Origin of the sequence: Metasolibacillus sp. FSL H7-0170, from assembly GCF_038593115.1 — a bacterium.
Classification (GTDB): Bacteria; Bacillota; Bacilli; order Bacillales_A; family Planococcaceae; genus Metasolibacillus; species Metasolibacillus fluoroglycofenilyticus.
On the sequence record NZ_CP151964.1, the window covers coordinates 173015 to 403700 of the forward strand.

General features: G+C 38.2%; 226 protein-coding genes, 2 other RNA genes, 2 pseudogenes, 1 CRISPR repeat array and 4 other annotated features (2 of these 235 cut by a window edge). Of the genes and pseudogenes, 182 read left to right on the forward strand and 48 right to left on the reverse strand.

Going from position 1 to position 230686, the window contains the following annotated elements; all coding sequences use genetic code 11:
* Window positions 1-81: a binding site (T-box leader), on the forward strand (it extends 186 nt beyond the left edge of the window).
* A 115-nt stretch (window positions 82-196) separates the two neighbouring features.
* From MHH70_RS00770 to MHH70_RS00880, 23 genes and pseudogenes are all read left to right on the forward strand, one after another.
* Entirely contained in the window at window positions 197-2842 is a 2646-nt protein-coding gene (locus MHH70_RS00770) for a valine--tRNA ligase (RefSeq protein ID WP_342472270.1), read from the forward strand.
* Between the two features lie 78 nt (window positions 2843-2920).
* Window positions 2921-4189: a folylpolyglutamate synthase/dihydrofolate synthase family protein gene (locus tag MHH70_RS00775; protein ID WP_342472271.1), complete on the forward strand. Its 1269-nt coding sequence runs from the start codon at window positions 2921-2923 to the stop codon at window positions 4187-4189.
* Entirely contained in the window at window positions 4186-5421 is a 1236-nt protein-coding gene (locus MHH70_RS00780; protein WP_342472272.1) for a folylpolyglutamate synthase/dihydrofolate synthase family protein, read from the forward strand. Before MHH70_RS00775 ends, MHH70_RS00780 begins: the two co-directional genes overlap by 4 nt.
* A gap of 101 nt (window positions 5422-5522) precedes the next feature.
* Entirely contained in the window at window positions 5523-6110 is a 588-nt protein-coding gene (locus MHH70_RS00785) for a hypothetical protein (RefSeq protein ID WP_342472273.1), read from the forward strand.
* Window positions 6111-6208: 98 nt separating this feature from the next.
* On the forward strand, window positions 6209-6796 hold the full coding sequence (locus tag MHH70_RS00790) for a Maf family protein (RefSeq protein ID WP_342472274.1): 588 nt from the start codon (window positions 6209-6211) through the stop codon (window positions 6794-6796).
* 23 nt (window positions 6797-6819) lie between these two features.
* A pseudogene (gene radC / locus MHH70_RS00795) lies at window positions 6820-7371 on the forward strand (DNA repair protein RadC); the annotation flags it as partial.
* Window positions 7372-7944: 573 nt separating this feature from the next.
* The gene (locus MHH70_RS00800) at window positions 7945-9828 is read left to right on the forward strand and encodes a reverse transcriptase domain-containing protein (protein WP_342472275.1); all 1884 of its coding nucleotides are present in this window, start codon (window positions 7945-7947) and stop codon (window positions 9826-9828) included.
* Between the two features lie 85 nt (window positions 9829-9913).
* A pseudogene (locus MHH70_RS00805) lies at window positions 9914-10048 on the forward strand (JAB domain-containing protein); the annotation flags it as partial.
* Between the two features lie 523 nt (window positions 10049-10571).
* Window positions 10572-11591 carry a rod shape-determining protein gene (locus MHH70_RS00810; protein ID WP_066162417.1) on the forward strand — a complete coding sequence of 340 codons (1020 nt, stop codon included), beginning with the start codon at window positions 10572-10574 and terminating at the stop codon, window positions 11589-11591.
* A gap of 12 nt (window positions 11592-11603) precedes the next feature.
* The gene (gene mreC, locus MHH70_RS00815) at window positions 11604-12512 is read left to right on the forward strand and encodes a rod shape-determining protein MreC (protein ID WP_066162420.1); all 909 of its coding nucleotides are present in this window, start codon (window positions 11604-11606) and stop codon (window positions 12510-12512) included.
* On the forward strand, window positions 12513-13040 hold the full coding sequence (gene mreD / locus MHH70_RS00820; protein WP_066162423.1) for a rod shape-determining protein MreD: 528 nt from the start codon (window positions 12513-12515) through the stop codon (window positions 13038-13040).
* 187 nt (window positions 13041-13227) lie between these two features.
* Window positions 13228-13896 (forward strand): septum site-determining protein MinC, encoded by a 669-nt coding sequence (locus MHH70_RS00825; RefSeq protein ID WP_107942894.1) that lies wholly within the window; start codon window positions 13228-13230, stop codon window positions 13894-13896.
* Window position 13897: 1 nt separating this feature from the next.
* Entirely contained in the window at window positions 13898-14695 is a 798-nt protein-coding gene (minD, locus tag MHH70_RS00830) for a septum site-determining protein MinD (protein WP_066162428.1), read from the forward strand.
* Window positions 14696-15006: 311 nt separating this feature from the next.
* A complete protein-coding gene (locus tag MHH70_RS00835; RefSeq protein ID WP_342472276.1) occupies window positions 15007-15543 on the forward strand; it encodes a hypothetical protein in 537 nt (178 codons plus the stop codon).
* A gap of 1 nt (window position 15544) precedes the next feature.
* A complete protein-coding gene (locus tag MHH70_RS00840) occupies window positions 15545-16153 on the forward strand; it encodes a site-2 protease family protein (protein WP_235616025.1) in 609 nt (202 codons plus the stop codon).
* Between the two features lie 40 nt (window positions 16154-16193).
* Window positions 16194-16280, forward strand: a sequence feature (ribosomal protein L21 leader region).
* 15 nt (window positions 16281-16295) lie between these two features.
* Window positions 16296-16604 (forward strand): 50S ribosomal protein L21, encoded by a 309-nt coding sequence (rplU, locus tag MHH70_RS00845; RefSeq protein ID WP_042475035.1) that lies wholly within the window; start codon window positions 16296-16298, stop codon window positions 16602-16604.
* A gap of 17 nt (window positions 16605-16621) precedes the next feature.
* Window positions 16622-16960, forward strand: a complete 339-nt coding sequence (locus tag MHH70_RS00850; RefSeq protein ID WP_066162437.1) for a ribosomal-processing cysteine protease Prp — start codon at window positions 16622-16624, stop codon at window positions 16958-16960.
* 13 nt (window positions 16961-16973) lie between these two features.
* Entirely contained in the window at window positions 16974-17273 is a 300-nt protein-coding gene (rpmA, locus tag MHH70_RS00855) for a 50S ribosomal protein L27 (protein ID WP_066162440.1), read from the forward strand.
* A 178-nt stretch (window positions 17274-17451) separates the two neighbouring features.
* Window positions 17452-17979, forward strand: coding sequence for a Spo0B domain-containing protein (locus tag MHH70_RS00860; RefSeq protein ID WP_342472277.1), 528 nt, complete (start codon window positions 17452-17454; stop codon window positions 17977-17979).
* A gap of 5 nt (window positions 17980-17984) precedes the next feature.
* Complete coding sequence (gene obgE, locus MHH70_RS00865; protein ID WP_107942892.1) at window positions 17985-19274, forward strand: GTPase ObgE; 1290 nt, start codon at window positions 17985-17987, stop codon at window positions 19272-19274.
* A gap of 17 nt (window positions 19275-19291) precedes the next feature.
* Complete coding sequence (locus MHH70_RS00870; protein WP_066162449.1) at window positions 19292-19747, forward strand: ACT domain-containing protein; 456 nt, start codon at window positions 19292-19294, stop codon at window positions 19745-19747.
* A 280-nt stretch (window positions 19748-20027) separates the two neighbouring features.
* Complete coding sequence (gene pheA / locus MHH70_RS00875) at window positions 20028-20897, forward strand: prephenate dehydratase (RefSeq protein ID WP_066162452.1); 870 nt, start codon at window positions 20028-20030, stop codon at window positions 20895-20897.
* 10 nt (window positions 20898-20907) lie between these two features.
* Window positions 20908-21294 carry a thiol-disulfide oxidoreductase DCC family protein gene (locus MHH70_RS00880; RefSeq protein ID WP_342472278.1) on the forward strand — a complete coding sequence of 129 codons (387 nt, stop codon included), beginning with the start codon at window positions 20908-20910 and terminating at the stop codon, window positions 21292-21294.
* 382 nt (window positions 21295-21676) lie between these two features.
* On the opposite strand, the gene MHH70_RS00885 is transcribed toward MHH70_RS00880, so the two are convergent.
* From MHH70_RS00885 to MHH70_RS00900, 4 genes are all read right to left on the reverse strand, one after another.
* Window positions 21677-22771, reverse strand: coding sequence for an ABC transporter permease subunit (locus MHH70_RS00885; RefSeq protein WP_342472279.1), 1095 nt, complete (start codon window positions 22769-22771; stop codon window positions 21677-21679).
* Window positions 22768-23649 carry an ABC transporter ATP-binding protein gene (locus tag MHH70_RS00890; protein ID WP_342472280.1) on the reverse strand — a complete coding sequence of 294 codons (882 nt, stop codon included), beginning with the start codon at window positions 23647-23649 and terminating at the stop codon, window positions 22768-22770. The genes MHH70_RS00885 and MHH70_RS00890 overlap by 4 nt, the downstream gene beginning before the upstream one ends.
* Window positions 23646-24908, reverse strand: a complete 1263-nt coding sequence (locus MHH70_RS00895; protein WP_342472281.1) for a hypothetical protein — start codon at window positions 24906-24908, stop codon at window positions 23646-23648. The genes MHH70_RS00890 and MHH70_RS00895 overlap by 4 nt, the downstream gene beginning before the upstream one ends.
* A gap of 438 nt (window positions 24909-25346) precedes the next feature.
* Window positions 25347-25673 carry a hypothetical protein gene (locus tag MHH70_RS00900; protein WP_107942887.1) on the reverse strand — a complete coding sequence of 109 codons (327 nt, stop codon included), beginning with the start codon at window positions 25671-25673 and terminating at the stop codon, window positions 25347-25349.
* 314 nt (window positions 25674-25987) lie between these two features.
* Between MHH70_RS00900 and MHH70_RS00905 the strand changes: the two genes are divergently transcribed.
* Window positions 25988-26533 carry a hypothetical protein gene (locus tag MHH70_RS00905; RefSeq protein ID WP_107942886.1) on the forward strand — a complete coding sequence of 182 codons (546 nt, stop codon included), beginning with the start codon at window positions 25988-25990 and terminating at the stop codon, window positions 26531-26533.
* Between the two features lie 108 nt (window positions 26534-26641).
* Here the strand turns inward: MHH70_RS00905 and MHH70_RS00910 are convergent, their stop codons facing one another.
* Window positions 26642-27802, reverse strand: a complete 1161-nt coding sequence (locus MHH70_RS00910) for a GGDEF domain-containing protein (protein ID WP_342472282.1) — start codon at window positions 27800-27802, stop codon at window positions 26642-26644.
* Window positions 27803-27898: 96 nt separating this feature from the next.
* Here MHH70_RS00910 and MHH70_RS00915 point away from each other — a divergent pair, with 96 nt between their 5' ends.
* On the forward strand, window positions 27899-29830 hold the full coding sequence (locus MHH70_RS00915; protein ID WP_342472283.1) for a translation factor GTPase family protein: 1932 nt from the start codon (window positions 27899-27901) through the stop codon (window positions 29828-29830).
* Between the two features lie 77 nt (window positions 29831-29907).
* On the opposite strand, the gene MHH70_RS00920 is transcribed toward MHH70_RS00915, so the two are convergent.
* From MHH70_RS00920 to MHH70_RS00930, 3 genes are all read right to left on the reverse strand, one after another.
* Entirely contained in the window at window positions 29908-30774 is an 867-nt protein-coding gene (locus MHH70_RS00920; protein WP_107942883.1) for a hypothetical protein, read from the reverse strand.
* 1 nt (window position 30775) lies between these two features.
* Entirely contained in the window at window positions 30776-31312 is a 537-nt protein-coding gene (locus MHH70_RS00925; RefSeq protein ID WP_066162479.1) for a sigma-70 family RNA polymerase sigma factor, read from the reverse strand.
* A 157-nt stretch (window positions 31313-31469) separates the two neighbouring features.
* The gene (locus MHH70_RS00930) at window positions 31470-31997 is read right to left on the reverse strand and encodes a transcription repressor NadR (RefSeq protein ID WP_107942882.1); all 528 of its coding nucleotides are present in this window, start codon (window positions 31995-31997) and stop codon (window positions 31470-31472) included.
* 235 nt (window positions 31998-32232) lie between these two features.
* Here MHH70_RS00930 and MHH70_RS00935 point away from each other — a divergent pair, with 235 nt between their 5' ends.
* From MHH70_RS00935 to MHH70_RS00970, 8 genes are all read left to right on the forward strand, one after another.
* The gene (locus MHH70_RS00935) at window positions 32233-33027 is read left to right on the forward strand and encodes a LysM domain-containing protein (protein ID WP_107942881.1); all 795 of its coding nucleotides are present in this window, start codon (window positions 32233-32235) and stop codon (window positions 33025-33027) included.
* Window position 33028: 1 nt separating this feature from the next.
* On the forward strand, window positions 33029-33856 hold the full coding sequence (locus MHH70_RS00940; RefSeq protein ID WP_107942880.1) for a phosphotransferase: 828 nt from the start codon (window positions 33029-33031) through the stop codon (window positions 33854-33856).
* Between the two features lie 234 nt (window positions 33857-34090).
* A complete protein-coding gene (gene ruvA / locus MHH70_RS00945; protein ID WP_107942879.1) occupies window positions 34091-34711 on the forward strand; it encodes a Holliday junction branch migration protein RuvA in 621 nt (206 codons plus the stop codon).
* Window positions 34712-34723: 12 nt separating this feature from the next.
* On the forward strand, window positions 34724-35725 hold the full coding sequence (gene ruvB / locus MHH70_RS00950; RefSeq protein WP_066162490.1) for a Holliday junction branch migration DNA helicase RuvB: 1002 nt from the start codon (window positions 34724-34726) through the stop codon (window positions 35723-35725).
* 16 nt (window positions 35726-35741) lie between these two features.
* Window positions 35742-36785 carry a tRNA preQ1(34) S-adenosylmethionine ribosyltransferase-isomerase QueA gene (queA, locus tag MHH70_RS00955; protein ID WP_342472284.1) on the forward strand — a complete coding sequence of 348 codons (1044 nt, stop codon included), beginning with the start codon at window positions 35742-35744 and terminating at the stop codon, window positions 36783-36785.
* 139 nt (window positions 36786-36924) lie between these two features.
* Entirely contained in the window at window positions 36925-38070 is a 1146-nt protein-coding gene (tgt, locus tag MHH70_RS00960; RefSeq protein ID WP_066162495.1) for a tRNA guanosine(34) transglycosylase Tgt, read from the forward strand.
* Window positions 38071-38402: 332 nt separating this feature from the next.
* On the forward strand, window positions 38403-38663 hold the full coding sequence (gene yajC, locus MHH70_RS00965) for a preprotein translocase subunit YajC (protein WP_066162498.1): 261 nt from the start codon (window positions 38403-38405) through the stop codon (window positions 38661-38663).
* 241 nt (window positions 38664-38904) lie between these two features.
* Window positions 38905-39552 carry a DUF421 domain-containing protein gene (locus MHH70_RS00970; RefSeq protein WP_066162501.1) on the forward strand — a complete coding sequence of 216 codons (648 nt, stop codon included), beginning with the start codon at window positions 38905-38907 and terminating at the stop codon, window positions 39550-39552.
* Here MHH70_RS00970 and MHH70_RS00975 read toward each other — a convergent pair.
* Window positions 39526-41019, reverse strand: a complete 1494-nt coding sequence (locus tag MHH70_RS00975) for an oligosaccharide flippase family protein (protein ID WP_066162505.1) — start codon at window positions 41017-41019, stop codon at window positions 39526-39528. The two genes, MHH70_RS00970 and MHH70_RS00975, sit on opposite strands and share 27 nt — an antisense overlap.
* Window positions 41020-41349: 330 nt before the next feature.
* Here MHH70_RS00975 and MHH70_RS00980 point away from each other — a divergent pair, with 330 nt between their 5' ends.
* The 7 genes from MHH70_RS00980 (at window position 41350) to dtd (ending at window position 50555) form a co-directional block, all read left to right on the forward strand.
* Complete coding sequence (locus MHH70_RS00980) at window positions 41350-41661, forward strand: post-transcriptional regulator (RefSeq protein WP_066162507.1); 312 nt, start codon at window positions 41350-41352, stop codon at window positions 41659-41661.
* Window positions 41662-41990: 329 nt separating this feature from the next.
* Window positions 41991-44255 (forward strand): protein translocase subunit SecDF, encoded by a 2265-nt coding sequence (gene secDF / locus MHH70_RS00985; protein WP_342472285.1) that lies wholly within the window; start codon window positions 41991-41993, stop codon window positions 44253-44255.
* A 145-nt stretch (window positions 44256-44400) separates the two neighbouring features.
* Window positions 44401-44757, forward strand: a complete 357-nt coding sequence (locus MHH70_RS00990; RefSeq protein WP_066162512.1) for a lipopolysaccharide assembly protein LapA domain-containing protein — start codon at window positions 44401-44403, stop codon at window positions 44755-44757.
* A gap of 109 nt (window positions 44758-44866) precedes the next feature.
* On the forward strand, window positions 44867-47191 hold the full coding sequence (gene recJ / locus MHH70_RS00995; protein WP_342472286.1) for a single-stranded-DNA-specific exonuclease RecJ: 2325 nt from the start codon (window positions 44867-44869) through the stop codon (window positions 47189-47191).
* Between the two features lie 13 nt (window positions 47192-47204).
* Window positions 47205-47717 carry an adenine phosphoribosyltransferase gene (locus MHH70_RS01000; RefSeq protein WP_066162520.1) on the forward strand — a complete coding sequence of 171 codons (513 nt, stop codon included), beginning with the start codon at window positions 47205-47207 and terminating at the stop codon, window positions 47715-47717.
* 183 nt (window positions 47718-47900) lie between these two features.
* Window positions 47901-50093 (forward strand): bifunctional (p)ppGpp synthetase/guanosine-3',5'-bis(diphosphate) 3'-pyrophosphohydrolase, encoded by a 2193-nt coding sequence (locus tag MHH70_RS01005; protein ID WP_066162522.1) that lies wholly within the window; start codon window positions 47901-47903, stop codon window positions 50091-50093.
* A gap of 21 nt (window positions 50094-50114) precedes the next feature.
* A complete protein-coding gene (dtd, locus tag MHH70_RS01010; protein ID WP_066162525.1) occupies window positions 50115-50555 on the forward strand; it encodes a D-aminoacyl-tRNA deacylase in 441 nt (146 codons plus the stop codon).
* 117 nt (window positions 50556-50672) lie between these two features.
* Here dtd and MHH70_RS01015 read toward each other — a convergent pair whose 3' ends face one another.
* Entirely contained in the window at window positions 50673-52226 is a 1554-nt protein-coding gene (locus MHH70_RS01015) for an N-acetylmuramoyl-L-alanine amidase (protein WP_342472287.1), read from the reverse strand.
* 206 nt (window positions 52227-52432) lie between these two features.
* Window positions 52433-52674, forward strand: a binding site (T-box leader).
* An 83-nt stretch (window positions 52675-52757) separates the two neighbouring features.
* On the opposite strand from MHH70_RS01015, the gene hisS reads away from it, so the two are divergent.
* The 19 genes from hisS to MHH70_RS01110 all read left to right on the forward strand — a co-directional run bounded on the left by hisS (window position 52758) and on the right by MHH70_RS01110 (window position 73778).
* The gene (hisS, locus tag MHH70_RS01020; protein ID WP_342472288.1) at window positions 52758-54026 is read left to right on the forward strand and encodes a histidine--tRNA ligase; all 1269 of its coding nucleotides are present in this window, start codon (window positions 52758-52760) and stop codon (window positions 54024-54026) included.
* A 17-nt stretch (window positions 54027-54043) separates the two neighbouring features.
* Complete coding sequence (gene aspS / locus MHH70_RS01025) at window positions 54044-55819, forward strand: aspartate--tRNA ligase (protein WP_342472289.1); 1776 nt, start codon at window positions 54044-54046, stop codon at window positions 55817-55819.
* A gap of 349 nt (window positions 55820-56168) precedes the next feature.
* A non-coding RNA gene (ssrS, locus tag MHH70_RS01030) (6S RNA) lies at window positions 56169-56364 on the forward strand.
* Window positions 56365-56488: 124 nt separating this feature from the next.
* Complete coding sequence (nagE, locus tag MHH70_RS01035; protein WP_107942874.1) at window positions 56489-58387, forward strand: N-acetylglucosamine-specific PTS transporter subunit IIBC; 1899 nt, start codon at window positions 56489-56491, stop codon at window positions 58385-58387.
* A 12-nt stretch (window positions 58388-58399) separates the two neighbouring features.
* Window positions 58400-59554, forward strand: a complete 1155-nt coding sequence (nagA, locus tag MHH70_RS01040) for an N-acetylglucosamine-6-phosphate deacetylase (RefSeq protein ID WP_342472290.1) — start codon at window positions 58400-58402, stop codon at window positions 59552-59554.
* Window positions 59555-59632: 78 nt separating this feature from the next.
* Window positions 59633-60349 (forward strand): sugar isomerase domain-containing protein, encoded by a 717-nt coding sequence (locus tag MHH70_RS01045; RefSeq protein WP_107942872.1) that lies wholly within the window; start codon window positions 59633-59635, stop codon window positions 60347-60349.
* A 12-nt stretch (window positions 60350-60361) separates the two neighbouring features.
* The gene (locus MHH70_RS01050) at window positions 60362-60625 is read left to right on the forward strand and encodes an HPr family phosphocarrier protein (protein WP_153061600.1); all 264 of its coding nucleotides are present in this window, start codon (window positions 60362-60364) and stop codon (window positions 60623-60625) included.
* On the forward strand, window positions 60622-62331 hold the full coding sequence (gene ptsP, locus MHH70_RS01055; RefSeq protein ID WP_342472291.1) for a phosphoenolpyruvate--protein phosphotransferase: 1710 nt from the start codon (window positions 60622-60624) through the stop codon (window positions 62329-62331). The genes MHH70_RS01050 and ptsP overlap by 4 nt, the downstream gene beginning before the upstream one ends.
* Before the next feature lie 14 nt (window positions 62332-62345).
* Window positions 62346-63050, forward strand: a complete 705-nt coding sequence (locus MHH70_RS01060; RefSeq protein ID WP_107942870.1) for a glucosamine-6-phosphate deaminase — start codon at window positions 62346-62348, stop codon at window positions 63048-63050.
* Window positions 63051-63423: 373 nt separating this feature from the next.
* On the forward strand, window positions 63424-64185 hold the full coding sequence (locus MHH70_RS01065; RefSeq protein ID WP_066162554.1) for a tRNA threonylcarbamoyladenosine dehydratase: 762 nt from the start codon (window positions 63424-63426) through the stop codon (window positions 64183-64185).
* 360 nt (window positions 64186-64545) lie between these two features.
* Window positions 64546-65721 carry an amidohydrolase gene (locus MHH70_RS01070; RefSeq protein WP_107942868.1) on the forward strand — a complete coding sequence of 392 codons (1176 nt, stop codon included), beginning with the start codon at window positions 64546-64548 and terminating at the stop codon, window positions 65719-65721.
* Between the two features lie 187 nt (window positions 65722-65908).
* On the forward strand, window positions 65909-68692 hold the full coding sequence (gene dinG / locus MHH70_RS01075) for an ATP-dependent DNA helicase DinG (RefSeq protein WP_342472292.1): 2784 nt from the start codon (window positions 65909-65911) through the stop codon (window positions 68690-68692).
* A 19-nt stretch (window positions 68693-68711) separates the two neighbouring features.
* On the forward strand, window positions 68712-68882 hold the full coding sequence (locus MHH70_RS01080; RefSeq protein WP_066162562.1) for a YpmA family protein: 171 nt from the start codon (window positions 68712-68714) through the stop codon (window positions 68880-68882).
* Window positions 68883-68891: 9 nt separating this feature from the next.
* The gene (locus MHH70_RS01085) at window positions 68892-69374 is read left to right on the forward strand and encodes a DUF5590 domain-containing protein (RefSeq protein ID WP_066162564.1); all 483 of its coding nucleotides are present in this window, start codon (window positions 68892-68894) and stop codon (window positions 69372-69374) included.
* Between the two features lie 15 nt (window positions 69375-69389).
* A complete protein-coding gene (locus MHH70_RS01090; protein ID WP_342472293.1) occupies window positions 69390-70580 on the forward strand; it encodes a pyridoxal phosphate-dependent aminotransferase in 1191 nt (396 codons plus the stop codon).
* 28 nt (window positions 70581-70608) lie between these two features.
* On the forward strand, window positions 70609-71904 hold the full coding sequence (gene asnS, locus MHH70_RS01095) for an asparagine--tRNA ligase (protein WP_066162571.1): 1296 nt from the start codon (window positions 70609-70611) through the stop codon (window positions 71902-71904).
* 153 nt (window positions 71905-72057) lie between these two features.
* Window positions 72058-72765, forward strand: a complete 708-nt coding sequence (locus MHH70_RS01100) for a DnaD domain-containing protein (protein ID WP_107942865.1) — start codon at window positions 72058-72060, stop codon at window positions 72763-72765.
* 12 nt (window positions 72766-72777) lie between these two features.
* Window positions 72778-73437 (forward strand): endonuclease III, encoded by a 660-nt coding sequence (gene nth / locus MHH70_RS01105; RefSeq protein ID WP_342472294.1) that lies wholly within the window; start codon window positions 72778-72780, stop codon window positions 73435-73437.
* Window positions 73434-73778, forward strand: a complete 345-nt coding sequence (locus MHH70_RS01110) for a YpoC family protein (protein WP_342472295.1) — start codon at window positions 73434-73436, stop codon at window positions 73776-73778. The genes nth and MHH70_RS01110 overlap by 4 nt, the downstream gene beginning before the upstream one ends.
* Before the next feature lie 359 nt (window positions 73779-74137).
* On the opposite strand, the gene MHH70_RS01115 is transcribed toward MHH70_RS01110, so the two are convergent.
* A complete protein-coding gene (locus tag MHH70_RS01115; RefSeq protein WP_342472296.1) occupies window positions 74138-74998 on the reverse strand; it encodes a hypothetical protein in 861 nt (286 codons plus the stop codon).
* Between the two features lie 1013 nt (window positions 74999-76011).
* On the opposite strand from MHH70_RS01115, the gene MHH70_RS01120 reads away from it, so the two are divergent.
* The 7 genes from MHH70_RS01120 to MHH70_RS01150 all read left to right on the forward strand — a co-directional run bounded on the left by MHH70_RS01120 (window position 76012) and on the right by MHH70_RS01150 (window position 82867).
* On the forward strand, window positions 76012-76734 hold the full coding sequence (locus tag MHH70_RS01120; protein ID WP_107942861.1) for a GntR family transcriptional regulator: 723 nt from the start codon (window positions 76012-76014) through the stop codon (window positions 76732-76734).
* Between the two features lie 17 nt (window positions 76735-76751).
* Window positions 76752-77930: a GNAT family N-acetyltransferase gene (locus tag MHH70_RS01125; RefSeq protein WP_342472297.1), complete on the forward strand. Its 1179-nt coding sequence runs from the start codon at window positions 76752-76754 to the stop codon at window positions 77928-77930.
* Window positions 77931-78223: 293 nt separating this feature from the next.
* Window positions 78224-78535, forward strand: a complete 312-nt coding sequence (locus MHH70_RS01130; RefSeq protein WP_342472298.1) for a PTS sugar transporter subunit IIB — start codon at window positions 78224-78226, stop codon at window positions 78533-78535.
* A 12-nt stretch (window positions 78536-78547) separates the two neighbouring features.
* Window positions 78548-78868: a PTS lactose/cellobiose transporter subunit IIA gene (locus tag MHH70_RS01135; RefSeq protein WP_066162595.1), complete on the forward strand. Its 321-nt coding sequence runs from the start codon at window positions 78548-78550 to the stop codon at window positions 78866-78868.
* Window positions 78869-79109: 241 nt separating this feature from the next.
* Window positions 79110-80387 carry a PTS sugar transporter subunit IIC gene (locus MHH70_RS01140; RefSeq protein WP_107942858.1) on the forward strand — a complete coding sequence of 426 codons (1278 nt, stop codon included), beginning with the start codon at window positions 79110-79112 and terminating at the stop codon, window positions 80385-80387.
* Window positions 80388-80408: 21 nt separating this feature from the next.
* Window positions 80409-81491: a MupG family TIM beta-alpha barrel fold protein gene (locus tag MHH70_RS01145; RefSeq protein WP_066162603.1), complete on the forward strand. Its 1083-nt coding sequence runs from the start codon at window positions 80409-80411 to the stop codon at window positions 81489-81491.
* A gap of 401 nt (window positions 81492-81892) precedes the next feature.
* On the forward strand, window positions 81893-82867 hold the full coding sequence (locus tag MHH70_RS01150) for a BadF/BadG/BcrA/BcrD ATPase family protein (RefSeq protein ID WP_342472299.1): 975 nt from the start codon (window positions 81893-81895) through the stop codon (window positions 82865-82867).
* A 94-nt stretch (window positions 82868-82961) separates the two neighbouring features.
* Here MHH70_RS01150 and MHH70_RS01155 read toward each other — a convergent pair whose 3' ends face one another.
* Window positions 82962-85586, reverse strand: a complete 2625-nt coding sequence (locus tag MHH70_RS01155; RefSeq protein ID WP_342472300.1) for a PBP1A family penicillin-binding protein — start codon at window positions 85584-85586, stop codon at window positions 82962-82964.
* Window positions 85587-85667: 81 nt separating this feature from the next.
* Complete coding sequence (recU, locus tag MHH70_RS01160; protein WP_342473141.1) at window positions 85668-86285, reverse strand: Holliday junction resolvase RecU; 618 nt, start codon at window positions 86283-86285, stop codon at window positions 85668-85670.
* A 126-nt stretch (window positions 86286-86411) separates the two neighbouring features.
* Between recU and MHH70_RS01165 the strand changes: the two genes are divergently transcribed.
* The 12 genes from MHH70_RS01165 to MHH70_RS01220 all read left to right on the forward strand — a co-directional run bounded on the left by MHH70_RS01165 (window position 86412) and on the right by MHH70_RS01220 (window position 99413).
* Window positions 86412-86612 (forward strand): hypothetical protein, encoded by a 201-nt coding sequence (locus MHH70_RS01165; RefSeq protein WP_154098149.1) that lies wholly within the window; start codon window positions 86412-86414, stop codon window positions 86610-86612.
* A gap of 366 nt (window positions 86613-86978) precedes the next feature.
* Window positions 86979-87365 (forward strand): YppE family protein, encoded by a 387-nt coding sequence (locus MHH70_RS01170; protein WP_342472301.1) that lies wholly within the window; start codon window positions 86979-86981, stop codon window positions 87363-87365.
* Window positions 87337-89613: a DEAD/DEAH box helicase gene (locus MHH70_RS01175; RefSeq protein WP_066162618.1), complete on the forward strand. Its 2277-nt coding sequence runs from the start codon at window positions 87337-87339 to the stop codon at window positions 89611-89613. Before MHH70_RS01170 ends, MHH70_RS01175 begins: the two co-directional genes overlap by 29 nt.
* 6 nt (window positions 89614-89619) lie before the next feature.
* The gene (locus MHH70_RS01180) at window positions 89620-90858 is read left to right on the forward strand and encodes a ribonuclease H-like domain-containing protein (RefSeq protein ID WP_342472302.1); all 1239 of its coding nucleotides are present in this window, start codon (window positions 89620-89622) and stop codon (window positions 90856-90858) included.
* Window positions 90859-91241: 383 nt separating this feature from the next.
* Window positions 91242-91535 carry a cell division regulator GpsB gene (gpsB, locus tag MHH70_RS01185; RefSeq protein WP_342472303.1) on the forward strand — a complete coding sequence of 98 codons (294 nt, stop codon included), beginning with the start codon at window positions 91242-91244 and terminating at the stop codon, window positions 91533-91535.
* Between the two features lie 54 nt (window positions 91536-91589).
* Window positions 91590-91969: RNase P RNA component class B (gene rnpB, locus MHH70_RS01190), an RNA gene on the forward strand.
* 450 nt (window positions 91970-92419) lie between these two features.
* A complete protein-coding gene (locus MHH70_RS01195) occupies window positions 92420-94156 on the forward strand; it encodes a GGDEF domain-containing phosphodiesterase (protein ID WP_066162626.1) in 1737 nt (578 codons plus the stop codon).
* 13 nt (window positions 94157-94169) lie between these two features.
* Window positions 94170-95306: a class I SAM-dependent RNA methyltransferase gene (locus tag MHH70_RS01200; RefSeq protein ID WP_066162629.1), complete on the forward strand. Its 1137-nt coding sequence runs from the start codon at window positions 94170-94172 to the stop codon at window positions 95304-95306.
* 145 nt (window positions 95307-95451) lie between these two features.
* The gene (locus tag MHH70_RS01205; RefSeq protein ID WP_342472304.1) at window positions 95452-97359 is read left to right on the forward strand and encodes an ATP-dependent DNA helicase; all 1908 of its coding nucleotides are present in this window, start codon (window positions 95452-95454) and stop codon (window positions 97357-97359) included.
* A gap of 299 nt (window positions 97360-97658) precedes the next feature.
* Complete coding sequence (locus tag MHH70_RS01210) at window positions 97659-98381, forward strand: AAA family ATPase (protein ID WP_342472305.1); 723 nt, start codon at window positions 97659-97661, stop codon at window positions 98379-98381.
* 18 nt (window positions 98382-98399) lie between these two features.
* Complete coding sequence (locus tag MHH70_RS01215) at window positions 98400-98786, forward strand: hypothetical protein (RefSeq protein ID WP_066162638.1); 387 nt, start codon at window positions 98400-98402, stop codon at window positions 98784-98786.
* A gap of 24 nt (window positions 98787-98810) precedes the next feature.
* Window positions 98811-99413, forward strand: a complete 603-nt coding sequence (locus MHH70_RS01220) for a LysE family transporter (RefSeq protein WP_342472306.1) — start codon at window positions 98811-98813, stop codon at window positions 99411-99413.
* Window positions 99414-99677: 264 nt separating this feature from the next.
* Here MHH70_RS01220 and MHH70_RS01225 read toward each other — a convergent pair whose 3' ends face one another.
* From MHH70_RS01225 to MHH70_RS01240, 4 genes are all read right to left on the reverse strand, one after another.
* Entirely contained in the window at window positions 99678-100439 is a 762-nt protein-coding gene (locus MHH70_RS01225) for an ABC transporter ATP-binding protein (protein WP_066162644.1), read from the reverse strand.
* Window positions 100439-102790 (reverse strand): ABC transporter permease, encoded by a 2352-nt coding sequence (locus tag MHH70_RS01230; protein WP_342472307.1) that lies wholly within the window; start codon window positions 102788-102790, stop codon window positions 100439-100441. Before MHH70_RS01230 ends, MHH70_RS01225 begins: the two co-directional genes overlap by 1 nt.
* Window positions 102787-104031, reverse strand: coding sequence for an MFS transporter (locus MHH70_RS01235; RefSeq protein WP_342472308.1), 1245 nt, complete (start codon window positions 104029-104031; stop codon window positions 102787-102789). Before MHH70_RS01235 ends, MHH70_RS01230 begins: the two co-directional genes overlap by 4 nt.
* Before the next feature lie 98 nt (window positions 104032-104129).
* A complete protein-coding gene (locus tag MHH70_RS01240; protein WP_342472309.1) occupies window positions 104130-104765 on the reverse strand; it encodes a TetR/AcrR family transcriptional regulator in 636 nt (211 codons plus the stop codon).
* A 602-nt stretch (window positions 104766-105367) separates the two neighbouring features.
* On the opposite strand from MHH70_RS01240, the gene MHH70_RS01245 reads away from it, so the two are divergent.
* Window positions 105368-105655 (forward strand): DMT family transporter, encoded by a 288-nt coding sequence (locus tag MHH70_RS01245; protein WP_342472310.1) that lies wholly within the window; start codon window positions 105368-105370, stop codon window positions 105653-105655.
* Here MHH70_RS01245 and MHH70_RS01250 read toward each other — a convergent pair.
* Complete coding sequence (locus tag MHH70_RS01250) at window positions 105652-106683, reverse strand: AbrB family transcriptional regulator (protein WP_342472311.1); 1032 nt, start codon at window positions 106681-106683, stop codon at window positions 105652-105654. The two genes, MHH70_RS01245 and MHH70_RS01250, sit on opposite strands and share 4 nt — an antisense overlap.
* A gap of 107 nt (window positions 106684-106790) precedes the next feature.
* Here MHH70_RS01250 and MHH70_RS01255 point away from each other — a divergent pair, with 107 nt between their 5' ends.
* The 4 genes from MHH70_RS01255 to MHH70_RS01270 all read left to right on the forward strand — a co-directional run bounded on the left by MHH70_RS01255 (window position 106791) and on the right by MHH70_RS01270 (window position 110622).
* Complete coding sequence (locus MHH70_RS01255; protein ID WP_201261902.1) at window positions 106791-107369, forward strand: GNAT family protein; 579 nt, start codon at window positions 106791-106793, stop codon at window positions 107367-107369.
* A gap of 290 nt (window positions 107370-107659) precedes the next feature.
* Window positions 107660-108442 (forward strand): ABC transporter ATP-binding protein, encoded by a 783-nt coding sequence (locus tag MHH70_RS01260; protein ID WP_342472312.1) that lies wholly within the window; start codon window positions 107660-107662, stop codon window positions 108440-108442.
* 457 nt (window positions 108443-108899) lie between these two features.
* Window positions 108900-109844 (forward strand): ABC transporter substrate-binding protein, encoded by a 945-nt coding sequence (locus tag MHH70_RS01265; protein ID WP_342472313.1) that lies wholly within the window; start codon window positions 108900-108902, stop codon window positions 109842-109844.
* Between the two features lie 10 nt (window positions 109845-109854).
* Window positions 109855-110622, forward strand: a complete 768-nt coding sequence (locus MHH70_RS01270; protein ID WP_342472314.1) for an ABC transporter permease — start codon at window positions 109855-109857, stop codon at window positions 110620-110622.
* 62 nt (window positions 110623-110684) lie between these two features.
* On the opposite strand, the gene MHH70_RS01275 is transcribed toward MHH70_RS01270, so the two are convergent.
* Entirely contained in the window at window positions 110685-111113 is a 429-nt protein-coding gene (locus MHH70_RS01275) for a helix-turn-helix domain-containing protein (protein ID WP_066162672.1), read from the reverse strand.
* 89 nt (window positions 111114-111202) lie between these two features.
* Between MHH70_RS01275 and MHH70_RS01280 the strand changes: the two genes are divergently transcribed.
* Both MHH70_RS01280 and MHH70_RS01285 read left to right on the forward strand, forming a co-directional pair.
* Complete coding sequence (locus MHH70_RS01280; protein WP_342472315.1) at window positions 111203-111718, forward strand: DUF4242 domain-containing protein; 516 nt, start codon at window positions 111203-111205, stop codon at window positions 111716-111718.
* Window positions 111719-111737: 19 nt separating this feature from the next.
* Window positions 111738-112781: an acyl-CoA dehydrogenase family protein gene (locus MHH70_RS01285; RefSeq protein ID WP_342472316.1), complete on the forward strand. Its 1044-nt coding sequence runs from the start codon at window positions 111738-111740 to the stop codon at window positions 112779-112781.
* A gap of 114 nt (window positions 112782-112895) precedes the next feature.
* Here MHH70_RS01285 and MHH70_RS01290 read toward each other — a convergent pair whose 3' ends face one another.
* Together MHH70_RS01290 and MHH70_RS01295 are read right to left on the reverse strand one after the other, a co-directional pair.
* Window positions 112896-114533 carry a hypothetical protein gene (locus tag MHH70_RS01290; RefSeq protein WP_342472317.1) on the reverse strand — a complete coding sequence of 546 codons (1638 nt, stop codon included), beginning with the start codon at window positions 114531-114533 and terminating at the stop codon, window positions 112896-112898.
* Complete coding sequence (locus MHH70_RS01295; RefSeq protein WP_066162687.1) at window positions 114530-115318, reverse strand: ABC transporter ATP-binding protein; 789 nt, start codon at window positions 115316-115318, stop codon at window positions 114530-114532. Before MHH70_RS01295 ends, MHH70_RS01290 begins: the two co-directional genes overlap by 4 nt.
* Before the next feature lie 160 nt (window positions 115319-115478).
* Between MHH70_RS01295 and MHH70_RS01300 the strand changes: the two genes are divergently transcribed.
* From MHH70_RS01300 to MHH70_RS01310, 3 genes are read left to right on the forward strand one after another with little or no spacing between them, the layout of a single operon-like run.
* Window positions 115479-115916 (forward strand): helix-turn-helix domain-containing protein, encoded by a 438-nt coding sequence (locus MHH70_RS01300; protein WP_342472318.1) that lies wholly within the window; start codon window positions 115479-115481, stop codon window positions 115914-115916.
* Entirely contained in the window at window positions 115916-116644 is a 729-nt protein-coding gene (locus MHH70_RS01305) for an ABC transporter ATP-binding protein (RefSeq protein WP_342473142.1), read from the forward strand. Before MHH70_RS01300 ends, MHH70_RS01305 begins: the two co-directional genes overlap by 1 nt.
* On the forward strand, window positions 116641-117372 hold the full coding sequence (locus tag MHH70_RS01310; RefSeq protein WP_342472319.1) for an ABC transporter permease: 732 nt from the start codon (window positions 116641-116643) through the stop codon (window positions 117370-117372). The genes MHH70_RS01305 and MHH70_RS01310 overlap by 4 nt, the downstream gene beginning before the upstream one ends.
* A 44-nt stretch (window positions 117373-117416) precedes the next feature.
* Here MHH70_RS01310 and yhfH read toward each other — a convergent pair whose 3' ends face one another.
* Window positions 117417-117542, reverse strand: coding sequence for a protein YhfH (gene yhfH, locus MHH70_RS01315; protein WP_082798910.1), 126 nt, complete (start codon window positions 117540-117542; stop codon window positions 117417-117419).
* A 196-nt stretch (window positions 117543-117738) separates the two neighbouring features.
* On the reverse strand, window positions 117739-118035 hold the full coding sequence (locus MHH70_RS01320; RefSeq protein ID WP_342472320.1) for a hypothetical protein: 297 nt from the start codon (window positions 118033-118035) through the stop codon (window positions 117739-117741).
* 141 nt (window positions 118036-118176) lie between these two features.
* Between MHH70_RS01320 and MHH70_RS01325 the strand changes: the two genes are divergently transcribed.
* The gene (locus tag MHH70_RS01325) at window positions 118177-118440 is read left to right on the forward strand and encodes a hypothetical protein (RefSeq protein ID WP_342472321.1); all 264 of its coding nucleotides are present in this window, start codon (window positions 118177-118179) and stop codon (window positions 118438-118440) included.
* A gap of 415 nt (window positions 118441-118855) precedes the next feature.
* Here the strand turns inward: MHH70_RS01325 and MHH70_RS01330 are convergent, their stop codons facing one another.
* Window positions 118856-119479, reverse strand: a complete 624-nt coding sequence (locus MHH70_RS01330) for a hypothetical protein (protein WP_342472322.1) — start codon at window positions 119477-119479, stop codon at window positions 118856-118858.
* Window positions 119480-119691: 212 nt separating this feature from the next.
* On the opposite strand from MHH70_RS01330, the gene nusB reads away from it, so the two are divergent.
* The 13 genes from nusB to MHH70_RS01395 all read left to right on the forward strand — a co-directional run bounded on the left by nusB (window position 119692) and on the right by MHH70_RS01395 (window position 134124).
* The gene (nusB, locus tag MHH70_RS01335) at window positions 119692-120078 is read left to right on the forward strand and encodes a transcription antitermination factor NusB (RefSeq protein ID WP_066162702.1); all 387 of its coding nucleotides are present in this window, start codon (window positions 119692-119694) and stop codon (window positions 120076-120078) included.
* Window positions 120079-120099: 21 nt separating this feature from the next.
* Entirely contained in the window at window positions 120100-120948 is an 849-nt protein-coding gene (folD, locus tag MHH70_RS01340; RefSeq protein WP_342472323.1) for a bifunctional methylenetetrahydrofolate dehydrogenase/methenyltetrahydrofolate cyclohydrolase FolD, read from the forward strand.
* A gap of 246 nt (window positions 120949-121194) precedes the next feature.
* Window positions 121195-122556 carry an exodeoxyribonuclease VII large subunit gene (gene xseA / locus MHH70_RS01345; protein WP_066162708.1) on the forward strand — a complete coding sequence of 454 codons (1362 nt, stop codon included), beginning with the start codon at window positions 121195-121197 and terminating at the stop codon, window positions 122554-122556.
* Window positions 122549-122776 carry an exodeoxyribonuclease VII small subunit gene (gene xseB, locus MHH70_RS01350; RefSeq protein WP_066162712.1) on the forward strand — a complete coding sequence of 76 codons (228 nt, stop codon included), beginning with the start codon at window positions 122549-122551 and terminating at the stop codon, window positions 122774-122776. Before xseA ends, xseB begins: the two co-directional genes overlap by 8 nt.
* 3 nt (window positions 122777-122779) lie before the next feature.
* Complete coding sequence (locus tag MHH70_RS01355) at window positions 122780-123655, forward strand: polyprenyl synthetase family protein (RefSeq protein ID WP_342473143.1); 876 nt, start codon at window positions 122780-122782, stop codon at window positions 123653-123655.
* A 342-nt stretch (window positions 123656-123997) separates the two neighbouring features.
* A complete protein-coding gene (gene dxs, locus MHH70_RS01360; protein WP_066162715.1) occupies window positions 123998-125899 on the forward strand; it encodes a 1-deoxy-D-xylulose-5-phosphate synthase in 1902 nt (633 codons plus the stop codon).
* Window positions 125896-126720, forward strand: a complete 825-nt coding sequence (locus MHH70_RS01365; protein WP_066162716.1) for a TlyA family RNA methyltransferase — start codon at window positions 125896-125898, stop codon at window positions 126718-126720. The genes dxs and MHH70_RS01365 overlap by 4 nt, the downstream gene beginning before the upstream one ends.
* Window positions 126721-126889: 169 nt before the next feature.
* A complete protein-coding gene (argR, locus tag MHH70_RS01370; protein ID WP_066162719.1) occupies window positions 126890-127339 on the forward strand; it encodes a transcriptional regulator ArgR in 450 nt (149 codons plus the stop codon).
* 13 nt (window positions 127340-127352) lie between these two features.
* Entirely contained in the window at window positions 127353-129044 is a 1692-nt protein-coding gene (gene recN / locus MHH70_RS01375; RefSeq protein ID WP_342472324.1) for a DNA repair protein RecN, read from the forward strand.
* Window positions 129045-129321: 277 nt separating this feature from the next.
* Entirely contained in the window at window positions 129322-130248 is a 927-nt protein-coding gene (locus MHH70_RS01380) for a SpoIVB peptidase S55 domain-containing protein (RefSeq protein WP_066162724.1), read from the forward strand.
* Between the two features lie 316 nt (window positions 130249-130564).
* A complete protein-coding gene (gene spo0A / locus MHH70_RS01385) occupies window positions 130565-131362 on the forward strand; it encodes a sporulation transcription factor Spo0A (protein WP_066162726.1) in 798 nt (265 codons plus the stop codon).
* A 479-nt stretch (window positions 131363-131841) separates the two neighbouring features.
* A complete protein-coding gene (locus tag MHH70_RS01390; protein ID WP_107942832.1) occupies window positions 131842-133413 on the forward strand; it encodes a FapA family protein in 1572 nt (523 codons plus the stop codon).
* Window positions 133414-134124 carry a glycerophosphodiester phosphodiesterase family protein gene (locus tag MHH70_RS01395; RefSeq protein ID WP_066162732.1) on the forward strand — a complete coding sequence of 237 codons (711 nt, stop codon included), beginning with the start codon at window positions 133414-133416 and terminating at the stop codon, window positions 134122-134124.
* A 163-nt stretch (window positions 134125-134287) separates the two neighbouring features.
* Here MHH70_RS01395 and MHH70_RS01400 read toward each other — a convergent pair whose 3' ends face one another.
* Window positions 134288-134521 (reverse strand): DUF2627 domain-containing protein, encoded by a 234-nt coding sequence (locus MHH70_RS01400; protein WP_066162735.1) that lies wholly within the window; start codon window positions 134519-134521, stop codon window positions 134288-134290.
* A 292-nt stretch (window positions 134522-134813) separates the two neighbouring features.
* On the opposite strand from MHH70_RS01400, the gene MHH70_RS01405 reads away from it, so the two are divergent.
* The 10 genes from MHH70_RS01405 (at window position 134814) to MHH70_RS01450 (ending at window position 147612) form a co-directional block, all read left to right on the forward strand.
* Window positions 134814-135908, forward strand: coding sequence for a Glu/Leu/Phe/Val dehydrogenase (locus tag MHH70_RS01405; protein ID WP_066162737.1), 1095 nt, complete (start codon window positions 134814-134816; stop codon window positions 135906-135908).
* Window positions 135909-135977: 69 nt separating this feature from the next.
* Entirely contained in the window at window positions 135978-137399 is a 1422-nt protein-coding gene (gene lpdA / locus MHH70_RS01410) for a dihydrolipoyl dehydrogenase (RefSeq protein ID WP_107942830.1), read from the forward strand.
* Between the two features lie 106 nt (window positions 137400-137505).
* Window positions 137506-138504 (forward strand): thiamine pyrophosphate-dependent dehydrogenase E1 component subunit alpha, encoded by a 999-nt coding sequence (locus MHH70_RS01415; protein ID WP_066164366.1) that lies wholly within the window; start codon window positions 137506-137508, stop codon window positions 138502-138504.
* On the forward strand, window positions 138504-139487 hold the full coding sequence (locus tag MHH70_RS01420) for an alpha-ketoacid dehydrogenase subunit beta (RefSeq protein WP_066162743.1): 984 nt from the start codon (window positions 138504-138506) through the stop codon (window positions 139485-139487). The genes MHH70_RS01415 and MHH70_RS01420 overlap by 1 nt, the downstream gene beginning before the upstream one ends.
* 12 nt (window positions 139488-139499) lie before the next feature.
* On the forward strand, window positions 139500-140822 hold the full coding sequence (locus MHH70_RS01425) for a dihydrolipoamide acetyltransferase family protein (protein WP_342472325.1): 1323 nt from the start codon (window positions 139500-139502) through the stop codon (window positions 140820-140822).
* Between the two features lie 119 nt (window positions 140823-140941).
* Window positions 140942-142630 carry a methylmalonyl-CoA mutase family protein gene (locus MHH70_RS01430; protein WP_342472326.1) on the forward strand — a complete coding sequence of 563 codons (1689 nt, stop codon included), beginning with the start codon at window positions 140942-140944 and terminating at the stop codon, window positions 142628-142630.
* Window positions 142627-144774: a methylmalonyl-CoA mutase gene (scpA, locus tag MHH70_RS01435; RefSeq protein WP_066162753.1), complete on the forward strand. Its 2148-nt coding sequence runs from the start codon at window positions 142627-142629 to the stop codon at window positions 144772-144774. Before MHH70_RS01430 ends, scpA begins: the two co-directional genes overlap by 4 nt.
* Window positions 144774-145853: a methylmalonyl Co-A mutase-associated GTPase MeaB gene (gene meaB / locus MHH70_RS01440; RefSeq protein WP_066162756.1), complete on the forward strand. Its 1080-nt coding sequence runs from the start codon at window positions 144774-144776 to the stop codon at window positions 145851-145853. Before scpA ends, meaB begins: the two co-directional genes overlap by 1 nt.
* A gap of 82 nt (window positions 145854-145935) precedes the next feature.
* Window positions 145936-146376: a BrxA/BrxB family bacilliredoxin gene (locus MHH70_RS01445; RefSeq protein ID WP_066164369.1), complete on the forward strand. Its 441-nt coding sequence runs from the start codon at window positions 145936-145938 to the stop codon at window positions 146374-146376.
* A gap of 276 nt (window positions 146377-146652) precedes the next feature.
* Window positions 146653-147612 (forward strand): aromatic acid exporter family protein, encoded by a 960-nt coding sequence (locus MHH70_RS01450; RefSeq protein ID WP_342472327.1) that lies wholly within the window; start codon window positions 146653-146655, stop codon window positions 147610-147612.
* A gap of 27 nt (window positions 147613-147639) precedes the next feature.
* Here MHH70_RS01450 and prli42 read toward each other — a convergent pair whose 3' ends face one another.
* The gene (gene prli42, locus MHH70_RS01455; protein ID WP_153061598.1) at window positions 147640-147735 is read right to left on the reverse strand and encodes a stressosome-associated protein Prli42; all 96 of its coding nucleotides are present in this window, start codon (window positions 147733-147735) and stop codon (window positions 147640-147642) included.
* A gap of 90 nt (window positions 147736-147825) precedes the next feature.
* Here prli42 and mce point away from each other — a divergent pair, with 90 nt between their 5' ends.
* The 11 genes from mce to MHH70_RS01510 all read left to right on the forward strand — a co-directional run bounded on the left by mce (window position 147826) and on the right by MHH70_RS01510 (window position 157867).
* A complete protein-coding gene (gene mce / locus MHH70_RS01460) occupies window positions 147826-148236 on the forward strand; it encodes a methylmalonyl-CoA epimerase (protein WP_342472328.1) in 411 nt (136 codons plus the stop codon).
* A gap of 5 nt (window positions 148237-148241) precedes the next feature.
* Complete coding sequence (locus tag MHH70_RS01465; RefSeq protein WP_201261901.1) at window positions 148242-149801, forward strand: acyl-CoA carboxylase subunit beta; 1560 nt, start codon at window positions 148242-148244, stop codon at window positions 149799-149801.
* Window positions 149802-149989: 188 nt separating this feature from the next.
* The gene (locus MHH70_RS01470) at window positions 149990-150964 is read left to right on the forward strand and encodes a hypothetical protein (RefSeq protein WP_066162765.1); all 975 of its coding nucleotides are present in this window, start codon (window positions 149990-149992) and stop codon (window positions 150962-150964) included.
* 69 nt (window positions 150965-151033) lie between these two features.
* Complete coding sequence (locus MHH70_RS01475; RefSeq protein WP_342472329.1) at window positions 151034-152146, forward strand: M20/M25/M40 family metallo-hydrolase; 1113 nt, start codon at window positions 151034-151036, stop codon at window positions 152144-152146.
* 13 nt (window positions 152147-152159) lie between these two features.
* A complete protein-coding gene (locus MHH70_RS01480; protein ID WP_066162771.1) occupies window positions 152160-152639 on the forward strand; it encodes a chemotaxis protein CheW in 480 nt (159 codons plus the stop codon).
* Between the two features lie 182 nt (window positions 152640-152821).
* Window positions 152822-153328, forward strand: coding sequence for a DUF1648 domain-containing protein (locus MHH70_RS01485; RefSeq protein ID WP_342472330.1), 507 nt, complete (start codon window positions 152822-152824; stop codon window positions 153326-153328).
* A 365-nt stretch (window positions 153329-153693) separates the two neighbouring features.
* Complete coding sequence (locus MHH70_RS01490) at window positions 153694-154203, forward strand: cupin domain-containing protein (RefSeq protein WP_342472331.1); 510 nt, start codon at window positions 153694-153696, stop codon at window positions 154201-154203.
* A gap of 51 nt (window positions 154204-154254) precedes the next feature.
* Window positions 154255-155208 (forward strand): DUF4003 family protein, encoded by a 954-nt coding sequence (locus MHH70_RS01495; protein WP_342472332.1) that lies wholly within the window; start codon window positions 154255-154257, stop codon window positions 155206-155208.
* Between the two features lie 175 nt (window positions 155209-155383).
* Complete coding sequence (locus MHH70_RS01500) at window positions 155384-156652, forward strand: DNA polymerase IV (RefSeq protein ID WP_066162780.1); 1269 nt, start codon at window positions 155384-155386, stop codon at window positions 156650-156652.
* Window positions 156653-156680: 28 nt separating this feature from the next.
* The gene (gene rnz / locus MHH70_RS01505) at window positions 156681-157613 is read left to right on the forward strand and encodes a ribonuclease Z (RefSeq protein WP_342472333.1); all 933 of its coding nucleotides are present in this window, start codon (window positions 156681-156683) and stop codon (window positions 157611-157613) included.
* A 23-nt stretch (window positions 157614-157636) separates the two neighbouring features.
* Complete coding sequence (locus MHH70_RS01510; RefSeq protein ID WP_066162786.1) at window positions 157637-157867, forward strand: acyl-phosphate glycerol 3-phosphate acyltransferase; 231 nt, start codon at window positions 157637-157639, stop codon at window positions 157865-157867.
* A 145-nt stretch (window positions 157868-158012) separates the two neighbouring features.
* Here the strand turns inward: MHH70_RS01510 and MHH70_RS01515 are convergent, their stop codons facing one another.
* The 3 genes from MHH70_RS01515 to proC are packed head-to-tail and all read right to left on the reverse strand — an operon-like array spanning window position 158013 to window position 160725.
* Window positions 158013-158900 carry a transglutaminase-like domain-containing protein gene (locus MHH70_RS01515; RefSeq protein WP_342472334.1) on the reverse strand — a complete coding sequence of 296 codons (888 nt, stop codon included), beginning with the start codon at window positions 158898-158900 and terminating at the stop codon, window positions 158013-158015.
* The gene (gene namA, locus MHH70_RS01520) at window positions 158894-159907 is read right to left on the reverse strand and encodes an NADPH dehydrogenase NamA (protein ID WP_107942817.1); all 1014 of its coding nucleotides are present in this window, start codon (window positions 159905-159907) and stop codon (window positions 158894-158896) included. The genes MHH70_RS01515 and namA overlap by 7 nt, the downstream gene beginning before the upstream one ends.
* Before the next feature lie 11 nt (window positions 159908-159918).
* A complete protein-coding gene (gene proC, locus MHH70_RS01525) occupies window positions 159919-160725 on the reverse strand; it encodes a pyrroline-5-carboxylate reductase (RefSeq protein WP_066162795.1) in 807 nt (268 codons plus the stop codon).
* A 59-nt stretch (window positions 160726-160784) separates the two neighbouring features.
* Window positions 160785-160998, reverse strand: a binding site (T-box leader).
* A gap of 118 nt (window positions 160999-161116) precedes the next feature.
* On the opposite strand from proC, the gene MHH70_RS01530 reads away from it, so the two are divergent.
* Window positions 161117-162058 carry an MBL fold metallo-hydrolase gene (locus tag MHH70_RS01530; RefSeq protein WP_342472335.1) on the forward strand — a complete coding sequence of 314 codons (942 nt, stop codon included), beginning with the start codon at window positions 161117-161119 and terminating at the stop codon, window positions 162056-162058.
* A gap of 234 nt (window positions 162059-162292) precedes the next feature.
* Here the strand turns inward: MHH70_RS01530 and hmpA are convergent, their stop codons facing one another.
* Complete coding sequence (hmpA, locus tag MHH70_RS01535) at window positions 162293-163435, reverse strand: NO-inducible flavohemoprotein (RefSeq protein WP_066162798.1); 1143 nt, start codon at window positions 163433-163435, stop codon at window positions 162293-162295.
* Between the two features lie 191 nt (window positions 163436-163626).
* On the opposite strand from hmpA, the gene MHH70_RS01540 reads away from it, so the two are divergent.
* The 4 genes from MHH70_RS01540 to argH all read left to right on the forward strand — a co-directional run bounded on the left by MHH70_RS01540 (window position 163627) and on the right by argH (window position 167743).
* The gene (locus tag MHH70_RS01540; protein ID WP_107943099.1) at window positions 163627-164073 is read left to right on the forward strand and encodes an Rrf2 family transcriptional regulator; all 447 of its coding nucleotides are present in this window, start codon (window positions 163627-163629) and stop codon (window positions 164071-164073) included.
* A gap of 100 nt (window positions 164074-164173) precedes the next feature.
* Entirely contained in the window at window positions 164174-164923 is a 750-nt protein-coding gene (locus MHH70_RS01545; protein ID WP_107942815.1) for an SDR family NAD(P)-dependent oxidoreductase, read from the forward strand.
* Between the two features lie 108 nt (window positions 164924-165031).
* Entirely contained in the window at window positions 165032-166225 is a 1194-nt protein-coding gene (locus tag MHH70_RS01550; RefSeq protein ID WP_342472336.1) for an argininosuccinate synthase, read from the forward strand.
* A gap of 144 nt (window positions 166226-166369) precedes the next feature.
* Entirely contained in the window at window positions 166370-167743 is a 1374-nt protein-coding gene (gene argH / locus MHH70_RS01555; protein ID WP_342472337.1) for an argininosuccinate lyase, read from the forward strand.
* Between the two features lie 114 nt (window positions 167744-167857).
* On the opposite strand, the gene MHH70_RS01560 is transcribed toward argH, so the two are convergent.
* The gene (locus MHH70_RS01560) at window positions 167858-168784 is read right to left on the reverse strand and encodes a nuclease-related domain-containing protein (protein WP_342472338.1); all 927 of its coding nucleotides are present in this window, start codon (window positions 168782-168784) and stop codon (window positions 167858-167860) included.
* 598 nt (window positions 168785-169382) lie between these two features.
* Here MHH70_RS01560 and MHH70_RS01565 point away from each other — a divergent pair.
* The 4 genes from MHH70_RS01565 to MHH70_RS01580 all read left to right on the forward strand — a co-directional run bounded on the left by MHH70_RS01565 (window position 169383) and on the right by MHH70_RS01580 (window position 172604).
* The gene (locus MHH70_RS01565) at window positions 169383-169862 is read left to right on the forward strand and encodes a DUF2975 domain-containing protein (RefSeq protein WP_342472339.1); all 480 of its coding nucleotides are present in this window, start codon (window positions 169383-169385) and stop codon (window positions 169860-169862) included.
* A gap of 11 nt (window positions 169863-169873) precedes the next feature.
* Entirely contained in the window at window positions 169874-170095 is a 222-nt protein-coding gene (locus MHH70_RS01570; protein WP_066162820.1) for a helix-turn-helix transcriptional regulator, read from the forward strand.
* Window positions 170085-170852 carry a DUF817 domain-containing protein gene (locus MHH70_RS01575; protein WP_342472340.1) on the forward strand — a complete coding sequence of 256 codons (768 nt, stop codon included), beginning with the start codon at window positions 170085-170087 and terminating at the stop codon, window positions 170850-170852. The genes MHH70_RS01570 and MHH70_RS01575 overlap by 11 nt, the downstream gene beginning before the upstream one ends.
* Before the next feature lie 363 nt (window positions 170853-171215).
* A CRISPR array of direct repeats spans window positions 171216-171977; the repeat unit is 33 nt; unit sequence GTCTCTTTCTGTATTGAAAGAGTGGATTGAAAT.
* Between the two features lie 204 nt (window positions 171978-172181).
* Window positions 172182-172604: a DUF4362 domain-containing protein gene (locus tag MHH70_RS01580; RefSeq protein ID WP_066162825.1), complete on the forward strand. Its 423-nt coding sequence runs from the start codon at window positions 172182-172184 to the stop codon at window positions 172602-172604.
* Between the two features lie 92 nt (window positions 172605-172696).
* On the opposite strand, the gene MHH70_RS01585 is transcribed toward MHH70_RS01580, so the two are convergent.
* Both MHH70_RS01585 and MHH70_RS01590 read right to left on the reverse strand, forming a co-directional pair.
* A protein-coding gene (locus MHH70_RS01585) for an IS3 family transposase (RefSeq protein WP_342472341.1) occupies window positions 172697-174051 on the reverse strand; the annotation gives its coding sequence in 2 pieces (ribosomal slippage) (window positions 172697-173598 and window positions 173598-174051; 1356 coding nt in all).
* Window positions 174052-174286: 235 nt separating this feature from the next.
* Window positions 174287-175321: a beta-carotene 15,15'-monooxygenase gene (locus MHH70_RS01590; protein ID WP_342472342.1), complete on the reverse strand. Its 1035-nt coding sequence runs from the start codon at window positions 175319-175321 to the stop codon at window positions 174287-174289.
* 173 nt (window positions 175322-175494) lie between these two features.
* Between MHH70_RS01590 and MHH70_RS01595 the strand changes: the two genes are divergently transcribed.
* Window positions 175495-176127 (forward strand): NAD(P)-dependent oxidoreductase, encoded by a 633-nt coding sequence (locus tag MHH70_RS01595; RefSeq protein ID WP_342472343.1) that lies wholly within the window; start codon window positions 175495-175497, stop codon window positions 176125-176127.
* A 234-nt stretch (window positions 176128-176361) separates the two neighbouring features.
* Here the strand turns inward: MHH70_RS01595 and MHH70_RS01600 are convergent, their stop codons facing one another.
* Genes MHH70_RS01600 through MHH70_RS01610 form a run of 3 tightly spaced genes read right to left on the reverse strand, consistent with a single transcriptional unit; the run spans window position 176362 to window position 178172 of the window.
* On the reverse strand, window positions 176362-176712 hold the full coding sequence (locus tag MHH70_RS01600; protein WP_066162834.1) for a hypothetical protein: 351 nt from the start codon (window positions 176710-176712) through the stop codon (window positions 176362-176364).
* A 13-nt stretch (window positions 176713-176725) separates the two neighbouring features.
* Window positions 176726-177679 carry a hypothetical protein gene (locus MHH70_RS01605; protein WP_342472344.1) on the reverse strand — a complete coding sequence of 318 codons (954 nt, stop codon included), beginning with the start codon at window positions 177677-177679 and terminating at the stop codon, window positions 176726-176728.
* Window positions 177657-178172: a sigma-70 family RNA polymerase sigma factor gene (locus MHH70_RS01610; protein WP_342472345.1), complete on the reverse strand. Its 516-nt coding sequence runs from the start codon at window positions 178170-178172 to the stop codon at window positions 177657-177659. The genes MHH70_RS01605 and MHH70_RS01610 overlap by 23 nt, the downstream gene beginning before the upstream one ends.
* Window positions 178173-178406: 234 nt before the next feature.
* On the opposite strand from MHH70_RS01610, the gene MHH70_RS01615 reads away from it, so the two are divergent.
* Window positions 178407-178874 (forward strand): sigma-70 family RNA polymerase sigma factor, encoded by a 468-nt coding sequence (locus MHH70_RS01615; RefSeq protein WP_066162844.1) that lies wholly within the window; start codon window positions 178407-178409, stop codon window positions 178872-178874.
* Window positions 178871-180166: a DUF4179 domain-containing protein gene (locus MHH70_RS01620; RefSeq protein WP_342472346.1), complete on the forward strand. Its 1296-nt coding sequence runs from the start codon at window positions 178871-178873 to the stop codon at window positions 180164-180166. Before MHH70_RS01615 ends, MHH70_RS01620 begins: the two co-directional genes overlap by 4 nt.
* A gap of 106 nt (window positions 180167-180272) precedes the next feature.
* Here the strand turns inward: MHH70_RS01620 and MHH70_RS01625 are convergent, their stop codons facing one another.
* Window positions 180273-180776: a ferritin gene (locus MHH70_RS01625; protein ID WP_342472347.1), complete on the reverse strand. Its 504-nt coding sequence runs from the start codon at window positions 180774-180776 to the stop codon at window positions 180273-180275.
* A 195-nt stretch (window positions 180777-180971) separates the two neighbouring features.
* Between MHH70_RS01625 and MHH70_RS01630 the strand changes: the two genes are divergently transcribed.
* Window positions 180972-182042 (forward strand): mechanosensitive ion channel family protein, encoded by a 1071-nt coding sequence (locus MHH70_RS01630; protein WP_342472348.1) that lies wholly within the window; start codon window positions 180972-180974, stop codon window positions 182040-182042.
* A gap of 234 nt (window positions 182043-182276) precedes the next feature.
* Here MHH70_RS01630 and MHH70_RS01635 read toward each other — a convergent pair whose 3' ends face one another.
* From MHH70_RS01635 to MHH70_RS01655, 5 genes are all read right to left on the reverse strand, one after another.
* Window positions 182277-183149 carry a glycine betaine ABC transporter substrate-binding protein gene (locus tag MHH70_RS01635; RefSeq protein ID WP_342472349.1) on the reverse strand — a complete coding sequence of 291 codons (873 nt, stop codon included), beginning with the start codon at window positions 183147-183149 and terminating at the stop codon, window positions 182277-182279.
* 14 nt (window positions 183150-183163) lie between these two features.
* Complete coding sequence (locus MHH70_RS01640) at window positions 183164-184012, reverse strand: proline/glycine betaine ABC transporter permease (protein ID WP_066162854.1); 849 nt, start codon at window positions 184010-184012, stop codon at window positions 183164-183166.
* The gene (locus MHH70_RS01645; protein WP_066164389.1) at window positions 184005-185204 is read right to left on the reverse strand and encodes a glycine betaine/L-proline ABC transporter ATP-binding protein; all 1200 of its coding nucleotides are present in this window, start codon (window positions 185202-185204) and stop codon (window positions 184005-184007) included. Before MHH70_RS01645 ends, MHH70_RS01640 begins: the two co-directional genes overlap by 8 nt.
* Window positions 185205-185448: 244 nt before the next feature.
* Window positions 185449-186078, reverse strand: a complete 630-nt coding sequence (locus MHH70_RS01650; RefSeq protein ID WP_066162857.1) for a GntR family transcriptional regulator — start codon at window positions 186076-186078, stop codon at window positions 185449-185451.
* A gap of 121 nt (window positions 186079-186199) precedes the next feature.
* On the reverse strand, window positions 186200-187375 hold the full coding sequence (locus MHH70_RS01655) for a site-specific integrase (protein ID WP_342472350.1): 1176 nt from the start codon (window positions 187373-187375) through the stop codon (window positions 186200-186202).
* Between the two features lie 290 nt (window positions 187376-187665).
* Here MHH70_RS01655 and MHH70_RS01660 point away from each other — a divergent pair, with 290 nt between their 5' ends.
* Window positions 187666-188547, forward strand: coding sequence for an aminoglycoside phosphotransferase family protein (locus MHH70_RS01660; RefSeq protein WP_342472351.1), 882 nt, complete (start codon window positions 187666-187668; stop codon window positions 188545-188547).
* Between the two features lie 230 nt (window positions 188548-188777).
* On the opposite strand, the gene MHH70_RS01665 is transcribed toward MHH70_RS01660, so the two are convergent.
* Genes MHH70_RS01665 through MHH70_RS01675 form a run of 3 tightly spaced genes read right to left on the reverse strand, consistent with a single transcriptional unit; the run spans window position 188778 to window position 190715 of the window.
* Window positions 188778-189119: an aconitate hydratase gene (locus MHH70_RS01665; protein ID WP_066163449.1), complete on the reverse strand. Its 342-nt coding sequence runs from the start codon at window positions 189117-189119 to the stop codon at window positions 188778-188780.
* A complete protein-coding gene (locus tag MHH70_RS01670) occupies window positions 189112-189444 on the reverse strand; it encodes a YolD-like family protein (RefSeq protein ID WP_342472352.1) in 333 nt (110 codons plus the stop codon). The genes MHH70_RS01665 and MHH70_RS01670 overlap by 8 nt, the downstream gene beginning before the upstream one ends.
* Before the next feature lie 11 nt (window positions 189445-189455).
* The gene (locus tag MHH70_RS01675; protein ID WP_342472353.1) at window positions 189456-190715 is read right to left on the reverse strand and encodes a UV damage repair protein UvrX; all 1260 of its coding nucleotides are present in this window, start codon (window positions 190713-190715) and stop codon (window positions 189456-189458) included.
* Between the two features lie 516 nt (window positions 190716-191231).
* Between MHH70_RS01675 and MHH70_RS01680 the strand changes: the two genes are divergently transcribed.
* The 5 genes from MHH70_RS01680 (at window position 191232) to MHH70_RS01700 (ending at window position 198001) form a co-directional block, all read left to right on the forward strand.
* A complete protein-coding gene (locus MHH70_RS01680; RefSeq protein WP_342472354.1) occupies window positions 191232-191435 on the forward strand; it encodes a helix-turn-helix transcriptional regulator in 204 nt (67 codons plus the stop codon).
* 154 nt (window positions 191436-191589) lie between these two features.
* Entirely contained in the window at window positions 191590-192837 is a 1248-nt protein-coding gene (locus MHH70_RS01685; RefSeq protein ID WP_342472355.1) for a modification methylase, read from the forward strand.
* A gap of 8 nt (window positions 192838-192845) precedes the next feature.
* Window positions 192846-194939, forward strand: coding sequence for an ATP-binding protein (locus MHH70_RS01690; RefSeq protein ID WP_342472356.1), 2094 nt, complete (start codon window positions 192846-192848; stop codon window positions 194937-194939).
* Between the two features lie 390 nt (window positions 194940-195329).
* The gene (locus MHH70_RS01695) at window positions 195330-196445 is read left to right on the forward strand and encodes a hypothetical protein (protein WP_342472357.1); all 1116 of its coding nucleotides are present in this window, start codon (window positions 195330-195332) and stop codon (window positions 196443-196445) included.
* An 827-nt stretch (window positions 196446-197272) separates the two neighbouring features.
* Complete coding sequence (locus MHH70_RS01700) at window positions 197273-198001, forward strand: hypothetical protein (protein WP_342472358.1); 729 nt, start codon at window positions 197273-197275, stop codon at window positions 197999-198001.
* A 14-nt stretch (window positions 198002-198015) separates the two neighbouring features.
* Here MHH70_RS01700 and MHH70_RS01705 read toward each other — a convergent pair whose 3' ends face one another.
* Both MHH70_RS01705 and MHH70_RS01710 read right to left on the reverse strand, forming a co-directional pair.
* A complete protein-coding gene (locus MHH70_RS01705; protein ID WP_342472359.1) occupies window positions 198016-198681 on the reverse strand; it encodes a hypothetical protein in 666 nt (221 codons plus the stop codon).
* 133 nt (window positions 198682-198814) lie between these two features.
* Complete coding sequence (locus tag MHH70_RS01710; protein WP_342472360.1) at window positions 198815-199168, reverse strand: helix-turn-helix transcriptional regulator; 354 nt, start codon at window positions 199166-199168, stop codon at window positions 198815-198817.
* A 152-nt stretch (window positions 199169-199320) separates the two neighbouring features.
* Between MHH70_RS01710 and MHH70_RS01715 the strand changes: the two genes are divergently transcribed.
* The 3 genes from MHH70_RS01715 (at window position 199321) to MHH70_RS01725 (ending at window position 200423) form a co-directional block, all read left to right on the forward strand.
* Window positions 199321-199533 carry a helix-turn-helix domain-containing protein gene (locus tag MHH70_RS01715; protein WP_066163429.1) on the forward strand — a complete coding sequence of 71 codons (213 nt, stop codon included), beginning with the start codon at window positions 199321-199323 and terminating at the stop codon, window positions 199531-199533.
* Window positions 199534-199901: 368 nt separating this feature from the next.
* Entirely contained in the window at window positions 199902-200087 is a 186-nt protein-coding gene (locus tag MHH70_RS01720; RefSeq protein WP_342472361.1) for a hypothetical protein, read from the forward strand.
* A gap of 24 nt (window positions 200088-200111) precedes the next feature.
* Window positions 200112-200423, forward strand: coding sequence for a hypothetical protein (locus tag MHH70_RS01725; protein ID WP_066163426.1), 312 nt, complete (start codon window positions 200112-200114; stop codon window positions 200421-200423).
* 37 nt (window positions 200424-200460) lie between these two features.
* On the opposite strand, the gene MHH70_RS01730 is transcribed toward MHH70_RS01725, so the two are convergent.
* Complete coding sequence (locus MHH70_RS01730; RefSeq protein WP_342472362.1) at window positions 200461-201057, reverse strand: hypothetical protein; 597 nt, start codon at window positions 201055-201057, stop codon at window positions 200461-200463.
* A gap of 114 nt (window positions 201058-201171) precedes the next feature.
* Between MHH70_RS01730 and MHH70_RS01735 the strand changes: the two genes are divergently transcribed.
* The 37 genes from MHH70_RS01735 to MHH70_RS01915 all read left to right on the forward strand — a co-directional run.
* Window positions 201172-201375: a helix-turn-helix transcriptional regulator gene (locus tag MHH70_RS01735; RefSeq protein WP_342472363.1), complete on the forward strand. Its 204-nt coding sequence runs from the start codon at window positions 201172-201174 to the stop codon at window positions 201373-201375.
* A gap of 140 nt (window positions 201376-201515) precedes the next feature.
* The gene (locus MHH70_RS01740) at window positions 201516-201803 is read left to right on the forward strand and encodes a hypothetical protein (RefSeq protein WP_342472364.1); all 288 of its coding nucleotides are present in this window, start codon (window positions 201516-201518) and stop codon (window positions 201801-201803) included.
* A gap of 101 nt (window positions 201804-201904) precedes the next feature.
* Window positions 201905-202132, forward strand: a complete 228-nt coding sequence (locus tag MHH70_RS01745) for a hypothetical protein (RefSeq protein ID WP_342472365.1) — start codon at window positions 201905-201907, stop codon at window positions 202130-202132.
* Window positions 202105-202461: a hypothetical protein gene (locus MHH70_RS01750; RefSeq protein WP_342472366.1), complete on the forward strand. Its 357-nt coding sequence runs from the start codon at window positions 202105-202107 to the stop codon at window positions 202459-202461. Before MHH70_RS01745 ends, MHH70_RS01750 begins: the two co-directional genes overlap by 28 nt.
* Before the next feature lie 187 nt (window positions 202462-202648).
* Window positions 202649-203047, forward strand: a complete 399-nt coding sequence (locus tag MHH70_RS01755) for a hypothetical protein (RefSeq protein WP_342472367.1) — start codon at window positions 202649-202651, stop codon at window positions 203045-203047.
* A gap of 21 nt (window positions 203048-203068) precedes the next feature.
* Complete coding sequence (locus tag MHH70_RS01760) at window positions 203069-203656, forward strand: Rha family transcriptional regulator (RefSeq protein WP_342472368.1); 588 nt, start codon at window positions 203069-203071, stop codon at window positions 203654-203656.
* Window positions 203657-203680: 24 nt separating this feature from the next.
* Window positions 203681-203911, forward strand: coding sequence for an ORF6C domain-containing protein (locus tag MHH70_RS01765; RefSeq protein WP_342472369.1), 231 nt, complete (start codon window positions 203681-203683; stop codon window positions 203909-203911).
* Window positions 203912-203934: 23 nt separating this feature from the next.
* A complete protein-coding gene (locus MHH70_RS01770; RefSeq protein WP_342472370.1) occupies window positions 203935-204474 on the forward strand; it encodes an ArpU family phage packaging/lysis transcriptional regulator in 540 nt (179 codons plus the stop codon).
* Window positions 204474-204839 carry a hypothetical protein gene (locus MHH70_RS01775; protein ID WP_342472371.1) on the forward strand — a complete coding sequence of 122 codons (366 nt, stop codon included), beginning with the start codon at window positions 204474-204476 and terminating at the stop codon, window positions 204837-204839. Before MHH70_RS01770 ends, MHH70_RS01775 begins: the two co-directional genes overlap by 1 nt.
* Window positions 204840-204871: 32 nt before the next feature.
* On the forward strand, window positions 204872-205294 hold the full coding sequence (locus tag MHH70_RS01780; RefSeq protein WP_342472372.1) for a hypothetical protein: 423 nt from the start codon (window positions 204872-204874) through the stop codon (window positions 205292-205294).
* A gap of 191 nt (window positions 205295-205485) precedes the next feature.
* Window positions 205486-205764 (forward strand): hypothetical protein, encoded by a 279-nt coding sequence (locus MHH70_RS01785; protein ID WP_107942644.1) that lies wholly within the window; start codon window positions 205486-205488, stop codon window positions 205762-205764.
* An 85-nt stretch (window positions 205765-205849) separates the two neighbouring features.
* Window positions 205850-206044 carry a hypothetical protein gene (locus MHH70_RS01790; RefSeq protein ID WP_342472373.1) on the forward strand — a complete coding sequence of 65 codons (195 nt, stop codon included), beginning with the start codon at window positions 205850-205852 and terminating at the stop codon, window positions 206042-206044.
* Between the two features lie 89 nt (window positions 206045-206133).
* Complete coding sequence (locus MHH70_RS01795; protein WP_342472374.1) at window positions 206134-206424, forward strand: DUF2786 domain-containing protein; 291 nt, start codon at window positions 206134-206136, stop codon at window positions 206422-206424.
* Between the two features lie 20 nt (window positions 206425-206444).
* Window positions 206445-206807, forward strand: coding sequence for a hypothetical protein (locus MHH70_RS01800; RefSeq protein ID WP_342472375.1), 363 nt, complete (start codon window positions 206445-206447; stop codon window positions 206805-206807).
* A gap of 226 nt (window positions 206808-207033) precedes the next feature.
* Window positions 207034-207738, forward strand: coding sequence for a hypothetical protein (locus MHH70_RS01805; RefSeq protein ID WP_342472376.1), 705 nt, complete (start codon window positions 207034-207036; stop codon window positions 207736-207738).
* Window positions 207739-207775: 37 nt separating this feature from the next.
* Window positions 207776-208102 carry a hypothetical protein gene (locus MHH70_RS01810; RefSeq protein WP_342472377.1) on the forward strand — a complete coding sequence of 109 codons (327 nt, stop codon included), beginning with the start codon at window positions 207776-207778 and terminating at the stop codon, window positions 208100-208102.
* 65 nt (window positions 208103-208167) lie between these two features.
* Window positions 208168-208416: a hypothetical protein gene (locus MHH70_RS01815; protein ID WP_342472378.1), complete on the forward strand. Its 249-nt coding sequence runs from the start codon at window positions 208168-208170 to the stop codon at window positions 208414-208416.
* 43 nt (window positions 208417-208459) lie between these two features.
* Entirely contained in the window at window positions 208460-209458 is a 999-nt protein-coding gene (locus tag MHH70_RS01820; protein WP_342472379.1) for a DNA cytosine methyltransferase, read from the forward strand.
* Window positions 209459-209629: 171 nt separating this feature from the next.
* The gene (locus tag MHH70_RS01825) at window positions 209630-210763 is read left to right on the forward strand and encodes a hypothetical protein (protein ID WP_342472380.1); all 1134 of its coding nucleotides are present in this window, start codon (window positions 209630-209632) and stop codon (window positions 210761-210763) included.
* 1374 nt (window positions 210764-212137) lie between these two features.
* Window positions 212138-213637, forward strand: a complete 1500-nt coding sequence (locus MHH70_RS01830) for a reverse transcriptase domain-containing protein (protein WP_342472381.1) — start codon at window positions 212138-212140, stop codon at window positions 213635-213637.
* Window positions 213638-214024: 387 nt separating this feature from the next.
* Window positions 214025-214489, forward strand: a complete 465-nt coding sequence (locus MHH70_RS01835) for a transposase family protein (RefSeq protein ID WP_342471477.1) — start codon at window positions 214025-214027, stop codon at window positions 214487-214489.
* Window positions 214490-214529: 40 nt separating this feature from the next.
* Window positions 214530-215552: a transposase gene (locus tag MHH70_RS01840; protein ID WP_342473145.1), complete on the forward strand. Its 1023-nt coding sequence runs from the start codon at window positions 214530-214532 to the stop codon at window positions 215550-215552.
* Window positions 215553-216152: 600 nt separating this feature from the next.
* Window positions 216153-216704, forward strand: coding sequence for a hypothetical protein (locus MHH70_RS01845; RefSeq protein WP_342472382.1), 552 nt, complete (start codon window positions 216153-216155; stop codon window positions 216702-216704).
* Window positions 216705-216915: 211 nt separating this feature from the next.
* Window positions 216916-217080: a hypothetical protein gene (locus MHH70_RS01850; protein ID WP_161956388.1), complete on the forward strand. Its 165-nt coding sequence runs from the start codon at window positions 216916-216918 to the stop codon at window positions 217078-217080.
* A gap of 59 nt (window positions 217081-217139) precedes the next feature.
* Window positions 217140-217406 carry a hypothetical protein gene (locus MHH70_RS01855; protein ID WP_342472383.1) on the forward strand — a complete coding sequence of 89 codons (267 nt, stop codon included), beginning with the start codon at window positions 217140-217142 and terminating at the stop codon, window positions 217404-217406.
* Window positions 217407-217408: 2 nt separating this feature from the next.
* Window positions 217409-217642: a pilin gene (locus tag MHH70_RS01860; RefSeq protein WP_066163388.1), complete on the forward strand. Its 234-nt coding sequence runs from the start codon at window positions 217409-217411 to the stop codon at window positions 217640-217642.
* Between the two features lie 12 nt (window positions 217643-217654).
* Window positions 217655-218644 carry a hypothetical protein gene (locus MHH70_RS01865; protein ID WP_342472384.1) on the forward strand — a complete coding sequence of 330 codons (990 nt, stop codon included), beginning with the start codon at window positions 217655-217657 and terminating at the stop codon, window positions 218642-218644.
* The gene (locus MHH70_RS01870; RefSeq protein ID WP_342472385.1) at window positions 218610-220004 is read left to right on the forward strand and encodes a toprim domain-containing protein; all 1395 of its coding nucleotides are present in this window, start codon (window positions 218610-218612) and stop codon (window positions 220002-220004) included. Before MHH70_RS01865 ends, MHH70_RS01870 begins: the two co-directional genes overlap by 35 nt.
* 14 nt (window positions 220005-220018) lie before the next feature.
* Window positions 220019-220447 carry a hypothetical protein gene (locus tag MHH70_RS01875; RefSeq protein ID WP_066163384.1) on the forward strand — a complete coding sequence of 143 codons (429 nt, stop codon included), beginning with the start codon at window positions 220019-220021 and terminating at the stop codon, window positions 220445-220447.
* 63 nt (window positions 220448-220510) lie between these two features.
* Window positions 220511-220855, forward strand: a complete 345-nt coding sequence (locus MHH70_RS01880; RefSeq protein WP_342472386.1) for a hypothetical protein — start codon at window positions 220511-220513, stop codon at window positions 220853-220855.
* A gap of 15 nt (window positions 220856-220870) precedes the next feature.
* On the forward strand, window positions 220871-223081 hold the full coding sequence (locus MHH70_RS01885; RefSeq protein WP_342472387.1) for a type IV secretory system conjugative DNA transfer family protein: 2211 nt from the start codon (window positions 220871-220873) through the stop codon (window positions 223079-223081).
* A 3-nt stretch (window positions 223082-223084) separates the two neighbouring features.
* Window positions 223085-223801: a hypothetical protein gene (locus MHH70_RS01890; protein WP_342472388.1), complete on the forward strand. Its 717-nt coding sequence runs from the start codon at window positions 223085-223087 to the stop codon at window positions 223799-223801.
* Window positions 223802-223803: 2 nt separating this feature from the next.
* Window positions 223804-224043, forward strand: a complete 240-nt coding sequence (locus MHH70_RS01895; protein WP_066163375.1) for a PC4/YdbC family ssDNA-binding protein — start codon at window positions 223804-223806, stop codon at window positions 224041-224043.
* Window positions 224044-224092: 49 nt separating this feature from the next.
* Window positions 224093-225163 (forward strand): ATPase, T2SS/T4P/T4SS family, encoded by a 1071-nt coding sequence (locus MHH70_RS01900; protein ID WP_342472389.1) that lies wholly within the window; start codon window positions 224093-224095, stop codon window positions 225161-225163.
* A 5-nt stretch (window positions 225164-225168) separates the two neighbouring features.
* On the forward strand, window positions 225169-225900 hold the full coding sequence (locus MHH70_RS01905) for a hypothetical protein (RefSeq protein ID WP_342472390.1): 732 nt from the start codon (window positions 225169-225171) through the stop codon (window positions 225898-225900).
* A 352-nt stretch (window positions 225901-226252) separates the two neighbouring features.
* Window positions 226253-227443, forward strand: coding sequence for an S-layer homology domain-containing protein (locus MHH70_RS01910; protein ID WP_342472391.1), 1191 nt, complete (start codon window positions 226253-226255; stop codon window positions 227441-227443).
* Window positions 227444-227601: 158 nt separating this feature from the next.
* Window positions 227602-230686: the start of a PKD domain-containing protein gene (locus tag MHH70_RS01915; RefSeq protein ID WP_342472392.1), read on the forward strand. The gene runs 3479 nt beyond the window's last position; 3085 of the gene's 6564 nt are visible here — the first part of the coding sequence; it begins with the start codon at window positions 227602-227604; the stop codon falls past the right edge of the window.

Here is a 230686-nt window from a genome sequence, read left to right on the forward strand (position 1 = left end):
CTGAATTGAGAGCCAATCGTTTTTTGATTGGAATTAAAGGTGGTACCGCGAACAAAATACATGCACTCCTTCGTCCTTTTACAGACGAAAGGAGTGTTTTTTATTTTGATTTAGCAAAACTCATGCAGGTGGACGAACATTTGCTAAATCAAAATCCCAAAGTGTCATTGATTTTCATTATTAGGAGGAATGCAGCATGACTGAACAGTTAACGATGTCAACAAAGTATGAGCCAAATGCGATTGAAGCAGGTCGCTATGAATGGTGGCTCAAAGGAAAATTTTTCGAGGCCCAGCCAGAAAGTGGGAAAGAGCCTTACTCCATTGTTATTCCACCACCGAACGTAACAGGAAAACTGCATTTAGGGCATGCATGGGATACGACTTTACAAGATATTGTTATTCGTATGAAGCGCATGCAGGGCTATGATGCACTTTGGTTGCCGGGTATGGACCATGCTGGAATTGCGACACAAGCAAAGGTAGAGCAAAAATTACGTGAACAAGGCGTGACACGCTATGACTTAGGGCGTGAAAAATTCCTAGAAAAAACTTGGGAATGGAAAGAAGAGTATGCAGGTCATATTCGTGAGCAATGGGCTAAATTAGGTTTAGCACTAGATTATTCACGTGAGCGCTTCACATTAGATGAAGGTTTGTCTGATGCTGTAAAGGAAGTATTCGTTCAATTATATGATAAAGGCTTAATTTATCGTGGTGAGCGCATTATTAACTGGGACCCAGCGGCAAAAACAGCGATATCGGATATTGAAGTAATCTATAAAGATGTGCAAGGCGCATTTTACCATATGAAATATCCGTTAGCGGACGGTTCAGGGCATGTAGAAGTTGCGACAACTCGACCAGAAACGATGCTGGGTGACTCAGGTGTAGCAGTGCATCCAGATGATGAGCGCTACAAGCATTTAATTGGCAAAACAGTTATTTTACCAATTGTAGGACGTGAAATACCAATCGTAGCAGATGATTACGTAGATAAAGATTTTGGAACAGGCGTTGTAAAAATGACACCTGCGCATGATCCGAATGATTTTGAAGTAGGAAATCGCCATAATCTAGAGCGTATTTTAGTAATGCATGAAGACGGTACAATGAATGAGCTAGCTGGGAAATACCAAGGTATGGACCGTTTTGAATGCCGAAAACAAATTGTAGCTGATTTACAGGATGCTGGCGTTCTCTTCAAAATTGAAGAGCATATGCACTCTGTAGGCCACTCTGAACGTTCAGGTGCAGTTGTAGAGCCTTATTTATCTGCACAATGGTTTGTTAAAATGCAGCCGCTTGCTGATGCATCATTAGAGCTACAAAAAGATGAGGCAGGAAAAGTAAATTTTGTGCCAGCACGCTTTGAAAATACGTATTCACGTTGGATGGAAAATATTCGTGACTGGTGTATTTCTCGCCAATTGTGGTGGGGTCACCAAATTCCAGCATGGTATCATAACGAAACAGGCGAAATTTATGTTGGGAAAGAAGCACCAGCAGATAGTGAAAATTGGACACAGGATGAAGATGTATTAGATACTTGGTTCTCATCTGCTTTATGGCCATTTTCAACAATGGGCTGGCCAGATACGACTAATGAAGAATTTAAACGTTATTACCCAACAGGAACACTCGTAACGGGCTATGATATTATTTTCTTCTGGGTTTCCCGCATGATTTTCCAAGGTCTTGAATTTACAGGTGAGCGTCCGTTCAAAGATGTACTCATTCATGGTCTAGTACGTGATGAAGAAGGGCGAAAAATGTCAAAATCACTTGGCAACGGGGTTGACCCGATGGATGTGATTGACAAGTACGGTGCAGATTCCTTGCGTTATTTCTTAGCAACAGGGTCATCACCGGGGCAAGATTTGCGTTATTCAACAGAAAAAGTAGAGGCAACTTGGAATTTTGCTAATAAAATTTGGAATGCTTCCCGCTTTGCATTAATGAATATGGAAGGCTTAACATATGATGAAATTGACTTAACTGGCAATTTATCAGTGGCGGATAAATGGATTTTATCTCGCTTAAATAACACAATTGAACATGTAACGACATTATCAAATAAGTATGAATTTGGTGAAGTAGGTCGCGAATTGTACAATTTTATTTGGGATGATTTCTGTTCTTGGTATATTGAAATGGCGAAGTTACCACTTTACGGAGAGGATGAGGCAGCGAAAAAGACAACTCGCTCCGTATTAGCGCATGTATTAGACCAAACTATGCGTCTATTACATCCTTTCATGCCATTTATTACTGAAGAGATTTGGCAGCATCTACCACATGAAGGTGATTCGATTACAGTAGCAGCATGGCCAACTGTTAACAAAGCATTTAACTTCGAGCAAGATGAGCAAAGCATGAAGCTGCTCATGGATATTATACGTTCGGTACGTAATATCCGTGCTGAGGTAAATACACCAATGAGTAAGAAAGTAGCACTTTATGTATCAGCGAAAGATACTGCAACAGCAGAGGTGCTTGAAGCGAATAAAGCATATATTGAAAAATTCTGTAACCCAGAGCCACTTGTTATTGGTCAAAATGTGGAAATACCGGCGCAAACAATGTCCGCTGTAGTGACAGGGGCAGAAGTATTTTTACCGCTAGCTGGTTTAATCAATGTAGAAGAAGAAATTGCACGCTTAGAGAAAGAGCTAGAGAAATGGTCGAAAGAAGTGAAGCTTGTGACTGGTAAGCTATCGAACGAGAAATTTGTATCGAAGGCTCCAGAAGCACTTGTGCAAGCGGAGCGTGAAAAATTAGCAGACTACGAAGAAAAGCATGCAACAGTTGAAAAGCGTTTAGCAGAACTGAAAAATATGTAAAATGAATGGGCGACTAGTTAGTATTGGTCGCCCTTTTTCTAGAAATATGGAATAAATTTGATAGATGGAGTGTAGGCGATGTTTCAAACGATGCAGCAATGTACGGATTTTATTTTTCAATTAAAGGCAAGCAGCTATAAAGGGGCACCGCTAGAATCAGCACAAAAGATTTTGTCAGCACTCGGGCATCCAGAGCACAAAACGAAGTTTGTTCATTTTGCAGGCTCGAATGGCAAAGGCTCTACATTAAATGCCACGAGGGAAATTTTAATGGCGCATGGACTCAAAGTAGGCGCTTTTACTTCGCCACATTTAGAGCGTGCAAACGAGCGCATTACAATTAACCAGCAGGAAATTTCGGATAAGCAGTTTTTACACTATGCGAATGCAGTCGTGCAAGCAGTCCAAGACCATCTAAATGGGCAATTCCCGAGTTTTTTTGAAATTGTGACATTGATTGCCTTGCAGCATTTTGCACATGAAAAAATAGATATTGCACTGCTTGAAACAGGAATTGGTGGCCGACTGGATGCAACAAATGTGATTACACCTGAAGTAAGTGTGATTACGACAATCTCACTGGAACATACAGATATGTTAGGGGATACATATGCGCTCATTGCAGCGGAAAAGGCTGGTATTATAAAAAAGGGCAAGCCCGTTGTTGTAGGCGTAGAAAATCAAGAGGCGCTAAAAGTGATTCGACAAACAGCATTGCAACAGGGAGCGCCACTGTATCTTTTGCATGAGGCTTTTCATATTGAGCGTTTACAAAATGGAATCTTCCATTATAAAGAAGATAGTGTCATCACACATATTCAGCCTGCGATGGAGGGGGCACATCAGCAAAATAATGCAGCACTTGCCATAAAGGCGAGTCAGCTTATACTAGGTCATTTGCAAGAGGACACTGTGCGCACAGCATTACAGCGTGCTAAATGGCAAGGGCGTTTTGAACGATTTGGGCAGCAGTTAATTTTAGATGGAGCGCATAATTCAGAGGGCACTGCTGCATTAATTCAAACATTACAGCAAGTGGAGCCAACAAAAAAATATCATTTCCTATATGCCGCATTGCAGGATAAAGACCACAGTGTTAGTATCCAGATGATGGAACGAATTGCAACGGCTCTTTATTTCACAACCATTCCGATGCCACGCGCAGCTTCAGCTCAAGTGCTAGCTGACCAAAGTGAGCATTTCAATAAGCAAGTTGTGGAAGATTGGGCGCATTTTTTAACCGAGAAGCTACCGCAGTTGGCACAGGATGAAGTACTAATTGTGACAGGCTCCTTGTATTTCATAGGTGAGGTGCGAACTTTTTTGAAGGAGCGAGGTATGCGATGATTCCAAAACTCGATGATTATAAAAGACGCTGGCAATTGCCGAGTGATGATGTAATTAAGCCAGGGCTTACGCGTATATTGCAAGCATTACAGCAGCTTGGACAGCCTGAGCAGTCACTACAAGTGGTACATTTTGCTGGAACAAATGGCAAAGGCTCAACATTAACATTTGTTGAGCACATTGCACGGGCTTATGGTTTGACAGTTGGTAAATTTATGTCGCCATGCATTGTTGATGTACATGATCAAATTTCAATAGATGGGCAGCCAATTTCTCGCAGGCAAATGGATGCGGTGTTTCAGCAAATGGCTGAGGCGAAGCTACATCATTTATTAACTGACTTTGAGCTTTTAACATGTGCGGCCTTGCTGCATTTTCAAAACGAACAAGTAGATTTAGTATTACTTGAAGCTGGCATGGGGGGGAGAGAGGATAGCACGAATGTTGCTATACCTATCGTCTCAGTAATTCCGAGCATCGCACTAGAGCATACGAATTTTTTAGGAACGACTCTTGAGCAAATTGCAGGACATAAAGCGGGCATTATAAAGCAAAATAAGCCTACTGTAATTGGTCGTTTGCCAAAGGAGGCTTATGAAGTTGTAAAAGCCGAGGCAAAGCAGCAAAATTCGTCACTTTCTATTCTTGGTGAAGAGTTTGAAGTAGATGGAACAACTTATCGACATTTAGTACGTCAAATCGAAATCAATCATCTAGAGCGAAGACTGCTTGGCATGCATCAAGGAGAGAATATGGCAGTTGCGATTACGGCCTTTTTAGAAGTAGCTTCCGCACTGTCGTTAAAGTTAGATACGGCTGCCATCCAACAGGGAGTATACAATGCACAAGTGGCAGGACGTTTTGAGCTAGTTTCAGAAAATGTCTATTTTGATGGTGCTCATAACCCCGCAAGCATTGCAGCGCTTGTACAGACAATTCAGCAGCAGTTTCCAAATGAACAAGTGGAAATTATTATTGGCATGTTAGCAGATAAAGACGTTGTTAAGGCAATACAGTTATTAGAGCCTATTGCAAGTAAATTTATTTTTGTTGATTTTATGAACCTACGTGCAATGAAAGCACAGCATATGTTAGAAATACCATCAACTGTTGGTGGTACTATAATGACACTGGAGGAAGTCGCTCATTATTTAAAGCGTGGTCATTCGACAAAAATCGTGACGGGCTCCTTATATTTATTAAGCGAACTAAGAGAGGTTTGCTCATTATAAAATTTGTAGAAAAATAGGGAAAACTTTTTTGGCGAGACTGACAAAAGTCTCGTCTTTTTTCATGGCAAATTTGCTACGGTACTAATAAGGTGGTGAAAAGCATGCGAAAAAACGAATGGATTCGAGCTGCGTTATTAGGTATCGCTTCAGGGCTTATTGGAGTTGCTCTCTTTGTAATGATATTAAATTTTGTGAGTAGTGAAAAGGTAAATGAGGAGAAGGAAGACGTTTTACCTGTGCAGCAGGAAGTTGTTGAAGAGGTAAATGCTTCTTTTTATGCGAGCCAACATGGCCTTTTTTCAAGCAAGGAAGGCGCGGAGCAGTTTATTGCGGCAAATCCCCTTTTGAATAAAGCGGCAATTATTGAAATGGACAATCAGTTTTTCATTTGGTCAGCATTATCAACAAATAAAGAAGTTGCGACACTGGCGCCATCTGCCTTCTTTAAGCAATTGTCAATTGTTGCTGCGTGTAGCGAGCCAACAATGCAAAGATTACCTGAAATTCTAATGGATGAAAAGTATCTAAAAAATTATTTTGGACAAGAGCAAAAAGAGGGAGAGGTTCCGGCTGACTGGGGGGAGATACTCGCAGCAGTAACAAGCCTTTCCAATGATATAAATGTGATGCGTTTACATATTTTTACGCATTATTATGGTGAAAATGATTGCTTGAAAATTGAATTTTGAGCAGTCAATTGAGTAGCAAATATTAAATTTGGACATTTGCTGTAATTGTTCAAAAATACTTTTCTCCGCTATGATAGAAAAAGTAGGAGGAGATTGAAATGAATATTATAACACAAACAAAATTTGTACTTGCTTCAGCATCGCCAAGACGTAAGGAGCTACTAGCACAGCTTCACATTCCGTTTGAGGTAATTACGAGCAATGTAGAGGAAACGAGCGTGCAAGCACAATCAGTTGAGCAGTATGTACAGGAGGTCGCTCGTTTAAAAACACGTGATGTCGCGGCGAAGTGTCATGGGAAAACGGTTATTGGTGCTGATACAATCGTTGTTTTTCAAAATCGTTTACTACATAAGCCAAAAAGCCGCGCTGAAGCTGTCCAGCATTTGCAAGCACTATCAAATAATCACCATCGTGTATTAACGGCTGTAGTAATTATTCAACCAGATGGAGAAGAAACGGTTTTCGTTGAAGAAACAATCGTAATTTTTAAAAAGCTGTCAGCTAAGCTAATTGAAGCATATGTTGATTCTGGTGACCCGTTTGATAAGGCGGGAGGCTATGGTATTCAAACACATGGTGCTCTTTTTGTCGAGCGAATTGAAGGAGATTATAATAACGTAGTAGGATTCCCGCTAGCTTCAGTATTTGAGCAACTCATTCATCTACGCCTACTAACAATTTAATGGGAAGGTTGTGAAGCCGTATCATGACAATGTTTCAAGCATTGAAAATACGTGATGTTCATGAAGCAGATCGTCCAAGAGAACGCTTAATACGCCAAGGTGCGCAAAGTTTATCCAATCAAGAATTACTAGCTATTTTGTTGCGCACAGGTACAAAAGAAGCATCAGTACTCGCCCTCGCTAATCGAGTACTGATGGATTTTGAAAAGCTCCACGCATTAAAGCATGCTACATTTGAAGAAATAACCTCGATTAAAGGAATTGGTGAAGCTAAAGCTGTCCAGCTTCTCGCAGCTATTGAGCTTGGTAGAAGGCTCGCGCAAAAAGAAATTGACTCCCGTTACACGATACGTTCCCCTGAAGATGCAGCCGCATATTTAATGCCTGAAATGGAATCTTTAACTCAAGAAAATTTCGTCGCCCTCTTTTTAAACACTAAAAACCAAATTATCCATAAGCAAACGATTTTTATTGGCTCGCTTAATGCTAGCATAGTTCACCCGAGAGAGCTGTTTCGTGAAGCAATAAAGCGCTCTGCGGCTTCCATAATTTGTGCGCATAACCATCCGTCAGGTGTGCGCCTGCAAGGTGCGTAAATTTAGTGATTTCGAATGAAATCTAGAACTTCTTACAATGTTCTATGGTCAGCATCTTACCTTGAGAGGAAACTCATAGAGGGAACATAGCATGATGTGAAAAGGAGAAAAGACGACAAAGCTATCAGCGTCGAGTCAGTTCTTCAGACCAAGTGATGTATGGTAAAAGCTATACTGCCTGAATCCTAGACGAATGAGCGATGGGTGCGCCATTACTTACGATAGCTAACAAGTAATGAGGATAAAATGGGAGACGTATTGCCTGAACGTCTGTTGGAAATTTCCGCTTTCCTGTCCATAGTAAGATTTATCCTTCAATCTTCCACTAGAAGAAACCGTCGAAAGGGATACCTAACCATCACGTTTCTAAATTTATGTCATAATGCAGGGATTATCTAAGTGCGAGTGCCTAAAATGGCTATTAGACAAAGGTCTATGAAAATCACATATGATAACGGAGTTTTTATAGTACCCAACGTTTGCTTGTAATGAGTTTAGCATGGGGAAGAAAAACAGGTTGATGTTAACGTTAACGAGAAAGGAGTCATGAATATGGCAACGAATCCATTTCGGCAGTTAGACGTTATAAGGAATGTTTCTTTACATGGTCGCAAGGTAACGGATTGTTATCGTTTAATGTATAACAAAGAGTTGTGGATTAAGGCTTATGCTAAATTATATCCGAACGCAGGGAATCTTACGAAGGGAACTACCGAAGAAACAATTGATGGATTTAGCTTACAAAAAATTGATGAAATCATCGAGCAACTGAAGGCTGGTACATTTCGTTTCTCACCTGTAAGAAGAGTCTATATTCCAAAGTCTAATGGTAAGAAACGACCATTAGGAGTGCCGAATTTCAAGGATAAGCTTATTCAAGAAGTGATGAGGATGATTGTGGACAATATTTATGAACCAGTCTTCTCAAGTAACTCACATGGGTTTAGAGGGGGAAGAAGTTGTCACACGGCTCTATCGCAAATCAAAAACACTTGGAAAGGGCTGACTTGGTGCATTGAAGGCGATATCAAAGGTTTCTTTGATAACATCAATCATCAAATCCTCATTAAGTTAATTTCCAAGAAAATTGAGGATAAAAGGTTTCTGCTTCTCATACACAACGCACTCACATGCGGTGTAATGGAAGATTGGCAGTATAACAAAACGTATAGTGGAACGCCACAAGGAGGAATTATTTCTCCGATACTGGCGAACATCTATCTTCATGAGTTTGACTTGTTTATGGAAGAACAAATGAAGAAATTCGATAGCGGAAAACTTCGGGAAAGAAGTAACGAGAGTAAGGATTTGAAATCAAGCATCTACACTATCAGAAAGAAAATCCAAAGGGTGGACGATAAATTCGGTCATAGACTTTGGGAAGGGCGCTCGATGTTGGTTGAACAAATTCGAAACCTAAAGAGGAAAAGCCTGACAGTCCCGTCTGTTGATCCAATGGACGGAAACTATCGAAGAATGAAATATGTACGTTATGCTGACGATTTTGTTATTGGAATTGCAGGCAATAAAGAGCATGCAATGAAGATAAAAGAGATAGCAGGAAGATTTCTTGAAGAGGAATTGGCGCTTGAACTAAGTGAAGAAAAGACACTTGTTACACATCTAGAAAATCCGGTCCCTTTCTTAGGGTATGAATTCCGAACATGGCAAGAAGTGAAAATAAAACGTGTAAAATATAAAAATCACGGACAGCCAATTAAGAAAAGAACTTTATCGGGTGCGATTAAGCTAGAAATCCCTTCGAAGAAAATAAAAGATTTCGCGTTAAAATACAACTATGGAAATTTAGACGATTTCAAGATTACGCATAGAACAAGGCTCATTAACAATTCAGAGCTAGAAATAGTCATGACTTACAATGCGGAACTGCGGGGCATCGCAAACTATTACAAGCTAGCAAATAACTATCATCACTTGGATAGGTTATTCTACTTAGCAGAAAGTAGTTTTATCAAGACGATGGCTAATAAACGACGAAGTACCTCGGCAAAAGTAGCAAATAGTATGAGAAAGCATAAGCAAGGTGTGCTATGTCTTGTACGCTATGATAAAAAGGGCAATGAAATTCTTCATCAATTTGTAAGATTGAAGGATATGCCAAAAGCAAAAGGTGCTATAAAAGCAGATTCAACACAATCCGATATTATCTCCAATGTATACAAATATTCGGGCAGGACAGAGTTTGAAAAACGTTTATTAGCAAACCAATGTGAAGCATGTGGAACGACTGAAGGTCAAATGGAAGTCCATCATATACGGAAATTAAAAGACTTGAAGAAAAAGAAAAACCTTAAGTATTTAGAACGTATTATGATTGAACGAAACCGAAAAACCTTAGTTCTATGCTACGACTGTCACCATAAACACCATGAAAAGCAAATTCCGATTAATCAACTGGAGAGCCGTATACGCTGAAAGGTGTACGTACGGTTCGGAGGGGGGAATTGTGAAACCTATTATGGAAACATAATAAGGCGCATGATTCCTACCCTACAATGCCACGCCAAGTCCAGAGGATATTGATGTTACACAGCGCTTGCAGGAGGCTGGGATAATTATTGGCATTGAGCTACTCGATCATGTAATTATTGGAAATCATCAATATATTAGTATGAAAGAGAAGGGGCTTATGTAGTCACAATAAATTGTCACTGTCCTTGCCGCAGAAAACATGTGCTCCTGCGATTACTCGTCGCAGAAAACATTGTTGATTGAAATTTAGCTTCCAGCAGATGTTAGGGATTTTGAAAGGAATAAATTGTGCAAGCACTATTCAAAGCCTCGATGCAGTTACGTCAAGGTGTAATTGATAAGAAGTCCATTTTATTAAGATAAAATTAAGAAGCGTGGGGAAATTTCGTGGATGAACGAACCTTTCTCACGCTTTTTCGTCATAATTCTGCAATGAAACTGTAAAAATAGTGGGCGATTTTTCATTTGTTTCATGTCAGTAGAAAGAATACAATAGAAAAGTGGGTAAAAGAAATCGTTATTTATCGGATTTTGCAATATATCACACTATAATTTTTAGCTTTTATCCGCTATAATTAAGCGTATCGTTTAGATAGGCAACATGCTGTAAATAATATTGCTATATATTAAGCAGCTTATTTACAAAAAATAAAAAACACGGTTTATTAAGAAAGGAAGTACAGACATTGTTTGGAATTGGAAATAAGGATGTCGGGATTGATCTCGGCACAGCAAATACACTAGTTTTTGTTAAAGGAAAAGGAATTGTTTTACGCGAGCCTTCAGTAGTGGCGAAAAATATCAAAACAGGTGATATCGTCGCTGTAGGAAATGACGCGAAAAATATGATTGGACGTACACCAGGCTCAATTGTGGCGATTCGTCCAATGAAAGATGGCGTCATCGCAGATTTTGATATTACAACAGCGATGATTCAATATTATTTGAAGGAAGCTTTAAAAAATTCAGGTTCAAACTGGAAAAAGCCGAATGTAATGATTTGCGTACCATTCGGTATTACGTCAGTAGAGCAGCGTGCAGTAATTGATGCATCGCGCCAAGCAGGGGCGAAGGATGCATTTACAATTGAGGAGCCGTTTGCAGCAGCAATCGGTGCGAATTTGCCAGTATGGGACCCAACTGGTTCGATGGTAGTAGATATCGGTGGTGGTACAACTGAAGTAGCTGTTATTTCACTGGGGGGTGTTGTAACGAGCGAATCTGTTCGTATTGGTGGCGATGCAATGGACCAAGCAATCATTGCTTATATTCGTAAAACATATAATTTAACAATTGGTGAGCGTACAGCAGAAGCAATTAAAATGGAAATTGGTAGTGCGCGTGCAGATGACAATAATGCAATGATGGATATTCGAGGACGCGATCTTGTGACAGGTTTACCAAAAACAATTGAAATTACTGCACAAGAGATTTCAGAGTCTTTACGTGAATCAGTGACAGCAATTATCGATGGGGTGAAGCGCACGTTAGAGCAAACACCGCCCGAGTTATCTGCTGACGTAATGGAGCGAGGTATCGTTTTAACTGGTGGTGGCGCTTTATTACAAAACTTAGATAAAGTTATTAGCTCTGAAACAAATATGCCTGTCTTTATTGCGGAGGATCCATTGGATTGTGTAGCGATTGGAACAGGAAAGGCGTTAGACAATATCGACTTAATTCGCGCACAGCAATTAAAAGGATAAGGTGATGAAACAATGCCACATTTTTCAAATAAAAAAATTATCGTGTTATTAGTTAGCACAGTTTTTCTAGTGGCATTGATTGGCTTCTCGTTAAGCAACCGTCATAATGCAACATTACCAGAGCAAATTATTAAAGATACTGTCGGCTTTGCACAATCACTTGTTGCAAAGCCAGCAAGTTACATAACAGGTATTTATGGTAACATCGAAGCCTTGCTAAATACGTATGATGAAAACAAACGTTTAAAAAGTCGACTAGAAGATTTTGTCGTTTTACAATCCGAAGTCGACGGATTAAAATCAGAAAATAAAAAGCTTCGTGAGTTAATTGACAAGGAAGAAAGCTTGCGAGAATATCAGCCGATTCATGCAACTGTAATTGCACGAAATCCTGATCAATGGGAAGAGAAACTTATTTTAAACAAAGGTCAAGTTCATGGAATTGAAAAAAATATGGCCGTTATGACAGCGCAAGGATTAATCGGCAAAATTATCGCGGTAACGCCATTTACATCGGAAGTCGAATTACTCTACACAAACAATGCCAATTACCGAGTTTCAGCACTTGTACAAGGTGAGAAAGAAGATATTGCAGGTTTAATTGAAGGATATGACGGGGAGCGTAACGAATTAATTTTAAAGCGCATCGATTCCAATAAGGAAATTGAAGTTGGAAAGCATGTTGTTACTTCAGGTTTAGGTGGTATTTTCCCCAAAGGTATTTTAATTGGCGAAGTAACAGAAGTAACGACAGAAGACTTTGGACTAACGAAGATGGCATTTGTTAAGCCATCGTCGGATTTTGCTATGCTTGAAAATGTTATTATTGCGAAGCGTGAAGTGACTTCTGTTGATGGCTCAGATGGAAGTGGCACAAATGTTAATTTGACAGACCCGCCAGAGGAAGAGGGAGAGGAATAAATGTTTATCCGTTTACTCATCCCAACAGTTGCAGTATTATTGTTTTTATTAGAGCCATTATTTGCGAAGTTCTCGCCGATTGTTATAGGTGAACAGCTCGTTTTTTTGGTGCCTCGCTTTTTAATATTGTATTTAATTTTTATTGCGATTTATTATAATCGCAAACGCGCAGTGTATTATGGTCTGTTTTTTGGGCTATTGTACGATGTGTTTTACATTGATATTATTGGATTGTACACATTTTTATACCCGTTGCTATGCTTTATTGCCGGCTGGAGTGTGAAATATATTCATCAGCATTTAGCCATTACAACAATTTTGGCAGTCATGCTTGTTGCATCAATGGAAGTCGTTCTATACGAATTTTTCTTTTTAATAAATTTCACGCCAATGACATTACAAACATTTTTTAATAGCCGCTTAATACCGACAATTTTGGCTAACCTATTATTTCTAGCGCTGCTCGGCTGGGTGTTTAAATATTTAATCAACAAGCGGGTATTACAGCGTGCACGCAATGGGGCTTAAACCTCCTGTGGGGGAAGGGCAAATTTAGCAGGAAAATAAATTTCAGCTGATGAAAGAGAAACTCAATTTAGAACGCCGTGTCCGATAGCATATCGGTCTAAGCTTAGACTTGAAATGCTTTCTTGTGTAAGCGTCAAAGAGATGGACAAGGCATAATTGATAATGGAGTGTGGGGTGGCATATTATCATGAAAAAACAGCTCGTCCATATTAAAGGAACGAAGGACGGTTTAATACTTCGGCTTGATGATCAATGTGCCTATGCAGAGCTTTTAGAAGAGCTAGCACAGAAAGCTTCTGAAGGTGGAATTGAAGGGAAGTTAGACGTGCAGCTGCATTTAGGAACCCGTTATTGCACAGCTGCACAAAAAAAAGAGCTTATTTCAATTGTCCAGCAGCAGGGAAACTTAATTGTTTCAAAAGTACAGAGCGATGTATTAACAATCGAAGAAAGCAATCAAAAAATGCTACAAAAAAAGTGCGATACATATGTTGGGATTGTACGTTCAGGTCAAGTGCTAAGAGCAACAGGTGATATTATCGTGCTAGGAGATGTCAATCCAAACGGGCGCATTGAAGCTGGAGGCAATATTTATGTTCTTGGTAAACTAAAAGGTATTGCACATGCGGGTGTAGAAGGTAATGAGGAGGCTGTAATTAGCGCCTCTCATTTTGAACCGACACATGTGCTCATAGCAGATTGCGTTGAAGTGATGTCGAATGAGCAGCAAATTGTCAAAGAAAATACCGATCAGCTATGTGCGTATATTAATGAAAGTGGTACAATTTCTTATGATCGTATTCAAAAAGTAAAGGAATTCCGTCCATCTTTTACAACATTTAAAGGGGGAAGCTAATGTGGGAGAAGCAATAGTAATCACTTCGGGAAAAGGTGGCGTAGGTAAAACAACTACAAGCGCCAACCTCGGTACTGCATTGGCTCTTCAAGGAAAAAAAGTATGCTTAGTAGATACAGATATTGGTCTGCGTAATTTAGATGTTGTGTTAGGTTTAGAAAATCGTATTATTTATGATTTAGTTGATGTCGTGGAAGGTCGCTGTAAAGTGCATCAGGCACTTGTAAAGGATAAACGAGTCGATGATAAACTTTTTTTACTACCTGCAGCTCAAACAACAGATAAAAACGCTGTGACACCTGAGCAAATGAAGAGCTTAGTTAACGAATTAAAAAGTGACTTTGATTATGTGTTAATCGATTGTCCAGCAGGTATCGAGCAAGGCTATCGCAATGCGGTAGCTGGAGCGGACCGCGCAATTGTCGTGACGACACCTGAAATTTCCGCTGTGCGCGATGCAGATCGAATTATCGGCTTATTGGAGCAAGAAGAGATTGAGGCACCGAAATTAATTATTAACCGCGTTCGTCATCATTTAATGGCCTCTGGTGATACGATGGACATTACCGAGGTGACAACGCATTTATCTATTGATTTATTAGGAATTATTATAGATAGTGAGGACGTGATTAGCTCGTCAAACAAAGGTGAGCCAATCGTGATGAATCCAGATAATAAAGCCTCCTTAGGCTATCGCAATATTGCACGTCGTATTTTAGGTGAATCTGTGCCATTAATGTCAATCGAACCAGAGCCAAAGGGCATGTTCGCTAAAATCAAGTCATTGTTTACAAAATAGGGTAGGTAGGGCGTTCAACAAGCAGTGCAGTTGCCTGCTTGTTGAACGCTTTCGTTTGTGTTTTATTAAAATTGCGACTGTTTGAAAAGTTGGATAGCCTGTTTTAAAGTTGTAAACATTGAGTCTAGTTGATGTTTCTTTGCATTTCAAATGAATAAAAAAGTAGGTTATTTATCGTTTTGCTTTCGATATAAGCTTCTGCGCTAATACTATTATCTTTGTCGTATATGGCGTGTCTCAAAATCACTTTTCAGGTACGCTCTTTTTTCTTTGCTTCGGCATATACTGTTAAAAACGAATAGGATGGTGGCATGAAAAGATGGCAGTGGGGCATTGCCTTTATATTATGTGTTATTGTGTGGGGAACGACGCAATTGCCAGAAACGAAAACGACGAGCTTTATTAAACGCGTTGTTTATAGTCAAGATGATTTAACATTTATGCGCAATACACTACGCAGTATTTCGATTTTCGAAGGGGAAAAGGTTGAAGTAGCTGATTACCCTGAAATGAGAGAAATGCTAAACTTTACAGCAATTCAGCCAAGTAATAAAGGCTATTTAATGACGTATGAGGAGACGGTAAGTCTTTTTGCATTGCAAAATGGCATCGTTGTCTTTACCGGCTATACGAAAGAAACAGGACAAACTATTTCAATTTTTTACGAGGACAATACAACTGTGACATATGGCTTTATTGATCATTTTTCATTGCTGCCCTATACAACGATTGCTGTCAATGAGCTTGTTGCGACAAAACAAGCAGGCGATTTATATATTCGCATAGAGAAGGACAATCAGGTGCTTGATTTGGAAAAAACATTAGCTTGGCTAAATGAGCAGATGTAGCATGTTGCGAATAACGATACACCCTTTACTGTTGCTTGTTCTGTTGATGATGGTCTTCACTGGTAATATCGCACTTTATAGTATTATTTTATGCTCTTTAATTGTACATGAAATGGGGCATTTATTAGCAGCGAAGGCTGTCAATTTACAGTTAAAAAGCTGTGTGATTATGCCCTATGGTGGAGAAATTAAGCTGCGGCAGGAAGGCACGTATTTACAAAGGCTTATCATCGCGCTCGGTGGACCTTGTGCAACACTTATTGGGATGGCAAGCTGTATGCTGTTACCGCCGCTGCTTGCTGCTCCCTTTTTTAAAGTGCAATTTTATTTACTCTGTTTAAATTTATTGCCCTTTTTACCGCTCGATGGTGGGAAAATCATATGTTATTTGCTGCTCACCCTATTTCCAAAAGCAAAAATATATGAGCTTTTTTTATCGCTTTCGTTGTGCTTTTTTACTATAATTGCAATATTAGCATTTATCATGCTACCAAAATCTATTCCTGTTCTATTGCTAAGCATTTTATTATGGATTAATTTAGTAGGGGAATGGAAGTACCGAAAATACCGCATCGCTTATGAGAAAATTGTTTTGAATAGGTTGACGTAAGTTTTTTCTTATGGTAGTATTTTAATGTTATTGTTTGTAGCACCCGCTACAACCGCACTGGCAAGGTGCCTAAGAGTAGCTAGTTTAGCTAACACCTTGATAGTAACAGGCGAGTCTTAGTCTAAAGAGGAGGTGCATTTTAATGTACGCAATTATTGAAACTGGTGGTAAACAAATCAAAGTTGAAGCAGGTCAAGAAATCTATGTTGAAAAGCTAGGTGTGGCTGCTGACGAAATCGTAACTTTCGATAAAGTTTTATTCGTAGGTGGAGAAACAGTTAAAGTTGGTGCTCCAACTGTTGAAGGTGCAACTGTTACAGCAAAGGTTGTAAAAGAAGGTCGCGCTAAAAAAATTACTGTTTTCAAAATGAAAGCGAAGAAAAACTACCGTCGTAAGCAAGGTCACCGTCAACCATACACAAAATTAGTTGTTGAAGCAATCAACGCTTAATTTCGAGGTGAACTCACGTGATCACGGTAACTATTTATAGTGATGAAAATCGCAAATCGTATGGATTTGAAATATCAGGTCATGCACTCTCTGACGTTTATGGACGTGATTTAGTATGTGCGGGAGCATCTGCCATCGCCTTTGGTGCTGTCAATGCGATACCACAGCTTACAGGAATCACACCTGAAATCGAGCAGGGAGATGAGGGAGGCTACTTAAAGGTAACAATCCCAAATGACTTAGAACGTGAAACAGACGATAAGCTTCAAATGATACTGAATACTATGGTGACACAATTTTACACGATGACAGCTAGTTATTCAGACTTTATTGAATTGAAATATAAAATGGTCTAGGAGGTGCATCGCAATGAACTTATTATTAACATTAGACTTACAATTTTTCGCATCTAAAAAAGGTGTAGGTTCTACGAAAAACGGACGTGACTCTGAATCAAAACGCCTTGGCGCTAAACGTGCTGATGGTCAATTCGTAACTGGTGGTTCGATTCTTTACCGTCAACGCGGTACGAAAATCTACCCAGGTACAAACGTAGGCCGTGGTGGAGATGATACTTTATTCGCTAAAGTTGACGGCGTTGTTAAATTCGAACGCTTAGGTCGCGACAAGAAAAAAGTATCTGTATACCCAGTAGCTCAAGAAGCATAATGGTTATAACGAAGGGCTGACGCGTAAAGCTATCATTTACGTGTCAGCCTTTTTTCTATCAATGGATGACTGGAATTTTCTTAAGTATTGATACACTGGAACTTTTCTATGTAGTTTTAAGGGAAAAAAACTGCAAAACTTGCTATACTAATAACGATAACTGATTGGAGTGTAGAACATGACGACAAAGCTGTTAACGGTAAATGAGGTATTGCGTTTTGCCAATCATGATTTTTTAAATCAACTGAATTTAATTTCAATGAATTTAGATTTACAGCGTATTGAGGAAGCGAAGCAAATTATTAAAAATATTTCAGACAATAGTAAAAAGCTATCGAATATGAATAAATTGCAGCTACCACAAACTTTAGAATGGCTTCAAACATTCACATGGCGCTTTCCAGCAATTGATTTAAAGCTCCATAGCGATGTGCAGCAAGCAGTAAATCAACCACAGCTTGATGAAAAGCTAGCGCAATACTTGGAAAACACAGTCATCCATATTTATGATGGGCTTGATGCATATGCTGAGCATCAGCTTCAAATTACAACAAAGTCAGATGCATCACAATTTCAGTTGATTTTTCATTTAACTGGTAATTGGTCTGAGATGCCGATAGTAAAAGAAACCGAACATATGTGCATTGATATGATAGAAGTGACAAACCATTCGTTACACTATGTATTAAGCGCAGGACTGGAGTGAAAACAATGTTTGTCGATCACGTGAAAATTTATGTAAAAGGTGGAGACGGCGGAGATGGTATGGTTGCTTTCCGTCGCGAAAAATATGTGCCAAATGGTGGTCCAGCTGGTGGAGATGGTGGTCATGGTGGAAATGTCGTGTTCCAAGTTGATGAGGGGTTACGTACATTAATGGATTTCCGCTACAAACGTCATTTCAAGGCAGAGCGTGGCGAGCATGGAATGAGCAAAGGGATGCATGGACGTAAGTCAGAGGATTTAACTATTAAAGTGCCGCCCGGGACTGTTGTTATTAATGCAGAAACGCAGGCTGTCATTGCGGACTTAGTAGAAGACGGTCAAAAAGCAATTATTGCGAAGGCTGGTCGTGGTGGTCGAGGCAACTGCCGTTTTGCGACACCAGCAAATCCTGCCCCTGAACTCGCTGAAAAAGGGGAGCCTGGGCAAGAGCTAGAAGTTATTTTAGAATTAAAAGTATTGGCTGATGTCGGCTTAGTAGGGTTTCCATCTGTTGGGAAATCAACTTTATTATCCGTTGTATCTGCTGCAAAGCCAAAAATTGGTGCATATCACTTTACAACAATTGTACCAAATTTAGGGATGGTAGAAACGGAAGATGGTCGCTCGTTTGCAATGGCCGATTTACCAGGATTAATTGAAGGTGCACATCAAGGCATTGGTCTAGGAATGCAATTTTTACGTCATATAGAACGCACACGCGTTATCGTTCATGTAGTTGATATGAGTGGGATGGAAGGTCGCGATCCATACGAGGATTATGTAACAATTAATGAGGAGCTAAAGCAGTATGATTTACGCTTAACAGAGCGCCCACAAATTGTTGTTGCAAATAAAATGGACATGCCTGAAGCAGAGGAAAATTTACAAAACTTCCTTGAAAAGGTGGGGGACAGTGTGAAAGTATTCCCTGTATCAGCTGTATCACGTCAAGGCTTGAAAGCCGTACTCTTTGAAATTGCTGACTTACTTGAAGTAACACCACAATTTGAACTGCATGAAATTAGTGCTGAAGAATCCGATGCAACAGTGCTTTATAAATATGAAAAACAGAATGAGGATTTTGAAATTACACGGGATGATGACGGTGCATTTGTCTTATCAGGTTATTCAATTGAACGATTATTTAAAATGACAGACTTTAGCCGTGAAGATGGTGTAAGACGCTTCGCTCGTCAATTACGTGCAATGGGGATTGATGATGCCCTACGTGAGCGTGGTGCAGAAAATGGCGATACAGTTCGCTTAATGGAATTTGAATTTGAATTTGTAGATTGATGCGCGGGGGTAGAAATATGAAAAACGTAGCAAATCAACGCTATTATTTAGTGCGTGAGGATGTTTTGACGGATGCAATGCAAAAAACATTAGAGGCAAAGGCCTTATTACAAAAGGGTGCTGTCGCCTCTATTTGGGACGCCGTCAAGGAAGTGGATTTATCACGCAGTGCATTTTATAAATATCGCGATGCTGTTTTTCCTTTTCACTCCATCGTTCAAGAACGTATTTTAACATTATTTTTACAGTTGCAAGACCGTAAAGGCTCGCTAGCAAAATTACTTGAAACGATTTCAGAGGCACATTGCAATGTATTAACGATTCATCAAACGATACCCATTCAAGGGAGAGCAAATGTTACCTTATCGCTTGATGTAACGAATATGAATGTGGACTTAAATGAATTGATTCAAATTTTAAAGCGTCTTGATTTTATTGAATCAGCAGAGGTTATTAGCTCAGGCGCATTGTAGGGGATGTTCCGAAAGCAGTGCATTGCCTGCTTTCGGAACACTATCAATGATGTTACGTTAAAAGTATCTCGATAAAATAGAAAAGGGATTCTTTGAAAATGACATAAACACTAGGTTTAGCAGTGCTATTTTTTGTAGAAGAGCCGGAATGGAAAATTTGCTTTTAAGTGTTCTCTGTAAAATAAAGGATAATCAAGACACTTAAAACTTAAAATAGGTATAAAGCTTACTTTTCGCTTTATAAAAGACTGAAAATTTAGAAATAAAGGGAGGACATAAAATGTCAACACAAAATTGGGAAAAGCGCATCGCATACTTAGGTCCAGAAGCATCATTTACATATTTAGCGACAAAGGGCCTATTCCCAAATGATTGGCTAATGCCACAAGCCTCGATTCCAGAATGTATCGAGGCAGTTGCTGAAGGAAGAGTGGACTTAGCAGTAGTGCCATTAGAAAATGCATTAGAAGGCTCTGTCCCTTTAACGATTGATTATTTATTCCATGAAGCGAATCTTTTCGTTGTAGGAGAAATTACATCAAAAATTCAGCAGCACTTAATGGTACATCCAGAGCAAATGAAGAATTGGCAAAACATTGAAGCAGTTTATTCGCATCCACATGCATTAGCACAATGCCATAAATATTTATTTTACCGCTTTAGCGGTGTGCCGTTGCATCAATATTCGTCAACTGCTGCGGCGGCAAAGCTTGTAGCGGATTCACCAGAACGATGCATTGCGGCAATTGCTAATAGCGCTGCTGCTGAAAAATATGGGCTGACGATTGTTGAAAACAATATTCATGATTTCCATTTTAACCATACGCGCTTCTTTGTTTTAGCAAGGGAAAATATACGCCTACCACAAGCTGAAAATGATATATTAAAGACAACGTTTATGATTACATTGCCAACAGATGTATCAGGGGCACTTCATCAAGTATTATCCGTATTTGCATGGCGCAAGCTGAACTTAAGTAAAATCGAATCACGCCCATTGAAAACAGGCTTAGGTGATTATTTCTTTATCGTAGATGTATTGGCAGATGAGGAAGAAACAATGATGAGAGGGGCAGTTGAGGAATTGCATGCATTGGGCTGTACAGTGAAATCGCTCGGTACATATTATAGTTACACAACACCAGAATGAGGTGAAGGAAATGGCGATTGTCTTATTTGACGGAGAATGTCATTTTTGTGATGCAAGTGTACAATTTATTATTAAGCGTGATCCAAAGGGCTATTTTCAGTTTGCCTCATTGCAAAGTGAGGTAGGGAGGGGGCTATTAGAACGCTATCAAGTGCCGAAAGCTGATAGCATCGTGCTTATAGAAAATGGACGCTATTTCTTACAGTCAACCGCTGCACTGAAAATTGCGCGGCGACTGCAAGGGTTTTGGCGTTTTGCTTATGTATTTATTGCAGTACCTACTGGTGTTCGCAATTTCGCATACAATAAACTCGCAAAAAATCGTTATAAATGGTTTGGGAAAAAAGAACTGTGCGAATTACCCTCACAGGATATTCGCCAACGATTTTTATCATGAAAAGCGTCCAAACGGCTGTTTAACCGCAGCTTTTTGGACGCTTTCCTAATCAATTACACCTCGGCATAATTGCGTCCAGATTTTTTCGAAAGTTAACTTAAAACCGTCAGGTCCTGTGACAACGGTTAACTGACCTGTATTACGCAGACCTCCATCAAAATCTGTGACATCCGAAGCTTGGGCCAACACGATGTTGGTTACTCAATCGTTGCGCTCCTATACTGAGCTCCTCTTTCGCGGCAGAGAATTTGGACTCCCTTTAACTTGAAATGCTTTTTTGCATTTATAGAAGTGGGGGAATTCTGTACCTGTCGCCTTGCTATCGGTGCAAATAAGAATTGTCGCTATGCTTTCTGTGCAAAAGTAATTTGCTGAACCAAGTTTAAACTTCACGCATCCGCTGAATACGTAGTAGGGCAAGAATATAAATAATTATCGCTAATAGTAATGTAATTGGAATACTTTGATACCAGCTTGTGCCAACTTGTTGAATGGACAAACCCGCGAAAACGTATAAAAATGGATTAAGCCAATTGACAACACCTATTTGCATGGTGAAAAAGCCGATTAATAATATACTAATTGTTATAAGTAATGTGACAATCGAATTTTTAATAAATAAGCTTAGCAAGAAAAGTATAGAGATAGCCAACAAAATCACAATTGTTGTGCTAAGCAATCCCCATATTATATAGTCGCGAATCGTAATAAAAGATATTATGCCATCTACCTCAACGAAAATTGGATAGGCAAACGAGCCTACTTGACCGAATAGATAGCCTACGCCCCATGTTATACCGAATAATCCTAGCGTTAAAAGTAAATAAGTGACAACAGTTGTTGCCCATTTTGCGTGCAAAATAGCTGTTTTACGAATGGGCTGGGTATAAAGTAAACGAATACTGCCCTGCTCAAATTCCAGCGTTAATAAATCACCTACTACTAATAGCAGTAAAACAATTGCTCCTATATTAATATAAAGCGTCGCCACTTGCTTTATATAGTTTGGCAAATTCGTACTATAGTTTTCAAATGTTGGCTCAATCCCTTGTGATAACAGTTGTTCATTGAAAAGAATCGTCGGTTCAATAGCGCTATTTTGAATAGAAAAATCACCACCTGCTTCCTTATACAAGGTAAGCGTTTGTAAAAAGTCGTTTTCTATTTGTAAACGCTTTTCCCAATTAGTTGATTTTACTAGAGGAGCCCATTCGTATAATAAATTTAACGCCTTTGCTAAGTGCTGTATTTGTTCATCTGTCTGCCCACTTTCAGGTGACTTTTGCAGCACACGTAATATGCTTTGCGCTTCTTGTGTATAAGCAGTGACACGTTTTACTTCTTCTTCTAATGCTAAATCTTGCATGGCGAAATTTCGGAAAAACAAGCCTACTCCTACAAATAGTAAAATGGCAAAAGTATAGAGGAAACGGCGACTAAAGAGAATTTTCTTTACTTCAAAAATAAATAGTCTCATTTTCTCAGCTCGCTTTCAAATAGCTCCATATAGCGTTTTTCAGCCCCAATCTTTTTATTTTCAATATGGCGTATTTTCACATCATTCTCATTAAGTGTATCAATGACTTGCTGTAATGCTAGGTCCGCCTCACTAAATATAAAGTGGTCCGCCTCCATTGTGACAGGGAGCTTGTTTGTCGTAAAAATATCACGTGCCCTTTCGCTATTGGAAACATAAATTGAATAGTGTGCGATATTTAATTTTTCTAAAGATTCCTCTAAAATTTCGCCATCTTTCATGAAATAAATCGTATTTGTCATTTTATCAATTTCCTCAAGATTATGAGAGGAAATAATGATTGTTGAACCTTTTGCATGCAAATCCATTAAAATATGACGCATATGGATGGCACTTGTCGGGTCAAGTCCGTTAATTGGTTCATCAAGTAAAATTAATTTAGGCTCATTTAAAATGGCCATTGCTAACAATAGATGCTGTTTCATACCAAGTGAATAGCTACGCACTCTTTTTTTTGCATATTTATCCATACCGACATATGCAGCTACTTCTTTTGCTTTTCGAGCAGGTAATTTTTGTGCATGGCAAATAAAATTCAAATGATCAGCACCTGTTAAATCTCCGTATAATACACGATTATCCTGTAAATAAGATACCTCATAAAATAGGCTAGGGTCTGTATGCTTTTTTCCGAGAATAGTAATTTCGCCCTCTTGAAATGGCAGTAAATTCATTAAACAATTCATCATTGTTGTTTTACCAGAGCCGTTTGGTCCAATAAGTGCAATGATTTGTGGTTCTTCCACTTGGAACGTAATATTTTTTAACACCAGTTGCTTTTTATAGCTTTTTTTCAGCCCTTGTACATTAATAATCATGACATAACCCCTTTACGTAGCTTTATACTGCAAAATGTAACAATAAGTACGATTAATGTGCTTATTGCTAATGATAATAAGCCTTGTTGATAGGTGAACAATGTATTGTTATGAATAATCGTATATTCCCCATTTAAAATCGGATATACAGTAAGGTAATGGAAAGGAATCCATTGCGTCCAACTTAATAAAAATGTTTGCTCTGTTAATGCTTGACCAAGCACTAACACAATAATCGTTAGCCCAATCGCTAAAATAGCGCGATTTGTCAAAACAGAAAATAAAAATAGCAAGCTAAAGCCAAATGCTAAAACAAGTACAAATAATCCCCCCGCCTTGCTTAAAAACTGAGCAATTGACAAAAAGGAATACGTTCGTTCTGGACCATAAATTAAAATAGGGTATTGCCAATCTCCAAGTCGATTAAAAAGTGTACCAAGACCGACACCAATAATTGCTGTTAAGCTAACGATAAGAAGGGAGCCAGCCATAACTGTAAACGCTTTCGACAACCAAAATGAAGAGCGGCGAATCGGCATAGTGCGGAGTAAATGAATTGGTCCATTGCGTCCAAAGCCTTCTTTCGTCAAAATATCCGAGAATAAAAAGAGTAAAAAGATGAGTCCAACCAAGCTAAAGCCATATTGGAACAGATGAAACAGAAAATATGTGCCAGTGGAGGAATGAAAAGATGATAGACTTTGAGCTAGTTGTTGTACAAGTGGCTCAGAGAAATCTTGGTCATATAGCGTAGTGCCTTGATTTTCTAAGCCTGACGCAAGGGGCTGAACCGACTTTTCCTCCATCCAGCGCATTTTATCCATATGTACTAGGACAGTAAAAGGTGTTGGATAAAGATAGCTGTTTTTATATATTTCTAAATCCTTCAATGCTCTTTCTTCAAAACTAATAAAATTTAAAATTTCTCCCTGCCAATAAAGAGGCCAATTTTTCCTTTCTAGTCCCTCCTGCATCATCTGAAATCCTTCGTGCTGCCTCTTGGTATTTTCTAAAAAACTTTCTCTATACTCTTTTTCAGTCCCAGTTAAGCTTTTTAATTCTTCTTCTGTCGCCACAATACTATCCTGATAGTACATAATATTTTCTGCGACAAAAGCTTCAATTTCATCCTGCTTCATTGTTTTTTTATCAATGTAAAAAAAATAACTACTCACTATAATTAATAAAAGTCCAATTAAAAAATAACTAAATTTGGCACGCTTCATCTTTGTCCATTCGAGTCGCAATAATTGAAGCATATAAGCCCTCCTTTTTTGAATAAATAAAACGGAATTATTTACTTCTGTATCTATTACTAGAAATGGTAATACAATATAAATTGTAATCTACCAAAACCAAGATGTAAATACATTATTTGTATTTGAATTTGAGACATTATAATAATATGTAGGGTAAGATAGGAAATATGTTAAAATAATGGATGTGAAATACAAAATAGGTGCTGGCATCATATTAATTACTTGCCAACGAAAGAAGAGGGAAAAGTGATATATTGACATTGGTATGATAATAAAAAATAAAAGGTATTTTTCTTAACAGAAAGTAATAAGAGAAAAATAGACCGTATGAAGTCTAAGTTTTGAAATGGACTCCATACGGTTCTATTTAGATGGTTATACTAAAAAGAATGGGAAATGATGATTTACAAGGAAATCATCATTCCCCGTAAACTAAATTCATTGCTCTTCGTTTTCAAGTGGTGCAGACAATACACAAGGACCTGAACATGTAACGGTACCAGTATAAATAACAAGTATATGGTCGCCTGTATCGGCAGTTTCTCCTTTATAAAGAGTGCCAGTCCAGCCACCCAAGCTATAATAAATAGAAGACGGGATACTTTGGTTTTTCGAATAAACCCTTGTTTCAGTAACCGTTTTAGAGTAGCTCATGGCCTCTACTACGGGAGAAGAATCATTTGAAGCTCCAACTTGAAGTGGTGAGCCATAAAAAGCACCAAAAATTAAACCAACTGATAAAGCACTAGCTGCGATTTTTTTCATATTTATCCTCCATCCTATTTTTGTATTATTATATTTCTAGAATGAAACTAATTTTAAATGAATAAGAATTGTTGTTACTAGTTTTTATCCGCGCGCAGAGTTAGGAATATATCCCTCGGAATCCATTATATTGTATTTTGTGATATATGTAAATATTTTTCATTCGACACTTTTTTTCGGGTTAATTCGAGGTAATTCGCTATCGTGAAAATAGAGAAATTATAAAATTTATTTTACTACATTTATTTATATAGTAATTGTTTGATTTTTACCCATTTTTTGATATTATCATAGCAAAGAAAGGTGGGGTTTTTATGAAAATAATAGTAGCTTTAATGTTTAGCTTTCTATTGTTAGCTGGATGTCAAAGTGAACAAGTGAAGCAAGAAAAACTAGAGGGGCAAGAAGAATTTACATTTTATGAGCGCAATGTTAAGCCCAGAATGCTTGAGGTAGTAGCTGTAGAGGGAAGCAACGGAACAGCCTATACTCCTTTATTGTCATATTGCTGGAATCCGGATTTAACACAATGTCCATCTGAATTAAATAATGAGCCTCCGAGTCAAGATGTTTTTGAGAATTCACCTGCAATGAAAATTAAACCAAATGAGAAATTGCAATTACAAATAGTAAAGACACCGGATGATTTCAATGAAAATGTCAAAGAAAAATTGCCCTTTCCAACAAAAATTGAAGCATTTAAAGTTATTAGTAACCAATATGAGCCCGTAGAGTTAAAGGATGATTATTTGACAATGCCTGCTGAAGAAGGAAGATATATTTATCTATTTAGAGTAACCTATGATGAGGAATTCAAAGGTATTGCTTATTATGCTTGGCAAGGTAAGGTAGAACAATAATAGAGGAAGCTGTTAGCAAGAGGGCACTGAAAAAGTCTAAGAAATAACTAAAGCGATTACGTAAAAAGAAATCCATTTACGCAATCGCTTTTCTGTCTATTTACTATATTAAAAGGTTACAGCATAAACTTGATTACGACCATTTTCCTTTGCATGATATAAAGCTTTATCAGCGTTTGTATAAAATGCATCTAAGGAGATGGCTGTCTGAACTTCTGTTGTAGCGGAGCCTAAGCTTAATGTACATTGTGTTGAAATATACTGGAATGAATATTGGGAAATGGTAGTCCGCAATGCTTCTGCTAGCTTAGTTGCTCTGTCGATTTGGCAGTTTGGTATTAAAATAACAAACTCATCTCCGCCATAGCGCCCAAAAATAGCCTCTTTCGGAAGTGCATTTGCAATTACTTTGGCAATCTCTCTCAGTACATAATCCCCAGCATCATGTCCGTATGTATCATTAATCCCCTTAAAGCGGTCAACATCAAAAATAATAAAGGAAACCATGCTTTTTTTCTTTAGCGCTGAGGCAATCAGAGCATCTGCGCGCTGAATAAAGGCGTGTCTATTATAAATATTTGTTAACTCATCCATCATAGCCATACGTGTCAATTCAATATCTGTTTGCTCTTTTACGAGTAAAATAAAACCAATGCTACCGACGAGCATTTCAATAAATCTCGTCAAGAAGGCAAGTGTTTGATATTCATTTTCTGCAAAGAGCGTTACGTCGGTTGAAACAAATAGTGCATTATATGTACGCAAGACAAGTGACAGTGCAATGGCACTATATAAAATAAGCATGATGCGTTTCAAAATAGATGCTTTACAAGTAAGATAAAATGCTCGGATTGGGAATCCAATCAGTACAGTAACGGTTATAGATATAATAGCAATGCGCACATTGTCAAAATTATAAAACAAAATAGCTGCATAAAAGCTAAGTAAACCAAATAATGATACAATAACGATAGCTTTTCTCGCAGTAGCTGTGAGATATTTTAGCAACAAAAGTAGTGCAATACATTCAATCATTGTACCGATAAGCAACAGTGTATTACTTAAAAAAATGGAAACGATGAATGGCAATATTTCGCGAAATAGTATAATAGTATATGCAATAATTTGTAGGAGCTTTCCTATTACAAATGTCCAAATAGTACGGTTATTATACTGGTAGCTGTATGCTGAAATAAGCATGATAACGCAGTAATGTCCAATAACAAGCAAAAGAATAACCGTCTTTATATCAAGTAATAAAAGTGACATATATCTGTACCCCTAACTACATCAAAGAAATTGTTATTATTATACACAAAATAATGTTTAAAGTCGATTGGAATTATAGTGAAAAAAGGTGAAGTGATGTTTAAAACAATTGGAATTTTAGCCCATGTAGATGCAGGGAAAACGACTTTTTCCGAGCAGCTACTTTATCATATGGAAGGCATTAAAGAAAAGGGGCGTGTTGATAATAAAAATGCTCATTTAGATTTTCATGCATTAGAAAGGGCACGCGGAATTACAATTTTCGCAGAGCAAGGGCGCTTTCAATATGAAGGTGATACATATACATTAATTGATACGCCGGGGCATGTTGACTTTTCTCCTGAAATGGAGCGCGCGATTCGCGTAATGGATTATGCGATTGTTATTGTGAGTGCAGTGGAGGGAATTCAGGGGCATACCGAAACCGTATGGCAGTTACTGCAAAAATATAATGTGCCAACATTTTTATTTATAAATAAAATCGATCGTGAGGGTGCAAATAAGGAGCAAGTACTTGCAGCGCTTCATCAAGAGCTGTCAGAGGAAATTTTATTTATAGAAAATGATACGAGTGAGGAGAGCGTTAAGGAATGGCTAGCTGAGCGTGATGAACAAATGCTCGAATTGTTTTTAGAGGGCAAGCTAGAAAATACGATTGTTATGACACAACTGCAAAAGCAAATTGCAGCGCGTAAGCTTTTCGTTTGCATGGCAGGAGCGGCACTAAAGGATGAAGGGGTATTACCATTTTTTCAGCAGCTTGCTAAGCTCACAATAGCGTGCTTTGATACTACAGCGCCATTTCAGGCTGAAGTATTTAAAATACGGCATGACTCTACTGGACAGCGACTTACTTTTATGAAGGCATTGCAGGGACGCTTACAAGTACGCGATGCGTTTACATTTGGTGATACAACAGAAAAAGTAACGGAAATCCGCTATTATAATGGAGCGAAGTTTGAAACAACGACAGTTGTGGAGGCGGGTGAAATATTTGCAGTAAAGGGCTTAAACCAAGTGGCGATTGGTAGTGTTATTGGGGGTATACCAAATGAAAGCACATTGAAATTAGTGCCAACATTACAGGCCAAGGTTGTCTATCATGGTGATTTGCATATGAAGGAAGTGTGGCAGCAGTTCCGTTTATTAAATGAGGAAGAGCCTTCATTGCGTGCAATTTGGCAGGAGGAATTACAGGAAATCCATGTTCATGTCATGGGGGTGATTCAGCTAGAGGTACTAACTGAGATTGCGAGGGAGCGCTTTCATCTTGCGATTACATTCGCTAATCCGCAAATCATTTATAAAGAAACGATTGCTACAACTGTAACAGGATATGGGCATTTTGAACCGCTAAAGCATTATGCGGAAGTGCATTTACTTATGGAGCCAGTAGCGCGTGGTACAGGTATTTTGTTTCACAGTGTTTGTCATGCAGACGATTTATCAGTGGGACATGTTCGCTTAGTGGAACAGCATTTATTTGAAAGAGCACATAACGGCTTATTGACAGGCGCTGCGTTAACGGATATTAAGTTCACACTGCTGACAGGGCGCGCTCATGTTGAATATACGTCAGGCGGTGATTTTCGAGAGGCCACTTTGCGCGCGCTGCGCCAAGGTTTAGAGCAGGCTGAAAATGTGCTTTTAGAGCCTTATTATCATTTTAAAATGAAGGCAGCCAATGATTTTTTAGGGCGTATGATGCACGATGTACAACAAGCGCATGGTGAATTTGAAGCACCCACTATGACAGAAAAGAGCGCTATATTAATAGGAAAAGTACCCGTTGCTACATTTATGAACTATAGCACGACATTTGCAGCCTATACAAATGGCAGGGGCGTGCTAAGCTTGCAATTTGCTGGCTATGATGTCTGTCATAATCGCGAGGAAGTCATCGCGCAAAAAAACTATGATAAAAATGCAGATCCACTTTATACGTCATCTAGTATTTTTTGCAAAAAGGGCAAAGGTGAAATTATTCCATGGGATAAAGCGAAAGCTGCAATGCATTGTTTGAAATGAACGTGGAATAAATCTAGAATGAGAGAAAATGACTGGCTAGAAAATGGATTAAGACGCTATTCTCTAGCCAGCTTTTTTTACTCGGCAGTTTGTAATGTAAGTGTTAATGCATCATAGGAATCTCCATTAATGACAAGCGTGTAGTAATCGCTGTAAGAGTTATCTAATGAGAATGGCTGAGCAATTTTTCCACGCTGCTTATTCCCCTCGCTATCTTTGTAATCAAATGAGACATCCAATGCAATTGTTTTATGGAATGTATTATGACTACGGGGAATGTTGAATGAAAGGGAATTGCCATGAGAAAGACTATTTTTTGGTATTGTGTAGCTTTCATCATTGATTGCTAGTTCTAGATTAGATAAGTCGATGGACGACTGATTTACAAATTGTAGTTCGTATTCCTTGCTTAAATAAAGACTAGTACTATAACGATTTCCATTCTTGTCGACCACGATTCGCGGGGCAATTTTTTCGAATGTTACAATAAGCTCGTTATTGCTATAAACAAAATACGAAGTGCCCTCTGTTTTGACAGATATATTTGGATAAATCTTTTTATTTAATCGCTCTTCTGCACGAATAGATTCATCGACTTCCTCTGGGGCTAAAATGAGTGGATTTTGAGGAATGACTCCCATTTCACCATCATAAAAATAAAAAGTAGAATGATGTTCCCCAGCCCGTTCACTTTGGAAGAACTGTCCATCCAAATCGTTTTCGGTAATACGATAGTTGGCTGTGTGTTCGTCTTGTGAAAAAGTGGTGCTAAGTATTATTAAAATAAGTACGGAGAGAGAAAAGGCGATTCGTGGCATCCAACTTCCTTGCTTTTTTTGTTGTGTTTTCGCATGAATTGCAATTCGTTCTTTTTGGGTAAACTGTGCATTTTGAAAAACATTTTGTTCCATTGTATTGCGCAAATTTTTTAATCTTTTTTCCACATTAATCCCTTCCTTCTAATAAAGTTTTTAAATTTCCTCTAGCACGCCTTAATCTGGTCTTTACAGTATTTTCATTGCAGCGCAAAATGGTTGCGACCTCATGGATGGATAGTTCCTCATAGTAATAAAGCAAAATGACTTCTCGATATTTGATAGGTAAGGTGAGTACAGCATGAGCTAATGCTTCATTTGTTTCTTGCTGGATTAAAAAACTTTCCGGAGGCGGCTGGGCTGGTAGCTGTTGATCGTAGCCGCTATCTTTCACAATAATGCGCTTAAACCAAGCAGTGCGGTAATAGTCCTTTGCGCGATTAATTGTAATGCGGTAAATCCATGCTTTGTATGATTGAATAGCGTGTTTTTTATCGTATTGTTCATAACAAGTAAGAAATACATCCTGTACGATTTCCTGTGCTTTGCCCCAATCTTGCACATAGCTATAGGCAAGCTTTGTTAAGGCAAGCCCGTATGTATCCATCAAAGCATCAAGCCAAACTTCTGGCGTAGTTTCTAATATAATTTGCTCTACCTCTATCATCCCCTCACATCCTTTCCTTGCCCCTAAGACGACCTAAAATCCTATTGCGTTTCAAAAGAATGAAAAAAGATTGCAGCAAATTGCTACAATCTTTACTTTAAGCTAATTTTACCATATTTAGTTAGATGTAGCATTGGTTTTAAACAAAGGATAGCACCTAGTTTTCAACTAAATAGCCTTTGTCACGCAACCGTTCTTCTGCTAAATTCAGTAAGTCTTCAGCAGGTGCGCTAATCATATGCATATGTGTTCCATCTGTTAAAATGGATAAATAATTAGCTTTTGTATCCTTAACACGCTTAACGAAGGCATCTACTTCAGGGCGATTAGATACCATGATGGAGGCGGTAATTTCACCATATACAGCATGCTCAACAATCACATTGTTAATCGTCACGCCACAATCGACTATTGTGTACATTTCATCTAATGCATTTTCGGCGCTATGCGTACAAACAATTTTTCGTTCAATATGTGCTGCTTTTTCTAAAGGCATATATAAATAACCTTGGCTCGTCGCAATAATTGGCTCATTGCGTGCTTTTAATAAATTCATATCATTAACAATCACTTGACGTGATACATTCGCATGCTTTGCTAAATCCGTACCAGTAATTGGTTTCCCAGCTACCTTTAATAATGATAACAGCTCATAGCGACGTTCTTCACCTAACATTTTTTTCATGCAATCACCTCCAATAATTTAATCATTCTTCAGCGAAATTTAATAGAGGAACTGACAATGTACGCGTGTAAAACAGTACTTGTTTTTTGGTCGGCTTGAAAAACCGAGGTGTAATAGATGTATATAAACAATTTGTCCTAACATAGTGTAACACGAGAGCATCTAGATGTGCCTAAAAGATTTGTGTCCATTTTTTTATTTCCACATATGATAAAGCGAGAAAAGGAGGATGCCCATGCGAGTTCATATTGTCCAAAAAGGCGATACACTATGGAAAATTGCCAAACAATATAGTATCGGCTTTGAGGAGCTAAAACGCTTAAATGCTCATTTAGCAAATCCAGATTACATCGTACCGGGAATGGAAATTTACTTACCAGACGGTCATCACGTAAAGGAAAAGCCGAAAGAGCAGATAAAGGAAAGGGTGGAGAGTCCGCGACAAAATATGCCGTTACCAACACCAGCACCACCAAAAATTGAACAGCCAATGATGCCGCCGATACAGTGGCAGCCACAACAGCCTGTATGGCCAGAGTTTAATTTATATATGCCGTGGCATATAGATATGACACAAATGCAATCAATGCCGCCGCAGCTACAACAACCGATGATGCCAATGCCAGAAATGCAACAGCCTATCATGCCACCACCACAAGCTCAACCGCCGATGATGCCGATGCCAGAAGCTCAGCAACCGATGATGCCACCGCAACAAATGCATCCACAAATGATGCCACAACCGATGCCATTTCCACCAATGTGCATGCCACCAATGCCGATGATGTGCTGCTGTCCGATGCCTACGCCATATGACATGATGATGTATCCGCAGATGCAGTCATTCCCGAATATGCCGCAGCAACAACTTGCTGCTGAAATGGAACAGCAAGCTTCCCCGATGATGGAACAAGAAATGCGCAATGAAAACTTTTATGAACAAATGAACCAGCCTTGCCCATGTACACAGCAACCACAAATGATGCCTTTACCATGTCAGCCAATGCCTTGTCCACCATGGCACTATTAATATGTATATTAAGCACAATTGCTGGAAATGGCAAACGGCATCCGGCACATTCTTTGTCAAAAAATATGAGGATAGCTTAATCGAAAAAAAAGTAAAAAATATTCATCATAAATTAACAGCAATTGCTTTTCCATATCATATTCCGGTTGTTAATACCAATGACGGGGTTGTCATTCAAAAATGGCATGAAGGCCGTAGCGCACGCTTTGACCAGAAGGAAGAGCGGTTAGCGGCAGTTGACTGCTTGCAAGCTCTTCATGAAACAAAAAATGATATTAATTGGCAGCTTGAACCTCTCCCGCGTCAGCAGCTACAACGCAAATGGCGAGCAAGATTTGAACGATTTTTAATGAATGAAAAAGAGCTTTCGTATTATTTAGATAAAGATTACAACAGCATTGCCCACACGGCATATAAAGGCTTAAGTAATATGTCTGCAGTGCCTTTACAAACAGAAGGGGCAACTTTGCTACATGGGGATGTTGTGCACCATAATTTTTTGAAAACAGCTAAAGGAATTGTATTAATTGATTTTGATTTAGCTGTGTTAGGCTCGCCTATTGATGAAATGGTTTTATGGCTACATCGTGCATTACCGAATGTCGACTATGATTTATCGTTGCTTCTACAAGAGCATCCTTATACAGCAATTTGTATGCCGCAACTATCACATATATATTATCCAAATGAATTGCTGCGTGAATGGCTGTATATTTTACAATTAGAAGAGAAGGAGCGCGAGCCTTTTCTAGATTATTTAATTCCCTTTACTAGAAAAGCATTACAGCATTGGCCGAGGCTAATCAAACAAATTGAGTACCATTCATAAAGTGTGTGGGGCGTCTAAAAAGGCTGTGGGGGCTTTGGGACAGTTTCATTTAAAAGTAGCTGAATTCAATGTTTCCAACTATATTAAAATAAGCTATCAATCTTTTTAAATAACTGTTATTTTAATAAAACCCGAACAAAACGTCCGAAAAGCAGTGCTCCGCACGCTTTTTGGACGCCTCTCTCTCTAGCTCACTTTGTGCTATAATGAATGCATGATTGTGAGGGATGAAAGATGTACGATTATTTAAAAGGTCAGGTGACGCGTATTACACCTGAATATATCGTCGTAGAGCAGCAAGGAATAGGCTGGCGATTATTTACACCAAATCCATATGCCTTTCAAAAAACGACAGTAGAACAACAGATTTTTTTACATATGCATGTACGTGAGGATGCACAGCTCCTTTATGGATTTACGAGCTTAGATCAGCGTGAGCTCTTTCGGAAATTAATTCAAGTATCAGGAATCGGACCAAAAGGTGCGCTAGCGATTTTAGCGACTGGGAATCCAGCGCAAGTTATTCAAGCGATTGAAATGGAGGACGAGTCTTTTTTAATCAAATTCCCGGGGGTTGGCAAAAAAACAGCACGCCAAATGATTTTAGATTTAAAGGGCAAGCTGGGTGCATTATTAGAGCAAGTCGAGCTGCCAAGTGCAGAGGAGGAGCTACCGTTATTTGGCGTCAATCCGTATAAGCATGAGTTAGAAGAGGCATTATTAGCTTTAACAGCGCTCGGTTATGCGGAACGTGAGTTAGCTAAGGTACAACCGCAGCTTGAAGCAGATGAAACATTAACGACGACGGATGCTTATATGAAGCAAGCGTTAAAGCTGCTATTGAAATTAAAATAGGAGGACGAGGGCATGTCAGATCGAGTGATTTCGAGCGAAGCGAATGCGGCAGAGGAACAACTCGAGTATTCTTTACGTCCACAGTCGCTTGCGCAATATATTGGGCAACATCAAGTAAAGGATAACTTGAAAATTTTCATAGAAGCAGCGAAGCAGCGTCAGGAATGCTTAGACCATGTGCTTCTATATGGTCCTCCAGGGCTGGGTAAAACGACGTTAGCAACTGTTATAGCGAATGAAATGGGTGTACAAGTCCGTATGACGAGTGGACCAGCTATTGAACGACCGGGGGATTTAGCGGCTATTGTTAGCAGCTTAGAGCCTGGAGATGTATTATTTATAGATGAAATTCATCGTCTGCCACGCGCAATTGAGGAAGTACTCTATCCCGCAATGGAGGATTTTTGTTTGGATATCGTTGTAGGCAAAGGGCCAGAAGCCCGCTCTATTCGTCTAGAATTGCCACCATTTACGTTAGTAGGTGCAACAACGCGGGCTGGAGCATTATCCGCACCGTTGCGAGACCGCTTTGGGGTGCTACTGCGCCTAGAGTTTTATGATGAGGAATCATTAGCAAAAATCGTGATACGAAGCGGGCAATTGTTTGGGGTAGAGATGGATGAAACAGCAGCATATGAAATAGCTCGTCGCTCAAGAGGTACACCGCGTATCGCCAATCGCCTATTAAAACGTGTGCGCGATTATGCACAGGTTATAGGGAACGGACAAATTTCATTAGTACTTGCACAGCAAGCACTTGAGCTATTGCAAGTAGACCCACTTGGCTTAGATCATATCGACCATAAATTATTAATGGCGATGCTAGAGCGCTTTCGCGGAGGTCCAGTCGGCTTAGATACACTAGCGGCATCGATTGGTGAGGAGCGTGTGACGATAGAGGACGTTTATGAACCATATTTATTGCAAATCGGCTTCGTGCAGCGCACACCTAGAGGGCGTATTGCCACAGCATTAGCATACGAGCATTTTGGCATAACGCCACAACAATCTTAAGTAAAGGGACGTTTTTATGAAAGTAGAAGATTTTGATTTTTATTTACCAGAGCAATTAATCGCCCAAACGCCATTATTAGACCGTACAGCGAGTCGTCTGTTAGTTGTTAATCCCCATTCAAAAGAGCTTGAGCATCACCAATTTGCTCATATTTTAGAAGAGCTCCAAGCAGGTGATTGCCTTGTGTTAAATGATACCCGTGTATTACCTGCTCGTTTAATTGGTGTAAAAGAAGATACGGGTGCTAATATTGAAATACTATTATTAAAGCAAACAAATAAGGATGAATGGGAGACGTTAGTTAAGCCTGCCAAGCGTGTGAAAATTGGTACTGTCATTACATTTGGTGAAGGTTTATTGCGCGCGGAATGTGTTGCCGAGCTAGAGCACGGTGGACGCCTATTTCAATTCCAATATGAAGGCATTTTTTACGAAATTTTGGATCGTTTAGGAGAAATGCCTTTGCCGCCATATATTCGTGAAAAGCTCGATAATCAAGAGCGCTATCAAACAGTCTACGCAAAGGAGCGTGGTTCGGCAGCTGCTCCGACAGCAGGACTGCATTTTACAGAGCAATTGTTAGAGGCAATACGTGCGAAAGGAGTAGAAATTGCCTTCGTTACATTGCATGTAGGCTTGGGGACATTTAGACCAGTAAGTGTGGAATCGATTGAAGACCACGATATGCATGCAGAGTTCTACAGTATATCAGAGCAAACAGCCAGCATCATTAATCGCACAAAAGCAAATGGCGGAAATATCATTGCAGTAGGCACAACCTCTACACGTACTTTAGAAACTGTCGCTTCTAAAAATAATGGGAAAATTATCGCTGAGCAAGGCTGGACGTCCATTTTCATTTATCCAGGCTATGAATTTAAAGCAGTGGACGGGCTTATTACGAATTTTCATTTACCGAAATCTACACTTGTTATGCTTGTTAGTGCTTTAGCGAGTAAAGATAGCATTTTACATGCATATAAAGAGGCGGTAGAAGAAAATTACCGCTTCTTTAGCTTCGGTGATGCAATGTTTATTCGACCAAAAGTGAAACCATAGTAGTAAGGAAGAGCTTAGCGTTTTGTAAAATTGCTATTTACTTAATAGCACGTTACAATAATTTGTTGTGCGTAATACTTTTCGCATAGATGAATTCGAGGTACTGTTTATACCTTTAGAAATGAGAGGGATTTTGTTCATGACACAACCAGCTATACGCTATGAATTAATTAAAACATGTAAGCAAACAGGAGCGCGCTTAGGTATCGTGCATACACCACACGGCTCATTTGAAACGCCTACATTTATGCCAGTTGGGACACAAGCGACTGTAAAAGCAATGTCGCCGGAAGAGTTAAAAGAAATGAATGCAGGCATTATTTTATCTAACACTTATCATTTATGGCTTCGACCAGGTCATGATATTGTAAAAGAAGCAGGTGGACTTCATAAATTTATGAACTGGGATCGCCCAATATTAACAGATTCAGGTGGCTTCCAAGTATTCTCTTTAAGCAAATTCCGTAAAATTGAAGAGGAAGGCGTTTATTTCCGTAATCATTTGAATGGGGATAAGCTTTTTTTAAGCCCTGAAAAAGCGATGGAAATTCAAAATGATTTAGGTTCAGATATTATGATGGCTTTCGATGAGTGTCCACCATATCCAGCAACATATGATTATATGCTAAAATCTGTAGACCGTACTACGCGTTGGGCAAAACGCTGTAAGGAGGCACATCAGCGTCCTGAGGAGCAAGGTTTATTCGGCATCATCCAAGGTGGTGAATATGAGGAATTGCGTCGTCGCTCAGCGGAAGCTTTAGTAGAGCTAGATTTCCCAGGCTATGCAATCGGTGGTTTGTCGGTAGGGGAGCCTAAAGAAGTGATGAACCGCGTATTAGACTTTACCGCACCCTTAATGCCTGAAAATAAACCTCGCTATTTAATGGGGGTTGGCTCACCAGATTCGCTCATTGATGGAGCGATTCGTGGTATTGATATGTTTGACTGTGTATTGCCAACAAGAATTGCGCGTAATGGTACATTAATGACATCAGAAGGTCGCATGGTCATTAAAAATGCCAAATTCGCTCGTGACTTCCGCCCGATTGATGAAAATTGTGATTGCTATACATGTAAAAATTATACACGTGCTTATGTGCGTCATTTATTGCGTACAGAGGAGACATTTGGCTTACGTTTAACTTCATATCATAATTTACGCTTTTTAATTAAATTAATGGAAGATGTTCGCCAAGCCATTCGCGAAGACCGCTTAGGAGACTTTAAAGAAGAATTTTTTGAAAAATATGGCTATAATTTGCCGGATGCTAAAAACTTTTAACATCTTCCAGCAATGTTTTGTACCGAAAGCTTAGCGGCAGGTACAAAAATCTCACATCTATATTGGTGGCGAGATGAATGTGAGTATAAGACCAATTTCAATGGTTGTCGAAACACTCGCTGAATCATAGGAACTCAGTCTAAGAATATCGCATCCAGCAGGTATCAGGGATGCTTGCACAATTCAAAATCCCCACGCAATTACGCTAAGGCATAATTGATTTAGCTAGAAAAATAGTTGAAAATTTAAGAAAAAAAGCGTTTTCTAATCGCTTTTTTATAGTAATGTATAATATACTTAAGAAGTGAGATTTTGAAAGGGGGATAAGCCTAATGGAAACACTATATTCTTTTGCACCAATTATTATTATGTTCGTTGCAATGTGGTTTATTTTAATCCGTCCAGCACAAAAAAGACAAAAAGCGACGGCGGAAATGCAAAACAATATTAAACGCGGTGACCGTGTAGTAACGATTGGCGGCTTACATGGTGAAGTAGACGCGATTGAAGATACAGCAGTATATTTACTCATTGCGGATAATGTACGTGTGAAATTTGAAAGACAAGCAATTGGTCGTGTTCTAGTAGACTAAATGTGTAAAAGAGATTAGGAAAGTAGATGAATGCTACTTCTGCCTAATCTCTTTTTGTTTGATTAAGCGGATATCAATATTTTGCGGGCAAATCAAAGCTTTTGAACTAGGAAATGGGTATTTGAAAAGTATATACGTATTTGAGGTATATCAAAAGTGAACTAACTGCTTTCATTTTACAAAAACATTTTGTATGAAAAACCCTCATTTTGCTCACAATGAACAAAAAGAGGGGCTACGTATGGAAGAGTACTTATTAATTATAGCGCGGACGTTTTTTCTATATTTTCTTGTACTGTTCGTCTTTCGAGTAATGGGCAAGCGTGAACTAGGTGAGTTAAGCATTTTAGATGTTGCCGTTTACGTCTTAATTGCTGAAGTAGCTGCTTTAGCATTAGAAGATGTCGAAAAACCCTTTCTAAAATCGGTTTTACCAATACTATTGCTTTTTGCAATTCAATATATTAATGCTATTTTTATTTTAAAAAATAAACGTTTGCGCGATGTGATTGACGGAGACCCTACAATTGTTGTAAGAGATGGTGTTATTTTAGAAAACGCGATGGTCAAGCAACGCTATAATTTAGATGATTTATTTCAGCAAATGCGTGAACAGGGCATTAGCTCCGTACAATCGATTTCTTTTGCATTTTTAGAGCAGTCAGGTAAGCTGTCAATTTATATGAAAGATGGTCCTGCTTTTGTTTTACCCATTATTGTCGATGGTTATTTAGATGGAAAGCATCTACGTTTAATTGGTAAAACAGAAGAATGGCTAGAAGATGAGTTGCGTGCACAAGGAATCTACTCGGTCAAGCGTGTTTTTTATGCCTGCTATGAAGATGGTAAATTACATGTACAGCTAAAGTCTCGAAAAAATAGCTCGTAAATAGCGTAAATCCTGCCAGCGAATTTGATTTGTGATAATAAGTAATAACGTAATAAATACTAATGTGATAGCATTATCAATCCAAAAATGACCTGTGAAATGAACGAATGATTGCACAAGGCATACGATGATAAATGTCACATAAGGTACGACAAAAATTTGAAAGCCTACACCGATTCGTGGATGCTGTCGCAATGTTGCGATATGTAAAAATGATGTAATAAGTACACCAAAGCCAATCGCAATGATTGCTCCTTTTTCCTGAATAAATGGCTGCGAGGCAAGGGCAAATAAAATAAAGAGCTTTGCCAAGCCACCATAGACCGAGTTCATCATGGCTGCACGCGCCTCGTCAACAGCTTGTAAAATAGAATGAAGTGGGCTTTGCACATAATAAAAATAAAAAATGGGTGCTAATATTTTCATAAAACCGCGATTTTCCTCTAAATGAAACAGCTTCATTGCAAGCTCATCTCCGTAAATAAAAAAGTAAGTGGCGGCAAAGCAGCCAATAATGGATGAGAGCCGCAGCGATACTTCAACCCGCTCGGATAATACTTTTGTATTATTGCGAGCCATCGCATCGCTAACAGCTGGAATTAGTACAATTGCTAAAGCATTAGGGATGAATGAAGGAAATAGCAATAATGGAATATGCACACCTGAAATAACTCCGTACAAAGTTGTTGCTGCGGATGCGGCAAGTCCAGAAACGGTTAAAGCCTTTAAAAAAATAATCGGCTCCAAAAACCATGTAAATGTGCCGAACATTTTACTTCCTGCTGAAGGCAAAGCAATGCGAAATAGCGGTGCGGCAGGATAGCTTGTAGCCTTTGTGTTGTATTTTTGCTTAGTATAGTGGAATGCTAAAAATAATAATGAAAAAATTTCTCCAAGCAATGTAATAAACATTGCACCAGCAGCGGTAATACTTGCGTCAGCCGTGACGAAATACGGCAATAGTAACATGACGAGCGCTATGCGCAAAACTTGCTCTAATAGCTGAGCCCAAGCAGTTGGTGTGATTTTGGCTAAACCTTGCAAGTATGCTTTAATTAAACTTGCATAAACGACGATGGGAACAGTAATTAGCGACACCTTTAAAGTAAGGGCGATTGCTTCGTTTTGTAATAATGTGCGTGCGAGCCATGGCAGTGATAAATAAAGAGGTGGTAATAATAATAAAATGGCAATCGTAGAAATAAAAATGGCCTTTGCCATAACAGCTTGTACATCTTCAGTGCGCTTTTTTGCACGAAGCTCCGCCGTCAGTTTAGCGACAGCAATTGGCAAGCCGAGCTGAGCAATCGCAATAAAAAAAATAAATGTCGGATAAGCGGTCATATAAATACCGACAGCTTCTTCTCCAGCAATACGCATAAATTGCATTCGATAAATGAAGCCTAAGCATTTTGAAAGAAAAATGACAAATATTAAAAACATCGTACCTTTTATAAATGATGCCACTGCGCCAATCCCTTCTCATCTTATCTTTTTTGATATACACTATTTGTATGCATGAGCAGTAGTGATTACAACTTTAACTTCTATCAGCTAGTGTCCAGCCAGCCGCTAATAGAGAGGAACTCAGTCTAAGAGCGCCACCACACGCGCAACGACTGGGTGACCAACAGCCTGTTGGGGGATGTCACAGATTTTGAAAAAAGGCCTGCGCGATGCAGGTAGTTAACCGTTATTACGCGATGTGACGGTTTTAGGTTAACTTCCACCACCGAGCTCGAAATAATCTGGACGAGAGTTAGCCGAGGCGAAATTGATAACAGGGGTGAGCAGATTATGGCGATTCGTTATAAACAGCTTTTTGACCATGTGTACGTTGTATTACAAAGTAAAGTAGAAGAGTTTCATTTTCTTCAATATCAAGCGCTGTCAGAGGAAGAGCTTTGGAATTATTGTGTTGACCGAAAATGGCGTAAAAAAGAGATTGAAAGCCTATCAATTTCTGAAGTTGTTGCAACCGTTTTTGATTTAACGCCGTCAGAAGTATTAAATTATCATCGTTTTGTGTCCCACCAAGCACTAGATTTACAAAGTGAGCTAGCTGCTGTGCTATTTAATGTGGAAAATGTGAATACAAAAATAGAATAAAATAACACTTCTATTACTTCTTTATTTTTGCTGCAAAAGAATGCTAGCTAGGCAATCTGCTATTCAATTCATTTTTGAACGCATTCAATTTGATGCTTTGTTTTTAAATAGAGGTCTGCTGTGCCTGTGAATAAAGGGGAAAATCCTCTATTCAATATTTGACAGCTAGCTAATCGTGTTTCATAATAAGCATATTGTGTGTATTCGTTTTTTAGAATGGGTTTTGTTGGCCGCTTAAGTGGGCCGCTACATAAGTGAACGGAGAATATAGCGCATAAGCGCTTTTTCTCATGCACAAATTCGTGCGTCAAGTTAGAGGAGGATTTACAATGAAATTAGTAAACCGTATTATTACCTTTACGCTGATTGTTCTATTACTATTTACAGGTATGGGTACGACGGTTCAAGGAGTTTTAGACAAAGTAAAACTCGGCTTGGATTTACAAGGTGGTTTTGAAGTATTATACGAGGTTGAAACATTAGACGGTTCGAAGGTGACGCCAAGTGTTTTAGCGGATACAAACGCGGCATTAAACCGACGTGTAAACGCATTTGGTGTAAGTGAGCCTTCCATTGCAATTGAGGGAGAAAATCGTATTCGTGTGCAGCTAGCAGGTTTAGACGACCAATCATCGGCTCGAGAGCTACTATCAAGCACGGCGAATTTAACATTCCGTGACGTAGACGATAATCTACTGCTCGATGGAACGGATTTAAAAGAGGGTGGGGCAAATGCCACTTTTGATGACCGAAATCAACCGATTGTTACATTAACATTAAAGGACGCGACAAAATTTGCCGAGGCAACACAGCATGTTTTAGACATGGGGCCTGGGAAAAACCTACTTGTCGTATGGTTAGATTTTGAAGAAGGTGTGGACTCTTACGCTGCTGAAGCTGGTAAAGAGGAGCCGAAATTTGCTTCTGCTGCCTCAGTAAGTCAAGTGTTAAATACAACAAATGTAATGATTCAGGGAAGTTTCACAGTAGAGGAAACAAAGTCTCTTGCCTCTGTATTGAATTCAGGTTCTTTGCCTGTTAAATTAACTGAAATTTATTCGACTTCAGTTGGTGCGCAATTCGGTGAGCAAGCACTAACGAGCACTGTATTTGCTGGCGTTATAGGGGTACTGATTATTTTTGTATTCATGCTACTATACTACCGCCTACCAGGAATTATTGCCATAATTACATTAACAGTGTTTACGTACTTAGTTCTTGTTGTTTTCAACGGCATTAATGCGGTACTGACATTACCCGGTATTGCAGCGGTCGTATTAGGAATCGGTATGGCAGTCGATGCGAATATTTTAACAGCCGAGCGCATTCGTGAGGAATTGCGTGTAGGTCATAGTGCAAAAGAAGCGTTTAAGCTTGGTTCAAAGCAATCTTTATCGGCTATTGTCGATGCGCAATTAACAACATTGCTTGTGGCGATTGTATTATTCTATTTTGGTACAAGCTCTGTAAAAGGTTTTGCGACAACATTAATTATTACAATTTTACTAAGCTTCGTAACGGCTGTTTGGGGCTCGCGTATGCTACTTGGTTTACTTGTCAACAGCGGTTATTTCGATAATCCTGTTTGGTATGGTATTGCAAAATCGAAGCAACATAAATTAGAGGAAGGCTTAAAGGCGCTTGATTTAACGACGAAATTCGATCGTTTAGATTTTGTAGGTCATCGCCGTAAATTCTATGCTTTCTCCTTGATTATTTTAGTTGTTGGAGTAGTCATCATCGGCATTTTCCGCTTAAATTTAGGTATTGATTTTTCAAGTGGTACACGTGTGGAAATTTTAGCAGACCGTGAACTTGTACAAGAGGAAATGATAGACTATTTAGAGGGAATGGGCTTCACAAGTGAAGATGTAATTATTTCTGGTGAAGAGAAGAACATCGCTGTTGCACGTTATAAAGATGAATTTTCTCAGCAGGAAATTTTAGATTTAAAGGCACAGGTAAAGGCAGACTTTAATCATGAGCCTAGCGTGAGTGCCGTTTCTTCAACGGTAGGGGAGGAACTGGTGAAAAACGCGATTAAGGCACTAGTTATTTCAGCGATTGGTATTATTATTTATGTAGCCATTCGCTTTGAATGGCGTATGGGTGTCGGCACAATCATTTCATTATTGCATGATGTATTCTTTATTGTGGCGATTTTCAGTTTACTGCGATTAGAAGTTGAAATTACATTCGTCGCTGCAGTATTAACAATCGTTGGTTATTCGATTAACGATACGATTGTTACGTTTGACCGTATTCGTGAAAACGTTAATCATCAGGAGAAAATTACTACAAAAGAAGAACTTGCGAATATTGTAAATAAATCATTGCGTCAAACGATGGGACGCTCTGTGAATACAGTATTAACGGTTATTATCGTAGTTGTTGCCCTTATTTTCTTAGGTGCACCATCTATTCAAAACTTCTCAATCGCGCTATTAATTGGTCTTGTTACAGGTATGTATTCGTCCATTTGTATCGCTGCACAAATTTGGTATTCATTAAAAGTACGTGAAATGTCGAAAACTGGTGGCGGTGTCATGAAAAAAGAGAAAAAACAATGGGGTACAGACGAACCAGTTGTTTAAATTAAAATGAGGCTGCCTAACTAGGTAGCCTCATTTTGCATATGCAATGAAGGCTCCATTTTCGTTTCTCTTTTTCTTTGATTTACTCAAGCTCAAATACACGATAAAATATAGCTAGACATAAAAAATAGGGAGGCGTTTATTGATGAAAACACAATGGACATTATTAATCGGCTTAGTTTTTGCTATTATTATCGCAATATTTGCTGTTGTAAACGTAGACCAAGTACCAGTGAATTATATTTTCGGTGAAGCCCATTGGCCACTTATATTAGTTATTTTAGGCTCAGCTTTTATTGGTGCGGTTAGTTCAATATCTTTCATTGCCTTTAATTTATTTCGTATGAATCGTCAAATTAAGCATTTAGCGAAAGATTTACAGCAAAGAGATGAAAAAATCGGGCAATTAGAGCAGGAGTTAACTACTAAAAACGAACAATTAGTCGTACAGCAAACGAAGTTGCTAAATAACACACAAGAAAGCTTGCAAGAGGAAAAGTGATAAATGTAAAAGGAAAGGCTGTTTGAAAAGTGGTGCGCTAGCCTGCTTTCTAAACAGCCTTTTTTTCTTGAATACTGTTATAATAATATCGTTAAAGGAAGTGAATGACATGATAAGTATGAATAAAAAATGGATTATCCAGCACCCTAATGAGCAAAGTGTGCAACATTTGCAGCAACAATTAAAGCTTTCGCCAATCGCAGCCAAAATTTTAGTAGCACGGGGCTGTCAAACGGTTGAGCAGGCACAAAAAATATTAACAATGGATGAACAAGCACTACATGACCCGTTTTTATTACATAATATGGACAAAGCAGTGAAGCGGATTGAGCAAGCTCTTGAAGCAGGAGAAAAAGTGTTAATTTATGGAGATTATGATGCGGACGGCATTACGAGCACAGCCATTATGCTCCATACTTTATTAGACTTAGGGGCAGATGTGGATTTTGTTATCCCCAACCGCTTTACGCATGGCTATGGTCCGCACGAGCAATTATTTCGCGATGCATATGAACAAGGGGTTCAATTAATTATTACGGTGGATAATGGCATTGGTGGGATAGGACCGATACGTCTTGCCAAGGAGCTTGGGATGGATGTAATTGTTACCGACCACCACGAGGCAGGGGAGGAGCTACCGCCAGCAGATATTATTATTCATCCACGTGTACCAGAAGGGCATTATCCTTTTGGAGAGCTTGCAGGTGCTGGAGTGGCATTTAAAATAGCACATGCATTATACGGTGAGATACCAACGCATTTATATGAGCTTGTTGCGATAGGGACGATTGCGGATTTAGTGCCTCTGGTAGATGAAAACCGTTATATTGTACAGCAGGGTATCAAATATTTACGTCAGTCTCAAAGTCCATGGGTGCAAGCTTTTTGTAAAGTAGCAAGCGCGACGCAGTCGGAAATTAATGAGGAAACAATTGGCTTTTACTTCGGCCCTCGTTTAAATGCCATTGGTCGCTTAGGAGATGCAATGCCGGGGGTGCATTTTATAATGAGCGAGGATAGTTCAACGGCAAAGGAATTAGCCGAGCTACTGAATGCTAAAAATGCTGAGCGTAAAAATATTGTTGCAATGATTACGGAGCAAGCGGAAGCAATGATTGAGGCTGATGATGAATTAAAAAATGCCCATGTTTTAGTCGTTGCACATGAAGGTTGGAATCCCGGTGTTGTTGGAATTGTTGCCTCTAGGCTCGTAGAAAAATATTACCGCCCGACAATAGTTTTATCACTTGATGCAGCAAATGGAGTGGCAAAAGGCTCAGCGCGCAGTATTGAAGGCTTCCATTTGTTCAATGAACTCGCGAAAAATAGAGATATATTGCCGCATTTTGGTGGACATCCGATGGCAGCAGGGATGACGCTAGCTATAGAACATGTTGGACAATTGCAGGAGCGCCTAAATAAGCAGGCACAAAGCTGTTTAACTGCTGAGCAACTCATACCTCAGCTAACGATAGATGTTCCTGTTGAATTAAGTGAAGTGACTGTTGAGGCGATTGAGGAAATTCAGCAGCTAGGTCCTTTCGGTGTCGATTTTGCGAAGCCTGTTTTTGCACTTGAACAAGTGAAAGTAAGTGCTATGCGGAAAATTGGAGCGAATGAAAATCATTTAAAATTAGAACTAGACGATGGTTATTGTACAATCGATGCCATTGGTTTTAATAAAGGCTATTTATTTAATGATATATCCTACGGTGTTGCACTATCCTTTGTCGGTGATTTGCAAATTAATGAATGGCAAAATCGTAAAAAGCCACAGTTTATGGTACAGGATGTGCAATCAAATGAATGGCAATTATTTGATTTGCGTGGTAAAAAGCAGGCGGCGAGTTGGGTGTCAACCATTCCGAAAGAAGATACGCTATTTGTTGTTTTCGACGAGCAGCTTGTGCCGCATTTTGAACAGCAGCTACAATTGCCTGTAACGCTTGCAGAGCACGTAGAAAAGAGTGATAAGCGCTATGTTGCGGTGCTTGATTTACCTCCTAGTGAAGTGCATTTTACAAAAATGCTGCAAAGGGTGCAGCCACAGCGCATCTATGCTCATTTTTATACAGCCACCTCACATTATTTTAGCGGCATGCCGACACGTCAGCATTTTAGCTGGTATTATAGCTTTTTAAAGAAACGCCCAAGCTTTTCTTTGCAGCAGCATATCGAGCCACTAGCGCAGCATATTGGGTTAAATGTGGATGTAATTAATTTTATGACAAAGGTGTTTTTTGAGCTAGGATTTGTTACAATAGAGGGTGGTCTGACGACAGTTGTAGAAAATGCGCCAAAACAGGCGTTAGAAGAGGCTCCGTCATACAAGGTACGTTCAGCACAAATACAGTTAGAGCAAAAGCTACTATACGCTACTTATAGTGAGCTGAAGCAGTGGTTAGATAAGCAAATGATGCAAGTGGATTCCTAAGGAGGAGTAATAAATGGATTTAAAGCAATACGTAACAACGGTAGAGAATTGGCCGAAGGAAGGAATTAGTTTTAAAGATATTACAACAATTATGGACAACGGTCAAGCCTACAAATATGCAACAGATCAAATTGTTACATATGCGAAAGAGCTCGGCGCAGAAATTATTGTAGGTCCAGAAGCGCGCGGCTTTATTATTGGCTGCCCAGTAGCCTATGCGCTAGAAATTGGCTTTGCCCCTGTTCGTAAGCCAGGTAAATTACCACGTGAAGTAGTGAGCGTTGATTATGGCTTAGAATATGGCAAAGATACGTTAACAATGCACCGCGATGCGATTAAACCAGGACAAAAAGTAATGATTTGTGATGATTTATTAGCAACCGGTGGAACGATAGAGGCGACAATTCGCTTAGTCAAAGAACTAGGTGGAATTGTAGTCGGATGCGCATTTTTAATTGAGCTGTCTGACTTGAATGGACGCGACAAAATCGGTAACTACCCAATTAAAACATTAATTCAATATTAAGAATAAGGCTGTGTGAAAGGTAGGCGAATGCGTCACTTTTCACACAGTCATTGTTGTTTTTTGAAACATTTAACCACTTTTACGACAACTAAATGATAACGTGTCTTTACAACATATACATATTTTTTATAAAATTGAGTTTATACATGAATCGTGAAAATATAGGGACAAGGTGGATATGCAATGGCGAAAGAACAAATTTTAGCGCCCGAAGATGTTTTCGAGCTCGTTAAATCATATATGAATAATGAACACGTTGACTTTGTAAAGAAGGCGTATGAGGTTGCGAAGGAAGCGCATAAAGAGCAGTTTCGTAGCTCAGGTGAACCATACATTATTCACCCTGTACAAGTAGCAGGAATATTAGCTGAGCTACAAATGGACCCGGCGACGGTAGCGGCAGGCTTTTTGCACGATGTCGTAGAAGATACTGCATTGACTCGTGAGGATATAGTGCGTGAATTTAATGAGGAAGTAGCAATGCTTGTAGATGGTGTAACAAAGCTAGGAAAAATTAAATATATGTCGAAGGAAGAGCAGCAGGCTGAAAATCATCGTAAAATGTTTGTCGCGATGGCACAGGATATTCGCGTTATTTTAATTAAACTAGCAGACCGCCTACATAATATGCGCACATTAAAGCATTTACCTTCGGAAAAGCAACGACGTATTTCAAATGAAACGCTTGAAATTTTTGCACCTCTCGCTCATCGTTTAGGAATTTCGACAGTGAAGTGGGAGTTAGAGGATACGGCGTTACGCTATTTGAACCCACAGCAGTATTATCGCATCGTTAGCTTAATGAAGAGGAAGCGCGATGAGCGCGAAGCATATTTGGATAATGTAATGGATGAAATTAAATCACAGCTTGATGAGATAGAAATCGATGCGGATATTTATGGACGACCAAAGCATATTTACAGCATTTATCGTAAAATGGCAATGCAAAAAAAGCAATTTAATGAGATTTATGATTTATTGGCTGTTCGTATTATGGTAGATAGCATTAAAGACTGTTATGCGGTGCTTGGCATTGTTCATACACTTTGGAAGCCGATGCCAGGTCGCTTTAAAGACTATATTGCAATGCCAAAGCAAAACCTATATCAATCCTTGCATACGACTGTTATCGGGCCATATGGCGACCCTTTAGAAGTGCAGATTCGTACGAAAGATATGCATAAAATTGCTGAATACGGGATTGCGGCGCACTGGGCCTATAAAGAAGGGAAGGCAGTGGAACGCAGCAAGGAAAGCATCGACCAAAAACTGAGCTGGTTCCGTGAAATTTTAGAATTCCAAAATGAATCATCCAACGCTGAGGAGTTTATGGAATCATTAAAATTTGATTTATTTTCGGATATGGTTTATGTCTTTACACCAAAGGGCGATGTAATTGAATTGCCAGCGGGCTCTGTGCCTATAGATTTTGCTTACCGTGTGCACTCAGAAGTCGGCAATAAAACAATTGGGGCTAAAGTCAATGGTAAGATGGTTCCGCTCGATACACCGCTAAAAACGGGGGATATTATTGAGGTGCTGACATCTAAGCAATCATTTGGACCTAGCCGTGACTGGATTAAAATTGCTCAAAGTTCGCAGGCGAAAAACAAAATTAAACAATATTTTAAGAAAAATCTGCGTGAAGATAGCGTAATTAAAGGGAAAGAGCTAATTGAAAAAGAAATTAAGGCGCAAGAATTTGAGGCTAAAGAGGTTTTAACTCAGGAAAACATTAAGCGCGTAATTGAAAAATTCAACTATACGCATGAGGAAGACTTGTATGCGGCTATCGGTGTAGGAGGAATAACCGCACAGCAAGTAGTAAATCGCCTAGCGGAAAAAATGCGCAAAGAGCGTGAGCAAGAGGAAGCGCTCGAAAAAATTGTGAAGGAAATGCAAAAGCCTAAGCCAAAGCGCACAACAGAATCGGGTGTCGCTGTAAAAGGCATTGATAATTTACTTATTCGTCTATCACGCTGCTGTACACCTGTCCCGGGCGATGAGATTGTCGGCTTCATTACGAAAGGGCGCGGTGTTTCTGTGCATAGAGCAGACTGTCCAAATATTCAAGATGACGACAAAGAGCGTTTAATCGCTGTTGAATGGGAAGTAGGAACAGCAACAGAGCGCAAACAATATCCTGTTGATATTGAAATTTCAGCATATGACCGTCATGGTATTTTAAATGATGTTATGCAAGTGGTGAGCGAATCTAAAACGAATATTTTAGCAGTTGCTGGACGCGCGGATAGAGAAAAAATGGCAACCTTGCAGCTAACAATTGCGATTACAAATATCGGAGAATTAACTAAAGTAGTCGAAAAAATTAAGCAATTACCTGATGTTTATTCGGTGCAACGTGTTATTAACTAAAGTAGTAAAAGAGGTAATCCTATGAAAGTCGTGCTCCAACGAGCGAAAAATGCTTCCGTTACAGTGAATGGTACGATAACGGGAGCAATTGATAAAGGCTATGTCTTACTAGTCGGTATTACACATGCAGATACGCTAGAAGATGTTCAATACGTAGCGAAAAAAGTGGCGGAATTACGTCTTTATGAAGATGAAAACGGCAAAATGAACCATTCGATTTTAGAAGTTGGTGGAGCTATTTTATCCATTTCACAATTTACCTTGTATGCCGACGTGAAAAGGGGACGCCGTCCAAGCTTTACAGATGCGGCACGTCCTGATTTTGCGCAAACGCTCTGGCAAGCATTTAACAAAGAGCTAGGCACATATGGTCTACAAGTAGAAACAGGTATTTTTGGGGCAATGATGGATGTTTCCTTAATTAATGATGGACCTGTGACGATTATTGTGGAATCGAAGTGAGGAAAGGGACTTTCTAAAAAGTAACTTTTAAAAGAACATGGATTTTTTCTAAATCATAAATACCTTCATAAAAATGCAAAAAACTAGTAAGGAGAGCATGCTCTCCTTACTAGTTTTTTATTGATTGAAATAATTTAATAAGCCTTGGTAAATACCGAGTGTTGCTTGTTCACGGTAATAGTCAGTTGTAATAACCGCTTCTTCAGCAGCATTGCTTAAATAGCCAAGCTCAATTAATATCGCATTTTGACGATTTTCTCGTAGCACGAGGAAGTTGCCAAATTGTGCACCACGACTGCGCAAGTTAACCGTCCCTTCAAGTCCTTGCTGAATAGCCTCGGCAAGCCCTTTATTCGTGTCGCCGTAATAATAGGTAGTAAAGCCTGTAACAGAGCTTATTTCATTTGCATCGTAGTGAAGGCTAATAAAGGCATCGGCATTTGCTTGATGACCAACAGCTATACGTTTACGTAAATCAACGAAAACATCTGCCTCACGAGTGAGTTCAACATTTGCCCCTGCTGCTCGTAATTTTGATTTTAGCAGCTCAGCCGTTTGCAATGTTAATCCTTTTTCATATGTGCCACGAACGCCTGTCGTTCCGGGATCGTTGCCGCCATGTCCAGGGTCGATGACGATTGTCAGCCCCTGCAATGTTCCGTTTTTGCGATTTTTTTGACTTGCAGTAGTAATTGCTTCACTTTGAGAGGCAGAGACTACCCAATTGGCCACATAGGCCTCTTTTTCACCAACCGCAATTTTATACCATTCCCCTTCCTTAGCGATAATGCTATATTGTTGTCCCGCGTCTGCACGCTGAACAACAGCTGAAGAGGTGGAGGCTTGCTCTCGTAAGTTAGTTCCATTATAAATAATTGTGACATTTTCTGTAACAGGTTTTAGCGGATCAGTAGGCGCATCTTGCTGGACAGTAAATGTCCCATAAAAACTATAAATCCAACCTGATTTTTTCTTTGAGTATTGGATTTCCACCCAATTATTTTTTCTACTTAATACTTTGTATTGCTGGTCTTTTGTTGCCACACCTAATATTTTGGATGTTGTGCTAGCTTTTTTTCGGACATTGACTGTATCCACTACAATTGTAAATGTATTCGGGTCATTTTCTAATGTTTCGATAGATGTTTCTTCTTGTTGTTCCTCCGCTACGGTAGCTTGCTGTTTTTCATTGACTGTAATATACAATGTGGAAACCCAGCCGATAACATTTCCATATTGGATTTGTACCCATTCCTCCTGCTGTTGAAGTAGCTGTGTCTCAGCACCTAAGGGAAGCTGGGTTAGCACTGTTGAGGATAAGGAGGGCTCTGCGCGTACATTCAGCTTGTCCACTTGTGAAATAACAATTTGCTGCTCTGACTTGTCCTGTTCAGTCGCTGTTGTTTGTTTGATGAGCCACTTAGCTACCCAGCCTTCTTTATTATTGACTTTTACATGCATCCAATCACCTTGCTGTCGAGTGGAAGAAAGTAACTGACCCTCTTTTAGTGTTTCTAAAATAGGATAGGAAAGGCCGGGACCTTCGCGTAAATATAAAATTTCAGCATTCACTATGTAATCGTCTTGCGCTGCTTTTGCGCTGTGCACCGTGGGCAGCATCGTTAAAATGAGCATGGCACAAATCGTCCATATGCTAAATGTTTTTTTCATTATTTTACTCCTTTCAAAACTGTTTATCCTGTCTGAATTGATAATCGTATGCATCTAGTTTTAACATATATATTGGTCATATAACTAGTGGTGAGCACCACATTATTAATATTGTAAAAGCATTACGATATGAAAATCTATAGTTTTTTTGAAAATAGTTGACAAGACCTGTATACATCATTATGATAAAGTATAAATTCAAAAACAAATCGCCATCGACCAAGCAAGTAGCAATAACTAGGGCTGACACAGAGAAGGAAAAACATCGGCTGCAATTTTTCCTACAGTACGTTCATTGCGAATAACACTTGAGAGGCTTTTTCTCGAAATGCTTATGCATAGTAGGGAAAAACGGAATCGGCCGTTATCCGAATTTCGAGAGGGTGTAATCTAATTATGCCAACTAGGGTGGAACCGCGGAACTGATGAATCAGCTTTCGTCCCTTGCAAAATATGCAGGGGACGAGGGCTTTTTTTATTTTGATTCAAGTAAAACAGCGTGCAAGAAGTAAGAGGAAAGGGGAGCTTATCATGAGCTTTAAAGTACCTAGAGGAACGCAAGATATTTTGCCAGAACAATCGGAGAAATGGCAGCTAATTGAAGAAAAAATTCGCGAATTATGTCGTGTTTATCGGTATAACGAAATTCGCACACCAATGTTTGAGTCAACTGAGTTATTCCAACGCGGTGTCGGTGATACGACAGATATTGTACAAAAAGAAATGTATACATTTGATGATCGTGGAGGGCGCTCTTTAACACTTCGACCTGAAGGGACGGCTTCGGCAGTACGTGCCTATGTTGAGCATAAAATGTTTGGACAGCCAGACCAACCCGTGAAACTATCCTATATGGGGCCGATGTTCCGCTATGAACGTCAGCAAGCAGGGCGCTATCGTCAATTCGTACAATTTGGTGTAGAGGCAATCGGTTCAGCAGACCCAGCAATTGATGCAGAGGTTATTGCATTAGCGATGGACGTCTATAGCACACTTGGCCTAAAGGATTTAAAGCTTGTTTTGAACTCGCTAGGTGATAAAGAAACGCGCGATGCACACCGTGCGGCATTAATTGGACACTTCGAGCCAAGCATTGGAGAGTTTTGCTCAGACTGTCAAAAACGCTTAGAAAAAAATCCGCTTCGCATTTTAGATTGTAAAGTTGACGCAGGGCATCCGTTAATGGTATCAGCACCAGCATTAACAGATTATTTAACAGAAGATTCAGCAGTCTATTTTGCCAAATTGAAAATGTATTTAGATACGCTAGGAATTGCGTATGAAATTGATCCAAATTTAGTGCGCGGGCTTGATTATTATAATCACACAGCATTTGAAATTATGTCGACAGCATCTGGCTTTGGTGCTATTACAACACTTTGCGGTGGCGGGCGCTATAACGGTTTAGTGGAGGATATCGGTGGACCAGATATGCCAGGCATTGGCTTTGCACTTTCGATTGAGCGTTTATTATTAGCGCTTGAAGCAGAGGGTATTGAGCTAAACGTGAATAATAAGCTAGATGTATTTGTTGTTGCTATTGATGCTGAGGCAAAGGTCAAGGCAGCAGAATTAATTAGCTCTTTCCGCGCAAAAGGTATCTCGGCAGATATGGATTACATTGATCGCAAGATGAAGGCACAAATGAAGGCAGCAGACCGTTTAGGTGCAAAGTATGTGCTTGTTTTAGGAGAGATGGAGCTTGCGGAGGCAGCGGTGAATGTCAAAACGATGGAAACAGGCGACCAGCAAAAAGTTGCATTCCATGATTTAGTGAACTATCTTTTAGAGCAAAAATAATGTTGGAGGAATAAATAATGGCACAAAGAACACATGCTTGTGGTGAGGTATATGAGCAGCACCACGGTCAAGAAATAGTATTAAAAGGGTGGGTACAAAAAAGACGCGACCTAGGTGGGTTGATTTTCGTTGATATGCGTGACCGCACAGGGATTGTCCAAGTTGTATTTGGCGATGAGGCTCCCGAAGCACTTGCAATTGCAGAAAAGATTCGTAGCGAATTTGTGATTGAGATAACAGGAAAAGTTGTACTTCGCCAGGAGGGACAAATTAATCAAAATATTAAAACAGGTAAAATTGAAGTGATTGCTTCTTCCTTAACAATTATTAATGAAGCAAAAACACCTCCTTTTGCAATTGATGATAAAACGGAAATTTCAGAGGACTTACGCTTAAAATATCGCTATTTAGATTTACGCCGACCTGTAATGTTCGATACATTTAAAATGCGCTCAGATGTAACGCGTACAATTCGTAACTTTTTACAAAATGAAGGCTTTTTAGAAGTAGAAACGCCGATTTTAACAAAATCTACACCAGAAGGCGCACGTGACTATTTAGTTCCTTCTCGCGTGCACGAAGGTGAATTTTATGCGTTACCACAGTCGCCACAATTATTTAAACAATTATTAATGGTGTCGGGGTTTGAGAAGTACTTCCAAATTGCGCGTTGCTTCCGTGATGAAGATTTACGTGCGGACCGTCAACCAGAATTTACGCAAGTCGATATTGAAACATCCTTCATGACGATGGATGAAATTATTGCCATGAACGAGCGCTTAATTCAGCAAGTAATGCGTGATGTAAAAGGAATTGAAGTGGAAGCACCGTTCCAGCGTATGAGCTATCAGGAGGCAATGGCACGTTACGGCTCAGATAAGCCGGATGTTCGCTTCGGTCTAGAGCTACAGCAATTATCAGAGATTGTAAAAGATTCTGCTTTCGGCGTATTTGCTAATGCAGTGAAGGCTGGCGGAGAAGTAAAAGCAATTAATGTAAAAGGTGCCGCTGATAACTATTCACGCAAAGATATTGATGCATTAGGTGAATTTGCTGGGCGTTACGGCGCGAAAGGTCTTGCATGGTTAAAAGTAACGACAGAAGGCTTGAACGGACCAATTGCGAAGTTCTTTGAAGGAGCTGCAGCAACAGCGATTATAGAGGCGACGAAAGCGGAGGCGGGTGACTTATTATTATTTGTAGCCGATAAAGCTTCAGTTGTAGCCGATGCGCTTGGTGCATTGCGATTAAAATTAGGCAAGGAGCTAAATTTAATCGATGAGTCAACATTCGCATTTTTATGGGTTGTTGATTGGCCATTATTCGAATATGACGAAGAGGAAGGGCGTTATTATGCAGCACATCACCCATTCACACGTCCATTTGATGAAGATATCGCTTTAATGGAAACGAATCCTCAAGCGGTTCGTGCACAAGCCTATGACATAGTATTAAATGGCTATGAGCTAGGTGGTGGTTCATTGCGTATTTATGAGCGGGAACTCCAAGAAAAAATGTTTGCATTACTTGGTTTTACACAAGAGGAAGCGTATGAGCAGTTTGGTTTCTTATTAGAAGCCTTTGAATATGGAGTACCTCCACATGGTGGCTTAGCATTTGGTCTTGACCGTTTAGTGATGCTATTAGCTGGTCGCACGAACTTACGCGACACGATAGCCTTCCCAAAAACGGCATCTGCAAGCTGCTTATTAACAGACGCACCTGCACAAGTGGCTGATGCACAACTAACAGAGCTACATTTAGCAGTAACAGCTCGCAAAGAAAAAGAATAAAATATAAGTTTGGGAACACTCTTAACCTATAAAAAAGCCGAGGCTGTCTGAAAAGTACATTCTGTTTTGAAGACGCATTGAAATAAAAGTTTTCATCTCCTCTCTTTTACTGAAGGTTAACACTGCTAAAGCTAGTGTTCGTCACACTTTCAAAAGAAACTTTCTCTATTTATATGAGTCAACACTTTTGTAAAATGTTGTCGCTACTGTCCAAAATGCCGGCTATGCACGGCTTTTTGGACAGACCCATTTTTTTATAGCTTTTAAAAGAGAGAAAGCAAAATTAGGTGAAAAGCAATATACCATTAACTTGAATATTCAGATTATTCGTGCTACAATATAATCAATACGAATCCTGAAGTGTTTGTTTTTTAGTTGTTAATCTATGTTTTGACCGAACATTAAATGAATGGGAGCCTTTATTTCACTTACGGCAAACATGCCCCCCTAACCGTAGCGGGACGTTTAATGTAGTGAAGCGGGCACCCACCTGCTAGAGAGCGGGTTCAAAACTTTAACAATATAACGGCATATTCGGGATTCGTTCTTTCTATGTCTAGTTATCTTTTTCGAAATTTATAACTTCTTTTAAAATAATCTAGAAAAGCGTTTTCATTTTATGTATACTTGTATAGACAACTAGTCCAAAGATTAAAGGGGGATTATTCAATGTTAGCTTTTTTACAGAAGATTGGTAAATCATTAATGTTTCCAATTGCCACCTTACCAGCAGCAGCATTGCTCGTTCGTTTTGGGCAAGAGGATATGCTGAATTTACCTATCATTGCAGCAGCTGGTGACGGTATTTTAGGCAATCTACCACTTATATTTGCTATCGGAATTGCGATGGGGTTAGCCTTTGATACGAGCGGAGGAGCTGCGCTTGCAGGTGCAATCGCCTATCTAGTATTAACTAGTGGCTTAAAAGCATACGATGAAGCGATTAATATGAGTGTGTTTGGCGGTATTATTTCAGGTATTATTGCAGGGTTATTATACAATAAGTTTTATAACGTGAAATTTCCAGAATGGTTATCCTTCTTTGGTGGTAGGCGCTTCGTACCGATTATTACATCGATTACAATGACCGTATTAGTATTTGTTTTCGGTGTCATTTGGCCACCTATTCAATCCGTAATTGATAGTGGGGCAGGATGGATTTTAGGTGCAGGTGGTTTAGGTGTAGGCTTATATGGCTTCTTTAACCGTTTATTAATTCCAGTCGGTCTTCACCACGTTATGAATACGATTGTTTGGTTCGATTTCGGCTCATTTACGAATGCAGCTGGGAATGTTGTGAAAGGTGATATTAACCGTTTCTTAGCTGGAGACCCAACAGCAGGAACGTTTTTAGCAGGCTTTTTCCCGATTATGATGTTCGGTTTGCCAGCGGCATGTTTAGCAATGTATTTTGCCGCGAAAAAGGAAAAGCGTGCTGCGGTAGGTGGGATGTTCCTATCCATCGCTTTAACCGCATTTTTAACTGGGGTAACAGAGCCAATTGAATTTACTTTTATGTTCTTATCACCAGTATTATACTTTGTGCATGCTGTATTAACGGGTGTATCATTATATATTACAGAAGCACTAGGTGTATTACACGGCTTTGGTTTCTCGGCGGGTTTAAGTGACTATTTACTAAATTTTGGTATAGCGACGAGGCCAGCATTAATTATTTTAATAGGCTTAGTATTCGGTGCAATTTACTTCATTGTATTCTACTTCTTAATTAAAATATTGGATTTAAAAACACCTGGACGTGAGGATGATGAGGAAGAGGCAGAGCTTGTAGGTTCAGCAGATGAAGTGTTAGATACAAAAGCTTTTTATATGATTGAAGGGCTTGGCGGTCCAGCGAATATAAGTGAAGTTGATTATTGTGCAACACGTTTACGTATGTCATTAAAGGATGTGACAGCAATCGATGAAGCCTTATTAAAACGCTACGGAGCAAGAGGCGTTATGCGCATGAGCAAAACAGCAGCACAAGTTGTAATCGGACCATCCGTTGAGTTTTTAGGTGATGCGATGAAAACGAGATTAAAGCAAGGGCATCCACCATTAAAAAATGAAGCTATCATGCCAAATGAAGAGCAGCAAAAGCCAGCAGTAAATGCCGTAATGGATGTAGCGATGCCTGCAACAGGTGAGCTATTACCATTAACAGCTGTGCCCGACCAAGTATTCGGAACAGGTATGATGGGACCGGGCTTTGCGGTAAACCCTACTGATGGCATATTCGTTTCACCGGTAGATGGTGAGGTTGCAATGATATTCCCAACGCAGCATGCGATTGGCTTACTAACGGCAGACGGTACAGAAATTTTAATTCATGTAGGTTTAGACACTGTAAAATTAAATGGCGAAGGCTTTGAAACATTCGTTAAGCAAGGTCAAACGGTGAAAAAAGGTGACCCGCTATTGAAAGTTGATTTACCTTTAGTCAGCGCAGCAGCACCATCAATTGTCACTCCTGTCGTATTTACTAATTTACAAGGTAAGGAAATTAAAGTGAAAGAAAGCGGCAAACTACAAAGTGGAGAAGCAATTCATATTGAAATTAATTAAGGACTGATAGTTATGACGAAGCCACTCATTTTAGAAAATGTTACAGTTGTGAATCATGATTGTTTAACAGAGCATTGTAGTGTGAAAATTGAAGGAACACAAATTGCGGCTATAACAAAAACGAATGAAAATGCTATAGGAATAGATTGTACAGGATATTATTGCTTACCTGGCTTTATTGATATGCATATTCATGGGGCGAATGGTGTTGATACGATGGATGCGACAATTACGTCGCTCCATCAATTTGCTACTGCACTTGTAGCAGAGGGAACAACAAGCTTTTTAGCGACGACGATGACGCAAAGTGAAGCGATAATTGAAGCAGCATTGCAAAATGTAGCGAGATTCCAGCAAGGAATGGGAGAAGCCAATTTATTAGGCATTCATTTAGAGGGTCCCTTTATATCGCCTCATTGCGCAGGTGCACAGCCAATTGAGTATATACAATTGCCTTCAATTGAGAAATATCGACGTTGGCATGAATTAAGTGGCAACGCAATTAAACAAATGACTATTGCGCCAGAACAAGGAATGGAGCTTGTCAACTATGCACAGCAGTTAGGGGTTGTCGTTTCAATTGGTCACTCTAATGCTACAGCAAGGGAAACAAAAGAAGCTATTGCACAGGGCGTCACACAAGGAACGCATTTGTATAATCAAATGAGGGCAATGCATCATAGAGAGCCAGGCGTTGTAGGGACTGTTTTATTAGAAAAGGATGTATATGTCGAAATGATTGTTGACTTTATTCATATACATCCAGAAATGGTTGATTTAGCATACCGTTTGAAAGGTTCAGAAAAAATCATTTTAATTACAGATGCGATGCGGGCAAAAGGGTTGGCTTATGGAGAATATGATTTAGGCGGGCAGGAAGTCCATGTGACAAAATCGGGGGCTCATTTAGCAAACGGTGCACTTGCCGGTAGCGTTTTGAAAATGAATGATGCACTTCGGAATATGCAGCAGGCAACCGGTGCATCTTGGCAGGAACTTGCTCAAATGTCTTCATTCAACGCCGCAAAACAGCTAGGTTTATCACAAAAAGGCTATATTGAGGTTGGAAAAGATGCGGATTTAGTAATTATCGATGAAAATTTCCAAGTACAATATACGATTGTTAATGGTCAAATCGTTTACTCTGCATCAACAGACAGACATTAAACTTCTTTAAAAAGTTTTATTTTAACGATAAAACACAGTAAAATAATAAATAATTACTTAGGATTGCGGGGTGAGTAAATGCATCAATATTTTAAAAATATTCAGCAATTGCTGAATAAGGTGGGGCAACAAGAAGAACAATTAAAAGAAGTTGCCGAAATGACGGCTAAGAAGATTGGAAAAGGCGGTATTATACAGCTATTCGGTGCAGGGCATTCCTTCCTGCTAGCTGAGGAACTATTTTATCGTGCTGGTGGACTCGTGCCAGTTAAAGCGATTTATATTGAGCCATTAATGCTTGCTGCAGGACCTACTACATCTTCGCGTAATGAGCGAAAAGAAGGGGTTGTGCTCGCACATCGCCATTTGTTTGATATTCGACCAGAAGATATAGTCATTATTATTTCGACTTCAGGTCGCAATGCCGCACCAATTGAAATGGCATTTGAAGCGAAGGAACGAGGGGCATTTGTTATTTCTTTGCAATCATTATGCTATACTGAACAGGAAAGCACACATAGTAGTGGCATGCGTTTAGAGCAAATTGTGGACGCCGTTTTTAATACGTCAGTGCCTATTGGAGATGGGGTTTTACAAAGCGGTGACTATCAATATGGAGCAAGCTCTACAGTTGTTGGTGCAGCATTGCTCAACGCATTCGTTAGTATGGTTATTGAACAGCTATTAGCAGTACAGCAAGAAGCACCTGTGTTTGTTAGTAATAATATTAACCAGTCTACTTCTCAAAACGATAAATACTGCAGGCAGTTTGAAAACAGAATTACATTCAATTAGGAGGAATTTATCATGGAAAAAACTTTCACAATTACAGCAGCAGAAGGATTACACGCTCGCCCATGTACATTATTAGTGCAAGGAGTTGCTCCATTTCAATCAAATGTAACAATTGCTTACAATGGTCGTGAAGCCAATTTAAAATCAATTATGGGTGTTATGGCGCTTGCTATTCCATCTGGCGGTGCTATTACGGTAAGAGCTGAAGGCGATGATGCGGCTGCTGCACTTGCAAAGGTGGAGGAAGTAATCAAAACACAAGGAATTGGTCAATGATGAGACAATTGCAAGGCATTGCGGTTTCGGAGGGCGTAGCTGTTGCAAAAGCGTATCGCTTAGCAGAGCCTGACTTATCGATTACCGAGCGAGACACGATTGAGCCATCTGCGGAAAAGCAACGCTTTCATCTGGCGGTTGCGAATGCAAAAACGCAGCTTGAGAAAATTCGTGATTATGCGATTTTGATGGTCGGTGAGGAGGAGGCAGAAATTTTTTCTGCCCACTTACTTGTGTTACAAGACCCTGATTTCCATGCGGCCATTGAAGGGGAAATCGACCAGCATGTGCAAGCAGAAAAAGCTTTGCAAAAAATAGCACAGCAATTTATCGATTTATTCAGCCAAATGGATAATGAATATATGCGTCAGCGTGCAGCAGATATTGAGGATGTTGCGCGCCGTATTTTAGCCTCTTTACTTGGTAAAGTGCTACCTGATGTATCTCAAATTGACGAGGAAGTTGTATTAATTGCTTACGATTTATCGCCATCTGTAACAGCTCAATTAAATAAGCAATTTGTGAAGGGCTTTATTACGACAATAGGTGGACGTACATCACATACAGCGATTCTAGCAAGAACATTGCAAATTCCAGCTGTTGTAGGTGTAAAGGAAGCGGAAACAATTGCACATGATGAGCTTGTGTTGTTGGACGGTGTATCTGGACAATTAACAATCAATCCATCAGAAGGCATTCGACAAGCAGCGGAGCAGCGTATGGCAGTGCAAGCACAGCGAGAAATACAGTTACAGCAATTCGCGAATAAAGAAAGCGTGACAGAAGACGGTGTGCATGTTGAGCTCGTAGCGAATATTGGTAGCGTTCAAGATGTAGAAGCCGTTTTAAAAGTAGGTGCTGACGGTGTCGGTTTATTCCGTACAGAGTTTTTATATATGGATAGCACTTCATTACCTACAGAGGAGCAACAGTTTGAACTCTATAAAGCAGTACTTGAAAAAATGAATAATAAGCCAGTCGTTGTGCGTACACTTGATATAGGTGGTGACAAGCATTTAGAATATTGGCAGTTACCGAAAGAGGAAAATCCTTTTTTAGGTCAGCGTGCTATTCGGCTTTCTTTAGCAAATGAAGACATATTCGTTACACAGCTTCGCGCATTATTACGCGCAAGCAAATACGGTAATTTGAAAATTATGTTCCCAATGATTGCAACAATTCAGGAGCTACGTCAGGCGAAAAGTATTTTACAAATACAGCATGATGCTTTAGTAAATGAAGGTGTAACTATCGGTGAATATGAAATAGGCATTATGATTGAAGTGCCGTCAGCAGCAATTTTTGCAGATGTTTTAGCACGTGAGGTTGATTTCTTCTCAATCGGTACAAACGATTTAATTCAGTATACATTTGCAGCCGACCGCATGAATGAGTCGATTGCTTATTTATATGAGCCATTCCATCCAGCAATTATTCGCTTAATTGCGCAAGTGGCTTCAAGTGCTCGTAAGCATGGTATTTGGACCGGAATGTGCGGTGAAATGGCTGGCGAACCACTTGCATTACCTGTACTTTTAGCATTAGGATTGGATGAATTGTCGATGAGTGCAAGCGCCGTATTACCTGCGCGGGAAAATTTATTGAAGTTAAATAAACAAGCTTTACAACAGCAAGCAGATAAACTTTTGGCATGCGAATCAGCTGAGCAAATCAAAGACTGGGCTAATCGAGTGTACAATCATTAAGGGGGAAAATATTTATGGCAATACAATTGAAATCTTTTGAAAATATCGATGAGCTTTATGACTTTGCCGCACAATTTTTACAGCAAAAAGTAAAGGATGGTGCAAAGACATTTGGTTTAGCTACTGGTGGAACGATGCAACCCCTCTATAAAAATTTACGTCAAAGCGATGTAGACTTTTCAAATTGTACGAGCTTTAATTTAGATGAATATATTGGCTTGCCTGACACGCATCCAGAAAGTTACTTTACATACATGCAAAAGGAGCTTTTTGAGCAAAAGCCATTTAAAAAAAGCTATCTTCCTAATGGTTTAGCGGAGGATATAGAGCGAGAAGTACAGCATTACAATGATTTACTTGAACAGCACCCAATTGATGTTCAGCTTTTAGGAGTAGGGGAAAATGGACATATCGGCTTCAATGAGCCTGGCACATCATTTTCTAAAAAAACGCATGCTGTTACATTAACTGAATCAACACGTCAGGCAAATGCCCGCTATTTCAATTCGATTGATGAAGTACCTGTAAAAGCAATTACGATGGGAATTGCTAATATTTTGCAATCAAAAGAAGTGCTACTAATTGCTGTTGGAGAGAAAAAGCGAGCAGCTTTGGAATCTTTATTCCAAGACGCACAAACTGTAGATTCACCAGTTACAGCATTACAGCAACATGCGAATGTATTAGTATTAACAGACTTAAATATTTCACTTGCCTAATTGCGATTTTTTGTATATATTTTTCAAGTATAATAAAGAGGCTGTCTGAAAAGTAGGCTAACATGCCATTTTTCAGACAGCCATTGCTATTTTTGAGGTAGAAAAGTGAGAATGATTTTTGAAAGGTTAAAAACACGGACTTGAAAGTCTTTCCGCTAAAATTTAAAATAAAAAAGTATAACTAATTTTTTGGATGAATGGAAGGAATCTAGATTTTTGACCAGTTTGTATACATTTTTATCAAAGTACTAGTAATTCAATAAAAGGTGGCTTTATCAGCGTGAGAAACACTCTATAAAAATGTAAGAAATGCACTTGTGTAAATCTTTTTGGTAGCCATGCAAAATAATTTTGAAAGATGGAGAGAGAATTTATGTTACATCAATTTTCGCGCAATGAGCTTGCAATAGGAAGTGAAGGATTAGCGCTTTTAAAAAATACGACAGTTGCTATTTTAGGGGTAGGTGGCGTAGGTTCCTTTGCAGCCGAAGCGTGCGCACGTAGTGGTATCGGACGTATTATTTTAGTGGATAAGGACAATGTGGATATTACAAATGTTAATCGTCAATTAGTTGCTTATTTATCAACCGTCGGTAAATCCAAATCAGCAGTGATGAAGGAGCGCATTGCAGATATAAACCCTGAATGTGAAGTTATCGATATGCATATGTTTTATACCGAAGAAACATATGAGCAATTTTTTGCACAGGGCATCGACTATGTAATTGATGCAAGTGATACAGTTATGTATAAAATTCATTTAATGAAGGAATGCCTAAAACGTAATATTCCGATTATTTCAAGCATGGGTGCAGCTAATAAAATGGACCCTACACGTTTCCAAATCGCGGATATTTCAAAAACGCATACAGATCCTCTAGCAAAGATTATTCGTACGAAGCTACGCAAAGAGGGCATTAAAAAAGGCGTTATGGTCGTCTTTTCAGACGAATCCCCTGTCGTTGTGCGTGAAGACGTTGTACAGCATGTAGGTAAGCCTGATGCTACAATCCGCAAAGCAAAAATGCCACCGGCTTCCAATGCTTTCGTACCATCTGTAGCAGGTTTAATCGCAGCGAGCTGGGTTGTCAATACAATTGTTAAGGATATTCATATTGCTCGTGTGAATGATTAATAGTTATAAAATTAAATGGTTGTCAGAAAATGCTGCACTCGCATGTTTTTCTGACAACCATTTACTGTTTTTTAACTTCTTTTAACCCGTTGCTGAAGAGAAACTCAGCCTATGAAGATTGCGTAGTAAGATGATGACTGAATGACCCGCATAAAACCTCCGGCGGTTATCAAAGAAAGGTTTGCATGATGCGGGTCAATTAACCGTTGGTGATTTCAAGTTAACTCGAAGGAATCGGAATATAGTTAGCTGTGACATAATTGCTTAAATGTCTATAATTATTAATTACCCTCGTGACTTGCTATTAATATTTTGCTACTATTAAAAATAGTCAGAAAAATAGTTTTGGAGGGAAGAAAAATGAATGATTTATATGAGCTTTTAGAACAGTATTTTGAGGAAATGGTCGAAATTCGTAGATATTTACATGAAAATCCAGAGCTATCTCATGAGGAAGTAGAAACACCAAAGTATATAGCTGAGTACCATCGTGCATTAGGACATGACGTAAGAGAATTTGTTGGCGGGCGGGGTGTCGTGGCAAAATTACATGGTACAAAACCCGGGAAAACTGTAGCACTACGCGCGGATTTCGATGCTTTGGCTATTCAGGAACAAAATACATTTTCCTATAAGTCCAAAATCGATGGGAAAATGCACGCATGTGGCCATGATGGACATACCGCAACCTTAATGGTTTTAGCGAAAGCGTTAAATAAAATGCGTGAGCATATTGCAGGGACAATTGTCTTTATTCATCAATTTGGTGAAGAGGTGACTCCGGGTGGGGCGTTGCCAATGATTGAGGATGGCTGTTTAGATGGTGTAGATGTTATTTATGGCACACATTTATCTGCTGGCGTTCCTTTAGGGGCTATTTCAGTAAAGGAAGGACCTTTGATGGCTGCTGCGGATGGATTTGAAATTACTATTCATGGAAAGGGAGGGCACGGTGCATCCCCTCATGATACGAAGGATGCTGTAATGATTGGCTCGCAGTTCGTTGTGTCAGCACAGCAAGTAGTCGGTCGACGTGTTAATCCTGTTCGACCAGCCGTCGTATCTGTATGTCATTTTGAAGCTGTAAATCCATTCAATGTAATCGCAGACTCGGCTGTTTTAAAAGGAACTGTTCGAACATTTGATGCCAACGTACGCGACCAAATTGAAAAAGAGCTTGAAGAAGTATTGAAATCAGCTTGTTTACTTTACGGGGCTGATTACACGTATAACTATAGTCGAGGCTACGCTCCTGTTATAAACGATGCGGAAACGACGCGTCGCTTTATGGAAGAAGTAACAAAAGTGCCGAAAGTAGAGGAGCTTGTCGTAGCTGACTTAGCAATGGGCGCAGAAGACTTTGCTTATTATTTAGAAAAAGTGCCTGGTACATTTTATTTCACAGGAGCGAAAAATCCAGAATGGGAAATCGCTTACCCCCACCATCATCCCAAATTCGATATTGATGAAAGAGCGTTATTAATTGCTGCTAACACGCTTGGGCATGCAACATTATCTTATTTACAGCAGTCATAAATTACTGAAAAAGTGAAGCCAACTTTGGTTTCACTTTTTTATGTAATAGGTCAAAAGAATAACTCGCTCATAAAACAAAATAATTCTAGTGAAAGACCATATTTCGCTCTTTCGGTAGAGCAGTCACATGACCAACAAGCCTTTCTATGATAAAATTTGTCTATTCGAAATGAACAGTGAGTTGATAATGATGGAAAGTCAAAAATATGCAATAGTGGATTTGGAAACGACAGGTCATTCGTATATAAATGGTGATCGCATTATTCAAATTGCCATTGTTATTATGAAGGAGTGGCATATTGAAAAGACATTTACAACTTTTATAAATCCACAGCAGCCAATTCCTTTATTTATTCAAGACTTAACTAATATTACAGATACGGATGTAGCGAAGGCGGGGGCATTTGAAGCATACGGCCAAACGATTTATGATTTATTACAGGATGCTATCTTTGTGGCCCACAATACGGATTTCGATTTAGCATTTTTACAGGCAGAGCTAAGTCGGGCTGGCTTCCCAACGTGGCGAGGGAAAAAGCTGGACACTGTAGAGCTTTCTAAAATCGTTTTTCCGACTGCATTAAGCTATAAATTAGGTGACCTAGCTCAGGAGTTAAATATTCCACTAAAGCAAGCGCATCGTGCTGATGATGATGCGAAGGCGACGGCAAAATTGCTAAAAGCTTGCTGGAACGAGCTATTATCATTGCCGCAAACAACAATTGAACAGCTACATAAACGCTCGTTTCGGTTGAAATCTGATATTTCACATCTATTATTTGCAGCACTTCATATAAAGCGTAGCAAAGTGGTGGCAGAGGAAGGTTATCTTTATGCTTACGAGCTAGCTATTAAGCGACCACCTATGAATAAACAAAAAACAGCAGCAGAAAATGAATATCCAAAAACACGTAAAGAGAAGCTTGCCTTACTTCAAAAAGCACTTCCATCCTTCGAGGAGCGACCACAGCAATTTCAAATGATGGATATTGTTTGGCATAGCTTACAAGACCAACAAGAAACAATAATTGAAGCATCTACAGGCATCGGCAAAACCTTATCCTATTTGTTGCCGTCTTTTTACTATGCAAAGCAAAGTGGAAGAAAAATAGGCATTAGCACATATACATCTAATTTGCTAGAGCAATTAGTATATGAGGAGTTTGTTAAGCTAGAGCAAATAACTGGTGAGCGTGTGCATATTGCTTTATTAAAAGGGATGCAAAATTATATTGATATTGGACGCTTTGCTCAAATTTTAAAAGTAGATGATGAATCATATGATGAGGCTTTGGCGATTGCACAAGTCATTACATGGTTAGCAAAAACCGAAACAGGTGATTTAAGCGAGTTGAATATGTCAGGTGGCGGACAGCTTTTTTTAGAAAAAATCCGCAAATTACAGTGGACGGCGGCGCAGCAATTTGATTTTTACAGCTACGCAATTGAACAAAGCAGACATGCGGATATTATTATGACAAATCATGCGATGCTTTTAGCTGATTTAGTGCGCCAAGAGCAATTATTCGATACGATTGGCGGATGGATTATTGATGAAGCCCATCAATTTATTCAAGCAGCCGTGCAGCAGGATGAGAAAATCTTCTCCTATACTGCATGGAAATATATATTTGGACAAATTGGTTTGCCAGGGGAAGGGCAGCTTTTTGATAAACTGCAGCAAGTCGCTTTAATAACAGGGCGTGTACCAAAACGACTATTCAAGCAGGCAGAGCAAAGCTTTCATCGCTTAGTTGTCATGTTTGATGATGTGATGCAAGCCTTTACCTCACAGCTACAGCGCATAATACGCCAAGCTCACCGACAGGAGATGAAGCAAAGCGTAATGCTGTCAGAGCTCTCCATCGATGTACAGCACTGTGCACAAGTATCAAATTTAATGCAAAATTGGATTGATAGTGCGGAGCATATTTTACAGATGTTTTACGAGCATCGTGAGGAGATTACGCGCACAGAGCAATATATTTTAGATGAATGGCAATATTGGATACACGAATTTAAAATCAAGGTCGCAGAATGGGACGAGTTATTTGTCATGAGGCAGGCGGATTATTTTGCATGGTTTGAGTTGGACCGGCGCAGCATACCGGGCAGCATTCAATTATTGAAGAAGCCGCTCCATGTCACATCTAGCATCGAGCAATTATTTGCATCTATCCGAGAACGAACAGCAATTATTTGGACATCAGGTACTTTAACAGTGCCAAATAATGAGCGCTTTATAGCAGACCAGCTTGGCATTACGCAAGATGTCCCGATTCATCAATTACAAGCAGCCTCAAGCTATTATCAAGGGGCACGCTGCTTTATCGTCACAGATATGCCAGATATTCAAACTGTGTCACAGCATGAATATATTGAAGAAATGGCTTATGCGATAACGAGGATTGTGCGCACAACTGAGGGACGCTGCTTCGTGCTGTTTACTTCTCAGGATATGCTGCGAAAAACAGTACTGTTAATTCAAGAAAGCAAATTGTTAGATGATTATATGCTATTTGCGCAAGGGATTACTGCGGGGAGTCGCATGCGTTTATTAAAATCATTCCAAAAGTTTAGTCATTCCGTTTTATTTGGTACAAATAGTTTTTGGGAGGGGGTCGATGTGCCGGGGGATGGGCTAGCTGCGGTCATCGTTGTACGCCTACCATTTTCCGCGCCAAATGAGCCAGCCTTTAAAGCGAAATCTCAAATGCTGCAAGCGAAAGGGCATAATGCTTTTACACAGCTAGCTTTACCTGAGGCGGTGTTACGATTTAAGCAGGGCTTTGGGCGTTTAATCAGGTCCTCACAGGATAGTGGTGCATTTATTATTTTAGACCGTCGAATTGACGCTAAATCATATGGGAAGGAATTTCTTTCAGCATTGCCACCGATTTCTATTCAAAAACTATCTCTCGAACATATGGTACAAGCGCTTGGAAATTGGTATAATAACAGACATGAGTAAAGAAAGCAGGTTGACAATAATGGAAAGTAAAGTCGAAGTATTATCAGTTGTGAAAATAAACTACCAATCTGATCTATATAAAATTGTCGACACGCTAAATCGAACATTAAAGGAGCAAAATTTAATGTTTGGTTTAGCGCTCGACCCTGAAGATCAAGAGAAAGCAGTTTTCACAATTTATCGCACTTAAGGTGATTCAATGAAAAAGTGGATAATTTTTAGTACAGTCTTTCTCGTCTCTTTGTCACTTGTTATCTCCATTTTAGTACTCTGGAAAGCCAATGCGCCATTTAATAAAATGGAGAAGCAGGCTGAGCAATTAGCGCTCGTCACAAAATCGCTCGCGATTGTTTCGGAATCTTATGCCTATAATGGGAATAAGCCGTATATTACTGTGTTCGGGGTAGACGAATATGGTAAGGAAAAAGCAATTTTTGTTCCAATCACTTTAGAAGAAGATGCGATTCAGGAAGTGTTTTTGCAGGACGGAATTACGAAAGAACAAGCGCTGGCAGTGTTGCATGATGAGGCGACAGTAAAAAAGATACTTCATACAAAATTAGGCTTTGAAGAGCAAGGTGCTGTGTGGGAAATTACATATTTGAACAATACAGACCAACTCAATTATGTGTATATTTTGTTTGAAGACGGTCAATGGTGGAAACGTATTTTGAACTTGTAGAGGAGTAGATTTCATTTGAAACAACTGTTAGCAAACCGTGTAAAAACTTTAACGCCATCCTCGACTCTTGCAATTACTGCAAAGGCGAAGGAATTGAAGGAACAAGGTATTGATGTTATTGGATTAGGCGCAGGTGAGCCTGATTTTAATACGCCACAAAATATTTTAGATGCAGCAGCGAAATCAATGCAGCAAGGTTTAACAAAATATACGCCAGCAGGTGGCTTACCAGCATTAAAGCAAGCAATAATTGCGAAGCTACAGCGCGATAATGCGCTCACTTATAAGGCAAACGAAATTATTGTCGGTGTTGGGGCGAAGCATGTGCTTTACACATTGTTCCAAGTTATTTTAAATGAAGGTGATGAGGTCATCATTCCAATCCCGTACTGGGTATCCTATCCCGAGCAAGTGAAGCTAGCAGGTGGGGTACCAGTATACATCGAGGGAACAAGCGAGCAGCAATATAAAATAACAGCACAGCAATTGGCTGCTGCCATCACAGAAAAAACGAAAGCTGTTATTATTAACTCGCCATCTAATCCTTCGGGAATGGTGTATAGCCGAGAAGAGCTAGAGGCATTAGCAGAAGTCGCTGAAAAGCATGATATTTTAATCGTCTCAGATGAAATTTATGAAAAGCTTTTATACAATGGAAATAAGCATTTTTCAATCGCACAAATTTCACCAGCGATTAAAGCGCGCACAATTGTTATTAATGGCTTAGCAAAATCGCATTCGATGACAGGCTGGCGCATCGGCTATGCAGCGGGTGATGCAGAAATTATTAATGCGATGACAGACTTAGCATCTCACTCTACTTCAAATGCTACGACGACTGCCCAATATGCAGCAATCGAAGCTTACAATGGTCCACAAGACGCTGTAGAAGAAATGCGACATGCATTTGCATCGCGCTTGGAAAAAATTTATCCGCAAATTGCGGCGATTCCGGGCTTTAAATTATTAAAGCCAGAAGGAGCTTTTTACTTACTACCAGATGTAGCCGAAGCAATGGAGAAAACAGGTTATGATAATGTCGATGCATTTGCGGAAAGTCTATTAACAGAGGCAAATGTAGCTGTAATACCGGGCTCAGGCTTCGGTACAAATACGACAATTCGTTTATCCTATGCCCTTTCTTATGAATTATTAGAAGAGGCGGTTCGTCGTATAGACAAATTTGTAAAATCAAAATGGCAATAAGCATTGCTTTTTGTAGTTGGAGGATATTATGAAGAAAATTATGATTAAAGATATGCCACAGCATATCGGGGAGACAGTTAAATTAGGCGCATGGCTTGCAAATAAGCGTTCAAGCGGCAAAATTGCCTTTTTACAATTACGTGATGGCACAGGCTTCGTTCAAGGTGTTGTCGTAAAGGAAGAAGTTGGCGAGGAGCTGTTCGCAAAGGCAAAAGGCTTAACGCAAGAAACATCTATGTACATTATCGGTGAAGTGAAGGCCGATGAGCGTTCAACGTTTGGCTGTGAAATGAATGTAACAGGCATTGAAGTACTTCATGAGGCAGTTGATTTCCCAATTACGCCAAAAGAGCATGGTACAGAATTTTTAATGGATAATCGTCATTTATGGCTACGTTCACGCAGACAACATGCGATTATGAATATTCGTAACGAAGTGATTCGTTCGACTTACGAGTTTTTCAATAATAACGGTTTTACGAAAATGGACCCACCTATTTTAACTGGCTCTGCACCAGAAGGAACATCCGAACTATTCGCTACGAAATATTTTGATGAAGATGCCTATCTTTCACAATCAGGTCAGCTCTATATGGAGGCTGCAGCAATGGCATTAGGACGCGTATTTTCATTCGGTCCGACATTCCGAGCTGAAAAATCAAAAACGCGTCGTCATTTAATTGAGTTTTGGATGATTGAGCCGGAGATGGCATTCGTTGAGCATGACGAAAGCTTGGAGGTTCAGGAGCAGTATGTTGAGCATATCGTCCAATCTGTATTAGCAAATTGTAAGCTTGATTTAGAGCGCTTAGGTCGTGATACATCGAAGCTTGAAACTATTAAAGCACCATTCCCGCGTATTTCATACGATGATGCAATTAAATTTTTACATGAGCAAGGCTTTGATGATATTGAGTGGGGCGATGATTTCGGTGCACCGCACGAAACAGCAATTGCTAACCATTACGATAAGCCTGTATTTATTACATGCTATCCGACGGGCATTAAGCCATTCTATATGCAGCCACACCCAGAGCGTGACGATGTCGTGCTTTGCGCAGACTTAATTGCACCAGAGGGCTACGGTGAAATTATCGGTGGTTCTGAGCGTATTTATGATTATGAATTATTAAAATCTCGCCTTGAAGAGCATGACTTAGATATGGCTGCATACGCTTGGTATTTAGAATTATGTAAATACGGTGCAGTACCGCACTCAGGCTTTGGCTTAGGCTTAGAGCGTACAGTTGCTTGGATTTCGGGAACAGAGCATATTCGTGAGACAATTCCATTCCCACGTTTATTAAACCGTTTATATCCTTAATAAGGTCCGTCTGAAAAGCAGTGCTTGGCATGCTTGTTGGACGCATCTTCATAAATGAATAAGTAAAATTTGATTTTGGGCTGCTTGAAAGTAAACTTTACTTTCTCGACAGCCTTCTCTTATGAATAAGCTAGGAAAGGATTCATACCAATTATGACAAGCAATGAGCAACTTCGCATTTGGGTAGGACAAAAAAATATCACAATCCCACAGCTATTTTTTCAACATTATAAAGAGCTTCATATTCGTGATGATGATGCTATGTTGCTTCTCCATTTGCTAGCATTTTACGAAGAAGGTAATGACTTTCCAACACCAGATGATTTGATGGCAAGAACCTTCTTTGCTGCAAATGAAATTTCAATTAAAATACAGCGATTTTTGCAAAAAGGTTTTATCGAAATTACACATGATGTTGATTCAGATGGGAAGATTTATGAAAAATATTCTTTGTATCCATTGTGGAAACGTATCATCACACTATTAGAAGCAAAAACAATTACTACAAATAACGAGCAGCAGAAAAAAGAGGAAGGGGCTATTTTTTCGGTGTTTGAGCAGGAATTTGGTCGTCTGTTATCACCGATGGAGCTTGAAAACATTAATGCATGGCTAGATGTGGATAAGCACTCCCCTGAGTTAATACGGGCTGCATTGAAGGAAGCTGTATTGGCAGGAAAGCTTTCGTTGCGCTATATTGACCGTATTTTATTTGAATGGAAAAAGAAAAATTTTACGACAGTGAAGCAAGTGGAGCAACATGCGGAGCAATTCCGTAAACGCACAATTACCCAGCCACAAGCGCAGGCTGAAAAAAAACCGAAGCGAGCATTTTATAATTGGCTTGAAGAGAATGAATAAGGGGGCGGCGAGATGCTAACGAAAAAGCAGTGGATGCATTTTTTAGACGAGATGGATAAAATGTTTCCAGATGCGCATTGTGAGCTCGTGCATGACAATCCTTTTGAGCTAACAATTGCGACACTATTATCCGCACAGTGTACAGATGTGCTTGTTAATAAAGTGACAAAAGATTTATTTCAAAAATATAAAACACCAGAAGACTATTTAGCTGTATCTATTGAGGAATTGCAAAATGATATACGCTCCATTGGACTGTATCGTAATAAAGCGAAAAACATTCAATTATTATGTCAGCGTCTACTTACAGAATATGGTGGTGAAGTGCCTGCTAGTCGCGAGGAGCTTGTCACATTACCGGGTGTCGGGCGCAAAACTGCGAATGTTGTATTATCGGTAGCCTTTGATATACCGGCAATGGCAGTCGATACACATGTCGAGCGGATTACAAAGCGTCTAGGTCTTTGTCGCTGGAAAGATAATGTGCTTGAAGTAGAGCAAACAATTATGAAAAAAACGCCCATTGAAAAATGGTCGAAAGCACATCATCAAATGATTTTCTTTGGGCGCTATCATTGCAAGGCACAAAACCCTAGCTGTCACACTTGCCCTTTATTAGATGATTGCAGGGAAGGGCAAAAGCGTCTAAAGAAAGGGCTTGTTAAACAATGATTGCTGTCAATAAACAACTAATTTCACAGCAGGCTGTTGACGAGTGGTATGTGAATTGGAACGAGCTGCGTGAACAAATACACGCTGCCCATGAAGCGAGAAATGGGCAAGCAGAGCCCTTTATGCATCAGGGGATTGAGCACTTTTTGCAATTTTTAATGATTGCTTCAGAGGTGGAGGGCTACGACACGCAAGCAAGCTATGAGCTACTGCCGCTAAACGGAGGGGAGCGCTTAGCTTTTATTAGAGCTAACCCAGCCCAATATGCAAGCTACCGTCAGTTAGACGAGCTTTATAAGGAAACAAAAAAGCGTTGTGCAAGATTGCGACTGCAAATTTAGGAGGGCAATCAATGTGATTTTCACTTCATCGAGAGATTATATCAAAAATCGAGCTTCTCTTCAGTGTAGTGAAAAATTCGCTTTACATTTATCCCGTATTAACAGGCTGTAAGACCCCCACTTCAAAACAGCAGGTAAAACCAAGATGTTGAAGTGGGGGATCAAACAGCCTGTAAAAACCCGACTGGCGAAACTACCAATCAGTGGGGGATGTACGAAAACCCCCACTGATTGAAGGTTCACTTTATTTTAAATTTGGAAGCAAGCCGATAAGCCTAACATTTTCTCCTCTATTTATTTAGTTATTTCTTTGATGAAACATCATTAAAAGCGTCCTAAAAGCAGGTCATGCACTGCTTTTAGGACGCTCTCATTCGTTTTGTTGTTTTAACAATTCGCAACGAATAGTCAGTATGCAATGGCTCTGAAGGTGCGGCAACCATTATGAGCCGAGCGCTATTCATTAAATGATAGGCTTGAAAGTTAAGGGGGACTACTACTTTCGAGCTTGGTTCAACAATTATTTGCTGCAATTCAAAAGCTTCATATTCGGAAATCAGCTTTAAATGTGCCTTTAATTCGAAATCATATTGATTTTCTATCGTTAAAAAATACTCATCCTTACGATTTAGCAATTCAGCTTCCTTTATTAAGTTAGAATCTTCATACATTTGCATGATGACAGAAGTTTCATTTTTTAAATCCTCTATTTTTTGCGCTGTCATATAAGAGCTTGAAATTGTAGCTGTTTCTGAATGCTCATTATTCACTTTTACAGAAAGAAAGTTTCTAGCAACAGTTCTCTGTGTATCATATATTTCCATAGGGTCCTGCACGCTGTGATTAAGCACTTTTTCCCCTATTATATAGAGCGTATGTTCACCTTGTGGTAGATTGGTTATAGTGAACGATACCTTTTTACCTCCTTCTTTCGGTATATTAATTATATGATAGGGAGCAGTAGACTTATTTATTTCTATATTTACAGGTGTAGCATCATTTTCTAAAAAGGCATAAACAGCAAGTTGATTTTCTTTTGTTGTTGAATATTTATACCAAATAAATCCTTCTAAAGTTCCTTTTTCATCTGTTTGAAATGAATTTAAATCCCTGTCAATAATATATTCAGGATTTAGGTGAATTTCAGTTGTTCGACTTTCAGTTGTTTTTTTTATAGTATGTTGACTTGACTTTTCATGATGTGTATTTAAGTCGCTCATAGAAGCCCTCTCCTTCTCATTAATCAAACGGAAAAAGAATAATACAAACATAATAACAAATAGGAAGATTAGCTTTTTTAAGTTAATAAATTTACAGTCCTTTCGGAATATATTTGTGTAACGGTATAGAGACCGCTTAAGAAATCAATTCAAGTTGGTCCCATGCACTTATTTAATATTCTAAAGTTCTACTTCTTCCACAGTATTATAATCGCTTATGACCCAGCCTAAATTTACAAAATGATAACTTTTTGCTATCATTGTATCCCCCAACTACTCCGGTATTTCCAAATGTTTGTACTAAAACAATTCCATCATTTTCCGCATAAATTGTATCGCTATCTTGAGCTAGCAAGATTAGAGATGTACTTTCTCAGGCGTGTTGATTATGTAAATAATGTATATTAATTAACGTATTTTATAGGGGAAATGCTTTTTTAATAGGCATACATTCGTTGATTGGAGTGGAGGGGGCGACTCCATCGGGATCAGTGCGAGCTGAAAATCCATTTATTTCGGCGAATGCCGAAATAAATTAGTTGAAGCCGCACCCCGAGGAAAGCGTCCCCCGCAACGGAAATCAACGAATTTCTAGGTTTTCTTTGTAAAATAAAGGCTAATAAACACGCCTGGTACTTTCTTTTGCTTTTTTAATAATTCGCCGATAACACTAAATGGAAATATTAATTTCCCGTTTGTAACAGATGTATAATGTGATTCATACTATGTCATTTCATCTTGGTTCCAAAATGTATCATCTTGAGCAAAGGCTACTGTCCCAGGGGCATATGTTGAAATTTCATTTGAGTTTGTTAAATCAAAAGTTATTTTCAATTATAAACTATTTTATATCAATTATGCCTTATTCAAGGGAAAATTTAAGTAGAATATGTTTGAAAACTCGATTTAGATTCACAGCTTTATATTTTGAATATTTTCATTTATAATTAGTCTATACCACTATACCTATAAAATGGATTTGTGTTATACAAACAAAGTTAGGGGGGAGAAAATTGTTAGATAAAAATTCATATATACCGATTTATATACAAATCGAGGAGATTATTAAACAACGAATACTTGCAGAGGAATATAAAATTGGTGATGCAATCCCATCTGAAAGAGAGCTTTCGGTACAATTTGATGTGAGTAGAATGACAGTTAGGCAATCCATTACAAACTTAGTAAATGACGGTCTACTTTACCGCGAAAAAGGTAGGGGCACTTTTGTAGCAAATCCGAAATTAGAGCAGCCTCTACAAGGGCTAACTAGCTTTACGGAGGATATGCGAGCAAGAAATATGGTTCCGAGTAGCAAGGTAGTACGCTTCGAAAAAATTATCCCATCAGTTGAAGTAGCAAAAGATTTGCAGCTAGAGCTAGGAGAGGAAGTGTTTTTCGTTATACGTATTCGCAATGCAGACGGAATACCTATGGCAATCGAACGGACGTACATTCCAGTAAAAATTTATCCTATGCTAGATGCAAGTAAATTAGAAGGCTCTTTGTACACATTAATTGAAACCGCTTTCCAACAAAGAATCGGCAATGCGATTCAACAAATGGAAGCCGCAATCGTATCAAAAGAGGATAGTAAATTTTTGCAAATAAATCAAGCTGCACCTGTTCTTATTATAAAGCGCACGAGCTATTTAACAAATGATACACCTTTTGAGCTTGTACGCAGTGTTTATCGAGCAGATCGTTATAAATTTATTAGCCAAATTTCAAGATAAATAATAGGGGTGAAAAAGTGGTACACATTCAAAAAGTACAAGAAAATGACTATTGGCAAATTCACCGTTTAAGAGATTATTGTTTTCCTAATAAATATACAGAAGCGCGTAAGGAAGATTTTCATTATTGGGTTCAGCATAGTACAACTTTAGGGGCATATGATGGTAATAAAGTTGTTGGTCAAGTGCTTGTTTTACCACTTAACATAACAATTTACAACAAAAACTATAAAATGGGTGGGATTGCCTTTGTTGCCTCCTACCCTGAATATCGCCAACAAGGCATTGTAAAAAAGCTTATGATTGAATCATTAAATCAAATGAAAGCTAATGGGCAAACGATTTCTGTTTTAGCGCCTTTTTCAGTATCTTTTTATCGCTATTTTGGTTGGGAGCTTTTTTTCGAAAAGTTAAATTATGTGATTCCATCCGACAAATTTCCTGCTTTAGGAAAGCAATTAGACGTAATAAAGCGCACGAGCTTTGAATGGCTTGATGAAGAATTATTTCAGCAGGTAAAAGCATTTTATAATGAAAGAGCTTCTGTAACAAATGGAGTTATGTTAAGGGATGATGCATGGTGGAATCGCTTAGCTAAAAGGCAACAAAATAGCCATTTTGCATTGTATTACAAGGATAATAAGGTGGCTGCGTATATTCGTTATGAAATAGTAAACACAACATTTTTCATTTATGATTTCATTGCCGAGGATATTTTAGCAGAGCAAGCCATTTGGCGTTACGTGACGGCACATGCTGCAAGCATCACTGAAATAAAAGGGGTAACAGCGAATCATGCTTCTTTCGGCTATTACTTTCCAGAGCCTCAATTTGAACGTGAAGTTGTGCAAGATGTGATGGTACGAATCGTTGATGTGCAGTCCTTTATGCAGCAATATAAATGGGGAATTATTACAAGAAGCTTATATGTTCGTCTGGAAGATTCGTTTTGCCCATGGAATGAGCAGTTATTTGAAATTAGCAGTGAGAGGAAAATCACAGCCCTAGAGGAAGATTCTATTGATGATAATGAAATTCTTGCATTGCCTATTAATTTATTTTCGGCGATGATGGTTGGTTATTTATCTGTTCAAGATGCAGTAATGTATGCACAGCGTTCCTTGAAACAAGAAATTATTGGGAGTTGGCAGCAGGCATTGCCAGCAGGAAAACCTGTATTCTATGAGTATTTTTAATCGCTGAATTATAATGGCACACTTCCCTAAGTGTAATTTTCAAGCTAACAATTAAATAAAACATGTGTTAAACAAAAAAATTTTCAGTTTTTTTCTGGACTATACCAGTATAAGGGATGTTAGGTTACAGCTATAAATTGCATATAGTCCAGTTTCTTTTATTATTTTTAGAAGATAGAAAATTCAAAAAACGCTATTGTGGTATATACCAATTGATGATATTCTTCTTTTAAGAAAACGATTTCAATGATGAAATAAATAAAAAATACTTATTTTAGAGAGGGAGAATTACTATGAAAAATATTATGTTAGTTTGTGTTGCAGGAATGAGTACTAGTTTACTAGTTTCGAAAATGCAGGAAGCAGCAAAAAGCCAAAATTTAGAGGCGGATATTTTTGCAATTGCAGAAGGGGAGGTTGATAAAGTATTAGGTGAAAAGTCGATAGATGTGCTTTTACTAGGACCACAAGTTCGTTATTTAAAAGGGGCATTCGAAGCTAAATATAAGGATAAAAATATTCCAATTGATGTAATCAAAATGACGGATTACGGCATGATGAATGGTGCGAATGTTTTAAAACATGCACTTACTTTAATTGGATAAGAGGTGTAGAAGATGGAACAAGAGGCTTTATTACAAGCTGTTATGGGATTAATTTTGCATAGCGGCAATGCCAAAAGTGAGTGTATGGAGGCAATTCAATTTGCAAAAACAGGAGACTTTGATGCAGCAAAAGACAAAATGATGCTAGCAAATGAAGCTATTATTGAAGCGCATCATGCACAAACAGGGTTATTACAGCAAGAGGCGCAAGGTCAAAATGTAGAGGTTTCATTATTATTAATTCATGCTCAGGATCATTTAATGAATGCCATTACATTTCGTGATTTAGCGCAAGAATTAGTAGAAATACATGAACGGATAAAGGGGGAGTAGTTCTGCGGAAAATTATTATCTCTTTATGAAATAAGGGGAATATTTCATCGTTTCGTTTTTCGTGAATTTTCTTGTAGTTGCTGTAAAAAGGGGAAAGTGATGTTATTTAACGTCTTTCAGCAATGGTTATTGCGCCGAGTAACCGCAGGAGCACATGTTTTTTGTACCGGATTAACTTAAAAAAACCGGACTAAAGTTAGCCAAGGCGTAATTGATAAACACAAAAGGGGAGTGTATAAAAATGTTCAAATTTTTAGAGGAGAAATTTGTTCCTGTCGCATCAAGAATAGGAAATCAACGGCATCTAGTAGCAATTCGAGATGGCTTCATTGCGATTATGCCATTAATGATTGTTGGGTCATTAGCTGTTTTAGTAAATAATTTACCAATTGAGGCATACAAAGATTTTATGAATTCAGTTTTTGGAGAGGGAATTTGGACACAGTGGGGTGGTAATGTATGGGGTGCTACATTTGCCATTGTGTCGCTGCTAATTTCGTTTACAATCGCTTACAATTTGACGAAAAGCTATAGTAAAGATGCGTTAGCAGGTGGGGCGATTGGTCTTGCAAGTTATATGACATTCGCAACTTATGGAGATGGTGGTTTAACGGGTTTAACAACTGGAACAGGCGGTATCTTCTTAGCAATTATTTTAAGTCTTGTATCCGCAGAAATGTTTTCTCGTTTATCTGGCAATCCAAGATTATTAATTAAAATGCCGGCTGGTGTGCCAGATGCCGTAGCAAAATCATTTGCTTCATTATTTCCAGCGATTATTACTGTAGGTCTTTTAGCGTTAATCCGTACATTAATTTCAATCTTGTTCGATGCTCCAGACGTTATTGGTCAGTTCTATACATTAGTTCAAGAGCCGTTTATGGGTCTAACGAATACGTGGGTGGCGGCACTTATTTTAGCATTTGTACCAGCATTTGTTTGGACATTCGGTATTCATGGAGCAAACATCATTGACCCATTCATGCAAACAATTAATTTAGACGCAATTGCCAAAAACGTAGAAGCGCTTGAAGCAGGTCAAGTAGCGCCGTATATTATTAACAAACCATTCTTCGATGCATTCGTTAATATGGGCGGCTCAGGTACAACAATCGCTTTAATTATTGCCATTTTCATTGTTTCACGTAAAAATAAACAATACAGCACGGTCGGTAAATTATCCGCTGCACCAGGTTTGTTCAATATTAACGAGCCACTACTATTCGGATTACCAATCGTTTTAAATCCAATTTTATTCTTCCCGTTCATCTTAACGCCGATGGTTAACGTATCAATTGCTTATTTTGCAACTAAATGGGGTCTAGTACCAGCAGCAACAGTTGCAGCACCATGGACGACACCACCAATTATTAATGGCTGGTTAGTTACACAATCACCTTCAGGTGCAATTCTAAGCATTGTGTTAATTGCCGTAGCTGTTCTTATCTATACACCGTTTTTACTAGCGGCAAATCGTGCAGCAGCGAAGCAAGTTGAGCAACAAAATTCATCACAATAATTAATAGTGGGGGTATGAAGATTGAGAAGGCTAGGTATTTCACTATATCCGGGTCATAGCACGCTGGAGGAAATGCAGCAATATGTACAGTTAGCTCATGACAATGGTTTTGATCGAATATTTACTTGCTTGATGTCTTTAAATAATGAGCAAGAACGCAAAAAACTTCAGCAAATTAATGCTTTTGCAAAAGGCCTAGGCTTCGATATTTCAGCCGATATTGCACCGAATGTATTTGAAGAGTTAGGCTTAACGTACAGGGATATTGCTTATTTAAAAGAACAGTATCATATAGCTGCCCTGCGACTAGATATGGGCTTTTCAGGACAAGAAGAGGCATTTATGTCGCTAGACACTAGCAATCTAAAAATAGAATTAAATATGAGTAACGGGACAAAGTATGCAGATAATATTTTGTCCTATCAGCCAAATAAAGAAAATATTATCGGCTGCCATAACTTCTATCCGAGACGTTATACAGGCTTATCACGTCAGCATTTTTTGAAGGTGTCACAGCAATTTAAAGACAATCACATTCGCACAGCCGCAATGATTTCATCGCAGCATGGCAAATTCGGTCCGTGGGAGCAAACTGAATATGGGCTACCAACCTTAGAAGAACATAGATTTTTACCAATTACCGTTCAAGCAAAAGATATGTGGAATACAGGTCTTATCGATGATTGTATTATTGGTAATATGTATGCATCGGAGGAAGAGTTACGTGCATTAGGGCAATTAAATCGCTACAAGCTAGAATTGCAGGTGGAAATATTACCTGAAACAACTGCTTTGGAGGAGAAAATTGTATTAGAGGAGCCTCATTTTAATCGCGGTGATGTTTCAGATTATGTCATACGCAGTACACAATCTCGTGTAAAATACAAGGCAGAGGATTTTCCAAAGCACAATACGGAGCCTTTAGCTTTAGGTGATATTACCATTGATAATAATCTTGATGTCCGCTATAAAGGTGAGCTACAAATCGTATTGCAAAATATAGTAAATGAAGGTTCAAGCAATATAGTAGCACGTGTAAGAGAAGAGGAGCGCTTTTTATTAAAACAAATAAAACCTTGGGCATCATTCAGTTTTACTAAGTAAAAAATCAGGAGGGGCGTCCAAAAAGTCGTGCATAACCGGCATTTTGGACGCTGTTGGTCAAAGAGCTCACTCATTAAAATAACAAAAGAGTTCTTTGGAAAAAGGGGGAACTTTGCGTTTAGCGGATTTTTCCCTCAATGAAGGTAAATAAGTGTAAACTGTATTTTCATTGCAGCGTAAGAAGTAGCCACCTTTTCGAACAGCCCGTTTCAATGATATTTCATCAAAAGAATAACTCTTTAAAATAAGCAAGGAATTTTGGGGGAATGGAATAAATAAAGAAATCAGCGACTTTTTCACTGGATTAAAGTGTATAAGGAAAAATCAAATTTGCTTGTACTTGCGAACCGAGGCTGCCTTTAGGGCTAGTTCCTCTTTTCATATGAAGGAAGGGTAAAGTGATGTATGTTTTAGCAATCGATGGAGGCGGTACAAAAACATCTGCGGTTATTTGTGATAAGATGGGGCAGATTTATGCAAAGGTAATTACAACACGTAGCAATCCAACTGCTATGAGTGCCAAGTTTTTTGAATTAACATTGCATGAATTAATGCAGCAATTGCGAAAGCAAAATGCACAAATATTTCAGAATGTGAGCAGTTGCTTCGTTGGAATAGCTGGTGTAAAGGAGTTACATGCGGAATCTATCGTAGAAAAAATTATTCGTCAATATGTGCAACAAACAGCTTTAATTACAATCGAAAATGATGCACTAGTCGCTCTATATGCAGGCACATTTGGACAGCCAGGGATTGTACAAATTGCAGGTACAGGTGCAATTACGATGGGGTATGATGAAAATGCACAGTTGCATCGAGTGGGTGGCTGGGGCTATTTATTTGATGATAAGGGCAGTGGCTATTACATAGGTAAGAAAGCCTTGGAAGCAGTATTTCAAAGCTATGATGGGCGTATACAGAAAACCTCTTTGACAGAACAGATACTGAGGCATTTTTGCGTAGAAGATGTGGAGAAGCTAATTGCCTGCATCTATAATGCTGAGCACCCCCGAACGAATATTGCACCATTGAGTAAATATGTGATGCAAGAAGGCATGAGAGGAGACATGGTTGCGATACGCATTATGAATGGGGTTTGTATAGATTTTTATGAGGCAATTAAAGCCTGTTTTAATAAAATGACTTGGAGCAAACAGTCCATACCAGTAGTACTAGCAGGGGGCGTTTTCACGAACCCAGCCTATTTTATTAATATTATGAATGAGCTCATAGACAATGAATTAGTAATTTTTGAATTTAAAAAACCTGCCCTAGAGCCAATTGGTGGTGCTGTAGTAGGGGCGTTCAAACAGAAGGGGATTCAGCTAGATAAAGAGTTCACACAAATTTTTAATAAATATTGGAGAAAGTTTTAGAAAGCGTTTAATTGTCAATAAGCTATTTCAAAGCTTCATAGAAAAAAGCTGTAGGAAGTATAGGCATCTACCTATCTTCCTTACAGCTTTTTCTTTATTCACCGTTTTGAACTTCCTCGTCATCTGTACCGGGGTCCGTTGGCTCTGTTGGGTTTGTCGGAGGAGTGACTTGCCCGTTTCCGTTTCCATTTCCATTATTGTTGTTGTTCCCATTATTATCTGTGCCTGTTTCAGGATTGGTTGGTTCCTCAGGCTCTGTCGGTTCATCAATTTCGCCATTGTTCCAATCCTGCCAATCATCTTCCTCAGGCTCATCTGGTAAGCCTTCAATATAAAGTGAAACGGAAGCTGACTCACTGCGTACTTCATCGGAAATAGCTGTTACAGTAAATGCATAATTATGCCCAATGACTACTGATGGGATTGCTACATAATTTGCTGATGATGAAGAAATGACAGTAGGCTCTGCGCCATCAATTGACATTGTTACTTCAAAGGAAATTGGTACAGCATTTGGATCGAAATCCTCTTCCAGTGCACCAGGTGCTTGATGCTCCCAAGTTAAATCAATTATATTGGCCAATTCGTTGTAGCTAGCCTGTAAATTAAACGGAGGGTCTAATTCAAGTTGTTCAAAGGCATCTGATACTTCTTTTGGCTCTGTACCTTTAACAAATAGCTCTGTCATACGTAAATTATCAGGTGTAAATTCGCTCGCTAACTTTAATGGTGAAGTACCGACTTCAACCGTTGCGGATACGACTGAGTTTGGCTGTTTAAAGCGAGCTGTTTCAATAGATGATGACAGCTGTGACATGATGGACTTAAATAAAGTTTGGGGTAAACGTCGTTCATCCCAAGTTGTAATTGCGTCAGAGCGTTGCTCGTAGCCGCTCCAAATAGCAATCGAATAATTTGTTGTATAGCCAGCAAACCATGAATCTGGCACAGCAGAGCTTGGCAAATTATATTTTGCAAATTCATCTGCTGAATAGTTAGTTGTTCCTGTTTTACCAGCAAGATCAAGACCTGATACATTGGCAGCAGTACCTGATGCGTTAGGCTTGTTACCGACAACATCGCGCAGCATATCTGTTACCATATAGGCTGTATAATCACTCATTGCAATGACTTCTTCTGATTTATATTCTCTTGAAGAGGAGCCATCTCGATAAACAATTTTTGTGATGGAGTGCGGTGCAGTATATACACCGTTATTACCAAATGCGGCATAAGCGCCTGCCATTGAGATAGGTGAGATATTAATACGCCCACCTCCGATAGCATCGGATTCAACAACATAGTCAACATCAATGCCTAAACGTGAGACGAAATTTTTCGCTTTGTCTGTTCCAACTGCTTGTAAAGTTTTAACGGCAGGTATGTTACGTGATGTATAAAGCGCTTGGCGAGCCGTCATTGTTCCTAAATATTTATTATCCCAGTTGGTAATTGTTTGGTTCGTACCAGAGTATTTCATAGGCTCATCGACCAATGTTTCACCAGTTGACCATTTTAAATATTCAATAGCAGGTGCATAATCAATTATTGGCTTCATTGTTGAGCCGGGAGCACGTGTTACTAAATCATAGGCGAAATTAAAGCCTCGCTCAGCCCCATAATGACGCCCACCACCAATGGCACGAATTTCACCTGTCTTTGTATCAACGACTGCAACACCTGATTGAATTTTTTCTGTCATAAAATTAGCGTCGTTGTTCATGACAGATTCAACAATTTTTTGTGCATTTGGGTCAAGTGTCGTATAAACCTTTATGCCTTCTGCTAATGCATCGTTGTCGCCATTGCGCTCTAGCTCCGATAAGACAACATCCAAAAATGCAGGGTAGTTTGTCACTGTTGCAGGCTTACGTTCATCTTCAGGTAGGACGCTCTCTGCAACCGTTATTTTTTTTGCTTCAGTTGCTTGTGCCTCTGTAATTTTTTTGTGTTGTACCATTAAGCTTAGTACAATATTGCGTCGCTTCTCAGAAAGGTCTGGATTTTTAAATGGATTATAGTTATTTGGGCTTTGCGGCATACCAGCAAGCGTAGCCATTTGGCCTAATGTTAATTCATTTAATGGTTTGCCATAAAAATATTCCGATGCTTGCCCGAAGCCATAAACTCGACCAGACATTAAAATTTTATTAAAGTACATTTCAAAAATTTCTTCTTTAGAGTATTGGCGTTCCAACTGTATAGCGAGCCAAGCCTCCTGTGCTTTACGCTTTAACTTCTTGTCATTATACAAGAAGGAGTTTTTGACAACCTGCTGTGTGATAGTACTACCACCTTGTGAGCCAAAGCCATCTCTAAAGTTTGCAATGACTGCTCCTCCAAGACGCCATAAATCAATACCAAAATGGTCAAAGAAGCGAACATCCTCCGTTGCTAAAATAGCAGCAACCATATCATCAGGAATATCCTCAAATTGTACATATTTCCGACTTTCTTGCCCAATCGTTGCAAATAATTCTCCATTAATATCGTAAAATTCCGATGAAACAGGATATTTTAATAGTTCTTCATCTAACTCGGGTGCACTACTTGCATAATATGCAAATAGTCCAGCTCCTCCTAAAAAGCCAAGCACTCCAATGAAAACAATTGTTAAAATGATGCGCTTTAGCCAAACTTTAAATGGCGTTTGCTTTTTTTTCTTTTGTTGTTGACGCTGCTTTTTTATATCTTCGCGTGTAAGTTTACGTTCAGTCACGTTCTATCTCCTCACTTTGAGTGTTTTCCGTAAAATGAAGCTTTGCAGCTTTCATTCATCGGGCACTGAAAAAAATACCTATCAATGCGAAACCAATTGCTGTACCGCCTGCAAATAATCAATACGAGGCTGATAACTCGGTTTAATTTCAATTGCCTTTTCTTCAAATTGTTTAAGTGGTATCGATTTGCGCCCACCACGCTCCATTTGCTGCCATGCGTTTTCAATAACAGAAAATGGTGTAATAAAATAGCGGTCTAATGATGAAAAACGTATGATGAAAAAGGCAATTCCTTTTTGTACGATAACATTTTTCATATGCTCTATTTGATGTGCGTGAATATTTTTTAAAGGAAAGGCTGTTTTATTTTCTGTCTCCTTTGCTTCAAAATCTAAATAATAACCATTCCATACACCGTTATAATCTGTTGTGGAAGGCGTGCGAAAATACGCCTCGCGAATAACAGCGGCACTTCTTGATGGGTACTCTACTTTGACGATTTGAATAGGAACAGGTTTCTTATGAATATTTGCGACCTGTCTTTGCAAATAATAAGCATTTGTTTCGTTTAAATCATCCTCTAAAGTTTTACCACGATTGCCAAAGTTAATCTCTTTAAGTGCTTTCTGCTTTTTAGGTTTTGGTACTTCTTCTATGTTCGTTTTATAAGGTTTCCCATTTGGATAGCGAATCATTATTTTCACCCTTTCGAAATGCACCTTTTGCAGTTTCCCACAATTTTTAGCGTATACTGTCTAGTTTTGCGATTGACAAGGATTTTCTTCGCCGCTCTTGAATGTATCCATAATAATGAGAGGAGGCAAATGATGACAAGACTTCAATCACTTATTTCAAATATTGAGCAGGTAACGCAATTATTAGATGCCACATTAGAGCAGCAACGTGCAATGCTCACTCTTCAATTTTCACAAAAAATCACAGTAGCCTATCAAAAAGTAAGCTTAGCAGAAAAACGAATGCAAGTAAAGAATACACGTTCCCATGGAGGGGGAGCCAACAAGTAAGCTAGCGCACCGCTTGTTGGCTCCCAGTTGCTTTTGAAAGAAGGTGTTTCTCTTTCTGAAAAATGAGTGTACTTTTCTAGTATGTTGAGAGTGCTGTCCGAAAAGTCTATTTTAATTTGACGCCGCATTGAAATAGTAATTTTCATCGCTGCACCTTTACTAAAGAGAAATACTGCTAAAGCCATTGTTCACCAATTTTTATAAAGAGGCGTTTTCTATCTAGATGGGCACACATTTTGTAAAACATTATTCATGACTGTCCAAAATGTCGGTTACTGCACGGCTTTTTGGACAACTCCTTTAAAAATGAAAGTAGTCAAGAGATTTGGTACACTATAAGTAATAAAGTAAAACTTGAGGTGTACAATGCAATTAGTCGAACTAACAACCTATTTAATAGCGCAATGTGAAGATGCGCAAAATCGTTTCTTTCACATGCGCGAATTTGATTTAAAGCCTGATTTCTTTACAGAAGTAAAACCGTATGCAGATACAGTACATGAGCAGTTAAAATTATGGCGGCAGCTAGCAAAAGAATGGCGGGCAAGCTATCAGCCGAAATATATGCATAATCAACAAATCGACCAAGTAGTAGAGGCAATGGAGCAATTTACCGTACAATCCTTTTACAAAGAAACGAGTAAAAAAAGATTTTTGCAATCGATTCATTCGGTTCACTATACACTATCTACAATCCTGCGCTATTTAGAGGAGGGAGAAGCGTATGAACAGCAAAAAGATGACGATTTCTGAGCTGTTACAGGCATGGCAATATGATGAGGAGCTAAAGCAAAATATTAGGCATTGGCATACGCTAGAGGCACAGCCTGCACAATATGCTGATTTTCCAGACAACCTTCATCCTTCCATAAAAAAGGCATTGCATGCAAGAGGAATCAATCAGCTTTATACACATCAGCGAGAAGCTTTTGATTTCGCCATGCAAGGGCAGTCTTTCACCGCGATTACACCGACTGCCTCAGGCAAATCATATTGCTACCACCTCCCTGTACTGCAAACGATTTTACATAATAAATCAGCAAGGGCCATTTATTTATTTCCGACAAAAGCTTTGGCACAAGACCAAAAATCCGATTTGAATGAGCTTATAGAGCTAATGGAGGAGGATATTTTAAGCTATACGTATGACGGGGATACAGCACCTGGTATTCGCCAAAAAATTCGGAAGGCAGGGCATATCGTTATGACGAATCCCGATATGTTGCATTCGGGCATCTTACCGCATCATACGAAGTGGGTCGCGCTTTTCGAAAACTTACAATATATTATTATTGATGAATTGCATACATATAAGGGTGTGTTTGGTAGTCACGTAGCACACGTACTGCGCAGATTGCAAAGAATTTGTGCTTTTTATGGGAGCAATCCTGTTATAATATGCACATCTGCAACGATTCGCAATCCGCGTGAGCTAGCGGAAAACTTAACGAATACAAAGCATGCACTGATTAAAAAATCGGGTGCACCTGTCGGTAAAAAAACATTTATTTTTTATAATCCACCGATTATTCATCCGACATTCGGGGTGCGTCGAAGCGCTGTATTAGAAGTGCGTGATTTATCAACTCGTTTGTTTGAAGCAGGTATTCAAACAATTATATTTGCTAAATCAAGGGTACGTGTAGAAATGCTCGTTACCTATTTAAAGTCATTGACAGCGAAAAAAATTGCTGACCATTCAATCCAAGGTTACCGAGGTGGCTATTTACCGAGCGAGCGTCGCCAAATTGAAAAAGGCTTGCGCGATGGTTCAATTCAAATGGTCGTAAGTACAAATGCGCTGGAGCTCGGTGTTGACATCGGGCAGCTACAGGCATGTATTATGACGGGCTATCCTGGTAATATCGCGAGTGCATGGCAGCAAGCTGGGCGCGCAGGGAGAAGGCAGGATGAAGCATTGATTATTTACGTAGCACAGTCGACCGCGCTTGACCAATATGTTGTAAATCATCCTACTTATTTATTGGGCAGTGAGCCTGAGCAAGCGAATATTAATCCTGAAAACATTTTAATATTAATGTCCCATTTGAAATGCGCGGCATTTGAGCTACCATTTTCGACAGACGATACATATGGTGAATTTGAGGTGCAAGATTTATTAGCTTATTTAGCGGAGGAAGGCGTACTCGTTCAAACGACAACGGCATGGCATTGGATGAGCGACCGCTTCCCAGCACATGATATTAGCTTGCGTTCAGCAGCACAGGAAAATGTCGTCATTATTGATAAAACAATAGCGACAAAAACGCGCGTAATTGGTGAAATGGATACGTATAGCGCGATGACATTATTGCATGAGGAAGCCATCTACATCCATCAAGGCACACAGTTTCAAGTGGAGGAGCTTGATTGGGAGGAGAAAAAGGCGTACGTCACAGAGGTGGATGTCGACTATTTTACAGATGCTAATTTAGCGGTGGAACTGAAGGTGTTAGAGGAAGATAAAGTGGCAGACTTGGGGGAAGTAACAGTAAGCTATGGCGATGTAAGTTTACTTGCTATTCCGACGATATTTAAAAAAATTCGTTTCGGTACACATGACAATATTGGTTCTGGCCCTATCACACTACCTCCTATGGAAATGCATACGAATGCAACATGGATTTCCTTTAATTTACCTGAAGGTTGGTCTGAGGAAATGATGACAGATGCATTAAATGGAGTTGCATATGCGATGCATTCCTTTATCTCACTCTTTATTCAATGTGACCGCAGTGACGTATCGGTCGTACCACAGGTCAAAGCAGTGCATAACGAGCGACCAACATTATTTATTTATGATAGTTACCCAGGTGGAATAGGGCTAAGTGAAAAGGTTTATGATTTAATTTTGCCCCTCCTTGAACGCACTATAGAGCATGTGAAAAGTTGTCCATGCAAGGCGGGCTGTCCGTCCTGTATTGGGGCACAGGATAACTTAAATGATGGCAAGAAGCGTGTGTTAAAAGTATTGGGAATTTTATGTGCGGAAATGATGTGATAAAAAATGTCCTACGAAAATAAAATATTACAAATGAAAAAAATGCTAGGCAAAAAAACAACAGAGCGCGTTGAACAGCCAAAATTTACGAAGCCTGCACCACCGCTTTATAAAGAGCGGTGGCAACAGGCAGGATTAGCGGTTGTCGATAATGATTTTGGCATCTTGTTTAAGCGTGAGGTTCGCTATCCTTTCGATTATAAGCATGGGCATTATACGCTAGGGGAGTTAGTAGCGGCACTTGAAATATGGGAAAATGCTGATATCGAGCACCCTTATGCATTACATACAAAAGAGCGCATTGTATTTTGGGATACTGAAACAACAGGCTTAAAAGGCACTGGTACGCATATTTTTTTGCTCGGCTTTTTACAGCAGGATGAGGACGAATTTGTACTCACACAATATGTGTTAGCAGACCCAGCAAACGAGGTGGCAATGCTATTTGAATCAAAACTTTGGCAGCGAAGTACCACGCTCGTTTCCTATAATGGAAAAAGCTTCGATTGGCCGCAGTTAGAAACACGTTGGACATTGAATCGCCAAACTTTGCCACCATTAAAAGAGCAAAAACATATTGATTTATTGCATAGCTCAAAGCGTTTATGGAAAAATGATTTAGAGAAGATGAAGCTTGTACAGGTCGAGGAGGAAAAGCTTGGCTTTAAAAGACAAGGGGATATACCGGGGCATTTAGCACCTATCATTTATTTTGATGCGGTGAAAAGTGGGCAGGCTGAAGTTTTAATGAAAGTGTTACTCCATAATGAATGGGATTTATTATCACTTATTACATTGTATATTCATCAAACAAAGCTATTGTTTTCTGGCGAGCAGGAATCAGCCGTTACTTATACAAATGTTGGGAAATGGTATAGCGATTTAAAGCAGCAAGTGGCGAGCGAATATGTGTTAACGAATGTCACAGAAAATTACCGCGAGAGCGAGACTGCATTAGCCCATTTTTATTTAGCTTTTCAGCATAAGCGTCAGGGCCGTTATCATGAGGCGATTAAAGCTTTTGAAACATCCATAATAGGCATTTCAAATCGTCAAAAAATACAGGCATATGAGCAGTTATCAATGTTGCATGAGCATCAAATCAAAGCGTATGATACCGCGCTGCTTTATGCGGAAAAAGGGTTTAAGCTTATCCAGCATAGTGACCTGTCATTTGAGCAAAAAGAAAAGCAATTAGTGAAATGGAAAAAACGTTATGAACGTATTCAAAATAAACAACAATAGCCGATGATATTCGTATAGATAGCGTTTCATATGCTATAATGAACATGGCGAATTATCGCCTCTATTTGAATGCAGTGGGAAGTTTGACTTCTCGAAAGTTTGCTTCGTTTTTTTGTGTGGCGAAGTTGCTGGCATATGACAATAAAAATAACTGTTTATACCCCGCATTAACGGGCTGAAAACCACCCACTTCAAGCCTTCAGTGAAAGGACGTTGAGGATAAGTGAGAGATTAACTGCCCGTATATGCCAGATTGATTCAACTAACAATCAGTGGAGGTTTTCCTCCACTGATTGAAGTTTCACTTTATAAGCAATATCGTTAGGAAGGAGAACGCCACTAGAAAACAGGTTAAAGGATGTTTTCAAGGGCGGAAGATGCGAATGATAAAATTAAACTCAAAAATTATTTTAGAAAAAGAATTTAAAAAGAGTATGAAGGGCTATAGCATAGACCAAGTGGACCAATTTTTAGATCAAATTATGGAGGATTATGATGTTTTTGAAAAGCAGCTAAATGAGCTGCGTTTAGAAAATGAGCGTTTAAAAGCGGAGTTAGAAAATAGTGCGCGTAGACAGCCAACTGTTCAAACGACTACACCAAATACAAACTTTGATATTTTAAAACGCTTGTCTAATTTAGAAAAACATGTTTTCGGTAGTAAACTATCTGAATAGATGATATTGTTGCTTTTCTGATATGTGTCAAGTATAATATAGTTCGACATCAAGAAATTCGAGTAATCGCTGCATCTTAGATGATGTAGAGGAAAGTCCATGCTCACACGGCTCTGAGATGACCGTAGTGTTCGTGCTTACCGAAAAAATAAGGTAAGGCAAGCATTTGCTTGACGGCGAAAGGAATACCTAAGTCTTTTTGATATGGTAGAAACTTTCTGAAGGTGCCACAGTGACGAAGCTTGCTTGGAAACATGCAAGGTGGAACGAGGTAAACCCCGCGAGTGAGAAACCCAAATTATGGTAGGGGCACTCTCCAAAAGGAAATGAACGGATGGAGGGACAGGCAAATGCCTGTAGATAGATGATTACTACCTGACAGTACGAGGCTATTAGCTGTTTGAGTACACAGGAACAAAACATGGCTTACGGAATACTATTGATGCATTTTTTAAGTTTTTGCTGCACTAAATTTATGCGGCAGCATAATATTTCAAATACTCTACATCATGAGGCGTTCGGTTTTATCGTTGTACCTTTCGATGCAGATGGAGCTGTCACAATTTTTTGTTGGACGGCTCCTTTTCTTTGACATCAATTACGCCTTGGCGTAATTGCGTCCAGATTTTTTTCGAGCGAGCTCGAAAAATTTCCCTTCAAAAATCTGTGACATCCGCCGGGGGCATTTATCTTGATTCAGTGAGTGGTTGTGAACCCGCTGAATCAGAGAAAACAAAATAGACATTCATCTCACCGCCTTTAGAGGTGAGAATTTTGTGTATTTGTTGCCTCGCTTTTGATGCAAAAGCAAATTGCTCCTGCGATTATACATTGCAGTAAAACACTACTGAATCAAGATAAATATTATTAAGGATGGAATAACAATGAGTAGTAAAGATTTTACTCACAACAATATGGATATTGAACATTCTTCCGTTTACAAAACTAGCTTAGTAAAAGTTATTTTTGAAAATGTAGAGGAAGGTATTATGATTACGAACGAGAAAAAATGTATTATAGCAGTTAATCCTGCGTTTGAGTTTGTAACAGGCTATTCACTTAGTGAAGTGATTGGAAATACACCAGCGATTTTACAATCAGGTATGCATGATTCCTCGTTTTATAAAAAAATGTGGGCAAAAATTGAAAAAGATGGCATGTGGCAAGGAGAAATTTGGAACCGCCGTAAAACCGGAGATATTTACCCAGAGTGGCTAACGATTATCGCTGTGAAAGATGGCGATAATAATATTATGAACTATTGTGGGATATTTACAGATTTATCCGAGCGTAAAAGCGTTGAAAGCGAGCTGAAGAAACGCACACTAACAGATTTATTAACAAAGGTAAACAATCGTTTTGCTTATTTAGAGCGAATGAAAGCCCTGTTGTTAACAAGTGCTACAGCGACAACACCGATGCGACATGCAATATATTTTTTAGATATAGACAGATTCAAGCAAGTGAATGAAGTGTTTGGGCATGCGGTTGGTGATAAGTTGCTAATTGCAGTAGCTAAGCGCATTCGAAGACTGTTAAAAAATAAAGATATTTTAGCGCGCTATGGCGATGATGAATTTGCAATTACATTAACAAATATTGTTCATCCAAGGGAAGCTGCGAAATTTGCCCAGCAAGTACTACATGCAATGGAGCAACCTTTTATAATAGATGGGCAAGAAATTTTTATTTCCGTAAGTATTGGCATTAGCTTATATCCGTTAGATGGAGCGACAACGGATGAATTAGTGCATCGTGCAGATAAAGCAATGTATTTTTCCAGACAAACGGGCCCCGGCAATTTTGCCTTTTTTATCGAAGATTTAGAAATTGATACGAAGCGAGTTTCATTGCTGGATACAGAGCTTCGAAAAGCGATAGAAAACAATGATTTCCAACTATATTTCCAGCCAAAGGTTTCCTTAAAAACGAAGCAGGTGATTGGTGTAGAAGCGTTAGTACGTTGGACAAACGATAAGCTCGGTCAAGTATCACCAGGCGAATTCATTCCATATTCTGAGGAAACAGGTTTAATTATTCCGCTAAGTGAAATGATTATAGAAATGGCGTGCAGCGCATTTCATGTATTGAGAGCAAATGGGTATGCCAATGTGCCAATTGCCTTAAACATTTCAAGCATTCATTTCCAGCAGCAAAATTTCTTAGAAACAATTCAAAAAATATTAGAAAAAAACAATACTTCGGCGCATAATTTTGAAATTGAAGTAACAGAGCGGACAGTTTTGGATAACTCCTCGGAGGCAATTAGCAAATTCGACCGATTAAAGCAGCTTGGTTTTACGCTATCTATCGATGACTTTGGGACAGGCTACTCATCATTAAGCTATTTAATACGTTTCCCATTTGATGTATTAAAAATAGATCGTAGCTTTGTGCAGCATATATGCTCCTCAGAGGAAAAACAAGGTGTGGTGGATGCAATAATTCAAATGGCGCATCGCTTAAATATGCAAGTTGTAGCAGAGGGCGTTGAAAGCAAGCAGCAAGTACAGTTATTACAAGAAATCGACTGTGATTTCGCACAGGGCTTCCATTATAGTAAGCCGATGCCATTAGGTGAATTGCTACAGTTTTTAGCCTATTGGGAGCACATACAGTGAGGAAGGTAAAAGCATGACAAAATTTCAATTAGTTGCAACGGCAGCGATGGGCTTAGAGGCAATCGTTGCACAGGAAGTACAAGACTTAGGATACGAAACACGTGTTGATAATGGCAAAGTGTATTTTGAAGGAGACGAGACAGCTATTGCACGTTGTAATCTATGGCTACGTGTAGCGGATCGTGTAAAAATTGTTGTAGGTCAATTTCCAGCGCATACATTTGATCAACTATTCGAATCTACAAAGGCGCTTGATTGGGCGCGTTATTTACCTGTAGATGCGGCGTTTCCTGTATCGGGAAAGTCAGTAAAATCAAAGCTATTTAGTGTGCCAGATTGCCAAGCGATTGTGAAAAAAGCAATTGTAGAGCATATGAAATCACATTACAAACGTCTAGGCTTTTTAGATGAATCAGGCGCAACTTATAAAATTGAAGTAGCTATTTTAAAGGATGTAGCAACATTAACAATTGATACATCAGGCGCAGGGCTTCACAAGCGAGGTTACCGCCAAGTACAGGGAGAAGCTCCTTTAAAGGAAACATTAGCAGCTGCATTAGTGAAAATTTCAAAGTGGAATCCTAATCGACCTTTTGTTGACTTGTTTTGTGGCTCAGGAACAATCCCTTTAGAGGCAGCGATGATTGGGCAAAATATTGCACCGGGCTATAACCGTGAATTTATTTCAGAGGATTGGGCTTGGATGAAAGCGAAAATCTGGGATGAAGCACGTAATGAGGCTGATGCTCTTGCGAATTACGACCAACCATTACAAATAATTGGCTCGGATATTGACCACCGCATGATAAGCATTGCACAGGAAAATGCTCTAGAGGCAGGCTTTGGTGAGCTTTTAACATTTAAACAAATGCAAGCAACAGACTTTACAACACGATTAACAGATGGTGTTATAATTTCGAACCCACCATACGGGGAGCGTATTGGTGATAAGGAAGCAATTGAGGCTGTTGTAAAAACACTCGGACAAGTGATGAAAAATTATCCAACCTGGTCTGTTTATATGTTGTCCTCCATGGAAAACTTTGAGCAATGTTACGGTCGTCAAGCAACGAAAAAACGCAAGCTATTTAATGGCTTTATTCGTACAGACCTTTATCAATATTGGGGTCAAAAATCAAAGCGTGATTAATAGTAGACGCCAAGCTAAATCTATATTGAAATGCTTTGAAATCTGATAAAAAAGCTATTGGGCTGTAGGAATATCGGATGAAAATCCAATATTGCTGACAGCCCCTTCATTGTCTACATACTTATATATTTAGGGGAGAATTCATATGAGACAATCATTACCGTTTGAATTATCAAAAGAAAAATCCTTCTTTGATTCGCTTGGCGATTGGATGGGAGACGTTTTATACGACGAGCTACCAGAAAAAGGCTTTGAATGTCGGGATGAACAAATTTTCATGGCTTACCAAATTGAGCAGGCATTAAAAGAGAAAAACGTACTATTCGCAGAGGCGGGTGTTGGTACAGGAAAAACTATAGCTTATTTACTGCCGGCGGTTTCGTACGCTCGTTATACAGGCAAGCCTGCCCTCATTGCTTGTGCTGATGAAACATTAATCGACCAGCTTGTGAAAGAGGGCGGTGATGTGCATAAGCTACGTGATCATTTAGGCTTAAATATTGATGTGCGCCTTGCAAAATCACGTGATCAATATTTATGTATTAAACGCTTTGAAGAGGCAGACAGACAACTGGAGGCAGACTGGATTGAAGAAATTGCTGATTCGATTCCAGATGGGGTCTATGCACACGGCTCAATGGTGGCATTACAGCCGTACGGTGAACGAAGTGATTATCCAATGGTGAGCGATGATGAATGGCAAATGGTCAACTATAATGCGTTGATGCAATGTGCAGTATGTGATGTGCGCAATCGTTGTGGGCAAACATTGCACCGAGCATATTATCGTAAATCAACGGATTTAATTATTTGCTCGCAAGACTTTTTAATGGAGCATTTAGCTACAAAGAAATCACGTGAGCGCGAAGGACAGCTTCCTTTACTACCTGAGGTGTCGATGATGGTGCTGGATGAAGGACATTTATTAGAATATGCCGCACAAAAGGCAATGACCTATAAAGTACAGGCAAATACAATCGTTGGCTTGTTAGAGCGTTTAATGGTTGATGGTGTTCGTGAGCGCACATTATATGGGATGGAAAGATTGCAGGACGATCATGAGCTATTTTTTGACCAGCTACGCGATGATTTAGTGCCTTCAGAGGAAGATCGGAAGCGCATTGAAAAGTCAGAGCGTTTATTAGCGATTGGCAAGCGCTTATTAGTAGATGTAGAGCAGCTACTAGAAGAATTTGTGTTTGAGTCAGAGCTTTATATGATTCCAGAATATGAGCTTAATATGGCAGAGGAATTTCTCGAGCATTACGCAGCAGCATTACGCATTTTTGTTGCACAGGGCGATGCGGTCGATTGGTTAGAGGAAACAGACGGTGAAGAAACGCTCGTGATTATGCCTCGTTTAATTACCGAAGTATTAGAAGAAAAGCTCTTTTCTAAAAAAACACCTATCGTCTTTTCGTCAGCAACATTATCAGTGAAAAAGGACTTTTCCTATATTGCTACAAGCTTAGGTATTACTAAATATCAATCTTTTAGCGTACCATCTCCGTTTGATTATGAGGATGTTATGAAAATTTATGTGCATGAACTTGCGCAAAATGACAAGGCAGCAAAAGTAGAAGAATTGCTACGTGACGGCGAGAAAACGCTCATTTTATTTCAATCAAAGCAGGCAATGAATGCTTTTAAATCGAAGCTTGGAGTGATGGCTCGTTTAACGATAGCCTTTGAAGGAGACAGAGAGCTATCTGCAATTGTCCGGGATTTCCAAGAGGGTAAAGTTCGAACATTTTGTTCCTATCATTTGTGGGAGGGACTTGATTTACCTCAGGAAGCATTGACACGCGTCATTATTTTCGACTTACCATTCCCGCCATATGACCCGTTATTCGATGCAAAACGTGCCTTTGCTAAAGATGCATTCGCAGAGGTAGAGCTACCATTTATGCTACTACGCTTACAGCAAGGAATGGGACGACTTATCCGCACATCGAATGACTACGGCGACATTCATTTACTCGTGAACGAAAAAGAAAGCCAAATGAAAAAACATTTCGAGGATATTCTAGCAGTAGAGCCAATTATTGAATAATAGAAGTTAGAGAGGTTGCCCGAAAAGCTCGCATTAGCATGCTTTCTGGCAACCTTTTCGATGATTTTGTCCTCCCTAAACAGCCTCGAGTAAGACCAAAAACTGTGAAGGGGCTAAAGACGATTATGAGAGAGCGCCGATAATTTATGAAATTCATAGATAATCTATGAAAAAAAGGATATTTATAAAATCAAGTGCACAGACCCAAGGTAGAAAAGCTACTATATCTAGTGTACATGCTGACGGCTATTTTGCTATTTTTTTCGCAATTCGTTACAATAAAATGAGGGGGAGATGCCATGTACTTAAAGACAGTGCGCTATTTGCAGGAGCAGGTAATAGAGAAGCAGCAATATCCATTTAATATTGCGGCATTGCAGCATTTAGAGGAGCTTCATTTACCGACGAATATTACGTTTTTTGTTGGAGAAAATGGTTCAGGCAAATCGACATTGCTGGAGGCGATTGCCTATGAATGTGGCTTCCATACGGCTGGAGGTAGTCGCAATCATTTGTACGATGTGCATGAATCGCACTCTGCACTTGGAGAGCACATACGATTAAGTTGGTCGCGAAAGGTGGCGCGCGGCTTTTTTCTACGTGCCGAAACATTTTATCAATTTGCAAGTCATCTTGATTTAATGTTTGACCCATCTGGACGGAAGTACGATGCGTATGGTGGAAAGTCCTTACATCAGCAATCGCATGGTGAATCTTTTTTATCCCTGTTTAAAAATGCATTCGGACATAAGGCGATTTATTTATTGGATGAGCCAGAAGCTGCACTTTCTCCAACTAGACAACTTAGCTTAATGCGCATTATAAAAGAACTGGAACATGATGCACAATTTATTATTGCAACGCATTCACCGATTTTGTTAGGCTATCCAAATGCCACAATATATGATTTTGACCAACAAATAAGCAAAGTTCGCTATGAGGAGACGTTGCATTATATTTTAACGAAGCGCTTTTTAGATGCGAAAGAGAAAGTATTAGAGGAGTTATTTTTGGATTTATAATAGAAAAGAGGGAGCAATATGGCGTCATCTTACTTATATGAGATTAGAATTCATGAGAAACAGCGCGAGGATATAACAAGCTATTCCATGACCTTTCATGGTGAGAAAAGAATGCTGCAAAAAATGATTGAACTAGCTACAAAAGATACAGCCTTTCTTGTTTATAAAGAAGCAACGAAATGGAAAAAGCTTTTATTTCGCCACAATTATTTATTTTCTATACAGGATGTTCCTGCAAAGGATAGCCCGTATCCTTACTGGAGCTTGGCAGAAATATTAAAGGGGCAAGAAGTAGTAGAGCTGCCAGCAAAGTTAAACATGGAATATACAGCAAAGGCATTGCAAGAGGAATTAATGGGCTATGCTGCTAAAATCGCATCGAGACAAGGAAATTTATTTAGATAGATAAAACAGAATAGGGGAAAATCAATGCAGGGAATTATTCATGGAATTATTTTGGCCTTTGGGCTTATTTTGCCTTTAGGGGTACAAAATGTTTTTGTTTTTTCACAAGGGGCGATGCAGCCATCTAAATTTAAAGCTTTACCGGCGGTTTTTACAGCTGCGCTATGCGATACACTGCTCATTTTACTTGCAGTGCTTGGTTTATCAGTTATCGTTTATCAGTTTGAATGGTTGCGACTTGGCTTAATTAGTGGTGGTATTTTATTTTTAATTTATATGGGAAGGGTGCTCTGGACAGCGAAGGCTGAAGCCACACAGCAAGGAGAGGCACTGCCAGCAAAAAAACAAATATTGTTTGCCCTATCCGTTTCATTATTAAATCCACATGCTATTTTAGATACAGTTGGCGTTATTGGAACGAGCGCACTAAATTATATTGGCACAGAAAAAATGCTTTTCACTATAACATGTATTATCGTCTCATGGCTATGGTTTATTGCTTTAATGTTCGCTGGCTCAATGCTAAAAAAAGTGGATGCCTCAGGCAAGGTGATGTACATATTTAATAAATGTTCCGCTGTTTTTATTTGGGGAACAGCCGTTTACTTATTAATTGGGTTATTTTAATCAGTTGTTTTTCAAAATGGAATTTTGGCAAGAAAATGGGGTTGTCCGAAAAGTCTATTTTGTTTTGCCACCGCATTGAAATCAATGTTTTCATCGCTTCCCTTTTATTGAAGGATAACACTGCTAAAGCCAATGTTCATCCCATTTTTAAAAGAGGCGTTTGCTGTTTATAGGAATCAATATTTTGTGAAACATCATCGCGACTGTCCAAAATGCCGGCTATGTACGGCTTTTTGGACAGTCCCATTTTTTTGCGTATTTAGATTAAAAGCCTAGCTGTGTCAGCCAATGATGAAGCCGCTGCTCTCGCTCTGCTAAATCATTGCTTGCAGGGTTATATTTCCCTAAAGTTGTGTTTGCGATGATTTCCCCATCGAGCATAAATAGTATACGCTCGGTTTTGGCAGCGACTTTGGCATCATGGGTAGCGAGCAAAATAGTTGTGCCTTGCATATTAATTGATGTTAATACATCCATTACTTCTGCGGTTGCAGTTGTATTTAATGCCCCTGTTGGTTCATCGCCAAATAAGATGGTTGGCTTATTAATTAGTGCGCGGCAAATGGCGATTCTTTGCAATTGCCCGCCAGAGGCTTGTGTTATGTCATGCTTTGCTAATTCAGAAATCCCCATTTTCATCATTAATTGTGTAGCACGCGTATTGATTTTTTGACGGCTTTCTTTTTTAGCTAAGTAAGCAGACAGGATGATATTATCAAATAAGTTTAAGTTTTTTAATAGATGATGTTGTTGAAAAATAAAGCCCATTGTTTCGAGTCTTAATTTTGCTAATTGTGGCTCCGTCAGTGTGGCTATATTTTGCTGTAAAAAGGTGACATGACCTGACGAAGCTTTATCCATGCCGCTCACTGTATAAAGTAAAGTTGATTTACCACAGCCTGATGGTCCCATGATAGAGACAAATTCCCCATCTTTAATTGTAAGTTGAATATCTTTCAAAACATGCTGCTCTGTATTGCCAGTTACGTATGTTTTGTGTAAATGCCTTACTTCTAAAATTGTCATTAGCTGTTTCCTCCTAATTTTGAGATAGGGGACTGTTCACGAAGTTTTGTCGTCGTTAGTAAAACAGTCCATGTAACTGCACAAACCAGTAATAATGGATAGAAGAAATATGCCTGCAATGGATGGCTAGTAAAGGTAATATGGGATGCGCCGATAAATGTTGCAAGCTGATTGATAAAATATTCACCGAGTGTATTCGCTAAAATAGTCCCGATAATGACGGAGATAAATAAAACTGTTAATACGCGTGAAATATATTGTCTACGGATTGCCTTTTTGGAAAAACCCAAGCTTTGTAAAATAGCAATTTGCCTTGCATCCTTTGCAAGTAGCATTTGCATAAACATTCCAGCAATACAGATTGCGATAGATAGTGATAGCAGAAGGGCAAGCAATGTTACTTGCTTAAGTTGTACAATATTTGAGCCTAGTGTTTGAGTAATATAATGGGCCATATTTGTAATTTTAGCTGTTGCAAAAATTTCCCGATAAGCGTCGATTTTTTGCTGAATATCGATATTATCTATAACATCTACATTGATTACATGCCAAAGAATAGGCGTTGTCGAGCCGGGTGTAAGCTGTGCTTTTGCCGTCTTACCACCATTTGTAATATCTTGATAAATACCTGTGATTATTAGTTGCTTTGGTTGATGATCAACAATAATCTTTAGTGAATCACCTACCTCTACAGCGAGTTCACGTGCCTGTAAAATGGAAAGGGCAATTGTATTGTTTTGTATAGGTGCTGTACCAGCAACATAACGTACGGGAAAGATTGTGAAATCACCCATTTCAACCTGTAAGCTATCAAACTGTTTCTCACCTGTTTCTACCATAAATTTTGCCGTCGTCAATAGCGCATATTTTTCCACTTCTCTATCCTGAGAAAGGGTAGATTGAATGTTTTGAAAATGCTCGTTGGCATTAACGTTATATGGAAGGTCGATGCGTATATCACTTTTACCAGCCCCCATATACGTAATAAAGTCGGGGGATTTTATCGTTTGCAATAAATTTAATGGGACGAGCATCATAAAGCAGGCAATGATGAAAACGGCGCCAATAAGTCGGTACATAGAAGAGCGAGCGCCAATATCCTTTATAGCTAGTAGCAGATTAATTGAGGGCCATTTACTGCTAGCAATCGTCATTTGCCCTTTGTTTCGTCTCTCCGGGATAGCCCCTTGTCGTAAAGCCTCTACAACAGAAATGCGCTCACATCTTTTTAAAGTAAAATAACAATATAAAATAATTGTTAAACAAACTACTCCGACACTAGCAAGAGATACTACATAATGAGCTAATGTCAGTTGAACTTTTCCCATATAGTGTGCCATATTAGCTGTGAAGTGCCGTGTAATAGACAATGATAGCAAATAGCCGCAAAGAGCTGCTAACATAGCAAGCGCGATATATTTCATCACGTAAAGTTGACGGATTTGCCTGTGAGCAATACCTATCCCTTTCATAACAGCAATTTCGCGTATGTCTTCCTCTAATGTTGTCAAAACTGTTAAACGAATACAGAGTAAAGCAATGCCCATTAATAAAACGCTAATAAAGAGCAATATAAGTATATTTAGTCCATCTGTTAGCATATTCAACATTTTAAATAGTGGATACGTAATTGTAGGACCTTGCTGCGGTAAATGAGATGCTTCATATAATTGCTCCAACTGCTGTGTTTGTTTTTGCTCCTTCACTAAAAATTCGATTAAATATTCATGCTGAACTATCGACTGTGCTAGAGTATCCCAATCTTTCTGATGGACAACAAAACGCTTGGAGCTAACAATTGTTGGATTCATTTGCACATCACGTATAAAGTTTGAAATGGTAAATTCCATCTCGATTTGTCCATTAGCAAACCAAATCCGATCTCCAAGCTGTAACTGATATTTCTCCATATAATACATTGGTATAGCAATTTCACCTTCCGCAACTTGCAATGGGCGATTTGTTTCGTCTAATAAAAAGTCAAATAACGGATTTTGTGTGACAAAGCTCATATCCATCACGCTACCATTGCTTGCCTCGCTTACTTTGCGATTTTCAATGAAAAGCTGTGTTTGGTCGATTGTTAGCATATCGACCGTTTGTTGCGCTTCGATAAATGGGTGCTGCATGACAAATGCCTCGATTTGCTGCTGATTGATTGGTCCAGCATGCATTTGAACAAAATGAGGCGCCTTTGCTTGCTGAAAAAACTGCTCTACAGATATAAATAAGTGAACAATCATTGTTGAAGCATTTGCCATTAAGACAGATGAAAATAAAATAAAAACTGCTAAAGTCAGTGTCATCATAGGATTGCGTGCAATATCTCGTTGTATCATCCGAAAATTCATAGTGCTTCCTCACTTCCTGTTTGTTGCCACATTTTTTTCGCTATAAAGGCTAATAGCAATACAGATATACTCATTAACAGCACAGACCAATACATCGCATGCTGTGTTGCTTCAAAGACAATACCATATAAAATTTGACCAAAAGGAGCAGTACATTGGGCACTTGCTGTAATAATGGCCATTACTTTGCCAAGATGCTCATTCGGTGTTTGCTTTTGAACAGCGGTAATGACAAAGATAGAGAGAACAGTAATAAGCATAGCAATCGCAATACTACAGCCTGTAAAAACGAGAAATGACAAGGCAAAACTTTGCTGTAGTGCAAAAGGTGTCACGGTAAAGGCAATTGGTATAGCACATAGGGCAATAAGAAGTAACCATTTATACAGACGATTCATCCGCAAATGCTTCGCAAATAAGCCGATAGACAATGCACCAATAATTGTCGCGAAATCAATGGTCCCCATTGTAATTCCATAAAGAATATCACTTGTTTGCATTGCTATTCGTAAAATAATTGGTACACCGATAATAAAGAATGGCGTTAATATAAAATTTAAACTTGCTGCGAGAACAATACATTTTAAAATAAAAGTATGCTTTCCAACATACCGAAAGCCTACTTGCAAATCTTTTAAAATAGACTGCTGTGTATGCTTCGTAAAAGGAATTGTTATAAACATTTCCAATATACTTGAACAGAAAAAGAAAATAGCACTGACAATAACGAGTATTTTTAAAGGAAGCATACTATACAGTAGCCCCCCTAAAACAGGAGCTGCTATTTGCGATAATGCTTGAATGCCTTGCACAATCCCATTTGCTTGCTCTAGCTTATTATTTGTTACAAGCAGTGGAATACTGGCGAGTACCGCCGGTGTGTACATAGCACTAATGAATGTTAATAAAGTCATTACAGTGCCAATCACAATAATAGAAGGCTCCTTCACTGATAAGGATAAAAATAAACAGCAAATAATTACGCCGCTAATCATATCAAATAGCACCATCAAATTGCGCTTGTTAAAGCGGTCTGCAAGTGCTCCTCCTATAGGGGAGAACAGAAGAGGAATGCTAGATATAGCGAGCAGCCCTGCGAATAAATCCGCTCTGCCAGTTAAATCTAATACATACAGTGATAAAGCAAAACGCAATAGAGCTGCTCCTAAAATGGAAATAATTTGACCTAGAACAGCGAATAAAAAATCCTTTGAAAAAGCAGGTTGTTGGATAGAAACCATTATTGTCCCCCTGTTTTAGACCGACTGTCGGTCTATATATTTGAAAAATAGAAAGCGAATCATAATAGGAATCGCTTTACGTCTAAAATTTACTACAGTTATGATTGCTTTAATAAGATGGTTAGCATTTTTTTAAAGCTACCATTCTTCGCACCTAATGCTCGCTCCATTAACTGAACAAAGGCAACTGCTCTTTGTTGCATTTCTTCAGGTTGCCATTGAAAAAAGCCATCATCAAACATAACCTGCGCAGAAACGAGTAAAAACTCTACAGTTTCCTGCGGATAATCTGTATTGAAAATCTTTTCTTTAATCCCTTGCTGAATAACCTCTGTTAAAACAGGTGACAAATGAATTACTGCTTGCACTAAGCTCTTTTGATGCATTTCTGCATTATCAGGCTGATGAAAATGTTCAATAAGTTGCTCTTTTTCGTCGCCTTGCTGTGGTGCTTGTGCTAGTAAAATAGCGAATAATTTATCGACTGCTGATAGTGCTGGGTTTGCGGCAATATGCTGTGCCTTCACGACATCTGCCTGTATAATGCGCTCGATAATAGCATCCAGCACCTCTTCTTTGGATTTAAAATAATGATAAAAAGTGCCTTTCGCAATGCCAATTGCCTGTAAAATATCGTTGATTGTTGTTTTCGTAAAGCCCTTTGTAACAAAAAGAGCCTGTGCTATATTTAATATTTCATTGCGACGTTCTTCGTGCTCTTTAACAATTCTCATTATAGATGCCTCCTGATACGACCGACCACCGGTCTAATTTATTATATGCACAACTTTTTTAAAAATGCAAGAGAATATTCGTCATAGTTACTAAAAAAATAGGGGGGCTGTCCAAAAAGCCGTGCATAGCTGGCATTTTGGACAGTCGCGATGATGTTTCGCAAAATGTTGATTCATATAAACAGAGAACGCCTCTTTTAAAAATGGGATGAACATTGGCTTTAACAGTGTTATCCTTCAGTAAAAGGGAAGCGATGAAAACATTGATTTCAATGCGGTGTCAAAACAAAATGGACTTTTCGGAAAACTCCTTCGTTTACGACGGAGATAGTGACAATTTATTGTGACTACGGAAGGAGAAAGTCTTTTTAGTGAATATTTGCTATAAACTTAACACTTTTCGTTTCTAAAGGGTAAGTACTGTAAAAAAACATTGCGTTGCAAGCGATAAGAATTGCTGATTTCTCATAGCAATTCCAATATGACGAAAGGCAGGAATTTCAAGCTCTTTCGCAATAATATTATAAGGAATTCGCTGTAAAATTAGCTCTGGTAATATGCTAATGCCTAGACCGTTTTCACCATAGATATAATTTGTTGTTGTGAAGCAAGGATTTATCGTTCAAATAGCGGCTGGAGATTTGCTGCCTATATTGATACTTGGTCTTGTAAACACAGGTGTCGGCTGTTATTTTTATTTTTCTTCCATCGACCGTTTACCTGTTCAATCCGTTTCCATACTCGGTTATTTAGAGCCTCTTTCAGCTTTAATTTTTTCGGTCATTATTTTAGCGGAACGATTAAGCATCATACAAATGGTTGGTGCTATATTCATTTTAGGTGGGGCGGCATATGCAGAGTTATTTCGACCAAGGGGGCTTAAGCATTAATGCTTAAGCCGGACACTATATTTCTTCAATAATGGAATAATAACAAAGGATAAAAATAGCATGCGTGCGAGCTGAAAAACGGTGACAATGTCTGCCTCTGCATAGATAGAGGTAGCAATTAATGCCATTTGGTCCATGCCACCAGGTGCAGTGCTTAAAAAACTTGTCGCAAATGTATAATTAAGCATGGTCATCACAAGTCTTGCGCATAAAAAACTAACAAACATAAGTAAAACAACATTCATTAAGCCGAATAATAGTGTACGTTTTGGAAGGCGTAGTGCACCAGGTGTTAACAGTAAACCAATATGTGCACCAACTGCAATTTGTGCAAGATGCAAAACGTTCGCTGAAATAGTTGGGATATCAATTTGCACAACATTAAGCAATATACCAAAAAGGACAGGGCCTAAAAAGAAAGGTGTTGGCATATGAAGTTTACTCGCGATGAGCGCGAAAGCAAAGCTTGCTGCAATTAAAATAATTCCAGCCCATAGTGGCGAGGTGATGCTAGCAACATTTTGTTGCACAATATGCCCAGAAACTAAAAATGGTATAACGCTAACAACAGCTAGTACACGAATTAAATGAAAATAAGTCACAGCAGCAAGGTCAACATCCTTTTGTTCAGATGAAAAAACGATAATTTGTCCAAGTGCACCGGGGACGCTTGCTAAAATTGCGGTATGTAGTGACATATTTGTATATTTAGCTGTGATAAATGCGAGCAGCAAGCATAGTAAAATAAAAATAATATTAATTGCTAACATATACCAAAACATTGTTCCCATTGTTTGTAAAATAGTTAAAGAAAAATTTTCACCAATCGTAATGCCAATAATAACAAGCCCGATGTTGCGAAAAAATGCAGGCCATTTAAGTGGTCTGCGAATGAAAAACTGTGCAAGAAGTACAGTAAATAGCGGTCCAATCATCCATGGAATTGGCAATGATAAAAGTGAGAATAGCCATCCTCCAATGCATGCAATAATGGCTACATATAGTATTGGTAGTGCATGCTCCCTCATAAAAAAACCTTCTTTCTATCTTTCCACTATGTCTATCGTAGCAAAAAAAATTGGATTTGTTTACTAATATTCCGTTTTCACTTCTGTATAATAAAGAAAACGGAGGGATGAAAATGGAAACTTTGCAAAATGAAATTGTGCGTTTAGTGCATATTGAGCGTGCACATATTGATGGGATATATGAGGCAGCCCATGATGAGCGAATATGGGCGCATACATCGTTACATCTTATGACAAAGACAGCTGTGGAAAATTACGTTGAAACAGCAATAAAGCAACGTGAGGCGAGTACGGTAATTACCTTTGTTATTATTAATCAAGCAACAGAAAAAATTGTCGGTGCTACATCGTTATTTGATTTTGATAATGCACATAAGCGATTAGAAATTGGCTATACATGGCTAACGCCTGCATGCTGGGGAACGGCGATTAATACGAATTGTAAATATATTTTACTAGCATATTGCTTTGAGCGGCTTGCAATGAACCGTGTACAGCTTAAAACAGATAATGAGAATAAACGCTCTCAGCAAGCAATCGAACGTATCGGTGCTAAAAAAGAGGGGATTTTACGCAATCATATGGTGCGTAAAAATGGAACGCTGCGCGATACACATTTATACAGTATTACGAAGGAAGAATGGCCACAAGTAAAGCAGTATTTTGAACAAACTTTATTGAAATAAATCAAACAGCTTTGAACACAGTGCTCATACTTGCTATCTAGTAGTAAACATTCATGCGAAAATACAGCGTAGCCCCACAGGCTACGCTTTTTTAAGGAATACAAATATATCCAAAAAATAGGTCATTTTATAAACGAGGAGAACTTTGCTTTCGTATCCAAAATCGCTTTTAAGCAGTAAATAAAAATTTTTTTGAAAAATGAGTTGTTTTTTTGAAGTGAGTATAATAAAATAACTTAAAACATATTAAACCTAGTAATATTATAAGATTAAGAGGTGGTGAAATACATATGCTAGCACCGATTGTATCAATACAGCAAGTTTCCAAACGATTTTCTTCCCAGAAAAAACAAGAAACGGTTTTAGAGCAAATATCCTTTGATGTCCATAAAGGTGAAATCATCGTGATTTTAGGGAAAAGTGGATGTGGGAAAAGTACATTGCTTAACTTAGTGGGGGGTTTTGAGCAAGCGTCTAGTGGCTCCATTCTATTAGACGGGGAAGAAATTAAAAAGCCAAGTAAGCGCTGTATAATGCTAATGCAAAACTATGCTCTATTACCGTGGCGCTCTGTTGAAAAAAACGTAGCATTAGCACTCGAAGGAGAAAAATTAACGAAAGACGAAATGACTGAAAGGGTAGTGCACTATTTAGGTATGGTAGGTCTGCTTGATAAGCGTAAAGCATTACCACATGAGCTATCTGGAGGGATGCAGCAGCGAGTTGCGATTGCACGCGCGTTAGCCATTCAGCCAGAGGTGATTTTAATGGATGAGCCGTTTGCAGCACTCGATACATTTACCCGCTATTATTTACAGGATGAATTGATTTCAATTCAGCAGCGAGAGCAAATGACAATTATGCTTGTCACACATGATATTGATGAGGCAATTTACTTAGCGGACCGCATATTCATTATGGGTGCAAATCCTGGTCGGATTTATAAAGAAATATCGATTAAAGGTGCTAAGCCTAGAAATCGTGCAGATGCAGATTTTCAGCATTATCGTGAGCTGATTTTTAACGAATTTCAATTTACGAGCAATAAACAGCAAATCGAATACAATATTTAACTTCTTTCAGCAATGTTTTTTGCGACGAGTAATCGCAGGAGCACATGTTTTTTGCGACGAGTAACCGCAGGAGCACATATTTTTTGCGACGAGTAATCGCACGGACTAAATTTTTTTGTACCAATAGCGAGGCAGGAGTTACAGAAGTGTCCCACCTGTATAGGTGCGAAATGAATGCAAGTATTAGACCAATGTCAGCGGGTGTTCAAACACTCGTTGACTAAGAGGAATTCAGTCTAAAAAACATCGCAACTTGCGATAATGATTGAGTGAACTACCAACATCGTGTTGGCCGAAAGCCTCCGGCGAATGTCACAGATTTTGAAGAGGGGCTTGCGTGATACAGGTCAGTTAATCGCTGTCATAGGACGTGACGGTTTTAGGTTAACCTCCGCCAATTAGCTTGAAAAATCTGGACGAGGGTTAACCGAGGCGTAATTGATAGGAGGAGAGCTACTTGAAAAAGGGGATTTATATTTTAGTAGGGGCTATTGTTTTGCTTCTTCTAAGTGCATGTGGCAGCAATGAGCAATCTTCAGCTAAAGAAAGCGAGGGAAAGCCAACAGTTAAAATAGGCTATTTACCGATTACTCATGCTGTACCGTTATATATGCAGCAGGATGCAGAGCAGACAAATTACAGGCTAGAGCTTGTGAAGTTCGGGTCATGGCCTGAGTTAATGGATGCCTTAAATACGGGGAAAATTGATGGGGCTTCTGTACTCATTCAGCTTGCGATGAACGCGAAGGAAAAGGGCATTGATTTAAAGGCAGTTGCCTTGGGGCATCGTGATGGTAATGTGCTTGTTGTAGCTCCAAACATTGCGAGTGCTAAAGATTTAAAAGGGCAATCTTTTGCCATCCCAAACCGTTTTTCAACGCATAATATTTTGCTTTATGAAATGTTGAAAAAAGAAGGATTATCCTACGAGGATATAAATGTAGTAGAGCTGCCACCCGCAGAAATGCCAGCGGCGCTCGCGCAAGGTCAAATTGCTGGCTATGTTGTAGCAGAGCCATTCGGTGCTATATCAGTAGCTCTTGAAAAAGGAAAGGTGCTTTACCAATCTGAGGACATTTGGCCAAATTCAATCGATTGTGGTTTAGTGTTGCGCAATGAGTTCATTCAATCACAGCAGCAAACAGCAAAAAGCTTCGTTCAAGATTATGTAGCGGCAGGTGAGCAAGCACAGCATAAAGACACACATATGCAGGAAGTTGTCGGACAATTTATGAGTGTGGAGCAAAATGTATTGGACTTATCCTTGCAATGGATTTCCTATGACAACCTAGCAATTGAAGAAGAAGCTTATGCTATTTTACGAGACGCATTGATTGAAATGAAGCTATCAGAAAATCCACCAGCATATGAGGATTTCGTTGATACATCATTATGGCAGTAGGAGGGGTGAAATGATTTTAAAAAATATAAAGGCAATGCTAGTTGGCTTCGGTTTGCTCTTGCTTATTTGGCAGTTAGTGAGCACATTTGGTGGATATAATCAGGCATTGTTCCCGCCACCGCTTTTAGTAGTAGAGGCACTCTTTGAAATGATTCGAAACGGCTCGATTATAACGCATATAGAAATTAGCTTCTTTCGATTTTTTAGCGGTTATTTTTTAGCGGTGACAATTGCCATTCTACTTGGTTTACTTGTCGGGCAATTGCCAGCAGTATGGCGGGTGCTTGACCCGGTTGTGCAAGTATTACGACCTGTATCGCCAATTGCTTGGTCGCCGTTCATTGTACTATGGTTTGGTATCGGCAATATGCCTGCGATTATCATCATTTTTATCGCCGCTTTTTTCCCTGTTTTACTGTCAACAGTGTCTGCGGTAAAAAAGGTAGATGCGATGTATTTACGTGTGGCAGCTAATTTTGAAATGACACATAGCGAGCGCATGTGGAAGATTATTTTTCCAGCCGCTTTTCCGATGATTGCTAACGGCTTGCATATGGCTTTAGGGAGCGCTTGGATTTTCCTTGTTGCAGGAGAAATGGTTGGTGCACAGTCAGGCTTAGGGTTTTTAATCGTCGATGCAAGAAATGCATTAAGTCTTGATGTTGTGATGGCAAGCATTATTATTATCGGGCTTCTTGGTCTGCTATTAGACCAAGCGATTCGTTTATTTGAAGGGTGGGTTGCACGCATATGGGGTGGGCAAATAGCAATTAAATAATAATTGGAAACGAAACGACTCAAAAGCAGGCGAAGCACTGCTTTTGGGACGCCACCAATTCATTATGATTGGATTGGTTGAACGCGAATATGCTCAACACGTTGGCCTGTTTCTTTTGAAAAATAACCAATTTCTACAGGCGAATTCGTCTTAGGGTCTACAATTTCTTTATAACAGGGCTTTAAATGCGCAGAGCCCCATAAAATAAGAGCATTAAAAATATGCTCTAAATCCTTCCCACTATCCGTCAAACTATAGGCGTAGCGCGGAGGGTGTGCAGAGTATAATGTAGCGACTACGAGCCCAGCTTCTTCAAGTGATTTTAATCTTGTTGAGAGAAGGTTGGCTGATAGGCCGGGAAGCTTTGCTTTAATATCGTTAAAATTCGTTTCACCTATTAATAGCTCATGTAAAATGAGCATTGTCCATCTATCACCAATAATATTTAATGTTTGTGCGATGTTACAAGGTAAGTCATAGCGTGTTTTCATTTGTCTACCTCCTTGTAACAAATTTTAGCACAGGAAAGTTAAAAAAGTAAATTTAGTAATATAAAATAACTTAATTGGAGGAATAAAAAATGACTTTATTTTTAGTAGAAGCAAATGTGAAAGGTATTTCAAACAAGGAGCAATTTTCACAGCTTGTTGAGCAAGTGCATGGGGCAGAAGGAGTGCAGGTGATTGAAGTACAAGTGGCAAAAAATTATAGCCGTGCGTATTTCATAATCGAAACAACAAATGAATCATTAGCAAAGGCAACATTGGAAAAGCAACAAGTAGAAATCGTCTTAGTGAAGGAAGTACGCCTAATTGGTCAGGACTTAGAAAATGTAAAAAAGAATAATGAGCATGTCAATTATTTAGTGGAATGGGAAATTCCTGCTGAAATTACGATGGAGCAGTATTTAGAGCGTAAAAAGAAAAATTCTGTGAAATATGAGGAAGTACCGGATGTGAAATTTTCCCGTACTTACGTATGTGAGGATATGACAAAATGCTTATGCTTCTATGATGCACCGGATGAAGCGGCGGTAAAGCGGGCACGTGAGGCTGTATCTACGCCGATTACGTCATTAACTGAATTAGCAGATTAACAATAGGGGAGGGGAGAAAATGGTCATCAGCACGCTACGATTACAAAAGATAATAGATGAGCTATTAAAGCCTCTTGTAAAAAAGATTGATGAGGAAGCTTTTTATGCAGAGGATTATCTCACGGCATTAGGTAAAGAAGGCTTTTTTCAATCAAGTGGCAAGAAGCTAGAAAGCATTTTATTGGATGAATTAACGGTTGTGCAAGAAACAGCAAAGGTATGTATGACGACTGCATTTTGTGTATGGTGTCATTTAGCTGCCTTAACTTATGTGCGCAATAGTAAAAATATTTATTTGCAAAAAAATATTTTGCCACAGCTAGAAGCTGGCGAGCTATTAGGTGCTACAGCCTTATCTAATCCAATGAAATATTATGCGGGCCTAGAGAAGCTTCAATTATCTGCGCAGCAAGTGGAGGGCGGCTATATTGTTAACGGTGTTTTGCCTGCTGTTTCTAATTTAGGTGATAAACATTTATTTGGCGCTATCGCCGCCGTTGGTGAGCATGAAATCATGTTCCTTGTATCAACCAAGCAGGAAAATTTGCAGCTTCAACCAAAAACGCATTTTATCGGTGTAAATGGCAGTGCAACATATTCCTGCCGCTTTAGCAATGTGTTTATTCCACAGCAACAAGTTATTTCGGAGGATGCGAGAAGTTTTTGTCATCTCATTCGACCGACCTTCATTTTTTATCAAGTAGCATTAGGGCTAGGTGTTATGGAAGCAGTCGCAGAAGGAATCGAAAAAGTAAAGGCAAAACAAAATGGCTGCAATGAATTTTTACAGGTGCAAGCAGCACAAGTGAAAAGTAAGCAGGAGTTACTATCAGCCAAATTACAAAAGCTTGTGTCGGAAAATTGTTTAACATTAGAGGAAATAGTATCTATTCGTTTAACAACTGTTTATGACACATTAAGCGCGGTACAGGCAAATATGATTCATCACGGTGCACAAGGCTATGTTGTAGGCAGTGTTCCTTCTCGCAAATTACGCGAGGCTTATTTCTTTGCCAATTTAACACCGACAGTACGACAATTAGAAAAAATGAAAGCACAATGAGAGCTGTCCCAAATGCCGTGCCGTTGCTGGCATTTGGGACGCTTCATTTCTTTTACGAGCGAATTTAGGTGTTTAATGAGCGGATTCGTATCGTTAATGTGCGAATTTACCTGTCTAATGAGCGAATTGTGACTTTTCTCCTAAAAACACTTTCCAAACGGCAATATTACTAATACACAACACCGCTAAATAAATGAATAGCCACAGGCTGCCTGCTTTCAAAAGAGCAAAATGGACAATGACAAATGGAATTAACGGTAATAGTAGCCCAAGCATCTTCCAGCTTTGTGATTCGTTCAATTGGGTGGAAGGCTCTGAAAACGGAATTGGCGGCTTTGATGCGATATAGCAAATGACGCTATAAAGGCAGCTTACTGCAAACACGACAAGTAAATCTGGCACAACTCGCAAGCCGTAAATAAAGCAAAAAATGATGCTTATCATTAAATAAAGCGGTGTATACAATTGCACGAGAAAGGCTTTCAGCACCCCTTTTTTATATGCAGCAAAGCTTGTTATAGGTACAGCTTTGAAAACCCAAGCGCCTTTATAGTTACTTGAAAATTGCAGCATAAGTAAAGCAGTTGGAATGATAAGCATGGAAAAATAAATCGTTAAATAGCTATTGCTTGTCGCAAAATTCATTGTTTCATCGCGCATTGTGTTAAAAATAAAAATAAATGGGATGACAATCGAAAAGCCGAGAGAAGGGTATACCTTCAATTTAAAGTCGCGCTCCTTTTTCATCATTAAAGAAGCGAAGCGATAAAAGGCTCTTTCCTCATTTGTCGGGCAAAGTAGACTGAGTAAGAAAGCTTTTATACGACTCGTTTTTACCTTTTTCGATTTGCTTGTCGCTAAAAGCTTTTGTAAATTGCGCTCAAAAGCCGGAATCAATTGAATGTACAGCCACAAAGAAAAGAGTGGCATCGCGACTGCCAGCATACTCATTGTCACGGTGAAAAAGTTGATTGTGCCGTTTAAGAACAATTCATATGGGGCAGCAAACCACATGGGAATAAGGAAAACGCTCCACCAATCTAGTTCGACGACTATTTTTAAATTGGCAAATTCAAAGGAGAGCACAACAAATTGATAGCCGACCATCATCGCAAGTGTTAAGCCAATTTGCACATAATTAATCATATCCTTCAACTTTTCGCCGTCGAAAAATCGTAAAACTGCAATATACAAAATCGCTGTTAAAACGACAATTAAAATATTGCTCAACACTAGCTCTACCACTGTAATGGCAAAAAACAGCACGCCTTGTGTAAATAGAGAAACAATCAGTGGAATCGCCATGAAAGCAATCGTTAAATAGCTTAAATAAATGACAATATGAACGATTTTTGCCGCATTAATTGTTCTAGCAGAAATCGGCTTCGTACCGAGAATATTGCGGTCACGCAAATCGAGCAACACAGAGGAAAAATCCGAAATCATCGACGTCATAATAACGAAAAGAATCATTGAATAGGCGATGCTCATTTGAAATAAAAATTGCGTACCGAAAGCGAGAAACGGAATGAGCATAAGCCCCATTAATGTATAAATCCATAATGATTTAAGATAGCTATTTTTCGTATTTTCTTTTTTCTTCGCTGATTGATTGAATAAGGTTGGCACTTTGCGTTCATCCATCGTCAGCTTTATTTGTAAAATTTTGCGCATCATCTGATAGTCAACACCGATTTTATTGAATAGAAAGCGCAATTTATCAAGTAATCGGAGAATTTTGAAATCTGTCATCGCGTACCTCCGCCAACAACGGCTACGAATTGCTCACCGATTTCTTGATGGCGGTCAAAGCCTGTCAATTGGTTGAAAATACGCTCTAAAGTACCTTCAGTGTTTGTTGCTTGCAATTCTTCAAACGTGCCATCAGCAGCCACTTTGCCATCATGTAGCAACACAATACGGCTACTAATTTTTTCGACGACATCCATAATATGCGATGAATAAAAAATTGTTTTTCCCTGAGCGGCTAATTGCGTTAAAATTTCCTTAAAAATCATTACGCTATTGGCATCTAAGCCGTTAATTGGTTCATCTAAAAATAAAATATCTGGATTATGTAAAACGCTTGAAATAATTAATAGCTTTTGCCGCATTCCTTTTGAATAGGAAGAAATACGGGAATGATATGCTTCGCCAACACCGAATAACTCCATTAACGCTTCTGATTTACGAGCAGCCTCCTCTAATGATAATCCGTAAAGCTCCCCGATAAATGTTAAATATTCGTAGCCTGTTAAATTATCATAAACATCAGCAATTTCAGGCACATAGCCAATTCTCCGTTTGTAGTCCAATGCCCCATTTTTTATATTTTCACCAAACAAACGAATTTCGCCTTCATAATTTTCCTCAATGCCTAAAATCAGCTTTACTGTTGTGCTTTTACCAGCACCATTCGGTCCGATATAACCGATAATTTCTCCTTGGTAGACATATAAATCTACCCCCTTTAAAACTTCTTTACTGCCATAGCCTTTCGTTAAATTGGTCATTGATAAAATTTCTTGCGGTTCCATTTTTGTCACTCCTTTCCTACTATTATATACGGAAAATAGTTCAGAAAGTTTCGTGAATAAAGAAAAACACGAAGGTAACTAGTATTAACATTCATGTTACTGTTAGTTGATAGACGATGCTGTAATAATCGGAAATAATAAAAAAGAGGAGATGAAAAATATGATAAGTGTGAATTTGAAGCAATTGCGAAAGAAGCATCAATATACACAAGAAGAGGTAGCAGAAAAAATTAATGTTTCACGTCAGGCTGTAGCAAAATGGGAAAAGGGTGAATCAATTCCTGATATGACAAGTTGTATAGAGCTAGCAAAATTATATGATGTGACACTGGATGACTTAGTGAATCATCAAGACGAAATTTGGCTAGGGATTGCACCAAAGGGCAAGCATTTATTTGGCGTCGCAGTCGTCGGAGAAAGAGGACAAATTGTTATTCCGAAAAGGGCGAGAGATTTGTTCAAAATAGAGGTGGGCGATGCACTTGTGATTGTTGGAGATGAGGAACGTGGGTTGGCAATTATACCAGAAAGCTATACGCAAAAGTTTTTCAGCGAGGCGCTTCGAATGAATAAATTGGAAAGAGAGGAAAGCGAATGATTGTTGCCATTGATGTCCGTGGCTTGGGTAAAAAATATGGAACTAAAACAGCAGTTCATCCATTATCATTCACCATTCAGCAAGGAGAAATTTTTGCCTTGCTCGGCGTGAATGGGGCTGGAAAAACAACGCTTATTAATATGTTATCTTGCTTAATCAAGCCAACAGAAGGCGAAGCGTTTTTGTTAGGAAATAGCATTATTACAGGCAAGCAAAAGCTTAAGGAGTTAATCGCCGTTTCACCACAGGAAACAGCGATTGCACCAAATCTATCTGTAAGAGAAAATTTGCGGCTTATGGCAGGCGTTCATGGTTTTCATAAAACGTTAGCGGAACGCAAAGTAGAGGAAATGCTGACATTATTTTCTCTGCATCCTGTTGAAAAGCAGCGTAGTAAAATATTGTCGGGCGGCTGGAAACGTAGGCTAAGCATCGCGGTGGCATTAATTAGCGAACCTGAAATTTTATTTCTCGATGAGCCGACATTAGGCTTAGATATTTTGGCAAGACGTGAGCTATGGGCGGTCATTCAAAACTTAAAGGGAAAGGTGACCTTGATTTTAACGACACATTATTTGGAAGAGGCAGAAGCTTTAGCAGACCATATATGCATTATGAAAGATGGTCATATAGAAGCGCTTGGGACAGCACAGGAATTAATACAGCAAACAGCAACAGAGCGCTTTGAGGATGCCTTTATCCGTATTGTAGGAGGAGTGATTGGATGAGGGCGCTTGCATTCGCGGGGCGCACAGCAAAGGAAATTTTACGTGACCCTCTTACATTAATATTTGGCATTGGCTTGCCTATCGTTATTTTATTACTACTAACAGCTATTGGGAAAAATATTCCAAATGATTTATTTCAAATTGAGCAATTAACACCGGGGATTGCTGTATTCAGCCTGTCCTTTATGTCGCTCTTTTCAGCGCAATTAATTGCCAATGATAGAGCAAGCTCAATGCTCTCAAGGCTATTTACAACACCGATGACAGCGGTTGATTATATTATTGGCTACACGCTACCGTTAATTCCAATGGCACTCGTACAAGGAAGTATTTGCTACGGTGTCGCGATATTACTAGGTATGAACGCATCTATAGAAATTATTATGGCATGGCTAATGCTACTACCTACCTCGATTATATTTATTGGCATTGGTTTATTATGCGGTAGTATTTTCAATGAAAAAGCAGTTGCAGGCATTTGTGGTGGTTTATTGACAAATATAGTCGCATGGCTATCAGGCACATGGTTTAGCCTAGAGCTTGTAGGAAATACTTTTAAAACGGTCGCTTATAAATTACCATTTGTACATGCTGTGGATATGGGGAAAGCCATTATAAGTGGTATGAGAAGTGGCATTACTACTAATTTGAGTTGGGTATTAGGTTACGGCATATTGCTTTTAATAGTTGCCATTTTAGTGTTTAAAAGAAAGATGCAAGTAGATTAATTATGTAAAAAGACCATCAATTTGAATGTTGATGGTCTTTTCGTTTATAGAGAACTGCAATTTTCGCAGCTATGGCTGTAGCATTCACTTTGCTCTTCCATTTTGTTGCCGCATTGCACGCAAGTTTTCTCCGGTAAATTTCTGAAAAATTCTACTACGTTTTCTAACATTGTATATTCCTCCTTATGGATAACTGTTATATATAATTTTATTTATATTTGTATTGTATTATAACAGGATGAAATGGTCAACAGAATAGTTAGAAAATTTAGTTATTTATTATGTCAATTTTGTGACATAGAAAAAAACTGTTAGGAAATAGCTTGTACATGCATTCCCCAACAGCATCGATTTTTTTGAAAATAATTACACGGATTTTGAAGTTGATGCTTCTAAGCGTTCCCCAACGCGCTGTAAATATAATGTATATTTAACAAGTACAATAGGAATGGCAGTGAAGATACATGTCATAAGAAGGATGGGTATTGTGAAGTAAGCTGCGTCGTATAAGCGTGTATAGCCGAAGCTAATTAGAGCAAAAAGCACAATGAAAATGAACGACGGAATACGAGGGAGTAGAAAGCTTAAAAGCCCTCCAAGTATCATTAAAATCATTACTAAAATAAAAAAGATCCAATGGTTAATTAAAAAGAGCAATAACATAAATGACAATCCTCCTTTTACTATTATTTAGTATATTCGTAAAAAGAGGAGGTCATACGTAGAAAAAAAGCACTTGTTTTCACTAATCATGTCACATTTCATTCCAGTGAATTGTCTTATTAAGTAGAAAGGTGGGGGCGTATGTATTCGAAAACGATAATGTATCGTGGAGAAGACGAAGCAGTGAATGCAAAGGAACAAATTCTCCAACAATATTATGCGAAAATTTTCTGCTATTGCTATGGCATCTTAAGAAATAAGCAAGATGCTGAAGATGCGACACAGGAAAAGCTAATGTTCGTGCATAACAATATGTTTATAACAATTAGCCAAGTAAAAGTAACAGAGGATAAAATAGCATTGGAAAAATTATTAGCTATTGCTAATGAACTTGTTGCGGAGTAGAATTTTATTTCTATTCAACCATGTTTTGTTAGGATGAGTACTATAGGCGCAATATTATATACCGAAAATGAAGCAACAGATACAGAGCCACGATTTCGTAAAGCAGTAGGGCGTTTATATGCGAAATCGAAGAAAAGCAAATCGAGCTATTCAGAAAAAAGTTCTATCTGAACGGCTCGATTTTATTTATTCGCATTGTTAGGATACCTGCTAGAAGTGTTTCATTTATCATTTTACATCTCGCTTGCACCTAAATTCACCACATACTATACATAAGGTTTAATGAAAAGGTATAAATAAAGATTGTGGAAATAAGGGTTTTGTTGCATTTGAAACGAAAAAGAAATAGTGAAGCTAATATATTAAATATTCGCCTCTATGATTACGCGTCAAAAGAAGCAGTCTGAAATCAATTTCAGACCGCTTCGTTTTGTTGTTCCAAATCTCGCAAGAAATATGTATTTATATAGCGTTGAATCCCACGTGACAGGCTAATTGCTTGCATCTTTTTGTCCTCATAATTCGCCGCTTGCTCATTGTGGGCGATAATGGTTTCAACGAGAGCTTTCTGCCAAGGATGTTTTAGAGGGATTTGTAATGCTTGCTCGTGCTTGCCTTGCAAGGCATAAATCATTGCGATGCAATATTGACCAAGAGATTTTTCAGTGATTGGCTGAATTTCCTGCATGGCAAGTGTGTAATCTCGCTCTAATAGTGCTCTATTCATTTTATATGTAGCCTGCATCATCTGTGATGGGTATTTTTTTAATATGGCATCTATTATCCTTCTCTGTTCAGCGACAGAGCCGTTACCAATTGCTAAAACATACTCATAAACAAGCTGCTTTTTATTTTTTTCTAAAAATGCATGGATTGTTTTCGTATTTTGGGAAAGCTGAACGATATAGTAGATATAGCCAATTCGAATAAGACTTAATCCAAAAATAGCTGCAATAATTAGCCAAAACGGCAAGTTAAAAATCCCACCTAGCAATCCTAAAACAACTGCAAACAATATAAGAAAAACTGTATATGACATGCTGCTCCTCCTTCGTTACGATACTATTTTAACAAATAAAGCCAAACATTAACAGCATTGAAAAGTAATCGACAAAATGAAAGCGTTTTAATTTTTTAAAATTTACAACAAGCTGTGCTATGACAGGGAAATTATGCTATGATAAGACGGAATGTTATCTTGATACAAGTGGGTTAGCAGAGATGTAATTGATTAATGAAGGAGTTTTTATCATGAAGCGACATGATGCACGTCAAAAAGCATTGCAGGTGCTATTTCAGTTAGATAGTACGGAGCTGCCAATTGAAGAAGCGATCGGGCATGTTCTAGAAGAACAGTCATCCAATGCTTTTTTTGAGCAATTGGTGCGTGGGACTGCGGAGCAAAAAGAAAAAATTGATGCAGCGCTTAGCGACAAACTAGAAAATTGGACATTAAATCGTCTACCGAAAATTGAACGAACAGTATTACGCTTAGCCGTTTATGAATTGTTATTTATGCCAGATACACCAAACCGAGTTGTACTAAATGAAGCGATTGAATTGTGTAAAGTATTTGGCGATGATAAATCAAGCAAATTTGTAAATGGCGTGCTTTCGAAATTTACAGAACAAGCATAGTGAATTGGGAGGAACTGTAGTATGTCAAGTGCAATTATAAATGGAAAAGAAATTGGTCAAGAAATTAGAAGCTCTGTAGCAAAACAAGTGGAGGAACTAAAAGCAAAAGGTATCACACCTGGTTTAGCTGTTGTATTGGTTGGAGATAATCCTGCTTCTAAAACATATGTAGCAAATAAACAAAAATCTTGTGAAGCAATCGGTATGTATTCAGAGCTAATTGCTTTGCCAGAATCAATCTCAGAGCAAGAGTTACTTGAACATATTCGCCAATTAAACGAGCGCAATGATATTCATGGCATTCTTGTGCAGCTACCATTACCAAAGCACATTAATGAAGATTCAGTTATTGCGACAATTTCTCCTAATAAAGATGTTGATGGCTTTGCGCCAGTTAGCGTAGGAAAAATGATGCTTGGGCAAGAAACTTATTTACCTTGTACGCCTTATGGAGTAATGAAACTATTGGAATTTAGCGGAATCGATGTGGCGGGTAAGCATGCCGTTATCGTAGGACGTAGCCATATTGTAGGAAAGCCAATGGGGCAACTGTTACTACAAAAGGATGCAACTGTTACGTATACACATTCTAAAACACCAGATTTAGCATCATTCACAAAGCAGGCTGATATTCTAATCGCTGCAGTAGGGCGTGCCAACTTTATTACTGCAGAGCATGTGAAGGAGGGCGCGGTTGTTATTGATGTAGGTATTAATCGTGATGAGGACAATCATTTATGCGGCGATGTTGATTTTGCTGCAGTAGATGGTATAGCCTCACATATTACACCAGTACCTGGTGGTGTTGGCCCTATGACAATTACGATGCTTTTAGCAAACACAGTACAAGCAGCAGCAAAAACATTGTAAAGTTAAATTTAAAATCTTCAATGAAGAATGAGAAGGAGTTGTCTAACAGCATTTGAGACAGCTCCTTTGCGCCGCGAATAGTAGCAATTTATATAACTTTAGAGGAAACCCTTGCTATTCGAATATGTAATCTACAAGCTTTGGCTGGCTAGAAAGCGGGCTCCTTTCTAGACAGCCCCATTTTTTGCATGTTTCGCGATTAACTACACAAGGTAAATGAATAAATAAGAAAGGGGAGATGTAAGTTTGGGCAACTCTTCTTATTTAACTGTTAAAGCATTGACTAAATATATTAAAAGAAAATTTGATGCAGACCCCCATTTACGTGAAGTATATGTAAAGGGGGAACTATCGAATGTGAAAGTTCATAGCTCTGGCCATATTTATTTTACATTGAAAGACGATGCGGCACGCATTCAAGCAACAATGTTTCGCGCTGCAGCAACAAAGCTAGCCTTTAAGCCCGAGGAAGGGATGATGGTTTATATTCGTGGTGATGTTAACGTCTATGAAACAGCGGGTGTTTACCAGCTCTATGTACAAACAATGGAACCAGACGGTGTTGGCGGTTTATTTATTGCGTTCCAACAACTGAAAGATACCTTGCAAAAAGAGGGCTTGTTTAATCCAAATTTTAAACAGCCTTTACCGCCCTTCCCAAAAACCGTTGGGGTTGTGACAGCAACAACTGGTGCAGCAATTCGCGATATTTGTACGACGCTCGGACGACGTTATCCACAGGCGGAAATTTGTATTTACCCAACCCTTGTGCAAGGTGCTGGTGCGGCCGCAAGTATTGCCAGCAATATTAGATTGGCAAATAAACTAGCGCAATGTGATATTTTAATTGTTGGGCGGGGTGGTGGCTCGATTGAGGATTTGTGGGCTTTTAATGAAGAAATTGTAGCGCGGGCTATTTTCGAAAGCCGAATTCCCATTATTAGCGCTGTTGGACATGAAACAGACACAACGATTGCGGATTTTGTAGCAGATTTACGTGCGCCGACACCAACGGCAGCAGCTGAGCTTGCTGTACCGAACCAACATGAGCTTAAGGAACGCATTGTAGCGAATGTAGCTAGACTGCAACATATGGTGACAGCGCAACTTCGTTTTGAAAGAAATCGTCTACAGAAATATCAGCAATCATATCCGCTTGCAACACCTGAAAAATTGTATCGACCTTTTATTGAGCGTTTGACACATAACGATATGAAGCTACAGCAAGCAATGCATGTATATATGTTGAAAAAACGCAATGAGGCAGAGAAAGTTTTTACTAAAATGCAGCTTTCTTCACCACAAAATGCCCTACAAATAGAGCAGCAGAAATTAGTGCAACTGAAAGTGGAGCTTAGTCGCACAATGCAGCTCAGATTAAGTAATGAAAAATCAAAATTGCATGCGGCGATTCGAACACTTGCAGCGTTAAATCCTTTAGCCATTATGGAAAAAGGCTTTAATGTGACGTATCGGGAGGCGCAATTTATTCAGCATGCAGCCCAATTAACAGTTGATGATATGATTGAAATTCATTACCAAGATGGGATTGTGCATGCGAAGGTGACAAACGTCGAACTAGAAAAAGGGGGAATGACGGATGGATAATTTAACATTTGCACAAGCAATGACTGAATTGGAAGAAATTGTACGAAAATTGGAGCAAGGCGAAGTGCCCCTTGAGGAAGCCATTGATTTATATAAAAAGGGTATGGAATATTCCAAGTTTTGTAATGATAAATTGCAGCATGCAGAACAACAGCTAATATCAATCGTTGATGAAAATGGCAATAAACAGCCATTTCAAACGGGAAATGGAGAGAATTAATTGATGCCATTAACAACATTTATTGAAACGCATACACCAGCTATTGAGAACAGAATGTATGATTTAGTTGGGGAAATTGTTGCACCTGCACAATTAAAGGAATCGATGCTTTATTCATTAAAAGCGGGTGGAAAAAGAATTCGTCCATTATTTGTTGCTGCGGTTTGCGATTATTTTAAAACAGACTTTGTCCCTGCTTATACAGTCGGCTCATGTGTTGAAATGATTCATACATATTCGCTCATTCATGATGATTTACCGTGTATGGATGATGATGATATGCGCAGAGGCAAACCAACGAACCATATCGTTTATGGGGAAGCATTAGCAACGCTTGCTGGCGATGCATTGAATACTTTAAGCTTCGGAATTTTAGCACGCATGCCAGTTGCAAATGACGTGAAAGTTGAACTAATCGATTTACTAAGTGTGGCTGCAGGAGCAGAAGGCATGGTTGGCGGTCAAGTGTTGGATATGGATGGCGAAAAACGTCAATTAAATTTACAAGAGCTTGAGCAAGTGCATATGAATAAAACGGGTGCACTACTGCGCTTTAGCATTGAATCGGGAGCTGTTTTATCAGGTGCTACAGCAGAAGAACGCGCAGCGCTAGTAGAGTACGCACATCACATTGGCTTAGCATTCCAAATTCAGGATGATATTTTAGATATTGAAGGTACGACAGAGCAGCTTGGCAAAACAGCAGGAAAAGATATTGCAAGCGAGAAAAGCACGTACCCAGCATTGCTTACTTTAGAAGGAGCAAAGGAAAAATTAAACGACCATTTTGTTTTGGCGCTTGCCGCATTAAATCGTTTATCTGGAGACAGCAGTGTACTGCGAGATTTGGCTACCTATATTGTGAAACGTAATAAATAGTACAATGAAGCTTTAACTTGATACAGCAAATTATTTAGTACCGGTAGCAATGCGACAGGTATAGAAGTTCCCCACTTCTATAAATGGCGGGATGAAGATACGAAAAGTAATTGATGTAGAGGAAATATTGAAACAGAGAACATATTTTCAATATTAGTTAGCATTCATTGACAGATACTAGCTGTTTTTCTAGTTTTCAAGGAAACAACTGCTTATTGTATTATGACAGAAAGAGTTGTTTCATAGGAAAAACAGCATATTTTATGACATGGACAGAGGACGCTGTTATAATAGAGAAATCACAATACGGTGAATATATAAATGTAAAGGTGTGTGAATGAGGTGGATTTAACTAAAATAACTAATCCATCCTTTTTGAAAAAATTAAATCAGCAGCAGCTTGAGGCATTAGCTTCAGATATTCGCTCATTTTTAATAGAAAAATGCTCCGTAACAGGAGGGCATATTGGGCCGAATTTAGGTGTTGTAGAACTAACAATTGCGTTGCATAAAACGTTTAATAGCCCGAAAGATAAATTTTTATGGGATGTGGGGCATCAAGCTTACGTTCATAAAATATTAACAGGACGTGCTGGAGAGTTTGATACATTACGCCAATTTAAAGGTTTATGTGGATTCCCAAAACGTGTTGAAAGCGAACATGATGAGTGGGAAACAGGGCATAGTTCAACATCTTTATCAGCCGCGATGGGTATGGCTGCTGCGCGAGATATTAAAAAGGATAATAACTATGTCATTCCAATTATTGGTGATGGTGCTTTAACAGGTGGTATGGCACTAGAGGCGTTGAATCATATCGGTCATGAAAAAACGAATATGATTGTTATTTTAAATGATAATGAAATGTCGATTGCTCCAAATGTTGGTGCACTGCATAATGTGTTAGGTCGATTACGTACAGCGAAGGAATATTCAAAAGCAAAAGAAGAGCTAGAGACTTTAATGAATAAAATTCCAGTTGTCGGTGGCAAGCTAGCACAAACTGCAGAAAAAGTGAAAGATAGCTTAAAATACTTAGTAGTGTCAGGCGTCTTTTTCGAGGAGCTAGGCTTTAAGTATTTAGGGCCGATTGATGGGCATGATTTTGAGGCACTTGAAAAAACATTAGATTATGCGAAAAAAGTAAATGGCCCTGTATTAGTGCATGTTATTACGAAAAAGGGTAAAGGCTATAAGCCGGCAGAAGATGATACCGTTGGTACATGGCATGGAACAGGTCCATATAAAATGGAAACAGGGGCTTTTGTAAAATCTACTACAACAGGTCCTGCATGGAGTAGCTTAATTGCGGAATCTGTGCGCAAATGTATGAAGGAAGATGAACGTATTGTAACGATTACGCCGGCGATGCCTGTTGGCTCCAAATTAGAAGGTATTCAACGTGATTTCCCGCAACGCTTCTTTGATGTAGGGATTGCTGAACAGCATGCAGCAACGATGGCAGCAGGCCTTGCAACGCAAGAAATGAAGCCGTTTTTAGCTATTTACTCAACGTTTTTACAGCGCGCCTATGACCAAGTGTTGCATGATATTGCAAGGCCAAACTTAAATGTCTTTATAGGCATTGACCGTGCTGGTTTAGTTGGAGCAGATGGTGAAACGCATCAAGGTGTCTTTGATATTGCCTTTTTACGTCATATCCCGAACATCGTACTAATGATGCCGAAGGATGAAAATGAAGGGCAACATATGGTAAAAACGGCGCTTGAATATAATGATGGTCCAATTGCGCTACGTTATCCACGTGGCAATGGCATTGGTGTAGTGCTCGATGAGGAAATGGTAGCGATTCCAATTGGCACATGGGAAGTGCTACGTGAAGGAACGGATGCAGCAATTTTAACATTCGGTACAACAATCCCAATGGCGTTTGAAGCGGCAGAGGCGATGCAGCAAAAAGGAATTAGCGTGAAAATTATCAATGCACGTTTTATTAAGCCATTGGATACGGCGATTTTGCATAAGTTAATGCAAGAAAATATGCCAATATTAACAATTGAGGAAGCTGTATTGCAAGGTGGCTTCGGTAGCGCTGTTTTAGAATTTGCTGCTGAGCATCAGTACAATACATTTATTGACCGCATCGGTATACCTGATGAATTTATTGAGCATGGCAATGTAGATGAATTATTAGCTGAAATACATGTGACAGCAGAGGAAGCGGTTCGTCGTTTGCAAAAGCTTGTTCAATTAAAGCAGCAAGAGGATTTAAAAACGGTATGACGAAGCAACCGAAAGAGCGTGTAGATATTTTATTAGTGGAGCGTGGGCTTTGTGAAACACGTGAAAAAGCAAAGCGCTCCATTATGGCAGGACTTGTTTATTCAAACGAGGAACGCATTGATAAAGCAGGAGAAAAAATTGCTACTGATGCGCCGCTACAAGTGAAAGGCTCACAGCTAAAATATGTGAGTAGAGGTGGTTTGAAGCTTGAAAAAGCCCTCGAAATATTTGAAATGTCAGTTGAAGGCAAATTAATGCTGGATATCGGCTCATCCACAGGTGGCTTTACGGACTGTGCGCTGCAAAACGGCGCACGTCATTGCTATGCTCTAGATGTAGGTTCAAACCAATTAGCGTGGAAAATCCGTTCTGATGAGCGTGTAACAGTAATGGAAAAAACCAATTTTCGCTATACAAAGCCGGAAGATTTAACCGAAGGATTACCTGATTTTGCGACAATAGATGTATCCTTTATTTCCTTGTCACTTATTTTGCCTGTACTGAAAACGGTATTATTACCTGGTGGTGATGTAATGGCATTAGTCAAGCCTCAATTTGAGGCTGGGAAAGAAAATGTCGGTAAAAAGGGCATTGTACGTGATCCGAAAATTCATTTAGAGGTGCTTCAAAACACCGCTATTATGGCAACGGAACTCGGTTTTGTTGTGAAGGATGCGTCCTATTCACCAATAACAGGTGGCGAAGGGAATATTGAATTTTTATTCCATCTCGCTAATCCGAAAGAGGGGGAAACGATTGCTCCATTTGTTCATTTTGAGCAAATTGTGGAGCAAGCGCATCGCGAATTAAAGGTTAAATAAAAGCATCACATTTTCATCTTGCTAATAGGGGTTAAAATTTAAAATAGGTAAAGGTGCCAATATGCTCACGCATAATTGATTTGCCAATGCCTATTTTTCTTGTGCTTTTATGAATGAAATGGTAGTGTTATTAATACAAATACATAATTATTCATAAGAGGTGAGGGAATTGAATAAAGGTCAACGCCATATTCGAATTCGTGACATTATTACAAATAATGAAATAGAAACACAGGATGATTTAGTATTGCATTTGAAAAATGCAGGTTATAATGTCACTCAGGCAACTGTGTCGCGCGATATTAAAGAGCTTCATTTAGTAAAAGTGCCAATGCAAGATGGTCGTTATAAATATAGCCTGCCCGCAGATCAGCGCTTTAATCCAATTCAAAAGCTGCGTCGTGCGTTAGCAGATGCTTTTGTTAGCATTGATGGTGCGTCACATTTTCTAGTTGTTAAAGCATTGCCGGGAAATGCAAATGCAATCGCTTCCTTACTTGATCATTTAGATTGGGATGAGCTATTAGGAACTATTTCGGGTGATGATACAATTTTACTAATTTGTCGTACAGAGGCAGACCGAGAAGTGATTAAAGAACGTTTATTAGACATGCTATAAGAGGTGGGTTTTCTTGTTAAGAGAGCTAAGTATTCGAAACTTTGCGATTATAGATGATTTAACAGTGAGCTTTGCGGATGGGTTAACGGTTTTAACTGGTGAAACGGGTGCAGGAAAGTCCATTATCATTGATGCTGTTCATTTGCTAGCCGGTGGGCGTGGTTCCCATGAATTTATTCGCCACGGTGCTAGAAAAGCGGAGCTAGGTGGCTTATTTCATATCATGGATGACCATCACCCTGTCTTTGCAAAATTAGACGAAGCCGGAATTGAATATGAGGACGGCACAATTATTTTGCGTCGTGATATTAATGATAATGGCAAAAGCGTTTGTCGCATCAATGGCAAGCTTGTACCAACTAACGTGTTACGGGAGATTGGTGGTAGCCTTATTGATATACATGGCCAGCATGAAAATCAAGAATTAATGGATGAAAAGCAGCATATCAACTTACTGGATCATTTCGCTTATGAAGAGCTTTCGTCATTTTTAGCGGCATATAATGAGAAGTATGAGGCTTACCGTAGCTTAAAGCGTGAAGTGGCTGAGCTTAGTTTAGATGAGCAAAGAATGGCACAGCGCATTGATTTATATCAATTTCAAATGAATGAGCTAGAGGAAGCTGCATTAAAGCTCAGGGAAGAAGATGCGCTAATGGAGGAACGTTTGCGATTAATGAACTTCCATAAAATCTTTGAACGTGCAAGTATTGCCTATGAGGCGATTTCTGGAGAGCAGCATGGCTTAGATTATATAGGGAATGCGATGTCAGCGCTGGAGGATATCGTTTCATTAGATGAGCATTTTAAAGAGGCTACTGAGGCAGTGACAACGAGCTTTTATGCATTGCAGGATGCAAGCTATCAAATTAAAAATGTGCTGGACGAATTGGAATTTGATGCGGGACGTTTAAACGAAGTTGAGCAACGTTTAGCGCAATATCAAACAATGAAGCGCAAATATGGTACAACCGTTGAAGAAATTTTAGCATATTATGATAAAATAGCGGCTGAGCTAATGCAATTGATGAATCGCGATGAAACAATACAAAAAAATGAATTGCGCTTAAGTCAAATGGAGGAAGAACTTACACAGCTAGCCTCCACATTAACTGAAATACGTAAAAAGCAAGCTTTATTACTAAGTGAAGCAATTATGGAACAGTTGCGTGTATTACATATGGAAAAGGCAGAGTTTATTGTCAAATTCGAATCCCTTGAAGGATTTGATGCATATGGTAAGGATTATGTGGCATTTTACATTGCGACAAATGTTGGTGAACCACCTAAATCATTACCGAAAATTGCATCTGGTGGTGAATTGTCACGTATGATGCTTGCATTAAAGACTATTTTCTCCTCAACAAATGGTATTACATCCATTATTTTTGATGAGGTAGATACAGGTGTCAGTGGGCGTGTTGCGCAAGCAATTGCTGAAAAAATCGCAGCGATTTCCATCCATTCACAGGTGCTCTGCATTTCTCATTTACCGCAAGTGGCTGCGATGGCAGATCAGCATTATTTAATTAAAAAGCAAGTAGAGCATGACAGAACATTTACTACGGTTACAGAAATTAAAGAGCGTGCACGCATTGAGGAAGTAAGTCGTATGATGAGCGGTGCAGAAATTACCGATTTAACATTGCAGCATGCTCAAGAGCTTGTAGAAATAGCGGACGCAAGAAAACAGGCAATGCAATAACAAGTGAATTGTTTGAATAGAGGTTGTATGAAAGCAGGCTAGCGCATTTGCTTTCATACAACCTTCTCCTTTTTACCCAAGTATTAGCTTCTCCCGAATGGATAAATAAAGCAGAATTTTTATTATTTTTTAGCCCAATTTTATATAAAAGGCACAGTCAGAGGCATAGATAAGAGGCGCAATTTTTTTATCACCTAAACGACAAATATTTACCGTTCATAACTAATTAAAAGTCCGCACATAGTATCGGTAAGATAAGAAAGGAGGTGACATAAAAATGTGCCATTTGCGTAATCTTTTGTTAGTTGTTTTTTTTATTTTAATACCTATACAAGTATCAGCAAAAGAGCTAATACCTATGGGGCAATCAATTGGTATTCAGTTAAAATTACCATTTGTTTATGTATCACATGATATACTTTTACCAAATGGCGAATGGCTTAAACAAGGTGATAAGGTGCTCGCGATTGATGGAAAAGAAATCAATCAGCTTGGTCAACTTACTGAGGTTAAGGAGCAAGCAGAGCTACGTATCGAACGTGCCAATAAAGAAAAAGTTTTACAATTATCAAGTGAAGAAATAAACAATATGATGCCCTTTTTAAAAGATGAAACAGATGGCATTGGAACACTCACATTTCTTGATCCTACAACGAATGAATACGGAGCACTTGGACATCAAATTGTAGATAGTGCTCTTACAATGCCACCTCCATTTACTACTGGTGCCATTTTTTTAGCCTCCATTACCCAAGTGAAAAAAAGTGAGCCTGGTCAACCTGGCTATAAAATTTCCATTGTCAACAAAGAACAGAAGCGTTTAGGAAATGTTTTATTTAACAATGTCTACGGTGTATTTGGTGAATGGGAGCAAGGTTTACAAAAAAGTTTGCGACAACCGATTGAAATTATGCATGAATCGGAAATAAAACGTGGTGAGGCACAATTGTTAACAGCAATTGAGGGAGAAAAAGTTGAAGCTTTCACCATTACAATTGATAAAATTGATGGAGCGAATATTGTGTTTCGTGTGACAGATCCTAAATTGCTGCGCAAAACAGGTGGTATTTTGCAAGGGATGAGCGGCAGTCCAATTATTCAAAATGACCGTTTTGTAGGAGCGGTAACGCATATGTTTGTCGAACATCCTGCAAAAGGAGCAGCTTTGTCGATTGGTGAAATGCTAAAAAAATCTCCGAAATAAGGACTAAAAGACTATACCTATGCTTCGGGTATAGTCTTTTACGAATATTTCGGTTAAAATAGAAAAAGATGGCTAGAATAATTTGTGGAAAAAAGTAGCTTTTTGTCAATGCATAAGGAATATCTATAACCTCATACTTATTTTTAATACATAATAAAGGATTTTAATTAGTTATGTCGAAAACTCAAAAGCGGTGCTCCATAATCCAATCAACATGATAGTAGCAACTTTCGAGTAGAAATTAGCGAATTGATCATCTATGGGGTGAAATTATAGGGGAAACTGTGGAAATAAATTATTTAAGGGGGCTTTATGGATGTCAAAAGTAAAAATAGCAATTGCAGATGACAATCGAGATTTGTTGAAAGCGATGGAAACATATTTCACAAATCATCCTAATATCGAATTAATTGCGACTGCACAAAATGGTAAAGTATGTATTAAAATGCTAGAAGAGGAGCAACCAGATGTATTGCTGCTCGATATAATTATGCCTCATCTTGATGGCTTAGCTGTGCTAGAGACACTGTATAATGATGAGCGTTTAGCTGATATGCAAGTAATTATGCTGACTGCCTTTGGGCAAGAAGATGTGATGAAGCAAGCTGTTAATTATGGTGCTTCCTACTTTATGCTAAAGCCTTTTGAATTCGAGCAACTAGAACAAAAAATCCTGCAATGCGCGAAGCACATACCTGAGCCGACAAAGCAGCAACGCACAAGTGTATTACAGCCTAAAGAGGCAAAAAAAGTAGACCAGCGTCAGCTTGATACGACAATTACTGCAATTATTAAGGAAATTGGTGTACCTGCACATATTAAAGGCTATGTATATTTACGTGAAGCCATTCAAATGGTTTATTACGATATTGAGCTCCTAAGCTCTGTAACTAAAATTTTGTATCCAGATATCGCACAAAAATTCAATACAACGCCTTCGCGCGTAGAGCGTGCCATTCGCCATGCGATTGAAGTGGCGTGGAACAGAGGCAATTACGAATCGATTTCCGAAATGTTTGGCTACACGGTTCACCATCTAAAATCAAAGCCAACAAACTCGGAATTTATTGCAATGATTGCTGATAAAATTCGTATTGAAATTGTGGCGAGTTAAAAGTAGCGTACTAATTCTAGACCAATAAATAGTAAGTCATTAACAAAACAATAGTCGAGCATTTCAAATTAATTTTAAAATAGGTGTGGAAAAGTTTTATCTTTTCTCGCACCTTTTTTGCACTTTATTTTAACTTCTTATCTGAATATGCAAGTGGGAAAATTACTGGGGTCATGCTCGCGAAAAAGATGCTATTCTTTATGAAATTAGAATATTTCATAAAATTGCTTTTTAATATCGGATTATTTTAATAAAAGGCTAAATGTGTACTAAAGATAGAATAAAACAGTTCTAAAGACCTAACCTATTTTTTGTATTAATTTAGAGTAATTTGAGTATTTTATTTGTTTATTTTGTAGTGAAAAGCGAATAAATGCAATAAAATTAACAAAATTCTACTGAATTGAGCATTTTGGAAAACAAACTAAACAAATGCCTGTTTATTGTATATACTAAATAAGAGGGAAAGGGGGAATTTTGTGACTATTTTTACGAATGACTTTTTTGAAATGACAGAGCAAAATGGCAAGGTATTTATTCGAACGATAAAATCTGGTTTTCCTTTAAAGGACTTTGATACTATTCTAAGATCGCTACCACGTGTCAAGCTTACTAATTTTGCTGTATTGAAAAATGTATTAAGCACAGAAAATAATAATGCTATTGAAATTGGCATATGGTTACCTAGCATTGAAATTGAGGTTGCACGTGACAACATGTCTGCCTCGCTTTTTATTTATGAGACAGTGGATACGCTACGTCAAAATAGGGAACAGTTTGTAGCAGAAATTGAAAGACTTTTACAGGAAAAAAGGATTATTCATGGTATTCAACCGATTCTAATAGATGAAATAGTTCCAGCAAAAGCATATTTAATTGCACAAGGTACACCAGCAATTAAAGGTGAGGATGCGAAAACTACATATTTAGAAATACCTGAGCGCAAACCAGTTATTCGAGAAGATGGAAAAGCCGATTACTATGAGATGAACTTTATTTTTGAAATACATGAGGATAGCTGGTTAGGTGAAAAGATACCAGCACAACCGGGGATTGACGGAAAAACAATTTATGGCGAAGTAATAGCAGCAGCACCTGGGAAAGATGCCTCTTTGCGCTATGACCGCAAAGCCGCATATGAGGTGGAAGAGGACGGAAAAACAGTTCTGCGCTCTAAATATGCAGGGGCACTCGGTCAGGTGCAAGGTCAGCTAACGATTAATCACCATTTATCAGTTAATAATGATGTTGGTGTTGAAACAGGCAATATAGACTTCCAAGGCTCCTTAACAATTCGGGGGACGGTGCAAAGCGGCTTTTCCGTTATAGCGAAAGGTGATATTTCGATTGAGTCATCGGAAGGTCTATCTGGTGCAAAGCTGATTCGTTCATTAGAGGGTGATATATATATTCGCGGTGGTGTTTTTGGCTTGGGAGAAACAGAAATAGAGGCAGCAGGAAATATATATATTAAGCATGTGAACGAAGCGAATTTAAGGGCAAATGGTGATATTCATATTGGATTTTATGCATTAGGCTCAAATTTAACTGCAAATTCAATTTTATTAGATGAGCGTAAGGGAAAAATTATAGGTGGCACAGCGATAGCGAAAGATGTTATTATATCCGCTATTTCTGGCAATCACTTGGAGCGCCGCACAGAACTCATTATTAATACATTTAATAAAAAAGAGCTACAAGCGATAATTCAGGAAAAAGCGAAGTTATTAAAAAATGAGCAAGATGAAATAGTGAAGTATGAAACGCAATTACAAAGAATTTTATCAACGCAAAGTACATTAAACAGTCAGCAAGCCGCTGTTGTAGAGCAAGTTAAACAGAAAATTGCGGCATTAAAGAAATATGTATCTAACTTAGATTATGAAATAAAGGTCAATATTAATAATTTACACAATGCTGGAAAAGAAGAAATTAAAATTACGAAAGAAGCATACCCAGGTACCTATATTCAAATTGGTAAAAAATCTTCACTTTTAACAAAAATGACGAATGGTACATTTTTATTGGAATCAGGGGAGTTGAACGTATAGATGGGCATGCCAATCTACGCGCATAGAGGGGCTTCTGCGTATGAGCTTGAGAATACGATGGAGGCATTCCGAAAAGCGTTAAAGCTTGGGGCGAATGGGATTGAATTGGATGTGCAATGCTCAAAAGATGGGCAATTAATAGTTTTTCACGATAATAATATAAAGCGTTTAACAGGTATTAATCGTCTTGTGCAAGACTGTACCCTAGCAGAATTACAAAATTACCGCTTAGGTAAGCGTTTTTCACGTATTTTTTCAGCGAAACGAATGCCATTATTACAAGATGTTATTAAATGGGCACTTATTGAAAGAGTTGCCCTTAATATTGAGCTTAAAGAGTCGTTAACGAGTAATTATGATGCGCTAATTGCCTTGCTAAAAACAATTGAACTTCCTAAAAATAGTCATTTTTCATCGTTTCATGAGCAGTTACTTATTATGGTGAAAAAATATCGACCTGATATTGAAACGGCACTTTTAGTAACGAAAAAATTCGATTGGGGAAAGCTAGATAGCTTACCGCATATTGATGCCATTCATGCCCATAAAAAGTATTATAGGCGCAGTTATTTAAAAGCATGTGAATATGCAGGCAAAAGTATGCGCTTTTATAGTATAACGGGCAAGGAATCTTTTATCACGCAGCCACACCCTGTCGTTGTAGGTTGGATTACGGATTATCCGGATATTGTAAGTGAAAAAGGGGGTTAAATAAGGTGTGAAAAAGCAAATAAAAACTCGCTTTCTCACACCTTTTAAGGATTGCTAGGTATTGTACCTATGAATAGTCTAGAAAAAACCACTATTGATATATAGAATTTAGGGCTAGTTAAAAAGAATTTTTAGCTAGCCCTAAATTTATGAAAGTTCCATTTTACTTTTGCCAGCGCTCAGATACTTTTCCTTTTTTACGGTCACGGTGTAGTAAGAAGCCTGCAAAAAAGCCGAAGCCTATTAAAAATAAAGCAACGCCAATAACAAATTGAAGCCAAATCCAAGGAATTGGAGATATTAACACACCAAATAATGTATCGCGCATCAATTTTATTCCAGCAGCTGCCATTAATCCAGGAATTAGTAGCACAATAAATGCAGCCATTCGAGCCATTTTCCTACCTCCCAACTCTATCCTTCTAATTGTACAACCACCTATGAGATTGTCAAGAAAACAGGCGGAATTGTACTGTTTTCGCCATGTTCTAGCACTATTAGAATAGTTAGAAAATTCTTAATTATTATGGATTGCATAATAATTGTTGCTTAAAAGTGAATTTGAACGTATTGTAAAAATAAGCAGTGAAAATAAATGTATTTTTCATGGCGAATTTGTGAACTAATTAGAAAAAAATACATTATACGAGAAAGTAAACGCTTTCTTTTAGTTGAAAGGGGAATATGCAATGGAAATCTTTAAGTACATGGAAAAGTATGATTATGAACAACTCGTTTTTTGTCAAGACAAGGAGTCGGGCTTAAAGGCAATTATTGCAATCCATGATACGACGTTAGGACCAGCACTCGGTGGATCACGTATGTGGACGTATGCATCTGAAGAGGATGCAATTGAGGATGCGCTGCGACTAGCGCGTGGTATGACTTACAAAAATGCAGCAGCAGGCTTAAATTTAGGTGGAGGAAAAACGGTTATTATCGGCGACCCATTTAAAGATAAAAATGAGGAGATGTTCCGTGCATTAGGTCGCTTTATCCAAGGCTTAAACGGTCGTTATATTACAGCGGAAGATGTTGGGACGACAGTAACTGACATGGATTTAATTCATGAAGAAACAAATTATGTAACAGGTATTTCACCTGCATTTGGTTCATCAGGTAACCCATCTCCTGTCACTGCATATGGCGTCTACTTAGGGATTAAAGCAGCCGCGAAGGAAGCGTTTGGGGTTGATGCGCTTGAAGGGCGTACAATTGCGGTACAAGGGTTAGGAAACGTGGCGTACAAACTATGTGAGTATTTACATAAAGATGGCGCAAAATTAGTTGTTACAGATATTAATAAAGCTGCTGTTGAGCGCGTTGTAGAAGCGTTCGGTGCAACCGCAGTTGACCCAGCAGATATTTATAAACAAGATGTAGATATTTTCTCACCATGTGCATTAGGTGCTATTATTAATGATGAAACGATTCCACAACTAAAAGCAAAAGTGATTGCTGGCTCAGCGAACAATCAGCTTCAAGAGTCACGACATGGTCAAATTTTACATGAAAAAGGCATTATTTACGCACCTGATTATGTAATCAATGCTGGCGGGGTAATCAACGTAGCGGATGAACTGTACGGCTATAACCGTGAGCGTGCAATGAAGCGTGTGGAAACAATTTATGATAGCATTTCAAAAATATTAACAATTTCAAAAGAACAAGATGTACCGACATACCTAGCTGCTAATAAACTTGCAGAAGATCGTATTGCGCGTGTTGCGAAATCTCGTAGTCAGTTTTTACGCAATGAAAAAAACATTTTAAATGGTCGTTAAGCATTAAAGGCGAAAAAAGGAGGTAAAGACAATCTTTGCTTCCTTTTTTGTAAAAAGGGGGATGTTTTCATGGCACAGGAGTATGATGTTGTCATTTTAGGTGGAGGAACTGGTGGCTATGTTGCTGCAATTCGTGCAGCACAGCTCGGTTTAAAAACAGCGATTGTTGAGCAGGCAAAGCTGGGTGGTACGTGCCTACATAAAGGCTGTATCCCAAGTAAGGCATTATTAAGAAGCGCTGAAGTTTATCGTACGGCAAAGGATAGCGAATCCTTTGGTATCGAGGTTGAGGGCGTAAAGCTACAATTTGATAAAGTACAAAATCGAAAAAATACGATTATTAAAACATTGCAATCGGGTATTGAAGGCTTAATGAAAAAAGGAAAAATAGATGTTTATTATGGCACAGGTCGCATATTAGGCCCATCTATATTTTCTCCGATGCCTGGAACGATTTCTGTTGAGCTAGCTGACGGTGGCGAAAACGAAATGCTCGTACCAACAAATGTGATTATCGCAACCGGCTCAAAGCCAGCAATGTTGGAAGGGATTCCTGTTGACGGAGAGCGTATATTAAATTCTGACCATGCGCTAGAGCTTGAGGCACTGCCTTCTTCTATATTAATTGTCGGTGGTGGCGTAATAGGTATCGAATGGGCATCAATGCTTTGTGATTTCGGTGTCGATGTAACTGTTTTAGAGTACGGGGAACGAATTTTACCAACAGAGGATGCTGATATTGCCAAAGAAATGACGAAGGCGCTGACAAAGCGAGGCGTTCAAATCGTTGTCAATGCCCGCATGCAGACAGATACATTATCGGTAGGTGAGCAAGTGTCAATTGCAGCAACTTCAGGTGATAAGACAGAGACGTACAGCGCTGAAAAAATGCTAGTAAGTGTAGGGCGTACAGCGAATAGTGAAGGAATTGGCTTAGAAAACACAGAAATCGTAACAGAGCGCTCTTATATACAAGTAAATGACAACTACCAAACGAAGGAAAGTCATATTTATGCAATTGGCGATGTGATTGGTGGAATGCAGCTTGCACATGTTGCATCACACGAAGGCATCATTGCGGTAGAGCATATTGCAAGACATAAGACGACTGCAATCCATTATCCAAATGTTGCGCGTTGCATTTACTCTTACCCTGAAGCGTCAAGTGTTGGTTTAACAGAGGCACAGGCGAAGGAGCAGGGCTTTGAAGTAAAAGTGGCAAAATTCCCATTCAAAGCAATTGGCAAAGCACTTGTGCACGGGGATGCTGAAGGCTTTGTAAAAATGATTGCGGATAGCAAAACAAATGATTTATTAGGTGTCCATATGATTGGCCCACATGTGACGGATATGATTTCAGAATCTGCGCTTGCTTTATTGCTTGATGCAAGCCCTTGGGAAATCTCCCAAACGATTCACCCGCATCCGTCATTAAGTGAGATTATCGGTGAAGCTGCATTAGCAGTGGAAGGGAAAGCCATTCATTTCTAAACTAGCATGTATGCAAAAATCATAGGATATAATAATGCTATAAATCGAGATGCTTTTTTAGTTGCAAAAGCATATTGAAAATGAAGCGACGAAAGGGGATGTTCGTATGTTAAAACACGAAGACCTTGGATTAACAAATGAAGATGTACTTAAAATGTATGAGACAATGCTTTTGGCAAGACGTATTGATGAGCGTATGTGGCTATTAAACCGCGCAGGGAAAATACCTTTTGTTATCTCCTGTCAAGGACAAGAGGCAGCTCAAGTTGGAGCAGCATTTGCTTTAGATAATACAAAAGATTATATTGCGCCGTATTATCGTGATATGGGTGTTGTATTACATTTTGGAATGACGGCAAAGGATTTAATGCTCTCAGCATTTGCTAAGGCGGAAGACCCAAACTCTGGCGGTCGCCAAATGCCGGGGCATTTCGGCCAAAAGAAAAATCGTATTTTAACAGGTTCTTCCCCTGTAACGACACAGGTGCCGCACGCGGTAGGTGTAGCGCTTGCAGGGAAAATTCAAGAGAAAGACTTCATCACATTCGTTACGCTAGGAGAAGGCTCATCCAACCAGGGTGACTTCCATGAAGGAGCTAACTTTGCAGGCGTGCATAAGCTACCAGTTATTATTATGGTAGAAAATAACCAATATGCGATTTCAGTACCTGTTGAGCGCCAACTTGGCTGTGCCAAAGTGTCTGATCGCGGTATCGGCTATGGTATGCCGGGTGTTACAGTTGACGGAAAAAATCCACTTGAAGTTTATAAGGTTATTAAAGAGGCGGCAGACCGTGCAAGACGTGGGGAAGGCCCAAGCTTAATTGAAGCGGTGACATATCGCTTAACAGCACACTCCTCGGATGATGATGACCGCCAATATCGAACGGCAGAAGATATTGCAGAAGGCAAGGCAAACGACCCGTTACTACTATTTGAAAACTATTTACTTGAAATGGGTGTGGCGACAACTGAAACATTTGAGGAATTAAACGCCAAAGTAGCGGTAATTGTGAATGAAGCAACAGATTACGCGGAGGCGGCACCGTATGCGAAGCCAGAGCACGCATTGAAATATGTTTATGCTGAGGAGGGTGGCGAATAATGGCTGTTATTTCTTATATTGATGCAATCAATTTAGCAATGAAGGAAGAAATGGAACGCGACGAGCGTGTTTTCGTTCTAGGGGAAGACGTTGGACGAAAGGGTGGCGTATTTAAAGCAACAACAGGGCTTTACAATCAATTTGGGGAGTACCGTGTTTTAGATACACCTTTAGCAGAAAGTGCCATTGCTGGTGTAGCAATTGGAGCAGCAATGTATGGGATGCGTCCAATCGCAGAAATGCAATTTGCTGATTTCATTATGCCTGCTGTGAACCAAATTGTTTCCGAGGCAGCCAAAATTCGTTATCGCTCAAACAACGATTGGTCATGCCCACTCGTTGTGCGTGCACCATTTGGTGGCGGCATACACGGAGCACTTTATCATTCTCAGTCGGTAGAAGCGATGTTCGCCAATACACCAGGCTTAAAAATCGTTATCCCATCTACACCTTACGATGCGAAAGGTTTATTAAAGGCTGCGATTCGCGATGAGGATCCTGTGCTATTTTTCGAGCATAAGCGTGCTTATCGTTTAATTAAAGGGGAAGTGCCGACAGATGATTATACATTACCTATCGGAAAAGCTGATGTGAAGCGCGAAGGTGACGATATCACAGTAATCACTTACGGCTTAGCTGTTCATTTTGCATTGCAGGCGGCAGAGCGCTTGGCAGCAGACGGTATCGAAGCGCATATTTTAGATTTGCGCACGGTCTATCCATTAGACAAGGAAGCGATTATTGAAGCGGCAAGTAAAACAGGTAAAGTATTGCTTGTAACAGAAGATAATATGGAAGGCAGCATTATGAGTGAGGTATCAGCAATTATTGCGGAGCATTGCTTATTTGAGCTAGACGCACCGATTAAGCGCCTTGCGGGACCAGACGTTCCAGCAATGCCTTACGCGCCGACAATGGAGAAGTTTTTCATGATTAATCCTGATAAAGTTGAGCAAGCAATGCGCGAGCTTGCTGCATTTTAAGGAGGGGTAACAATGGCTATTCAAAATATCATAATGCCTCAGTTAGGTGAAAGTGTAACGGAGGGAACAATCGAGCGCTGGCTTGTAAAGCCTGGTGATAAAGTGAATAAGTACGATCCATTAGCAGAAGTGAATACTGACAAAGTAAATGCAGAAATTCCATCCTCATTTGCTGGTATCGTCGGCGAGTTAATTGCCAATGAGGGAGAAACATTACCTGTTGGTGCAATTGTTTGTACAATTGAAGTCGAAGGTGAGGTGGCTGCCCCACCAGCAGAAAAAGCATCGAATGTTAGCTCGGCTATTTTAAATGCCGGTGTGCAGCATAAGGAGGAGCCACAAGCGCAAGCAAAGCCTGCCGCACAGCAGGAGGAAAAGGCACCGCGTGATAAAGCACGCTATTCACCTGCCGTATTAACATTAGCGGCGGAGCATAATATTGATTTATCATTAGTGACAGGCAGCGGTGTAGGCGGACGCATTACACGTAAAGATTTACAGGCAATTATTGCGTCAGGTCAAATTCCAACTGCGCCAGCGCAAACGGAAGTAGCATCAGCACCATCAGCGGAGCAAGCACCTGCCCAGCAACAAGTACAAGCCTCAGCAGCACCAGCGGTTCCAACGGCTGCTGGCGATGTAGAAATTCCTGTGACGGCAGTGCGTCGTGCTATTGCAAACAATATGCTACGTAGTAAGCACGAAGCACCACACGCTTGGATGATGATGGAGGTGGACGTGACAAATTTAGTTGCGTACCGTGATTCTATTAAAAATGAATTCAAGCGCAATGAGGGCTTTAATTTAACGTATTTTGCCTTCTTTATGAAAGCAGTGAGCCAAGCGTTGAAGGAATTCCCGATGATGAATTCAATGTGGGCTGGCGATAAAATCATCCAGAAAAAAGATATCAATTTATCAATTGCTGTTGCAACAGAGGATGCTTTATTCGTACCGGTTATTAAAAATGTCGATGAAAAGTCGGTTAAAGGAATCGCGCGTGAAATTCACGAATTGTCTCAGCTAGTGCGTACAGGTAAGCTGCGCTCTGAGCATATGCAAGGCGGTACATTTACAGTTAATAACACAGGCTCATTCGGCTCAGTTCAATCAATGGGGATTATTAATTATCCGCAGGCAGCGATTTTGCAAGTGGAAGCAATTGTCAAGCGCCCTGTGATTATGGATGGAAATATGTTCGCTGCTCGTGATATGGTGAATTTATGTTTATCATTAGATCACCGAGTTTTAGATGGGCTTGTTTGCGGAAAATTTCTGAATAGAGTAAAAGAAATACTCGAAAATGTTAATAAAGAGACGATGTCAGTCTACTGACATCTGCTAGAAAGCCCGCCAGAGCGGGCTTTCTTTGATTTTTCCTCTTTCTTGTCAGGTATTTCTCATGTAATATATAAAGTAGTAAAAGATAAAGGGGGAAGCTGATAAGCGATCATATGACAATAAATATGAAAGATATTCAGTTTGCATCAGCTAGCTATGAACAATGGCAGGAGCAGGCAATAAAGGCGCTGAAGGGCAAGCCGTTTGAATCTTTATTCACTAAAACAGTGGAAGGCATTACACTGGAGCCAATTTATACAGGGGCAACATTAATTGAAAAATTAGGGGACCAGCTAGAAAAACAAGTTGCTACAATTCGCACAATGAAGGTCGCTGATACATTTGAAATTGCCCAACAAATATATGGGGATACGCCGGAGCAATTTTTAGCGAACTTACAAGAAAGCTTAGCGCGAGGAAATGAAGTACTAACAATTGATAGTCGTGTATCCTTCTCATGGGATGATGCCATTTTAGCGAGCTTAGCAGATTTTATTACAGAATATACTTTTAAGTTCATCGTACAAAACAGCAATGACCCATTATTAAATGTATTCAAAAAAATTGCGGAAGAGAAAAAGCAAAATGTAACAGGCTTTATTATTTCGGAGGAAGCGTTTGCATTACCTAATTTTCCAAATATCCGCACAATGCATAGCAATACAGTGAAATATCATAATGAAGGAGCAAATGCTGTACAGGAGCTAGCTATTGCACTTGCCGAGGCAAGTCATTTGGCAAAGCAGGTAGATAGCTATGAGGCATTTGCACAGAAGTTCTTTGTTAGCTTTGCGATTGACACGCAGTTCTTTATGGAAATTGCAAAAATCCGGGCATTTAAAGTGCTTTGGAAAGCGTTTTCCAAGGGGGTAGGTCATGAGGCAGTTGCAGTGCCAATCATTGCTGAAACTTCTGTTCGTAGCTTTTCGAAACTGGATGTTTACGTCAACTTACTGCGCGCAGGCAATGAGGCATTTGCTGGTATAATCGGCGGTGTGGACGTCTTCACAGTACATCCACACGACGTTTTAACAAAGCCAACGGAGCAATCGATTCGCATAGCGCGTAATATACTTCTTGTAGCCGCTGAAGAGTCGCATGTTTTAAATGTGGTCGATCCGTCAGGTGGCTCATACTTTATTGAAGCATTAACAGCCGATTTAGTGAAAGAAGCGTGGCAGCTATTTTTACAAATTGAAGAAGCTGGAGGGCTAGATGCATATCCAATCGAAAAGCAGATTGAGGAAGTGTATAAGACGCGTATTCAGCAAATAGAAACGCGTAAGGTGTCTTTAATTGGGACAAATATTTATGCTAATCCTGCTGATGAAGTCGGTACTGAGGATAATGAGCAATTTGCACATGTAAAGCGACTAGCGATTCCATTTGAAAAAGTACGTGCAAACTATGCGCAATGTAATGCAAAAATGGCGGTTTTAACATTTGGTGAATTGAAAAACTTTAAAGCGCGAGCGGATTTTGTCGCAGGCTTTTTAGCAACTGCGGGTGTGACGATGGCACAGTCGGATGCGATTGCGACAATTGAAGAAGCGAAGCGCTGGCTAGCCACTGCTGATTATGACTATATCGTTGTAGCAGCAACAGATGAGGATACATTACAATTAGTGCCCGCTTTATTACAAGTAAAGCAGGACAAGCAGCTACTAGATGTTGCAGGTAAATTTAAAGAGCAAGAGCAGGAATGGCTAGCTGCTGGATTAAATGGCTTTATTTTTGCTGGTCAAAACATTACGGAAAAGCTAAATGCAGTGATGGCAAGCTTAAAGGAGGTACAAAGATGAATGCGAACTTTCAGGGGATTGTCATCGAGGATGTACTAGCTGGAGAAGGGCTACAAGCTACAAGTACATTTATGACAAATGAAGGCATCGAAGTGAAAAATGTTTATACGAAAAAAGATGTTGAAGACGCTAAGCATTTACAAGATGTAGCAGGCATCGCCCCGAATACAAGGGGACCATATCCGACAATGTATGTTGCGCGTCCATGGACAGTACGTCAATATGCGGGTTTCTCAACAGCGGAAGAATCAAATGCTTTTTACCGACGCAATTTAGCGATGGGGCAAAAAGGGCTATCAGTTGCCTTCGATTTAGCAACACATCGCGGCTACGATTCTGACCATCCCCGCGTAACAGGTGATGTTGGAAAAGCGGGTGTAGCTATTGACTCTGTAGAGGACGCCAAAATTTTATTTGACGGCATTCCACTAGACCAAATGTCGGTATCGATGACGATGAACGGAGCGGTGTTACCTGTATTAGCGTTTTATATCGTGGCAGCGGAGGAGCAGGGCGTTAAGCCGGAGCAGCTTGCAGGGACGATTCAGAATGATATTTTAAAGGAATATATGGTGCGTAATACGTATATTTACCCGCCAGCAATGTCAATGAAAATTATCGCTGATATTTTTGAATACACGGCGAAATTTATGCCGAAATTCAATTCGATTTCCATTTCGGGCTACCATATTCAAGAAGCTGGAGCAACAAATGATATCGAGCTTGCTTACACTTTGGCTGATGGCTTGGAATATGTGCGCACAGGCTTAAAGGCAGGAATTGATATTGACGCCTTTGCCCCGCGCCTCTCCTTCTTCTGGGCGATTGGCATGAACTATTATATGGAAATTGCAAAAATGCGTGCAGCACGTCGAATTTGGGCACAAATGATGTCAACATTTAATCCGAAAAATGAGAAATCATTAGCATTAAGAACGCATTCACAAACATCTGGCTGGTCATTAACAGAGCAAGACCCATTCAACAATGTGACGCGTACTTTAATCGAAGCAAACGCAGCAGCTATGGGACATACACAATCATTGCACACCAATGCACTAGATGAGGCCATTGCTTTACCGACTGATTTTTCGGCACGTATCGCGCGTAATACACAGCTATTTTTACAGGAAGAAACGGGTATGACAAAAGTGATTGACCCATGGGGTGGCTCATACTATGTAGAGAAGCTAACAGAAGAATTGACAGAAAAAGCATGGGCTTTAATTGAGGAAATTGAAGAGCTTGGAGGTATGGCGAAAGCAATCGACACAGGCTTACCAAAAATGAAGGTAGAGGAGGCTGCTGCAAAGCGTCAAGCGAAAATCGATTCGAAAACAGAAACGATTGTCGGTGTAAATAAATATCGTTTAGCAGAGGAAGAGCCAATCGATATTTTAGATATTGATAACGCTGTCGTGCGCGAGCAGCAAATTGAACGTTTAGAAAAAATGAAAGCTAATCGCAATGAAGAGGAAGTTCAAAAGCATTTAGCACGTCTGACAAAGGCGGCACAAACTGGTGAGGAAAACTTGCTAGCAGTAGCTGTGGACGCGGCGCGTGCGCGTGCATCGCTAGGTGAAATTTCAGATGCCATTGAGAAGGTATCAGGTCGTCATAAAGCGATTATCCGCTCAATCTCAGGCGTTTACTCTTCCAACTTCTCAGATGAAGAGCAAATTAATGAAGTGAAGCAAATGACGGAAGAATTCCTTGAAAACGAAGGACGCCGCCCGCGTATTTTAGTTGCAAAAATGGGGCAGGACGGACATGACCGTGGTGCAAAAGTTATCGCAACGGGCTATGCAGACTTAGGCTTTGACGTAGATATTTCACCATTATTTATGACGCCAGAAGAAACGGCTCAAATGGCTGTGGAAAACGATGTTCATTGCGTAGGTGTATCCTCGTTAGCGGCAGGTCATAAAACGCTCGTACCAGAGCTAGTAGGTGAACTGAAAAAGCTTGGACGTGAAGATATCATTGTTATTTGTGGCGGGGTTATTCCAGCACAGGATTACGAATTTTTATATGAAGCAGGTGCGGTTGCGATTTTTGGTCCAGGTACAGTAATTCCTGTTTCCGCACAAAAGATTATTGAGGAAATTTATAAACAATTAGGCTACGAGGAAGTGGCAGAGTAATGGAAAAACGCTCGGAGCAACAAAGTGCGCTATTTGTAATGGACGGTGTGAAAGGTGGTCATGACGGTATGAATTATGGCACGCCGAGAAAATTCCGTAAAAAACAACAAGATACACTTGATGTTGTTACACTGGCCGAGGAGGTGCGGGCAGGTAACCGCATTTCCCTGTCAAAAGCGATTACCCTTATTGAAAGTTCGAATGCCACACATAAACAGCAGGCGCAAAATTTATTGCAGGAGCTGCTACCATATACAGGAAGGAGCATCCGTATCGGTATTACAGGCGTCCCCGGTGCGGGGAAAAGCTCCTTTATCGAAGCTTTTGGCTCCATGCTTTGCGATATGGGGAAAAAGGTAGCTGTTTTAGCAATTGACCCAAGCTCCTCCATTTCAGGAGGCAGTATTTTAGGGGATAAAACGAGAATGGAGGAGCTTGTGCGTAAGCCAAACGCCTACGTTCGCCCGTCCCCGAGCGCTGGTACATTAGGTGGTGTTCATAAAAAAACACGAGAAACGATGCTTGTTTGTGAGGCAGCAGGCTATGACATCATTTTAATTGAAACAGTAGGGGTCGGACAAAGTGAGACGTATGTGCGCGGTATGGTTGATTTCTTCTTACTTCTTGTGCTAACAGGAGCGGGCGATGAATTGCAGGGAATGAAAAAAGGTATTATGGAGCTGGCAGATGGTATTATTGTTCATAAAAGCGATGGTGATAATATTCGCCCAGCCCGTAAAACGATGCAAGAATACAAGCAAATTTTGCATTTTTTACAGCCTGCCACACCAGGCTGGATGAGCACAGCACTCACTGTTTCCTCACACGCTAAAACAGGTCTTCAGGAAACATGGCAAATGATTGAGCAATTTCAGGAAAAGGTGCAAGCCTCTAATTATTGGTCGATACGTCGCCATGAGCAAACGCGCGATTGGTTTCATGCGATGATTATGGACCATTTGCATGATTCCTTTTATCAAAATGCAGACAATAAAATGCAAGTAAACATGCTTGAACAAGCGATTCTACAGGGGAAATTAACGGTCACACAAGGTGTCAATAAGCTCTTTGAAAAATAAACGGATACAATGAAAATCAGTTCTTTGCATATCATTAATTGTCTTGCTATGATGAGATAGTATGAAAGGAGCGAATACAATTATGAACATGGACTATGATTTATTTATGCAACAAATTACAACAACCGCTCGTGCTGAAATGGAAGCTGCGGGCTATGAGCAATTGCGTACACCTGAAGAGGTAGAGGCAGCATTTGCTCGCCCAGGTACGACATTAGTAATGGTGAACTCGGTATGTGGCTGTGCAGGCGGTATTGCACGTCCAGCAGCAACACAAGCAGTTCATTACGATAAACGTCCCGACCATTTGGTAACAGTGTTTGCCGGTCAAGATAAAGAGGCAACTGCGGCGGCTCGTTATCATTTTGGTGAAGACCATTTACCATCCTCACCATCCTTTGTACTATTAAAAGATGGACAAGTTGTAGCGGAAGTTGGACGCTATGAAATCGAAGGACATGACCCAATGTCTGTCGTATTAAACTTGCAAGGTAATTTCGAAGAATATTGTGAAGAAGTGTAAGTCAAAAGCTCACGATAACTATTAACAAGCAATGAAAAATAGAGGGGACGTCCAAAAGCCGTGCATCATCGGTATTTTGGACACTGACGATGGTGTTTTGGCAAAAGGGTTGCAGAGAGCTTTCTTTGAAAACGAGAGAAGCAAAAAGTTTAGCGGTGTTTCTCTTAAGTAAAGGAGAAGAGCAAATATCTCTTTTTCAATGCGATTCCAATACAAAATGCCCTTTTCGGACAGCCCCTCCGTATTTTTCACGCGAGAAGAGGAGCCTTCATTCCAATGAAAAAGTTTTCGATTGGCTACCGAACGTTAAAAACGGCTGTTGGCGCAGCACTTGCAATCGCAATCGCACATTTTTTCGATTTACAATTTTATACGGCAGCAGGTATTTTAACGATTTTATGTATTCAACCAACAAAAAGAAAATCTGTTCATGCGGTTTATACAAGATTTGTTGCTAGTATATTAGGGATGTTGCTAGCATGGTTATGCTTTGAGCTAATTAGTTATCATCCGATTATGCTAGGGTTAATGTTCATTGTTTTTATTCCTTTGCTCGTATCATTTCACATTACAGCAGGCTTTGTATCGAGCGCTGTAATCATTTTGCATATTTATTCGGTAGGGCACTTTTCGCTAGCTCTTTTACAAAATGAAATAAGCTTAATGCTTATCGGCTATGGTGTAGGATTAGCAGTTAATATGTATATGCCTGATATTCAACCGAAGCTAGACAAATATCGCCTACAAATTGAGGCATATTACCAAAAGATATTTTCAGAAATTGCGCAATATTTAAGGAATGGAGATACATTGTGGGATGGCAATGAGCTGATTGAAGCGGCAACTGTTATTAATAAAGCGAAGGCGCTTGCCTTTCAGGATGTTGAAAACCACTTAACGCGCAAAAGTAATTTATATTATGTATATTTTGATATGCGAGAACAGCAGCTTGAAATAATTGAACGAATTTTACCGAAAATTACTGCTTTGCCTGTTATAGTACAACAGGCGGAAATAGTAGCTGTTTTTATGGAGGATTTAAGTGAGCATGTGCATTCGGGAAATACAGCTAGTCACTTTATTGAAAAGCTAGATGCTGTCAAGGTAAAGTTTGCACAGATGCCTTTGCCGACAAACCATCAAACCTTTTTGGCGATGGCAGCACTGTATCAATGCATCGAAGAAATGGATAAGTATTTAGCGATTAAACGGTCTTTTGCGGGCTTGCAAAAATAAAAGAGGGTGCTATAAAAGCAACCCCTTTTACATAATAGCCGCTACACCCATTGCGATTGTTGAAACTAACATAATGACAACCATTGAGTAAACTACGACCTTTTGAAATTTTTTATTGCTCATTTCTAATCGCTCCTTAAGCATGTCTGTATTTAGTTTATCAAATCTTTGAAATTTCTCAAGCACAATTGACTGTAGGGGGATAATAATTCGATGAAAAAAGTAGATCATATCGGGATAGCTGTGAAAAATATTGAGGAGCGCATTACATATTACACAGAAACGCTCGGGCTCACTTTATTGAAAATAGAAGAGGTCGCTTCTCAAAAAGTGAAAGTTGCTTTTATCGATGCTGGTAATGTCAAATTAGAGTTGCTCGCACCGATGAGTGAAGAAAGCACAATTCATAACTTCATAGAAAAGCGCGGGGAAGGCATTCACCATATTGCGTTCGGGGTAACGGATATTCGTGAGCGCATGGCAGAGGTACGTGAAAAAGGCGTACGCCTGCTGTCAGAGGAGCCGGGTCCTGGGGCTGGTGGCGCAGAGGTAGCATTTTTACATCCGAAAGATTCATTCGGCGTACTTTACGAATTATGTGACAAAAGTGGAAAAGGGGAATAAAAATAATGACAACAACAATTGATATGTTTGACAAAATCCATGAGCTATATGACCGCAAAAGCGTGATTGAACAAGGTGGTGGCGATGCTCGTATCGCTAAGCAGCATGAAAAGGGGAAATTAACTGCTCGCGAGCGCATCGAGTTATTATTAGATGAAGGGACATTTGTTGAAATTAATCCATTTATTACGCACCGCACAATTGATTTTGGGATGGCTGATTTAGAGGGCCCTGGTGATGGCGTTGTTACAGGCTTCGGAAAAATTAACGGACGCAATGTCTATTTATTCGCACAAGATTTTACGGTTTTCGGTGGTGCACTTGGCGAAATGCACGCGAAAAAAATCGCAGCAGTAATGGACTTAGCAGCTAAAAACGGCACACCTTTTATCGGCATTAACGATTCCGGTGGCGCGCGCATTCAAGAAGGGGTATTATCATTAGACGGTTACGGTCATATTTTCTACCGCAACTCGATTTACTCGGGTGTGATTCCACAAATCTCTGTAATTATGGGGCCTTGTGCGGGGGGAGCTGTCTATTCTCCTGCAATTACAGACTTTATTTTAATGGTCGATAAAACATCACAAATGTTTATTACAGGGCCAAAGGTAATTGAAACAGTAACAGGTGAGCAAATTTCATCTGAAGGCTTAGGTGGCTCAAAGGTGCATAATACGATTAGCGGTAACGCACATTTCCGCGCACCGAATGAAGAAGAAGCAATCAAGCAAATTCAACAGCTATTAAGCTATTTACCACAAAATAATAAAGAAAAGGCTCCAAAAGCGCCCTACACTGCTGGTGACGAATATCGTTCAGAGCTTGTGGACGTTGTGCCAATTGACCAAACGAAATCATACGATGTACGTAAAGTGGTCGAGCAAGTTGTCGATGAAGGCTCCTTTATGGAAGTGCAAAAGGAATTTGCGAAAAACGTCGTAGTAGGCTTTGCTCGTATCGCAGGCGAATCTGTCGGTTTAGTATGTAACCAGCCGAAGTTTTTAGCTGGTGGCTTAGACATCGACTCGTCAGATAAGCTAGCACGCTTCGTTCGTACTTGTGACGCTTATAACGTACCTGTGATTACATTTGAGGATGTATCAGGCTTCTTCCCGGGCGTGAAGCAAGAGCATGGGGGCATCATCCGCCATGGGGCGAAAATTTTATACGCATACTCAGAGGCAACAGTACCAAAAATTACAGTAATTTTACGTAAAGCTTATGGTGGTGCATATGTTGCACTAAACTCAAAGGCAATAGGAGCAGACCTCGTATTCGCTTGGCCGAATGCAGAAATTGCTGTAATGGGTGCAGCAGGTGCAGCAAATATTATCCATGCAGGCGAAATCGCGAAATCAAGCGACCCAGAGGCAACACGTGCAGCAAAAATCGAAGAATACAAAGAGAAATTTGCGAATCCATATGTAGCGGCATCGCGCGGTATGGTAGACGATGTTATTGACCCTCGTGAAACACGCATTAAGCTTATTCAAGCATTAGATATGCTATCAACAAAGCATGAGGACCGACCATATAAAAAACATGGGAATATCCCATTATAAAGCAGGAGAGAAGCGTCCAAAATGTTGTGCAATTGCCGGCATTTTGGACGCTTTTTATAGTTCTAAGGTAACGATTCGCTCATTAACGAGTGAGATTCGCTCGTTAAAATTGAAAATTCGCTCACTAACGGGGCAAATTCGCCCGCAAACATTTATTGGGTGCTATAATCAAACTAGGAGGGATGGCAATGGAGTGGAAAGAACTACAGCAGCAATATACGGACTATCAAATGCGTTTATTAGCAATTGAAAAGTTAACGAAGCAAAAGCAAGCAATTGAGCAGCAAATTCGCCGAGCACAGCGTGATATTGAAAGCTATGAACAGCAATTATTCGAGGCTAGAAAGCAATTAAATAAGCTCGATCAATTTTCCTTTGTTCAGCTATTCCATAAATGGACAGGAAAATACGATGAGTTGCTTGAGGAGCAGTTTGGCGTTGTAGCGACAAAGGAATTAAAATTAATTGAAAGTCAGCTTATGTATGAGGATTTGCAGCATGACTTAAATGCTTTATGCGATAAATTAAGGGGAGCAGATGAGCAAGCGATTATACAGCAAATAGAAAAATTGACGAGGAAAAAAGAGCTCTGGCTTATGCAGCATGCACCGAAGCAAGCAGAGAAATTAAATGAATTGCTAGAGCAGGAGTTATATGCTAAACAATTGAAAAAGGAAATTATTGAGGCGCAAACAGCCGGTAAAGATGCAATGCGTGCTTTAACGGACGCAGTTGAATGTTTAGTGAAGGCTAAAAGCTATTCAACATGGGATACGTTTTTAGGCGGTGGTCTCATTGTGACAGCGATGAAGCATGAAAAATTAAACCATTCAGAAGCTTATATTCATAAGGCACAAATTGCACTTCAACGCTTCCATAATGAGCTGCTTGATATACAGAATTTGCAGCATAAAGCATTTACGGTTGAAGTAGATGGCTTTGTTAAATTTGCAGATTATTTCTTTGATGATATATTTTCCGCATGGTCCATACATTCAAAAATCGCCACATCCATTGAGCAGCTATCGCGCGTACAGGATGACGTCGCAAACACACAGCTTATGCTTGAAAATAAACTTTCCTATTTGCTTGAAAAAGAAAAGGATATTGCCAAGCAACGCGAAAATATTTTTTCTAAAGATGATGAATCATTGTTTTTCTAAACATAGCAACGTACAATAAGATTAGTGTGAATTTTCAATTACAACCTACATAACAAGGAGTTTTCAACTATGACAAGTCGTTTAATAAATGAATTTTTAGAGCTAGTACAAATTGATTCTGAAACAAAACATGAGGAGAAGATTGCGCCTGTTTTAGTGGCGAAATTACAGGAGCTAGGCTTCGATGTATTCCAAGATGATGCACATACACGCAACGGCCATGGAGCTGGCAATATTATTGCTACATTGCAAGGTAATGCAGATGTAGAGCCAATTTATTTTACATGCCATATGGACACGGTAGTGCCGGGTGTCGGTATCCGTCCCGAAGTTCGCGAAGATGGCTATATTTACTCAGACGGCACAACAATTTTAGGTGCAGATGATAAGGCGGGTATTTCCGCATTATTTGAAATGGTGCGCCGTTTAAAGGAAGAAAATATCGCACATGGTACAATTCAATTTATTATTACAGCAGGTGAAGAGAGCGGCTTAGTAGGCGCAAAGGAATTGAACCCTGAGCATATTATTGCAAAATATGGCTTCGCGGTAGATAGCAGTGGAAAAGTGGGCGAAATCGTCACAGCAGCACCGTTCCAGGCAAAGGTTAACGCAAAAATCATTGGTAAGTCAGCACATGCTGGTGTAGCACCAGAAAAAGGTATTTCAGCCATTACAATTGCTGCAAAAGCAATAGCTCAAATGAAGCTAGGGCGCTTAGATTTTGAAACAACAGCAAATATTGGGCGCTTTGAGGGTGGAAAGGCAACAAATATCGTGTGTGATGAAGTATTAATTTTAGCTGAGGCGCGTTCAATTGTAGAAGAAAAATTAAATGCGCAAACAGCACATATGAAAGAAATATTTGAGCGTACTGCTGCTGAATTAGGCGGTCGTGCAGAGGTGGAAGTAAAGCTGATGTATCCGGGCTTCCGTGTAACTGAGAGCGATAAAGTTGTACAAGTAGCTACAGCTGCAGTTCGTGCAATTGGTGGTGAGCCAAAGCTATTTGCGTCAGGTGGCGGTAGCGATGCAAATATTATATCAGGTTTTGGTATCCCGACAGTAAATTTTGCAGTTGGCTATGAGGAAATTCATACGACGAATGAGCGCATGCCAATTTCTGAATTAGAAAAGCTAGCGAGCTTATTAGTAGAAGTTGTGAAACAAACAGTGAAATAGGGGAGGGTAAATCATGGACTTTCGTAAATCAGTTGTTTTTGGTTGCGGCAATGAAGAATATGCTGCACCAGTTGAGCAAGTAGTATCAATTGAAAAGCTTGAGCAAATCACACCCATTCCACATTTGCCCGACTACTTACTTGGCTTTACACGAATTCGAGGCGAATTAATACCAGTTATTGATTTTCAACGAATTTTATATAATACGCCAAGCACAGGTGATTTAGTGCGCATGATTGTACTAAATACAGACATCGTCAATTACGGACTTGTCGTATCTGATGCGAAGGAAATTTTAGATTTTAGCGATAACGAATTACAGCAAATCGGATTAGTCAACTATGCCAAAACAAAATATTTTACAGCCGTTGCAAATCTAGAAAACCGCATGATTACATGTGTTGACCCAAAAATTCTAGTCAATTCTTTAGATGGTATTCGAGAAATTATTGAATATATGCATAAAATGCTAGAAAATGAACAGGAAAATTAATTTACTTAAAAAGCTGATGCACAAATGCGTCAGCTTTTTAAGCAGTAAATTGAAAGAAATTGTAGATAAATTAATAAAACTCGCAACTTACAACATAAAAAAACACTAAAATATATTTTGAAACTTTTTGATACTTTAAACGGTATAAAAGCTGTGAACAAAATAGAGAAAGAGGTGTGAATATGTTAAAGGAACCTTATCGACCAAAAATTAATCTTCCAAAATCAACTACAGAAAAAATTGCAGATATTATAGGTATTGCTGCGCTATTATTTGCTATTATATTTATTGCTTTAAATTGGACAACTTTGCCTGCACGAGTGCCGATGCATTTTAATGGAGTTGGTGAAATAGATCGTTGGGGCTCCAAATATGAAATGCTTATTTTGCCGATTATAGGCATCGCCTTATTTTTCATGCTACAAATATTAGAAAAAAAGCCGCATTTGCATAATTATCCCGCGCGTCTAAATGAATCAAATGTAGAGCAGTTTTATAAAGCAAGTAAAAAAGTATTGAACTACACGAAAAATATATGTTGCCTTATTTTTGCGTATATTACATATGAAATTGTAATAATTGCTCAACAAAAAAAGCTATTGCTTGGCTCATCTACTTTAATTGTGCTACTCGTGTTACTTTTTAGCATTATAATTTTCGGTATTGTTAAAATGATGAAAATCAAATGAGGGAGGCGCCGACAAACAGTGTAGTTGCTTGATGGGCGCTTTTTCTATTGTTTCAGCAAAGAATTCACCCGTGACAATAGTGAGAGCTTTCTGAAAAGGGGATTTTGTTTTGTAAGCGCATGTTTCCATATTAAATAATTACTAAATTCGCGTGCTCCTACAGTAGTTATGTCGCAGTAGGAGTATCTCCAAATGACCTTTTAGAAGCCCTCACCACTAACCCTCGTGTTTCTCCCGTTTTCAAAGAAAGCGCTATTTTGCCAAAATAGCAGCAATGCATGGTTTTTGGACGCCTCCTAATTGGGACATTTGTATCTAGTTTTGCATAGCATAAGGCGAGCTTATATTTTAGAGGAGGCTAAAAAGTGTATTATAACGGCTATTATTATGCACAAACACCGATGCAGCAATATCCGTACCATCCAATGATGCCGCAACATCCTATGCAGCCGAACAACCCGTGGCACTGGCCGCATGATGACAGCACGTCAATGCGAGATTATGGTAGGCATCCGTATGTAGTTAACTTGCGCAATGCCACAATACAAAATCAGGCATTTCGTAGAGCGATTTGGACGGGAAAGCATTTGCAAACGACGTTGATGAATATTCGTGTTGGCGAGGATATCGGCATGGAGCGTCATTCAGCAACAGACCAATTGCTCTATATTGAGGAAGGGCAAGGCTTCGTTCGAATAGGCGACCGTAGAGATTATTTTGAGGTAGAGCGGGCTGTAAATGCAGGGGATGCGATTTTTGTACCTGCTGGAAAATGGCATAATGTCATTAATATTGGGCGACAGCCATTAAAGCTGTTTTCGATTTATGCTCCACCTGACCACCCATTTGGTACAGTGGAAAAGCGGAAAAAATGAATCCTTTAAGCACACTTCCACGTAGAATATAGATAAAGGAAGGTGCTTGCTATGGAAAAAATAATTCAACTGTTCGAACAAAATTACAAAGAAATTGAAAAATTTGCAGGATGGTCTGTAGGGAAACCGGTTGTTTTGTTAATGGCATCATACTACACGGTGAGACAACAAGAAGTTAATATCGCCGAATTAGAGGAGGCTGTTAGCGCAATAAAAAAAGAAACAGGCTTCTTTTCCACATTGCGCACAAATCTTTTAGTGCAGTATATTTATGCAATGCATATTGCAGGCGAGCCAGACAAAAAGGAAGCAATTAATGAATTATTAAGCAATACGGAGATTTTACGCAAAGCAAAGTTCTCAAACACATCTTATACAACGATTGCAGCGCTATTTTTAACAAGTGAATTTAAAGAACAACAAGCACAGCGGGCACAGATAGTTTATCGTGAAATGCGGAAAAGACATAAATTCTTAACTTCTTATGACGATGTGCCAGTGGCTGTATTATTTGCGCTAGATGATGTAGATATTGAGCTGCGTACAAATACGATGCGCCGTTATTATGATGAGCTAAAGGAAGCAAAATTTTCACAAGGAAACGAACTTCAGGCATTGTCGCAAATTTTAACAATGCCAAGTATTGAGTATAATGAACAATTCGTACCTTACATCATTGCAATCAAACAGCAATTAGAACAGGCAAAAATTAAGGTGCGACCAGCCCTTTATATTTCAATAGGATTTTTAGCATTGACACAAATTAACGATAAACAGCTTCAGCAATTGATTGAGCTCTATGAAATGTTTAAAAGTCAAAAATATTTAAAATGGTACAAAGATCAAGCATTCGCCATTGCAGTACAGCAATATTTACCAATTCGTACACTTGAGGCAAACGAATTATTATCTGTTGTTTCGATTGAATTGCTTATTTCAATGCAATATGCGATTATGGCAGCAACAACTGCAGTAGCGGTTAGTTCAAGCAGTAGCGGTGATTAGGAGATAACGGGGCTGTCCAAAAAGGCAGCTCCTTCTTTTAATGCAATAGAAAGATTAAAACACTTACGAAACGTCCGGAAAGCAGTGCTTTCGCACATTTTTTTGGACGCCTCCTTAAGAATAGCTGTTCGCATTTCAACATTTTGCGTATAATAGAGAAAAGGAGGTGTGGTGAATGGCAAGTCGTGTTATTGTACATATTGATATGAACTGTTTTTATGCTTCTGTTGAACAAGTTTTTGAGCCTAGCTTAAAGGGCAAGCCAATTGCGATTGCGGGAAATCCGAAAGAGCGTCGAGGGATTATTATTACTTGCTCCTATGAGGCGCGTGCCTTTGGTGTGAAAACGACGATGACAGTGCATGAGGCGAAAAAACTTTGCCCGCAACTTATTATTCTACCACCGAATTTTGAGCGTTATCGCCACGCCTCTAAAAAGTTTTTCCAGCTATTACGTGAATATACAGAGCTTGTTGAACCTGTTTCAATCGATGAAAGCTATATTGATATTAGCGACTTATGCATGAAGCGCCATGCGATGGAAATTGTCCGAGAAATTCAGCAACGTATATATACAGAGTTGAATCTTCCTTGTTCACTTGGCGTTGCGCCAAATAAATTTTTAGCAAAAACAGCTTCTGATATGAAAAAGCCAATGGGCATTACCGTTTTACGCAAGCGTGATATTTCTGAAAAGCTTTGGCCATTATCTGTTATTGCGATGCACGGTGTTGGTAAAAAAACAGCGAATAAGCTTGCGACAATTGGGATTACAACAATTGAACAGTTGGCAAAGGTGGAGGGGTATAAAATTCGGCAGCTACTCGGTGTTAACGGAGAGCGCTTAAAGGCACGAGCAAATGGAGAGGATAATCGAGAAGTTAATCCAGATTCAATTTATGATACAAAAAGCGTCGGCAATTCTACTACATTACCGCGTGATGAAACGAATTATGAAGCTTTACAAGCAATTATCAAAAAACTTAGCTCAAAAGTGGCGCAGCGCTTAAAAGCGAAGCGGCTTGCAGGAACAACCGTGACCATTTATATTCGAGATGCAGATTGGCATAATCAAACACGAAGTAAGTCAGTGAAAAACGCTATTGCCAGTGAAGCAGATATTTTCGAAATAGCATGGGCGCTATTTATGAAGCATTGGGATGAAGCTCCTGTTCGTTTACTAGGAGTGACAGTATCCAATGTTGCTGACCAACAACATGTCACACAGCAGCTCGGCCTATTTGATTATGAGGAGCAAATTAAAGATGAGCCGATTGTCGAATTAGTGCAGCAGCTTGAGCGTAAATTCGGTAAAGGAGCAATTAAGCGAGGTGTGGTAGCACCAGCACAAGGGAAGTATCAAGCAAATACGAGCTTTAGTAAAGATTTTTTGGATGATTTTGATTCGATAGAGCCGAAATCTTCAAAAAGACCTTCAAATTAACACCAATATGACGAAAGGAGGGAATAATTTGAAACTGCATTTTTTAGGAACAGGTGCAGGTATGCCCTCAAAAGAACGCAATACGAGTTCGATTGCTATGAAGTTACTTGAAGAACGAGGGACAATATGGCTATTTGATTGTGGAGAGGCAACACAGCATCAAATCCTCCACACGACAATTAAACCACGTAAAATAGAAAAAATATTTATTACCCATTTACACGGGGACCATATTTTCGGTTTACCAGGATTATTAAGCTCCCGTTCTTTTTTAGGTGGCGAAGATGCATTAACGATCTACGGTCCAGTAGGCTTAAAAAATTGGATTGAAACAACGCTTGCACTTACTACAACCCATTTGAGCTATCCTATAAAATATGTAGAAGTGACAGAAGGCATTATTTTCGAGGATGAGCAATTTATTGTGCGTGCGATGCTGTTAGCACATGTTATTCCTTGTTACGGCTATCGAATTGAACAAAAACCGTTACTTGGTGAATTATTAGTAGAAAAAGCGCTCACACTTGGCGTACCGAAAGGCCCTTTACTTGGCAAGCTAAAGCAAGGAGAGAATATAGTGCTAGCAAGTGGAGAAACAGTTTATAGCATGGATGTTACTTCACCAGCAAAGGAAGGCTTTATTGTCACAATTTTAGGGGATACAAAGCTTTGTGACAATGCGATTCACCTAGCAGAAGGGGCGGATATTGTCGTGCATGAAGCTACATTCGATGCTGAAACGAAGCATTTAGCCGCGAACTATGGACACGCAACGAATGTCGAGGCGGCAACAGTTGCTAAAAAAGCTAAGGCTAAAAATTTAATCTTAAACCATATTAGTGCTCGCTTTTTGCCAAATGATTTGGCAAAGTTGCTACAACAAGCCCGTGAAGTATTTCCTACAACGTATATGGCGAATGATGGTACCCAAATCGAATTGAAAAACAAGGAATTAGTATAATATAAGAAAAGGGCGTGGAATAGATGAACCAACCAAAAATGAATCCAGCAGTGTTACGTCTGCTTGTCATTTTTCCAAATGTTTTAAGCTACATATTGTTATTTGGTATTGTCGTTTTTATTGCGACGAATTTTACTGCATTGCGTGAGACAGGTGCGTTAATGACGTGGGTTACTATTGGCTGTGTGCTTGCACCAATGGCAGGCTATACGACATATTCAATCGTTAAACGAATTCGTGCGGGCGTTTTATAATGCTGTGAAAGAGTCTGTCTGTTAAGTCGTTTTGAAACGGCTCTTTGCGCTCATGGAACAGAAGCACAAATTTTTGGCAAATAGTGAATGCAGAAGTAGGGCTGTTCGAAAAATATCTTTTTGAACAGCCCCTTCTTTATTTCAATCACTCAGCCTTTGGATAATCCTCTTGTTTCCAAACATGTGTAGCACGAAGTTGCTCATCTGTCAGCATGAAGTAAACCTTGCTTACCTGATTGTCAAATTCTGCACCACGATCGTTAGATGTGGCGTCAACATGCCGCCATTTGCCATCAATCTTCACTAAATTCCACATATGCCTTGTATCATTTGCAATAGCGCTTTTCAGCTCACCGTAAACTAGTTTTGCTTCAAGCCCCGCTTCAACTAATAACATATGCATGGCGGACGCATAGGCTTGACAAACGCCACTACCATAGAGGAAAAAGCCTGCTGGTGAGTGGTCTGTTACAAGCTCGTCATACTCAAAATTATAATCCATGCCTTCAATAATCGCACGATGAATCGCTTCTAATTTCTCTCGTTCCGACATACCTTCAAGTTGTAAAGAGGCGAGTAGAGCATCTCGCTTCGGTAAAATGCTTGCCATTTCAATTTTATTCGTTGTAAAGCGTGAAAATAAGTCAAGGAATATACCTTGCTCTATCGGAATGACCGCAAATTCATAGTAAAATAATGTGCCGCCAATCATATCATGATTAATTTTCAATTGTTGAAGAAGCCTTTCTACGTCCTCAGGTGAAAGGTTTTGCCCCTTATAAATCAGCCCGATATTTTGATCAAATTGAGTGAGTTGTGCAGCTAAAACCTTTTCTAACTCCTCAGGAGAAGTCGCAGTGAAAAGTTCACCATACACTTTGCGCACGAAATGTTTATCCTGCAAAAGCTCATCCAATGATGGCTCATCAGCAATAACTTCATCCGTAATTGTAGCCTCTTCTACTATCTTTGTTGTGGAGGTACAGCCTACAAGCATGAACAACACCACAAATAGCCAGCTTTTTTTCACCATCCGCGTTTATAAACTGCTACAGTTGGCTCTAATGTAACATCTAGCTGCTGGGCTGCACGATACGGGAAGTATGGGTCACGCAATAGTTCACGTCCAATAAAAATTAAATCAGCACTTCCATCCTGCACGACTTGCTCAGCCTCTTGTCCCGTTGTAATCAGGCCAACCGCCCCAACCGCAACATTCGCACCAATTTTAATCGTTTTAGCAAAAGGCACTTGATAAAGTGGATATGCTGAAATTGTCGCAGGTACAACAGCACCAGATGAAACATCAATTAAATTGACATTTTGTGTAACCATCCAGCGTGCAAATTGAATGAAATCTTCTGGCACTAGACCGCCTTCTGTATATTCATTTGCTGATACACGTACAAATAATGGTCCATCCCATTTTACACGAATGGCATCGATAATATTGCGCAGTAGACGGTAGCGGTTTTCAGCATTACCACCATATTCGTCTGTTCTTTTATTTGTCAATGGTGATAAAAACGTATTAACTAAATAGCCGTGTGCCGCATGAATTTCTAAAATATCAAAGCCAGCCTGCTGCGCACGAATAGCTGCATCAGCAAAAGCTTGAACAACCGCTTCGATATCTGCCAACGTCATTTCTTCTGGTGTGCGATAATTTTCATTGAAGGCAAGTGCTGAAGGTGCTACAATACGTCCGTCGACCGTCGATTTGCGGCCAGCATGTGCAAGCTGAACTCCTGCCTTTGCGCCATATGCGTGTACCTGTTCAACAATTTTTTTCTGACCTTCAATATGATAATCATCCCAAATCCCCAAATCATTAGATGAAATGCGCCCTTCAGGTAAAACGGCTGTGGCTTCGGTAATAATTAAGCCAACGCCCCCAACTGCGCGTGAACCGTAATGTGTTAAATGAAATGGTTGTACCTCGCCATCGCTATTCGCTTCGTACGTACACATAGGTGCCATCACGATGCGATTTCTCAAAGTTACGTCTTGCACTGTATAACTTTCAAAAAGTTTTACCACAAAAATACCTCCTAAATCCCTTGAGCTAACTCTCTAGAGCGAGCTTCTGCACTTTTCACACAAGCGGCTATTGCAGCTGTCACCTCATGCTGTTCAAGTGCGCGTAGGCCCGCCTCTGTTGTGCCACCAGGGCTTGTTACTTTATGTCGAAGCACTGCTGGCTCCTCATTACCAGTTTGCAACATTGCGGCAGAGCCTGCAAGTGTTTGCACCATTAATGAACGTACCACATCCTGTTGTAAGCCAACCTCAGCAGCTACCTTTTCAAAAGCTTCAAGTAAATAGTAGATGTAAGCAGGGCCGCTACCTGAAAAGGCTGTTACTGCATGCAACTGATCTTCCTCGACCTCAACAACTGTGCCGATTGCCTGAAGCATCGTCAAGCAAGTAGTACGCAACTGTTCATCGACAAGCTCATTAAAAGCGATGCCACTAGCTGACATGCCAATCGTGGCAGAGGTATTAGGCATTGTACGTGCGATAGGGCGGTCTCCTAAAAAGTTTCGAATCGTTTCAATCGCAATACCTGCCAACACTGAAATGACAGCCGTCTGTTTGTTTAAAAATGGGGCAATCGCAAGCATCGCTTCTTTTGCATCTTTTGGCTTCATTGCAAGTACGATACAATCCATCTCACTTAGCATCTCTCTATTCGGCAAAATTTGCACACCATATGCCTGCTGTAGTATTTCTAGACGTTCTTGATCGGATTTATTGGTAATAAATAAATGCTCTTTTGCCACGCAACTTTTATCAATCCAGCCTTTAATAATGGCTTCAGCCATAGAACCTGCACCAATAAATACGATTTTTTTCATCATAATCTCCTCCTTGATAATTTGCTGAATCAAAATAAAAAGCGTTTTCGTCCTTAAAAATTAAGGACGAAAACGCTATCGTTTCCGCGGTACCACCTTAGTTCACATTAGAAATGTGCGACTTCTCCCTTTTAACGTAAAGGCAAACGGTTATGTTTTGCATAACGAGCTCGAAAGTAGGTTCAATAAATAAAGCGGGGATGCTACTTGCACCAGATGTAGCACTCTCTTAACACCATTCATTTATTTACTTGGCTTTGTCAACGCTGTAATATTTAGAATACTCAAATTATATGAAGGTCTAATGGGAATGTCAACCTTTTAACGTGACGAATCACTCAAAAGGATGTAAAATGTAATGAATAGCTATTCATTTTTGGAGGAATTATTAATGAACATACATAAAATTGTACTACCAACACCGTATGCAATTGGCGATGTTAATGCATTTTTAGTGAAGGGGGATGCATTAACGCTATTTGACGCAGGACCTAAAACAAAGCCAGCCTATGAAGCGTTGGCACGTGGAATCCATGAGCAGGGCTATAGCATGGATGATATTGAGCAAGTTGTATTAACGCATCATCACCCAGACCATGCGGGGTGGGTAGATGCTTTTCCAAAGGCGGATGTGTTAGGTCATCGTTATGTTGATTATTGGATGCGACAATCAGCTGATTTTTTACATTATCGAGAGACATTTTATCGGGAGCAGCTTGAGCAGGAGAATGTTCCCCAAGAGGATATTGACCGTATACTTGATGCAAGAGAGGAATTAGAGCTATTCGGTACTCGTCCGCTAACTCGATTTTTAAAAGATGGAGATGAAGTACCTGGGCATCCAGGCTTGGTTGCCTATGAAACATTGGGGCATGCACAAAGCCATTTCGTTTTTGTCGAAGAGCATACAGGGGAGGCAATTGGTGGAGATTTGCTACTTGAAAAAGTATCAAGCAATCCATTAGTAGAGCCCCCAGTTGACCTAAAAGGGGAGAGACCAAAATCACTGCTACAATATAATGCATCATTAAAGAGATTGCAGAAAATGGATATTTCAAAGCTTTATACGGGACATGGCGACGCTGTCACAGCGATTAAACCGCTTGTGGCAGAGCGTCTTACAAGGCAGCATGACCGTGCAATGCATGTTTTACAGCTAATGGCGCAGCATAACAATGTCTATGATTTGACGAAGGCACTATTTGGAAAAACATATGTTAAACAACCCGGTTTAACTTTATCCGAAACATTAGGGCAACTTGATTATTTAGTCGCAGAAGGCTATGCGCGCAGTGAAATGCAAAATGGGGTTGAGATTTATATGCCTGCGTAAAGAGGGGCTTATGATATATATGAAAAAGGGGGTTTTGTCTAGAAATCGCATGTTAAGGGGGATTTTTGCTTCTTCTCTTTCATTTTGGAGAAACACCGATAAACCCTGTGTTTCTAGCATTTTAAAAAGAAAGCTCTCTATTTTTAGAGGAGCAAACATTTTGCCGAAACACCATCATCAGCGTCCAAAATGCCGGCTATGCACGGCTTTTTGGACGCCCTCTTTTTTAGTGAATTAAACAGCCATTGCAGGGCCGAAGAATTCGTAATTTACGTTTTCCTCTGGCACATTTAAGTCACGTAAAATGCTGATAACATGCGACATAAATGGTGCTGGTCCACATAGATATACTTTGCTATCGTCTTTTAATAATTTTGCAAGTTGCTCTTTTGTGATAAAGCCCTCTGAATCAGAGTAAAGTGCTTTGTAAGTTCCGCCGATTTCTTCTACTTTTGCAGAAATCGTTTCTGTGAATGCAGCTACCTCTTTATTACGTGCACATTGTAGGAATGTTACATCGCGTTCTTCAATTGTTTGTAACATGCTGTTAAGCGGAGTTACACCGATACCGCCACTTACAAATAATACTGGTGCTTCGCTATTATCTAATGTGAATACGCCGGCTGGTGCACTTACATCAATCTCTGTGCCTTGCTCATAACCTGTGTGTAAATAGTTTGATACAATTCCTTTTGGATCGTTTTCATGCTTTACAGAAATGCGATACTCATTTTGATTATTTGCTTCAGAAACAGTATATTGACGGTTCATTAAATATTTTTGGCCAGGAATTGACATGCGAACTGTAATATATTGACCCGCTTTATATGCTGGTAATGGCTGCCCATCAACTGGTGCTAAATAGAAAGAAGTTACTAAATCGCTTTCCTTTTCTGTGCGTACAATTTTAAATGGTTTAAATAAACGCCAGCCACCATTTTCTTCTGCTTCTTTAAACAAATCCTCTTCCACTTGGATGAAAATATCTGCGATAACGCCGTAAGCTTGAGCCCATGCATTAATAATTTCATCTGTTGCTGCGTCACCTAATACTTCTTTGATTGCCTCTAATAAATGTTTACCAACGATTGGATAATGCTCTGGTAAAACACCTAGACTTCGGTGCTTATGAGCAATTTGAATCACTGTTGGTACAATTGCTTGTAAATTATCGATATGCATTGCTGCTGCCAACACAGTATTTGCTAAGGCTGTTTGTTGACGACCTTGCTCTTGATTTGAATGGTTGAAAATATTTAGTAGCTCTGGATTTGCTGCGAACATATTTTTGTAGAACGTTTTCGTAATTGTCACACCGTATTCTTGAAGTGCTGGAACCGTTGCTTTAATCGTATCAATTGTTTGTTGTTGTAACATATAAGTCACGTCCTTTTCTTGTTATAAGCTCAATATAAAGGCTAATAACCTCTAAAGCAATATATAAAATACATGTTTAACAAAACGGACACAAATGTAGTATTTAAAATACAACTTTTAGACACAATGTATTTCACAAGCAAACAATGCGCCTGAATGATATACTAATGATGAAGAAAGTTGGTGAAAAAGTGCGCTTAACCGTATATACAGATTATTCGTTACGTGTGCTTATTTATTTAGGTGTACGTGGACAAGACCATTTAGCGACGATACAAGAAATTGCAGATGCTTATCAAATTTCCAAAAACCATTTAATGAAAGTAACATACGATCTTGGGCAGCACGGCTTTATCGAAACAATTCGTGGACGGGGTGGCGGAATTCGTTTGGCAATGGCGCCAGAGGAAATTAATATCGGCACAGTAATAAGAAAAACAGAGGAAGATTTCCATCTTGTCGAATGTTTCAGCTCAGAAAACAATTTATGTAAGATTTCAGCCGAATGCCAATTGAAAAATGCGCTAAATGAAGCATTGAAGGCATACTTAGCTGTATTAGACCAATATCATATTGCAGATTTTATACATTCTAAAGAAGCAATGCTGAAACTGCTTGGCATTGAGGGGACCGTCTGAAAATTCATTTTGAGGCGGTCTCTTTGCGACTTAGGCAGGAGTAAATATCTGAATAATAAAACCTTTTCAGACGGTCATTTTACAATAGAGAGGATAAAATATGCGCAAAAAAACAATTTTAATCACTGGTGCAACGAGCGGTCTCGGCTTGCAAATGACCAAGCTATGCCTGACAAAAGGCTATGAGGTATACGCAACGGGGCGCAGCGAAATCGCATTGAATACATTAAGCAACTTAGGTGCGAAAGCTGTGCAGGCTGATTTACGTAGCCTTGCACAAATCGATACATTAATAGAGCAGTTACCTCCTATTGATGTTGCAATCATTAATGCAGGTGTTGGTATATTTGAAAATGCGACTGCATTAACAGATGAGCAAATTGAGATAATGCTTGATGTCAATGTCAAAGCCCCCATTTTTCTCGCAAAACGGCTTGCGCTAAAAATGAAGGAGCAGGGCTCAGGGCATTTCCTATTTATTAGCTCACAGGCAGGAAAGGTAGCGACGAGAAAGGCTAGCGTCTATGCCGCGACAAAACATGCCATAACAGGCTTTATCGATGGCTTTCGTCAAGAGGTGGCACCATATCATATTAAAGTAACAGGAATATTCCCCGGTCCAATTGATACGCCATTTTTGCAAAAGGCAGATGCAACGGGCTCCTACCGCAAGTCCATCGCCAGCATCTTGCTAACACCTGAAGAAGTAGCGATTGCCACTGTGAAAGCAATTGAGCGACCTGTACGCTCCATTGATTTACCGCGTATTATGGGTTTCACAAGTAAGTTATATGTAATAGCGCCTGCACTCGTAGAAAAGCTCGGAAGTCGTTTCTTTAATAAAAAATAAAATTTATAAAAATACACTTGTTTTTATATTTATTACGTGTTAATATTCATGTATAAACTTTTATATAAATGCATAAAAATACGAATGAATTATCGGGGGCAATAAATTATGGCAAATAAAAAAGTAGTTTTAGCGTATTCAGGTGGCCTAGATACATCAGTAGCTATTCCATGGTTAAAGGAGCAGGGCTGGGATGTTATCGCAGTTTGTCTTGATGTCGGCGAAGGCAAAGACCTAGAATTTATTAAGAATAAAGCATTGCAAGTTGGTGCGGTTGAATCATATATGGTAGATGCAAAGGATGAGTTTGCAGAGGAATATGCACTTATTTCATTACAGGCACATACTTGGTACGAGCAAAAATATCCATTAGTATCTGCTTTATCACGCCCATTAATTTCGAAAAAGCTAGTAGAAATTGCCAACCAAACAGGCGCAGATGCAGTAGCACATGGCTGTACAGGGAAGGGCAATGACCAAGTGCGTTTCGAGGTTTCTATTAAAGCATTAAATCCTGATTTACAAGTTCTTGCACCTGTGCGTGAATGGGGCTGGAGCCGTGATGAGGAAATCGAATACGCAATGAAGCATAATGTGCCGATTCCTGCGACACTTGATTCACCATTTTCAATTGACCAAAACTTATGGGGACGTGCGAATGAAGCAGGGGTAATGGAAGACCCGTGGGTAGCGCCACCAGAAGAAGCATATGGCTTAACAAAGGCAATCGAAAACACACCGGATACAGCGGAAGTTGTTGAAATTGAATTTGTTGCTGGTAAGCCTGTTGCATTAAATGGTGAAGAAATGAAGCTTGCGGATTTAATTCAAGCATTAAATGCAATTGCTGGTGAGCACGGTGTTGGCCGAATCGACCACGTAGAAAACCGCCTAGTTGGTATTAAATCACGTGAAGTATATGAAATTCCAGGTGCAAAAGTGCTATTAACTGCACATAAAGAGCTTGAAGACTTAACATTAGTGAAAGAAATGGCACACTTCAAGCCAGTTATTGAGAAAAAACTATCAGAACTTATTTATGATGGACTGTGGTTCTCTCCACTCCGTCCAGCATTAGAAGCATTCCTAAAAGAAACACAGCAATATGTAAACGGTACAGTGCGCGTCAAATTATTTAAAGGGCATGCGATTGTTGAAGGACGTAAATCGCCAAACTCTTTATACAATGAAAAGCTTGCAACATACTCAAAAGAGGATATGTTCAACCATGCCTCAGCTGTCGGCTTTATCGAACTATGGGGACTACCAACTGTTGTAGCAGCAGATGTACTGAAAAAATAATGGCGCAAGGAGCCGATTGAAAAGTCAATTTGAGACGTGCTCCATTTGATTTTTAGTGAGTATTTAACACAGAAGCTAGCGCTGTCCGAAAAGGTACTCCTTTTTGGACAGCCACTTCTATTTTTCGATTGAGGTGTTTTGATTATGACAAAATTATGGGGTGGGCGCTTTCAAAAGTCCGCAGAAGCATGGGTGGATGAGTTTGGTGCGTCAATTGGCTTTGACCAACAGTTAGTAATGGAAGATATAGAAGGTAGTAAAGCACATGTAACAATGCTAGGTATTCAAGGCATTTTACCGCAAGCAGATGTCGCGCTTATTTTAGACGGCTTACAGCAGCTACTAGTAAAAGCAGAGGCGGGCGAGCTGCAATTCACGGTGGCAAATGAGGATATTCATCTAAACTTAGAAAAAATGCTGATTGATTTAATCGGCCCTGTTGGTGGCAAGTTACATACAGGGCGCTCACGTAACGACCAAGTTGCAACAGATATGCATTTGTTTTTGAAGAAGCGCGTTGCTGAAGTCATTGGTTTAATTGAGAATTTCCAAAAAACGCTATTACAGCAGGCGGAGCAGCATGTTGAAACAATTGCACCGGGCTATACCCATTTACAGCGTGCGCAGCCAATTTCCTTTGCCCATCATTTAATGGCCTATTTTTGGATGCTAGAGCGTGACAAACAGCGCTATACGGAATCATTAAAGCGCATTGATATTTCACCGCTTGGTGCAGGCGCGATGGCAGGCACAACCTTCCCAATTGACCGCCTCAAATCAGCGGAGCTTCTTGGCTTTGCAGATGTATACGCTAACTCAATGGACGCGGTAAGTGACCGTGATTTCATCGTAGAATTTCTAGCAAATTCATCGCTGTTAATGGCACATTTATCTCGTTTCGCGGAGGAAATCATTCTTTGGTCAACGGATGAATTTAAGTTTATCGAGCTAGACGACGCCTTTTCAACAGGCTCATCGATTATGCCACAAAAGAAAAACCCTGATATGGCGGAGCTTATTCGTGGAAAATCAGGCCGCGTTTACGGCAATTTAATGGGACTACTAACAGTATTGAAGGGCACACCACTAACATACAACAAGGATATGCAAGAGGACAAAGAAGGTATGTTCGACACAGTGCATACAGTTTTAGGCGCATTGAAAATTTTCGAGGGCATGGTGGCCACAATGTCTGTCAACACAGAACGTCTGCACAGCGCGGTGCATAGCGACTTCTCAAACGCCACGGAGCTGGCTGATTATTTAGCTGCTAAAGGCATGCCATTCCGCGAAGCGCATGAAGTAACAGGCAAGCTTGTCTTCACATGTATTCAGCGTGGTATTTATTTGCTCGACTTGCCACTAGCAGATATGCAGGAGGAAAGCACTTTAATTGAAGAAGACATTTATGCAGTGCTTGCACCAGAGGCAGCGGTGCGCCGCCGCAACTCACTCGGTGGCACAGGCTTCGAGCAAGTGAAAATACAATTAGAAAAAGCAAAGCTATGTTTAGCATAAGAATGGCTCACCTCGGTGAGCTTTTTTATGTCGTATGATCGAATTTATGAAATTTACGAGCGAATTGAGTTGTTTTATGAGCGAATTTACATGTTTTACGAGCGAATTTATCTATCATATGAGCGAATCATGACCTTCACACTGTGTCATAGTAAGAATTTGCTCAGGAATTTCATAGTAACTAGATTTTCCATCCCCTATAATTGGGAAAAAACGCAATAACCGCTTTGCCGCATGTCTAGAAGGAATGTCGCATAACTGACAAAACTGCTGATTCGTGATTTTCGTATCCATTAGCAAACGAAAATCATTTAAGGCTTGGAAATGGGCGTACTTATCCTGCATATTGCAGCGCAAACAAATAAATTTGCCATGCACAAAGCGCATTTTAGCAGAACATCTTTTACAAAACACACCTTGCTTTAGTTGAGCTAATGTGAAAGTAAGCGGCTCTTTTTTAGAGCAATGTAAAGCCAAAAGCTGCGCATAAACTTCATCTAAATCAAGCAATGGCTCATTGTACTGTATAAGTTTTTTCTCAATAAAGCTATGCACATAATCAGCATGAAAAATAGGAATGGGAGCAGATTTGCTCGAAATGATAGCGCGACGATTGGCAATAATGACAGCGCCGTTAATCGGGATAGTGGGGAATAAAGAAGAGAGCACGCGCATATGACGAGTGAGCTGTTCTATAGGATTTGGAAAGCGCTCAATGATACCGTCGTTACGTGTTCGCAGTAGCTGAGAAGCGACCATGTCGAAATGTAAATGACCTACCATATTTTTTACTTCAAAGCACAGAATCAACGAGGGGAAAATCACTAAAAAATCTATTTCATGGCGATGCTGCACCGCGCTATAGAAAGATAAATTACGAATGGTTCGGTGCGGCGTAGTAAGCTCCTGTAAAAAGAACTGCACCTCATCCTCCCCGATAGCACCAGCTCGGGCCATTGCAAGCTGCTCTGCCAAATACAAATAATCAGGATGCTGCTCATCCAATCTTCTAGCTATTGCTTCAAGTTGTTGCAGCCTCAAACAAAATCACCTCCATTAAAAAATTATAATACAAAATGCTATTTATTTCTTTTAATATTTTAACATTTCCTTTATATTCACTTACAGGCATTCAAAATCAATTTCTTCCATTGAAATACAATGTAATCTAGGCTAATATGACCTTGTACATTAATTTATTAATGAAAACCAATGATAAATATTAATTTTACCTTGTTTTTCAGAGTCTCTCTCTTTATAGGGAGAGTGGATTGAAATGGTAGTTTTGAGGAAGCATTCGGCAACATAGAAGTCTCTCTCTTTATAGGGAGAGTGGATTGAAATTTCATGGTCGGCTAAAATATCCACCTTTTAGAATCCCCTTTATCAGAAATAAATCACTTTGAATAAAGCCAGTCAATTAAACTATGGCAATTAATCCAATATTAACTATTCGTATATATTTCAAAATCAAATATTTAAGCCAAAACCCGAAAAACCTTCACATTTATAGAGTTTTTCGGGCTTTTTATGTAGTTTTTGTTGGGATGGAACCTAATATCGAATAGCAGAGTCTTATACTATAAAATTTTGTTTTTCGATATATTTTTATCGATAAACGATAAATGGGGTGTTTATTATGAAAAGACAGACGACTTTCTTGAAAGCAACTTTACTTGTTTTAGCATTGCCTGTGCTAGGACTTTCTGTTATTGGTTTCCCGATGCTTTTAATGAATATTACGAAAAATGACTGGCAGCTTGCATGGGTAATGTATGGCATTGTGGCACTTCTCTATGGAACAGCTGTTGCCTATTTTTTAGCACTTTATCAAGCATTGAAACTATTAAACTACATTAACCACAATGTTGCGTTTTCCTCTGCATCTGTGACAGCATTGAAAAAAATCAAATGGAACGCCTTTATAATTACCTTCCTATACGTAATAAGTATGCCATTACTTTATATGATTGCCGAATACGACGACGCACCTGGTATTATCATAATTGGCGTAGCACTTGGTGGAGCAGCATTTGTTGTTGGTGTTTTCGCAACGCTACTTCAACATCTATTAACAAGCGCCATTGATATGAAAACAGAAAATGATTTAACGGTTTGAGGTGAAGAAAGTTGGCAATTATTATTGAACTTGATGTTATGTTAGCTAAAAGAAAAATGACCGTCACGGAGCTATCAGAAAAAGTAGGCATTACGATGGCGAATCTTTCTATTTTAAAGACAGGTAAGGCGAAAGCCATTCGCTTTTCAACATTAGAAGCGATTTGCAAAGCATTGGATTGTCAGCCCGGTGATATTTTACTTTATGAAGAGGACAATGATAATGAAGCATAAATTACAACAACTACTTTATTTTGGACGAGAGCAAGCATTATCCTGCCTTTTTCCAGTCGTTATTTTCGCTTCACTTGCATTAACTAAGTTTATTCCATTACCAATTTTAGCGAGGTACGACTGGCTACTCCTCATCTGCCTCGCAATGCAATGGTGGATGCTGCGCGCTGGACTCGAAACAAAAGATGAGCTTAAAGTTATCACATTATTTCATTTCATCGGGCTTGCACTCGAAATTTTTAAAGTACATATGGGCTCTTGGGCATATCCAGAACAAGGCTTTTTTAAAATTTTCGGCGTGCCACTCTATAGCGGTTTTATGTATGCGAGTGTTGCTAGTTATTTATGCCAAGCGTGGCGACGCCTACATATAGAACTCATTTATTGGCCGTCGTTTTTCGCAGTTGTACCACTTGCTAGCGCTATTTATTTGAATTTTTTCTGGCATCATTTTTGGATTGATATACGTTGGTGGCTAGGACTTTTAGTGATTATTGTATTTTGGCGCTCATCTGTAAACTATAAAATCAACGGCGTTAACTACCGTATGCCAATTGTTTTATCCTTTGCGCTCATTGGCTTTTTTATCTGGATTGCTGAAAACATCGCTACTTTTTTCGGGGCATGGCAATATCCAAACCAAACACATGCTTGGAGTATTGTTCATTTAGGAAAAATAAGTTCTTGGTTGCTCTTAGTTATTGTAAGCTTTTTGATTGTGGCAGAGTTGAAGCGAGTGAAGGAAGATAACAATTAATAAAAACTACCGGCAGTATTTCAATATGTGAACCAACTTAATGAGATAACATAAAACATTTAAAATAAGTATGTAAGTTCAAATGTTAGTTTAGATACTTACGTTGATTATGCTTTTATCAACTCACATTGATATTAATCAAGGATTGGATGCTAAGAAAAACTTTCACTGGGGAAGAAACTTAATTCTATAGCATAATCACAAGTGCGAATGTGAAGCGAACATGATTTTCCTGAGGGATTCGCACCTTTATTTTCTTAAAATCATCCCCCAACATAGTAATTTCATAGTATAATATTACCTATATGAAAGTCTTTATAGTGAAAATAATTTATATTTAATAATTATTCATTAATTTTCACAGTCTCTTTCTGTATTGAAAGAGTGGATTGAAATAGCGCGATGCTAACAATTACTGTGTGCGATATGTCTCTTTCTGTATTGAAAGAGTGGATTGAAATGTTTTACTAAAGATGGAAAAAAAGTTAAAAGCGGTCTCTTTCTGTATTGAAAGAGTGGATTGAAATAATCCACACTCTCAAATGAGAGCGAACATACACGTCTCTTTCTGTATTGAAAGAGTGGATTGAAATAACAAATTTTCAAAGGTGACAACGATTTAATAGAGTCTCTTTCTGTATTGAAAGAGTGGATTGAAATGACTAACTCTAAATCACAAGGGAGAGCATATCCGTCTCTTTCTGTATTGAAAGAGTGGATTGAAATTTAAGTCTGCGCGAATTACTTTCCGAACCAAACGTCTCTTTCTGTATTGAAAGAGTGGATTGAAATATTTACACTTTGTTGTGTTTCTTCCATCTTTGCGTCTCTTTCTGTATTGAAAGAGTGGATTGAAATGTTTCAATCATTTGGCTGAATAACTCTGTATAAGTCTCTTTCTGTATTGAAAGAGTGGATTGAAATGCTTATGGCAAGGACGTGGGGGAAAAACATCTCGTCTCTTTCTGTATTGAAAGAGTGGATTGAAATAATTATTGGCAACAAATAATCATAAAAATTGGAAGTCTCTTTCTGTATTGAAAGAGTGGATTGAAATCCATTTGGAAAACCTGTCCTCATCATGTTTTATACGTCTTTTTTTGTAAAGAGAGTGTGATTTGAAATGCCGTCTGCTTGTGACTGGGACGGCTTTTTAGTTTCTGTGTATTGAAATTCTATATAGCCTCTACTATAGATTAAACAAACTTGGTCTTCTTCTTGAACAGAGAAGGTAAAATAACCAAGCTCAGCTTCTTTTTCTTATTTCCTCCATACTTTTATGTAACTTTTTAGGAAGGTGTACGTCTAAGTTAGAAAGGAGGGCTGATAATGAAGTGGTTAGTATTTGTGGTGGCTTGTAGTTGTGTGCTTGTGGGATGTGCGGCGCAGCAAGGGGTCATTTCGAATAGTGGGTATGACTTTTTTGCGGAGGATGTTGTTTCAAAGACGCGAAATGGTATTGATAATATTGAGCGTTTTTATGCATTTTTTGCAAATGTGCAGAGCGGAGAGTATGACCAAGTGAGAATTGTTGAGCATACTATCGAGGGTGACCCGATTTATGTGGATGTTCGGCACAGCAATGATGAAATCAATGTGAAAATTGATTATTCAGAGGATACATATGGCAATGGGGAAGTTATCAAAGCGACTTGTAATCAGCTCAACGCGATTGAGGTGGGCAGTCGGACGGATTATTATGTAAGTGATTGCTCGGATGATGAGCAGTATATTATTTTTTCAGATTATTAAATGCGATTAGAACAAATAAGTAAAGCCTAAAACAGGAGCGCCCCAAAAGCAATGCTGAAGTGACCCCTAAAAGTTAGACACGGTTATTTCGTTTAGGCAGCTTGGGTAAAATGAGTTCGGTACTGCACCGGACTCATTTTTAATTTTGCCTTTATACGTTTCGTGTTGTAATAGTTTATATAGTTTTCAAGTTCCTTTTTAAAATGCTCGACACTTTCAAATTCCTTTAAATAGAGAAATTCCGACTTCATGATGCCAAAGAAATTCTCCATGACAGAATTGTCGTAACAGTTGCCTTTACGCGACATACTCTGCACAATCCCTCTTGATTGAAGGGCGTGGCGATATGGTTTCATTTGATAATGCCAGCCTTGATCAGAATGCAGGAGGAGCTGATGTTCTTCTGGCAACCGCTCTAAAGCCTTTTCTACCATCTCTGAAACTAATGAATATGTAGGTCTAGAGCCAATTGTATACGTAATAATTTCGCCATTAAATAAGTCTAAAACAGGCGATAAATAAAGCTTTTCACCAAATAACTTAAACTCTGTAATATCTGTTACCCATTTCTCATTAGGCGCTTTTGCTGTAAAATGGCGATCTAAAATGTTAGGCGCAATTTTACCAACTGTCCCTTTATATGACTTATATTTTTTCATACGAACGATGCACTTTAAGCTTAGCGCTTTCATCAGGCGTTGCACTTTCTTATGATTCACTTTTTGCCCACGATACGCTAGCTCATCACGAATGCGACGATAGCCATAACGGCCTTCATGTTCCTTATAGATTTCTTGAATTTTGGCCTTTAACTCGGCATCTGGATCGGGACGATTCATCTTCTTTACTAAATCATAGTACGTGCTACGTGGAATTTCTGCGAACGCTACAAGCGCCTTCACCGAGTATTTATGCCTTAATTCATAGATGACTTTTACTTTGTCCTCTTTGGTGATTTTTTCTTGGCTTGAACTAAGGCGTTCAACTTTTTTAAATACTCGTTTTCCATACGTAGACGATTGATTTCTGCTTGAAGTGCTTCTGGTGAGCCTTCTACTGGTGCTTGTTTTGGCTGTTTATTTGTTTCTTTTTTCATGGATGGACGCCCCTTTCTCTTTGATTGAAGGGCATCGAATCCTTTTGTTTCAAATTGTTTTTTCCAAACACGAAGTGTAGAAGGAGTAGCTATATGAAAGATAGCTGCCGTTTCAAGTAAGGACGTACCGTTTTCAATCATATAGTTTAGTACGTCTAGTTTAAACTGTGCCGAATAATTTGTATATCGTTTTATAAATGTTTCTACGCCGTTATACTCATATTGTTTTGCCCAATTAAGAATTGCTTTGTGATCTGTTCCCATTGATTTAGCAATTTCATGTGAACTTTCTTTGCCTTCTAAGTAGCGTAGGACTGCTTGTAATTTTTCTTCTGATGTATATTTAGCCATATAAAAACTGCTCCTCCAATTGTTAGACGTGTCTAACAATTGGGGAGCAGTTCATGCATACTTTTAGGGCGTTTTTTGTGGTGTTTCATCAAAGAAATCACTAGATAAAATAAAAAATAGTTACTTTGGAAATGGTGTAACAACAGGCTCCAGTGACCTTTCTTTGAATTTGAAATAAGAAAGAAGCGAATTTTTCGCCATCCCGAGGAGAAGCTTGATTTTTATAATAAGTAAATTAGTTAGCTGCTAATCTTGTTTTTAAATCCTCAATAAATCCATGTGTATCGTCAACTTTGATTGCAATTTGATGGTAATGCTTTTCGAAGCCAAATGGTAGAACGACAGAAACAGGGTTTTTGCAATATATTATGACACTCGGTTTTACAACTTCAAAATCCTTGGCGATAAATTGTGCCATATCCTTCGGCAGTTTTTCTTCAAATTGACTAGCATCCGTAACAATTTCTGTAATTTGCGTTAACGGTATTGCGGCACGTTTCATAATGCCGAGCGATAAATAAAGCGTATCGTTGCGAATTATTGTTGGATTTAAGCGTACAGCCTGTAAGTCTGCAAGGAGGAATAGCACCGAGTACACATTGAAAATAAGTAAAATAAACGACAATACAGGATATTTACTATGTAGCCACCAATGGATGCCTAATGTTTCAAGGATGATAGCATGAATCATCATTGCTTGGAAGGCGATATAGCTCGTTTTTTTATGCAATGTATAGCCGCTCGTTATTTTTTTACGCCAGCAAAATAATGCATAGTAAAACATAAGTAGCTCTGAGCATAGCACGTGAATTAATGGATGACGCTTCACATGCTGGTCAACTGCTTGTGGAAAAGAAAATATTAATGGTGCGTTGCTCAAACGTGTCGATTGCATAATTTTCGGCAAATAAATAATAAATGAGCTAATCAGCAAGAGCTCAATTGCTATTATGATGAGCTCTGCGCCAATACCGAGCCATGTAATACTTGAAAATGGTGCAAGAATCGCCTGTGGAATAATGAAGCGAGCGAGTACACAGCCGATAGCCATTAAAGCGATAAACAATTTCAGGCTATAATGCTTTTTGGCTAGAATGAAAATAAGCGGTGCAACAATGATTAAATCAATTAATGAGCCTATAACAACACTGTTTGGCTCAAGCATAACGATGGCATGCCCGAACGATGTACTATAGAGCGTAACATTACTCAATACAATTAATGCAAAAAATAGCCATAGCCAGTTTTGCTTTGTTTGCCAAAATGTCATATACAACAGCCCCTTAATGAACGTTATCACTATTATATTTCACTTATTTATTAATTGAAACGAGCAAATTTGCCAAAAATAGCACATATTCAGATATTTTTTGAAAATTAATTATGCTATAGTAATGGCAAGGTTTTTTTCATAGTAAATTCTAATGTTAAAAGGGTGAGAGAATGGCTTATTTTCCAGCGTTATTAAATATTGATTATAAAAAAGTCGTCATTGTTGGTGGAGGAAAGGTAGCAACACAAAAAGTACGGGCATTATTACCAACGAAAGCAATCATACATATTATTAGTCCAAATCTTACAGAGCAGCTACTGACGTATGCCCAAAATGGGTATGTGAGATGGCATGAAAAGATGTTTGAGGCAAATGATTTAGAAGATGCGGTGCTCATTTTTGCAGCGACGGATAATGAAAAGGTTAACGATGCTATTGAAGAGGCAACAGAGCAGTGGCAGCATTTGTCGCGAGCAGATGCGAAGGGACGAGTAGATTTTATTAATCCAGCCGTTATAAGACGCGGTGATTTGGTCTTAACAGTTTCTACTTCAGGTGCTAGCCCGGGTCTTACAAAAAAACTGAAGGTAGAATTGGAGCAGCAGTTTGATGATTCCTATGCACAGTATATCGAGTTTTTAAAGCATTGCCGAAAGCAAATTTTAAGCAATATCAAGGATGCTTCAGCAAAGCGTGATGCATTAAAGGAAACGCTGCGACCAGAAGTGTTGGAATGGCTAACAGCAGGAAATAAAGCGCGATGCGAGGCATTTTTACAAAGTTTATTAAATGATAAAAAGTAAAAGGGGCTGTCCAAAGCCGTGCATAGCCGGCATTTTGGACAGTAGCGATGATGTTTCACAAAATGTCGATTCATTTAAACAGAAAACGCCTCTTTTAAAAATGTGATGAACATTGATTTTAGCAGTGTACTCCTTCAGTAAAAGGAAAGCGGTGAAAACATTTATTTCAATGCGGTGTCAAAAAAATGGATTTCTTCGCCAACTCCCTTTATATCAGTTTACTGCGAATATCGCTTATAAGCGTTTAGCTAAATAATAATTGTAGGAAAAAATAACGGTTATAAACAAAATAATATAGGTGGTTGGCAATGTAATATAAGCGCGTAATATCTCTACATCAGTCATTTTCTTTGTCAGCTTCACCCATGTCATAAAGCATGGGGTAAAAATAATGGCAACAAATAGCGTTAAATAAGCCATTTGTGCAGCATTTCCGAAAAGTTGAATAAGCAATAACCCTGCAAGATGTAAAAAGATAACGATGCTAGCCATAATAAGAAATTTAGTAGGTAGTTGTTTAAAGGAAATCCAAAATCCGCCAAATAAAAGTGCGGCTACGAATAATGCAAATGCAAAAGGTCTCATAATTAATCGCTCCTTAATATGGAATCACAACGCCGATACGAACAGTATGTACGCTGTTTTGCTGTAAATAAGGTAAAAGCTCCTCTTGCTTACCGGTTAGAACAACACCAGCAATGAGCCAATCCTTAGGCGCTTCTTTCCCAATTATGCCGCGTACTACATCGACAGGGTATCCATCCCTATAATTCAACTGTGCGATATAAGCTTCAGCCGATTCAATAGGGTTATTAGTTATTGTTTTATGATGTAAAATCGGGAAGCCGTATGCGCGAGTATCATTGACCTCGCTTATATCCATTGGAAACATCGCATTGTCAGGTAATTTTTCCAGCTCTTTTTTGGCTTCTTCCATTTCATCGTATAGGCCTTCATCAATTAACCAAGCCCATTGTGCTGTGGGAAACTGCTCCCACATATCCAGCAAAGGTAACTGCTCCTTAAAAGAAACTGCTACTTCAATATTATAATAGCCTGGTAAATCTGCGATATAGTCGAAATCATTTTTATCGGTTGGCTCTGTTGGCATATGGAATGCAATGGTGCGTTGGCCATGAGAATAAACCGGAGAACCATTTAAAGCAACGGCATTCCCTGTTTGTAGAGCTGTTTTGGCCCCTAAAATCGTATAAAAATAATCGCGAGAGTCCCAATTAATAATATGCGGTCCAACTTGTTTATAAAGCTTTGATGATGTTTTAGTTGCCACTAGGAAATTATCATAGCTCACAGCATTTATATCAATGTTTGCCCCTTGAACATAAAGCTCTGTCGAAAGCTCATTTAACTGCGTATCAATTCGCTTGTTCATAAAATAAATACTTGCTACAAGCACTCCCCATAATAAAACAATAATTAGAACTGTAACGATAATTGAAATGAGTATTGTTTTTTTCAATGATTTACGCTTTGCTGTTTTCACAAGGCTTGAAAAATCAGCATCCCGTTCAAAAATTGATTTTTCCTCCATTGTATACCTCCTGTAATCGTAGTTTTAATTTGCTTTTTGTCCGCGCTAGCTGCGTTTTCACTGTTTTATCTGTTGTGTTAAATAGCGTAGCAATATCTTTTAATGAGAGGTCAGCGCTATATTTTAGTAAAATAAGCTGTGCCTCCTTATCGGATAAGGTAGCGAGCTGGGCAATAATTTCTTGCTGAAGCTCCTGTCGTATTACAACGATTTCTGGTGTGCTATGCTCTAGTAAATCGTCTAGTTGAAATGAAATAATGTATTTTTGCTGTGATTTTGACTTTTTTATTAGGTCATAATATTTGTGAATCGCTACTTTATACAGCCAAGCACTTGCATCATTCGGGGAGATGCCATCAATATATTGAATAAATTGAATCGCTGTTTCTTGTACGATATCTTCTGCGTCCTCTTTCCTAGCTCCCATTGTCAGTAATGTTTTATAAATTGCGAGCAGCTTTTCCTGCAATTGTTTATTATATAACTCATCCATATCGCCCCTCCTGTCTGTATAACGATTGAATGCTGAAAAAGTAAACAAAAAAACAACTATCTAAAAAAGTTTAGATAGCTGCTTTTAATCCTTTACTTGAAAGGGTGACTCAGTACATATTAATCATAGCAAATAATGAAATAAAAAACAAACATTTGTTCTTTTGGGGCGTAGACAAAGTTTTTTGAACGATTTTCAATATCCAACAGTCTAATTAATAAGGAGGTGCTAGGAATGGATGAAGAAAGCTTGCTTCAGCTACTTGAAATACAGGAAGAGCGCTTTTATAAAATTAGCTACGCCTATTTACGCAATGAGCAGGATGCGCTCGATGCCTATCAGGAGCTTGTTTATCGCGCATTAAAGCATAGGTATAAAGTACAGCAACCACAATACATGAAGACATGGCTTGTGCGTGTGCTAATTAATATTTGTCTAGATATGAAAAAGAAGCAGGGGGTGACAGTAGCATTAGAGCCCACTTTAGAGCCAATTGTATACGATGCACATTCGGTTGAGCTAGATGAATTACTAGCACAGCTTTCCCCAGTAGAGCAGGAGCTAATTTACTTGAAATATGTAGAAGATTTAAAAAATCAAGATATTGCCGCGCGTCAAAATATACCTGAAGGCACAGTAAAATCAAGAATACATACGACATTGAAAAAGCTACGTCATTTTTGGAAGGAGGAAAGAGGATGAGGAAGGAAAAGCGGCTATTTGAAAAGCTTGAGCAAATTGGAGTACCAAAAGATGCATTGAAGCAGGCAAGATTGCTTGCCATAAGCAGAAGGAAAAAGGAACGACAGCAACGAAAACGCATATTGCAGCTCGCATTTTCCGCAGCATTACTTTTCGTTGCTCTGACAATTAGCATCCGACTTTCACCACAAATAGCCGAAGCAACAGCAAAAATACCATTGCTTGCTCCATTTGTTGAAATGATTACTTATGATAAGGGAATGCAGGATATTTTAGCGAATGATTACGCAGAGGAGATAGTTGTTGAAGATGAGCAGAGGGGCAAGAAATTTATAATAACGAGTGTAGTTGCAGATGAAACAGGTTTATTAATTGCATATCGCTTTGAAAATAATGAGCCAATTACTCGTAATGTTATTTTTCAAGAAGTGAATTTAATGCAAAATGGGGAAGTGCTACCTGCTGGTCTGACAATGCATTTTAGTGGCCCAGAGGATAAAAAGATGATGGAAAGTACACTAGATTTTGTTTTTGTAGAAAATACGAGGCTTCATAGCAATGATTTTGAGCTTGTTGTGCAATTAAATGACCCACAAAAGACAACGTTCAATTTACCCTTTACTTTATCAAAGCAGCTAGCACATAGTAAGCACTACGCTGTAAATAAATCGCTACTAATCGATAATCAAGAAATTTATATTAACAGTGTGCATATTTCGCCTTTACGTGCTGAAATTAGCTTCACAATACCTGAAACGAATTCAAAGCGCATTTTAGACTTTGAACTACGCTTAGTCGATGAGAGGGGAGAAGAATGGGGAACGATGAAAAATGGCACGACAGGACTTGGTTTAGTAAGCAGTGGTACTTTTACGCGTTTTATGCAAAGCAGTTATTTCCGCGAGCCAAAGTCGCTGACATTAATTATAGAAAATATTGAAGCCTTGGAGAAGGGCAAGGACTTTATCGAGGTTGATTTTCATAAAAAGCAAGTTTTATATGTGCCAGAGGAGCTAGACATAAAGCTAGAAATACTGACGGATACTTCCATTAATGCTGATTATCCATTAGCTAGAAAAGGGCAAGGTAAGCCTTTATTATCCTCTTTAATTGATGCAAATGGCAAGGAATGGTGGATAGTACAAAGCTCTTCTAGCATTGGAGATAGTGCGGAAAGTAAAAGCTCTTATATGTATGAAAAAGGTTTTGCTAATCCAGTTAAAATGTATATTCAAAACTATCCGCTATTTCTAAATGGAAGTGGAGAAGTCGGGCTGCCAATAGGGAAATGAGATAGAAAGCATGTTTTCGAAATAAAATCGAAGGACACAATTTTTGGGAGGTCTGAAAAGCAATGCGTTCGCCACGCGCTTTTCAGACAATTTTTTTAAAAATTCATTATGCTTCAGGTGTAAATGTGCGGTTTGCTAATTCCGCATCTAGCATGAAAATTGCGTTAGAGTCGTTTTCAATGCGGCGTAGTTTCGCGATAAGTGTGTCGAAAGATGCTTCTTCTTCAACCTGCTCATCGATAAACCATTTTAAAAATGCCGTAGTTGCATGCTCGCGCTCATCTAAAGCGATATCCATTAAATTGTAAATGCGACGCGTTACTTCCTTCTCATGTGCTAATGCCTTTTCAAACGAATCTAACACGGAAGAAAAATTATTATGTGGGTTTTCAAAGCCATCGATTGTTGCGCGGTAGCCCATGTCGCTTAAAAATGTGTAAAATTTCATCGCGTGGAAACGCTCTTCCTCTGCTTGTACTAAAAAGAAGTTAGCAAAGCCATCATACGCTTGGTCTGTGCAATAAGCAGCCATTGCTAAGTATGCGTGGGCTGAAAAAAATTCATAGTTCATTTGTTCATTTAAGGCTTTGTGTAGTTTTTCTGACAACATATTCGCTTCCTCCTCAATTAGGGATTTTTAATTGATAATCGTTATCAATAAATATATTTTAGCCTTTTTTTAGTAATGAAGGCAAGCTTTTTCTACTTTTCCTTTGAAATAGATAAAGCTCCTTGCCAAATGAGCGCCTATAATGCTATTATCTTGATTCAGCAAATGCTTTCAAAGTTAGAAAGGATGTAGCTTATGTTTGCAACATTTCATCAGTTTTTTCTTGATTTGCAAAATGTCACATTACCAAGTATCGGCGCTGCCATCGCTTTATTATTTGCTGGTATAGTTGTTCAGCAATATATAATTAAGCCTTTTATTAAATGGTCAGGGCAATTGTTTGAAAAGCGTGGTAAAGAATTTGAAGCGAGAGTTATTACGCAGTTTAGCAGTGCTATTCGATTTGCTTTTGTCATCTGCATTATTTTTATAAGTGCCTCTATTATTTTTGATAAATGGCTAATTACACATCCGAAAACAACAAATTTATTTTGGTCATTTATGCTGTTTTTCATGTTTAAGGGAATTGCTGATGTCATTTCTCATTATATTGAGCATCCACAAAGTGTCTATGCACAGCAAAAGCCAGAGCAACAGCATATTTTAATGCCATTTTTCCTACGTATTGGCAAAGTAACGATTTATGTCGTTGCGCTCTTTGCAATTGCTTCACTATGGAATTTCAATGTGAACGGCTTTTTAACAGGGATTGGGTTGACGGGGGTAGCGATTGCCTTCGGTATTCGTGATACGCTCGGTCATTTTTTCGGAGGCATGTCCGTCGCACTTGATAAACCATTTCAAATCGGTGATTGGGTAGCGACAGAGGACCAGAAAATTGAGGGCATCGTGGAAGATGTTAATTTAAGAAGTACGGTTATTCAAACAGGAGATAAGGGGCTAGTATATATTCCAAATGCCTATTTAGCCAATCGTCCTATTTACAATTTATCAAAGCGGCAGAAGCGCAAATGCGAATATTATTTATACGTATCTACTGCAAATAGTGAAGCGATTTTGCGTGAAGTATGTGAGCATTTACAGCAGCAAATTTATTTACATAAAGATACGGAAAAGGAAGTTATCCATGTTTATGTGGATGAGCTACGACCGACATCCTACCGCATACTCGTACGCTTTTTCGTGGCGACAAATGACGGGGGACAGATGCAAGCAGTGAAGCAGGATATTTTATTCGCAACACAGCAAATTTTCGAGCAGGCAGGAATAGAGTATGCAGAGGATGAGCTTTGGATACAAATGTGAACGCAGAATAAAATGCCAGTAGCTAGCAAATTCCTGTTTTACTTGTTTTCAAAGAAAGCACTCTCAATTTTAATGAGGAAATATTAGTGAAAGGAGCTGTTCGAAAAGTGTACATCTTTTCGAACAGCTCCATTTCCTATATTAAATAATTGCTAAAATTACTTGTACCTGCGATTACTCGTCGCAAAGGGAGCATCTCAAAATGATTTTTCAGACGCTCCCCCGCTGTATTTATTATTTTACATCTTTAATCCATGCATCTACTTTATCGCGGTTCTTTTCAATCCAATTGTTTGCTGCATCTTTTGGATTTTCTCCATTGTTAATGGCAAGCATCACTTCTTCAATATCTTCTGAAGCCCATTCAAAGGCATCTAGCACCTTATACGCTTCAGGTGCATCTTGCTCTAAACCTTTTCGTGCAAATGTATTAATTGTTTCCTCGCCACCAAAGGCACCTTTTGGGTCCTCCAAATATTTTAAGTCATAAGAGGCAAATTTCCAGTGTGGTGACCAGCCTGTAACGATAATTTCCTCATTGTTTGAAATTGCTTGGTCAAGTGCAACTGTCATCGCACCTGAAGATGATGGAAGCAATGACCAGTCTGCTAAGTTAGGATAGCTGCTAAGTGCAGTTTCTGTAGCGCTCATCACACCAGCACCAGCTTCGATACCTGTAATTGTAGAGCTTGCTTCAACTGTCAAATCATCAATTGAGCTTGCTTCCATATAGCTTGGCACGACTAAGCCAATTTTAGCACCCTTTAAATTTTCCCCAAGATGCTCAAGATTATCACCATATTTCTCAAGCTGTGCACCATGCGTTGCTGGAAGCCAACCTGCTACCATTGCATCTGCTTCACCTTTTGAGACAGACTCCCACATAATAGCGTTGTCTAATGGTGTTAATGTAACATCATAGCCAATTTCCTCTAACACTTGCCCAACAACATGCGTTGAAGCAACTTCTGTGTCCCATTCAACATAGGCTAAATTAATTTTACCTAAGCTATCACCATCGCTAGATGATGAACCATCTCCACATGCAGCCAATGCTACCGCTGCACTTATTGCTGTTAATCCTAAAAACCATTTGTTCTTCTTCATGTTTTAAACAACTCCTATTTCTTTTGGTTTAAACTTTGTGTTAAACGGTCTACGATAATCGCAAAAATAACTAAACTTAATCCTGCGACAAAGCCGTTTCCTACCTGTGCACGCTGCAGGGCAGATAGTACTTCACGACCTAGACCCGGTGCACCAATCATTGAAGCGATGACAACCATCGATAAAGATAATAAAACAGTTTGGTTAATACCCGCCATTATCGTTGATTTAGCAAGTGGTAATTCCACTTTGAATAATTTTTGTGTCCCTGTACTACCAAATGAATCGGCGGCTTCAACAAGCTCTTTCGGTACTTGACGAATACCTAAGCTTGTAAAACGTACAGTAGGAGGGAGTGCGAAAATAACAGAGGCGAAAACACCCGGTACGACACCGATGCCAAAGAAGGCTACGGCTGGAATTAAGTAAACAAAGCCGGGCATTGTTTGCATGAAATCCAGAATCGGTTTAATGCTATTTTCTGCAATATTATTTTTAGACATTAAAATCCCAATGGGTACGCCAAGCACGATGGCAATAATACTTGAAAAAAGTACAAGGGTAAATGTATTCATTAATTGCTCCCATAACCCTTGATTATAAATAAATAGCAAACCGATAATAGAGAAAATCGGCAAGCCGAATTTTTTTCTCGTAGCAAAAAAGGCAAGTATTGCAACAAGTAAAATAAATAGGACAGGGGGAACAGCTGTAAGTAATGCTGTCACACTTTCCATCACAGATTTACCGCTCTCTTGTATAATTTTAAACAACCCTGAAAATGTGCTCGTTAGCCAATCCATTGTTTTTTCAACGGCGCCTGCCACTTGAATTTTTGGGATATTATTTAATAAATTACTCATTCGACTCACCCCCTTGTGATGATGAGGCAAGTGATTCGATAATGACACCACGTATTAAAATGCCGCGTAGTTTACCTTCATCGACAACCGCAACAGGTGTTGGGCAGTCCGATATAATCGGTAAAATATCTTGAATTAAAGTTGAGGAATCCACTGTAGGCATATCTGTTTTGACAAATGATTGCACTGTTTTCAGCCCGTTTTTAGCGGCCTCTAATGCATCATTTGCTGTAATATAGCCTTTAAATTGGCGTAGCCTATCAACCGCAATTAAGACGCTTATTTCTTCCTCACGCATACGCTGTAGGGCAACTTTCGGTCCATCATTTTCAATATTAATAGTCATTGGACGTACCATTACATTTTCTGCTGTTAATACCTTTGAACGGTCAACATCTTCTAAAAATGTACGGATATAGTCATTAGCTGGATTCGTTAAAATTTCCTCACCAGTGCCAATTTGCATAATTTTTCCGTCTTTCATAATGGCTATGCGGTCACCGATACGCAATGCTTCATTAAGGTCATGGGTAATAAAAATAATCGTTTTCTGAACATTTGACTGAAGCTCTAATAATTCGTCCTGCATATCTTTGCGAATTAATGGATCGAGTGCAGAAAAGGCTTCATCCATTAATAAAATTTCAGGGTCATTTGCTAATGCGCGTGCAAGACCGACACGCTGCTGCATACCTCCTGATAGCTGGCTAGGAAATTGGTCCTTATATGCTAATAAGCCTGCATTTTGTAAAGCTTTTTCTGCTTTCAATCGTCTTTGCTCTTTGGAAACTCCTCTTACTTCTAAGCCGTACTCTGTATTTTCAAGGATTGTACGGTGGGGGAATAGACCGAAGTTTTGAAATACCATGCTCATTTTTTCACGGCGAATATTTTGAAGTTCACCTTTACTTAAAGAGGTAATATTTTGTCCATCAATATAAACCTTTCCACTAGTTGGGTCAATCAGCCGATTTAACAAACGGATAAGAGTCGATTTACCACTGCCTGAAAGCCCCATAATAACAAAAATTTCACCCTCATTAACGGTGAAATTGGCATCATACACACCGACAGTTGCACCCGTTTTTTCAAGAATTTCTGTTTTGCTTTTTTGCTGCTCGACAAGCTTTAATGCATTTGTAGTCTGTTTGCCAAAAATTTTGGTGACATGCTCTACCTTTAATTTTTCCATCATTTCACTTCTTCTTTCCAAATAAATTTTCGAGGGAATTCTTTATCTACCCCCTTTTACCAAATAAGTAGATAAATAGATTATATAAAAACCGACAACCTAATGTTAACAATGAGTTGTTACTTTTGTCAAACATATGTAACGAAATTGAAAAAGTCTAACAGGCAAAACGACCTGTTAGACTTTTATTAAAATAGCTTACCATCCAGTGGTATAACTACATTGATAGGAATATTTATAGGGCTTAAATTTGTAGAAAATCTTTTACTTTAACAATTGCCTCATCGTCGCCAATAAAGTAGATAACATTGCCAGTATTAAGTGTTGCATACGGTCCTGGTGATAAAATAAGATTTTCATTATTACGAATCGCTACAATTGTAGCATGTGTATTTTGCCAAAAATTAATTTCGCTTAAGTTTCTAGATAAATACGGACAGGAAGATGTAATTTCAAGCTGGAAAGGGACAAAAGGGTCGATGGAGCGGAAACGCTCTGTGCGATTTATCAATTCCTTCGCCGTTTGTTGCAATGCTACTAAATCATTAATTTGATTTTCAATGCTTTGCTGTAAAGCTGTTTGCAGCTCACGAACCGTTTGAACACCTTCAAGTCGCTGTATAAGCTTTACGGCATTTTCATAGGAGGTAATAACAACACCACTACCTTTTGTCGCTTCAACAATTTCTAAATCCTGTAACACTGCGATTGCGCGACGAGCTGTTTCGGCTGACACGCCATATTGTGATGCAAGCGATGAGCGTGCATAAATTTTTTCACCGATAATATATTTTTTTTCAACAATTTTTGCCGCAATATCCTCTGCGATTGTTTGATATCTTGGCTTTCTAATTTGTAATTTTTTTGTTTCCATCTAGCTTGCCTCTTTCATTATATGCTTGTATCTATAAAATATAGATGTGTTCTTAAGTCATTGATTTATAAGCAGTTAAGTAGCTTCTAAAAGGAATTAGCCCCACTTTTAGCCCCAATCCTTATAGTTGTAGTGTATCACTAAAAATGGCTACAGACTGTTGTTCCAATTCTTTCATAACATGGCCATAGGTGTTCATCACCATTGTGGGAGTATTTCCTAAACGCTCAGCAATTACTTTCACATTTTGCCCTTTATTTAAAAGTATAGTGGCATGAGTATGTCGTAAACTATGCAATGAACACTTAGCTAATCCGTCATCATTTATTATGCCCGCTTTTAGTTGTGCTTGTTTAAAAGGATACTGGCACTTCATTTCAGTAATTGGTTCGCTATTTTCTGAAATAAAAACAAAACGCGCATCATGATACTTAATGTTATATTTTAGCATAGTTTTCTTACACCATGTTCTGTATCGTTTAAGCTGCTCAATAATCATATTATCGACTAAAATGGTACGATAGCTATTTTTAGTTTTAGGTGTTCGTGTTCCACGATCATCTCTTGTACGTTCGATTGTTATTGTATTATTTTCAAAGTCGATGTTATTCCACTGTAAGCCACATGCTTCACCACGTCGCATTCCAGTATATGCAATTGTAAGTATGAAGCTGTAATTTGTAATATTATCGGTTTCTTTTAAAGTTTTTAGTACTTTATTTAGTTCAATAGGTGTTAAGAAATTAGTCTTTGCCTTTGATGCAATTGTATCTTCATCTTTTATTACAATTTTAATAAATCGATTACGTGCAAGGATTTCTTCCTCTATTGCTGCATTTGTAGCAATTTTAAAAAGGCTATGAAGCAATTTTACCGTTCCTGGCTTAAATTTCTTTTCTAATTCATTAATATATTTTGTTTGATAAGTCGCACGATCCAACTTTTTAAGCTTGTAATGACCTAACAACGGCTTCATATGGTTTTTAACAGCTAATTCACGTTGTATTAGTGTAGTCTTTTTCCATTTGTTTTTATTTATTTCAAGCCATGTTTCAAGCCATTCTGCTACAGTTATGTTATCATGTTCAATATGTTTTGTTTCACCTCGCAGCGTTGCAGCCTTCACTTCTAGTAGGGCTTTCAACGCTGCCTTTTCTGTTTTGAAGCTACTTTTTTTCTTTTCTTTCCGTTTTCCAGTAGCATCATAAAACTTATGGCGGTACATCCACAGTTTTTCACCTTTCGCATTGAAATAATAATATATTTCAGGCTCTTTTGTAGATTTAAACAACTTCATTATTACCATTCCTTTCAAGCTTGGCGGCATGTAAGGAACAAAATAGTTTAATGAAGTATGGCAACAATATGCTGCTACTTTGTATTATAGATAAAAGAGGGCGCATAAGAAATGGTTTTCTTATATTAAATAAGTTTTCCCTATACAGAGATAATAAAGTTATTTTAAAATATGAGTCACTCAATACAAAAAAGGCCATTTAATGGAATAAGACTTCCAATAATAATGTAAATATATTATTATTAGAGACTGTGAAGAAGATAAACGGAACAGAAATGGGGGTTTTTCGAATGGATTTGTTGCAACAAGTAATAGATAGATTTAAGTTGAATGTGTTAGCGGTCGATAACGTTCCTCAGTCTTTTAGTTCGACTGTATATAAAATCAGGTTAATTAATCATCGTACGGTATATATAAAAATTCCTAATTCCCAAGCAAAACTTGAACTTGAGTATACTGTACTTAAACGTTTACGCAATGAGCTACCTGTACCAGAAATGTTAGACTATTGGGAAGGTAATGAGGAGGTCACTGGTGCTTTATTATTATCCGCAATCAACGGTGCGCCGATTACAGAGAAGGTCGATACAGCTTTAGCTTATGATATCGGAGTACACCACGCAATGCTACATGCAATTATTCCAAATGAGCAAGATTTCAAAAGTTCCGTTTCCAACGTATATGGTCAATGGACTGCGTTTATTAAGCGACTGTTTTATTCCTTTGCAGAAGATGTTAAAGAAGTGATTGATCCTCGTTTATACGAACAATCATTGAAGCATTTTGAACATCAACTAAACCTACTTCCATCTCCTGACGGACCTAGTTTTATACATATGGATTTTCGCCCAGGTAATATCTTAGTTCACGAAAACCAAGTAGTTGGTATTATTGATTTTGAAAGTGTCCGAATTGGCGCAGTCGAAATGGACTTTACAAAAATTAATCGTGATATTTTCATGAAATATCCAGGGACAAGGGAAGCGTATCAAAAGGGCTATGAGTCCATTCGTCCACTTATTGACTTACAAGAGGTTTTACCGTTTTATCGCTTTACCGATGCTTTTAATTCAATTGGTTGGTGTAAAAGAAGAGGTATCGAAAAGCATCAAGCTTTTTTACAGGAGAATTTAGCATATTTAAACGATTTTTTACGAACGAGTGATAGTTGAAAGAGAATTATCATACTTCGAATCTGTTAATAAGGCCCTTCCTCATACTTTATTTTTCAACAGTGGGCGATTGTTGAAGATGATTTAGATTTTTAAACGATTTTATTGTTATAATTTTTAGAACGGGGTTATGCTTGTTTTAGCTTTTTAAATTAAAGAACTTTATTATTTCTTTACAGTAGCTCATTTTAAATGAAAAACAGGTACTTCGCATTGAGTACCTGTCCATTTTATTGCTCTAAGTGCTGTATAATTAGTTGTTCAACTTGTGCTTTTAAAGCTTGATTTGCATATTGCAAAACTTGATCATTGCCAGCGGTAGCGATTTGTACATCAACGAAGTGCTCATTAATGGATTGCCATGAAATAAATTTAATATTTTGTCGCGCTAATTGATATTTAAGTTGAAAATATTCCTTGCTTAATTGTTTTAATAGTGCATCTATTGTAGGTAAGAAAACGGATTTCATTTTACATTGCTCTACATGTTTATGGTCATGCTGTAAAGATTTAATGGCAAGGTCTAGTAATAAAAGCTTATGCAAAAGATTACGCTGTTCAAAGTTAATCATAAAAATCATCTACTAATCGAGCAGACTGGATGTTTTGGAGTGGTATCTTTTTTACACTAGTTGATGTTTCAAGAATCAAAATTTTTGTGTTAATGCTTTTTATAGTGCCGATAGGCTGTTCAAATTGCTCATTATTCCATAGAAGCAATTCAACATTTACCTGAAGTGCATAAGCCTGGTCTATTGTTTGCTGTAATTCTTCTAATTCCCATTCAGCAAGCTCTTTAGGCTGCTGTTTTTCTTCTTGCTTTAATTGTTTAATGAACGCTAGGTGCTCGGGTAACATCATCGATGTCCACTTTATATTTCCTCGATCACGTATCAAAAAAATCACTCCTATGCTAAATGACCGCCAAGCAAGCTATTCCGTTTAATAGCTGTGCCAGAGGGAGTAAATGAAGCAGCTCTCATAATGGAAGTAGCGCCATATTTCGCGCGAATTGCATCCATTGTAGGACCTAATAGTTGGCGTTTTAATTTATGTTCATCAAATAAATCGAGTTGAATACTACGTTCCCGCTCTAAGTTTGTAATTCGTACGGATAACTGGCGAGCTGGTTCACCAGCAAAATGCTCATCAAGTAGTTCAAGGCACGTTCTATACAGTACCATCGTTTCATTGGTAGGAGTTGAAATGGTTTTTGAACGGTAGAAGCCCTTTGTCATTGCTTGTTTGCTATAAGATACACCTAAGCTAATTGTTCGACCGACAAATCCGGCATTTCTTGTACGGCGCATGACATCCTCGCACATTTCCAACAGTACAACTGAAATTTCCTTGCGGGTAGGGTAATCTCGCATCAGCATTTGTCCCTGACCAAAACTAATTTGTCCTTTGCTTAATATTGGCTCACCAATTGTCGATAAATCGATTCCCCAGGCATGGTGGTAAAGTTGGTTGCCGATGATGCCAAATTCTTTCTCTAATTCTTTTAAATCAGCGTTTGCTAATCCACCTACTGTGTGTATACCCATCGCATTTAATCGAATTTCTATCTGCTTTCCAATGCCCCACATTTTCGACAAAGGCTTTAATGGCCATAGCTTTGTTGGAATATCCTCATAACTCCATTTGGCGAAACCTGTTTTTTTAGACTCTAAATCCAGCGCTAATTTCGAAATGAGCATATTTGGCCCCATACCTACAGCACTTGGAATAGAAAATTGATCCATAATAGCCCTTTGAATTTCTTTTGCTGTTTCTTCTGGCGCACCCCATAATTTCTCAGTACCCGTTAAATCAACAAAGCTCTCATCAACACTGTATACATGAATACAATCCAGTGGTACATAATTGGCGATCAGTTTTGTAATCATCATGGACATTTCAATGAAAAAACTCATTTTTGGTTCGAAAAGTCGAATTTCAGGGTGATTAGGTATTTCATAACGTCTATTGCCAGTTTTAATATGAAACCTTTCCTTCATCATCGGAGAGGCAGCCAGGACAACGCTACCAGGCTGATTGAAATTGGCTACGACTGCAATGGGCATGGTCATAATATCAAGTCCATGCAGCATGGCCATACAGCTAGCATAAAACGATTTCATATCTATGCAAATAATTGGGCGGTGGGGCATTGAATTGTAGTCCATTTAGCAGCACTCCTAACTTATAGAGAACGTTTGTTTGTCTTTATTATACGTACGAATGTTCTTTTTTAGTAGTGGTAATTAGTGGTGATATTAGCAAGTTAGTCAATTTACAGGATTAAAATAAAAAATGAAATTCTTTTCAATTAAAAGATTTATACCCAATATCCGTAAATACACGTATTTTTAGTTAAACTGAATTTTATTAAATATTGTCTATAAAGAACTTGTTTTTGATAGAGTAACATTATGTAGATTTGCAAATTTAAAATTTGTTCTTGAGTAAACAGAATAAGAGTTTGGTAAGGACACTAAATGTAATTATCTTACTAATTTCAATGTGATAATGTTTTTGGAGTTTTATAAAAATATCTTTATATCATTCTTTACAACTTATTAATGATAATATATAACTGAAATTAAAAGTTGAACTATTTATAACTTTTTGGTTATTAAATATATATTTTAAGTTATGAATTCATATATTATAATGAAAAGGAGAGGGGTGGCATTATGGGGATGGCAAAGAAAATTAAAATGCTTATTGTAGAAAAAGATATGACACTTTCTGAGCTAGCTGAAAAAATGGGAACGTCCCAACCTAATCTTTCAAAGAAATTAAAGCGAGATAACTTTAATGAGAAAGAATTAAATCAAATTGCACAAGTATTGGGAATTAAATTCGAAGCTAATTTTGTTTTAAACGATGGTAGAAGAATCTAAATTATAACAAAATAAATATATTGTTATTTTTAACATAAATTACAGCTTAATAAACAAATACATGTTATTATTAAAAATAATAGGTCTAATGTTCTATTCTGAATAATCGGACTAATGATTTGTGAGGCTTAATTTTGATGAAAGGAGAATAATGATGAAAATCGCAGAATTACTAAATCAATACGATGAGGCTTTTTGGGATTTTGACGGTGTAAAAAAAGAAGGGATACACAAGCTCGGGAAGTATCCTGCAACTATGGTGGCTCCAATGCAATATGAGCTGTTATCTTTATTAGTACACAATAATAAAAATTTCCGAACTTTGCTAGATCCTTTTATGGGTTCGGGCACAAGTCTGATTGAAGGTTATAATCTAAATTTACAAGTCTTTGGGATAGACATTAACCCATACGCAGTTTTACTGGGAGAAGTAAAAATGCATAAGTATCAAGAAAATAATTTGATGGACATGAGCGAACGAGTTATTAAGAAATTATTATCACCAAATTTGGTATATGAATTACATCAATTCCCGAATATTGATAAATGGTTTAGGCAGGATATAAAAGATTCTTTAAGTAAAATTAGAAAAATTATTGTAGATGAAGAAGATAAATGGATCAGAAAATTCCTTTGGGTATGTCTCTCAGAAGTTATTTATACACATAGTAACGATCGAACAAGTACTTTTAAATTGCATATAAAATCCGAAGAAGACATAGTAGCTATTAAAAATAACTGCATTGAATCTTTTATAAAAGTGATGATAAAAAATCAAAAGTTGTTAATAACAGATGATACGCCAAATATTAAGATCTTCTCTGGAGACTCTGCACAAATATTAAGAGATTTAGAGGATAATTCTATCGATATTATATGTACATCCCCCCCGTATGGTGACAATTCAACTACAGTAACATATGGGCAAGCGTCAATATTATTTTTAAAATGGATTGAACTAAAAGATTTACAATGTGATGATTCATTATTATCGAATTATTCGAAAATTGATCGTGTAAGTTTAGGAGGTCAATCTAGTGATATTGAATTTCCAAATATTACATCTGCGATAAAATATGTGAATCGTTTAAGTGAAAGTAAACAAGGCAAAGTTATTAAATTTGTTTCAGATTATTATAGGGTTATAGAACAATTGGTGAGAGTCTTGGCAACTGGAGGATACATGCTCTTTACTGTTGGAAATAGGAGAGTAGATGATATTGTTCAACCGTTAGATGAAATTACAAAAGAAATATTTATACAATTGGGATTAAAAGAAGAAAAAATTTTCACAAGAAATATTTTATCTAAAAAGATGCCCTTAAAGGTATCGAATGTAAAAAACAAAGGCTCAGTAAATTCGATGAATAAAGAAACAATACTTATATTTAGAAAGGAGTAATAGTAGATATGGCTAAATTATCGGTATCAGGAAAAATTATAGAAGAGATATCTCACAATATCCCTGGAACAAAATTTGCAATTATTGAGTTAATAAAAAATGCTTATGAAGCAAGGGCTAATAGTATTATTATTAATGTATCACCAAAAGAAATCGTGATTACTGATGATGGAAAAGGAATGAATAATGCAGAGATAGAAACACTTCTTACAGTAAGTGATAGTAACAAAGTATTTGGCCAAGAAATAGATGGTCGATTAATCTCGGGAGAAAAAGGTCTTGGTTTTTTTTCAGCATTTAAATTTGGCAATAAAATAAATGTTTCTACATACAAAAATGGAATTCAATCATGTTTTAAGTTAGATATGAAAAAGATATCAAGTCAAAAAAATTTATTTCATTTAGATATACCTATAGATTCAATTCCTTACGAAGACCCAAACCTGAAAGGAACTGAAATTTGTATTTCTGATTTACATGATGAAACTTTTCAATTATTTAAAGAAAGACTTGATGATATATCTGAATATTTGAAGTTGTGCCATGTAATTGAAGACCCAGATTTTGAAATAATAATTAATAAATCATGGGGAAATAATTTTAAAAATAATTTTTCAAATCCCAAATTAGAAGAAGCGAAATGGGCAGTAGCAAAGTTTGATTCGGAAAAAATGTATGATTTTTCCAATAATACAAAAAAGTATTATATAAAGTTGATTAGAAATAATAATGAATATAAAATCTATGTAGATGGAAAATATAATCAATTACTTGATAATGATGAATTATCACTGAGTTTGAATATAAATATTTACAATTTAAGAGGGTTGGATAAAAATAATGTAGTATCAAAATTATTCCATGATACGCAAGAAAATAGGATAATTCCACTTATCTATATAAATAACAGCTTATTTGATAATTATACAATGTATAATCCAAATATTAATGTAGCTAAACAAACTTCATATGTTTTTAGACAACAAACAGGAAAAATTGAATTAATTTTAAGATCACCAGGTATCATATCTTTTAATGCTGATAGAACACAAATGACTGAATCTACAAACAGAAAATTATTTCAAAATTTTTTAGACTTCTTTTCTAGTAAAGTACAAATAAAGTTAAGAGAGGTTTTAACTGCTGAAGAAAATAGCAGACCGAAGATATATAGTCGCCAAATTTTCGTTGGTGGCCCTATAGATTTGTATAATAATGGACATGAAATTGTGTCTATTAAACAAAATGGGGAAGATAAGCCTGAAATATTAACTAATCAAGTTAGTGAATGGCAAGTTATTTACTCAAATGGAGATGAAATATTTATAACTGTTGAAGACAGGCCAGATCCTACTATCAAACAAGTAATACAAGAATTTATAGTTGGAAGAGAATATTCTTTTGATGAGTTATTCGTTTTTCGGGATTGTGAAAATGGGAAAAAAATAGCCCCAATCGAATTCTCCGTCTTACCTGAAGATTGTAGAAGTCTTGATATGAAAAAACAACAAGTGACTTTCAATAAACCTTGTTCCATTAAGTTCAAATTAAAAATCAAAGATAAAATAAGTGGGAAAATAATAAATGCGGAGTATATTGGAGAAAGTAAATTCCCTCCATCAAAGCAAACCAAATTTGTCAATGAAATAGAGCCAGTAATCCACCCTTTAATGAAAATTGAACAAAATGTTAAAGAAGATATTATTAAGTTTAAAGATGAATTAAATAGTTTATATAAATCAGGAAGATATGAAACGGTTTTTATTTCTGCCTTGAGAACATTTGTTGAATTAGTAGTAAATGATATTGTTGAAAGGTTAGGAGAACATTTACATGAAAAATTACATGCAAATTATACTTTAATAAATAGAGAAGAAAATATCAAAGAAAAATTTATAAATAACATACCTAGCAGTAGAGAAAGAGCAGGTATTAAAGCTATTTACGAACAATTAATAAATGAAGGACGATATAATAGTACTGTGAAATATTTGAATCTTACAACACATGCTGCACAGAGATTAATTACATTGAAACAAATAGACAATGATTTTCCTGCAATAAATCTTCTTTACACATATCTTTGTTTTATAAGTAAATAAGCTTTTTCAGATGTGTAAATTTCGGTGGAACACATTTGGGTATAGAGAAAACGAAGAAATTTATTGATATTATCACGACTTCTGATTAAATTTTGAGAAAAAGGGGACTCGCCAAAAACGGTGAGTCCTTTTTGTCATTTTCGCATTTTTAATTTGACTTTTTTTGCTCTTGTAAGGCTAATGATTGCTGGGCTTTTTCTCTGCCTCTAACTCCGACTCAATTTCATTAACTACTGAAGAGGTAAATTTCTTTATGTTACAAATATTCTTGTACATGTATTAATATTCTTGTTTATCATATCATTATCCAATTTTGGATAATCATATATTGAAATTTGGAATTATTTTAAATATAATTAGTACTATCATAATGCATAAGGAAGTGTCAAATTGAGAAGAAAGAATTTTTTTAACATGAAAGCATGGGCTGGCTTTATAGGTCTTATTAGCTTGTTATTTATTTTATCAGCATGTTCTAGCAAAGAGGATTTAACCGATTACATAGAGTTAAATTATTATGGTATAGATACTAGAGGAACAGTGTCATATACAATTGATGAAGAAGCGATTGTAAAAAATATTTTTGATATTGATGTAAATAATGTAAATAGAGAAGACCTTTCTTCTGAAACTATAGCTGAGGTTAATGATTTATCCAAATCATTTGAAATTAACTTAGATAAAAAAGAGAATTTGTCCAATGGAGATAAAATTACTGTAACTGTAACAGTCGATCCAGAAATGACAAAACATTTGAAAGAAAAATCAGAAAAGGTATTTGAAGTTATAGGTTTGCCAGAAGGTACTAAAATATCAGCTGCTGATTTAGAAAAGAATGTTATTGTTACTTTTAAAGGGGCGAATGGTAAAGGCGTAGTTTCAAATATAGATAAAACGTTTGAGAGTGAACTTTCATTTTTGAGTTTTATTGTAGAGAATGACGGTGAATTAAAAAATGGCGAGCAAGCTAAAGTTAGTCTAACTCCTGAATCAATAGAGCAATTAAATGACTCAGATTTTATTTTGGAAGGTGACGGTTCTTTTGGTGTAGATGTAACAGGGCTAATTAATTATGCTCAGAGTGCGGATGAAATCGCAAATTTTGAAGATATTAATAGAATGCTCTCTGAAGGAATCAAAAGGAAGTACAAAAATTCTTCTGAGCAGTATTCTTGGGGACGTGTATATGAAATAAATTTAGAAGGAATGTTCTATAGACAATTTGAAAAGAAAATAGACGAGGGCTTCTCTTGGCAATCTAATTTGGGTGATAGTAATGGAAATCTTGTAGGTGTATATTCCATTAAAGAATTTGCTGGAGGAGCAGAAGGCAAATTAAATAGGAAATTCACTATTGTATATGGTTTTTCTAATTTAATTTTAGATAAAAATAATAAAGTAAACTTAACCGAGCTCGTTGAAATTAGCAAAGGCTATGATGACACGTATTCATTGGAATCTGTCCTGAAGTTGATGGAAGGGTACAATTACACAGAATTTAAGTAATATATTGAATGAGGGACTCGCCAAAAACGGTGAGTCCCTTTTGTCATTTTTTTTAACTTGATTCTTCTTGCTTTTGTGAAGTTGCTGATTACTAGGAGCTTTCTTCTCTGATTCTAATTTCACTTCAATTTAAATATTATTTGACTTGTTTACATGGAGTAATTGATATTCCAATTCATCATACTGTAGATAATTGAATATGGACATTGAACAATTAAAAAAAATAGCAGCTTTTCATTTTCGGCAAATACGATCAAACTGTACCTATTTAAAAATTAGTGTCGTTACGCCGTTGGAAAATGGCAACTACATGTTCTTTGCACTTTTCAAGTGTAAAAGAGGCGTAAATGTGAAGCGAGTAATTTTAACCTCATCGGGCGAATTTGTAGGCAGTTTTTCGCGGTAAATGCGCGAATTTTGTAGAAGATTATCGAAACCTTGTAGTTATTTTTTACATCATATTCCATTTATTTATTTCTAATGGTACGCTTGACAAAGGGTTGAATGAATAGAGAATGGAGTGATGGATATGGAGGAGATAAGGAAGGCACTAAAAGAAGTTGTGATACGTAAAGGAGATGACATTCACGCAAAAAAAATCATTGCTGATTTGAGAAATGGCGATAAATTGTAATTATTCTTTTTATTTTTATATTTTGTTGAGTCATATTCTACTAAAAATATTATTAGAATTGTAAAATATATAAAGAACAAACGTTCCTTTTTTGAGGTATTTTACAAAAAAGGCGAATGTATGCTCTTATTTATTCTTGAACTTTCTGGGTATTAAGATATAATAATATAAAGAGAACAAGCGAGGTGATAGAATGAGTAAAAAGAATATTTTTTTACCACTTCTTTGGGGCATCGCAATAATTGTTTTACTATATAATATGTTTTATTTAGAAAATGGTTTTTTTGCAAATGGTACTATTATAATTGGCTGGATTTTATTTGTATATCAGTATACAATAAATCATTCTGAAAAGTTGTATATGCTTACACATAGAGCAAAAAGTTTTTTAATAAATAATTCAAACCAGTGGGATTTTCAATTTGAATTTGTGTCAAATGATTTTGAATTATGTAATATAGATAAAGTTGTAAATGAGAGTTCAAAAATTAAAAAAAATATTAATTTTAATTTAAGCAGAAAGCAAATCACTACAGAAAATGGGTTGATTATTGAAATTAGCAAGGATAACTCAACTAATAAAGTAGTATTTAGTATCAATGATTTAATTGTCCCTTATAGAGAATCCCAAAAGATACTAGATAACCATATCTCTCCAATTATTGAAACAATTTTACATGATTATACTATTAAAGATGTTAAGTTTTCTTTAAGTATTAACCTTAAAAAAAAGAATCCGTACTATGGATTCTTTTTGAAGAATATTGACGAAACTTCTAATCTCATTTATTTTCAGGTTCAGTTAAAAATGGGTTTAGGCCGAATAGATATCCTTCATGATAGGGTAATCATTTCTTCAAACAAGTTTATAGAAATAGCGCGCACAGCAAAAGATATTTTAGCTTTTAGGGCTACTTCGTGAGATAGGAAGTAGCTTTATTTAATAAAAGTAGTATAAATTTTATTTACAAATCTTAATTCTAACTCTTCATCTTGAAATTTATCCATTAATACTATACAAGATCTTCGTGATATTGCAATTTTGTGTTCCTTATTTGTTTCGTCACTTTGAAAGTAAAATTGAATACTCGATAATTTCCCATCCACTTTGGATTGTTCAAAGTTTGGACTCCTATTCACATTTTCTCCATAGTATGCTGCTGCATTCATATTAGGCGTTGTTAAGTCAGAGAACCAAGCACCAGTAACAGAGTGGACTTTTTTTATAATTGATTCAAAATCTATATGGAAAGGCTCTATATTGAAATTTTTGAATTGATTGAAAGTTTTGACAAAATCTTTAGCATGATCAATTTTTAAAGAAAATATAATAATTTTCTCACTTTCATTGACATAAAAATTAAAGTCCATTGGTTCGATGTAGTGATAGAATTCTTGACCATTAGCTCTTCCGTATTTATTAAAAATTATCTCATGATGGGCATCAAATTTCAAAAAGCTATCTAAAGTGAACTCACATTCAGATCTCTTAAATTGTGTTTCTTGAGGATCAATTATGTTATCCATATTTAATTGGTACTCAATAGAGTTTTGATCTTCAGAAAATTTTTCATACTTACATATGTAAAAGGATTTAGCCATAATGTTACCTCCAAACAATTTATAGTTATATTTACTCGCGTAATTTTGCCTATACACAAAATAAAAAAGAAAACATATATATAAGATATTTACATATATGTGTAAGAAAATAGGCAACCAGTTAACTGGTTGCCTATTTATTTTTTTTAGCATCCACCAATCCTTGTGCATATGCCAATATTCTCGCTTCCATTTCCTTGCGTTCTTCTGGTGACATCGCCTCCAGTATCTTCATTAACTCGTCCACCTCTGCGTCGACTTCGTGGTCTTTTTCAGCAGTTAATTGGGGGTGGTTACTTCTTCCTAGTAGGTAGTCTGTACTTACTTTGAAATAATCACCTAGTTTAGAAAGTGTTGAATTATCTGGTTCGCCCAGATTATTTTCGTATTTTGCATAACCTTGACGTGATATGCCAAGGAAATCAGCTATTTCTTGCTGGGTTTTACGATGTTGCATTCTAAGAGACTTTAATCTATTTGATAACATTGTAATACCTCACTTTTTATCATTAATTAAATTATATAGCAACTCTTAGTTACTTTGTGCACCTAAATGTTGCTAAAAGTTATTGACAGCAACTAAACGTTGCTTTATATTGGATGTATAAGGTAACATTGCGTTGCTCAGGAGGGGTGAGATTGAGAAGAAATTTAGTGGAATTAAGAGGGAAAAGAACATTAACTCAAGTAGCTGAAGAAATAGGAATTACCCGACAAATGTTAAGAGCTATTGAATATGGCACTAGAAATCCTTCTTTAGAAGTAGCAAGAAGGATAGCTATTTATTATTCTAAACCAATTGAAGAAATTTTTTTTGATGTCAAACGCAACGAAATGTTGCCTTTTAAGTAGGGTAAATACTATGTATTTCATAAAGTAGATACTTTATTTGTTTAAAAATGGTGAATGTAAATAGTTGCTCAATCTATCGGTATTAGCACAAGGCAATACCAGCGAGTAGAAGCAGGCGAAGCCTTTTTATCACAAAAAAATCTGAATAAACTGGAAGACATGTTCAAACTTCCACAACGTGTACTTTTGGCGAAGAACGTTGCGGAGATACCTGAATACTATCATTTTTACACACTTGGTACAGAAAACTGTCACTTCTAGTATACAAAAAAAGTCCATATTACGCATTGAGTAAAAGTTTAAATAGATGTTACCCGTTTAGTAAAACTCTAAGAAAAGAAATTAAATTTCAAAAGGGGATGGAACTAATGGCAAAAATAAAAAACTCAACCAATGAACTCAATAGTAGACGTATTGGGAAATTATGGACAGCTCTTAACAAGTATGGCATATACACAGAAGATGAATTAAAAAAAGCAGTTGAAGAAATGCAACCTTTAAACATCAGTTGTATGGTTGCACCTATTAACAATAATAATAAAAAAGCAAATTAGGAGAAAGCTAAAGGAGTGAGGAAGTTGAACAAAAATCATTTAAGAGAACAAATGGCACTTCTATTACCAGCTGACGTGAAGGAGAGAGTGATTATTGGAGTTGACAAAATTGTGTGTGGTGTATGCCATTCCCCTGTAGTGGATTATTGTGAAAGCCCAAACAACTATGAAGAACCTAAGTATTGGGAAGATGGGAAAGAATTCGGTGTATCTATATTCTATTTATGCACAGGGTGTTCAGTAGCTTATGCTGTTGGAGATTTACGAGGTACTGAAAAAGATATTTATAGACTACAAGAACAATTTCAGAGAGATAAGGGAACTGCCCTGAAATAAAAAACAGGGCAGCCTAGTACTCATTATTCAGCAACTATTATTCATCTGTTTGTTCAAGGAGGATAAATGTTTTTTGCTTGCTGATGTCAGGTGTGAAGGTGGCATTCAATCCTGAACGTTTTAAATATTTAGCAACATCTTCTCCAAGTGTATTTTTTATTTTTTCAAATTGTTTTGGGCGCATAGGTTTCCTACTAACATAGTGAAAATAAATAGAATCATTTGGAAGTGCAGATTGCTTTTGTGCATTGGCTATTTTTCTAATACCTTCAGTGGGATGAAGATATTCTATTTCAAATTCCTCGTTCGGATTTTGAATACTACGAATGGCTTGTTTTAACTTGTCGTAGAACTCGCTGAATCGCTTATCTATTTTGTTTTCTAGACCTTTTGCATATGTGTGATATTTGCCCCAATAACCACTGATAGCAGCAGTATTGTTACTTGTAAAATAAATACCATAATTTTTCACGAACGAAATTTGTTTATTTTCACATATAAGAATCAAAAACTGCTGTTTTTCTCTTTTTGTAAAGAAAATTTTTAGTTGATGACTATTGAATTTGAATGTTATTTCTAGTATTTCGTCTGAATTTAAGGAAGTTAAAATTTCGTATTCTGTTTGGAAGTTCAAATATATTCACTCCTTTGACTTTGTTTGAAAATCAATTGTAATAAGTTCTCTATTTTTATACCAAAAATAGAAGATATTAATATTTTACCACAATATATTGTGTGTTTGAAAGAAATGGGTATCAATATGTTGGGGTTTAGACTACGGGAAGTAAGGGAGAAAAAAGGAATCAGTCGCAACCAACTTTCTAAATTGGCTGGTGTCAATGAATCTACCCTTCAAATGATTGAAAATGAAAAAAATCCTAACCCCACATATAAAACAATGTGTAAGGTAGTAGATGCTTTAAAGGTGAAATTAGATGATTTTCGTTTTTAGTAAACACATAATTTGGAAGTGATTATATCGAAGTTAGTTTGTTCCTATCACAGGGCTAGCAACCTACTTGCTTGTCCGATGATGCGAATAACAAGGATTTAGCATCACCAATACCACACAAAGAAAGGGGAGGATAAAGAATGTTTGTAGTGGATTTTGAAAGTGTTGAAGTACCTCTTGATAAAAAAGTGCTAAAGCAATATATCGAAAAGAAAATAGATGAAGCATTACTCGAACTTGGACTGTGGTATGTAGATGTAGAAAAAATATCAAAGCTATCATGCATGTCTAAGCGTTTTTTAGAAGAAGAGATTGTGAGAGATCCACGCATGAGGGTTATTGAAATCAGAAGAACAGAAGATGGCAAACGCTGGTGGCCATATAAAGAGGCTTTTGAAGTAATGAGAGAAATCACAAGTGAATGGTAATCACGGTTCATTTTAAAAAATATATAGCTTGGCGGCATGTAGAAATGAAAAGCCGTGTATTATCTATTCCTTGTGGTTTTTATCTAAGGGGGAGAAATTAAATGTTTTATGTAATTGGACAATCTTCAGGAAAAGTTTATGCACAGGGCACAAAAGCAGATTGTATGAGAGATTTGCATAAAAAATATCCATCATGTAACGCATATAGCAGATTAGACGGGATGGAAAGGACAACGCTTCCAGAGCCGATGAAGCTAGTGTTTTACCATAATATATTGCAAGTTCAGGAGGGAGAGCCATTATGTCAACATTTATCCAGCGCATTGTAGATACTTTAGATGAGCAAGCAGACTGGAATGTGACAACAACTGTCAGTCGTAAAGATTTGATGCAGTTGGTAGAAGCGTATCGGCATTTATATGAACAGCAACAGGTGAAACAAGTAGTGGAAAAACAAACGACTGAAATAAAAATTGGTGACGTGGTCGTTGTCCAACATGCTGACAGACAATGGACACGTGAAATAGCAGATATCTACACATCTGAACTTGGTGAGCCGAATTTTTACCGAATGCAAGGATCATCTAGCCTATATACGGAAGATGAATTCACTTTAACGAAAGTGAAAAAGAGGCAAGTGGCAGATTTAGAAAGATAATCATTAATTCATAGAGCGAGGATTCAGCTCGCTCCTACCAAGTAGCTTACAACCCTAGTCCCCCCTTATTGACATATATCCATGGGGTTGTCGGCTACTTAATGGGAAACCAAGAACAAAGTTGAAAGAAGTAATTGATTTTTTTCAGCTTTGATTATTTAAAAATAAAACAGAGGGAATGGGACAAATGGAGCGATTGAAAGAATTTGTTGCACTTTGTGAAGAAAGAGAACAACTGTATAGCCATTCAGGCTTTTTATTTTCAAAATCAGATAATGAAAAAATAGCAGATATTACGGCTGCTATTCAAAAAATAGCAGTAGAATTAAATATTTTATCAGTGCTTAGAAGAAAGACGGATAATCGTTTAGCAATCACTCTCGTAGGAGGGCTTAATGATTTACAGCAATATTGCCAATCAGATGAGCAAATAAAGTACGATGTTTCGAAAGGAAAAAATGTTCATTTTCACAAGTATGATGTGAAGATTGGGGACTATTTGTTGTCTGCTATTTATATGGGACATGAAAAAGAAATTGGGATTGAAAAGAATTCTAAAGTAACAAAAGAAATAGAGAGAGATTAACTTGAAAGGAGAAAATAAGTAATGACATTACAGCAACTATTGACCCAGCAAGAGATTGTCTATGTAGAGAATGGAGCGGCTTTTACAAATAGTCGCATTGTTAGTGAGGTATTTCAAAAAGGTCACGATAAAGTACTGCGGGATATTCGTAGTTTAAAATGCTCGGCAACCTTTAAAGCCGCCAATTTTGGAGAGTGCCATTATAACAATGCGCAGGGGCGTCAGATGCCAATGTATACTCTCACATTTGATGGTTTTGCGATGCTGGCAATGGGTTACACAGGAGAGAAAGCCATGCAGTTTAAAGAACTGTACATAGCCGCATTTAATCATACGCATCGACTGCTAGCAGAACGTAATCAAACATTGCTTTCATTTGAACAAAAGCAGATAAGTGAGGCAGTGCAACACGTCATTAAACAAGCCTATCCCCAACTTGCACCAGCTGCTAGACAAAAATACTATACAGCATTGTATAAGGAATTGCGTCAGGAGTTTGAAGTGATATCTTACAAAGATATTCCACGCAGTAACTTGTTGGAAGCGTTAGAGTTTATAGCGAATTGGCATTCACCGAAATTGGAGAGTCCTCAATCAGCTATTAACTAATAATTAAATAGTGGGGTGAAAATATTGAGATATCAATTCAGTCAAGATCATTTACAGGAAGGGGAACGCATTCGCTTACGTAATGCAGTGGCTGAACGTGTCTATACACTTTCGAACAGATCTGGTGCACAGCCGATATTATTTAAAGCACTGTATACAGCATTAAAAGAACGATACGCTGTTAATTTCTATGGAGACATTAAACGAAATCAAATGCAAGATGCTTTACGATTTATAGCACAGTGGAGGGGTTAGGTCGGATTGCGAGGTGAATCTAATTGTCTAAAATATATCAATTAAAGTTATTTCAGGAGAATCAAGAACAAAACAACTTGCGCGATTCAGCAGAGGAAAATAGTGTTTCTTCTGCTACATATTTAGATAAAGAACATGTAATTAATTGGGTTTTAGAGCGCTGTATTGCAAAATATTTTGAAATGTCATTGCGTGCTAATTCAAAATCTTTACCAAGTTTAACAAGTCGGATTTCAGATTTACCAGGTACGCAAAGTAATGAATTTTTTAGCAAAACAGAGGCGGCAGCAATGAAGAGGGTGTCAGCGGCAGAATGGTTACGTGTCTTTCATGAAAATTTAGATGGTTTACCAACTGCACATAAAGAAATTATAGAAGAAAAATACTTACAACGAGCTTCAGATGGACGCTATAGATCGGATTTAGTTGTCTATCAAGAATTGAATTTAGGGCGTACCATTTACTATCAAATGAAGAAAGAAGCACTTTATTGGCTCGGTGTGAGATTAGCTGAGGAAAAAATCTTCGATCATACAGAGGAGATTCGGGAAGGTGATTATTAATGTTAAATATTCTAAAAAAGATTTCAGAAAAAAAGTGTGAAAATTGTGGAGTAATTCTTCAAAAAGATAGCACTAGACAGATAAATTTAAAGGAATTTGAGTTAATTAATAACGAAAATGCCTTTAATAAATTTAGAGAATCCCCTCGACCTTCATATTTGATAGTGGTTCATATCTGCGAAACTTGTCATGTAAATTTGCAGAATATATTGAGAAAGAGACGTGAAGAGGAGAAAAAAAGGCTAATCCAACAGAATAATGAACAGGAGGAACAAAGATACTTAGATGCGTTGAGAAAACAGGTTGAGTTAAAAAGGTTGGAAAAGCAAGCAATTGAATTAGGAATAGATTTAGATGAATTGTAAATGACTTTAGTTTCAGAAAGGATGGATAACATATGACTTATTCAGAAGAAATGGAGAAATTAGGACAAGTGACAATTTTTGATTTGTTGCCACCGTCACCATCGAATGTATTTTCAATTGGAGATAGCGTTCGTGTTGTTATTACAGCCGAAAGCGATTCAGAGTCATATCATTATTTAGAAGCCTATCATCCCATAGTTTTGAAAAAACGAGGAGAAATCATTGAGATACAAGGAAATCAACAATATCTAGTGCTATCCATGTTAAGAGTAACTGGCGAAGCAAAATTAAAAGTGCGTTATGAGGTGCAGCTGCCTATTACAGAGGCTGAGTTTGAAGCAATGTCAGAAAGGCAAGCGAATGCATTAATTGAAGAGCATATTGATTGGTTAGTGACATTAAGTAGTGCTGAAACAGAGGATATTGAGGTTTGGGACTACGATTCTGAGGAATAAAAAATAGTTTAAAAGTTGAACAACAGGCATTAATTTTTGCTCAAGTTTATGAAGATTGTCCATTTTGTAAAGGGATGATTATTGTTCTCCAAGTTTCAAAATCCGAATGGAATGAAAGTAAATATGACATATACAGTAAATAATTTACTAATCACTTTGAAAATTATACGTATAAAAAAGGAAAATGAAATATGTACGGAATCGTATTTAATAAAATAGATATTATTAAGGATCAAATCGAAGAATTGTTAGCTTTCTGTATTGGTGAAACAGAAGAGCAAGCTCTTGAAGTCTTTCGGAAAATCGAAAATCACTATACAGAACATAAAGGGCAGCCAGAGGTTGTTATTGATTTAGTTGATAAAAACAGAACGATACTACATGACTATTCATTGACATATTCACATGCTAAAGAATTAGCATTTTCTATGGGATGGGATATAGAAAAAAATGAATTAATTAACCAATAGGATAGAAAGATGAATAAATAAGTATCGTATAGTGGTAAATTAATAATTATTTTTATAAGGAAAATATCGAAAGGATGGATTATTCATGCTAAATGTAACTGGTGAAGCAACAGTAAAAGTGCGGTATGAGGTGCAACTACCTATCACAGAGGCTGAATTTGAAGCAATGACCGAACAGCAGGCCAATGCTTTAATCGATGAACATATTAATTGGCCACTAGCTTTAAGTAGTGCTGAAACAGAAGATATTGACGTTTGGGACTATGATTCTGAGGAATAAAGATAATTTAAAAGTTGAACAACAGGCATTTATTTTTGCTCAGTGCCTGTGATTGAGCTTTTAAAAACATGGAAACGGGGTGTTTATTTTTGCAAGAATCCATTAAAACTAAAATTCAAAAGTTACTCATTTTAGCACAAGATGCGAATGACGAGGAATCGCAAACGGCTATGTTACACGCTAGAAAACTTATGCTAAAACATAATATTCAGGAATCAGAATTAGTTTCAAGTCTTGTAAATAATAAAACAGTAGTTAATGAAAGAGTATACAGAAATAAATTGATTTGGTGGCATAAAAGATTAGCTCAAATTATTTCACATCATTTTAGGTGCAGCTATTACAAAAACACAGTTGATTCTTATCAATCAGAAATTTGATTTGTAGGTTAGAGGACGATGTGCAAATTGCATCAATGATTTACAACTTTGCTAGGGCTTCTATTCATTATCACTCTAAAACTTTTTTATTAAGACCAGAAATTAAGCGCAAGTGGAAAAGAAAGCATCAATTCAAAAATGACTATATAGAAGGCTATCTTGCAGGATTAGATTTTAAGTTCTATGAACAAAATAAATCAGAATCGTTGGAGCTTGTAATTGTACAAGACGCGTTAGTGATTGAATATTATAATTCGCTTTCTTTAACATCCGTTAAGATGCGCACACCCAAAAAAGCGGGTGACATTGAAGCGTGGCAGAACGGCTATCAAGACGGACAAAGATTTGAAGGTGGGAGGGAAATGGTTGGATATGAACTTTAGTCACAAACTATATGAAAAATCCTATGAATTGTTTATAGAGCCAGGGCTTGTACTTTTTGTGATGTTGCTTTGTGTGATATTATTATTGCTTTTTAAGCTTCGGATGAATAGCAAGCATGAAAAGAAAGGGTAGTTGAAGGCAGTCTTTGCATTGAGAGTTGCTGATGTAACAAACGGTCAGTTTTCGATTATTTAGCACATTGCCGAAAATGAAGGGGGTACACCTGTGAAAGAATCTGAATTATTTGAGCCACTTAAACAATTCCTACTCGAAGAAATGGGATGCGAACAAGTATATGCAGAGTTACATGATATAGATGCTGTAGCTAAACATGGTAACGCTTGTATTGGAGTAGAAATGAAAACTGCACTAAATTTTAAAGTGATTGAACAAGCCATTAGCCGTATAGGTTTAGTTGATTATATTTTCATATTAGTACCACAACCTAAACAATATCATCGTTTTTTCATCTTAGATTGGTTAAAAGAATTAGGAGTTGGATTGATGTATTATGACGAGAAAAGAAATGTTACAACAATTCACCAATGGGGGAAACGCCATCGTCGTTCGGAATATATTAACATCCTAGACAGGGTAAATAAGGAAATCCATTCTATAAATGTCGGTGGTTCTAAGGGCGGAGAAACCATTACAGAGTATAAGCTCACAATCGAAAAAATCAAAGAATGTTTATATTTTAATAGCAAAGGCTTAACGATTGATGAATTGCTGGAAAAGGTACAAACACATTATTCCAACCCCAAACCGTCTACAATGGCTACTTTGAGGGCGGATTGGAATAAGGAATGGATAGAGATTGTAGATGAAGGCGGAAAGCTTGTCTATAGAATGAAAGAATCCTATAGAAATGATTATTGGAAGAAATATATGGAACGTAGGGCAGAGATACGAGCGAGGAATCGCGCCTAAGTATAATGTCAATTTTGTGTAGGAAGGAAGGGGAAACATGGATAACAATTGTTCCATTTTAAATGAAAAGATGAATATGCCTGTAATTAAAGGTTTTTGGGATAGAGATACTTTATTGATTAGATGGTTTGGTGATACAGGAGCTGCAATTTTTGCTATGTTGATACACTATAAAGCAAATGAATTAAGAACACAACGAAATTCACAACGACACATGCACTATTTCGAAGTATTTTGCGAAACAACATATGTTAATGAACTTTGGTTAAACGAGAACAAAGAGCAGAAGATAGGTTTAGTGAATGTTATAACAATCGCTGAGGTTGGTAAAGGTACGTCATTCCATACTAAAAAAGAAAGATAGTTAAGCAAAAAAACCAAAACAAAAAGAAGAGATTGCACAATTGCATAGTAAAGGAGGGACTCACGTTGAATATTAAGGTTGATGAAACATTCATAGGTCGTGTTACAAGTAAACAAAATCTAATTCTAACATTGGATGCTCTTTTATTTTTTAAGTTGAAATGGACATTTTTCGAACAACGGAGATTTTTAAAAAAGAACTACATTTTCATTATTTCAGGTAATACAGCAAAAGCTTTTAGCGATTCTTATTTCACTAAAGCGAGAGTTGCAAATGACGCAGAGTTCTTATCTTTAAAACAATATTATGAGTAATTGAGTATAAGAAAGATTGTGCGTAGTAAGTGAGGTGAAATCAATGATTAAAATACTTGAACTCTTTGGGGGTATTGGAGCGCCGAGGAAACATTTAAAACGTGCAGGAATCCCTCATAAACTTGTTGATTACGTGGAGTGGAAAGATAATCGTGTTCGAGCATATAACGCCATGCATCCATATAAGCATAATCCCCAAGACATACGAGGGTGGAACTTAAAGCCAGATATTTTAATACACGGTAGTCCATGTCAGGACAATAGTGCAGCTAATTTAAACGATGATAAAGGTCGCTCGAAATTAATGCTTGAAACTATCCGCATTATTAAAGAGATGGGGGAGTGGCGTCCAAAATTTGTGATTTGGGAAAATGTGCGTGGTGCACTTTTTAAAGCAAAACGTCCTATTTTTGATGAATATTTACGTGAAATTGAATTGTTGGGGTACACCAATAGTTATGAAGTGCTCAACGCAATGGATTTCGGAATACCACAGACATGTGAAAGAGTTTTTTGTGTATCGGTGCTAGGCAATGAAGTATTTGATTTTAGTAAACTACAGCACAAGCCTTTGCGCCCTATGAGCGATTTTCAGCAACTTGATAGTGAGATTGAAGACATTGAGAAATATGTCGTTGAAATACCATCAATGCTTAACCGCATAAAAGATTTAGCTACGCCAGCTGAAATTGAAATTAATAAATCAAAATTCCGCTATATCGAAACGATTGTCGATGTATGCAATACAATTACGGAACATCCTGACCGATGCCCAAGTGCCGGCGTATTTAAAATGTCAGATGGTCGTTTCCGTTATCCCACAGAGCGTGAATGGTGGCGCTTAATGGATTTTGATGATGAAGACTTTGATTTAATGCTCGAAGAATTTCCAACTAAGCCAGGTAAAAGGAACGCAACATTATACGCTCTAGCTGGCAATAGTATTGTTGTATCTCAAATTGGTGCAATACTAGACTTATTACTAGATGGAAATTATGCAAAAAAAGAAACTGAGCCAGTGCAATTAGAGCTTATTTGTTAAGCACAATAGAACCAAAGGAAGGAGTAGTGGTTTGATTATAGGTGTAGTTGTAGCAATTGTGGCAGTAATTTTGTTATAAGTAAAAATTTTAAGAGCTGAACAACAGGCATTGATTTTGCCTAGTGCCTGTGATTGAGCTTTTAACATATAAAAATGAAGGGAGTGGCAGGGATGAAAGTATTAGATGGAATCCAGTTTTTTGATGCAGAGCAACAGTACTTAAAACTTTATGAATATGAATTAGAACATGAATCACACAAAAAACTTACTGCTGCTTCTGTTGTGGCTTATCTAATGTTAAGATCTGTTGCTGATAGCGCTGGTCAAATACATGAAGCAGACTTTAATTTAAAAGAATTAAGTGCAAAGATGGATTTGCCTTACAGCTCGATGCACAACGGTTATCATCGATTATTTGAGATTGGTTTATTAACGATTAAGCATATTGCTGGACATACATATATTACATTACCTATTGTTGCTGCTCATTTGCCGGATAAAGAGGACAATGAGGTTAGCAGTTATTTTCGCATACCTCGAATACTCTTTAAAGGTGGCTTTTTAAAGCAATTTATTAAGTCGAGAGATGTTCGTGGCTTATTAGGACTGCTCGATTTATTGAATGGTTTATTCCGAGAATGGGGACGTAAACGTAGCACAACATTAAAGCGAAAAAAAGAGACATTGATGAAAAAAATTAAACATTCAAAATATGCTTTTAAAAATTGGCTACAGCGTGTTTTATCGAATGAAGCTAGTCCAATTGTTGTAAAAAATGAAACAGATGAGCTATTTGAATTAACGCTGGCTGAAGCTGCCTTTGTAGAGCGAGAAAAAGATGCTGAGTTTGAGCAGTTTAATGCAGCTACACGTAATACGCTCCTTAGCTTTGTTAAATCAAGTCGATTATCATATCGCAAAGCAGATTTAACAGACTTCCAATGGGCGTGTCAACAAGAGTTAACAGAGCCTCTGTATGCCGGCATATCCGCTTTTGCTGCTGAGCAAGTAGATTATGCTGAAAAAGTAGCGATGGGTATAATTGCAGGCTCAGGTGTTGAGCAAAAAATCGCAGAATTTGATGGATACCTAAGAGGAGCAAAATTATTAATCCCTTCAATTTTAGATGCAACAGTTAATGAAGTAGCTGCAAAGGCATCTTCGATTCAGAATATAGGGGCGTACTTTAGAAAAACATTACGCATTCAAACGAGCATTGCTTTAAGGGAAGACAAGCCATTAAGAATAGCGATTACAAGCTGGTACAGAAATCAGAACATGCCTGTACCAAGTCAATTCCAATAGTAAACAGTAAACAGCCTTTTTCAAAAATAACATTGAAAAGGGCTATTTCTAGTTGGTTAATGGAAGCGATTGTTGTTCGACTCTTTAAAAATCATATTTGCTTGTTATAAAATGCAGCTAATGCTGCATTTTTTTGTTTACTGTAATCCATTTCACCATGTGGATTAGATTTCATCCTGTATATAAAGGGGGGGGGCAAAAATTAAATTTAATTCATCTTGTATATAAATTTAATCATTTTTATCTAAAAAGTGAGTAATTGAATTAGTAAAGTGAATAATTTATTTAATGATGATGATTTCAGTTGAAAATTTATTGGTTTATTCAGATCATTGCTAAAAGCATTGGTACGTGTGGATTTATAGACACCCTTTGTACTCTCTATTTATATATGTATTACTATTTATTGTTTTCTATTTATTGATTTTTTATTTCTATTATTTCTCCTATTAAATTTTTAATTATGATGCATTGGCTTATTCTGCCATAACGATGCACCATAAATAAAAAATGGAGGGGCTGCGCTTTTATCAAGAAAAAGAATGAGAAGAAACTGTCGTTCTTAGTGCGGGTTTGAATTAAAGTTTGATAAATTATCGATGTGTAGATTATTCTTTATTTAATAAAAAAACAAAAATTTGTTGATTTCCGTTACGGGAGACGCTTTCCGTGGGCACAGCTTCAACTAATTTATTTCGGTTGTCACTTAATATAACTGGATTTTCAGCTCGAGGTCAACACGATATTGGTCATGGTGGCGCTGCCACAGGAGGTGGCGAATTAGCCTCCGTTCTTTTGTTTACGGAGGCGCCCCCTCCACTCCAATCAACAAGTAAATCCTTTATTAACAGTGCATTCTCTACTTTAAAACACACCTATTAATATCCAATTTTTCATAATCAACACCCCTAATAATTTATAATAGATTGATTATTTTGAAGGAAATCCGATAATTTAGAAAAAAGTTTGAAACAATTTACTTTATATGCTGAATGCCCTAGTTCAACAATCAGGCAAGATTTTCTAATGTTATGTGAAATTTTTTTAGATTAAAACCAATCTCAGCTATCTTGATTACTAGTTTGCCATTAATTCAGGCATTTTGTTACCGAAGAATAATAGAAAATTTTTTTTATTAAAGGATTCAAAAAGTTGATAGAAGTCATTTACGTTTCCAAATAGTTGTTATATGATAGAGTCATGCCATAAGGTGGTAAACGGAAGCCATATGATTCGGATTTAATATGAAATTCGAAATTGGAGAACAAGGCTCACTCAGGCCAAGTTCTAAGTGAGAACTTATTTTTAATTATGGTTTACGTGGGAAGTCTTATCTTTTTAGATAAGGCTTTTTGTATAGGAGGGGGAATTTTTTTGTTGATTAAAGAAATAGAATTTCATATTGAACAGATCGCAGAAAGAAAGGCAAAAGAATTTCAAAAATACCATAACAACATTGATTTAATAAATCAAAGAGAGTATCGAAGAATTAAAAATCCAATTCCAAAAGAAATAAAAACACCTGAAGAATGGGATGTTGATAAAAAATATAATCCATTTTATGTATTGAAACATAAAAAACAAATTGCAAAATCAGTATTCGGAAAGTTAATTAATGGAACTTATCAACCTTTTCGACCATATGAGAAGCTGATCCCGAAGAAAAATAGTACTAAAACTAGACCTGTTCATGTTTATCAAATTCCTGACGAAGCTGTTTCTAATTATTTATACAGTAGGTTATTAAGCAAAAATAAACATAGATTTAGTTCCTTTGCCTATGCTTATAGAAGCGATAGAAATGTACATTATGCTATTCAAGATATCGCATTGGATATAAAAGGAAACCCCCGAATGTTCGTTGCTGAGTTTGATTTTAGGGATTTCTTTGGCTCAATTAACCATGAATATTTGTTATCACAATTTAAAAAGAATGGTTTTTCAATCAGTGATTTTGAGACAGATCTAATCAAAAAGTTTCTTACTCAATTTCCAAAAGGCATCGCGCAAGGGACATCAATCTCACTTTTCTTAGCAAATTTGGCATGCTGGTCATTGGATAAACAACTTGAGCTAGAAGGACTAAGATTTGCGAGGTATGCCGACGACACTGTTATATGGTCAGAGAGTTACCAGAAAATTTGCAAGTCATTTGATATAATACAAGATTTCTCCAAAGAAACCGGGGTAGAAATTAATTTTGATAAATCTCATGGTATTAGTCTTTTGTCCAAGAAAGGTATGCCGTCTGAATTCCTATCTGATAAAAATTCTATTGAATTTCTTGGGTACAGTCTTTCTGGTGATAACATTAGTATCAAGCCCGATTCCGTAAACAAAATAAAGAAACACATAAGTTACTTGCTATTTAAAAATCTTATCCAACCATTAAATACAAAACCTCTTCAATCTGTAAAAATCCCTAGTAATAACAACGATAGTGATTTTGTTACGGCAATTATGCAAATAAGAAGATACATGTACGGCAATTTGAATGAAAATATGTTGAAAAACTATTTAAATGGCTCATATAAAAGACTTAACTTTAAAGGAGTAATGTGTTTCTATCCTCTTTTAGATGATGAAAAACAGATGATAGAACTTGACAGGTGGTTACTATCAACTATTCTTAATTCGTTAAGAAAGAGAAATAAATTATTGATTAATCACGGCCATAATCGTTCAAATCAATTTCCGTTCAATTTAGACAAAAGTAATTTGTTGTTAGAATGCAAACGAAAAAGAATACATGGAAAAAAGGGGTTAATCGAAATACCAAGTTTTACAAGAATATACCAAGCGATAAAAGAATCAGTTAAGGTAAAAGGAATAGAAGCTACTATGCATCCAAAATCCAATGAATATAGTTACTAACCTCATATAAGTTTAAACAAACAACACCTTTGTGTATTCGTTTTAACAGCAGTGATTTTCTCCAAGAATAGGGCGCGATTGCCGAGGATCAACAGTAGAAAATGATCATACTTTATTAAAAGTGAATATTATTTAACAAAGAATTACCCCCATTTTGATTAATCTTTTTCAAAATGGGTTCTTTTCATTTAACGTGAAATGTGGGTTGCCCTATTGTTTTGATCAAACTTTATTCCAAAGCTACATTTGAAAAAATGAAATAAACTCGTTGTTTCATCTTTTTAAGAGGTATGTATTTCGCAATTGAAATGTGGTTCTTACGCAAAATTGGTGATGGATTGCTCAAAGTGCTATTCGGGTATAGTAACTTAAAAGGACGTGGCTTTCATGTATGAAATGATTACTCCATTTGGAGCGAATTTTGAGTTAGTACACCAAGAAGCATCGGATATTGAAATGCGATTTTTTCTAATTAGTCGTACAAAATCGGCTATTTGTCCAAAGTGCCAACAAGTAAGCACACGTAGACATAGTCGCACAAAACGCCAAATTAAAGATTTACCCATTGTTCAAAAAGAGGTCATTTATCATATTCAATTAACAAAATGGTTTTGCGAAACAAGTTCATGCACTTCCAAAATTTTCACTGAACAGTTAACAGAATGTCCAGCGTATCAACGTTTTACGATACGAGCAATGGACTTTTTGCGACAGTTGGCATTTAAAATGAATTGTGTACAGGCTTCGAATTTAAGTCGTAATTTGAAATTGCCTGTCAGTCACGATACACTTCTTCGTCTCATCTATAAAACACCAACACCTCAAATGACATCTCCCTTTCCTTGCGATTGATGATTTTGCCTTTCGTAAAGGAATTCATTATGGGACGATTATTTGTGATTTACGCACAAATAAACCTATTTGTCTACTGAAGGGGCGAGATATGAATACGGTGACCAATTGGTTACAAGCACAGCCACCTATTCATCTTGTGGCAAGAGATGGCTCACGTAGTTATCAAGCCGCCATTAGCAATACTTCATCTTCTATCTTGCAAATCAGTGACCGTTTTCATCTTGTTCAAAATCTCTATAAAGTTATGAAAGAAATGATACAGCGATTATTACCATCCCATTGGGAAAAGCCAGACTCCTCCAATAATCGATTATCTATCCCTATCACTAGTTTAAATGAAAAAGAAGAAGCAAAATGGCAATTAATCCAGGTGATTCAAAAAGAAAAGCAATTAGGTTTATCCATGAGGGGTCTTGCAAAAAAATATAAGATAAGTCGTAATACCGTTAAAAAATACTTAGAAACAAATCAGCCACTCACTTATAGCCCAAGAATAAAGCGGTCAATTAATACTACAGAATTTCAAACATCCATTGTAGAAGGACTTGAAAAGAAACAATCGATTACAGCGATTTTTCAACAACTTCAACAACAAGGATTTACTGGCAGCTACACCGCTGTTCGAAATGCCATAAACCAAATGAAACGTACGCCTGTTCAAACACAACTGTTCAGTAGACGACGGATTATCTCATTATTTTGGCGTAATCACGCTCACTTAACAGTGAAGGAACAACAACAGCTTCATCAAACATTGACGATTTATCCAGTAACGCAAGAAATATATGCGTTTGTTCAATTATTTCGCGAAGCGTATCAAACCTTAGATTTTCCTTATTTTCTTCGTCTTAAAGCGAAGTTTCAATCAAGCAAATTAAAAGAAATAACACGATATCTTTCCATGATACGTGAAGATTTAGAAGCCATTAAAGCTGCTTTTTTCTATACGTATAATACAAGCATTGTGGAAGGCCAAATTAATCGATTGAAAATGATCAAACGGCTCATGTATGGAAGAGCCAGTTTAGAGTTGTTAGAAAAGAGAGTGCTACTAAGTTGATATTGTTATTTTAAGATAATTTTAGGGATTGCAAATACATGGTTAATGCTTTTTTCACTAACTATGCGTAAGAACCTGAAATGTGAGCCATATTGCAACCGAAATATTAGAATATTCTGGTGGACAAAATGATAGAGGCAGCAAGTTTATCGTTAGGCTTTACATGGAGCCTCTGCAGGCATAATTCACGCTTAAAAGCGTAATAACAAGGATTTTACGACCGAACAAGGGTATCATGCCCATCACTCCAAATAAAGCAGAGGTGTGCGTCTGAAAAATACACAGAGGTTTAAGTGGCTCACTATTGGGTTGCGATATACAGAGGTAAAGATAAGGAGTAGATATGTGTACATTAAAATAGGTATTTTGTCAATACTTCTGTACAAAGTCCGTACAAAATGCGGACGATTTCCGTACAAAACGCGTACAATTTGCGGACTTTTTTTGCAAAAAACTGTGGTAAATTATTAGTATCAGAGAATTGGGCGGACGCGTATGTGCGCAAAATCCAAATAAAGACCTTTCCAATTTTGCGTATTGCAAAATTTATGGATGGGTCTTTTCTTTTTCTGAAATAAAGATAGAAAGGAGGGGAAATAGATGGCACAACTAGCGCATGAAGCAAAAAATAAAGCGGTGCATATTGCAGGGTTGCTGGCACTATACGCTACTGAAAATAAAAAAGATATTGAGGTAACTTTATATCAAGTAGGCGAAGAGTGGGGGATTCAAGCTGGCAAACGTGGAGAAACACCATTCTCATTAAAGGAAATGGAATTTATTCATGCAGATATGGCAGAGCAGTTTGCTAGCCATTTAGCTAAGCAGCATGGATTTACTTATCGAGGTGTAATGCCTAATGAAAAAGAAATGGCATTGCAGCAAGTAATTGAACGTTATAGCAAAGAAATATTGCAGACGGTCGAAACGTATGTGTCAGGTGATAAACAAGGAAGTGCTTACTTGACTAAAAACGAAATGGAGCATATGCTACACAATCATTTTATACGAATTGAAAATCGTTTGGAACAATACTTTGAGCAACCAGCCCCCAAAGTAACATTTGCAGAACGCTTTGAGACGTTTAAAAATGATTTGAAGCAATTTGCTAAGGACTTGAAGCAAAGATTAAAGCAGGTGTTTCTTCTTTGAATGAACGTATTAAAGATTTTACCAAAGTTGTAGATGTTATGTTAGAACCAGAGGTAGGAGTTATGAAATCTACTAAAAAAATCAACAAACAGCCAGAGCTAGAACGCTAAGTATTAATTTGGAGAACTCACCAATTATGGTGAGTCCTTTTGAGTGATGTTTTAAAGTGTGTATAACAGAATTTTATCTATTAAAAAGGAGATGAAAAAGTTTGAGTATTTTTAAATCAGAGATGTTTTTAATTCTAATTGCGTTGGTGATTTTCGGTATTTTTATCGCGTTTTCTACGGGTGTGATTGATCCATCTATGGAGGAAATCGGTCAAGGTATGCGTAGCTTGATAAGTAAAGTATTTGGAGCTACTGGTTTTAATTAAACCTGAAAAAACGAGGGAGGCAACTCTCTTTTTTGCTTTATTCACGAGGGAAAGGAAGGATGAGTTTTATGAATGGTGTTGAGCAAACAAATAGCATTAGAACGAATAGTGCTAAATCATCTACAGCAAAAAATCGATCTAAATCAGCACAGCGTCAAAAGCCTAATGGCTATGCCGAAATGGAATCTTTGGTAAAGGAAATTTGTGATGGACATGGACTGTCCTATTTTTTATGGCTTCATGAGCAGCATCAGGCGTTTGTTATAGATTTTAATTTAAAAAATAAAGGCAGTATTGCTTCATTAGCAAAAAGGGAAGGTGAATAAATTTGGATAATGTTACATCACTCATTAACGACATTGCAAAAGATGTACAAGGCCTTGCACCTGCTGTTGCAGGAATTGTGCTAGTGATTATTGGTTTTGTTTGGATGTTTGCGAAAGACCCAAACAAAAAGGAAGCAGCTCAAACGTGGATGATGAACGTATTTATTGGTTTTGCCATTGTTTATTTAGCTGCATCACTCGTTGCTTGGGGAACTGGTAAAATGTCAGGATTCTAGGAGGAATGAGGCATGAGAAAATTATATATTCGTTTTCAAGCTGAAGGTGACCATTTTCGAGAAATTGATGATGAACGCAACTATTTTTTAGTTGAGGCTGAAGAGTTAATCGAAAAACTTAGACTGCGATTAACAAAAGAAAAAAGAGAAGCTAACAAGCCTTTTGAATTCTGGATGGATGGAAAATGTCTTGTTATTAGTCACGTAGATTTCAGCAAAAAGGAAAGTTTGCAAAAGCAACTGGAACAAACGATGCTGACATATGGTAGTTGGGACGAGGAGCATCGACACCGATATACGAATCAATTGGCGGAATATGCAGAGCAAGAAAGGCAGCTCTTTTTAAATAAAGAGTTTGCCTTATTTGCAATTCGCAGTGACCAGTTGTTTGGTGTACCAACTTTTACACCTTTTCCAATACTTTTAGATACAAGCAAGCTCTATATGCTGTATCAAAGTATGCAGCCATTAGTGAAGACAGGGTTTTATGCAGAGCTTGAACAGATGATGGCATCGATAAAAATGGCTCTATACAAAGTTATTGATGAGGCAGGGAAATCGGATGCTGTACAGCAGCAAATTGGATTGGTTCAGCGACAAAAGGCATTAAGTGCAGGGGTAGAGGCTCTATTATCAGAAACGCTTCAATCATTTGTTCAATATGCCTGTGCCCGTTTTCAGTCTGTTGGGAAAGAGCGTATTGATGCACTTTGTCCAAACTTTAAATTGTATCAGAATGTGCAACAAATTCTTTTTACTGCATACGTCAATCAATTAGGTTTTGCTCAGGGCTACGAGCAACAACTGCTTTTATTTGAAGCGTTATATGAAAAGTATGATGCTATTTTAACACAAGGCTTTGCTCTTACTGATGATGCAATGGTAGAGTCACTCGTCCTCACACCTGTGCTCAAGCATTTTAAAGAAGGTATAGAAGGGCAATTACAAGTAGAAACGGAAAGCGGACATGAGCAAGAATCGGTTAGTATATCAGTCGATTAATGAAATGCTGACGGAATTAAATGCACAGGATCGAGGGCGTTATTATATTTGTAGTTGTCCAGAATGCCAAGAGCAAGAGGCTTTTATTTACAAAAATAATCTGAACTTTATTCAATGCAATCGTGAAAATTCTTGCGGGGAACGTTTTTTATTAAAGATTGCCGAAAAAGATGAAGAGTATATGTATCAAGAGCCAGTAGAACAAGAGAAGGGATTAACAGTTGCACAAGCAAAGCAAATTGACCGATTTACAGATATGATGCAACACTTTTTACACCATATTCAAAGTGATGCTCTAGATAATGGATATCGTGGGCTATCACGTGAAACTACAACACCATTCATTGCAGACTTTCGTGATGCTGGTGTTTCTTTTATGTTTGAGTATGCGGGCGAGTTATTGCCAAAGGATTACGCAACAAATTATTGGATGTGCCAACGTAATTTAGTATCACCTATATTTGGTGACGATGGACGGGTGGATCGCATTCTTCTTCGATCGACAATTAATCCAGATATACAACCAAAAGAGCTACAATTAATTATTAATCCCTCCAACAAGGCAAGGGATTTTTTTGTTGATGTGCCTGAACACGCAGAAAGTATTGTAATTAGTGAGGCGCTTTTTGATGGGTTATCTTTTCGGGAAGTAGACAAGGAAATAGGTGTTATGGCATTAACCGGTTCGCGTAAATGGAGAAATCTTTGTATGCACTTAAAGCAGCAGGCTACACAGTATCAAGATAAAAAATTTCTCATTGCAATGGATGATGACATCGCAGGGTATAAAGCGGCCATTGAAATTGCTCGTTGCTTAGAGGAAATTCAGGCAGATTACCAGGTGTTTAGTTATCCTAAAGCACAAAAAGATGCCAATGCTTTTCTTGTCGAGAGCCCAGAACGGTTTGAACGTGATGTGCAATTGTTTCAACAGCGTTTTGCTACATCAAATAGAAGCTATATAGATGTGAAAAAAGAGATGCAGCAAATTGTTATTTGTCATTCTAACTTAGATGCCCTAGCTTTTAGAAGCGTTGATTCAAGTATTGGTGTTATAGCAATACCGCATGAGGAGAAAGTAGAAGAAATTAAAGGTCGATTTAATCGCTGGATGCAAAGTAGAAATATGTATGACAAAACTTTTCTTCTAGCATTTCCTAGTACAGAGGAGGGACAGGCAGATACACATAAAATAATCAATTTTTTGCAAAAACAAGGGCTGAAATATCAAGTATTCGATTATGGAAATTCCGAATATCAAAACCCTGCTGAATTTGTATTGAACAATCGAAAGGATTTTGAAAAAAAGGTGCAGCCGTATTTGTTAGTACCCAAAAAACGACAAGAATATGAACGTTAAAAAGAGGTGAGAATATGCCAGCATACCTAAAGCTGTTACCTCTAGTAGTAATTGCTTTAATTTTTATTACAGTAATGCACTACATTGGCTCTACACAAAATATATCGACACGAACAGTTGCTGAAACAGATGGAATTATGGAAATGGCCAATATCGGTGTAGCTCGTGCAGAAATCAATCAAGAAGGAAATTTGCAAAATGAGGAAGCGTATTTTGCTAAAGAGGAGTTACTTCAGAATTTAGCAATGGAGCTTGCCGCAGCACAAAAGAACCTGCCATACGATGTAAAAGTGGATTATGTATTTACTGATAAGAAAGGGCAAATTACTGAAAATCAGCTCGAAATACGAGGGATACACTATCGTATGCAGTATGTTGATGAAGATGGAAATGTGAAGGGAATTGCTGAAAAGCATTTAGCTTTAAATGAATTAATGAAATAAGAGCATTCACCAATTTTGGTGAGTGCTTTTTGTATAGCTGAAAATGTAGGTGGTGAATGGCGTGTGTCAAATATGAAGAGTGGTATTTTCATTTTAATAATTGTCGCAGTTTTTGGAATTCCGTATTTTCTGATGGTGACAATCGATTCTTTTCAGCAGCAGGCATTTCTAAAAGTGACAACGGAAATACCAGAGTTAATAAAAGCGGAGGGTGGGGTATCTCCAGTTGTAAGACAAGTGACAAATAATCTACAGGAGAGAGGCTTTCAAATTACTTACTCACAACCAGATGGTGTTAGGCATTTTGGTGAAGAGATTGTTATTAATTATGTATATGAATATCAAAATGTGAAGGGGCTAGAGCGAATAGAAATGCACAATAACGTAACGATTATGAAACGTGAATAAAAGGAGGGAGGCTAGGTGGTTGGACAACGGCTATTAGAATTTATAGCAAAACCAAAATTGCTACTATTATTTTCTTTGTTCTACAGCATTGTCATGTTTTTTGTTGCTAATTTTGTACTCGCCTTTTTACAATCAATATTAGCAGCGATTCAACAATTTCAACAGAATCAGAAAGTGCTATTTAATATGAATTGGCAGAGTGTGTTTGATTTTCAAGCAAATATTCTACCTTTTTATATTGGCTTTGCCCTCCTTTCGGCCATAGGGCTTATTAAGTTTGTTTACAATATAAGATTAAGCTATGGAAATCTAAATCAGGGGCAACATGGCACGAGCGAGTTTGAAGAAGTAAAACAATTAAAGAAGCAATATAAAATCATCCCCGCAGCTCACGAGGAATATGACGGTGATGGTGGCATTATTATTTCAGCTCTAAGAGAGACAGGACGTCCATATAGGCTATTAATTGATAGTGGGCCTGTCCATACGATGGTAATAGGTATCACCAGAAGTGGTAAAGGAGAAACCTTTGTTTTTCCAATGATTGATGTACAGAGTCGATCGAAAAACAAACCCTCACTTGTTATTAATGATCCGAAAGGTGAGCTAGCAGCTGCTAGTTACGATACATTGATTGCGCGAGGCTATGATGTATATGTATTTAATTTACTACAGCAATATATGGGCATGGGCTTTGATCCAATTAAAATTGTTGTTGATGCATGGAAAAGAGGAGATAGCAGTTTAGCGCAACAATATGCAAATAGTGTTGCTTTCATGTTATACAATGATCCGAACGCCAAAGACCCATTTTGGAATAACTCAGCTAAATCTTTAGTTACGGCGATTATTTTAGCGATGGTTGAAGATACATTACTCGTTGGACGTGAAGAAACAGTCAATATGTATTCAGTGGCTAATTTTCTTTCTACTTTTGGTAGTGATACAGATGATGAGGGAGAAAACGCCTTAGATTTATTTTTCCGTGAGCGTGATGAGAATAACCCCGCACGTATGATGTATGCAACAAGTAACTTTGCTGCTGGTAATACGCGAGCGAGTATTTTCTCTACTGCGATGGATAAATTACAAATTTTCACTTTAGAACCAAATGCAAAGCTAACAAGCTACAACAGTTTAGATTTAACGGATATTGGCTTTGGAGACAAGCCAGTTGCTGTTTTCATGGTTACACCTGACTTTGACGAGTCAAACCACGTACTTGCGAGTATTTTTATTAGTCAAATGTACCGTACCAATGCGGAGAAGGCAACATTAAGCCCAAGTGGAAAAATGAAGCGACAAGTGCATGCTTTGCTCGATGAGTTCGGAAATATGCCAACTGTTGATGGCATGGCTGGCATGGTCACAGTAGGCGCAGGTCGGGGTTTCCGTTTCCATTTAATTATCCAAGCTTATTCACAATTACGAGGGAAATATGGAGACCATGATGCAGATACGATTATCGGTAACTGCTCCAATCAAATTTATATTTTAACGAAGGATGAGGCAACAGCTGAGCAATTCTCGGCGCTTATTGGGACTAAAACCATTACAGATGTAAGTCGTAGTGGACATCTCCTATCGATGAATAAAACACACAGTGAATCAACAAAAGAACGTGCTTTATTAATGCCTGATGAACTCATGCAATTACTAGAGGGCGAATCAGTCGTTGTTCGTGCAAACAAACGTCAAGATAATAAATTTAAGAAAATTAAACCTAAACCTATATTCAATACAGGTAAAACGGCAGCAAAGTTCCGTCATGAATATTTAGCAGACGATTTTGATAATAGTAAATCGATTTTAAATCTACCGATACTATCAACAACCTATCATCGCTTAAAAATGTCGGATATCATTTTTACATCTAAAACAGAGCGCGATTTGTATATATGTATGAAGCTGGTAATGGGAAATGGTGCTTTTACGGAATTATCCTCTAAGCTCTATACAATTATGCCGAAGGATTATTTAGATGAATTGCCACAGTGGTCATTTTTACATTTACTAAGCTTTATGGCGTATACGGAGCTAGTGATTCCAAAACCACTTGAAGCAGAGATTTTTAAACAGTTAGAAAAGTATATACCGCAGCATACATTAAAAATATGGCGCAATGTATTGCATGAACAACAAGAAAAGCGACAGCAAGATAAAGAATTAATAGATGATGAATCAATGTATGTTTTGCAAAAACAGATTATGGAGGGAGATATATAAAGAATGATTCAAGAGTTGTTTATGGAGCGTTTGAGGGATGCGCATTTAGAGTTCTTTCAGATTTCTAAAAAGCATCTTTTATTTAAACGAATCTTGTACAGTTTAATTGTGTCTATGCTATTTTTTATTGGCATTTCAATTGGACAAGCATCTGCGGTTTGGTTTATCGGATTACCAATCGCTTTTTTAATTGGCTGGAAAATGCCTTATTTACAATTACTGTTGGAAAAGAGTTCTATTGATTTAAAAAATGGGTTTCTATTTTTACCGTTTTCACAAAGTTTTATGGTGCTTTTGCCGAGTACAGGAAATGTTTATCAAGCCTTAAAGACAACGGTTCCTTATACACAAGCTCCTTTGAACAAAAAGTTAGAGGAGCTTATTCAGAAAATTGAACAGGGCAATAATCGACAAGATTATTTAGATTTTGCAGCATATATTGGTTCACCTGAAGCGTACATGATTATGAATATGATTTATCAATTCAGTGAGCAAGGTGTACGAAAAGAAGCTATTCTAGCACTACAGCAATATGTGCAAAATATTCAAGAAAATAAAGTTGATCAATTAATTGAATCGAAAATGGATACAAGCTTTAAAATTTCGTATTTGCCTATGCTACTCGCTTTATTTTTAGTTGTTGCTTTTGCTCTAGTACTGTTCTCTCATTACATTGGTACAATTATCGATGCATTGTCAGTACTACCGAAGGGGGAATGATTATGGCTGATACATTTAAAATTGAGGAACAAATTGCCACTTTACGTACTGCTGAGACAGGCTGGACAAGGGAGTTGGGGAAAGTCATTTGGTATAACAAGCCCATGACAATCGATGTTCGCTGGTGGTCGCCAGATAAAAGTAAAGCAGGAAAAGGTATTTCGTTGACGCAAGAAGAAGCAAGATTACTGTTCTTTGGATTAAAGGAATTATTTGAAAGGACTGAGGTTAATGATTACTGAAGAACAAAGAATTTATAACCTTTTGAACAATAGTTTTCTAGGGCCTCATATGGCAATAGAAAGTGTAACGGATATTAAATATAACGGCACACACTTGCGCATTAAAGATAATGTAAAAGCGCCTTATTTTGCACCAATACAGCCTACAGAGGATGATGTAAAGCAGCTTATTAAGCAAATAGCAGATGTACAGCAGCGTACATTTACTTATGCGGAACCACGTTTAGATACGGAAATTGGCATTTTGCGTATTAATGCGCTGCATAAGCGAGTGAGTCCAGATGGTACAACACTAGCTGTACGTATTTCTAGACCACGATTAGCGATAGAATCGCTCGAAAGTTTAGTGTCAAATAATGATGAAATTGTTGAGCAATTATTTAAGGTGCTTATGTTAGCGGAGCTTAATATGGTGCTTGCTGGTCGCACAGGTGCAGGGAAAACGGAGTTCCAAAAGTTGCTGGTTGGCTATATGGATGAAAACGCAAGTATTTTCTTAGCAGAGGATACAAGGGATAGCCATATTAAAGCATTATATCCTGAGCGTGATATTACAAGTGTTAAAACGATACCAGGTATTTATGAAATGTCTGACGCGGTGAAAGATGGGCTACGTAATGATCCGGATTATTTAATGCCTGCGGAAATACGAGGTGCAGAAGCAGCTGACGCATTAGATGCAGTCAAAACAGACCATGCTATACTTACAACCATTCATGCGCCAAGTGCGATGGATATTCCGCTTCGCATGAGTCCGATGATTCGACAAGCGCCTGCTTATGCAAGAGCGAGTGATGTAAGTATTGGCAATGAAATTGTCCGCTTCTTCCGCTTTGGTGCTTACTTGAGAGCAGAACGTAACGAAGAGCAAAAAACAGTCCGTTATTTAAAAGAATTAGTTGAATTTGAAGATTATACTGAAAAAGGGGCTACAGGGCGTTACCTATATCAAGTAGTCAAAGTCCGTGATGTGAAAACAGGTCGCTATTATCAAGAGCAGCGTTTTGGGACTTTATCAGAGCGTACATGCGCTGAGCTAGAAGATAAAGAATTAATCCATCTTGTTCCAACTGTATTATTACCTGAGAAATATAAACAAAAAGTAGGTGCAGTTGGATGAGGGCTTTGTTTAAAGAAGCACGGTTGCTGTTTTATGGCTGGGAATTAGTCCTCTATTTTCTTGTTTGGTTTCTTATCAATTATCAGCTCTATTATTATTTATCAAATGAACGGACGCTAAGCCTTTTAGTAGGGTTAGGTGGAGCGTTCTTTTTCTTTTTCGTTTTCACGATTCAAAACCGTAAGCTAGAAACACATCAAAGGCATTTAGCAGAGCTACTAAACTATGTAATCAATGTTGTTTTCTACTTGCAAACAGGCTACAACGAGTACCATGCCTTGAAAGCTACTAGAGAAACTGCACATCCTGATATACAGAAAAAAATAGACATGAGCATCGAGTCCTTAGAAAAGCACGCAGTGTTAGAAACAAAACAATATGAAGTTTTTGACTTCCCAATGCTCAATCAATTCCATCAAAACTTAGCGATTCGATATGAATATGGCGGAGATGCGGAAGAGCTATTTGGCCAAATACAACATAACATGGTTTTTGAATTGAGAAAACGAGATGAGCTTTATCGTAAACGTAAAGGTTTTGCGATGAATGTCTATGCACTACTTGGCATGGTGCTAACAATCCCAATCGTTTTAAATACAATGGTCTTTCATTTATGGGATATCTTTTTAAGTACAGGCTTTGTAAGCCAGGCCGTCTTATTAGTGACGTATGGTGGAATTTTGTGGACGTTGTATTTGGTACAGCAGAAGAATATGGATATTTCAGTTCGCCATTAAAGGTGATGGATAGGGATTCGCCATTTTTGGTGAGTCCCTTTTATACACAAAAAGAATGATAGGATGATAAATTATTTGTTACTTATGGAAATGAGGTAGAAATAAATATGTCAAAAACTAATACTTTTTGTCTTGGGGTTGCTATGGGTATGCTTTTTTTATTGCAATTGCGTATCCAATTCATAAATAAAAATTCTTGAAAGAAATACGTAAAAAATCCTCAAATATGGAATATCTGAATTGATATTTGTAAAAATTATGATATCATATTTATAATGAGTAACTTCCTATTTAATAGTGGTAAGTTACAGGTGAACTATTTGAAAATAATACCTAACAGGGGGATTTTAATATGCGTAAAAATTTATTTATTGCTGCATTAGCAGCATCAATTGCACTACCAGCGATTGTTGTGCCTGTAGATGTAGAAGCAGCGACTTACAGTAAAACATTTAAAGATGTATCACAGAACAGTCCTTACTACGACAGCATTCACACAATGACTGAAAAGGGAATTATCAGTGGCTATGAGGATGGTACTTTCAAGCCAAACGAAACGTTAACTCGTAAACATGCAGCTGCATTATTAAATCGTGCTGTATCTGTAAAAGTATCAAAAAATATTGGCGCTCCAAAAGATTTACCAAAAACAAATGCCTACTATAACGACCTCATGGCGTTAGTCAATGCAGGCTTATTAGATATGGATGCAAAGGGCAATATTAACCCCAATGCGCCGTTAACACGTGGAGAAATGGCGAAGATTTTAGCTACAGCATTTGACTTAAAAGGCACGAAACACCCTCTTACAGATGTTTCATCGAAGTACAGTAGTTATGTTGCAGCACTATATGAAAATGATGTAACGACAGGCTATGAAGATAAAACGTTTAAAGAAAAAGGATCATTAACACGTGCACATTATGCCGTATTTATGTATCGTGCAATGGGATTGGAAAAAACAGGTGGTGATACTGCTCAAAAGCCATCAACAAACAAAATTTCGATGAGCAGTACGGAGAAGGAGATTAATGAGTACATTAAATCGAGTCCGTTGTTTAAAAAGGGCAGTATCAAATACCCAACTGCATTTTCACTTGCTTTAAAAGAATATTATGGATTCAAAAAGGTCATTGTCAATGCGGAAGATATTTTGACAGGTACGGACTTAAAAGTGACGAGTTTCGGTGTAGCATCTTTCGATTTTAACAATGATAATTGGAAACCAGTAGATAGACTTTTAGGTGCGCAGATTATTTATGAAAGTGACGAGTTAAAAGGCAGACAAAACGTTGCATTTGACTATACACAACCCGATTCACAAGTGGTGGTAAAACGTATTTTAAACACTGTATTTGGTTCAGATTTTGACACAGAAGCACTGGGACATATGATTGATGAGAAAGTGGCAGAAGGGTTAGAAAAACGAAACGAAAAAGTTTTTGACAATATTGAACATATTGAGATGGGCAAATACAAAATTCGATTAGGTGTCGATAGAAACATTGAACGTAACCATTTTTGGATGGATATTAAACAATAAAATAAGGAACAGGTGATGAAATGAAGAAGTTGTTTTCAATTCTTTTAATATTCGTCCTTGTGTTTAGTAGCTTTCCTCCTCAACTTTTTGGGGAGGTTTTTTCGTCTACCAACACACTAGCAGCGAATGAAGTACCATTTTTTGATGGAGAAACGCATTTGGATATACCGCGATTAATTCCAGGAGGGGACATAGAATTTAGACGTGTTGACAGTAAGGGATTATCAGGTGTGCAATATTTAGGGGACTATCGGTATGCGACCATTTATGATGGGAAGCTATCGGGTAGTCCTTCTTCTGATAATACGACTTTTACGGCAAATGGTAAGTCTGTTAAAGCCTATGCAGGGGATAAGTGGTATCATATCGTCCCAAGAAGTTTAGGGACAGCACGGAACTTAGTCCGCATCGAGGATTTAACAGAAAATGAGTTTGTCAATCGTTACGGTGGTAGTAAAGAAAATTACAAGAATTTATCACAATTTACTGTTCGGGATACTAAGGGTGGAAAATATGGCGATTTCTACTACATTGGAGACATTGTGAAAAAAGCTGGGGGCTTTGCTGAAAATACAGGGGCTAACTTTGACAGCACCAACCCTACACGCTTACGTATTCTGCGAACGGCTTATCCAAATATCACAAGTTTCACTGTTAGTGCAACGAATACCGATGTTGGTAAGCCTGTTTCATTCGATTTCGCTGCATTTGAGTACAATTACGGTGGCAATAAGCTTGATTATACGTTAATTATTACAGATGCTGAAGGAAAAGAAGTAGGGCGTAAAGTGCAATCTGTCACATCCACAAAAAATGCTTCAGGTGGTTTAGCGACACAGGATCGTGCACATACAGGAAAGTATGAAGGGAAAACAATCTTCTCCTTCACGCCTGCAACAGTAGGCAAATTTACAGCAACATTGACTGTGACAGACGGTGTTTATCGTTCTTCTACAGCACTTACAAAAACATTTAGTGCCAAAGAAAAAGGACAAGCCTATTTGGAAGTAACACCTGAAACAATCACAATTCCTGTTAATCATAAGGCTAACTATAAAGCGTTCTATACAGATAAAACAGGAAAAAGAACAGAGGTGACAGACAAGTCCACTTGGAAGGCAATTAAAACAGATATTGCAGCATCAAGTGGTAAAGGTTTATTTACTAGCTTAAAGGAAGGTAAGACACAAGTTGAAGCATCTTATCAAGGAATGAAAGCGGAAGCAGAATTGATTGTATCATCAACGCCTGCACCAGAAGAGCCAGAACCTGAGCCTGACGAGCCGAATATTCCCCCTACAGTTGAGCTTATTGTGCCGGAGCAAGTAACAGTTGGACAGAAATTTTGTGCTGTAGCCAATGCACATGATGAGGATGGTGAAATTGTAGCGTATGGATGGGATTACACAGGTCGCGGAGATCCAACAGGTAGACAAACATGTGGTTTGTATTACGAAGAAGAAGGCGAAAAAACGGTTACTGTTGTTGTTAGAGACGATGACGGCGATACAGCGATGGATACAAAGAAAATCATTGTGACAAAGCCAATGCCAAATGCTCACTTTGTAGCAAAAGGCACTCACAAAGAAAATCGTAAAATTAGCCTGCAAGCATCACATCCATATGATGATAATACGGCAGCCTTAAATCTTTACCCTCTTGTTAAACAAACATGGACAATCGAAACAATTGATCCAACGAAACAAGATAAATTGAGGATTGTACAGGACATTAGCGGTAATGTTCCACATGCACAAGAAATTGATTTTCTATTAAAAACGACGGGTGAAATTAAAGTAACTCGATATGTAGAAAACAGCGTAGGCGATAATGCTACGTACACAGTGACATTAAATGTTATACCTGACCTTGATCCTGTTGCTGATTTCGACATTACGCCAGTCATTTACCGAGAAGTAGCCAACAATCAAAATGCTCAAGCAACGATTGAAATTCAAGATAAATCTTATTCGATGGACGACATGATTCAAAAACGTATTTGGCGAGTAGCCTTTGATTCAAATAATGATGGTAATTTTACAGACGAGCAATTTGTCACTTTTGATGAAAATAACAACGAATTAGCAAAGTATTTAACTTCTAAAGTCGGTAAGTATTTAATTGAGCTTGAAGTGTTCGAGAAATACATTCATGAAACTATCCCCGCTTTCGTTGATTTATCATTTAACAAAGCTACAACGGATTTACGAAATGGCAATACAGATTCAAAAGCAATTGCTAGTAAAATAGTTGAAGTCGATAATATCGCTCCTGTAGCATCTGTGGGGCTTAAAAATCACAAAGAAAACGTAGAGGTTCAATATGATTTGGTGGATTCTCCTTACAGTGAAGCTCAAGTAAAGGCAATGACACCTTACTTGAATAATTTACTAGAAAAACACAATTTAAAGGCAAATATCACTTTTGCAAATAATACTACTTATGAACATGAAGTTTTTGCTGACGGATTTGATAAAAGTTATATCATAGATAGCGATGGCAAGGCTTATGGTATGGGTGACGGTATTATTGGTAACGGTAGTGCTACTGGTGTACTAGATGCCAATGGCAATATGATTGCACCTTACGTTGAGATTCCTTTACCCGGTAGAGTACGTCAAATAACCGCTACGAATCGCTATGCAACTCATTTTTTGCTCGAGAATGGGGATGTGTATGGTGTAGGAGCAAATAAGATGCAGATTGACTCAAAATTTTATAAAAACGGGGGCTATACTCCATTCCCTAATTTTATTGATGTTAGTGCAATAGGAGATGGCACACTAACCCCTAGATATTCACCTGTGAAAATTAATTTTCCTGATAAAGTAGTGAAGATGGACAGTATGCATAATGTGACAGTGTTCTTATTAGCTAATGGGGATGTATATGCTGTAGGGAATGTTGCTGAACATTCTTCAAGTAATGTGTACAATCCACTAATATATTTTAATAAAGAAGAATTAAAGAAACCTTCTGATATACCTAGAAACTTAAAACTACCTGTAAAAGTAAAGGATTTAGCTGTAGGAAAAACTAAGGATAGTGGTTTCTTATTATTTTATATGATTATAATTGATGAAAATGATATAGCTTATGGCTTGGGTGACAGTCGGAGTTGGGGAAGGACGCAAGACATTTCATATGTGAGATGGGAAAGGTTACCTGAACAATTACAAGGCTTGAAAAAGGCAACCAAAACGACTAACTATGCTGGGTCATTTGGTGGAGCAACTGATTATC

Bases quoted from the DNA above. Each gene is read 5' to 3' on its own strand.
- MHH70_RS00770 (WP_342472270.1), top strand. From the start codon at position 197: ATGACTGAACAGTTAACGATGTCAACAAAGTATGAGCCAAATGCGATT.
- MHH70_RS00775 (WP_342472271.1), top strand. From the start codon at position 2,921: ATGTTTCAAACGATGCAGCAATGTACGGATTTTATTTTTCAATTAAAG.
- MHH70_RS00780 (WP_342472272.1), top strand. From the start codon at position 4,186: ATGATTCCAAAACTCGATGATTATAAAAGACGCTGGCAATTGCCGAGT.
- MHH70_RS00785 (WP_342472273.1), top strand. From the start codon at position 5,523: ATGCGAAAAAACGAATGGATTCGAGCTGCGTTATTAGGTATCGCTTCA.
- MHH70_RS00790 (WP_342472274.1), top strand. From the start codon at position 6,209: ATGAATATTATAACACAAACAAAATTTGTACTTGCTTCAGCATCGCCA.
- MHH70_RS00800 (WP_342472275.1), top strand. From the start codon at position 7,945: ATGGCAACGAATCCATTTCGGCAGTTAGACGTTATAAGGAATGTTTCT.
- mreC (WP_066162420.1), top strand. From the start codon at position 11,604: ATGCCACATTTTTCAAATAAAAAAATTATCGTGTTATTAGTTAGCACA.
- mreD (WP_066162423.1), top strand. From the start codon at position 12,513: ATGTTTATCCGTTTACTCATCCCAACAGTTGCAGTATTATTGTTTTTA.
- MHH70_RS00825 (WP_107942894.1), top strand. From the start codon at position 13,228: ATGAAAAAACAGCTCGTCCATATTAAAGGAACGAAGGACGGTTTAATA.
- MHH70_RS00835 (WP_342472276.1), top strand. From the start codon at position 15,007: ATGAAAAGATGGCAGTGGGGCATTGCCTTTATATTATGTGTTATTGTG.
- MHH70_RS00840 (WP_235616025.1), top strand. From the start codon at position 15,545: ATGTTGCGAATAACGATACACCCTTTACTGTTGCTTGTTCTGTTGATG.
- rplU (WP_042475035.1), top strand. From the start codon at position 16,296: ATGTACGCAATTATTGAAACTGGTGGTAAACAAATCAAAGTTGAAGCA.
- rpmA (WP_066162440.1), top strand. From the start codon at position 16,974: ATGAACTTATTATTAACATTAGACTTACAATTTTTCGCATCTAAAAAA.
- MHH70_RS00860 (WP_342472277.1), top strand. From the start codon at position 17,452: ATGACGACAAAGCTGTTAACGGTAAATGAGGTATTGCGTTTTGCCAAT.
- obgE (WP_107942892.1), top strand. From the start codon at position 17,985: ATGTTTGTCGATCACGTGAAAATTTATGTAAAAGGTGGAGACGGCGGA.
- MHH70_RS00870 (WP_066162449.1), top strand. From the start codon at position 19,292: ATGAAAAACGTAGCAAATCAACGCTATTATTTAGTGCGTGAGGATGTT.
- pheA (WP_066162452.1), top strand. From the start codon at position 20,028: ATGTCAACACAAAATTGGGAAAAGCGCATCGCATACTTAGGTCCAGAA.
- MHH70_RS00880 (WP_342472278.1), top strand. From the start codon at position 20,908: ATGGCGATTGTCTTATTTGACGGAGAATGTCATTTTTGTGATGCAAGT.
- MHH70_RS00885 (WP_342472279.1), bottom strand. From the start codon at position 22,771: ATGAGACTATTTATTTTTGAAGTAAAGAAAATTCTCTTTAGTCGCCGT.
- MHH70_RS00890 (WP_342472280.1), bottom strand. From the start codon at position 23,649: ATGATTATTAATGTACAAGGGCTGAAAAAAAGCTATAAAAAGCAACTG.
- MHH70_RS00895 (WP_342472281.1), bottom strand. From the start codon at position 24,908: ATGCTTCAATTATTGCGACTCGAATGGACAAAGATGAAGCGTGCCAAA.
- MHH70_RS00900 (WP_107942887.1), bottom strand. From the start codon at position 25,673: ATGAAAAAAATCGCAGCTAGTGCTTTATCAGTTGGTTTAATTTTTGGT.
- MHH70_RS00905 (WP_107942886.1), top strand. From the start codon at position 25,988: ATGAAAATAATAGTAGCTTTAATGTTTAGCTTTCTATTGTTAGCTGGA.
- MHH70_RS00910 (WP_342472282.1), bottom strand. From the start codon at position 27,802: ATGTCACTTTTATTACTTGATATAAAGACGGTTATTCTTTTGCTTGTT.
- MHH70_RS00915 (WP_342472283.1), top strand. From the start codon at position 27,899: ATGTTTAAAACAATTGGAATTTTAGCCCATGTAGATGCAGGGAAAACG.
- MHH70_RS00925 (WP_066162479.1), bottom strand. From the start codon at position 31,312: ATGATAGAGGTAGAGCAAATTATATTAGAAACTACGCCAGAAGTTTGG.
- MHH70_RS00930 (WP_107942882.1), bottom strand. From the start codon at position 31,997: ATGAAAAAAATGTTAGGTGAAGAACGTCGCTATGAGCTGTTATCATTA.
- MHH70_RS00935 (WP_107942881.1), top strand. From the start codon at position 32,233: ATGCGAGTTCATATTGTCCAAAAAGGCGATACACTATGGAAAATTGCC.
- MHH70_RS00940 (WP_107942880.1), top strand. From the start codon at position 33,029: ATGTATATTAAGCACAATTGCTGGAAATGGCAAACGGCATCCGGCACA.
- ruvA (WP_107942879.1), top strand. From the start codon at position 34,091: ATGTACGATTATTTAAAAGGTCAGGTGACGCGTATTACACCTGAATAT.
- ruvB (WP_066162490.1), top strand. From the start codon at position 34,724: ATGTCAGATCGAGTGATTTCGAGCGAAGCGAATGCGGCAGAGGAACAA.
- queA (WP_342472284.1), top strand. From the start codon at position 35,742: ATGAAAGTAGAAGATTTTGATTTTTATTTACCAGAGCAATTAATCGCC.
- tgt (WP_066162495.1), top strand. From the start codon at position 36,925: ATGACACAACCAGCTATACGCTATGAATTAATTAAAACATGTAAGCAA.
- yajC (WP_066162498.1), top strand. From the start codon at position 38,403: ATGGAAACACTATATTCTTTTGCACCAATTATTATTATGTTCGTTGCA.
- MHH70_RS00970 (WP_066162501.1), top strand. From the start codon at position 38,905: ATGGAAGAGTACTTATTAATTATAGCGCGGACGTTTTTTCTATATTTT.
- MHH70_RS00980 (WP_066162507.1), top strand. From the start codon at position 41,350: ATGGCGATTCGTTATAAACAGCTTTTTGACCATGTGTACGTTGTATTA.
- secDF (WP_342472285.1), top strand. From the start codon at position 41,991: ATGAAATTAGTAAACCGTATTATTACCTTTACGCTGATTGTTCTATTA.
- MHH70_RS00990 (WP_066162512.1), top strand. From the start codon at position 44,401: ATGAAAACACAATGGACATTATTAATCGGCTTAGTTTTTGCTATTATT.
- recJ (WP_342472286.1), top strand. From the start codon at position 44,867: ATGATAAGTATGAATAAAAAATGGATTATCCAGCACCCTAATGAGCAA.
- MHH70_RS01000 (WP_066162520.1), top strand. From the start codon at position 47,205: ATGGATTTAAAGCAATACGTAACAACGGTAGAGAATTGGCCGAAGGAA.
- MHH70_RS01005 (WP_066162522.1), top strand. From the start codon at position 47,901: ATGGCGAAAGAACAAATTTTAGCGCCCGAAGATGTTTTCGAGCTCGTT.
- dtd (WP_066162525.1), top strand. From the start codon at position 50,115: ATGAAAGTCGTGCTCCAACGAGCGAAAAATGCTTCCGTTACAGTGAAT.
- MHH70_RS01015 (WP_342472287.1), bottom strand. From the start codon at position 52,226: ATGAAAAAAACATTTAGCATATGGACGATTTGTGCCATGCTCATTTTA.
- hisS (WP_342472288.1), top strand. From the start codon at position 52,758: ATGAGCTTTAAAGTACCTAGAGGAACGCAAGATATTTTGCCAGAACAA.
- aspS (WP_342472289.1), top strand. From the start codon at position 54,044: ATGGCACAAAGAACACATGCTTGTGGTGAGGTATATGAGCAGCACCAC.
- nagE (WP_107942874.1), top strand. From the start codon at position 56,489: ATGTTAGCTTTTTTACAGAAGATTGGTAAATCATTAATGTTTCCAATT.
- nagA (WP_342472290.1), top strand. From the start codon at position 58,400: ATGACGAAGCCACTCATTTTAGAAAATGTTACAGTTGTGAATCATGAT.
- MHH70_RS01045 (WP_107942872.1), top strand. From the start codon at position 59,633: ATGCATCAATATTTTAAAAATATTCAGCAATTGCTGAATAAGGTGGGG.
- MHH70_RS01050 (WP_153061600.1), top strand. From the start codon at position 60,362: ATGGAAAAAACTTTCACAATTACAGCAGCAGAAGGATTACACGCTCGC.
- ptsP (WP_342472291.1), top strand. From the start codon at position 60,622: ATGATGAGACAATTGCAAGGCATTGCGGTTTCGGAGGGCGTAGCTGTT.
- MHH70_RS01060 (WP_107942870.1), top strand. From the start codon at position 62,346: ATGGCAATACAATTGAAATCTTTTGAAAATATCGATGAGCTTTATGAC.
- MHH70_RS01065 (WP_066162554.1), top strand. From the start codon at position 63,424: ATGTTACATCAATTTTCGCGCAATGAGCTTGCAATAGGAAGTGAAGGA.
- MHH70_RS01070 (WP_107942868.1), top strand. From the start codon at position 64,546: ATGAATGATTTATATGAGCTTTTAGAACAGTATTTTGAGGAAATGGTC.
- dinG (WP_342472292.1), top strand. From the start codon at position 65,909: ATGATGGAAAGTCAAAAATATGCAATAGTGGATTTGGAAACGACAGGT.
- MHH70_RS01080 (WP_066162562.1), top strand. From the start codon at position 68,712: ATGGAAAGTAAAGTCGAAGTATTATCAGTTGTGAAAATAAACTACCAA.
- MHH70_RS01085 (WP_066162564.1), top strand. From the start codon at position 68,892: ATGAAAAAGTGGATAATTTTTAGTACAGTCTTTCTCGTCTCTTTGTCA.
- asnS (WP_066162571.1), top strand. From the start codon at position 70,609: ATGAAGAAAATTATGATTAAAGATATGCCACAGCATATCGGGGAGACA.
- MHH70_RS01100 (WP_107942865.1), top strand. From the start codon at position 72,058: ATGACAAGCAATGAGCAACTTCGCATTTGGGTAGGACAAAAAAATATC.
- nth (WP_342472294.1), top strand. From the start codon at position 72,778: ATGCTAACGAAAAAGCAGTGGATGCATTTTTTAGACGAGATGGATAAA.
- MHH70_RS01110 (WP_342472295.1), top strand. From the start codon at position 73,434: ATGATTGCTGTCAATAAACAACTAATTTCACAGCAGGCTGTTGACGAG.
- MHH70_RS01115 (WP_342472296.1), bottom strand. From the start codon at position 74,998: ATGAGCGACTTAAATACACATCATGAAAAGTCAAGTCAACATACTATA.
- MHH70_RS01130 (WP_342472298.1), top strand. From the start codon at position 78,224: ATGAAAAATATTATGTTAGTTTGTGTTGCAGGAATGAGTACTAGTTTA.
- MHH70_RS01135 (WP_066162595.1), top strand. From the start codon at position 78,548: ATGGAACAAGAGGCTTTATTACAAGCTGTTATGGGATTAATTTTGCAT.
- MHH70_RS01140 (WP_107942858.1), top strand. From the start codon at position 79,110: ATGTTCAAATTTTTAGAGGAGAAATTTGTTCCTGTCGCATCAAGAATA.
- MHH70_RS01150 (WP_342472299.1), top strand. From the start codon at position 81,893: ATGTATGTTTTAGCAATCGATGGAGGCGGTACAAAAACATCTGCGGTT.
- MHH70_RS01165 (WP_154098149.1), top strand. From the start codon at position 86,412: ATGATGACAAGACTTCAATCACTTATTTCAAATATTGAGCAGGTAACG.
- MHH70_RS01170 (WP_342472301.1), top strand. From the start codon at position 86,979: ATGCAATTAGTCGAACTAACAACCTATTTAATAGCGCAATGTGAAGAT.
- MHH70_RS01175 (WP_066162618.1), top strand. From the start codon at position 87,337: ATGAACAGCAAAAAGATGACGATTTCTGAGCTGTTACAGGCATGGCAA.
- MHH70_RS01180 (WP_342472302.1), top strand. From the start codon at position 89,620: ATGTCCTACGAAAATAAAATATTACAAATGAAAAAAATGCTAGGCAAA.
- gpsB (WP_342472303.1), top strand. From the start codon at position 91,242: ATGATAAAATTAAACTCAAAAATTATTTTAGAAAAAGAATTTAAAAAG.
- MHH70_RS01195 (WP_066162626.1), top strand. From the start codon at position 92,420: ATGAGTAGTAAAGATTTTACTCACAACAATATGGATATTGAACATTCT.
- MHH70_RS01200 (WP_066162629.1), top strand. From the start codon at position 94,170: ATGACAAAATTTCAATTAGTTGCAACGGCAGCGATGGGCTTAGAGGCA.
- MHH70_RS01205 (WP_342472304.1), top strand. From the start codon at position 95,452: ATGAGACAATCATTACCGTTTGAATTATCAAAAGAAAAATCCTTCTTT.
- MHH70_RS01210 (WP_342472305.1), top strand. From the start codon at position 97,659: ATGTACTTAAAGACAGTGCGCTATTTGCAGGAGCAGGTAATAGAGAAG.
- MHH70_RS01215 (WP_066162638.1), top strand. From the start codon at position 98,400: ATGGCGTCATCTTACTTATATGAGATTAGAATTCATGAGAAACAGCGC.
- MHH70_RS01220 (WP_342472306.1), top strand. From the start codon at position 98,811: ATGCAGGGAATTATTCATGGAATTATTTTGGCCTTTGGGCTTATTTTG.
- MHH70_RS01225 (WP_066162644.1), bottom strand. From the start codon at position 100,439: ATGACAATTTTAGAAGTAAGGCATTTACACAAAACATACGTAACTGGC.
- MHH70_RS01230 (WP_342472307.1), bottom strand. From the start codon at position 102,790: ATGAATTTTCGGATGATACAACGAGATATTGCACGCAATCCTATGATG.
- MHH70_RS01235 (WP_342472308.1), bottom strand. From the start codon at position 104,031: ATGGTTTCTATCCAACAACCTGCTTTTTCAAAGGATTTTTTATTCGCT.
- MHH70_RS01240 (WP_342472309.1), bottom strand. From the start codon at position 104,765: ATGAGAATTGTTAAAGAGCACGAAGAACGTCGCAATGAAATATTAAAT.
- MHH70_RS01250 (WP_342472311.1), bottom strand. From the start codon at position 106,683: ATGAGGGAGCATGCACTACCAATACTATATGTAGCCATTATTGCATGC.
- MHH70_RS01255 (WP_201261902.1), top strand. From the start codon at position 106,791: ATGAAAATGGAAACTTTGCAAAATGAAATTGTGCGTTTAGTGCATATT.
- MHH70_RS01260 (WP_342472312.1), top strand. From the start codon at position 107,660: ATGCTAGCACCGATTGTATCAATACAGCAAGTTTCCAAACGATTTTCT.
- MHH70_RS01270 (WP_342472314.1), top strand. From the start codon at position 109,855: ATGATTTTAAAAAATATAAAGGCAATGCTAGTTGGCTTCGGTTTGCTC.
- MHH70_RS01275 (WP_066162672.1), bottom strand. From the start codon at position 111,113: ATGAAAACACGCTATGACTTACCTTGTAACATCGCACAAACATTAAAT.
- MHH70_RS01280 (WP_342472315.1), top strand. From the start codon at position 111,203: ATGACTTTATTTTTAGTAGAAGCAAATGTGAAAGGTATTTCAAACAAG.
- MHH70_RS01285 (WP_342472316.1), top strand. From the start codon at position 111,738: ATGGTCATCAGCACGCTACGATTACAAAAGATAATAGATGAGCTATTA.
- MHH70_RS01290 (WP_342472317.1), bottom strand. From the start codon at position 114,533: ATGACAGATTTCAAAATTCTCCGATTACTTGATAAATTGCGCTTTCTA.
- MHH70_RS01295 (WP_066162687.1), bottom strand. From the start codon at position 115,318: ATGGAACCGCAAGAAATTTTATCAATGACCAATTTAACGAAAGGCTAT.
- MHH70_RS01300 (WP_342472318.1), top strand. From the start codon at position 115,479: ATGATAAGTGTGAATTTGAAGCAATTGCGAAAGAAGCATCAATATACA.
- MHH70_RS01310 (WP_342472319.1), top strand. From the start codon at position 116,641: ATGAGGGCGCTTGCATTCGCGGGGCGCACAGCAAAGGAAATTTTACGT.
- yhfH (WP_082798910.1), bottom strand. From the start codon at position 117,542: ATGTTAGAAAACGTAGTAGAATTTTTCAGAAATTTACCGGAGAAAACT.
- MHH70_RS01320 (WP_342472320.1), bottom strand. From the start codon at position 118,035: ATGTTATTGCTCTTTTTAATTAACCATTGGATCTTTTTTATTTTAGTA.
- MHH70_RS01325 (WP_342472321.1), top strand. From the start codon at position 118,177: ATGTATTCGAAAACGATAATGTATCGTGGAGAAGACGAAGCAGTGAAT.
- MHH70_RS01330 (WP_342472322.1), bottom strand. From the start codon at position 119,479: ATGTCATATACAGTTTTTCTTATATTGTTTGCAGTTGTTTTAGGATTG.
- nusB (WP_066162702.1), top strand. From the start codon at position 119,692: ATGAAGCGACATGATGCACGTCAAAAAGCATTGCAGGTGCTATTTCAG.
- folD (WP_342472323.1), top strand. From the start codon at position 120,100: ATGTCAAGTGCAATTATAAATGGAAAAGAAATTGGTCAAGAAATTAGA.
- xseB (WP_066162712.1), top strand. From the start codon at position 122,549: ATGGATAATTTAACATTTGCACAAGCAATGACTGAATTGGAAGAAATT.
- MHH70_RS01355 (WP_342473143.1), top strand. From the start codon at position 122,780: ATGCCATTAACAACATTTATTGAAACGCATACACCAGCTATTGAGAAC.
- MHH70_RS01365 (WP_066162716.1), top strand. From the start codon at position 125,896: ATGACGAAGCAACCGAAAGAGCGTGTAGATATTTTATTAGTGGAGCGT.
- MHH70_RS01380 (WP_066162724.1), top strand. From the start codon at position 129,322: ATGTGCCATTTGCGTAATCTTTTGTTAGTTGTTTTTTTTATTTTAATA.
- spo0A (WP_066162726.1), top strand. From the start codon at position 130,565: ATGTCAAAAGTAAAAATAGCAATTGCAGATGACAATCGAGATTTGTTG.
- MHH70_RS01395 (WP_066162732.1), top strand. From the start codon at position 133,414: ATGGGCATGCCAATCTACGCGCATAGAGGGGCTTCTGCGTATGAGCTT.
- MHH70_RS01400 (WP_066162735.1), bottom strand. From the start codon at position 134,521: ATGGCTCGAATGGCTGCATTTATTGTGCTACTAATTCCTGGATTAATG.
- MHH70_RS01405 (WP_066162737.1), top strand. From the start codon at position 134,814: ATGGAAATCTTTAAGTACATGGAAAAGTATGATTATGAACAACTCGTT.
- lpdA (WP_107942830.1), top strand. From the start codon at position 135,978: ATGGCACAGGAGTATGATGTTGTCATTTTAGGTGGAGGAACTGGTGGC.
- MHH70_RS01415 (WP_066164366.1), top strand. From the start codon at position 137,506: ATGTTAAAACACGAAGACCTTGGATTAACAAATGAAGATGTACTTAAA.
- MHH70_RS01420 (WP_066162743.1), top strand. From the start codon at position 138,504: ATGGCTGTTATTTCTTATATTGATGCAATCAATTTAGCAATGAAGGAA.
- MHH70_RS01425 (WP_342472325.1), top strand. From the start codon at position 139,500: ATGGCTATTCAAAATATCATAATGCCTCAGTTAGGTGAAAGTGTAACG.
- MHH70_RS01430 (WP_342472326.1), top strand. From the start codon at position 140,942: ATGACAATAAATATGAAAGATATTCAGTTTGCATCAGCTAGCTATGAA.
- scpA (WP_066162753.1), top strand. From the start codon at position 142,627: ATGAATGCGAACTTTCAGGGGATTGTCATCGAGGATGTACTAGCTGGA.
- meaB (WP_066162756.1), top strand. From the start codon at position 144,774: ATGGAAAAACGCTCGGAGCAACAAAGTGCGCTATTTGTAATGGACGGT.
- MHH70_RS01445 (WP_066164369.1), top strand. From the start codon at position 145,936: ATGAACATGGACTATGATTTATTTATGCAACAAATTACAACAACCGCT.
- MHH70_RS01450 (WP_342472327.1), top strand. From the start codon at position 146,653: ATGAAAAAGTTTTCGATTGGCTACCGAACGTTAAAAACGGCTGTTGGC.
- prli42 (WP_153061598.1), bottom strand. From the start codon at position 147,735: ATGAGCAATAAAAAATTTCAAAAGGTCGTAGTTTACTCAATGGTTGTC.
- mce (WP_342472328.1), top strand. From the start codon at position 147,826: ATGAAAAAAGTAGATCATATCGGGATAGCTGTGAAAAATATTGAGGAG.
- MHH70_RS01465 (WP_201261901.1), top strand. From the start codon at position 148,242: ATGACAACAACAATTGATATGTTTGACAAAATCCATGAGCTATATGAC.
- MHH70_RS01470 (WP_066162765.1), top strand. From the start codon at position 149,990: ATGGAGTGGAAAGAACTACAGCAGCAATATACGGACTATCAAATGCGT.
- MHH70_RS01475 (WP_342472329.1), top strand. From the start codon at position 151,034: ATGACAAGTCGTTTAATAAATGAATTTTTAGAGCTAGTACAAATTGAT.
- MHH70_RS01480 (WP_066162771.1), top strand. From the start codon at position 152,160: ATGGACTTTCGTAAATCAGTTGTTTTTGGTTGCGGCAATGAAGAATAT.
- MHH70_RS01485 (WP_342472330.1), top strand. From the start codon at position 152,822: ATGTTAAAGGAACCTTATCGACCAAAAATTAATCTTCCAAAATCAACT.
- MHH70_RS01495 (WP_342472332.1), top strand. From the start codon at position 154,255: ATGGAAAAAATAATTCAACTGTTCGAACAAAATTACAAAGAAATTGAA.
- MHH70_RS01500 (WP_066162780.1), top strand. From the start codon at position 155,384: ATGGCAAGTCGTGTTATTGTACATATTGATATGAACTGTTTTTATGCT.
- MHH70_RS01510 (WP_066162786.1), top strand. From the start codon at position 157,637: ATGAACCAACCAAAAATGAATCCAGCAGTGTTACGTCTGCTTGTCATT.
- MHH70_RS01515 (WP_342472334.1), bottom strand. From the start codon at position 158,900: ATGGTGAAAAAAAGCTGGCTATTTGTGGTGTTGTTCATGCTTGTAGGC.
- proC (WP_066162795.1), bottom strand. From the start codon at position 160,725: ATGAAAAAAATCGTATTTATTGGTGCAGGTTCTATGGCTGAAGCCATT.
- MHH70_RS01530 (WP_342472335.1), top strand. From the start codon at position 161,117: ATGAACATACATAAAATTGTACTACCAACACCGTATGCAATTGGCGAT.
- hmpA (WP_066162798.1), bottom strand. From the start codon at position 163,435: ATGTTACAACAACAAACAATTGATACGATTAAAGCAACGGTTCCAGCA.
- MHH70_RS01545 (WP_107942815.1), top strand. From the start codon at position 164,174: ATGCGCAAAAAAACAATTTTAATCACTGGTGCAACGAGCGGTCTCGGC.
- MHH70_RS01550 (WP_342472336.1), top strand. From the start codon at position 165,032: ATGGCAAATAAAAAAGTAGTTTTAGCGTATTCAGGTGGCCTAGATACA.
- argH (WP_342472337.1), top strand. From the start codon at position 166,370: ATGACAAAATTATGGGGTGGGCGCTTTCAAAAGTCCGCAGAAGCATGG.
- MHH70_RS01565 (WP_342472339.1), top strand. From the start codon at position 169,383: ATGAAAAGACAGACGACTTTCTTGAAAGCAACTTTACTTGTTTTAGCA.
- MHH70_RS01575 (WP_342472340.1), top strand. From the start codon at position 170,085: ATGAAGCATAAATTACAACAACTACTTTATTTTGGACGAGAGCAAGCA.
- MHH70_RS01580 (WP_066162825.1), top strand. From the start codon at position 172,182: ATGAAGTGGTTAGTATTTGTGGTGGCTTGTAGTTGTGTGCTTGTGGGA.
- MHH70_RS01590 (WP_342472342.1), bottom strand. From the start codon at position 175,321: ATGACATTTTGGCAAACAAAGCAAAACTGGCTATGGCTATTTTTTGCA.
- MHH70_RS01595 (WP_342472343.1), top strand. From the start codon at position 175,495: ATGGCTTATTTTCCAGCGTTATTAAATATTGATTATAAAAAAGTCGTC.
- MHH70_RS01600 (WP_066162834.1), bottom strand. From the start codon at position 176,712: ATGAGACCTTTTGCATTTGCATTATTCGTAGCCGCACTTTTATTTGGC.
- MHH70_RS01605 (WP_342472344.1), bottom strand. From the start codon at position 177,679: ATGGAGGAAAAATCAATTTTTGAACGGGATGCTGATTTTTCAAGCCTT.
- MHH70_RS01610 (WP_342472345.1), bottom strand. From the start codon at position 178,172: ATGGATGAGTTATATAATAAACAATTGCAGGAAAAGCTGCTCGCAATT.
- MHH70_RS01615 (WP_066162844.1), top strand. From the start codon at position 178,407: ATGGATGAAGAAAGCTTGCTTCAGCTACTTGAAATACAGGAAGAGCGC.
- MHH70_RS01620 (WP_342472346.1), top strand. From the start codon at position 178,871: ATGAGGAAGGAAAAGCGGCTATTTGAAAAGCTTGAGCAAATTGGAGTA.
- MHH70_RS01625 (WP_342472347.1), bottom strand. From the start codon at position 180,776: ATGTTGTCAGAAAAACTACACAAAGCCTTAAATGAACAAATGAACTAT.
- MHH70_RS01630 (WP_342472348.1), top strand. From the start codon at position 180,972: ATGTTTGCAACATTTCATCAGTTTTTTCTTGATTTGCAAAATGTCACA.
- MHH70_RS01635 (WP_342472349.1), bottom strand. From the start codon at position 183,149: ATGAAGAAGAACAAATGGTTTTTAGGATTAACAGCAATAAGTGCAGCG.
- MHH70_RS01640 (WP_066162854.1), bottom strand. From the start codon at position 184,012: ATGAGTAATTTATTAAATAATATCCCAAAAATTCAAGTGGCAGGCGCC.
- MHH70_RS01645 (WP_066164389.1), bottom strand. From the start codon at position 185,204: ATGGAAAAATTAAAGGTAGAGCATGTCACCAAAATTTTTGGCAAACAG.
- MHH70_RS01650 (WP_066162857.1), bottom strand. From the start codon at position 186,078: ATGGAAACAAAAAAATTACAAATTAGAAAGCCAAGATATCAAACAATC.
- MHH70_RS01655 (WP_342472350.1), bottom strand. From the start codon at position 187,375: ATGAAGTTGTTTAAATCTACAAAAGAGCCTGAAATATATTATTATTTC.
- MHH70_RS01660 (WP_342472351.1), top strand. From the start codon at position 187,666: ATGGATTTGTTGCAACAAGTAATAGATAGATTTAAGTTGAATGTGTTA.
- MHH70_RS01665 (WP_066163449.1), bottom strand. From the start codon at position 189,119: ATGATTAACTTTGAACAGCGTAATCTTTTGCATAAGCTTTTATTACTA.
- MHH70_RS01675 (WP_342472353.1), bottom strand. From the start codon at position 190,715: ATGGACTACAATTCAATGCCCCACCGCCCAATTATTTGCATAGATATG.
- MHH70_RS01680 (WP_342472354.1), top strand. From the start codon at position 191,232: ATGGCAAAGAAAATTAAAATGCTTATTGTAGAAAAAGATATGACACTT.
- MHH70_RS01685 (WP_342472355.1), top strand. From the start codon at position 191,590: ATGAAAATCGCAGAATTACTAAATCAATACGATGAGGCTTTTTGGGAT.
- MHH70_RS01690 (WP_342472356.1), top strand. From the start codon at position 192,846: ATGGCTAAATTATCGGTATCAGGAAAAATTATAGAAGAGATATCTCAC.
- MHH70_RS01700 (WP_342472358.1), top strand. From the start codon at position 197,273: ATGAGTAAAAAGAATATTTTTTTACCACTTCTTTGGGGCATCGCAATA.
- MHH70_RS01705 (WP_342472359.1), bottom strand. From the start codon at position 198,681: ATGGCTAAATCCTTTTACATATGTAAGTATGAAAAATTTTCTGAAGAT.
- MHH70_RS01710 (WP_342472360.1), bottom strand. From the start codon at position 199,168: ATGTTATCAAATAGATTAAAGTCTCTTAGAATGCAACATCGTAAAACC.
- MHH70_RS01720 (WP_342472361.1), top strand. From the start codon at position 199,902: ATGGCAAAAATAAAAAACTCAACCAATGAACTCAATAGTAGACGTATT.
- MHH70_RS01735 (WP_342472363.1), top strand. From the start codon at position 201,172: ATGGGTATCAATATGTTGGGGTTTAGACTACGGGAAGTAAGGGAGAAA.
- MHH70_RS01740 (WP_342472364.1), top strand. From the start codon at position 201,516: ATGTTTGTAGTGGATTTTGAAAGTGTTGAAGTACCTCTTGATAAAAAA.
- MHH70_RS01745 (WP_342472365.1), top strand. From the start codon at position 201,905: ATGTTTTATGTAATTGGACAATCTTCAGGAAAAGTTTATGCACAGGGC.
- MHH70_RS01750 (WP_342472366.1), top strand. From the start codon at position 202,105: ATGTCAACATTTATCCAGCGCATTGTAGATACTTTAGATGAGCAAGCA.
- MHH70_RS01755 (WP_342472367.1), top strand. From the start codon at position 202,649: ATGGAGCGATTGAAAGAATTTGTTGCACTTTGTGAAGAAAGAGAACAA.
- MHH70_RS01760 (WP_342472368.1), top strand. From the start codon at position 203,069: ATGACATTACAGCAACTATTGACCCAGCAAGAGATTGTCTATGTAGAG.
- MHH70_RS01775 (WP_342472371.1), top strand. From the start codon at position 204,474: ATGTTAAATATTCTAAAAAAGATTTCAGAAAAAAAGTGTGAAAATTGT.
- MHH70_RS01780 (WP_342472372.1), top strand. From the start codon at position 204,872: ATGACTTATTCAGAAGAAATGGAGAAATTAGGACAAGTGACAATTTTT.
- MHH70_RS01785 (WP_107942644.1), top strand. From the start codon at position 205,486: ATGTACGGAATCGTATTTAATAAAATAGATATTATTAAGGATCAAATC.
- MHH70_RS01790 (WP_342472373.1), top strand. From the start codon at position 205,850: ATGCTAAATGTAACTGGTGAAGCAACAGTAAAAGTGCGGTATGAGGTG.
- MHH70_RS01810 (WP_342472377.1), top strand. From the start codon at position 207,776: ATGGATAACAATTGTTCCATTTTAAATGAAAAGATGAATATGCCTGTA.
- MHH70_RS01820 (WP_342472379.1), top strand. From the start codon at position 208,460: ATGATTAAAATACTTGAACTCTTTGGGGGTATTGGAGCGCCGAGGAAA.
- MHH70_RS01825 (WP_342472380.1), top strand. From the start codon at position 209,630: ATGAAAGTATTAGATGGAATCCAGTTTTTTGATGCAGAGCAACAGTAC.
- MHH70_RS01835 (WP_342471477.1), top strand. From the start codon at position 214,025: ATGTATGAAATGATTACTCCATTTGGAGCGAATTTTGAGTTAGTACAC.
- MHH70_RS01845 (WP_342472382.1), top strand. From the start codon at position 216,153: ATGGCACAACTAGCGCATGAAGCAAAAAATAAAGCGGTGCATATTGCA.
- MHH70_RS01855 (WP_342472383.1), top strand. From the start codon at position 217,140: ATGAGTTTTATGAATGGTGTTGAGCAAACAAATAGCATTAGAACGAAT.
- MHH70_RS01865 (WP_342472384.1), top strand. From the start codon at position 217,655: ATGAGAAAATTATATATTCGTTTTCAAGCTGAAGGTGACCATTTTCGA.
- MHH70_RS01870 (WP_342472385.1), top strand. From the start codon at position 218,610: ATGAGCAAGAATCGGTTAGTATATCAGTCGATTAATGAAATGCTGACG.
- MHH70_RS01875 (WP_066163384.1), top strand. From the start codon at position 220,019: ATGCCAGCATACCTAAAGCTGTTACCTCTAGTAGTAATTGCTTTAATT.
- MHH70_RS01890 (WP_342472388.1), top strand. From the start codon at position 223,085: ATGATTCAAGAGTTGTTTATGGAGCGTTTGAGGGATGCGCATTTAGAG.
- MHH70_RS01895 (WP_066163375.1), top strand. From the start codon at position 223,804: ATGGCTGATACATTTAAAATTGAGGAACAAATTGCCACTTTACGTACT.
- MHH70_RS01900 (WP_342472389.1), top strand. From the start codon at position 224,093: ATGGCAATAGAAAGTGTAACGGATATTAAATATAACGGCACACACTTG.
- MHH70_RS01910 (WP_342472391.1), top strand. From the start codon at position 226,253: ATGCGTAAAAATTTATTTATTGCTGCATTAGCAGCATCAATTGCACTA.